Source organism: Paenibacillus sp. FSL H8-0048, from assembly GCF_038002825.1.
Taxonomy (GTDB): Bacteria; Bacillota; Bacilli; order Paenibacillales; family Paenibacillaceae; genus Paenibacillus_AQ.
Genome location: NZ_JBBODF010000001.1, coordinates 2,766,503 through 2,997,188, shown reverse-complemented (window position 1 = coordinate 2,997,188; position 230,686 = coordinate 2,766,503). Strand labels below are relative to the sequence as shown.

The following is a 230,686-nucleotide window of genomic DNA, read 5'->3' as shown; positions in this document are numbered from 1 at the left end:
TTCTTCGCGCAGCAGCGGGGACAGGGCAGGCACGCCTTCGTAGAAGCCTTCTACAGATACGCGGCCCTTGTCATCGTGAAGGGTGCTCAGCAGCGAGACCAGCGCATGCAGCGCGTTAGGAACGCCGCCGCCGTAAGAGCCGGAGTGCAAATCAGTCAGGGCGGTGTTCACTGTGACCTCCATGGAGCAGAGACCACGGAGTCCAGTGCAGATGGCAGGGCGTCCGCGCTCCAGCAGGGAGGTATCAGAGACGAGGACGGCATCTGCTGCGAGCTTGTCCTGGTTAGCTTCCAGGAATGGCGGCAGGTTGACGCTGCCAATCTCCTCTTCCCCTTCGATGCAGAGCTTGATGTTGACCGGCAGAGTGCCTTCTTGCTTGAGGATAGCCTCGATGGCTTTGATATGCATGAATACCTGGCCCTTGTCGTCTGTAGCGCCGCGTGCATAGAGCTTGCCGTCACGGATCTCCGGTTCAAACGGAGGCGTAGTCCACAGGTTCAGCGGATCAACCGGCTGTACATCATAATGGCCGTAGACCAGAATGGTCGGCTTGCCGGGGGCATGAAGGTAATCGGCATAGATCACTGGATGACCGGCTGTAGGATGCAGCTCGATATTCTCAAGGCCTGCACGCTTCAGGGTCTCTACCAGCCAGCCGGCAGCGGCATTGATATCTTCTTTGTGGCTGGACAGGGCTGAAATGCTGGGGATCGCCAGCCATTGCTTGAGTTCGCCAAGCTGGGCTTCACGCTCAGCCTGAAAGTAAGTTTCGTATGACATTGTAGGTATGTACCTCCTTGGAATTCGCTGCTTAATACCACAGCTACCCGTATTATGCGGCAACATGCATAACGGAGGGTCTCTGCGGCTCAGGTTCGGCAGTGTAATGCATTCATTATACTGGAGATATCCCGAGGGATCAAAAAAGGATTGTCCCACCCCACCAACAGAGGGTGACCAGACCTGCGTAGCTTGGGGAACAGTTCCTTGCAGGCTGTTGATTACTGGCAGTAACCGTGATAGACTTACTTAGTTTAAGCCAAGGAACCGCCGGGAGCGGCGGAAGCGACAGGAGCGAAATTGTAGTGTCAACGAACATATCTGCAAGTGTTGAACCGATATATATTTATACGTATGCCCATTCGCCGGATGAGACCTCATTATGCGGGATGGAGCTACGCTGCCTGTTCGGCAGGGAGATCCCTCCGGCTATATTCGCAAGCGGGGTAGAGGCGGATGTCAGCCGCAGTCCTTTTATCAAAGAGCGGATAGATGTGATGTACGAAGGGGACACGCTCCCGGAGATCTACAAGCAGACAGAGCAGGTAGAACTGGGGGGGCGGAGCTTCAAGGTTATTTTTGTGAAGACTAATGATCTGGCTCCTGAGAAAAAAATAGAATACGGTGAGCGCAGAGTGATTGAGCGGGAAATCGGCCTGCGGATTGAGGGAGAGGCGGATGTGAACCATCCGGAGCTGGTGTACGGGATTGTGACGCTCGGCGGACGCTGGTACTTCGGCCCTTATCATAAGAACAATGCAACCTGGTTTCGGCAGATGCACAAGCCCCGAAGCTACTCCATAGCGCTCAGCACACGGGTAGCCCGGGCAGCGGTCAATATGGCGGTTCCGCGCATACCCGGTGTGAAGCTGATCGATCCCTGCTGCGGAATTGGCACAGTAATGGTGGAAGCTCTGTCGATGGGAATCGATGTCGTCGGCCGTGATATTAACCCGCTCATAGCGGCAGGTGCACGGACGAACATCGCTCATTTCGGCTTCGAGAGTGTTGTTACGCTCGGGGATATCGCAGATATTGAGGAGCATTACGATGCAGCGATCGTGGATATGCCTTATAATCTGTATTCACGGATTACCCCCGAAGAGCAGTTTGCGATTCTTAGTCATACGCGGCGGATTGCGGACAGAGTGGTCATTGTGGCGATTGAGGCGGTGGATGAGATGATTGCGGCGGCCGGTTTTACAATTGTAGACCGTTGTGTGGCACGAAAGGGTTCGTTCTCCCGTCATCTGATGCTGTGTGAGTAGAGCGTCTGGAAGAAATAGCGTAACTAAATCCGAGTGAAGGCGGTGTGCTTATGGAACCGAAATGGTTAACCTGGGCCAAAGAAATTCAAGGGATTGCCCAGACCGGACTGACGTATGCCAAGGATGTATTTGATATTGAGCGTTATCAGGCACTGCGCGAGCTGAGCGTGGATATTCTGGCGAACTATACGTATGAGAGCAAGGAGCGCATCCGGCTCTCCTTCGCGGGCGAAGGCGGGTATAGCACACCTAAGGTGGATATCCGGGGAGTTATTTTCAAGGATGATAAAATTCTGCTCGTACACGAGAAGCTCGACGGAAAATGGGCGCTGCCCGGAGGGTGGGCCGATATCGGCCTGTCACCAAGTGAGGTGGCTGTCAAAGAAATTGCCGAGGAATCCGGCTACCAGGCAGAAGCGGTCCGTCTGCTTGCTGTAATGGATAAAAAGTTCCATCAGCATCCGCCGGAGCCATACCATACCTATAAAATGTTCATTCTGTGCAGAATAACCGGCGGGGAGGCGGCGGGTGGTGTGGAGACGAGCGGTGTTGGATTTTTTGCCGAGGATGCATTGCCCGAATTGTCTGAAGAACGCAACACGGCAGAGCAGCTGCGCACTATGTTCCAATATTTACATCATCCCGAAAAAGAAGTAATATTGGACTAAAGCACTGCATAGAATAGATAACCAAGAGTGTATATAAGTTTTAGTAATACAGTTTTTGGTTAATATTATTTATGTAAGCCTTTACAATGATTATCCGCTGAGCCTTTATATCTAAAAAATTTATCGAAAACATCTCTTTTTGGGCCTGGCGGTCTACATTTTTTCCTCTGCTTTGACGATAAGAATTTTAGGAGGGGATCGCATGGAACAAGAAGAGCTAAGACTTCCGCTTGCGCAGGAGGGAATGACCCGGCCTACAGAGGGCAATATCGCCACGGGCCTGGTATGGGGTGTCCTGATCAGTATTCCCTTATGGATCTCGTTGATCGGCTGGATAATGGGCATCTGGAAATTCTAAGACCCGCCCGCAGCAATAGCTAAGTCCCACAACTACTAACTGCACATATACAATGAAGGCTGCCTCTTCGAAGTGAAGAAGCAGCCTTTTTAGATTGATTTACGATTCGTTGTTAATATGCACCAGCTGGAAGCTCTCGCAGACCACCCTCATCTCCGGGTCAAAGGGCTTACCCTCACGCTCCAGCTCTCTGGTGAAGAACACTTCATGCTCGTAGCGCCAGGATTCTAGGCTGCGGTCATCTTCTCCTTCGGAGTAGGCAAATTCAGCGGTTACCTCAGCGAACGGAACGACCTCCACCTTCGTTGTTTCTATGATCGCCCGCGGCTGACCTGTGCTGTCCAGCAGGACGGATAATCCGCCTGTAAAAGGCATGCTCAGCCCCTGAGCCTTAATCAGCTCATAATTCTGCGCGGTTCCTGTCTTGATTCCTCTCAGCACCAGATCCAGCAGCTCGTCTGCCAGCCGGGGATTGTCGCCGAACGCCCAGGCGCTGTCGAATTTGTCCGCCGCTTCCGGATGCTCCGCCAGATAACTCTCCCAATATTTCGCAATTTCCGGGGTTAATGTCATTACGGTCACCTCTATCTTAGATTTAGTATTTAGTCTGTCACAAAACAAATTCACATCTCCGCTTCGCTTAACCAGCCGCTATACAGGTCATCGAGCTTCTGCTGCGCAGCATCTCTCATTCCTTGCAGCTCTGCCAGCTTCTCTGCATTGCTCGACATTCGCGGATCAAGCATCTCCGTATCGATAAGAGCAAGCTGTGCTTCTGCTGCGGCAATGTCCTGCTCCCACGAAGCCGCCGGACGCGGCTTGCGGTTCGGACTGGCAGGGCCGGAGGGAGAACCCCCGGTATTCCTGCGGCGAGAGGAAGCGGATTCCGTATCCGAACCTGCTGAGGCAGGGGATTGGTCTGCCCGCCCGTTTACAGAACGGGGCTTACCGGTGCTGCCCCCGGAAGGTTCCGGCTGCGTGACCTCCTGCCGCTGGACGGCTTCGGCCTGCTTTTCTTTATAGTACTCGTAGTTGCCCGGGAAGGAGGAGAAGCGTCCGCCGTCAATATGCCAGAGCTTGCCGAAGCAGCGGTTGATGAAATAACGGTCATGGGATACCGCCAGCACGGTGCCGGGGAACTCCTCCAGCGCTTCCTCGAGCGCCTCGCGGGAATCGATATCCAGATGGTTGGTCGGCTCATCCAGAATCAGCAGGTTCGGCCTCTTGTGCATCAGGACCGCGAAGCGCAGCCGGGTCCATTCTCCTCCAGAGAGGTTGTTGATGCTTTTGAAGACATCGCTGCCGTAGAAAAGGAAGCGGGCCAGCTGGCCGCGGGCTTCGCCTTCTTCAAGTCCGGCTTCCTCGCGGAAATACCGCAGCACGGAGTGGCCGCCCTCCTCCGGCACAGCTTCCTGGGCCAGATAACCGACGACAGCTCTGGAAGCAAGCGTACAGCTCCCGTTGTCTGGTGTCTCCTGGCCGAGGATGATCTTCAGCAGGGTGCTTTTGCCTGCTCCGTTGCCGCCGATCAGTGCGGTGGTCTCGCCGTATCTCAGAATATCGCTGGCGGCCGAGAAGAGCCTGCGCTCCCCGTAAGACTTGCTGATCCGGTCCAGGATGACGACCTGGTTGCCGGTCCGGTCCTCCTGCTGGAGCTGCAGATCCATGGACCTCCGCTCCAGAATCGGGCGTTTGACCTTGACCATCCGGTCCAGCGCCTTCTGCATGGACGCCGCACGGCGGTGGAAGGAAGGGTTCGGCGGATTGGAGCGGTTGCCCCATTCAATCAGCCTTTTGATACTCTCCTGCATCTGCTTGATCTTCTTCTGCTGCTCCTGGTAGTCAGCGAATTGCTGAAGGAGCCGGGCTTCCTTCTCCACCTGATAGCCGCTGTAGTTCGTATGGAAGGTGAAAGCCTCCCCGTCTTCAAGCTCGATGACCTTCTTCACCACGGCATCCAGGAAATAACGGTCATGGGAGATCGCCAGCACCGTGCCGTCATAGCTCTGGAGGAATTGCTCCAGCCACTCGATAGCCTCCATGTCCAGATGGTTGGTCGGCTCATCGAGCAGCAGGATGTCGGGACGGCGCAGCAGCAGCTCGGCCAGCCCTACCTTGGTCTTCTCTCCGCCCGAGAGGGAAGAGAAGCGGCGGTCATACTGCTCCGTTCCAATCCCCAGCCCTGAGGCTACACGTTGGATCGAGGCTTCGAGCTCATAGCCGCCTGCGGCCTCGAACTTCTCCTGTAGGGTGCCGTATTCCTTAAGCAGCCGGTTCCAGGCCTGCTCGTTGTCACCCGCACCGGAGGAAGACATCTCCTGCTCCAGCTCCCGCAGGCGGCGCTGCCAGCCGAGCTGCTCCGCGAAGCTGCGCTGGAGGACGGCATAGACCGTGTCGCTCTCGTTCACCTCCTGAATCTGGGCAAGCAGGCCGATGACGCTGCCCCGGCGGATGGAGAGCTGTCCTTGGTCCGGGCGTTCTTCCCCGCTGAGCAAGTGGAAGAGGGTGGTTTTGCCGCAGCCGTTGCGGCCGATCAGGCCGATTTTTTCGCCTTGGCGGATATCGAAGGTGACATCGCTCAGAACGAGCTGGGCACCGTGGTATTTTTGGATATTTTGACATGAGATAATCATCGTTAGGCTCCTTTGATTAGAATGCTCTTTGCTCTGCCGCTTCAATTTATCCGAAATATCCGTTTAAAAGCACATAAAAAGGCCGCAGGGAAATTTCCCCACGGCCTGAGAATTCTTCGGGTTAAGACATCCGTTGAAGTGTAGGCGAGAAAGGCATTTCACAATGTTGTAGTGTTATTAAATTCTTGTAAATGGACAGACTTCTCCCGTTGTCCGATTTCACATGAACGATGCCCGCCATAATATTAATCAGCCGGCTGCTAACACTGTTGGTCCGATTGTGATCCATTCTCCTACACCTCCTTTTTGATAAATTTAAAGCTAGTGTAACCAAAAATCCCGAAATAAGCAAGGGAGAAATGTTCTCTCCAGACATAAAAGCATGGTTCTGCAAGTAGTATGAAGTGTGGCGAAGGGGCGTTGCCCTTATAACGGCTGCGGAAAAGAGGAGCGCTATGACGATTTTTAACGGATTGCTGGGCAATGCGACCCAGGTTGAGCTGGGAGAGGTGCAGCGGGAATACGGACGGATTCTGGCTCCGAATGAAAAGATTGAGCGCGCCTATAAGCTGGTCCGGGACATGTTTATTTTTACAGACAAGCGGCTGATTCTTGTAGACAAGCAGGGGATGACCGGCAAAAAAACCGAATACCACTCTGTTCCTTACAAAAGCATCACCCATTACTCCGTGGAGACGGCGGGGCATTTCGACCTGGATGCGGAGCTGTGCCTATATATCTCGGGCGCGGGGCTGCCGCTGAAGAAAACCTTCAACAAATCGGTGGATATCTATGAAGTGCAGGCTGTGCTGTCGCAATATATCCTGAAGTGAGGGGGGCGCACAGACAGGGCGTATTAAGGCTGTAGCCTGCTGCAGCTCCATATAACAGACGGACAGAATGGATGCCGGGCCTGCTTCTATTCTTAAATTTGTGCATGGCTCACAAAATAAGCGGCAGCAAATGTACGGTCCTAAGGAAGCCGTTGACAGGGGCTCCGGGCCTGCTGTTAAATGACACTAACTTAAGCGGCAGGGAAGGAGGCAGAACATGGGGAGAGGACCGGTGACCGGAACGAAAACAATGGTGGTCAGCCCGCACTATCTGGCCTCGGCAGCGGGCGCGGAAGTTTTGGCCAAAGGCGGCAACGCCTATGATGCGGCCGTTGCAGTCAGCGCGGCGCTGGCTGTGGTCTATCCGCATATGACCGGGCTCGGCGGAGACGCCTTCTGGCTTGGGTACAGCGCCAGTGAAGGGCGCGTACGGGCTTATAACGGCAGCGGACGCTCTGGCTACGCCGTCCGCCGGGACTGCTATGCCGGGGAGGAGGCCATTCCCCGGCGGGGTGTGCGCAGCGCCATTACGGTGCCCGGAATGGCGGATAGCTGGGAGGCCGTCCAACGGGAGTATGGACGGCTGACCCTGGCCGAGGTGCTGGAGCCGGCTATCGGCTACAGCGCCGGGGGCTTTCCGTTGTCGCCGGACCAGCATGGCGGCAGCGTACTGGCCGGAGCCGCGCTGTCGCCTGAAGCGGCGGCGGTGTATCTTCCCGGCGGCCGGATTCCGGCGGCGGGAGAGCGGTTTGTGCAGCGGCAGCTGGCCGGGGCGCTGCGGGTACTTGCGGCGGGAGGCCGGGATGCTTTTTATAAAGGGAGCATTGCGAAAGAGATCTGTGATCACATGCAGGCTTCCGGCGGGTACCTGACCCGCGAGGATTTCGCGGACCATAAGGGAAGCTGGGAAGAGCCGCTCCAGACGCACTATCATGGGCATACCGTCTATCAGGTTCCGCCGAACTCGCAGGGCTTCACCGCGCTCATGGCGCTTAATATCCTGGAGCATTATAACTTCGCAGAGATCAGGCATGGCTCCTATGAGTATTATCATCTGCTGGTGGAGGCGCTGAAGCTGAGCTTCCGTGACCGTGACCAGGTGCTCACTGACCCGTCCTTTAGCAGCATTCCGCTGGACCGTCTGCTGAGTAAGTCCTATGCGGCACAACTCGCGGCGGCAATTTGTCCCCATAAGGCGATTGCTCTAAGCAGCGAACCGGTTGGAAGGGATACAGCTTACGCAGCGGTGGTGGATGAAGAGGGGAATGCAGTCTCGTTCATCCAGAGTCTGTATTTCGAATTCGGGTCGGGGGTTGTGGCTGGGAATACGGGGATTCTGCTTCAGAACCGCGGGTCCTTCTTCTCGCTCGATCCCGCCCATGTCAATACGCTGGAGCCGCACAAGCGCACCTTCCACACGCTGATGCCGGCGATGGCCTGCCGGGACGGGAAACCGGCTTATCTCTATGGCACGCAGGGCGGTGAAGGACAGCCGCAGACGCAGACCCTGCTGCTCACACGCATGCTTCATTACGGGATGGACCCGCAGACTGCGGTGAGTGAACCGCGCTTTGTCTGGGGCAGAACCTGGGGGGAGCCGACTCAGGAGCTGCGGATCGAGAACCGGGTAGCGGAAGCCGTACGGGCAGAGCTGGCGGAGGCGGGGCATCTGGTCCGTGAGGCAGAGAGCTATGACGGGGTGATGGGGCACGCCCATGCTATCTCGATTGATGGCAACGGCTACCGCAGTGGGGGGACTGACCCTCGCTCTGATGGAGCTGCTATCGGGTGGTAGAGGGAATGAATTCGTGGCAGGGAGATTGGGAGATTGGGAGATTGGGGGGACAGGAAGACTAATAGAGCATCAGATTTCAGCTTGTGAGAATTACTTTAACTAATCGCTTACTGAAGGTTTGCCGCGCCCTGATCAGGGTGTAAAGGGGATGCTTAAGGAAGGCTTAATTGCAATCTGTACAACTAAATCCTCGAATGTGCCGCCGAATCTCCGTTTAGATGTATTTCGTGCAATTAAAATACCTTTCTACTTGGATTTTCACCCATTCGGGCAGATTTAGTTGTACAGAGTGCAGTTAGAAGAGGAAACTCCTTCTTTTCACTGTGTTTAGGTGTACGGAATACAACTATCGCCGAATGCTCGGCTTAAACGCAGCTTCATCCCTTAATTACTCTACTAGAAGAGGAGAAGGTAGAGTAATTAAGGAGATAAGGATAGAATAATCCGGCTGGTCCGGGAGGGAGAGGGTGGGGCAGTATGGTTCTTGATAATCGGCACGGTGCATTCCGGGTCCCGGAGCTGGAGATTCCAGGCAGCGGGCACGGGACATTGCACGGCCTGGCCTTCACAGTAAAAGATGTCTTCGCAGTGGCCGGGCACCGCTCTTCCGCCGGTAACCCGGACTGGCTGCGCAGCCATGAACCGGCGGACTCCCATGCGACTGTTGTTCGCAGGCTGCTGGAAGCCGGAGCTATGCTGCGGGGAGCTGCCCATACAGATGAGCTGATGTACAGCCTTGGCGGAGAGAACTATCATTACGGTACGCCGGTGAATCCGCATGGGGAGAACCGGATTCCCGGCGGCTCGTCCAGCGGGTCGGCGGTAGCGGTGGCCTCGGGAAGTGTGGATTTTGCCCTTGGGACGGATACAGGCGGCTCAATCCGGGTTCCATCCGCTTATTGCGGTGTGTTCGGTTATCGTCCATCGCATGGAGCGGTATCCTTGGAGGGGGTGATTCCGCTGGCCCCGGCTTTTGACACGGTGGGCTGGATCGCGGGAAGCGCGGAGCTGCTGCTGAAGACGGGGCGCGTTCTACTCGGGTCTGCGAACAGCTGCGTGGTTGCCCAGGGCGGAGAGAGTAGGAAGAAGGAGGGTGTACTACTCGGGTCTGTGGACAGAGGCGAAGATGCCTGTAGTGGGGAGAACAGGAAGAAGGCGGGCGATCTGCTCGGGTCTGCGAACAGCGGCGTAGTTGCCCAGGGCATGGAGAATAGTATGGAGCAGAGCGGTGGTGAGAAGGTAGACGAGTCTGCCGGTGATCTTCGAATGTCCCGGATGTTCATCCCGCCGGAAGGCTGGGCGCTTGTGGAGCAGGACTGTGCAGACTACCTGAGGCGTGGGCTGGACAAGCTGCAAGCAGGCGCTTCGCTACAGGCTGCTGAAGCCGTGGTTGCCCCTGAAGGCTTGAAGACTTGGATGGACGCCTTCCGCGAGCTGCAGGGTGCCGAGATCTGGGCAACCCATGGAGAGTGGATCGGGCGGGAGCAGCCGGTCTTCGGGCCGGATATTGCCGCCCGGTTCGCTTGGGCGGCGGGGCTGGCCGGGGCGGATCACAGCCCCGCCGCTATGCTGCGCAGCCGGATCACTCAGCGGCTGCGGGCGCTTCTCGGGAAGGACGGCTGTCTCGTCCTTCCGACCGTGCCGGGTCCGGCCCCGCTGCGCGGCGCAGGACCCGGGCAACTGGAGCGTAGCCGCAGCAGCGCGATGATGCTCAGCTGCCTGGCCGGACTGGCCGGGCTGCCGCAGGTTACGCTGCCGGTGCCCGGCCCCGGCGGACTCCCGCTGGGACTGTCCGTCATCGGCGGGCACGGACAAGATCTCCGGCTCCTGTCCTGGATACAGGAGGTATGGAAGTAGGAAATCATAGTCCGGGTTCTCTGAACGAAGAGAACCCGGACTATTTATTGACCGAATGTATGCGGAAAACAGCATACAATGTGCCGGTACTGGGGGAGCGGGCCAAATGTAATCGAAAAACCGTTCACATTCAGCGCTGTGGGCGCGTGAACTAAATGTAATCGGAAAACCGATCACATTCGGAGTTGCGTAGGTGCGTGAACTAAATGTAATCGAAAAACCGATCACATCGGGCGGCGCGAGGGCTGACGGAGCGATTGTAATCGGAAAACCGATCACATTCGGAGTTGCGTAGGCGCGTGAACCAAATGTAATCGGAAAACCGATTACATCGGGCGGCGCGAGGGCTGACGGAGCGATTGTAATCGAAAAACCGATCACATTCGGAGTTGCGTAGGCGCGTGAACCAAATGTAATCGGAAAACCGATCACATCTCCACAGCCCCCTAAAGAAGTTGGAGTCCTCCCCCACAAAAATGTAGACTAGAAACAGGAGGAGGATGAACGGTATGGGACACTTAACAGGAACAAGAGAGAAAGCCGCGCAAGAGGTGTTGTCTGGCATTAAGGCAGCGGTGGTTGCCCGAAAGTATGGGGTGACCCCATCGACGGTGAATCAGTGGGTGAGAGATTACCGCGAAGCCCATGGGGAACAAGAGCATCCGTATCCCCAGGAGCAGGTGGAGGAATTGAAGCGCCTCCTGGACGTGGAGCAGAAATACGAGAAGGCGGTCAGGATCCTCGGCGAAAAGGAGCTAGAGATCGAAATTCTGCGTGAACTGCTAAAAAAGCCAACCCCTGCTTATCCGAAAAAATCGAGGTAGCCGACATGTTCATTAAGCAGGGGAATACCGCAGCGTTGGTACTCCGTCTCGTGGGGCTCGCAGAGTCTACGTATTACGACCGTAAGAAACGCAAGAAGCAGGAGGCACAGGCCGTACCTCAGGGACGCGGAAGACCCGTACCCGGCTACTCCCTGATCGAGTCTGGAGAGAAGATTAGCGACGAGGAAATCCAGGAATGGCTGCTGGAATTAATCGCTGGAGAAGAGCATGTGTACGGATACAAACTGCTGGCCAAGTGCTTGTGGAACCAGCGCGGGCTGAGGCTCAATCACAAGAAAAGCTACCGGCTGTGCCAGGCGCTGGATATCCTGCAGCCGCAGCGCCACAAACGCTTTAAGCATCCCCGGAAGCTGCCGGAGAACCGGGTCATTACCGGAGCAGGCCAGCTCTGGCAGATGGACATTAAGTATGGGTACGTGGCGGGCCGGGACCGGCATTTCTTTGTCCTGAGTATTATCGATGTGTTTACCCGTGTCATCGTCGGCTACCACCGCGGAGCGTCATGTGAGGCCAAGCACGCCTGCCAGACGCTGGGACGCGCCATGGAACAACACTGCGCCCCTGGCAGCGCACGCCCGGTGATCCGCACCGACAACGGCCCACAGTTCGTCAGCCACCTGTTTGGCGACATGTGTGAGAGCTGGGAAATGACCCATGAACGCATTCCGCCTCGAACGCCAGATTTAAATGCTTTTATTGAATCGTTCCACAGCAATATCGACCGGGATTTGTTCCGAAAAGAGGCCTTCGACACCTTCGAAGAGGCCTATGAAGCCGTGGACCGGTACATGGACTTTTACAACAATCGCAGAATGCATACGAGCCTTCGGAACATGCCGCCAGCTACCTTTGCGGAGTGGGTCCTGACTCTAGAAGACCGCTCCCGCTTCTTCTGGCCGAGAGAAAAAGCGAAATAAAGAGCATAGCTACGACAAGTACCGATTTGATACGGAGGACTCCGGGATAAGGGGGTCGCACCGACATTCGGAGTTGCGTAGGTGCGTGAACTAAATGTAATCGAAAAACCGATCACATCGGGCGGCGCGAGGGCTGACGGAGCGATTGTAATCGGAAAACCGATCACATTCGGAGTTGCGTAGGCGCGTGAATCAAATGTAATCGGAAAACCGATTACATCGGGCGGCGCGAGGGCTGACGGAGCGAATGTAATCGGAAAACCGATCACATTCGGAGTTGCGTAGGCGCGTGAACCAAATGTAATCGGAAAACCGATCACATTCGGAGTTGCGTAGGCGCGTGAACCAAATGTAATCGGAAAACCGATCACATTCGGAGTTGCGTAGGCGCGTGAATCAAATGTAATCGGAAAACCGATTACATTGGGCGGCGCGAGGGCTGACGGAGCGAATGTAATCGGAAAACCGATTACATTCGGTGGCACGAGGGCTACCGGGTTGGTTACATTGGGCCGGTGCGGGGGTGAGTGGTCGGATGTATGCGGAAAACAGCATACATCCGGCAGCTGCGAAGATACGTGCACCGTAGGCAGCTCCATAGGAGCAAATGAGTGTTACTACCACTCAAAATGTGATGTTACCTAACACATATAAGCCTAATTCTAACTTTTCTCTTTCCAACAGCGGTCATTTTATCTATAATGTTACATAAAGTAACATATGAATCGAATGAACCTATTATGAAGGTAGAGAAGGAGGAGGGGCTATGCATCTTACAGTGGAAGAAGCGTTGTCCATTTATCCTTTATCCGAAGCGAAGCTGATTGCCGGGTCCAAGGGGAAGCACAGGATTGTGAAATCGATCAATGTCATGGATGCTCCCGATATCTCGGACTGGATCAAGGAAGGGGAAATGCTGCTGACCACAGCCTATCTGATCAAGGACAGCCCGGAGGAGGCCTCGGCATTGCTGCAGATGCTGAACCGGCGCGGGTCAGCAGGGCTGGGCATTAAGCTGGGCCGGTTCTGGGAGGCTGTGCCGCCGCCCTTGATTGCGGAAGCGGAGCAGCTGAATTTCCCGCTGATTGAACTGCCGTTCCAGTTCACCTTCTCCGACCAGATGAACGGCTTATTCCGCGCGGAGCTGTCGCGCAGCGTGGGCACCCTGCAGAGCATGATGGAGAAGCAGCGGCTCCTGATGCGTCTTGCCTTGCGTTCCGGCCGCAGCCGTCCGCTGCTGGACACCGTCTCGGAGATTATCGGGTATCGCTTGGCTGTAATCAGCAACCGGGGCACGGTAGTGTTCAACAACTCGGGGTATACGGAGAGTGAGCAACTGGAAGGTTGGCCCTGGCCGCCACGCAATCAGCGCTTCCGTCTCGGCGAAGGCACCGGCTACCGGCTTCCGCTGCTGCAGGCCGGGAAATGCCTGGGTTACCTTCATTATTGCGATATTGATCCCTTGCTGCTGCCCGTGGAGGAAAGTCTGTTCGTCCAGGGGGCAGAGCTGATTTCTTATCATATGCATACTGGGCTGGAAGATTATTTCGAGCAGGCTGGGCACCGGGAATTCAGCGGGCTGCTGCGGCGGTTCCTGAATGACGGGCTGAAATATGCTGAGCTGGCGCAGGCGGCGCTCCGGCTGGAGATTACGCTGCTTGAGGCCCCGTTCCAACTGCTGCTTACCGATGTGGCTGCTGCGGGAGAAGCCCGGCAGATAGAGCTGCTGCGGCTGAAGGAGGAGTATTCGGAGCATCCGGTGCTGCATGGCCAGCAGGCGGTCCACTTTCTGGTGGAGGAGGGACTGGTGTCGCTGTATCCGGCCGGGCCGCATCAGCCCGAGGAGTTCCGGGCACTGATTCAGGAATGCTTCGACAGCCTGAAGTTCGATAGAGGGTATTATCCGCAGGCTGCTGTAAGCAGCGTGAAGCTGAAGCCGGAGGGGCTGAAGGAAGCTTTTGCCGAGATTAAGGAATGTATGGGGATGGCCCGGCAATGGGGCGCACACGGAAATGTGGTGCATTACCGCCAGCTGGAGCTTGATCTGCTGCTGAGCAAGATTCCGGCGGAGACCATGGAGCGTTACTACAACGGCAGTCTGCGGGGACTGCTTAGCCGGGAACCGGAATATGTTAAGGAGATGCTCCACACGCTGGAGGTCTACCTGGAGAATGATGGCCATGTGAACGAGACGGCCAAGAAGCTGTTCATTCACCGCAATACGGCCACTTACCGGATTGAGAAGCTCAGTGAGCTGCTGGATGTCGATTTCAAAAAAATCAATGATCTCATGAAGCTGAAGCTGGTCTTCCTGTTCCGCAGAATGCTGGAGCGCGAATAACAGCCGTCCATGAGCAGATTGCCAAAAAAAGGAGTGGAGAGCAATGAAGGTGGCCGGAATCTTTTTGGCGGCAGGCCGCAGTAATGGAGCAGGGGCCTCGGAAGGTTCTCTGAACAGGGCGGGCGCGGGTTCAACAGGTGCGGCGATGCTCAGTGAGCTGGAGACCTGCGGGCTTGCGCCGGTGGTTGTGGTGGTTCGCGCGGATGATCCTTTGGGCTGGCTGCCGCCTGCTGGGAAGGCGGAGAATATGCGGCGGATTGAAACTTGCCTGACGGCCCATTTGGGCCTGTCCTTCTCACTGCGCTGCGGCTTGAATGCTGTTGCTTCGCTTCAGCCGGATGCCGTGGTCATTGCGGCGGCGGACCAGCCGTTTGTGGCAGCGGATCAGATCTGCCGGTTCATCCAAGCTTATGGGCAGCACCCGGAGCTTGATTATGTCACGAGTGCACAAGAAGGATTGCTGATGCCGCCTACCTTGTTCTCAAGCACGCTGTTCCGCGAACTCCAGGAGCTGGACGATGAAGAGGGCATAGCTGGCATTATGCGGACCCAGGAATATAAGGGGCTAATCCTGCCGCAAGAGCCTGTTCAGACGTTTGCAGAGCCCGGGCTGCCGGAGAGCTTTGGAGAGTACCGCAGAGAATGGAGTGTGCGGAGCGGCAATAGACAGTGAATTCGCTATTTTTCAAAGTAATGTAAGGTAATATCACATAATTTAAGTTAAATTTGAGATGACTTCGTGCATGAAGCACAAAACTGCCCCCTCTTCTTATCCAACCATACAAAGCTATGTTATATAAATTTACGTAAGTGCTGCGCCTCAGTATAGTAGAGATACATTAATGGCTGTAGCCATTAGGAGAGATATCCTGGAGGAGGAGAATTATGAAACAAAGGGGTCAGGCATTCAAATTTAGTGTTATTACGATGTTCCTGCTGGCGGTGGTTCTGACGGGGTGCGCGAAGAATAATACAGCGTCTAATACAGATGCAGCAGCAACAGCGGCGCCTTCGGCGGCAAGTACACCGGCAGGCAGCGAGGCAGCGGCAACCACGGAGCCGGCAGCGAAGAAGCCGACGGTTGCTTTTGTCTATATCGGACCTCCGGGTGACGGCGGGTATACGTATCAGCATGATCAGGGCCGTCTGTATATGGAGAAGGAGCTTGGGATCAAGGCCGATTTCGTTGAAAATGTACCGGAAAGCGCCGATGCCGAGCGGATCATCACAGAGCTTGCGCAGAACCATGACATCGTGTTCACCACAAGCTTCGGCTATATGGATTTCACCTTGAACGTGGCGGGCAAATTCCCTAACGTGAAATTCCTGCATGCCTCCGGTTACAAGACAGCCGAGAACATGGGAACCTACTTCGGCAAAAACTATCAGGCCAGTTATCTGTCCGGGATCGCAGCAGGCAAAATGACAAAGAAAAATCATCTCGGCTATGTGGGAGCCTTCCCGATCAGCGAGGTGATCTATAATCTGAACGCCTTCACGCTGGGCGCGCAGAGTGTCAACCCGGCGGTGAAGGTGGATGTGGTGTGGACGAATACCTGGTATGACCCTGCGACGGAACGTCAGGCGGCAATCAGCCTGCTCGACAAAGGGGCGGATGTCCTGCTGGCGTATCAGGATTCACCGGCTACCCTTCAGGCTGCGGCGGAACGGGGAGCTTTTGCCGGGGGAAATGACTCGGATATGAGCAAGTATGCACCGGACAACTACTTAACCAACCCTGTATGGAACTGGGGTCCTTATTATGTAAAGGCTGTACAGTCTGTGATGGACGGAACCTGGAAAAGTGAGCAGTATTCCGGCGATATGGCCGACGGCATGGTGGAGCTGGCGCCATTCGGCAACAAGGTTCCTGAGGATGTGAAGAAGCTGGTGGAGGACGCCAAGGCCAAGATCATCAGCGGCGAGCTGGAGGTATTCACTGGACCGATCTCGGACAACAAGGGCAATGTAACTGTTAAGGACGGCCAGAAGCTGACCCTTGAAGAGGTGCTTGGCATGAACTGGCTGGTCAAGGGTGTCGAGGGCACGATTCCGCAATAACAGCAGCTGAAACACATCTTCATACAGCACAGCCTTACGGGTGGGGCGGGTTCCGGATACCGGAGTCTTCCCCACCTGTACTATAACTACCCGGAAAGGAGCGTAGTATTATGCAGGACCCTTCGGTTGAAATGCGCGGGATAGTGAAGACATTCGGTGCTGTAACGGCTAGTGATCAAGTTGATTTTTCGGCAAATGCGGGAGAGATTCACGCGCTGCTCGGGGAGAACGGGGCAGGGAAAAGCACAGTCATGAGCATGCTGTCAGGAGTGTACCGGGCGGACGCAGGAGAGATTCTTATTCATGGCAAACCGGCCAGAATCCGTTCCCCGAAGGATGCGGCATTGCTCGGTGTAGGAATGGTCTTTCAAAACTTCAGACTGGTGCAGAGCCTTACAGCGGCGGAGAATATCGTGCTTGGCGAAAAGTCGTCTTTCTGGCGCGGCAGCAGCTGGATCAAACGTAAGCATGAAGAGATAGAGGCGCTTGGAGAACGATTTGGCTTGAAATTTCCCGTCGACCGGCCGATCTGGCAGCTGTCTGTCGGCGAGCAGCAACGTGTTGAGATTGTAAAAACGCTATACCGCGGGGCAGACATCATCATCCTGGATGAGCCGACTTCGGTGCTGACACCGGGAGAGGCGGAGCAGCTGTTCGAGACGCTTCAGGTGATGAAGCAGGCGGGCAAGACGGTGATCATGACCACGCATAAAATGAAGGAGGTTATGGCCTCCTCGGACCGGATCTCCGTGATGCGTAAGGGAAAAATGATTGCGTCCCTGATGACAGGCGAGACGGATGAGCTGGAGCTGGCCCGGCTTATGGTGGGCCGGGAGGTTACGATCAGCCGGCAGGAGCGCGAGGCGACGGCCGGAGAACCGCTGCTGATCGTCCGCGATCTGGAGGTCGCAGCAGATCATGGCCGCAAGGCGCTGGATGCCCTGTCGCTTACGGTTCATGAAGGCGAAATTGTGGGCGTAGCCGGCGTTGCGGGCAACGGGCAGAAGGAGCTGGCGGAGGTATTGACGGGGCTTAGAGCATGGAGGTCGGGCGAGATCCGGTTTGACGGCAGTCCTGTGAGAACAGCTTCGGTAAGAGGAGCGATCGATTCGGGCATCTCGCATGTGCCGGAGAACCGGATGAAGAGCGGTCTGGCCGGACGGCTGGGGTCGGTTGACAACCTGCTGTTCAAGTCTTACCGCAGCGGGGAGCATTCCCGGTTCGGCTTCCTGAAGGCAGCCCGGAACCGCTCCTGGTCGCAGGAGCTGGTGCGCCGTTTCAATGTGAAGACGCCTGAGCTGGATACTCCTGTGCAGCAATTATCCGGCGGGAACCAGCAGAAGCTGCTGTTCGCCCGCGAGGTCAGCCACCGTCCGAAGCTGATGGTGGCTGTGCATCCGACGCAAGGGCTGGATGTCGGCGCGGCGGCAGGGGTGCATGAGCTGCTGATGGAGCTGCGCAGCTCCGGCAGCGGGGTGCTGCTGATCTCTGAGGATCTGGATGAGCTGCTGCAGTTATCCGACCGTATTCTGGTGATCTACGGCGGTTCCATTATAGGCGAGAGCGATCATGAGCAGGCGGACCGGGAACAAATCGGCCTGATGATGGCGGGTATCCGGAGCAGGGAGGGAAGTGCCGTATGAGTCCGAAGCCTGGAAATGAATCTGCAACGCTTCCGCCGCTGGCGGGACGCAGCGGGAGATGGTACTCCCTCAGGCTGGAATATGACTCAAGCCGTACCCGTTCACCGTGGTGGACGCCTATTCTGTCGGTTGTTCTGGCGCTCCTGCTCTGTGCGGTGTTCATCGCCGCTAATGGAATGAGCCCGCTGGTCGTCTACGAGAAAATGTTCCGGGGAGCCTTCGGCACCTCCTACGGCTTCACAGAAACCATGGTCAAGGCGATTCCGCTGCTGCTCTGCGGGCTAGGCATTGCTGTGGCTTACCGGATCTCCGTGTGGAATATCGGAGCGGAGGGCCAACTGACGGTAGGCGCAATGGCGGCTACTGCGGTAACGATCTATTTCCCGGACTTGTCTTCCTTTTGGTCCATTGCGCTGATGCTGGTTTTCGGTACAGCGGCCGGAGCCTTGTGGGGTCTGATGACGGCGGTGCCGCGTACCCATTTCGGTGTCAATGAGCTGATTACCTCGCTGATGCTGAACTACGTGGCCTTGCTGGCTCTGGATTATGTAGTGTTCGGCCCCTGGAAGGACCCGAAGGGGTTCAACTTCCCGGGCTCACCGATGTTCACGGCCGCCCAGTCCTTGCCGGTGCTTGGAAGCACCCGGCTGCACATCGGGCTGATCTTCGGACTCGTGGCCGTGCTGATCTATTATCTGATGATCCGGTTCACCCGCTGGGGCTATGAGCTGCGTCTGATCGGTGCCAATCCCACAGCGGCCCGTTATGCGGGCATTCATATCAAAAAGCATATTATCATCGTCATGCTGATCAGCGGCGGTCTTGCCGGAATTGCCGGCATGGCCGAGGTGTCCGGGGTTACGCATAAGCTGATGCAGGGGATCTCACCGGGCTATGGCTACACAGCGATCATTGTAGCCTGGCTGGCCAAGCTGAACCCGCTGGGCCTGATTGTGACGTCAATTCTGTTCGGCGGCCTGATTGTGGGCGGCTATAGTGTTCAGACCATCGGACTGCCTTCGTCCATATCGGAAATGCTGCAGGGCGCGATCCTGTTCTTCCTGATTGCCGGCGACATGATTCACCGGTTCCGCATCCGCCGGAGCGCATAACAGCATTCTCGTACAGGAGGGAGTTCACTCATGGATTTCACTACACAGTTATTAATCGCAGCCATCTCCGCAGGAACACCGCTGCTGCTGGCTACGCTGGGAGGCATTCTGACCGAACGGGCCGGCATTATCCAGCTCGGCGCGGAGGGGCTGATGCTGATGGGGGCAGTGACGACTTGTATCGTCTACATCCGCAGCGGGAATCTGATCCTTGCGCTGCTCTCGGCGGTGGCCATTACCGCCCTTCTGGGCATGGTCCATTCATTCTTATGTGTCACGCTGAGGGCGAATCAGACGATGTCGGGTCTGGCGATGACGCTGTTCGGCAGCGGTCTTAGCGCTTATGTGGGCAAGTCGATCAGCGGCATTCCGCTCCCCGGCAGTCTGCCCAAGCTGGATCTGGAGATCCTGAAGCCGGTGCCGGTGCTCGGGGAGCTTTTTGGAAGGCTGGATATGCTGACCTGGTTCAGTCTCCTGCTTGTCCTCGTGCTGCATCTGCTGATTCACCATACCTCATGGGGGCTGCATCTGCGGGCAGTCGGCGACAATCCGGCTACTGCGGACGTCATGGGGATTCGTGTGCAGCTGATCCGTTACTGTTATGTTACTGCCGGAGCGGCGCTGATCGGTCTGGCGGGTGCGGATATGGTGCTGGCGTATGCGCCGACCTGGAATGAAGGACTGACCGCCGGACGGGGCTGGATCGCCGTGGGTCTGGTGATTTTCGCCAGATGGAATCCGCTGCGCGCGCTCTTTTGCGCCTATTTCTTCGGAGCGCTCGATTCGCTGGGCTTCCGTATTCAGCTGCTGGGAAGTGCGGTGCCGTCCTATTTTCTGAAAATGATTCCTTACGTCGTAACCATTCTCGTATTGATGTACTTAGGATACCGCAATCGCAACAAGCCCTCCGGTACGCCGGAATCGCTGGGAACCCCTTATATCCGGGAACAGCGGTTCTAGTCCGGGAGGGCGCAGGCGGCAATATACAAATTAGAGGGATGGAGGCTGGCCTATGACTATACCGGCGGACCAGTTGACTCTGGAGCAGATTAACTCGATGGCAAAATCAGACTTCGTGGAACAGCTCGGCGGCATCTTCGAGCATTCCCCTTGGGTAGCTGAGGGGGTGTACAGCAGGCGTCCGTTCGATTCGGTGCAGGAGCTGCATGCTGCCATGATGGAGGTAGCACGGCAGGCGGAGCCGGACCAGGTGCTGGCACTGCTGAGAGCTCACCCGGATCTGGCGACAAAACTTGCAGTCAGTCCGCTCTCGGCGGCTGAGCAGCAGGGGGCCGGACTGGACCGGCTGACACCGGAGGAATTCGCGCAGCTTACCGGACTGAACGCTGACTATACAGCGAAATTCCGCTTTCCGTTCATCTTCGCTGTACGGGGCAAAACGAAAGAAGACATCCTTAGCGCCATCGGTGAGCGTGTGGACCGTCCGCTTAAGGAGGAGCAGGAGCAGGCGCTGCTGGAGATTGGTGCAATCACTCGTTTTCGGCTGGAGGATCTGCTGAGGGCGGAATAGAGTCAGGTCACTGCATATTATAGGAGGAAGGTGACGCAATTGTCTGGAATGCACGGACGGCTGAGCACCCATGTGCTGGATCTGTCACAGGGCAAGCCCGCTGCGGGCCTGTCGCTTCAGCTCTGGCGGCTGGAGACCGGAGGGCCTGTGCTGCTGCGTGAGGCGGTGACGAATGAGGACGGCAGGCTGGACGCTCCGCTGCTGGCGGGAGAAGAAATGCAGGCCGGAAGCTATGAGCTGTTATTTATGGCCGGTGATTATTTCCGGGGCGCTCAGACTGGTGCCGGAGAACCGGAGCCGGAGGAGGGCGCGGGCGCTGTAATCCCGTTCCTGGACCAGATTCCGATCCGCTTCAATATGCCGGACCCCTCTGCCCATTACCATGTACCGCTGCTGGTTGCACCTGGAGGATACAGCACTTATCGCGGGAGTTAACACGTCAGTCAAGTGTACCGCTGCACCTAATCTTAAGCCAATAGACCGGAGGTGGGCTTATCATGAAGGAAGAAGGTTACGAGCTTATCATCAGGAACGGACAGGTGGTCCTGCCCGGAGAAGTCCGCAGGCTTGAGATCGGGGTGAAGGATGGCAAAATTGCTGCACTGGGCGAAGCCTTACAGGCCTTGTCCGGGACCAGAATTCTGGATGCGGAAGGACAATACGTACTGCCCGGCATGATCGACATGCATGTTCATTTTAATGAGCCTGCGCTCGGTCACTGGGAGGGCTTCCGCAGCGGGTCGGCTGCTCTTGCGGCCGGCGGCTGCACCTGTTATGCGGATATGCCGCTGAACGGGAATCCGCCGACAGTGAATGTGGAGGCGCTCCGGCTGAAGGCGGAGGCCGCAGCCGGGAACTCGGCGGTGGATTATGTGCTGTGGGGCGGATTGGTGCCAGGGAATCTGGAGGAGCTGGAGGGACTGGCGGCTGCGGGCGTTAGCGGGTTCAAGGCCTTCATCTCGAATCCCGGCGGTGAAGGCGAAGGCCGGTTCCGTGAGGTGGACGATGACACCCTGTATCAGGGGATGCTTCGGATCGCCGCAACCGGCGGGATTCTCGCCCTGCATGCGGAGAGCGAAGCGATAACCTCGGCGCTGGGGGCGGCGGCAATACGCGCCGGGCGCAGCAGCGCGCGGGATTTTGCGGCTTCGCGCCCTCCGCAAGCGGAGCTGGAGGCTGTAGCAAGGGCGCTGCTGTACAGTGAGCGGACCGGCTGTAAGCTGCACTTCGTCCATATCAGCACAGCGGCAGCCCTGGAGCTGATTCATGAGGCCAAGCTGCGCGGCCTGGATGTGACCGCAGAGACCTGTCCTCATTATCTGATTCTGGATGAAGACAGCATGGAGACCCTTGGGCCGCTGGCCAAGTGCGCTCCGCCCCTGCGCAGCAGCGGGGAGCGGGACCGGCTGTGGACGGCACTGGCTGCGGGGCAGGTAGATCTGGTTGCTTCCGATCATTCCCCCTGTCCGCCCGACTTGAAGCTGGCGCCCGGGCTGTCATTCATCGAGGCCTGGGGCGGGATCTCGGGAGCCCAGAGCAGTCTGGAATTGATGTTCCATGAAGGTGTTCATGTGCGCGGCTTGCCGGTTACGCAGATCTCGGCGCTGCTCTCCGGGCTTCCTGCCCGGCGGTTCGGGCTGGAGGGGCGCAAGGGCTCCATCGCACCGGGGCTGGATGCCGATCTGGTGCTGCTTGATCCAGATGCAGCCTATACCCTGCGTGCAGAGGATCTGTTGTACCGTCATCGGCATAGTCCCTATGTCGGAATGACCTTATCCTGCAAGGTAACGGCGACGATCTGCCGGGGCAATATAGTCTATACTGCCGCGGAAGGCATTATTGCTGGCAGCGGAGGAGAATGGCTGCGTGTCAGGCACAGCCAGCCAGAGCTATGAAGCCGCCGGTCCCGCATGTCCCCGCGGGGGAGATGCTGAAGCTGCTGGATGAACTCGCAGTATACAGCGCTCCGGGTCCCGGAGTTACCCGGCTGCTGTATACGCCGGAGTGGCAAGGGGTTCAGCATTTTTTGCAGGAGAGAATGGCTGGACTCGGGCTTGAAGTCCGGATGGATCAGGTGGGGAATGTCTATGGCACACTGGCCGGTTCTCAGATAAGTGACAAGGTCATCCTGACCGGCTCGCATATCGACACGGTGGTGAACGGCGGACGGTATGACGGGGCTTATGGAGTAGCGGCTGCTGTAACTGCGCTGCACTATCTTCTGGAGACCTTCGGTCCGCCGCTGCGGACGCTTACGGTGGTATCCTTCTGTGAGGAGGAGGGCAGCCGCTTTCCGCTGACGTTCTGGGGCTCAGGTAATGTAACCGGGCTATATCACGGGAAGGAATGTACAGACTGCGCAGATGCGGAAGGAATCACGCTGGCGGATGCGATGGCGGCCTGCGGTCTTGGGGGGAGTGAAGGGGTGGCTGCCGAAGCTGCGGCAGGTCTGGAGCAGAGTGGCGGAAGCGGGAGTGAGGGAGGTGGGAGTGAGGAACCGGTAGCTGGAGCTACGGTAAGTCTGGGGGAAAGCTTCTGGCGCAATAATAGTCCTGTGCGCAGTGATATTGCCGCATATGTCGAGCTGCATATTGAACAGGGGATTATTCTGGAGCGGATGTCCCGGAGAATCGGGGTCGTGCAGGCCATCGCCGGACAGCGGCGGTATCTTGTCAAGGTCGGCGGGACGGCCAATCATGCAGGGACTACACCGATGGGGCTCAGGCAGGATGCCCTCGCCGGGAGTGCGGAGATGCTGCTGGCGCTGGAACGGTCCGCCCTGGCGGAGGGCGATCCGCTGGTAGCCACAACGGGGCGGCTCGAGGTCTATCCGGGGACATCCAATGTGATTCCCGGCGAAGTGCAGTTCACGCTGGATATCCGGCATAGCGAAGCCGGGGTGCTGGAGCGCTTCTGCGCAGCCGTCCTGGAAGAGTTCGCAGAGCTTGGACGCAGGCGCGGCCTGACGCTTGAAGTACAGACGTTGCTGGAGACAGCCCCTGCTCCTATGGATCAGGAGCTTCGAGCGGCTCTTGAAGAGATCTGTCTCCGGCAGGAGAAGCCCTACCTGAGCATGGTCAGCGGTGCAGGACATGATGCCCAGCTGTTCGCCCCGCGCTGCCCGGCCGCGATGATCTTCGTGCCGAGCCAAGGCGGAATCAGCCATTCTCCCGAAGAATATACCTCCCCGGAGGATCTCATTGCTGGACTGGAAGTGCTGACAGCCATATTATATAGATTAGCTTATGAATAAGAGACGACCAAGCTTCGGGTTGTAATCTCAATTGCGTATAAAATAGCGAGAACTGATCACTTAGAAGTCTGGAGGGGAGAGAACCATGAAGCGGTACGAAGATTTGTCGCCATCCTTGCGGTGCATTATGACCCCCGGTCCCGTGGAGGTTGATCCGCGTGTACTGCGGGCGATGTCTTATCCGGTGCTGGGACAATTCGATCCTGAATTCACAGAGATCATGAATGAGACGATGGAGATGCTGCGTGAGCTGTTCGCCACCAAGAATCAGTGGGCATATCCTGTAGACGGGACTTCGCGCTCCGGTATTGAGGCGGTGATGGTCAGCCTGATTGCGCCGGGGGACCGGGTGCTGGTTCCGGTCTTTGGCCGTTTCGGCCATTTGCTCCATGAGATTGCTGAACGCTGCGGCGCTGAGGTGCTCACGATAGAACAGACCTGGGGCCAAGTTTTTCCCCCGGAAGAGGTGATTGATGCTATACGGAGCTTCAAGCCGGATGTGGTGGCAATGGTTCACGGGGAGACCTCTACAGGCCGTGTGCAGCCGCTGGCCGAGATCGGGCGGGCCTGCCGGGAGCAGGATGCGCTGCTGATTGTAGACGCGGTGGCGACGATTGGCGGGGTGCCGGTAGAGACGGATGCCTGGATGCTGGATGCCGTGGTCGGAGGAACGCAGAAATGCCTGTCCATCCCTTCAGGTATGGCCCCGGTGACGTATAATGACCGGGCGGAGGCCAAGCTGCTGAAGCGCAAGCAGGTGGAGCGTGGACTTAGAACTGACGCTGCTGCTGTCAGTGAGCTGCCCGTGGTGCGGAGCAATTACTTGGACCTTAGTATGCTGCAGGATTACTGGAGTCCCCGGCGGCTCAATCACCATACGGAGATGACCTCCATGCTATACGCTCTGCGTGAAGGCCTGCGTCTGGTCCTGGAGGAAGGGCTGGAAGCGCGGCATGCAAGGCACAGATTCAATGAGCAAGCCCTTACTGCCGGATTGTCAGCTATGGGGCTGGAACTGTACGGGGAGGCGGAGAGCAAGCTGACCGTAGTCACCTGTGTGCTCATTCCGGCGGGCATAGACGGGGAATCCGTCCGTGACATGCTGCTGCAGCGTTTCGGCATCGAGATTGCCAGCTCCTTCGGGCCGTTACAAGGCCAGATCTGGCGGATCGGGACCATGGGCTTCAGCTGCCGGGAGAATAATGTGCTGCGTCTGCTTGGCGCGCTGGAGGCTGTGCTTATCCGCCACGGATACGCGGTACCTGCCGGACAGGGCGTTCAGGCGGCACTTGACGTATATGAGTCAAAGTAAGATAATCATACAATGTGATTTGTTTAAGTGACGGCTTGCACCCCCTTTAGGGGTGTCAGGGCCGTTTTTTCTAAATAGATAACCGGAAGGGAGTGCACATGATGACTTATACACGACAACCATTGGCTGACTGCGTGCCTGAGCTGGTTGCTACTGCCCGGGGAGATCAGAAGGCTACACTGGTCATTACAGGCGGCAAGCTGGTCAATGTCTGCTCTGGGGAGATTCTGGACGGCATGTCTGTCGCTGTACAAGGCGGGCGCATTGCTTACGTCGGCAAGGACGTCTCCCATACGATTGGGGAGAGAACGCAGGTTATTGATGCGGCGGGCAGATACATTGCTCCCGGCCTGATTGACGGACACTGCCACATCGAGAGCACTCAATTGACGGTGACTGAATTCGCCCGTGCTGTACTGCCGCTGGGGACGACCGGAGGCTTCTTCGATGCCCATGAGATTGCCAACGTATTCGGGCTTAAGGGAATTAAGCTGATGCTGGACGAGATGCGGGGAACGCCGCTGGCTGCCTATATGCAGGTGGCTTCCTGTGTCCCTTCTGCGGGCGCAGAATTTGAGACAACCGGCGCGTCGATCGGACCGGAGGAAGTAGCGGAAGCCTACACCTGGGGCGAGGATGTGATCGCACTCGGCGAAGTCATGAACTTCCCGGGTGTCGTCTACGGCGATGAGAAGATGATTGGAGAGATTCAGGCCACGCTGCGTGCTGGACGTTATGTTGACGGGCATTTCACCTGGCCGTCGAGTGACTGGAGACTTCCGGTCTATGCCGCAGCAGGGGTGACCGGGGATCATGAGTGTGTGACAGCGGAGGATGTGATCGAACGCGTACGTCTGGGGATGTATGCCAAAATGCGCCGCGGCTCAGCCTGGCATGATGTCGCCAAAACCATCACGGCGCATACCGAGCACGGGCTGGACCCGCGCCGGATGATGCTGGTGACGGATGACCGCAGCTCCGAATCGCTGCGCGATGAGGGGCATATGGATTTTGTCGTACGCCATGCGATCTCCCAGGGGGTGAAGCCGGTCACGGCTTTTCAGATGGCAACGATCAACACAGCCGAGCGCTTCGGCGTAGCCCGCGATATCGGCTCCATCACGCCGGGCTCCTGCGCGGATATCATTCTGCTGGACGGAAATCTGGCCGATGTCCATGTGGTCATGACGATTGCAGCCGGTGTTGTTGTGGCTGAGAACGGCCGCATGACGGCTGAGCTGACCCCGTACACCTACCCGGATGAAGTGCTGGCCTCTGTGCATCTGCAGCAGCCCCCGGTTCCCGCAGACTTCGTGATTCATGCGCCCATTGAGGAAGGTGTTCTGGCTACGCGGGTCATCCAGGTTATTGAGAACCATGTGGAGACCGGCGAGCTGATCATGAGCCTGCCAGTAGCTGGATCGGAGCTGGTGGTGCAGGACGGCCTGTGCAAAATCGCTGTTCTGGAGCGGCACAAGGGAACGGGCAACAAATCTGTTGGGGTTGTGCAGGGCATCGGCTTCCGTGAGCCTGCGGCAATAGCGATGACTGTAGCTCATGACAGCCATAATGTGCTGGTCATCGGTAATGATGATGGACTGATGGCGCAGGCGGCTGCCGCTGTGGCGGAGGCGCAGGGCGGTGTTGCAGTGATTACCGCTGCCGGGACCACCTTATTCCCGCTGGCGATTGCCGGACTGATGTCCGCAGAGCGCTTTGAGATTGCCGCCGCGCAATCCGCTGCCATCAGCAAAGCGCTATATGATGCGGGCTGTACGCTGAACTATGCTTTTATGACCCTGTCTCTGCTGGCCCTCGCGGTTATACCCGCACTGCGGATATCCGATAAAGGCCTGGTGCGGATCTCGCCCGAAGAGGGAATTCAGCTGGTACCGTTGTTCGTCAGCTAAGGCGGCGCGACACCATACCGGTGAAGGTACACTTTTATTCTAATATTGGGCTACTGGCCATTCAGTCTATTGCAGACTGGGTGGCTTTTTTGTTGTAGAGGAAACTATAGTTTCCTCCTGTTAGTGGACAAGGTGAGTGTAAGGTACAGGGACATATGGACCGAATGTGTATGAAAAACAGCATACATTGTGCTCGCATGGAGGCGCATGCTCGAATGTATGCGAAAAACAGTATACATTCTGCTGGTGCAAAGGTGCATGGCCCAAATGTATGCCAAAAACAGCATACATTGTCTACCACGCAGGCGCATGGACCAAATGTATGTGAAAAACAGTATACATTGTGCTGGCGCGAAGGTAATCCTTTCATCCATAGGATGGCTTTTTGTTCATGATTGGGTATCATGTTGAAAAAAAGAAATAAATTAACCGATTTTTCACAGGATGAAACAGAAAATTTTAAATTTTTAATGAAAAAGCATTAACAATAGGTGCGGAAAAGACGATAATACTTTTAAATTAGTTTAAAATTATTGTCGAATCATGAAAATTCAGCATATACAGATCGTCCAAACCTGAGGAACGGGGTGCATGAGAATGATGAGATTGGAAACGCGCGACATCTTGAATATTACCAGGAAGCAAATTACCGGTATTTTTAAAATGGAGCCGGTTGAACTGAAATTTGTTAATGATTATCAGGGTGAGCAGTATCTCCTGACCAATGATAAGCTGCATCTCAGCAACCAGCATTATTGGGCTAAGGTCATGGATTGTGTGTTCGAGAACCATGTCAGACCTGTTCTGATGTGCGAGGTGCTCTACTTCCTGCGCAATGAGTTTCTGGAAAGTGACATCAAGCTGATGTTCTCCTATGATTTTGCGGAGGGCTCGGAGGGAACAGCTTCGGCTTCGGCTGAGATCAGCTTCAAGGATTCACCTGATCTGCAGCCTGATGAAATTGCCGAATTGATTGATTTTGCGCTGACTTTGCAGGATAAGCAGTGGTTCGAGGAACTGACTGCCAAATATAAACAGCTCACGCTTCAATAATTAGGAATAATGTCTACGCCAAAAGACGCCCGGTTCACAGGTTGAAGATACCTGTAGACCGGGCGTTTCTGTGTTAGAGCGGCTGCTCTGACGCCGCCGCAGCTGCTACGGAAGGGTGCCAGCCCTGGGCCGAGCAGTCAACCAGTCCCGCGAGGAAGCTGATCCACTCTCCGGTGTCGTTCAGGCAAGGAGCCACCTCCAGCATCTTAGCGTTTCCGCCGCCCATGACGAAGAGATCCCGTCCTTCTACGGCCAGCTCATGCAGCGTTTCAAGGCAGTCCGTGACTAGTCCGGGTGAGAAAATCAGCGGCCGCCGGATTCCGCGTCCGTGAAGCTCCTTCAGCGTATCCGCAGTCGACGGTCCCACCCAGGTCTCCGGCCCGAAACGGGACTGGAAGGAGAACTGCCAGCGTTCCGGAGTCCAGCCCATCGCTTCTGCAAGCAGACGGGCCGTTTCCTGGCACTGCTGCGGATAGGGATCTCCGGTCTCGGCATAACGGCGGGGAATGCCGTGGAAGGACAGGATATAATAGTCAGGTTCTTCACTCATGGCGCGGATCTGCCGCTGTAATAAGGATTGCATCGCTGCGATATAGCCGGGCGCGTCATGGTAGGCTTCTACGAACCGCAGCGCCGGTACGAAGCGTTTGGATACCTGTCCGTAGCGGCTATGCCGTCCCAGAGCGGCGAAGCTGGCAGCTTCATAGACGGAAGCGGTCGTCGTCGAGGAATACTGCGGGAATAATGGCAGGACTATGATGCGGGTCACTCCCGAAGCTTCCAGCTTGCGGAAGGCTTCAGCCATGCCGGGTGTGCTGTAAGCAAGCCCCAGCTCGACCTGATAGCTGCTGCCCAGCAGTGCCTGGAGCGCTGCCTGCTGTGCTCTGGAATGGACGAGCAGCGGTGAGCCCTCTTCCATCCAGATCTCCTGATAGAGCTTCGCGGACCGGCGCGGACGGGTGCGCAGAATAATACCGCGCAGCAGCGGCTGCCAGAAGAGCGGATGATAATCAATGATTCTGCGGTCAGACAGAAACCGCTTCAGATAGGGACGGACCGCCTTGGCGCTCGGGGCGTCAGGGGTTCCGATCTGAGCAAGAATAACGCCTATACACGACGGATTCATGAGCAGCTGTTACTCCTTTCCATGAACATGACATCGTATAAAAATATCATATTTAAGCGCAGCCGCACAATATAATATATCGCATGGTTATCATATGAAGGAGGATATGGCAGATTATGAGAGGTAGATGGAATAAGTATTTTATGTTATTGCAAAAAAGTGATGTTTCTTATAGGGTATGTGATTTTCTACACAGAGAAAAGAGTTTCAATTTTGTTACCATCAAGCCAGAAATATTCACCAGCAGCTTGAAGTCCACTTATGTGAATTAATTCACTCTATTATGTGAATTGTTTCACCTTTTGAAAGATTGTATATATAGATGAATCTTTTCTTACACGGGCTGGGCCGAGCAGGAATGAAGGAAGGAGTGGGTGACGTTCAGGAAGAGTTGGCTGCTCTTCGTAATCAGAAGGAATGAATGGACCAACACAGTTTGAAAACGCTACATACTACTGGGGATAATAAAGGAGAATACGCATTTGAAAAAATTAATTTCTTTGACTGTAAGCGCAGCCTTGCTGCTTGCGCCATTAGCCTACACGATTAATCTACCTGCCTTGAACCTGAAGGTGGATGCGGTTTCAGCAGCCTCGGAAGAAGCGCCGGCAGCGACTGCTAAACCAGCTCCGAAGGCAACAGCCAAACCGGCGGCAACTCCGAAGGCAACAGCCAAACCGGCACCAACTCCGAAGGCGACGGCCAAACCGGCGGCAACCCCGAAGGCGACAGCCAAACCGGCAGCCACTCCGAAGGCGACAGCCAAACCGGCAGCTACTCCAAAAGCGACAGCTGCACCCGCAGCAACAGCTAAAGCAACTGCTGCACCCGCAGCATCCGCCAAAGCCTCTGAGAAGCCAGCGGCAACTGTAAAGCCTGTAGCAACAGCAGCGCCAGTTACTGTGCACAAGGCTGTATATCAGGACGGAGTATATGTTGCCTATGGAGATGCGTATTCCAAAGGTACAGAGGGTGCGAAGGTAACGATTAAAGACGGCAAAATCGCCGATATCGAGCTGCTCAGAACCAGCCCGAAGATCATTGACCGCAATGCCCGTGAGAATTACAGCGGCGTGTGGGCAGCCTACGGTCTGATGAAAGACAGACTGATGGGCAAAACCAGAGACGGCGCAGCTAAGGTTGACGCTGTATCCGGCGCAACCCGCACGAGCAACGGCTGGAAGCTGTCCGTAGACAGAGCTTTTGAGCGATCGCTTGCGCATCAAGCGGCTGACGCTGCTTATTTCAATGGAGTCCACATGGGTGTAGACCCTGAGGCCAAATATGCAGTGTTCGCTACCTATGAAGCAAACAAGCTGACTGCGGTTAAATTGTATCCGCTTAGCGCTACCGGAGACTTCGTGGATGAGAAGACGTATACGGCTGAACAGACAGCAGCGATTGCAGCGATTACTCCTGCACTGCTTGCCAAAGGTGCTGGCGCACAGCCGGTAGCCGGTTTTGAGGCAGAGACCAAAGCCGCAGTGAATGCCTTCTGGGATGCCGAACAGAATGCTACCATCAACAACAAGGCTGCTTATGTTGACGGATTCTACTCTTCCTACGGTACAGCAAGAAGTGTAGGCGTGGAGAGAGCAGATGTTGTGATCCGTAACGGTAAGCTGGTAGATGTGAAGCTGTTCAGACTTGGCAGCAACCTGATCGACAGAGGCGCAACCGCTTATGCGGAGGTTGTGAAGGCGAATGCTCCGATGACCGCCAAACTGCTGGCTAATGGATCTTATATCGCTAACTATAATGAGAAGGTAGATGGAATCTCCGGTGCTACGGAGAGCAGCCATGGCTGGAATCAGGCCGTAGAGCGCGCTTTTGAGAAAGCCTTGAAGACTCCGGGTGAAGGTCAAACCTTCGACGGTAAATTTGCCGGTGTGGATAATCAGTCCAAGGTTATGCTGCTGGTTGATATCGACGCGGATCAGGTAACGGGCATCAAGCTAAGCCTGTTCGGCGCAGACGGCAAGCTGATTGCAGATGACAAACGTACGGAAGAACAGAAATCACTGGTTGACAAGCTGACCGCCGGACTGCTCGCAGGCGGTGTGCAGGCTCCAGATATCGCCGGACAGGAAGCCCTGTCGGCTGCAGCGAAGGCAGCGCTGACGGATGCTTTGACCAATGCGTCCAAAGTACAAGGTACTTATAAAGACGGCACCTTCACCGCTTATGGTGATGCTTATGACAAAGGCACGAACAAAGCAGATGTTACACTGCGTAACGGCAAGATCGTAAATGTGGCCCTTTCCCGTGTAGGCATGAACATGGTGGATCTGGGTAAAGCCGCTTATGCTGAAGTGCAAAAAGCCATTCCGGTGCTGACCGCCAGCTTCCTGGCCGCAGGCACAAGAGAAGGTGCTCAAGATGTAGATGCGGTATCAGGCGCTACCAGTAGCAGCAATGCGCTGAAGGCTGCCGTTGACAGAGCTTATGGTAAAGCAGAAGTTACGGAAACGGATAAGGCTGCGTATTTCGATGGGATTTTCATCGGTGCAAGTGTGGATAAAACTGTAAATGTCATGGTTACTACTAAGTATAATGTGCCTGTAACTATGGCTGTGTACTACCTGGATGATAAGGGAAAAGTAAGATATAACCTGACGGATGACGAGCTGCTTGTGAAATACGAGATCGAGAATACCTCGAACGGCAAAGGCCTGCATAAGTACGGATACCGTGCAGCAGCCTTCGGTGCGAATGATGCCCAGAAAGCCATCTCCGCCAAGGCTGTAGAAGCGATCAAAGAAGCGCTCGAATCTGCCGGGAAATAACAGAATCCATTCACTAAGGGTTGTCCTGGGTCATGCAAATGGCCGCCGGGGCAGCCCTTTTTTGAATTTTAAAAGCCGGAAAAGCCGTTTCCACTTGGTGTGGACATAAATAGAAATGCCAATCGTATAGTAATTTAAAGGGATTTGGGAAGGGAGTGTCAAACCTCTAATATACACACTATTATACCCAGCAGGCCCAGGCCTGTAAGTCATAGGAGGCTTCACAATGACATTAATCAAACAGCTAGCCCCGCAGGATGAATTCACCGGCTTCTATCTGCTTAGAGAACTGGTGCTGAAACAGACAAACGGGACTCCTCCCAAGGATTACTTCGATATTGTACTAGGTGATGCCAGCGGTCAGATTTCGGCGAAATACTGGGACGTCAGCGTGACGGATAAGGAGACATTTTTTCCGATGGCGCTGGTGAAGGTGCGGGGATTGGCCCATACCTACCGCGAGAAGCTTCAGGTCAAAATCACTAAACTCAGACTGGTTAATGAATCCGACGGGGTATCGCTGACCGACTTCATCCGCTCGGCCCCGGTGCGTCCTGTGGACCTGGTCCATACGATCAAGAATGAGATGGCTAGTATTGCTGATCCGGAGATTGCAGCGATTGTGAACTTCTGTGTCGGTAAGGTGGAGGAGAAGCTGATGCATTATCCGGCTGCCAAGACCCACCATCATGCGTATTTTGCAGGGCTTGCTTATCACATGGTCCGCATGCTGGAGATTGGGGACTTCCTGTGCAAGCAGCGTCCGTTCCTGAATCCTGATCTGATGAGAGCAGGGATCATTCTTCATGATATCGCCAAGCCGGAAGAGATGATCTCGCAGTATGGCATTGTGTCGGACTACAGTGTGAAGGGCAAGCTGATCGGGCATATTTCCATGGCCTCCAGCTGGATTACAGAAGCGGCAATCCGCACCGGCATTGATCTGGAATCCGAGAAAATCCTGGCGCTTCAGCATCTGGTCTTATCTCATCATAATCTGGGAGAGTGGGGAAGCCCGGTCCAGCCGCAGACGGCTGAAGCCGTTGCCCTGCATCATATCGATGCGATGGATGCCAAGCTGCAAATGGTGGAGGACGCCCTTGATACGACGCCGGAGACGGAGGAATGGACGCCGTTCATAAGAGGTCTGGAGAATAAGGCTGTGTACCGGCTGAAGTTATAACGATTTAGAATTTTATATCGTTTGAAAATAGAGCAATCCCCCCATCCCGTATTTGCGGTTTGGGGGGATTGCTTTATTTAGGACCTTCAGCCTCCGCTGCGGCGGCGGACTCCGGCTGTGCCTTCCCGGCGCTGTCCGTCTCCAGGCCGTAATGGCTGCATAGGGCTGGAAGGCCGCCCGGCAGCGACTCTCCGATAGCAGCAAATCTCCATTTGTCTTTATAACGGTAGAACTCGCCGATAACAACGGACATGCCTGGCATAACATTCCGGCTGAAGGGGAACACCGCCAGCCTGACTCCCGTCCGGGAATCAATCAGTGATACGGAAGCGTTCCAGATCGGGCCCGGATGCCTGTTACCGCTGAACTCCGGAACGGTGAAGGCCAGCGCAATCCGTGTAATGGCTGCAGGCAGACTGCTTAACTGGAGGTACAGATGCCCCATGTGCGCAGCAGGCTTCGAGGAGAAGACGGAGCCGCTGGGGTCTTCCATATTCCCATAAAAAATAAGCTCCCGCTCCTGCTCGCAGCGTCCGCTCTCCCGGAGCAGAAAGGCAGCAGTCTCCGGCTGGCTCACTTCCGTGTGCAAAGCCGATGCATCCCACTCCACAGCCGCAAGGAGTCTGGAAGCGCTGAGCTTGCCGCCGATATCGACGCGCTGCCCCCGAACCAGTGTAGGGACAGCCGCAGCACCGGCGGCTGGCGGTGCTGCGGCCGGAAGCTGGTCAAGTGAAGCTGCTGGCGCTTCACCTTGTGCCTGCCCGGCTACCGTTCCGCTAACCTGCAAGCCCGGGCTTGCAGCAACCGCGGTCTTAGCGGCTGCCTTCTTCCCGGCCGCCGGCTTTTTCGCGGCCTTCTTGGGCGCTGCTTTGAACGGCGTATACCCGCCGTCATACATCGTCCCGGCCTTATAGCCCTGGCTGCCGGCTAACAGCAGCGGATCGAACTGCTGCCACTGCTCCATCAATTTCAGGAGAATCAGTGCAGAAGCTCTGGCATCCTCCAGAGCATCATGGTGCTTCAGCCGGATGCCGAAATGTGCCGAGATGACATTCAGCTTATGGGAGGGGAGGTCCTGGAGCATTTTTTTGCCGAGCAGGTAGGTACATAAATATTGAAAGCCGGGATAGCAGAGAGAGTAGTCGTCCAGGCAGTAGCGCAGCACACTCATATCGAAGGCGGCATTATGCGCGATCACAATCTCCCCTTGCAGCAGCGGCTCTACCGTAGGCCACAGCTCCTCGAAGGTAGGCTGGCCTCTGACCATCGAAGGTGTAATGCCATGAATGGCAATATTCATCCCGTCGAACGGTTGCTGCGGGTCTATCAGCCAGTTATGTTCTGCTGTAACGATACCATCGCGGACCTGAACAAGCCCCAGGGCACAGGCGCTGGAGCGGCCGGAATTGGCAGTCTCAAAATCTATCGCAGTGAAATTCATCAGGTAAAGCCCCTATCTATCATCTAATACCTCCATATTATAGGAGCAAAGGCGGAAATACAATCTGTTCAGGTTGTGCAAGGCTGCCACAATGGGGTATACCTTATCTATGAACTTCTGGAATAGACTGCTATGAAGAGGAGATGAAGGATTTGCAGCTGTCAAAAGGTCAAAAGGCCGAACTCACCAAAGGAAGAGATGTAAGCGACATAACGGTCCAGCTCGGCTGGAATACACGCCATAGCGGAATAGGCGTCGATGCGGCAGCCTTTCTGTTGTCGGATCAGAACCGGTGTGAACGGGATGAGGACTTTATTTTCTATGGCAATCCGGTCTCCAGGGATGGGGCCATAGCTCATGCTGCGGAGGGGGAGAACGGGGCGAGCCTGTCCATTTCGTTAGCGAAAATACCTCTGCATTATGCCCGCATTGCGCTGACCCTGACGATCTATGAGGGGGAGCAGCGCAACCAGCGGATGAAGGAGCTGTCCGGCTTGCAGCTGACACTGACTGACCGCAGAAACGGGGAAGAACTGCACCGCTTCGAGTACGGAGCAGACCTGTCGGAGGAGACTGCCGTCGTAGCCGGGGAGCTGTACCGCCATCAGGGAGAGTGGAAGTTCAGCGCCATCGGCAGCGGGTATAACGGGGGCCTTGCAGCCCTGTGCCGAAGCTACGGGCTTGAGGTGGAACAGGAATCCGGGAACGAAGCCGCAGCGGCGGCTGAGGTGGTAGAGCGGGAAACTGAGGTAGTGGAGCAAACATCTGAGGGAATGGGGCAGGCAGCTGAGGTAGTGGAGCGGACAGCTCGGTTAGTGGAGCGGATGCCTGAGGGGATAGAGCGGACAGCCGAGATGGTGGAGTGGACACCTGAGGGGATAGAGCGGACAGCCGAGATGGTGGAGTGGACACCTGAGGGGATAGAGCGGACAGCCGAGATGGTGGAGCGGACGCCTGAGGGGATAGAGCGGACAGCCGAGATGGTGGAGTGGACACCTGAGGGGGTGAAGCAGACCCCGGAGGTAATCCTGCAGCCGGAGGCGGAGCCTCCGGTGAATGTGTTGTCTTCGATTAATCTGCGCAAAAAGATCGTGGAGCTCACCCTGGTCAAAAAACAGCTTACCGGTGTCATCGCAAGAGTGGGCATCGTGCTGGACATCACCGGCTCCATGCGCAGTCTTTATGCCAGAGGCGTGGTGCAGGAGGTGGTGGAACGCATTCTCGCCGTTGCCAGCAAGTTCGACGATAACGGCTCACTGGATGTGTGGGTCTATGATACGGAATTCAGTAGACTTCCGCCGGTTACTGAGCAGGAGCTTGGCAGTTATGTCTTCACCCATATTACGAATAATGACGCGATTCATAAGTTCGGGCGCAATAATGAACCGCCGGTGATGCAGGATGTTATCCAGAAATACACGAAGGAGGAGCCGGACACGACGCCTGTGTTCATTATCTTCATCAATGACGGCGGCGTAGTGAGACTGACCCGCAAAGTTATCATGGCGGCCTCTTCTCTTCCAATATTCTGGCAATTTGTCGGCATCGGCGACTCTGACTTCGAGGTGCTGAAGCAGCTTGACACGATGAGCGGCAGACTGGTGGATAACGCCAGCTTCATGCATCTGGACCGCATTGAAGACGTATCCGACGAGGAGCTATATGATCAGCTGTTGAATGAATTGCCGCAATGGCTGAAGGCCGCGAAAGCGAAAGGGATTCTATAACGGCAAACATAGGGTAACACAGAGCCGCCGCTCAGTAATGGTATTCGCATTGAACCGTGTCTGCCTCCCTACTGTGGGCGGATTGCACAGCAAGGTCAGGAATGTTGTAAGTATTGCAGCTTTGATTCCTGAATATTTGGGCGTTCAAGGGGAATGTTGCAATAAATACAAGAACTGTCCCTTTAAGCCGCCCAGAGGAGGAAGAATGCTGACTTTTATACAGCAATTTAGAATTTTAGTCCAAATGCTGAGCAGATTGTTGTCTTTTGTGCAGGATTTTAGAAATTTACCGGGCCAAAGCGGTATCCCAAGCGAAGCCCCAAACCAAGCCCCAAACCAAGCCCCAAACCAAGCCCCAAACCAAGCCCCAAACCAAGCCTATTCAGCGGAGCCCTAGAGCGCTCCGCTGAATAGGTTCTCCTTAAGAAGAGGACGGCTTAGCCGGTTGTGCTAGCCTTAGCAGTTGGTTCCGCCACAATACCTGCGGGCAGCCGTATAAAAGGCCAGCTTAACCGGTTATGCTGGCCGTTGAGGTCGGTTCTGCCTGTGGACCGGCGGAGACTGGCAGCTCCAGACGGTAGCCCTTGACCAGAGTATCCCCGTTCTTCAGATCCGTCTCATAAGCCCGCTTGAAGCCGAGTCCCTCATATAGCCTGATCGCAGAGGCCATCATATCCGAAGTATGAAGATTCAGACTGGCTGCCCCCAGTGCAAGGGCTCTTCCTGCCGCTTCGCGGATCAGAAGTCTGGCCACCCCGTGCCCCCGGACCTCCGGAGCTACGGCCAGCAGACGAATGATCGGCGTATGGATGCCCAGCTCGGCCCTTCCGTAAGCAGCCTCAGAGGAGGTGAACAGCAGTACGCTTCCCACGATCTGTCCATCCAGCTCCGCTACAATCCGGGAGACCGGTCCATCGCCATGAACCGAGCCGAGAATGGAGTCCCGGTACTCCTCCCAGAACGGTTCGGGCAGCACGGCTGCATATTCGCTGTAAGCTTCCAGCAAGACCCCGGCAATGGCTTCACGGTCGGCAGCTGCGGCTTCACGGATTACAAGTCCTGTTGAGTGATTCATCTGGTGCCTCCTGTCCGGTAATGGAATGTGCCGTTATTATAATACATAAATCCGATAAGTATAAGAGGGTATTAATGATTCAAATAAAAACATAGAAAAGTTCTATCTGACTTGTGATAAATATAAATTGAACTTGAAAACATAAATTTGGGGAAAAGTGGCGGAAGGGGAATTTCCAAAATAAACGATGCCCGTCAGTTGACAAAAAAATAGCCTCTGCATAAGATTAATTAAAATTCATTGTTAATCGATAGGAATAATATAATTATTGATGCAGAGGGGGACTATGCTTGAATATCGAGAACATTGAGGCGTTTGTCTACATTAACCACTACGGAAGCTTCAACAAAGCGGCAGATGTGCTCTATATCTCGCAGCCGACAGTAACAGCGCGCATCCAGTCGCTGGAACGGGAGCTGGACTGCAAGGTATTCGACCGGCTGGGCAAGCAGATTAACCTGACGGATAAAGGCCGCCAGTTCCTCCCCTATGCGCAGCAAATTCTGCAGGTCTATCAGAACGGCAGGCATCAGCTTCAGTCCAAAGGTCAAATCCCCGGCGAGCTGAGAATCGGCAGCACGGTATCCGTCTCCAATTATCTGATGCCTCATCTCCTGCTCCATTTGAGGCAGCGGTATCCGCACATCCGTATGAAGCTGACTACCGCTCCCACCGAAATATTGATTGAGAAGCTGAAGGCGAAGGAGATCGATCTCGCTTTTATCCGCAAGGTAGTGAATCCGGCCATCCAGTCCTTTCCTTTCTGTGAAGACCCGATCTCGCTGTATGTGTATGCCGCTCATCCGCTGGCCCGCAAGGGCCGTGCTTCGATCCGGGAGATCTCTGAGCAGACCCTAGTATTCTTCGAATGCGGCTCGCTGGACTGGATGCGCCTGCACCGGGTATTTGAGAGCATGGAGCGTCCGCCGGGCATTGTCTATCAGGTGGATAACCTGGAGACCGCCAAGAAGCTGGTGCTGCGGCAAGCAGGCATCTGCTTCCTTCCGGCCTTGAGCGTGCAGGAGGAGGTAGAGGCGGGAACACTGGTCCGGGTGGATATCACTGAGACCGCAGGTATCTCCCTGCGGACCCACCTGATCTCGCTGAACGGAGAGAACGCAGAATTCCTGGATACCCTGCTGGAGCTGGGGACGGAGACACTGAGTAAGCTGAATTGACTTCTTGAATAACCATATTAAGAAACTCTATTAGCGCATGGCAGCATGCAGTGATAAAGTTAATTGCATATAATCACAACTAAACAGATAGGGATTATTTAATTTGAAAAGGGGTTTGAGAGATGAACAAGACGATATCATTCGCATCCACACTGGTACTAACGCTGCTGATCGCCGGCTGCGGCAATAATAACAGCGTAAATAGCGGCAAGGTGGCGGAAGCAGCCCCTCAGAATAGTGCGGAGTCCACGGCTGCTGCCGCCGAGCCGGCTAAGGTGACCAAGATCGTGATCGGCACCGGCACTGCTTTTCCCAATGTCTGCTTCATTGATGAGAACGGCAAGCTGACCGGCTTCGATGTAGAGCTGCTGAAGGAGATTGACAAACGCCTGCCGGAGTATGAGTTCGAATTCCAAACGATGGACTTCAGCAATCTGCTGCTGAGTCTGGAGACGAAAAAAATTGACCTGGTGGCCCATGTCATGGAGAAGAACCCGGAGCGGGAGCAGAAGTACGCTTTTAACAAGGAAGCTTATGCCCACTGGAGAAACCGCATTGTTGTAGCGAAAGGTAATGATTCGATCCAGACACTGGACGATCTGAAAGGCAAGAAGGTGCTGACCGGCGCCACCAGTGCTCAAGCGCAAATTCTGGAGAACTACAACAAGGAGCACGGTGCGGATTCGATCTCAATTGTCTATCAGAACGGTGCCGCCAATGATACGGTCAGCCAGATTGATTCAGGCCGGGTGGATGCTACCCTTGCTGCCGATTTCGTATTGCCGATCATCGACCCGCAGGGCAAGCTGCAGGCGGTAGGTCCGGAGCTGTCCTCTGCTGATATTCTGTATGTGCTGCGCAAGGATGATGCCCCTTCGCAGAAGCTGTCGGAGGCCATTGACGGAGTGGTCAAGGAGCTGAAGACAGACGGCACGCTAGGCAAAATAAGCACAGAGTGGCTGGGCGCAGACGTTACCACCTCATCGGTTCAATAGTGCGCAGGCGCTTACAGCGGAAAGGAGGTGCAGGATGGGTGCACCGTTTGATTTAGGTTTTGTCTTCTCGTTCCTGCCCAAGCTGCTGACTACGCTGAGCACCACGCTGCTGATCGTAGCCTGCTCGCTGCTGGCAGGGATGATTGTCGGATTTATCATTGCGCTTCCCCGCCTGTATAAGGTGCCGGTTCTGAAAACCTGCGCTGAGGTGTACATTTCTTTTTTCCGGGGGACGCCGATTCTGATTCAGTTATTCCTGTTCTATTACGGTCTGCCTGAGGTGCTGAAGCTGGTGAACCTGGATATGACGCGGACTCCGGTGCTGGTGTTCGTAATTTTGACCTACGGTCTGCATACCGGGGCCTTCATGTCGGAGATGATCCGTGCTTCAGTTACAGCGGTCGATAAGGGGCAGGTGGAAGCGGCTTACGCTACGGGGATGACCACTTACCAGGCTTTTACCCGTATTGTGCTGCCGCAGGCGCTGGGAATTGCGATTCCTGTCTTCTCGAACCTGGTTATAGCGCTGCTGAAGGATACTTCGCTGGCGTTCACGCTAGGCGTGATGGAGATGACGGGCAAGGCTCAGACCCTGGGCAGCGCGACCCAGCATTTCATCGAGACGTATATTGCGCTTGCGCTTATCTATCTTGTGATCAGTTTGTGTATTGAGAGGCTGCTGCTGGTTGCGGAGAAACGTCTGCTCAGGCATGAAGCCCAGGATAGCCCGGCCAAGAAGCGGTTCACTCTGCAGCGAAAAGCGTCCTACCGCACGATTGTCGCGGATATGGGAGCGGGTAAAGGAGGCGGTGCGTAATGAAGCTGGACCCGGCTTTTATCTGGACGGCGTTTCTGCAAATTCTGGGAGCCATTCCTACGACGCTGTATATCACGGTTGTGTCGGTGTTGGCAGGCTTCGTGATCGGTACGGTCGTGGCCCTGATCCGGATTTATAGAGTTCCCGGGCTGTATCCGCTGGCCGTAGGGTATGTCACGTTCATCCGCGGCACCCCGATGCTGACGCATCTGCTGCTGATCTATTTCGGGCTGCCTATGATTATTGACGGGCTTGCTGCACAGTTCGGCTGGAGCTTCCGCTCGGTATCAATCCCGATGATCGGCTTCGCCTACATTTCTTTCTCCATTACGGCGGGGGCCTATATGTCCGAAGTGGTGCGCTCCGGTCTGCTGGCGGTGGACCGCGGTCAGCTGGAAGCGGCCCATTCCATAGGGATGAGCACTCCCCAGGCGCTGCGGCGGATTGTGTTCCCCCAGGCGCTGGCGGCGAGTCTGCCCAACCTGTCGAATTCCGTGATCGGGATGCTGCACGGGTCTACGCTGGCTTTTACCGTATCGGTGGTGGACATCAATGCCCAGGCGCAGATTGTCGCTTCGACCAACTGGAAGTTCTTCGAGGCTTACCTGGCGGCGGCGCTGATCTTCTGGGGACTGACGTTCCTCATTGAGCGGGCAACCGCCGTCATTGAAAGACGGATCAATCTGTATAACCGGGGGGGAGTCGCATGATTAAGCTATCGCAGCTATCGAAGTCGTTCGGGCGCCATCAGGTGCTGAACCATATTGATCTGGAGGTGTCGAGGGGCGAGGTGGTGGTCATTCTCGGTCCCAGCGGCTCCGGCAAAACCACCCTGCTGCGCTGCGTGAATGTTCTGGAGAAGCCCAGCAGCGGCGAAATCTCCATCGGGGACTTCAAGCTGGACTTCCGGCATGCCCGCAAGAAGGATATCCACCAGCTCCGGCAAAAGACCGCCATGGTCTTCCAGCAGTACAATCTGTTCCGGCATAAAACCGCGCTGGAAAATGTGATGGAAGGCCTGCTGATCGTCAAGAAGCTTCCGAAGGAGGCAGCGAGAGAGAAGAGCATCGCCCTCTTGGAGAAGGTGGGGCTCGGCGCCAAGCTGGATGCCTATCCGAGCCAGCTCTCCGGCGGCCAGCAGCAGCGGGTCGGGATTGCCCGGGCGCTCGCCCTGGAGCCGGAGGTCATCCTCTTCGATGAACCGACCTCGGCACTGGACCCGGAGCTGGTTGGCGAGGTGCTTGCGGTGATCCGCAAGATCGCCAAGGAAGGCATCACGATGATTGTGGTGACGCATGAAATGGGATTCGCCCGCGATGTGGCGAATCATGTGGTGTTCATGGACGGCGGAGTGATCGTCGAGGAGGGCACGCCCACGGAGGTATTCAACCATCCGCGAGAAGAACGAACGAAGCAGTTCCTGAAGCGGATTACGCCGGAGCTGAACTATTCCATCTAGGAGGCATATCTATGGCAATTACAATCAGCGTACTCGACCAAAGCCCGATCTATCCCGGGGAGACACCGGAAGAGGCTTTCCGGCACACAATCAGCCTGGCGCAGCTATCTGAACGCCTCGGCTTCCGCCGCTTCTGGGTATCGGAGCACCATGATTCCGAGCAGGTGGCCGGGTCTTCTCCTGAGGTGCTCATCTCACACCTGCTGGCTAAGACGGATCGTATCCGCATCGGCTCCGGCGGAATTATGCTTCAGCACTACAGCCCCTACAAGGTGGCTGAGAATTTCAACGTGCTGGCTTCGCTGGCACCGGGACGGGTGGACTTAGGCGTCGGCCGCGCTCCCGGCGGCTTGCCGCGCAGCACACAGGCGCTCCAGCAGGGGAGCGGGGAAGCTGCTTCGTTAACGGACAAGATTGTGGAGCTGGAAAAGTATGTGCATAACCGGCTAGAGGCGGAGCATCCGCTGCACGGGCTGAAGGCAGGCCCGCTCCCCGGAACTCCGCCGGAGCTGTATGTGCTCGGCGCCAGTGTCGCCAGCGCCGAGATCGCGGCCGGACTCGGCCTGCCGTATGTGTTCTCCCTGTTCATCGGCGGTGATCAGGCCGTTGCCTTAGAGGCGGTGCGGGCTTACCGCAACAGCTTCAATCGAAGCGGCGGGCAGGAGCCGCAGGTAATTATTGCGCTGGCTGTCATCGTGGCCGATACCGAAGAGGAGGCCAAGGAGTTGGCTGGAGCGAATAAGCTGATCCGCCTCCGTTTTGCCAGCGGTAAGGTTTTGACGCTGGCCAGCCGGGAGCAGGCGGAAGAGTTCACCCGCCAGAGTGAGGAAGCGTACACGCTGGAGGAGCGGGAGCCTGAGATTACCAAAGGGACGAAGGAGAACGTACGTGAGCAGCTTCTGGCGCTAGCTAGAGCTTCCGGCGTGGAGGAATTCATCGTCACGACCAATGTGCAGCCCTTCGGTAAGCGGCAGCGTTCCTTCGAGCTGCTGAGTGAGGCGCTGGCCGAAGTGCCAGCGGAGGCATAGCGCAGTGAGGACATCTGATTAACAAGCAAGGAGGCCTGCTAATGACAAATTCAGCCACGAAATCTGCGGCACAGGAAGTACATTCGTTATCGTTCAAGGAGCGGCTGGTTGAAATCAGGCGTCATCTGCACCGGCACCCGGAGCTGTCAGGTGAAGAGGTGGAAACTAGCGTGTATATCACCTCACTGCTGAAGCAGGCGGGTGTGAAGATAGTAGATTACGGTCTGAAGACCGGGGTTATTGCCGAAGTCGGCGGCTGGAAGGGCGGGCCAGTGATTGCATTGCGGGCAGACATTGATGCCCTGCCGATCCAGGAAGAGACCGGGCTGCCGTATGCCTCCCTGTATCCAGGCAGAATGCATGCCTGCGGGCATGACTTCCATACGGCGGCGCTGCTTGGAGCCGCATATCAGCTCAAGGCGCAGGAGAGCAGCCTGAAGGGAACGGTGCGCTTCTTGTTCCAGCCCGCCGAGGAGAAGGCGAAGGGTGCGCAGCAGATCATCGCCGCTGGAGGGCTGGATCAGGTCCGCGCAGTAATCGGCATGCATAATAAGCCGGATCTGCCAGTAGGGACCCTTGGGATCAAGGCTGGTCCGCTGATGGCGGCCGCAGACGGCTTCGCGGTCCGTATCCGGGGCTTCGGCACTCATGCAGCTGTGCCGGAGGCCGGGATCGATCCTATTGTCGCCGCCTCTCATATTGTAACGGCGCTGCAGTCCATCGTCAGCCGGAATGTGGGCAGTCTGGATAGCGCAGTCATCAGTGTCACACAGATCCACAGCGGGAATTCGTGGAACATCATCCCGGACACGGCGGTGCTGGAAGGAACGATCCGTTCCTTCGATGAAGCAGTGCGCGGCAGGGTGCTGAAGCGGTTCGAGGAGATAGTGACAGGTGTGGCCGCCGCGCTCGGTGCCGAAGCCAGCGTGCGCTGGATCGGCGGGCCGCCGCCGGTCATCAACGATGCGCTGCTGGCCCGGCTGGGCGAAGAAACGGCAGCGAATCTGGGCTATACCGCCGTGCAGCCGGTGCCGTCACCGGCCGGGGAGGACTTTGCCTTCTATCAGCAGGCGGTTCCCGGATTGTTCGTCTTCACCGGCACGGCTGGCAGCCAGGAGTGGCATCATCCCGCTTTTGGGCTGGATGAAGCGGCGCTGCCGGTTGGCGCAGGATTCTTCAGCGATCTGGCGGTCCGTGTGCTTGAGCATCTGGCGGCGGAGAGGGGTGCAGATCATAGCGGAGCATTCTGATTATGACGTCATTATTGTCGGTGCAGGCTCCATGGGCATGAGCGCAGGCTATCATCTCGCCCGGCGCGGGGTGAAGATACTGTTGATCGATGCGTTCGATCCGCCGCATATGGAAGGAAGCCATCACGGCGATACCCGCCTGATAAGGCACGCCTATAGCGGCGATCCGGCTTATATTGACCTGGCGCTCCGTGCCCAGGTGCTATGGGAAGAGGCGGAGGCGGAGAGCGGCCTTGTGCTGCTGGCTCCGTCCGGCGTGCTCAATCTGGCAGACAGCAGGCTGTATTCCTTCGCCGGACGCCATACGGAGGCGCGGAAGCGCAAGGTCCGGGTGGAGCAATTGGATGCGGCGGAGATCCGCCGCCGCTGGCCGGCCCTGACCGTTCCGGAAGGCTTCGCGGCCATGTATGAGCCGGATGCCGGTTATCTCTACAGTGAGCGGTGCATTACTGCTTACCGGCAGCTTGCGCTGGCTCACGGTGCGGAGCTGCTGACGAATACGCCTGTGCTGAAGGTAACAGCCCGCGAAGGAAGTGTCACAGTACAGACGAAGCAGGGAAATTACCACGGAGCCGCTGCTATACTCAGCGCCGGGGCCTGGTTCAGTTCATTGTCGCCCTTTGTTAACTTGCCCATTAAGGCTGTACGCAAGGTAGTAGGCTGGTTCGGGAGTACGCCGGCCTTCGATGCCGGGAAGTTCCCCGGCTTCACACTCGGCGCAGAGGAAGGCGGGTTCTACGGCTTTCCCAGTATCAGCGGGGCCGGGCTGAAGATCGGCCGCCATGACACCGGCGAAGTGTGGAGGCCCGGTGAACCGCTGGCCCCCTTCGGCAGCCTGGAGAGTGATGAAGGCGACCTGCGCCGGGTGCTTGAAGCTTATATGCCGGGCGCTGCCGGGAAGCTGCTGAAGGGTTCTGTCTGCAAGTATGAGCATACGCCGGATGAGGATTTCATCATCGACCGCCATCCTGCTCACAGCCATGTGCTGCTGGCCGGAGGCTTCTCGGGACATGGCTTCAAATTCTCCAGCGCGGTCGGCGAGATTCTTGCGGATCTGGCTGTGCAGGGACATACCCGGCAGAATATAGCTCCGTTTGCGTTGTCGCGCTTCAATAATATTACAAAGTGCAACTGAGCATATTCCATCAGCGGGTAACAACGATAATTCAAACCGATACTGGAGGGAATCGCAATGAGCAGTGTGAGTGTGGAGCTAGCCGGCTACTTGAATACGCATGGGCAATTGGTCCAGGCGGTGGAAGGCTTATCCGAAGAACAATTAAGGTGGAAGGCGGAGCCGTCAAGCTGGAGCGTGACCGAGGTGCTGGCCCATCTGGCGGATCACAGCATCGTGGTCTCCTTCCGTATCCGTGACATTCTGGCAGATACACAGGTTCAGCTCCCGGCATTCCAGCAGGACGCATGGGTCAGCGGACAGCATAGTAATCAGGGGTATGCCGCAGACAGCCTAGAGCTGTTCCGCAGTCTGCTGCATTATAACAGTCTGCTGCTCGGAAGACTTAGCCCCGGAGAATGGGAGAAGAGCGGGATTAACTTCAAGGGCGAGACGGTGCAGATTACCGATATTGTCCGCGGCTTCACCGCCCATGTAGAGCGGCATCTGGCCCAGATTGAACGGGTGAAGCGGGGAGCTCAGGCTGGTCAAGCTGCACCAGCTGCATCAGCCGCTCAAGCTTCAGAGCAAACGGCGCTCTAACCATATTCTATGAGGAGGAATGAACATGACGAAATCAAGACAGTTGAAGCTGGGAGCACTATTGCACGGAGTGGGAGGAAGCACCTCCATGTGGCGCCATCCTGATGCGAAGCCCGATGCCAGTGTGAACTTTGAGCTATATAAGGATTGGGTACGTAAGGCAGAGGAGGGCAAGCTGGACCTGATCTTCATTGCCGATGGTCTGTTCATCAACGAGAAGTCCATTCCTCATTTCCTGAACCGCTTCGAGCCGTTGACTATTCTTAGTGCATTGGCGGCGGTCAGCAGCCGGATTGGTCTGGTCGGGACCTTATCTACCTCTTACAGTGAACCGTTCACGGTAGCCCGGCAATTCGGCTCACTTGATATGATCAGCGGTGGCCGGGCCGGGTGGAATGTGGTGACCTCACCGCTCGAAGGCTCTGCACTGAATTACAGCAAGAAGGAGCATCCCGATCATGGCAAGCGGTACCGGATTGCTGCCGAATATCTGGAGGTGGCACGCGGGCTGTGGGATTCCTGGGAGGATGATGCTTTTGTGCGGAACAAGGAGACAGGCGTCTTCTTCGATAAGGATAAGCTGCACACGCTGGATCATCAGGGTGAGTTCTTCTCGGTGAAGGGACCGCTCAATATCGCCCGCTCGAAGCAGGGACAGCCGGTAATTTTCCAGGCAGGTTCTTCGGAGGTCGGCAAGGATTATGCGTCAAGCGTGGCAGACGCGATCTTCACGGGCCATGATACCCTGGAGTCTGCACAGGCATTCTATAAGGATGTGAAAAGCCGGGTGGCATCCTTCGGACGCAACCCCGAGGAAGTGCTGATCTTCCCGGGCATAGCACCAATTCTCGGTGCTACCCCGGAGGAGGCGGAGCGCAAATACCAAGAGGTTGCCGGACTGGTAACGATTGAGAATGCGCTGAACTATCTGGGAAGGTTCTTCGAGCACCATGACTTCTCGCAGTATCCGCTCGATGAGCCGTTCCCGGATCTGGGTGACCTGGGCCGGAACAGCTTCCAGAGCGGAACGGACAAGATCAAGAAGGACGCCAGAGAGCAGGGGTTAACTCTGCGGCAGGTTGCCTTGCAGTCGGCTACACCGCGCAGCAGCTTCATCGGTACGCCGGAGCAGGTGGCCGATCAGCTTCAGGCCTGGTTCGAGGGTGGGGCAGCCGACGGCTTCATGCTGGCTGCTGCTGTACCGCACGGTCTGGAGGAATTCGTGGATCAGGTGGTTCCGATTCTGCGGGAGCGCGGACTGTTCCGTACCGAATACGAGAGCGATACGCTGCGGGGCAATCTCGGCTTGCCGGTTCCGCAGAACCGTTATGCCAAGGCGTCTGAACCGGCGGGGCAGCTCTGAATCAGAATCCCCCCTTCCGTAAAGAATAGGGGCAGCAACAATTGTGCCTAGTTATAATTCGGATGAAGAGGGAGTTTGTTGAAATGAAGGCAGACGCTGTTTTTGAGGGCGGTGGTGTCAAAGGGATTGCATTTGTCGGCGCGGTTGAGATGATGGAGTGCAAAGGGTACAGCTGGAACAAGTTAGCAGGAACATCGGCAGGAGCGATTGTAGCGGCACTACTGGCAGCAGGCTATAACAGTGCGGAGATTAAGGAACTGATGCATTCGCTTGATTATGTGCAGCTGTTGGGCAAGACACGTATGAACAGTGTACCGCTGTTGAACAAAGCCCTTCCGTTAATCCTGAATTCAGGTATTTATAGCAACCATGTTCTGGAGACGGTGATGAGTGATTGGTTGAAGCGCCGGGGCATAGAGACCTTCGGCGATCTGCCGGAAGGGAAGTTGTCTATTATAGCATCAAACATCAGCAACGGTAAAATGGTCATTTTTCCCAGGGATCTTCCGCATTACGGGCTGTCATCAATCACCTTCCCGATTGCTGCGGCAGTACGGATGAGCACTACCCTACCGTTCTTCTTCAAACCTTATTTATGGCATACACCGCTTATCTCGAAGCCTTATTACATGCTGGATGGAGGAATGCTAAGCAACTATCCCATCTGGCTGTTTGATGTAGAGGGGGTTCCACGGTGGCCAACCTTTGGTTTCCGCCTGTCGGAGAAACGTACGTATGCCCAGACCCTGGATATCAACGGCCCCGTCTCTTTATTAAGAGGCATGTTCAAAACTATGCTCCAAGCTCACGATCAACGGCATGTAGATGAGCATGCGGAAGAACGGACTGTCTTTATTCCAACCCGAGAGGTGACGACGACCAAATTTGATTTGACGGATGCAGATAAGCAGTTTTTGCTGACCTCGGGCCACACAGCAGCAGAGAAGTTTCTGGGTACATGGGATTTTGAAGCCTATAAACATAAATTTCGGGAAAAGAACGCCGCCTCACCGCTTCCGGCCTACTACACCGATCAACCGCACGAAGATTCAGTACCTTACCATTAATGTAATAGAAAAGGGAACAAGTTCTTGGCATTCTATCCTGCCAAGAACTTGTTCCCGTATATGGTGAAGTTACTTGAACTCTCCCGTAACCGGCATCGCAGGATCGTAAGGGATGATAATGGAGCCCTTAAGAACTCGTTCATCCCAAGGCCGTGATGGACATGTTGTATTGAGCGGAGTAAGTTCATAGACAAAATTGCCTACCGGAAACTGTTGGTAAAGACATAGCTTGACTTGAGAATTACCGGATGGCAATGCTCCTGAAGGCATGCTCTCGTGGGCAAGCCCCATAGATTCAGAGCTTGGCGAATGACATACATACATCGTAATATAAGCCAAGTCCACGGTGATCTGTTGATAATAGTACCTGCCGCTCCAATCCTGTAACAGAGTGCAGCCGGTTAAGGTGTTTCGTTTCCCTTGGATGACTCTTTGAACATACACCCATAGATTTCCCATGTTAGTATTTGTCCATAGATATACCCAGGTGTTAGTACATAAGGTTTCGGGAGTCGGGGGAATCGGAATGAACGGTGGGGTGGGATTAGACTGCGGCGGCAAGCCAATAGTGTCTGAATTGCAGGCCTGTGAGGGTAATAATTGATTTTCCAACAGAATCGCTCCTTGGCATTGAAATGGTTGTAAAATATATCTATGCGGATGCCCAGAATGAGTTACAAATAATGTAAATAAAACATCTGACTCCTAGTTTGGAGTGGCTAAGAGCAGGCGTTGCATTGAAAGATGTGCCGGTAAAATTCAAATGCACAACAAAAAAGGATGCCATCCCTATGACCAGGGAGGCATCCTTTTTGCAATTACGGACGATACCGTCAGCTTACTTCCGGTTCCGCAGACGTTCCAGCTCGGCTTCCACGGCACTGTTGATTGAAGATTCATGAGCCGCTGCGGCCAGCCCCGCTTGCTCGGCGATTGCTTCCTGCATGGCGATTTTGTCTTCCATCCGTTCGAATCCGCGTGAGGCTGTGCCGTTGTTCAGCACCTGGCCGGGATAGCCTGCCGGAGAAGCGGCGCTGTAAGCCTGGGCTGCTTGCTTGGCCTCTGCTGCCTTGCGGGCACGTTCGGCCAGCTCGGCTCTTTTGGCTTTGAGGCGCGTATGTTCTTCCTTAACACTGGCAAGCTGTACTTCAAGAGAGGCCAGCGCGGCCTGAGTCTCTTTCAGCCCGGCGGTGCATTCCTGCTCGCTCTCTGTGTAGCGGAGCTTGGCCATTACCGCCAAGCGGGCAGCCGGTTCATTACCCTCGCTCATGAACTGGACGGCTTCCGTTTCACTGCGCTCTGCAAGCACCTTGTATTCGTAGATCCGGCGCTCCAGCACACTGGCTGCTGCCTTGAGTTCACGCTGTTTGCCTTCGGCACCAGTGATTTTGTCCTCCAGGTCACGCAGGTATTGGCCGGTCAGCAGGATCGGATCTTCCAGCTTGTTCAGTCCTTCGTGAATAGCGGCCTTAGTTAATGTAGTGATTCTTTGGAATATGCTCATTGTAATGATCTCCTTTATATGTGGGATTAGTAGTTGTTAAAGCTGTCATCGAATCCGCCGTAGGATTCCTGGGGAACAATAAGGCTGCCGATGATATAGAGAAAGACTACAGTGCCGAAGCTGAATATCGTAGCGACAGCAACAATCAATCTTACAAGGGTGGCATCAACATTGAAATAGCGTGCCAATCCTCCGCATAAGCCGGTGAGTTTCTTGTCTGTTAAGGAACGGGTTAATTTTTTTGTCATAGTGAATCTTCCTCTCATATTAGATGACCGCCGGTAGCCGGCGTGTTCATTTCCGTTGTCTATGTATGTATTGTACGTAATTATTCTTCCTGGCAAAACGGCCTGCAGACTGTTCTTGATTCCCGACTTTAGTCGGGGATGGGGACCGCAATAGGACGGGGAGAGGCCGGGCAAAACCGTTAGATGCGTGCAGCCGTGCGGATTTTACACAATGGGGTGCTGAGGTTCATCCGGGGTTAACACTGGAGGATTAGACTGAACTCTAGCGTAGCCTAACTAACATACGGGAGGACTAGCATGGGAATTCACAAGTATTTTCGCTCACTGAATGAGCTGGAGCGCATTATCCGCTGTCCGGGCAAATTCAAATTCGAGGAGCATAGCGTTGCGGCCCATTCCTGGAAGGTCGTGCAATACGCAAAGACGCTGGCGGATATTGAAGAGAAGCACGGCGCGGTGATCGACTGGAAGAAGCTGTACGAGATCACGAGCAGCCACGATTACGGAGAGATTTTTATCGGGGATATCAAAACGCCGGTGAAGCACTCCTCGCTCCAGCTCAGATCACTGATCCAGCAGGTGGAGGAGGGCATGATCGACAACTTCATTAAGGAGCATATTCCGGACGAATTCAAAAGCATCTTCTACCAGCAGCTGCGTGAAGGCAAGGATGAGTCGCTGGAGGGACTGATTCTGGAGGTTGCGGATAAGATGGATCAGGTGTATGAGGCCTTCGCCGAGCTGCAAAGAGGGAACACGGAGAAGGAATTTGTGGTGATGTACCGCAATGCGCTAATCAAGATTAAGCATATTGACCTCAAGTGCGTAGATTACTTCCTGGCAGAGATTCTGCCGGACATGGTGAACGAGGAGACGCTGTCTCCGATTGATATCAGGCAGATTACGGAAGAGGCGCTGGCTCTGTAGAGGAGCTGTGGCTCTTTTTTTGATACCAGACGGCCGACCCGTTAAAAGCAATATGCAGCGGAATCGTCAGCAAGAGCGACTCCGTAACCTGCGCGAACAGCCCGAAGAAGATCCCTCCGCTCAGCGCGAACAGCATAAAACGGATACTCTCGCGGTTCAACCGGTAATACTGCAAATGCGATACGGCGAACAGGAACGCAGTAAGGAGAATAGCACCGCTGACATCAATGATTCCCGTGGCATGGAGCTGTCCAAGACCCGGATGCTGCGCGAGAATGGGAAGAACCAATCCCCGGAAGGCAATCTCTTCAAAAATCGGGAAGCACAGCACGAAGTTGACCTTATTATATGTGCCCACTGGATTATAGCCGGAGGATCGGGAGATGATCAGATTCACTGCCAGAATGACAAGGAACAGCGGAAGCACTCTCATCACTTGATGCGGCATGCCAAACGTATAACTGTCACTCCAGAGAACGCTTCCAGCAATCATCGCAGCTCCCCAATAATAGATTGTGTACCTCACCTGTGACTTGGAGATCAACCCAAGAACCTTCTCAATAATCTGGTAGGAAAAAGACAGCAGAACAGCAATAGCGCATAACTTCAGTAATAGCATGAATGTTAATCCTCCTAAGATGGTGAAAGTGTTATAATAAAGGAAAAATAAGGATGGTGTATTCCTGTTGCAGTATTTCAATCTTATACCCGTTTCCGTTACGCTAGTCTGGTTCAGCATTCTGCTACTGATCGTATGGACCGTAGATTTCGTACAAGGCGGGTCCGTGGAACCGCTTCAAGCGGTTAGCCTCCGGGAGCGGACCAAGTCTATTCTTGCGGATATTCTGATCTTTGCCGCTTTGAACGGTTTGCTTATGTATGTTCTTCATCCAATGAATCAGCTGCTGCTGATTTCGCTGGCTGCTGCGGGACTGTTTGTAACATACTACTTGTCTTCAAAAGCGCACCGGAGGCGCTTACCCTTCCGGCCCTGGATCTTGCTGATCCACGTTTTGCTCGGCGCCAGCTTCTACCTGCTGTTCGGTATGCTGTTAATGAGCAAACTGGTCGTCACCTATAACCTTAACATGACCAATCAGTTTGATATACTCTTTTTTGTCTATGGCCAGGACCGGCCGGTGGTGTACGGAGTGCTGCTGATTATGGCTGTGCTGTATTTCGTAATCGGGAAGCTGCTGCTGCGGCCTCTGTATATCTGGTACAGAGCGGTTTATTACGGAGGATCAAAATAGCCCCCGGACCATACGAATGGCCGGAGGCTGCTTAGCTACACCTGAAAACGATATCCCGCTCCCCACACCGTCTGAATATACTTCGGGTTGCCGGGGTCCTGCTCGATCTTATCGCGGAGCCTGTTGATATGGACGGCTACGGTAGCGTTATCGCCCATGGCATCGAAGCCCCAGATCCGTTCATACAGGGAATCCCGGCTGAAGACGATATCCGCATTGACAATCAGGAAGTGCAGCAGGTCGAACTCCTTCTTCTTTAGCTCCAGCTCCCGGCCGTGCAGATAGGCTCTATGCGACAAGGTATGAATGACGAACGGACCACTCTCGATCCGGCTCTCTGTGCTGCTACCGCTCATGCCCTTAAGACGGGCATACTGAGCCAGATTGGATTTGACCCGGGCCACCAGTTCACCTGGTGAAAAAGGCTTGACGATATAATCATCGGCCCCAAGTCCCAGTCCCCGGATCTTGTCGATGTCCTCCTGCTTGGCCGTGACCATGAGGATAGGAATGTCGAGCTGGCTCCGCAGCTTGCGGCACACCGAGAATCCGTCTTCCCCCGGCAGCATCAGATCAAGGAGAATTAGCTGGAATTGTCCCGCAAGCGCCAGCTCAAGCCCGGTGATGCCGTCCTCGGCAACCTCGACCGTGAAATCATTAATTTCCAGATAATCCCGCTCTATCGCTGCAATTGCACTATCATCTTCAATGATTAATACTTTGGTCATAGCAAGGCCCCTTTATCCAGCACTGGCAGTGTGATAATGATGCACAAGCCCCCTGCGGGAGAAGGCTGTGCCTGAATACTTCCGCCCATCCGGCTGACGGCTTTGGCTGTGATTGCCAGCCCCAAGCCGCTGCCCTTAGTGGGGTTATTGCGCGAAGGATCGCTGCGGTAGAACACATCAAACAGCTTATCCAGCGCCTTTTCCGGCACCCCGGGTCCGTTATCCTCCAGATAGATGAACACATCGCTTCCTTGTACTTCGGTACGGATAGATACCTGGACACGCTCCTTGAGCTTGTATTTCCAGCTATTCTCCAGAATGTTGAAGACGATGCTGCTGAGCTGCGCCGGATCGGCGTAAATATACACATCCGCAGCCAGTGCAGCAATGACTACGTCCAGCCCCTTCTCCCTGTATTCTTCGGCAGTGGCCTTGATTAAGGAGAGGAGCTCCTGATTGACCTCCAGCACCTCTGGTTCATAGGGATAGTCTCCCAGATCCATTTTGGAGAAAAGAAAGATTTTACCGACCATCCGGTCAATATCCTCTGCTTTGGTCTTAATCATGGTGATATATTTCTTCTGGGATTCAGGGGTTGTGGCTACCCCATCCAGCAGTCCTTCCGAATACGCACGGACAGAGGTCAGTGGGGAACGGAGGTCATGCGATATCCCGGCCAGCAGCTCCTTGCGGCTCTCCTCCTGCCTCTGGATCAGGCGCTGGGATTCCTTGAGGCGGATAGCCATGTCATTGAAATCCTCACAGACAGGAGCGAATTCGTCCTTGTTCCCGTAGTGGATTCTAACATCCAGATTGCCGTCCCGGATCTGATGAACCCCGTCTGCCAGCGTATCCAGAGGGTGCTTGATCCGCTTGAATACAAACCGGGTAAGAAATTGATTCGTTATAAACACCGCAGCGATAATCCCCAGCGTGATCAGAATCAGGAAGGTAACCATCGCCGGAGTGACTTGTCCGTCTGTATAGTCCGAGGCCGTGCCGATGATGCTGACAGTATAGGCTTTGCCCTTAACCCGGATCTGTTCAGCAAAGACCTCCTTGTTCGAGGTAGAGGCGAACCCTTGTCCATTCATGGCGCTGACGATCTGCAGCAGCTGCTCTGTCTCCGGGGTCTCCTTGAAATTGAAGCTGATCAGCCTTGCCGCAGAATCGTAAACGGCCAGACTCATGTCCTCCGGCTTCAATATCTCTTCGATCTGGCGGCGGAGTTCCTCCTGCTTCTGCTTCTCACCGTTCTTCAGCAGCTCGGCAGACAACTGAACCAGATCATCGTATCCGGTATAGAACGGGCCCTGCTTATCATGCTTCGATACCTTGAACAGGAGGGACACGCTAACAAAAGCAATGAACAAGGAAATACATACGGGGATTACAATCATCAGGATATTAGAGATGAATAAGCGCCGCTTAATGGTCATACCCGGTTCCTTCCCGCAGACATTTTATCGTAATGTTTCTTTCATCATAACATCCTTGCTGCAGCACGGCTAATCGGTACGCAGAGCTTGAATCGGCCGGAGTCTCGCCGCTTTGCTGGCGGGCAGGATGCCGAAGAACACACCGATGAAGAGCGAGAAGAGGAATGAGATGTTCACCATGTTCCAGGCATAGCCAACCTGAAGGGCGGTCAACTGGCCGACCAGCCAGGTTAGGCCTAATCCTGCACCGATTCCGAGGATTCCGCCCATCGTGCTGAGCACCATCGACTCAATGATGAATTGCAGCAGAATATCCATTTTTTTGGCGCCGATGGCTTTGCGTATGCCGATCTCCCGGGTACGTTCGTTCACCGAAATAATCATAATGTTCATAATGCCGATTCCGCCAACGAAGAGCGAGATTCCGGCGATTCCAGCGAGGGCAAGGGACAGGGTGCCGGAGGTTTTCTTCAGCGTATCCAGCATCTGTTTGGAATCGAATACACTGTAGGCATCCTTGGCACGGAGGAACTTGCGGTCCAGAATCTGTCCAATAGCTGTCTTCACAGACGCTACATCCTTGTCACTCAAGGCAGTGACGGTAAAAGTCTGAATTCCCTTACTCTGAAGCAGCCGCTCGGAGGTGGATAAGGGGATGAGAATCTTCTTATCATTTGATCCGCTGAGTGAGCTTCCCTTCGCCTGGAGCAAGCCTACAAGCTGGAAGGAGGTCCCGTTCAGCTGGATCTCACGGCCCACCGGGTTGTCGGCGCCGAACAGCTTCTTCGCCGTCTCGGTTCCGATCAGGGCAGCCTTCTGCCGGTATTCATTGTCGATATCAAGCAGGAAGCGGCCGGACTGCACATGAAAGTTCTGTACCTTCTCATAGCTTGCGGTGATGCCTTCAAGCGAGACATTGGTATGGACGTTACGATATTTGGCGGTTACATTGCTGCTGATCGTTGGCGATACCTGATCCACTCCGGGAACCTTGCTGAATGCGGCAACCTCCTCAGCCGTGAGGGAAGTAACTGCCCCCCGTCCGGTAATCATGACCGTCAGCTGATTCGTGCCAAGGTCACTGAACTGGCTGGTGATCTGACCCGTAACTCCCTGCCCCACCGAGACCAGCAGGATAACCGAGGATACACCGATGACAATGCCCAGCATGGTGAGGAAGGAACGGATCTTATTGCCGACGATACTCATTACCGCCATTCGGATACTCTGGGCAAGAATCATTGGTCATTTCTCCGATCTTCAACCAGGTGGCCGTCCTGAATCCGGATGACCCGCTTCGCTTGTTCCGCAATGCCCAGGTCATGTGTGATGACAATAATGGTATGTCCCTGTTCATTCAGTCTTTTGATCATGTGCATGACCTCTTCTCCAGTCTTGGAATCGAGTGCGCCGGTAGGCTCATCTGCCAGTAGAATGGGAGGATTGCCGGCAAGTGCTCTGGCGATGGCAACCCGCTGCTGCTGGCCCCCGGACAGCTCGCTCGGACGGTGGTGCATCCGCTCATGGAGGCCGACCTTCTCCAGGGCGGCAGCGGCCAGCGTTCTTCGCTCCCGTTGTGACAAGCCCCGGTAGACCAGGGGCAGTTCGACATTCTGAACAGCGGATAACTTAGGGAGCAGGTTGAAGTTCTGGAAGATGAAGCCTATTTTCTCATTGCGGATCCGGGCCAGCCGGTTATCGGATAATCTGCGGACATCCTGTCCATCCAGAGAATAGTTCCCTTCATTCGGGATATCCAGGCAGCCGATCATGTTCATCAAGGTGGATTTTCCAGAGCCGGACGGGCCGATAATGGCAACGAATTCGCCATGGTGGATCTCAAAAGAGATATCCTTCAGCACGGTCATCTGTTCCTTAGCCATCATGTATCCGTGGACCATATGCTCAATCCGGATCAGGGGCTCTGTATTCATTGTGGCCCTCCTCCGTCACCGCCGCCACCGCTGTTATCGAAGCCGCCTTCGTCACCGCCGCCCATATCGAACATCCCCGGAGCTGCGGGGGCAGGCGTACTTACAGCAATAATGGTCGGGACAATGACCTGTTCCCCTTCACGCAGACCACTGACGATTTCGATCCGGCTCTCATCATGCACCCCTACGGTGACAGGCTTGAGCTGAACGGGCGGAGGTGTGGCAGGGCTTCCTGTGGCGGAGCTGCCCTTGGGCGAGGGGGTCTGCTCCGGCACGGAGTCCTGCACTTGAACATAATACTTTTTATCCTTTTGGGTCACAGACTCGACGGGAAGCAGCAGAACCTGGTTCTTCTCTTCAATAGTAACGACTCCTTGTGCTGACATACCGGCTCTGGCTCCGGCGGAGTCCGTGAGCAGAAGGGTCACTTCAAAGACGGAGACGCCATTCGTCACCGTTCCTTCATCCGCAATCCGTGTGACCTTGGCAGGATAGGCCTTGGCGGGCAGGGCATCCATTTTAATGGCTGCGGACATACCCGGCTTAATCTTGGGGATGTCCAGCTCGTCAATTTTAATCGTAGCGCTTAAGTGCTTGTAGTCCGTTATGGAGAAGACCTCGGCACCTTTCGTTACCATCCCGCCTGAGGAGGCGCTGATCTTGGTCACCGTTCCATCCATCGGCGCTGTCAGGGAAGCGGGCGGGATATGATCCTTCTGGAGGGCTGCAAGCTCGGTCAATGTGGCTGTAATGGTATCCTTGGTTCTCTCAATGGCCAGCTTCGCCGCATCAATATCGGTTAAAGCAGCACCGTCCATGATTAGCTTCTTGTACTGTTCTTGTTTCTCCAGCAGGTCATTCTGCGATTGCTTGAGCGTATTCTGCTGGATTCTTACGTTACTGGCAACATTGGCTCCCTCATAAGTCAGCAGGACCTGACCCTTCTTGACTTGTTCATTCTCCTTAACGAGAACCTTGGCTACATTTCCTGTGTCCCTGGCATATACGATCGTAGTATTCGTGGCCTTTACGGTGCCGGAGCCTTTGACGGTTACAGATATGTCGCCCTTGGTTACTACAGTAGTCTGAGCAGCAGGAGGGCTGTCCTGCGTGCTCTTATCCGGCCATAAGCTATAGACAACAATTCCAGCGGTGACAATGACTGCGGCTGACAGTCCTAAGGTTTTTTTGACATTCATAGCGATCCTCCGGGATCTGGATTTGCCGCGTTTTTCGGGGCAGTGGTGGTCTCAGGGGCTTTGGCTGCAGGGGTGTAAGTCAGGCTGTAGCTCTGGCTGCCCAAGAGAATCCGCTCTCCCTGGAACTCGTCATAGAGAGTGACGAGGAATTTGCCGCTGCGGAGCGTTTTATAGGCATTGCTTGTAAGAGTCATGGAATAGGTCAGGAATTTCCCTGTCACCAGATCCGTCCCGGGCACCAGCGTTCTCTCCTGCGTCTGGCCGAGAGGATCGGTAAGCTGCACGACCAGCTTATGTGTATTAGCGCCCATATCATACTGGTTGTCCTTGGCAAGCGTATACGTCAGATTGACACTCAGCGTATCCTGGCCCTCGGACACAGCACCTGTGGCCTGAGTAACCGTAAACGTATAAGGGAACAATGGCACTCCATTACCCAGAGTGACTAGTGCAGCCGGAGTCTGAACATGAAGTGTGAGTGCTTTAGGATTAATATAGGCGGTTGGCGTTCCTTCCGGCGCTGTCAGCTTGTTCTCGCTAACCCCTTCTCCCACGAAAAGCGTTAGCTCCGAGGCATCGATGCTTGCAGGCAGCTTGCTCCATATACTCACCAGACTCTTGCCCTTGGGCCCGGCCGCCTGTGCAGATTGACTGACTTCTGCTTCATAATAGGTATTGTCCTGTGTCTTATAATAAGCCACAAGTCTGGACAGCTCTGCCCTCCGGGCTTCAAGACTGCTCACCTCAAGCTCAGTATACAGAATGTTCTGGCTTGCTCCGGGATAGAGGAGGGTCCGGCGCTCCTTAACCTCCGCCCGCTTGCCGGCAGTATCGATCTTGAAGGTGGCGTTATCACCTACGGCAGACATACCCGGAACCACTTGCTGTGTTCTCAGAGAGAGGAACGGCTCTGTGGTATCGCCTGTCGCGCTATTTAGTCCGATACGGAGCTGGTCCAGAGACTGCTCATAGGGAAGCTTGCCGATCACATAATATACAGCGCTTGCTCCGGCGGCCAGCTGTTGGCTGGAGGCTGCTGCAACGACTTGAACCGGACCGTCCAAGGCGGTCTGCCCTGCATAGATGGTCCCTGTAAAAGCAGGGAGGGTTACTGCCGCATCCCTGACATTACGGATACGAATGGTGCCGACAAGCAAATCTTCAGTTGACCACGGCATGCGCTGCACTGACTCCAATACGACACCGAAGGTTCCGAAGCTGTTATCCAGAATGTACTCCGAAGCAACGGAGTTGGTCATCTCTAAGGAATAAGGGATCTTGTACATAGCTGTAGGGAAGATTGTCTTGCCTTCTGCGGCCGGCTCCACCATCTGGAGCTTTAGTGTACTCTGGCTTACATTCAGCGGCACTTCGGCTGAGAATTGCAGGGTCTTCTCCTCAAGCGGCTTCAAGGTGAGGCTGGCCAGCGCTTTGCTGTTGACCGGGAAGGAGTAGCCTTCCTTGGCGGTTACAGATAATTCATAGGCTGGCAGAGTAACCGCTTTGTTGCCGGCATTCCTAATGCGCAGCTTAAGTGTCCACAGTGCCTTCTCGCCTGTTGAGGATACGGATGCCTGCTTCAACTGGGTCTCAATAGTATTGCTGCTCACCCCGAACTTCTTCAGTGCGTAAGCATTCACCTCAAGACTTGGATAGCTTGCTTCCGGGAGACGGAAGGAGACTACCGGCAGATCCGCTTTCAGCCCAGCATTCTCCCCGGTGATGAGCAGCGACATGCGCGTGGTCGGTATGTAAGCAGGGAGCTCCGCCAGATACAAGATCTTCTTATTCTCACCGGGCTGCACCTTGTAATCGCGGCTGGCATTGTCAAGCGTCAGCTCAAATGCAGAGCCGCTGGAGGATTCAAGGAATACCCGGTGGCCGGGTGCAGCGAGTACTTTGGTTCCCTGATTCGTCAGGCTCAGAGCAACCTTGGCATAGATTTTATTATTGAAGCTGAAGATTTGCAGGCTCTCGGGCTTCAGGCTAACCGGAAGGTTGCTAACCGTGATCTGCTTGCTAAGACCCTGCTGCACATATGGGGTATAAGCGGCCGGGACTGTGAAGCTGCCCAGCTTCTTCTGGTAATCAGAGCCGCTGAAGTCGAAGCCGAACAGTGAGATGGAGAGGCCTTGAAGTGAAGCTGTCTTGCTGACGTTTACATAGTAGGTGACGGTCAGCTGTTCATTGGGGGCAACCTCAGCTTTGCTTTTATCCTCAGGAATGGGGCTGCTCTTCAGTGAGGCTCCCGCCGGGGTTGTAATCTTGGAAAAGACGTTGAACAGCTTATAGGTGCTGTTGCTTGTATTACTGTACACCAGGGTATAGGTCAGACTGTTGCCGCCATCAGCCTTGGCCAATTGCACATCGGTCAGTCTCACGCTGACTCCGGTTCCCACAGTAACCGGCGGTAATTGCGCTAAGGTGCTGGTCTGTTGCTGATTTTGCTGCGGCTTGCTTGCGGTCTTACTGCCGGATGCAGCAGAAGTAGCAGAAGCGAAAGTTACTCCCAGGTGCGTACTTGCAATAATCATCCCTAATACCAGAGCGGCACAGGCACGGTAATTCTTCATTTCATTCCCTCCCGGCATTCATCATCCGACTGGCGGCTTAAGGCAGCCGCTAGAAGATGTTTCCTATCTTAAGGGAAAGGGTTAACACAGATATAAATAAAAGGAGGAAGAAGCCGGGGAAAAGATAAATAGGAGTTAAACTTTTTATAAACTGAAAGACTTCCAGGCCACAGAGCCATTCTTCCGCCGGGAGACAGGCATACAGTCTTGCCTTACCCTGGTTCCGGCTGTAGAATAGAAGCATTTACTCAAACCGCAGGGGGACTAACACGTGTCTGAAGAGGATATCCGCATCACCAAGAGCAGGGAAGCGATTGTCAAGGCGATGGAGACCTTGCTTGAACACAAGCCTTTTCGTAGAATCACCGTAAATGATCTATGCCGGACAGCCGTCGTAGGCCGCACCACGTTCTATGCCCATTTCGAGGATAAATATAAGCTCATTTCTTATATTTTGCAGCAGGAGCAGCAGGGACTGGAAGCGATCCTCCTGAATGACTCGCCCCCGGAGGAGCTGATTCTGGAGGTCCTGCTGGATATTCGCGGCAACAAGAAGCTGTATCATAATCTCTTCGTGGCTGAAGCCTCAGATGAATTAGAGAAGCTGCTTCAGGATACGTTCACCAGCTTTTTTACCAATATACTCACTGTCTGCCAGGCAGAAGGCGTGCAACTCGCCAGTAGCTCACTGCCGCCTCTGGTCGCATATTATTCTTCCGGCGTAGTTGGCATGATCATGTGGTGGATGGAGACCAATTTCTCGATGCCGCCCGAGGAAGTCGCCTCGTGCCTCTTCAATTTGTTTGGTTTCCTATGGAAATAGTCCGCTACACTATCCGTTACTGGACACTTTGCCCTGCATTGTTCGTTAACGAATATTTTGCTTACGATTGTGTATTATCAGGGACCCGCGGGATAGATAGAATATAAATCAAAAGAACCCAGGAGGGAACCCGATGATCACTTACAGAAGACCAAAACCTGAGGAGTTGCCCGTTGTAGCCCGACTTAACGCACTGTCCTTTGCAGATTATCCGTTATGCCGTGAGATCCGCAGCGAATTCAGAACCGGGGAGAAATTTGTTGAGTTCCTGACCGAGGTTTTCAAGGTATACATTGGCGCCTATTATAAGAGGAGTATCGTATTCGTAGGAGAAGAGAATCAGCAGATTAAAAGCTGCGCGATCATCGAACGCCCCTACAGTAAGGGAATAGGAATATGGGACTATTTCCGTGCCGGTGCTCTACGGTTATTCAGAACTATTAGCATCCCCAAGATGCTTCGATTCCTGAAGACGCTCAATGAAGGCCACGAACCCAGCAAGGCGCTCAAAAAACAGTCCTGGTTCCTGGAATCCCTGGCTGTAGACCACTCCTCCAGAGGCCAGCAGCTCGGCAGCAGAATGCTCCGGGACTGCGTGATCCCCTATATTCAAGAGCAGACCAAAGGGAAACCGCCTGAATCCTTTGTTACCTTCACGAACAGTGAGATCAACAGAAGATTCTATACCAAAAACGGATTCACCGAATTTGACTATACCTCTATTGAACGAAACGGAATCACCATCGGCAACTGGAGCTTTAAGATGTCGGTGTCTCCAGCAATATGAATGGCTAGTAAGGCAGCAGGGGCATGGACATTGCCTCTGCTGTTTTTTTGATAGGAAATGAGTATAGTAGATACATAGAATCCGGTATGCCGGACAGGGGGGACAGGATGGAACGGAAATTTGAAAAATTCAGCTGGGTGGGCAGCGAGGAGATGTATCTGGATCATCCGGCAACATCTACATTGAACGGGATGGTTATCGGCCGGTATGGCGGGAACACTGCGGCAGGTGCCGATAAGAATGAAGATGGCGTCTATGTATTGAGCGAGCCGGGAGGAGGCTGGGAGTTTGCGGTGCTCCTGGATGCGCACAATACGGCGGAAAGTGCCGAATTGCTAGTCCGCACAATCAATGGTGAGGCAGGAGAAATTATCAGGCTGCTGGCGCTGCCGGTTCAGCAGGCTTTCCGGGAGCTGGAGGCTTTTTTGCTGTCTATTTTTCAGTCGGAGGCCTTCCTCCGCGATTGCAAGCAGGTAACAGGGGAGACGGCGTGTCTGATTTGTGTGCGGATGGAGAATTATTTCTGGTGGTTCTCGGTGGGAGATAATTCGCTATATCTGCTGCATCCAGAGCTGGCGGCCCGCGGGCAGTATGCGCTGAGCCAGCGCAATTACTACGAGTGGATTGGCTTCGTCAACACCTTCGCCCAGCCCGTCCCATGTTACTCCTCCGGCATTCGCGAGCTGCGGCAGGGCCGCAACGTGATCGTGATGACCACAGACGGCCTGCTGGAAGTGGGGGCAAGACTGCTGGAGGACCCGCGCAGGCTGTATGAAGCTTTTATGGGTAGAGAGGATTTGGAGGAATGTGTGGCGGATGTATTGACGGGGGTGCATGAACAGCTTGGGCGGGACAGCGCAACGGTGGTGGCTTGGAGCTATGAGAATGACAAGGCGGGTGCGATGCCGAGTGATTGAGGGTTGTCATTAAGTTTGCGGCAAAATAGCGGCAATGATATAATATTATGGAGGGGTGATGTAATGTTTATACCAAAGTACTCTATAACGGATCTCGTTGCCAGAAGACTGATGGATATTCAGCAAGCGACTGTGGTTGTGGATTTGCTTCCATTACCTGTGTCTATACTGGATCTGCTTAAAAAAGAATCGATGGAAAAAACAGTGATACTATCAACGAAGATAGAGGGAAATACGCTTGATGAGGCGACGAAAAGAAAGGTTCTATACCAGACAAGTAATGATAATGAAGAGCAAGAGGTATATAACTTAATGAAAGCTTTGCAATACCTGGATGAGGCCGAGAAGAGGAAGCTCCCGGTAACAGAAGAATTCGTAAAGAAGCTTCATGCTATAATCAAAATTTCACATGGCAGAAGAGCCCGTATCAGTGAATACCGTGAAGAACAGAATCAAGTTGGCAGCCGTAATGCGTCCGGTTTCTTCTTGCCGCCTGAATGGCAGGATGTTCCTGTCTTAATGGAAGATTTAATTGCCTGGATCAATTCACCGGAGACGTATTCGGTTCCTGTTCCAATCAAAGCAGGTATTTTCATGTGGCAGTTTCTCACTATTCACCCTTACTTGGATGGAAACGGACGAACAGCCAGAATGCTCACAACCTATCTTCTCCGCCGGGGCGGATACGGGCTGAAGGGACTATTTGTGCTTGAAAATTTCTATGACCGTAACCTCTCTGAATACTACCGCCAGCTTCAGCTTGGCCTTCATCACAATTATTATTTTGGACGTCATGATGCCGAACTGACACCTTGGCTGGAGTTTTTCGTGGATGGGCTGGCAGAGGTATTTCAAGACGCGGCTAATATTGTTACAGAGAAGTCTGCGCAATTGACAAGGATCGAACCGGAGTTGATTCGGAGACTTGACCCACAGCAAAGGATAGTCTTCGCTCAATTAACCTTTAAGCAGGATACTCTGACAACCAGCGAGCTCAGAGAGCTTCTGCGCTTATCGGACCGCTCTATCCGGGAAAAAGTAAGTCATTGGAGAGAAGCAGGATTTCTTGAACCGCGTGATCAGGATGCGCAACGAGTTCGCTCGGTTAAATTAACTCTGGAATATGAGAGGCTGGCACAGGATATTCGGCATGAGCCGGATAAGTTTGCCCATTTTCTTAAGTGATGTCTACTATATAATGTAGTAAAGACCAACTTAGAAACAAAGCAGGTGATGAAGATGAATTTTAAAATAGAAGAAATCAAGGATTTCTGTGGGGAGACTTTTTATAAGCGTGGACTATCTTATTATAATTCCGGGCGGGTAAGCAAGCTGAGCTTCGATGCAGTAAATGACCGCTATAGAGCAAAGGTAAAAGGAAGCAACACTTACCGCGTAGAGATACAAAATTATTATAAATTTGGCGGAGGACTTGAAGCCTATTGTACTTGTCCCGCCTATGAGAACTATGACTGCTGTAAGCATGTGGCGGCAACTCTCGTTGCAGTCTACAAGTTGAGGCTTGAGGCTGGCGAAGAAGGTAAGCTTGTACAGCAGGCCGCGCATTCTCCGGTTTTACCACTGGTTCTATCTCCAGCCCCCTCTACCAAACGTGCAAGCAAGCCGAACTATGAACAGACGGATCTCCTAATCTCCTCAGTGGCCCAATTAGCTCGGACAAGAGATCATGAGCAAGAGCCTGTGTTATTTGGTGATGCGGAGCAGCTGCAGTTTGAGTTTTTCTTGAATTTGCCTGATTACCAGCACAAGGGTCTTACGCTTGAAATGCGGGTAGGCTATAAACACCGGTATGTCGTGACGAAGCTGGGCCAATTCCTGGAGTATCTGGAGCAGCGTAAGCCGCTGTATTTCACCAGTAAGTTCACATTTGATGCGGAGCAGCAGCAGATGAGCGTGGCCGACCGGGAATTCCTTGAAGTAATGCTCCTGCTCAGAAATTCCGAGAAATTGGTGAAGTCCAGCCTGAACCCCTACTATAGTCATACGGAGACTGACGGTAGAACGCTGACGGTCGCTCCGCTAGCCTGGGACAAGCTTAAGCCGCTGTTGTCAAAAGTGAATGTGACTCTTAGAGGTGTACGGTTACCGGAGGTTCGTGCTGTCCTCGCGGACCAGCCTCCGCCGCTTGCATTCTCCATCGGTCAAAAGAAGAAAAAGGAATACATTCTGTCCGCTTCTGAGTTGGATACCTTCACCTTGCTCCCGGACTATTCCATGCTGATTAAAAATGGGCTGATCTATGAGATGGACCGGGACACATTTCGTATGATTGCACTGCTCCAGCAGCAGTTCAAGGAATCAGGGGAGATTGCTGTTGCTCCCGGACAGATCGGTCCAGTGGTGCAGCAGGTGCTGCCAGCCTTAAGGAAGCTTGGGAAGGTCCGTGTCGAGCAGTCCGTAGACGAGCGAATTGTGGAGCCTGAGCTACAGGCTAAGCTCTATCTGGATTATGCGGACGGAACGATCATGATCCGGCTGGAATTCCATTATGACGACATCGTGATTCTTCCGCTGGATGAGAAGCAGGGGGAAGCGGCGCACAAGTCCAAGATACTGATCCGTAATTTTCAGCGGGAGAATACAATTATTGCTGCTTTGGATTATTCTCCGCTTAGGCGGGAGGGGCAATATTGGGCTTCTGGAAGTGAGCCGGCTATCTATGAGACACTGTTTCAGGTCGTGCCTGCTCTGGAGGATGATGCAGAACTGTTCATCTCCACGGCTGTCCAGGGGCTGCTTCTGGAGCGTACAGCCTATCCGAAGGTCACAGCGGATCTGAATGAAGGCTTGGATTGGCTGGAGATTTCGTTTGAGCTGGAGGGCTTGGATGAACAGGAGACAGTTCGTGTAATGCAGGCGATTGTGGAGAAAAAGAAATATATCCGCCTGCGCAGCGGGGCTTTTCTGCAGCTTGAAGGGGATCGCTTCAGCGAATTCGGCACGATTGCCGAGCAGCTTAATCTTAGCAAGAAGGAAGTGAACGGCTCCCGCCTTCACCTGCCCTCCGTTCAGGCTCTTCAACTCCCCGAGCGGGGGCACGGGTTCAAGCATACGAAGTGGGGCAAGTCCCTCCGGGAATTCCTGGAGCAGCTTCGGGAGCCGGACCGTATGGAGTTTGAACTGCCGAATCAGCTGCGGCCTATTCTCCGGGATTACCAGACCAAAGGTTTTCAGTGGATGAAGACCTTATCGAAGTTCAGGTTCGGCGGGATTCTTGCAGATGATATGGGGCTGGGTAAAACCATTCAGAGTATCGCTTATATCTGCTCCGAGCTGGCTGAAAGGATGCCTCAGATGGAGGCTAAAGCTCCCGTGCTGATTCTGTGCCCGGCATCCTTGACCTATAACTGGGAGAATGAATTTGCCCGGTTCGCGCCAGAGGTGAATGTACTTGTGGTGGCTGGACAGAAGGAGGAACGCAGCGGGCTGCTGGAGAGTAAGGTCATGGAAGAAGCAGATGTGATTATTACTTCGTACCCGCTGCTCCGCAGAGATATTGAGCTGTATTCCGGCACGCTCTTCCATGCGCTCATACTGGATGAAGCCCAGGCGATCAAGAATTCAGCCTCCCAGACGGCCCAAGCGGTAAAGTCGCTTAAGACTGCACGGAAATTCGCTCTGACGGGCACACCGATTGAGAATTCGGTGGAGGAGCTGGAAGCGATTTTCAGCACAGTCTTCCCGGCGCTGTTCACGGGGAGATTATCCTTCAAGGAGCTGCCTGCGGCACGAATTGCCAGTATCGTGTCCCCTTTTATTCTGCGCCGGCTGAAAAAAGAGGTGCTGGAGGAGCTGCCTGACCGCATAGATACCGTACTGCGCACGGAGCTGCGGGATGAGCAGAAGCAAGTCTATCTTGCTTATCTATCCAAGCTGCGGGATGATACCGAGCGGGACTTGATAGCCGAAGGCTTCCACAAAAGCCGGATGAAGATTCTGGCGGGCATTACCCGCTTACGGCAGATCTGCTGTCATCCTTCGTTGTTCATCGAGAACTATACGGGTGGCTCCGGCAAGCTGGAGCAATTCCTGGAGACGGTGCAGGAATGCCGTGATTCCGGCCGCAGAATGCTGGTGTTCTCGCAATTCTCCAGCATGTTAGCGCTGATCCGGCAGCGCCTGGAAGAAGCGGGAGTTCAGCCTTTGTATCTGGACGGCTCGACTCCGGGTAAGGAGCGGGTGGAGCTGTGCAGGCTTTTCAATGAAGGGGAAGGTGAAGTGTTCCTGATCTCGCTTAAGGCGGGCGGAACGGGGCTAAATCTGACTGGAGCGGACACCGTGATTCTGTACGATCTGTGGTGGAATCCGGCCGTGGAGGAGCAAGCCATCGGCCGGGCCCACCGGATGGGGCAACGGAATGTGGTACAGGTGATCCGGCTGATCACCGAAGGCTCCATCGAGGAGAAGATGCTGGAGCTGCAGCAACGCAAAAAAGATCTCATCGAAGAGATCATCGAAGCTGGCGAGAACAAGACCACCCGGCTGTCAGAAGAGGATATCCGCGAGCTGCTCCGCGTGTAGGAAGCCCGTACCTATTTTCCCCGTACATGCACTTCTAGGCACCTACCCACATACAATAAAAGGACCATGAACCCGTTGTTCTGCTAACTGATCGGTTTCATTGTACATGTGCGGGAGGTGTCGCCAAGTTGCCAGGAATCATAAGCACGATTGCGCTGCTGATCAAAGAACTGACGCTGCTGGTATCCTACGTAAGGAACAACGCTTTTCCCCAGCCTCTATCGGAGCAGGATGAGAGCAAATACTTAGGCATGATGGCCGAGGGAGACGCCAAGGCACGGAACCTGCTGATCGAGCATAACCTGCGGCTGGTTGCCCATATAGTGAAGAAATTCGACAACACCGGCGAAGACATGGAGGACCTGATCTCCATCGGCACCATTGGGCTGATCAAGGCCATCGAGAGCTACCGCCCGAACAAGGGCACGAAGCTGGCTACTTTTGCCGCCCGTTGTATCGAGAATGAGATCCTGATGCACCTCCGGTCGCTCAAAAAAACACGTAAAGACGTATCCCTCCACGATCCGATCGGAACGGATAAGGAAGGCAATGAGATCACCCTGATCGATATCCTAGGCTCTGAGGCCGATGATGTCATTAAAGAGGTCGATCTGAAGATTGAGAAGAGCAAGATCTATCGTAATCTGGATATATTAGACGATCGGGAGAAGGAGGTTGTGGTCGGCCGCTTCGGCCTGGACACGGGCGGGGAAGAGCGGACGCAGCGAGAGATTGCGAAGGAGCTGGGGATCTCGCGGAGCTATGTATCGCGGATAGAGAAGAGGGCGCTGATGAAGCTGTATCATGAGTTTTATAAGGTGAAGCGATAGGTTACAAGAAGAAGTTGTTTGCGTCTAAGCATCTAGTGAAAAGTATGACTCCAAATGGGGGATACTTTTCACTAGATGCTTTTCTTTTCAGAATAATTGCCCCTAAGCACTATGCAAGCAGTCAGCTTTGCTCCTGTTGCGGTTATAAGAACGCAGAGGTGAAGAATCTCGCCTTGCGAGAGTGGACTTGTCCAGAATGTAACGTGCATCATGATCGGGATGTAAACGCTGCTCAAAACCTACTAAAACTAGCCATGTGATATTGCAAGGATTGGGCTAGGGACTAGCCTATGAGCTTGGGTAAACTTGGAGCAGTAGCTTCATTGACCAAGAAGCCGCCACCTCTTAGGTGGATGGTAGTTCACAAGCACCTATTCATTCGGAGATTAGTAGTTTATGATTACTGAACTGAAATTTTGCTATAAAAGCTACTCTGTCGTAGGCAAGCTAAATCGTAGAACGTGCCATTCCTTAAACATGCCAAAAGCCCTTCTTGCCCATTTCGATCGCTTATGCTAACTGTAAGCATTCACGATTCAACTCATCTCCACTATCTCATTAACAAAGGATGCTCACTATGGAAAAGAAAATGATACAGCTCATGGGAACGGTTATTACGATGGCCGTTCATCATCAGAATGCAGCGGCGCTCTTGGCGGATGCGGAGCAGCAGCTGATTGACTACGAGCAGCGCTTCAGTGCGAATAATCCGAGCTCGGCGCTCATGCAGATTAATAACCAAGCCGGGAAGAGTCCCGTAATTGTAGATACGGATCTGTTCGAGCTGATTGCAATCGGGAAGAGGGAGAGTCTCGTAGCAGACAGTCTGCTGAACATCGCGATTGGTCCCTTAGTCAAGGCGTGGAAGATCGGGTTTGCAGGGGCGCAGCATCCTCCGGAAGCGGTCATTGCGGAGTGTCGGCAGCTTATCGATCCCCATCATATTCAATTGGATGAGGAACGGAAGACTGTTTTCCTGGAAAAGGAAAGGATGGAGGTTGATCTGGGTGCGCTGGCCAAAGGGTACTTTGCAGATCGAATTGTGGAGGTGTTCAAGCGTCAGGGGGCGAGCGCAGGGTTCATCGATCTAGGTGGGAATGTGCTGACTTTTGGTGAGAACCCGGCGTCTGAAGACGGGTTATGGCGGGTCGGGATTCAGAATCCACAGCTACCGCGAGGAAATTATGCGTTGGTCTTGAAATTGAAGAACCAATCCATTGTGACTTCTGGCGTGTATGAGCGGAAGTTGGAGGTTGCGGGCCGGAAGTACCATCATATTTTTGACGGACAAACGGGGTACCCGGTACGGAGCGATGTAGCAAGCTTGACAATTGTATCGGAGCAGTCATTGGAGGGAGAGATTGGGTCTACCCGTCTATTTGGCAAGCGTGCGGCCGAGATCATTCGTACGCTGAATTCGACCGCTGAGATTGAGGGTATCGTGATCACGGAACATAACGAGCTGGCTGTTACGGATGCTCTGCGTGCATACATGGAACATCTGTAGTAAAGAGTGCGATCAAATCTTGTTCCACCGAAGATAGAGGTTTGTTTTTGGAATAGGCAATAAAATAATCGAGCGACAACAAATCCAGTGATAAGGGCAACAAGCGGTAGCCCTGAGGGACTTCCGACATGCAGATACTATAGGGGACGAATGCGATACCAACGCCTTTCTTGGCTAACTCCAGCGTGGTAAAAATATTCGTGCTTTCTAGTATAATAGTTGGCTTGATCTTAAACTTCTGAAATAGGTGATCAAGCTGCCGGCGAATCGAAGAACCTTTTTTAGTCAGCACAAGGGGACTTTGCAGTAGCAGCTTCAGATTGGCATGGCTCTCCTCTAACGTCTTCGGATTAATGTCATACAACGGGGAGTCCTCTGTCACCACCGCATAGTAACCGTGAGGCCCCCATGAGACAACATTCAGATTGGGCGAGAGGGTCTCTGGATTTTGTCCGATAAAAAAATCCAGTTCATGGTTCAACACGCGGATTTCATTGACCTCGGAGTAATCCTCTTGAATCTCGATCTTAATAGACGGGTAATTTTTCATGAAATCGGGCAAAAACAAAGGCAATAAATACGAACCTAAGCTGGACAAGATACCGAGCTTGATCGTCTGGGTGTCTCTTATGGAATAGTGAGCGATTCGTTTGTGGAATTGTTCCTGTGCCATTTCGAGGGACATCAGATACTGATAGTACAGCTTGCCTGCCTCAGTTAGTTGCAAGGGAGAGGTCTGTCGATTCAAAATTTCTGTGCCGATTTCATGCTCGATTCGCTTGATAAGCTGCGTGAGGTAAGGTTGCGAAACATACAGGTCCTTGGCGGCCTTAGTATAGCTTCCGTGCTTGAGAATCGCGTCAAGATAATGAAGGATATTGGAAGAATCAATCGTAGTCATAAGGATCACCTGCTCTCATTAAAGATGGTATAAGAGAACTGTTATAGAACGATAAGAAAATGGATATTTCACAAATGTATTTTTTCATACTAAAATTTATTTGTAAAGGTAAGTGACCAAGTCAAAAGGAATTCGTAGAAATTCGTTTTATATTGTGCAATTATTCACAAAGTAAGAGAGGAAGAAAATTATGAAACTAATCGGTATTGTCGGAACGAACTCGAATACTTCGACGAATCGCAAGCTGTTGCAATTTATGCGTAAGCATTTTTCCAGCCAGGCGGAGATTGAGATCTGCGAGATTAAGCACCTCCCTGCTTTTGATGAACCGGAAGATCGTCAGGCGCCCACTGAAGTACAAGCCTTATGCGAGCAGATTGCGGCAGCGGATGGCGTTATTATCTCGACCCCGGAATACGATCATACCATCCCAGCGGCGCTCAAGAGCGCCATGGAATGGATCTCGTATACCACCCGTCCTTTGATTAATAAACCAATTCTGATCGTGGGTGCTTCCCACGGTTTGCTTGGTACATCTCGCGCCCAGATGCATCTACGTCAGATTCTGGATGCTCCAGAGCTTAAGGCTCGCGTTCTGCCGAGCTCGGAATTTTTGTTGGGACATTCACTTGCCGCTTTTGACGAGTCAGGTGATCTGGTCTACGCAAATAAGGTTCAGGAGCTGGAGGAGATCTTCGAAGAGTTCCAATTGTTCGTGAAGATTAACCAACAGTTGGTTAAAGAGAACCACTTCAAGACAGAGCAAAGCAAAGCATTTAGCTGGGAATCGGCAATCTGGGGAGGCGAACGGGCATGAAATTTGTCGGAATTGTAGGAACCAACGCGTCGAAGTCTTATAATCGGAAGCTACTGGAATTTATGAAGTCTCATTTTAGCGAAAAAGTGGACATTGAAATTCTGGAACTGAAGGGTGTCCCGATGTTTAATGAGTCGGACGATCAATCGCAGAGTCCGATTATTCAGAACTTTAATACGAAGATTACGGAAGCGGATGGCGTCATTATCGCTACACCGGAGCATAATCACTCGGTCCCCTCCGCGCTGAAAAGTATTCTGGAATGGTTGTCTTGGAATCTTCACCCGTTCGATGGCAAACCGGTCATGGTTGTCGGCGCGGCGTATGATGTGCAGGGGTCCTCCCGTGCACAACTACATCTGCGTCAGATTCTAGATGCACCCGGTGTCAATGCTAGCGTGATGCCTGGCTCGGAGTTCCTGTTGGGCCGTGCGAATGAAGCCTTTGATGAAGCGGGGAAGATCAAGTCGGAGCGGACGGTTGATTTCTTGGAGAGCTGCTTCCATCGCTTTATGCGTTTTGCCAAAATCGCTAATCTGCTGAATGTCCCTGAAGACGTTAGCTTTGAACCGGGAACCTATGAGGTAAAGGCGGTCGGACACAACGGTGATCTGCCGATGATCGTTGAGATGAGTTCGACTCGTATAGAGAAGATCGACATCGATACAGCGGGCGAATCACAGGGGATTGCGGATGTGGTATTTACCCGGATTCCGAGTCAGATCATCGAAGGACAGACGCTGAACGTGGATATTTTGTCCGGCGCATCTGTCACTAGCAATGGGGTCATCGACGGAGTAGCGAAGGCGGTCAAGATGGCAGGCGCCAACCCGGATGTATTAAAAAAACGGCCAAAAGCCCAGAGTGCGATCAATCACGGCGACGAAGAGTATACAGCGGACGTTGTGGTCGTTGGTGCGGGTGGTGCGGGACTCGCAGCAGCAGCCAGCGTGCTTCAGCAGGGAAAGAAGGTTATCATCGTGGAGAAGTTCCCAGCCATAGGTGGTAATACGGTACGAACAGGTGGTCCAATGAACGCTGCCGATCCAGAGTGGCAACGTAAATTTGCGGCGATTCCGGGTGAAGGTCATACGATTGAAGAGCTGGCAGCAACCCCGGAAGAACAGGTAGATGCCGAATATCTGGCGGACTTCCGTATCTTCAAACATCAGGTGGCTGATTATCTCCGCGATACGAAAGAGGGCAAAGAATTCTTGTTCGACTCCGCGATCTTCCACCGGATGCAGACCTATTTCGGCGGCAAACGCAGCGACCTTCAGGGGTATTCCATTTACGGGCAATATGATCTGGTTAAGGTATTAACCGATCAGGCGCTAGCCTCCGTTAAATGGTTGGAGGAACTGGGTGTCGAATTTGACTATAACGAAGTGACCATGCCGGTAGGAGCGTTGTGGCGCCGTGGACATAAACCAGTGAAGCATGAAGGCTATGCCTTCGTAGCGGCTTTAGAGCAATTTGTCCGTGCACAGGGTGGTCAGATCCTCACCGATACTCCGGTGAAGCGACTGATTATCGAAGCAGACGGCCGAGTTAGCGGCGTAATTGGTACCGGAGTAGCCGGGCAAACGGTAACGGTTCATGCGCCGGCCGTGGTGCTGGCTTCCGGTGGCTTTGGGGCCAATACGCAGATGCTGAAGCAGTACAATACGTACTGGAGCGAGATCGATGACGACATCAAGACCTCGAATTCTCCGGCGATTACCGGCGATGGTATTCTGCTGGGACAAAGTGCGGGCGCTGATCTGGTCGGCATGGGCTTCTCGCAGATGATGCCAGTGTCCGATCCGCAGACGGGCGCCTTGTTTAGCGGGTTGCAAGTGCCGCCTCAGAACTTTGTCATGGTCAATCAGCAGGGCAAACGTTTCGTCAACGAATATGGTAGCCGCGATCAGTTGTCGATAGCAGCAATCAATAACGGAGGCCTGTTCTATCTGATTGCGGATGACAAGATCAAGGAGACGGCCTATAACACAAATCAAGCGAAGATCGATAAGCAGGTGGAGCGAGGCACGCTATTCAGAGCGGACACACTGGAGGAACTGGCCCAGCAAATTCATATCGATCCGACTACGCTAGTGGATACGATCGCGATGTACAACTCTTACGTTGATCAGGGACATGATCCGGAATTTGGTAAAAATGCGTTCGATCTTAAGGTTGCAGTGGCTCCGTTCTATGCGACACCTCGTAAGCCAGCTGTTCACCATACGATGGGCGGACTCAAGATTGATACACAGACGCATGTTCTTCGCGAATCTGGCCAGATCATCCCGGGGTTGTACGCAGCCGGTGAGGTGGCAGGCGGTATCCATGCCGGTAACCGTCTGGGTGGTAACTCGCTCACCGACATTTTCACATTCGGTCGAATTGCCGGACGGACAGCTGTTAAGGAGCAGGCTGTTTTGTCGAAGTTATGAAATAAGTCTTTAGATCACATCTCTCTTTAAGCAGTGGAGCTGACTCATAAGTAGACTTACTACGAAGATAACAGCTCATCTTGATTCTAAATGTTGTTAAAAAGGCAGCGATTCTCTTGTTATTGGAGGATCGCTGCCTTGCGTTTTTGGTCCGCTGCGGCTTGCTTCAACACATTGTGGGCGAGCGAAAGCCCCTGACCTCAAGTGTCACTTTGTACAGCCCTCGAAGCAGAAAACGCCGGAATCCCCGGTTATTTTTCAGTTGCCCAAACACACTTTTTGGCTCAATCATTCGGCGGACGGCTAAGGTATACCCTTCCTCGCTTCGAAGCAGTTCCCGTGCCTGATGTTGGTATCTTAGTCGTTCCAGACTAACGACCACCTCTCGGTTTCCTTTTTATATTCGATAAACAGAATGTCTCTTTTTTTCGATAAAATTAAAGAATAAAATCAAAGGCTGGTGGTCTTCCTCAGCCCGATACGACTTTATTGGCAGATGAAATTCAGGCTAAATGCAGTTGATTTACTTGTTAAATAGATGTAAAATCAAAAAGTAGCAATATATGGGAATAAAATGCTTTTTATTCTAGCGGTTTCCAAGCATTGAAGAGCGGGAGGGCTGTATTTCGCAAAACCGTTGGTCAACACTACGGGACGATTTTTTATGAAAATGGGGGATATTATGAGTAATGTAAAAAAAGAAAAAGTTATATTACAAGTTAAGTATCCAATCATTACATCTTATACGTCCGATGCACACATGCTGGCAATACTCAGTAATTATTCATATACGGAAGGGTGGATATTTAATAATTTCGTTAATTTATGGGGAGAAGAGCCTTCATATGATAATCATTTTTCAATGTTAAGATTTCACTCTTGGTCAATTAGAAGAGTGTGTCCTTATTTTAAAATAAATTATTTTGACAAGGCTTTTTTTGATTCAGATATAGTTGAATTTATTATTTCAAAAATTGATTCAGGTCATTATGTTACTATAAAATATGATCAATATTATATTCCAAATTCAATAAACTATAATGAGTACCATTCTGAACATGAAATGTTGATTTATGGTTATGATCGGTTAAAGGAGATGTTTTTGGTTGCAGATTTCTTCAAAGATGGCAAATATTCATTTGAAACTACACCATTTAACTGTGTTGAAAGTGCAATAGTAAGTGTATTAGATTTAGAAATATTCTCATGTAATGAATTAGAATTCTACGACGCAAATTATAAATTTAATAATTATTTTTTGTATAATTCACTAAATAACTTTCTATATTCTCTAAATACAGCGGCAGAAGGCGAAAATGTCATTATTGCGGATTATGAATTAGAACCAATACAACAAGGTCGGTATATATTTGGTATCAAAACTTACGGCCTATTGAAGCAAACATTATCGAAAGTATTGCATAATGAAATGGAATTCAATGACATTAGGCCATTGCATGTAATCTCTGATCATAAGCTAATGATGTGTGAACGTTTAAAGTATTTAGCAAATGCAGGTGTAATAGAAGCTAATGATTATATTATAGATGAATATTTGACCATAAAGAATATAAGCTTAACTAATCGAAATCTTTATTTGAAATTTTTGATTACAAAGGAAAACAGTCTAATAAATAAAATTATTAATAATTTAGATAAAATGGAGTCATTGGAGAGTAAAGCAGTAACTTATCTTGTCAATAAATTATCCGTTAACACGAGGGTTGGCATCAGTAGGTACTGAGACCAATTTAATTTGTCTTGTCGAGGAGTTTTGCAAAGAGACATCCCTCCACGATCCGATCGGAACGGATAAGTAAGGCAATGAAATCACCCTGATCGATGAGGGCTAAAAGTTCCGTATATGTTTTTTTATGACTTATTGAGTCAAAAGATTAGCTTATCTTACAAAAATATTGTTTTTTTGTAATTAAACGACTATAATTATATATAGTTGGTTTAAAGCCCATGCTTTTCAACTTACATATACTCTATATAATAGGTCGTTATGTTAAATTATTTCTTTTTTATTTTCTAATAGGAATCCTACAAGAATCTGTAATAATCTAATTGTTGTTTCGGCACATTAGAGGACACAGAGAACATAGTAACTTTATGGATGTAATCTAACAAGATACGTCGTTGGCGAAGCCTGCTCATATTATTGAATATCATAGTTACGATAGTCCTCCTTGTATAACTTGGAGGACTATTCTATTTTAAGTCTGGGCAATATTTCGACTGTTTGTTTTTGAAAGCGTTATCTAAATATTCATCCTCATCACAACATGAGATGAATTTTAATTGTATTTGCATATATTAGAGGAGGATTTATAACAATGATAGACTGTCTATTGATAGGACACAATGAATTTTCGTTCTCCGAATATGAGAAAATGGTAGGGGCGATGGGAAAAGCTCTCCCGGCCTACCGGGATTTGAACTACAATTTTTGGGAATATAAAAACCAATATTATACCGCATCAGATGTATTCAATAAATTTGTATACGGAAATCCTCATTTAAATAATGAAATGGGCAGTTTTTCAATAGGGAATTATTTTAATGCAGCTGTTGCTTACCTGGGGACATTTCTGGACCGGCGAGGCCACAGCTTTGATTATGTAGTAGCTTATCAGGATGAAAAAGAGCAGCTTGCTCAAAAGCTGCTTGCAGGGAATATAAGGGTCATTGCAATCCTCACTACCCTATATGTATCTGTTCAACCGGTGCTTGAAATTATATCCTTTATAAAAAAGTATAATGCGGATGTTAAAATCGTGCTGGGTGGTCCGTTTATTGCTTCTCAAATGAAAACTACAATGGATGGGGATTCCCTGCAGTACTTCTTAAAATCTGTCGATGCAGATTTTTATGTGAACAGTTCGCAAGGAGAAGCTGCATTGGAGAAGATAATAAACAATATGAAAAATGGCCTCGGTTATGATGATATCGATAATCTGTTTTATCGGAACGGGAGCCGTTATATTCGAACACAAATTAATCCTGAGGACAACAAACTGGATGAGAACATGGTGAAATGGCAGTTATTTGGCGACAGAATCGGAACGTTTGCGTCTCTCAGAACCTCCATATCCTGTCCTTTTTCATGTAATTTTTGCGCTTTTCCAAAGCAGGCGGGGAAATATCAGACTGTCGGAATTGAATGTGTGGAACGTGAATTAGATGCTTTGCAGGCCTTAGGGAAAGTGAAGAGCATTAATTTCATTGACGACACACTTAATGTGCCTCCGGCAAGATTTAAAGAAATGCTGAAAATGATGATTAAAAATAAATATGATTTCAAGTGGAATTCACATTACCGCTGCCAGTTCGCTGACCGGGAAACGGTAGCTTTAATGAAGGAGAGCGGTTGCGAAGGAGTATTTCTGGGCATTGAATCCGGAAGCCAGCAGATCCTGAAAAATATGAATAAATCAGCAACCATAGAGAAGTACAAAGAGGGGATTCAACTATTAAAAGAGTACGGAATTATTACCTATGCATCGTTTATTATCGGGTATCCAGGAGAAACCCGAGAAACGGTGCAGGAAACATTCGACTTCATTGACCGGTACAAACCGGATTTTTTCCGGACGCAACTTTGGTATTGTGACCCTACTACACCAATCTGGGCCAAAAGAGAACAGTACGGTATAGAAGGGTCTCAATTTAAATGGTCACATGATACAATGGACGCCCAAACTGCATGTAACATCATAGAAGAGTACTTTATGACACATCAGAGCTCTGTCTGGGTACCACAATATAATTTTGAATTCTCAGCAATATTTAATTTGCTGCACAGAGGGATGGACATTGATCAAGTGAAAACGTTTATGGTGCTGTTCAACAAAGGCATAAAGGAAAAATTGGAGCATCCTGAATATCCGGAAGTCAGTGAGGATCTGGCTGCAGAAATGGAATTTATGATGTATAAGAATGAGGGCTACGTGCCCAGAGACAATGCAATGAATGTATTGGAACAAGAAGTGGAATTTGATTTTTAGGAGGAATTAGAGAAATGAGTCAGCTTGAAGATAAGGTTCGTTTATCCGGCAGTAAATTTCAAAGACAGAAATCCTATTGGACCTCCGCACTTGCCGATATGCCTTTGGATGAATCCATTCTTTTGACAGATTATGAATATGTTGCTGAATATTCTACGGATACCATAAGTATGGATGTTCCATATGATTTGAAAGAAAAGTTGATTAAACTCAGCAAAAATTCGGATCTCGCCTTGTTTATTCTTTTGTTAAGCAATGTTTGTATCCTTGCCTCAAAATATACGGACAATGAAAAATCAGCGATAGCAATTCCCGTATACAATCATAATGATCATTTGAATATCCAGAACGAGCTATTGTTGTTGTGTGAATCTGTGGAGGGACACCTGACATTTAAAGAATTCCTAATGAATGTAAGGAAAAATGTATTAAGTGTATATGATAATCAGGAATATCCTCTTGGCAAAGTCTTGGAGAGCTTGGGACTGAGCCAGGAGGAGTGCAGTAATTCGTTTGATTTGTTGTGTGTGATGAGCAATATACATACGTCTAATAGCAATGCATCTCCCAAACAAGTGGTGTTCACCTTTGAAAAAACGGAAACTGCTCTTTATATTCATATTAAGTATAATCCGTTGCTGTACACAAGAAATACGATCGAGCTCTTACAGGAGCGCTACCTCCTGGTGCTGACACAGGTTTTTGCCAACCCTAATCTGACTTTAGAAGAAGTTTCTATTCTTACTGCCGAGGAAGAACAGCTTCTGCTTAGCTTTCATGGCGAGGCATTGGTTTACCCGGCAGATGAAACTATCTGCTCTCTGTTTGAACAACAAGTTCAGAAAACACCTCATCAATATGCGGTTGCTGCTAACGGGGAATATCTAACCTACATGATGTTGAATGAACGGGCTAACCGCTTGGCTGCCACCCTTATTGCGAAGGGCGTATCCTCCAATAATGTTGTAGGTATTCTCAGCAATTCCCGTCTTGAAATGGTCGTGGGAATGCTGGGGATATTAAAGGCAGGGGGCGCTTATCTTCCCATTGACCCCAAATATCCTGAAGAGCGTATTCTATATATGCTGGAGGAGAGCAAAGCCAATGTGCTCGTAACCCTGACTTGCTTTGAAGATAGAGCAAATTCCTATGAGGGAATAAGGCTGCTGCTGGATAAAGAGGAAACCTATTCTCCATCTGTCAGCAATCCGGATTTAAAGATCGGCCCGGATGATTTGGCTTACATTATGTTCACATCCGGTACATCCGGCAATCCCAAAGGAGTTATGGTTCAACATATCAATGTTATTCACATTACTTCATGGTTCCACCATGCTTATGATTTGACCAGAAACAAGAATATTATCCAATTTACCAGCTACAATTTCGATCCCAGTGTGGAGCAAATTTTCGGAGCTTTGCTGCACGGTGCTACTGTTCACTGTGCAGATGAAGAGATGAAGCTGAACAGGAAGAAATTAACCGATTACATTGGCAGACATCATATCAATCTGGTCAATTTTACACCTGCAACACTGCGTTTGCTGTTAATGGGAGAAGAGAAGATACCTTCACTGGAAGTCCTGATTTGCGGTGGTGAGGTTTTGGATAATGATTTGAAAAATGATATTTTAAAGCAAGGATATAGCCTCTACAATCACTATGGACCTACCGAAACTACTGTCGATGCTCTCGTAAGCCAATGTTCCCTGAACGAGAGTGTAGTTTTGGGCAATCCAATAGCCAATACCAAAATCTATATTGTGAACCACAACAATCAGCCTCAGCCCATTGGTGTGAAGGGTGAATTATGCATAGCAGGTGCAGGCATTACCCGAGGATACCTGAACAATCCGGAGCTTACGGATGAGAAATTTGTAGCGAGTCCTTTTAATGGATATGAAAAGATGTACAAGACGGGGGATATGGCAAGGTGGCTCCCTGACGGTACAATTAGTTTTCTGGGCCGCAAAGATGATCAGGTTAAATTAAGGGGAAATCGTATTGAATTAGCGGAGATTGAAAAACAAATTGTAAAGCATGGAAATGTAAATCAATGTGTGGTTATCGTTAAGGAGAAAGAAGCTTGCGACCAATACATCTGTGCCTACCTTGTACTCAAAGATAAAACTATAGATTCGCTATCCGAAGTAAAACAAAAATTGAACGAGGTCCTTCCCTCCTATATGCTGCCGACTTATTATATGACTATTGACCAAATTCCTCTGAAAACAAGCGGAAAAGTGGATAAGCGCGCTTTACCGGAGGTCATAGAACTGCAATCTGCCTCCGAAGGCCCCCAAAATGAAACAGAAGAAAAGCTGTCTGAGATATGGAAGAATTTGCTGGGCGTGGACTATGTGGGAAGAAGCGATAATTTCTTTGATTTAGGGGGCCATTCCCTAAAAGCAACCCAATTAATCGCACGAATATATAAAGAATTTGAGTTTGAGCTATCCTTGACGGAAATATTTACAACTTCAACCATAAAAGAATTAGCTCAGCATATTCAAAGTAAAGGAAAAAGTGATTTTTTTGAAATAAGACAGCAAGCCGAAAGAGAGCAGTATCCGGCATCTCCTGCCCAGAAACGGTTATATTTTATACATCAAATTGAGGGCGCAGAGACAGCGTACAATCGGCCATGTACCTTCATTATTGAAGGCAATGTGGATGTGCTCAAAATGGAACAAGCTTTTGGAGAGCTGATTCACCGGCACGAAGCATTCCGGACTACCTATGCAATAGCAAACGGTGAAGTTATGCAAGTGATTCAAAAGCATGTTCCGTTTGAAATGGAATATGAGCAGTCAGCAGCAGGCAATTGCCAGCAAGCGATCGCTTCTTTTATCAGACCGTTTGACCTCGGGAAGGCGCCATTATGCCGGCTGAAATTGGTGAGGATGGAGAATAACAAGCATTTATTCTTATTTGATACCCATCATATTACCTCTGACGGTACATCAATGGATATTATTGTGAGAGAATTTATGGAGTTATATAAAGGTAACCCCCTACCTGAAATTAAAATTCAATATAAGGACTATGCTGTATGGAAGAATGAAAACCGTCATGATTCTGAACGGATGGACCGGCAAAAACAATACTGGATGGAGCAATTTTCAGGTGAAATCCCGGTGCTGCAGCTGCCAATTGATTATCCGCGCCCTTTTGTGCAAAGCTTTGAAGGAGACATGCTGCACTTTGAGCTTAACGATCCAGTAATGATACCATTGCGCAAAATAGCCTCCGAATCGGGCGTTACTTTAAATATGCTGCTGCTTGCTATTTATAATATACTTTTATCCAAATACTCAGGACAGCAGGATATTATTGTCGGGATGCCTTCAGCCGGGCGTCAGCATCCTGACCTTGAACATATCGTGGGAATGTTTGTGAATACGGTAGCTGTACGTAATTATCTCGATATGGAGCAAAGCTTTACAGATTTTCTGGCGGTTGTTAAAGAGAATGCCCTAAATGCATTTGAAAATGAAGATTACCAATTTGAAGAGCTGCTCAATGCCATTCAACTGGAACGGGATCTTAGCAGGAACCCTTTATTTGACACAATGTTTGTCATTCAAAATGCAAGCGGCAAGGACAGTATTCTAAATAATACTGCGAATGAGCCCTTCATCATTGATAATTTGACATTTACGCCATATACTCCGGGATATGGTCCGGCTCATTTTGATATTTTCCTTGAGGGCTTTGAAGCTGGAGACACATTGAGATTCAATTTACATTACTGTTCACGCTTGTTTAAGAAGCAGACCATGGAAGCGATGATCGGACATTTTATTAATATTATTCAAAGGATTATCGAGGGGACAAATGTAAAGCTAAAAGATATCCGGCTGATATCCCCGGAGGAAGAAAAGTATATTCTCCGTCACTATAATCCGGCTTCCAAACCTTATCCTACGCATAAAACGATACATGAGCTGTTCGAGGAGCAGGCCGCAAAAACTCCTAATCAGACTGCTATAATCTGTTATGGAGAGAGACTGACTTATGATGAATTGAACAAGCAAAGCAATAAGCTGGCAAGAGCGCTTAGGAATAGAGGAATTGGTGCGGACAGTGTAGTTGGCGTCAAGCTGGAACGCTCATTTGCATTGATTATTGGAATCCTCGGAGTATTGAAAGCGGGTGCGGCCTATCTGCCTCTGGATGTGAATTGTCCTGCAGAACGTTTATCCTATATTATCAATGACGCCAATATCAGCTGGATTCTGACTGCAGCTTCAGAAGGAGCAGGTGTACCTGCGGAAATGATGCTCAGCCTGGAACAATTGGAACCGGAGCTGGTTCATGAAGACGCGGGAAACCTGGGAATATGTAATACCTCGAACGATCTGCTGTATGTTATTTATACATCCGGATCAACAGGGAAGCCCAAGGGAATTATGTTTGAGCACAAAAATATGGTGAATCTGATTTGCTTTGAATATGAGAGCGTTAATTTCGCTGCTTCAGTTCTGCTGTTTAACGCAACAACATTTGATATGTCCCCTAATGAAATATTCTCGACCTTGTTGGCTGGAGGGACACTTCATGTTATACATGAAGAAATGAAGAGGGATGTCGAGGGCTTATTCAGATATGTAACCGATGTGAATGTTGAAGTGGCAATCTTTCCAACCGCTTATTTGAAATTCATCACTAGTGAGGAACAACTGGCCCGGCAGATACCGTCCAATATAAGGCATATCCTTACAGCCGGTGAGCAGCTGGTTATCAATGATCAGCTGAGAATGTATCTTAAGGAAAATGGAACCCATCTTCACAATCAATACGGTCCTACCGAAACCCATGTGGTGACTGAGCTTATTATGAAGCCCGGTGATGTCATTGCAGATGTCCCTTCCATAGGCAAACCTGTAACCAATAACGATATTTATGTCTTGGACGCTTATGGTAATCTTCAACCTATTGGGATCGCGGGTGAACTGTGTGTCGCAGGAGACAATGTTGCACGTGGGTATATGAATAAGCCTGAACTGAGCGCGGTAAAGTTTACTTCAGATCCTTATATAGCAGGCAGAAGAATGTACAGAACCGGTGATCAGGTGAAGTGGCTCCCTGATGGCAATCTTGCGTTTGTCGGCCGGAAGGACTTCCAGATTAAGATCAGGGGATTCCGTGTCGAACCGGATGAGATAGAGAGTGTCCTGCTAAAGCATCCGGATATTAAAGAAGCGGTTGTAATTGCTAAAACTGATTCAAAGGGCTCCAATTATCTCTTGGCATATCTAACGTCAAAAGCCGTGACTGCAGTTTCCGAATTACGGAGATTTCTGGAGGAAGCAGTACCTGATTACATGATCCCTTCAAAATTCGTGTTTATTGATCAATTTCCGCTTACGACAAGCGGAAAAATAGACCGAATACAGTTAAAGAGCAGGGAAGAGGCGGCACCTGTCAAGGCGAATTTGCCTCCACAATCCGGCATAGAGATTAAATTGGCATCAATTTGGAAGCAGATCCTGGAAGTAGATCAAGTCAGTACAGAGGATCATTTCTTTGAAGAGGGTGGTCATTCATTAAAAGCTATACAGATGGTGTTGCAGGTAGAGCGGGAATTTAATGTCCAATTGAAGGTAAGCCATATCTTCAGATTTCCTGTATTTAAAGCTCTGGCTGCCTGTATTGGGAGTCTTCCCGGAAATCGTGCAGCGGAAATTCCGGCACTAGAGGCAAGAGGAACTTACGATACCTCTTTTGCCCAGAGAAGAATGTACATTTTGAACAAGATGGAGAGCAATAGTACCGCCTATAATCTAACCTCTGTATTTTATGTGGAAGGAATTATTTCCAAGGAGAAGATTGGGCAAGCCGTCAGCCAATTAATTATGAGACATGAACCGCTGCGGACCTGTTTTGAAATACTCAATGGTGAGGTAGTGCAAAGAATTGTTCCTGCGGTAAATGCTGAGATGGAATTTATGAGTTGTGCCGATTGCGATATCAGTTCTGTTCTGAATACATGGGTCAGACCATTTGATCTGGGGCAGGCGCCACTTTTCAGAAGTGCGGTGGTTTCAACAAATGAATCTTCCCACTACTTGTTATTTGATATGCATCATATTGCTGCAGATGGATTATCGATGGTTATCCTGCTGAAGGAATTTATGGAGATTTACAATGACAAGTCTCTTGAGCCCTTAAGCCTGCAATATAAGGATATTGCAGCTTGGCAGATCGCGAATTTACAGTTGCCGCCAATGCTGGAGGCACAGAATTTCTGGATGAACAGTCTAAAAGGAAATTTGCCGGCATTGAATCTGCCAACGGATTATTTACGTCCTGTGAAGAAAAGCTATGAGGGGGATTTCATAGAAATAACGGTTGAAAAGGATTTGTACCGCAGATTGCAGCATGTAAATCAGGCATCCGGTTCTACACTCTTCATGTTGCTGCTCGCTGCTTACAATGTGCTGCTGTATAAATACACTGCTCAAAATGATATTTTGATTGGCAGCCCGGTTGCAGGCAGAACCCGTAAAGAAGAGGAGCATTCAGTGGGAATGTTTGTGAACACTGTGGTTATGCGTAATCCTTTGCAGGGAGAACAAACCTTTAATTCCTTTTTGAGTGAGGTCAGGGACAACAGCTTGCGGGTTATTGAGAATCAGAGCTATCCGTTTGATAAGCTTATTGATGAACTGGGAATTCCCAGAGATATGGGCCGGAATCCTGTATTTGACACAATGTTTTCGATGAATAACATCAGTTTCTCGAAGTTGGTCATCGGAGGGCTTGAAGCGCAGCCTGTTGAATTGACAAACAAGACATCCAAATTTGATATTTCAGTCAGTGCCACTGAACTAGAGGAGGAAATGGTCCTTTCATTTGAATACTGTACTAAGCTGTTTACAGAACAAACGATACAAAGAATGGCAAATCATTATATCAACATCCTGGATTCTATTACCCGTGATTCCTCCAAAACGATCAATAGCATAAATATACTATCGATTCCTGAACAGAAAGAACTATTGGAGAAGTTCAACGAAACGGCGCTGCCTTTTAGAGAAGAGTATACTTTGCAGGCATTATTCGAAGAGAGGGTGGGGATTTGTCCTGACCGTACTGCTCTGGTATATGAGGATAACGAGATAACCTATAGGGACTTGAATCATAAAGCCAATAAGGTGGCTTCGGTGCTGCGAAGCAAAGGAGTGGGTCCCGATATTACGGTGGGAGTTATGATGAAGTCTTCACCGGAACTGTTTATTGCCATCCTGGGCATACTCAAAGCCGGAGGGGCTTTCCTTCCAATGGATTGTAATTATCCTAAAGAGCGGCTAATGTACATTCTGGAGAACAGCAATAGCAGATTGGTGCTGTCGGACGAAGGTGCCCAAGCATCGGAGAACCTCCAACAGCTTGAAGTGATGAAGATTGACGAAATTCTTAGTGGAAAGGCCGAGTCTTCTAATCCGGAACATATTAATACGGCCAATGACCTTGCTTATATTATTTATACTTCCGGTACTACGGGTAACCCCAAGGGAGTAGCGATAGAGCATCGTTCTGTAAATAATTGCTTAACAGAAATAGCTCGCGCTACGAAATTTGGTGAAGGTAAGAGTATTCTGGCCTTGACGAGCGCATCCTTTGACGTGTTTGTTATGCAGTCCCTGCTGCCTCTGATTACAGGCATGAAGATCGTGGTGCCTACTGAGAGCGATAAAGCAGATACCTTGCGGATTCGCCAAATTATTGAAAAACAAGGGATTGATATGCTAAGTGCCACCCCTTCCAGAATGATTATGCTTGCAGGTGAAGGTGGGGATTTATCATGGATGAGCAGCTTGAAAGTATGCATGCTGGCAGGAGAAGCTTTCCCTGAGAGTCTGATGCAGACACTAGGGCGTATACCAAATTTGCAAGTCTATAATATGTACGGCCCTACTGAAACTACGATTATCAGTTCAATTAAACACCTATTACCTGATGCTCCTATAAATTTGGGGAAACCGATATCCAATACGACCATGTATATTCTTGATTCAGAACAACGGCTGCAGCCTATTGGGGTGGCAGGAGAGCTTTATATCGGAGGGGCCGGGCTTGCGAGAGGCTACTGGAATCAGCCGGAGCTTACCGCTGAGAAATTTATTCAGAACCCTTACCGGGAGGGAGAAAGAATCTACAGAACAGGCGATCTTGCCAAATGGACGCCAGAAGGAGAAGTCGAGTACCTGGGCAGGATAGACAACCAAGTGAAATTGCGGGGGTACCGGATCGAGCTGGAAGAGATCCAGAAGAATCTCGGCGAAGTGCCTGGAATCATGAATTGTATTGTAAGAATAATCGGGGAGGCTCCGGAATCCGCGTATCTAGCAGGTTATTATGAGGCTGCACATGAAATACCGGTTCCTGTAATCACCGCGCATCTTGCTGCAATTTTGCCCCATTATATGATACCGAGAGTTTACGTTTATTTAGAGCAGATGCCCTTGAACACCAATGCAAAAATTGACATCACGGCGTTGCCGGAGCCTCTTCTCTCTCACAGACAGCTCAACCCAGCAGCGCCTGTGAGCTATTCTCAGACAGAACAACAATTAATCGATATTTGGAAATCTGTATTGGGTTTAGATTATATAGATATTAATGACAACTTCTTTGAATTGGGTGGGAATTCCATTCAGGTTGTCAGAGTACATGCTATGGTGGAGAAGCTGTATCCTGACAAAGTTGAAATTGCGGACTTTTTTACCTATTCTTCTATAAGCGAGATGGCCGAGGCTATCGAGAGTTCTGATACAGCTTTGGGCCGTATTGAACTTCATATGGTTAATCTTCATGCAGATTTTAGAAGGACCGGCGGTAATGTGGACGCGCGTACGGGTTCAATTAAAATGGCAATGGCGGGTTTAGATGCTATTCTTACTGAACTGTCCAACAGGTATGGAACGAGTAAAGACCATATTCTACAGGGGCTGTTCATGTATCTGCTGCAAGAGTACTCTGCTGACCGGAGTATATCCATTCATTATGCATTGAATGACAACGGGGATGTTCTACCCCTGACGATTAATCCTTCAAGCATTGAATCAGTAGCCGATCTGTTTGGAACCATCTCCGAACAAGCAGTCCTTTTACCCAAACCTGCGGGCTTTAACCTTAATGAAGCCATGAGGCTTACACATGTCAAACAAGATGAGGCAGTAAGCTTGCTGTATTTAGGACATCGCCATTTTGGCGGCCAGTTGTCAGAGACATTTGACATTATACTCAAGACCGATGCCGGTCCGGAAATCAGTCATGTCATTTTTGAATATAATGCTGGCCGGCTGCAGACTGACTTTATGAAGGAAATGGGCAATCGCTTAATGAAAATGATTCAATCGGCACAGTGAGTCACCGTATGAAGGGAATTCTTCGTGGAAGAGTTTCCTTCTTTATTTATATCCAACTATAGAAAAGGAGCATTAATATGACGAGTGTTGCATTTATTTTTCCAGGACAAGGATCTCAGTATGTTGGGATGGGGGCTGAGCTGTGCGAGCATTCCCGGGTAGCTGCTGCCGTCTTTGAAGAAGCGAATGATGTTCTTGGATATGACATTTCAAAATTATGCTTTGACGGAAATATAGCCGAACTGACGAAGACCGAACATACACAACCGGCTATATTAACAGCCAGTGTAGCTGCAAACCGGGTATACGCCAGCGAGTTAGGACTGCAGCCTGGATTTTGTGCAGGTCACAGTTTAGGGGAATACTCAGCATTAGTCTGTTCTGGGGCTATTGCCTTTGCAGATGCTTTGAAAATGGTACGTAGACGAGGAATGTTGATGCAAGAAGCTGTTCCTCTGGATACAGGATCTATGGCAGCTATTACAGGAGTCAGTGAAGAGAGAATTAAGGAAGTTTGTGAGGACGTATCGACTCCGGAAAGCTATGCGGTAATTTCTAATTATAATACTCAAGAGCAGCTGGTTATTTCGGGTTATAAAGATGCAGTTCAGCGTGCTGGTGAAGCGTTAGCGAAGGATGGTGCGACGGTGATTCCGCTTAGAGTGAGTGCACCCTTCCATAGTCCGTTGATGAAGCAGGTTGCAGAGCTTTATAGAGAAGAGTTATTGCAATATCAGTTCCATGATTTAAACATCCCGGTAATATCCAATGTAACGGCTCTCCCATATCCGGGAAAAGACAGCATTATCGATTATTTGATCAAGCAGATTGAGAGTCCTGTCGCATGGAAGCCGTCTATACAATATTTGCTGCAACAAGGTGTAGATGCATTTATAGAGGTCGGGCCTAAGGATGTACTGGCAAAAATGGTGCGGGCGATCTCTTCCACTGCTTCCGTATATGCCTTTGATTTCAAAGAAGAGATGGAGCGATTTAATCAGACCCGTAAGATCGATGAAGACAACAAACTGAAATTGATGACAAGATGCCTTGCCATTGCAGTATGTACAAAAAACACCAACTGGAATGATGAAGAATATCGTAAAGGGGTTATTGAACCCTATCGGGGAATCCAAAAACTCGTTGAGGATTTAGAGAAGGAACATAAAGCACCAACACATAGTCAGATGGAACAAGCTTTAGACATGCTGAAATTAGTCTTCACCACTAAAGGTACTGCGCAGGCTGAACAGAAAAACAGATTTGAGCAGATTTTTAACGAGACTGGGCTTGAAGGGTTATTTCCAAATTTTAAACTTTTTGCATAACCAATCAATAATCAGAAGTATGGAGGGCATAATGATCAATAAATTATTTGACCTAACCGCATCTAAAGCATCTGATGATGAGATTGTCATTCAGGAAGTGGAGTTGCCGGACAGAGATATTGCAATAATAGGGATTTCCTGTGAAATTGCTGAAGCTGAGAACTGGAAGTGTTTTTGGGATGCTCTGATTCATGGAAAAGATCTGGTGGGTGATTTTCCTTCTGTCCGGGATGAAGATATACAATCGTTGTATTTACAACAAGGAATGGATGAAGCCCGCCCAAAATACTGCAAAGGTGCTTTTATCCCTGAGATTGATAAATTTGATCATGAATTTTTTCGTATATCCCCTAGAGAAGCTGAGTTAATGGATCCCAAGCAAAGAATATTTTTGGAGACAGCCTGGAAGTCTCTGGAGGATGCGGGGTATGGGGGGGATAAACTCAAAGGCAGCAGAACCGGTGTCTTTGTTGGTTCCAGTTCTGCAGATGAATATAAAAGATTGATAGAAGTGGGTGCCCCATCCCAATACAATGCCTCAACAGTCGGTAATATAAGATCAATTATCGCAAGCCGTATCGCTTATCTGCTTGATTTCAGAGGGCCCAGTATGATTGTGGATACAGCCTGTTCCTCCTCACTAGTTGCTGTGCATATTGCATGTCAAAGCTTAAGAAATGATGAATGTGAATACGCTTTGGCAGGTAGTGTTAATATCGCCCTGCTTCCGGTCAAAGCAGAACAGAATGAGGGTTTGGAGATCATATCCAAAGACGGGCTGACCCGTACATTTGACAATAGCTCTGACGGGACAGGACTTGGTGAAGGAGTCGCTGCTATTCTTTTAAAACCGGCAGTGAAAGCCATTGAAGACGGAGACTATATATACGCTGTAATTAAGGGGAGCGCAATTAATCAGGACGGTAATTCCAATGGGATAACCGCTCCTAGTACTGCTGCTCAAGAAGATGTGATTTTACGGGCCTTGAAGGATGCGCGCGTTCATCCGGAGACTCTTTCTTTTATAGAAGCCCATGGTACTGGGACCCCATTGGGAGATCCTGTTGAAGTTGATGGAATTATTAAAGCGTTCAGTAAATATACCGCCAGAAAACAATTTTGTGCTATTGGATCGGTTAAGAGCAACGTTGGGCATCTGGACAGTGCCGCCGGCATCACGGGCTTGATTAAAGCTGCCCTATCTGTTAATCACAAGATATTACCGCCATCCATTCATTTTGAGCGTCCTAACCGGAACATTAGATTTCAGGAATCACCCGTATTTGTGAATACAGACTTGCTGCGGTTTGAAGAGGATGCACTGATACGCTGTGGTGTCAGTTCATTTGGACTTAGCGGGACCAATAGCCATATCATCCTTGAATCGTATAAGAACAGAGTATCTTCTCATGTCAATTCCGGGAATGAAATATTTACGCTGTCAGCCAAAAATGTAAACTCTTTAAAGCAACTGGTCCGATCCTTTGCTAATTATATAAATGTTAATCAATGTGCATCCATTGAGGATATCTGCTATACCGTGAATACAGGCAGAGGGCATTATACTAACCGCTTAGCTCTTATTGTAACCGGCATTAATGATTTATCCGCCCAACTAGAGCTTCTTAGTGGATTGGATGATCTGTGGTTATGTAATGATATGGGCATGTTCTATCAGACAAGCGCTGATTCGCAAGCGGAAAAGGGGAAAAATAGCTGGATTACATATACGGAAAACAGGCTGAAGGAGTATCTTAGTCCTAACTTGAGCCAATATGAGAAAGAGAACATATTGAAGTTACTGTGTAAGGATTATATTGCGGGTGCGGATATAGCCTGGGAGAAATTATACAGACAACATAGATACAAGATTGCCGGATTGCCAGTTTATCCTTTTGCGAGAGAACGTTCCTGGTTTAAGCTGGAGCAACCGATTCATGTCACACGAAATCAACGTTCAATAGGAACGGATTCTACAAGCTTTGCAGCTAATGTTGCTGCTAATGTCCGGCTGCTGGGCAGAGATTCGGGTCTGTACTCAGACATGGAACGGCTCGTAGCTTCGGCTTGGGCGAATGTTCTCGGTTATCAGGAGATAGACATTAACAGGGATTTGTACACCGCAGGCGGAGACTCTATCCATGCTGCTAGAATTGCTAATTTTCTGGAAGAACCGATAGGCCGAAAGATTGAGGTATCCGACGTGCTCAGGTACCCAACCGTAGCCGAGTTCTCAATGATTAGCGGACAGCCGGAAATAAGCGCAGTTGCAAAGAGCGATATCCTTCCTGCCGAGAAAAAAGATGTTTACCCGCTCTCTGCGGCCCAAAAGCGTCTGTTGCTGCTGTATAAGCTCGATGAGGAAAGCCTGGCATATAATTTGCCAGTGTCTTTAGTTATCGAGGGAAGCCTCGATAGTGAACGGTTAAACCGGGCTATAGTCAAGGTCATTGATAATCATGAAGTATTCAGAACCACTTTTGAAATGCAGGAAGGGAAATGGGTTCAAAGAATTCACGAGAATTTTGATTTTAGGCTGCAATATGTCGCAGATCCCGTTCAAGATATTGAAAAGATAATCAGTGATTTTATTATGCCGTTTAATTTAGAAAAAGGACCGCTTTTTCGCGCAATGGTGATAAAAAGAGAAGATAGCAAGCATATCTTTGTAATGGATTGCCATCATATTGTTTCGGATGGAACAACGATGGGGATATTGGCTCAAGAAATTATTGACGGTTACATTGGTGCGCCGGTGAACAAACCGGAATTGCAGTATAAAGATTATGCAGAATGGCATAACCGCAGACTTGAAAGTGAAGATATATCCAGACAAAGGAAATATTGGCTGGATATATTTGGCGACGGTAATCTCCCTCAATTGTTGCTGCCCCTGGATAAGAATCGCCCCGAAATTCAGACCTACAAGGGAAGCAGGCTGAATTGCAGGATTAATCAGGAGTTAGCAGAAGGACTGAAGGATTTATCCTTACAGACCGGTTCAACCTTATATATGGTAATGCTGGCGGCATACAATGTTTTGTTGTACAAGTATACGAATCAGCAAGATATTATTATCGGCTCACCTGTTACAGGAAGATCCCATGTCAAGCTAGAGAACATGATGGGTGTATTTATTAACTCATTGCCAATGCGAAATTATCCGTCAGGGGATAAGAAATTTATAGATTTTCTATTGGAAGTAAAAGAAAACGTAATGAAAGCTTATAGTAATCAGGAATGTCAATTTGAAGATCTGGTAGACCGGCTTGCTCTGAAAAGAGATCTGAGCCGCAGTCCCCTATTTGACACGATGTTTATTATGCAAAACATGAAAAAACAGCCTATAGGGATTACGGATTTAAAAATATCAGAATTTGAAATGGAGCATAAGTTCTCAAAGTATGATTTGACGCTCGAAGCAATGGAAGAGGCTGGTGTCATCTCCATGAGTTTAGAGTACGCGACGGACTTGTTCAGCAGAGATTTCATAGAGAAGATGGCGGGGCATTACATTCATATTATCCGGGAAATCGTCGCTGCTTCCTCTATTCAGATTGCAGATATTGATATGCTTGGGGCGAAGGAAAAAGAGCTGCTGCTTAGTCATTCGGCAGGGCATACGGGTAAGTATAAGCCTGGTTTAACCTTAAATTCAGGATTCGAACAACAGGTTCAGCTCCATGCTGATCAGATTGCTCTGGTAAGCGAGGAAGGCAGCCTAACCTATCAAGAGCTCAATCATTATGCTAATCGGATTGCAGGCCTGCTGTTGTCAGAGCAAGTTGGTCCAAACGAGCCTGTTCTGGTCCTGATGAATAAAAGCATACACGCAATTGCAAGCATATTGGGTATTCTTAAGGCTGGCGGTGCATATGTTCCGTTGGACCCGGCGTATCCCTTACAAAGACTGGCTTATATGACTAAACACAGCGGTTCAAAGTTCATTATAACGGAACATGAACATCTGGAAGAGGCGCTTACGCTCAGTATGAATGACAAACTTGCAATCCTTAATGTAACAGGCAGCGAACCAGCTTCACCAACGGATAGGATGTACAGCAGGGCCGACCTCGCGGACCACAGCCCTGATAATCATCCGCAAAGTAATCACTATGCTGATCTTATGTATATTATGTATACTTCCGGTTCTACCGGACAGCCCAAAGGTGTGATGGTTACACATTCCAATGTGGATAATTTTATTACATGGGCTACCGTTCATAACCGGATAACCCGGACAGATAAAATGATGCTGGTCAGCTCCATCAGTTTTGATATTTCTGTATTTGAAATATTTGGTGCTTTACTTAATGGAGCAGAGCTTCATTTAATGTCTCCAAAGCTCCTCAGGGATAGCCGCGCTTTCATAGATTATCTTGAAGATAAAGGTATTACGATATGGCACTCTGTCCCTTCGTTAATGAATCAAATGCTGGCTGCATTTAAAAGCGGCCCGTCCATTAACGCAAAGCTGGAGAAGGTACGCAAAGTAATGCTGGGTGGTGAAGTGTGGAGCACAGAAATGGCTAAGGAGATAGCAGTCTGCTTTAAAAAAGCGGAAATATTGAATATGTACGGACCTACCGAAGCCACCATATGGATATCAAGTTATACGATTCCACGGGATAAGCTGGATACAATGAATAAAATTCCGATCGGCAGGCCGGTCAACAATAACCAAATCCTTATATTGGATCAGGATATGAACCTCTGTGCTGCAGGCATTCCGGGGGAAATCTATATGTGCGGAGCTAATATTACTAACGGTTACTACAAGGCTGAGGATCAGAGCAGGCAAGCCTTTCTGACCGGGAAAGCGGATAGCCTAATGTATAAATCATGCGATGTTGGCAAATACCTGCCGGATGGAAATATAGAATATCTGGGGCGAAAGGATGGTATGGTCAAAATTCGCGGCTACCGTGTGGAAACAGGTGAAATAGAAAATGCTCTAATGAAGCATCCTGCGGTCGATGCAGTGTCGGCAATCGCAGATGAACGCAATAATAGCACTGAATTATTATGCTTTTATGTGGCGAGGGTGCAATTGACTGTAAATGAAATCAAAGCATTTTTGGAAGAGAGTCTGCCCGATTACATGATACCTGCACGCTTTATTGCCATTGAAAGTATGCCTCTGCTGCCCAATGGGAAAATCGAGAAAAAACGTCTGCTTGAACTGGACCTAAGCCAAAGGCCCGCAATGAGCAGTGAGTATACAAGTCCAACCAGTAGTACAGAGAAGTATTTGGTGAATCTCTGGAGTGAACTGCTTGATATGAATGAGATTGGCATACATGATAACTTTTTTGATTTGGGCGGCAATTCACTGATTTTGACAACAATGCAATCGATCCTTCACGAGCGGTATCCGGATCACATTAAGATTGTTGATCTTTTTAAATACCCATCCGTATTCAAGTTAGCAAAACATTTAGAGAGAATTGCAGGGCAACAGGAGGAAAAAACGGATATCGCCGATGTGAATATGGATGATGAAATCATGAAGTGGCTTGAACTGGGTGCAGCAGAGGATATATCTACGGATGATATTGTTCAAGGAATATTGAATATGGAGGTAAAACGTGGAAGAGATTATTAAGCTGATTATTGAAAATACGGCTCAAAACAATATCAGTAAACCATCTGCCGTTCAACTGATTAAATTGCTGAAGCAGAGAAACCAGAATGAGAATACTGAAGTTGCCATTATAGGCGTTTCTGGCAGGTTTGCCGAGAGCAGTAACCTTGAAGAATTTTGGAATCTGATAGCAGAAGGCAAAGATGGGATCAGGGAATTGCCAGCAAGGCGAAAAGCAGATCTGGATGACTTCTTGAAATATATTCAAGATACAGATCATCCAGACTACGCAAAAAAAGGGTATATAGACGACATTGATAAGTTTGATTACTCCTTTTTTAAGATATCTCCCCGGGAAGCAAGTGTTATGGACCCGAACCAGCGATTATTTCTACAAGCGGCCTATCATGCGATCGAGGATGGAGGTTATGGGGGAAATAAACTCTCTGGAACCCGGACAGGAATATATTTGGGTAACAGCTCTGATTCAGGCGACGATTACAAAGCTTTTCTTCAGCTATGCAAGAGTGAGGATATGAATCTTTCTTTTGTTGGAAATATTAAATCTATGATTGCGGCAAGGCTGGCCTATTTATTGGACTTAAAGGGGCCGAGTATGCTTGTAGACACTGCTTGTTCATCAGCCCTCCTTGCAGTACATCTGGCTTGCCAGGCGATTCGAAACAATGATTGCGATATGGCTCTGGCTGGGGGAATCAAGTTGAGTCTTTTGCCTCTAACAACGGAAAAAAGCGGTCCGGTTGATATCAATATCGAATCTCCCGATGGCAGAGCGAGAACATTCGACTTTTCCTCGGAAGGAACCGGGCTTGGAGAAGGAGTAGGGGTTATTCTTCTTAAGCCGCTTAACAAGGCCATACAAGATAAAGATAATATATATGCAGTCATTAAAGGATCGGCGATTAATCAGGACGGGAACTCCATTGGGATTACAGCTCCTAATCCACTGGCTCAAAAGGATCTGCTGATAGAAGCCTGGGAGCAGGCGAAGATAGATCCGGAGACCATCACTTATATTGAAGCCCATGGCACGGGAACCCGGCTTGGCGACCCGCTGGAGATAGACGGTATAGATATGGCCTTCAGGGAATACACCGGTAAAAAACAATTTTGTGCGGTAAGTTCGGTGAAATCCAATATCGGGCATTTGGATCATGCGGCGGGAATTGCCGGGCTGATTAAAGCGGTATTGGCATTGAAGTATAAGAAGCTGCCACCCAGCCTGCATTTTACAAGACCCAATTCCAAAATAGATTTTAGTGATTCTCCGGTATTTGTAAATGATATTTTGCGGGAATGGGAATGTGAGGGCTCACCAAGAAGATGCGGTGTAAGTTCTTTTGGCCTGAGTGGCACAAACAGTCACGTGATTCTGGAAGAAGCCCCCGCTTCAGTCACGGAAGGGTCTGAACCCGTACAGGATAAGTTGAGAATTTTAACCTTATCAGCGAAAACAAGAGAGAGTTTGCATGATTTGATGGAAGAGTATTGCAGATTTACGTCTAAGGCCGGCGATATCCACCTGGATAATTTATGCTACACCGCCAATACCGGACGAGGCCACTACACTTATCGTGCAGCTATACTGTTCACAACTTTAGATGATCTGCGCTCCCGGTTACATTTGTTGTTGAATCAGAGTATGAACGGCAGCGGAAGTGATGGGGTATATTACGGTGGGCATCATCTTATCTCCAGTCATAAGCACAGGACCGAAGCGGAAGAATTGTCGGAGGAAGAGTTCAATCGGATTACAGGCATATGCCGCAACCTTACACTTGAAGTGGCCGGTGTGACTGGCACTGCTGTGGAGGATAAGTTAAAGGAGTTATGCGGTTTATATATTGCAGGTGCGGATGTCAATTGGAGCGATATGTATGAACCCTGTCAATACCACAGGATCAGCCTCCCTGTTTATCCATTTATGCCAAGCCGTTGCTGGATTAATCTGGGTCCGGTCACTGACGGCCGGGAGCTGCATCCGCTGGCTGGTAAAAAACTCATAAGATCAGTGAATGAAGATGTGTACATATTTGAGCTCAGTCCAGAAAAAAACTGGATACTGAGTGAGCACAGAGTTATGGGAAGATGTGTTTTACCCGGAACCGCTTATCTCGACATGATGGTCAATATTTGTTATGAGAGTTATCCCGAACATTCATTTAAGCTTGGCAATGTTTCATTTTTGACTCCAATGATCGTAGAGGAAGGGAAAACGAAAACCGTTCACATTTGTGTGACAACTTCGGAAATCCCGGAATTTGTCATTGCCAGCAAGTCAGCAACAGATGGTGACGGAGATTGGACCAAGCATGCGGTGGGCAGCATCATATTTACGGAGCCTCCAAAGAAGCAAGCTAATGACCATATGGAAAGTTTGTGGAATCGTTTTAAAGACCAGCCCGGCTTGATTTTTAATCAATCCCAGGAAGAAGAAGCGATCACGACGGGGCCCAGATGGAAGACTATAGTGGAAATGTTCCAAGGTGCTAATGAGGCGCTGGCCTATTTGGAGCTCCCTGAAATTTATAATGAGGATCTGCAAGTATTTAACCTCCATCCATCTCTAATGGATTGTGCGGTGAATTTAGCTATAAACAGTATCGGAGAAGGACTTTATCTTCCCTTTGGTTACAAAAGAATAAAAGTATTCAAGAATATCCCCGGGCGTTTTTACAGTTATGTTCATCAAGTGGGCAACTACACTGGCACAGAAGCCCGAACGTATAATGTTACGCTATTTGATGCTGAGTTCGATCCGATCGCAGAAATTGAAGGCTATACCATAAAGAAAGCCAATACTCACTTGCAGCAGCTGGAGAAAAAGCAAACAGAACTGCAATATTATGAAATGATCTGGTCCCCGCTTGAGAATGAGAATGAGACCGTGAACAGACAGCATGAACCGGTAAAGGGAGTAACGATTCTCTTTAAAGGGAGTGAGGGAGCAAGCGGCAGAATAAGCGATGAATTCAAAAAACAAGGAATGGATTTTATTGAAGTTCAGGCAGGTGAGAGCTATGTTGAATGCAATAATCATTTTACCATCCGCAGCACCCAAGAAGATTACACAAGATTGCTGGAGGCATGCCAGCACAGAGGTTCTATTGAACGTATAATCCACCTGCATTCACTGGATGACAGCATCTGGGACGATAATCAGAAGAGTATGGATGAAGCGTTGAAAAAGGGTGTAATTAGTTTGTTCTATCTTACTAAGGCCCTCATTGCCCAGAAAATTAAGAATATAAGTATGTACGTTGTTTCCGATTACGCCTATCGCGTTACAGGTAAAGAGCAGAAATATAATCCGCATAGCGCGGCTTTATTCGGGCTGTGCCAAGTTATTGGACAGGAATACGATAACATATATTGCAAAGGAATTGATATTGAAGAAGGTACCGATATATGGGATATATGGCTGGAGTTGAACCGTAGCGACAATAAGCGGGTATCTTATCGTGCCGGTCAGCGTTATGTGCCTCTGATGGAAATCAAAGATTTCATAGCTGCAGATGAATCTCGCATCCCGATAAGCAATCAAGGCGTGTATATCATCACTGGAGGCACAGGAGGATTAGGAATGGAAATGATAAAATTCCTGGCTTCCAAAGATAATGTCAATATATGCGTCCTCAGCAGAACGCCATTGCCGGAAAGACAGAAATGGGACTTGCTGATTGGCAGTGGTGACCACCATGATAAGCTATCCCAAAAGTTGGAATCTCTTAAGGCAATTGAAGAAAGCGGAACGCAGATTGATGCTTACACAGTAGATGTATCGGATTTTGACAGTCTGAGAAAAGTATATGAGCAGATTATACTGAAGCACGGTAAAGTTAACGGAGTTATTCACTGCGCAGGCATAGCCGGTGACGGATTTATATTCAGGAAAAATGAAGACACATTTAAAGAGGTTATGGCCGCGAAAATACAAGGCACTTACAATCTGGACCGGGTTACCTCCAAAGAGAACATGGATTTTTTTGTAATGTTCTCTTCGGTTACATCAATTTTGGGAGGCCCAGGCCAGAGTGACTATACGGCAGCGAATGCATTTATGGATACCTATTCATGGTACAGAAACAGCAAGGGCCAACATACAGTTTCGATTAACTGGCCTGCCTGGAGCGAGACGGGTATAGCATTTGATTATGGTCTTTCGGATGATAGGACTATTTTCAGATCAATTTCCAATCATATGGGGATCCAAGCGTTTGAACATATCTTACAATCCCGGGCAGCACAAGTACTGCCTGGTGTATTAAACGAAGCATTCTTAACTCAGGCAGATTGGGATCATAGCTTTTTGAATGTATCCGACACTATTAAATCACGGCTGAAACCGTTCAAAAGAGTGAGCAGAGCATCTGACAAATTGCCGTCCCAACCCCAGGGGATGAAGCCCAAGCTGCTGCTGACCGGAAGAGCAGAAGACGATTTTAATCATACAGAACAGACATTGGGAGAAATCTGGATGCAAATGCTCGGACTGAATGAAATAAATATATATGATAACTTTTATGACTTGGGAGGAGACTCTATACTGGCGACGGGGCTATTGAAAGAAATAGTGAAGTCGTTCGGTGAAGTCGTTGATATCGCTGATATATTTACTTTCCCTACTATTATAAGTTTGGCTGAATTTATTGATCGCAAGCAACTTAGTCACTCTGACTCTAGCAGGGAGGAAGAGTGGGAGATCGGCGCGGATATTGATGATATTCTGGACCGGCTTGTAAAGGGAGAGATTGATGTAAACCAGGCAAGCAAAAGAATGGAACGGGAGGGTCAGCATTAATGCAGAAGGTCAAAAACTATGTATTGCAGCAAGTTGCGGATGAAAAGCTGCCTCAGCACATTGCCAAGGAACTGCTCATGGAAATAGCAAAAAGCACTCCTCAGACCAAGCAAGATATTGCCATTATCGGAATATCCGGAAAATTTCCGGGAGCTGCTGATATTGACGAGTATTGGGATAATCTTCTGCAGGGTAAAGCATGTATCGGCGAACTTCCAAATGAAAGACAGAACGACGCCAATCAGCTGCTGATGAATTCTTATCATGCCCAACTGCTCAATGGGATCCTGGCTACTAATGAAGCGGATTTACAAGATATTTATATCTTGGGCGGGTACTTAAATGAAATTGATAAGTTTGATGCGGATTTCTTTCGGATTCCTCCTAAAGAGGCCGAATTCATGGACCCCCTGCAGCGTGTCTTTCTCGAAACTGCAATGCTGGCTATCGAGGACTCGGGTTATGGAGGAAATAAGCTGTACGGGGGAAAGGTTGGAGTATATGTAGGAAAGGACCATACAAATACCTCACATTACAAATATGTAACTGAACATCATCAGATGCATCTTACAGGTTCCTGGGCGGGTATTCTCGCCAGCAGGATTTCGTACATTTACAATTTTCAAGGTCCAAGCATGGTTATAGATACGGCATGTTCTTCCGGCTTGGTTGCTGTACATCAGGCATGCCAGGCTATAAATGATAAGAAGTGTGAGCTGGCGATTGCCGGGGGCATCCATATCTCAATATTCCCCGGGTTTAAGGCTCAAGCCAGCCAGATGGATATGGTTGAGTCGAATGACGGTATTGTAAGAACGTTTGACAATGCAGCCAACGGCACCGTATGGGGGGAAGGCTCCTCGGCAGTTCTGTTGAAGCCTTTAAGCAAAGCGATTGATGATGGGGATCATATTTATGCTGTGATCAAAGGAGGGGCCGTTAATAACGATGGTGCATCGAACGGAATCACGGCTCCTAATGCGGAAGCACAGGAAAAACTGATTATTGATGCCTGGCAAGAGGCCAAGGTAGAACCGGATACTATCGGATACATTGAAACACATGGCACGGGTACAGTCTTAGGCGATCCCATAGAAATTAAGGGGATAACTAATGCTTTTCGCAGATACACCGAAAAGAAACAGTTTTGCGGAATAGGCTCAGTCAAAACCAATATCGGTCATCTTGTGGGCGCTTCCGGAATGGCTTCCTTGATTAAAGTTGTGATGTCTCTGAAAAACGGGATGATTCCCCCCAGTCTGAACTTTCAATATCCCAATCAATTCATCCAATTTTGTGAAAGTCCTGTTTTTGTCAATGATTCCGCGAGCAGCTGGGACAGTAACGGCAAGCCGCGGCGGGCCGGGGTTAGTTCGTTCGGATTCAGCGGAACAAATTGCCATCTGGTATTGGAAGAGGCACCTCCGCCTGTCCGGCACGATCAGGATATAACCTCAGCACCCGGATTGCTGAAGCTCTCAGCCAAAACTAAGGCGGGGCTTGAGCATACATTGAAGAAGTATATCCAGTTTGTGAGCAGAAATGAATCGTTGCCCATACAGGATATTTGCTATACCGCCAACACGGGTAGAGGAGACTATCCTTTTCGGATAGCATTGATTGTACAGGATGTGCCTGATCTGAGGACTAAATTAAACCTTCTGGTTTCACAGGGAATCATGAACATGGATAATTCCTGGTTCTTCTTCGGCGAGCATACACTTGTCCCGCCAAGCAAAAAAGTATTAAGTCCGAATGAGCTTACAGAAAAAGAAAAAAAGCGGTACACCTTGAGTGCCATGGAAAGAGTCCAGGAAATCCATTCCAACACTCATGCTGCCGATACGGCTCTTACTGAGCTATGCAGATTGTATATCAAGGGAGCAGAGGTGGAGTGGGAGGCATTATATGCAGGCAGCAGAAGAAACAGAGTATCCCTGCCGCCATATCCATTGGAACGTTTGAGATATTGGGCATCGCCCAATGTCGTTGAGTTTCATGGATATGCCTTGGAGCATAAAAAAGAACATCCTCTGGTGCATAGAAGAGTCACCGAGCTTCCGGATAGAGATGTGTATGAGACCCGATTCTCTGTAGGAGAGCATTGGGTATTAAGCGATCATAAAGTTATGAATATGCATGTTGTTCCAGGCACCACCTATCTGGAAATGTTCAAGAGAATATTTGACAAATACTACAAGGATGCTGTTTTGGAGCTAAGTGAAGTAACCTTTATTCGACCGTTGGCAGTCCATTCGGGGGAAGAGAAGACAGTGTTAATTATTGTTGAAAAAGGCACTGGACAACTTAATTTCACCATTGTAAGTAAGATGGATAATGAAGAAAACGACTCAAGCTGGATCACTCACGTACAGGGGAGTGCTTCTGCAAGCCATACTTCTCAGGGGAAGACCTACAGTATTGAGGAAATAATCCGCAACTGCGGCCAAGGGCAATACCAATCGGCGTTCACTAATGTGAATGGGCCGTTTGAGTTTGGACCAAGATGGTTTAACTCGGGTACGGTTTATCTGGGAACCGAAGAAATCATTGCCGAGATGAACCTTCCAATTGAGTTCAAAGAGGATTTGAATCAATACTATATCCATCCGGCTATGATGGATTGTGCAGTTAATGTTATCAGCCAAAGTGTTGGGGAAGGAATATTTCTGCCGTTAATGTATAAAAGAATCACCGTTTTTGGCCCTATGCCGCCTAGATTTTTCAGCTATGTCCAAAAACGGAACGCCGACAATAAAGAAACGATCTCTTTTGATATTGAACTGCTTGACGAGTATGGAAATTGCTTCATGGAAATTGCTGATTATACAATAAAAAGAGTGTCGGAAAAAGAGTTTAAAAGAGCTGCTTTTACGAACAAGACCAGCGGCGGCTTTGCAATGCAATGGTATTCGTCACCGCTTGGGGAAATAAGCGCAAGTGATGTATACGGGAAATTTCTGGTTTTTAAAGACCCATCCGGTTGGGCAGATAAACTGGTTATGGGATTACGGAAATCAGGAATTGATGTGATAGAGGTAGAATCGGGTGAAGGATATCAGCAATTAAATCACCAGAAGTATACCATCTGTGAAGACAACGATTATTCCGAGCTGTTTCATGAATTAAAACCATACAAAATTCAAAAAATAATTCATGCAATGTCCATTTCTAAGCAGGCAGATATCTCTTCACTGGATGAGCTCAAGTACAGCCAGAGAATGGGAGTGTACAGCGTTTTTAATATTGCACGCTCGTTGTCTGTTCACGGATACAACTATAACACCGATTTGATTACCCTCTCAGATTATGTGAATCTGGTGGATGGGAAGGAAGAAGTCATCAAACCCCACAACGCCCCCTTGTTTGGGCTTAGCAAGGTTGTTGGCCAGGAAAATGAGCATATAACCTGCAAAAATATTGATATAGATTGGCAATCATCCATTGATCTGATCATAGCGGAGATTATGCACGGTACTGCAGCGTGCACCGCTTATCGCCACAACCAACGATACTTGCAGGAAATGCGCAGGGTAAGTCTGAATCCTATTGGCAGGGAGGCCCAGTATCATACCGAGGGCGTATATGTAATTTCCGGAGGAGCAGGGGGGATCGGGTTCGAGATTGGTAAACATATTACTGCCCAGCATCAGGCAGAGATTGCTTTGATCGGTAGGACAGAACTGCCTAAGCGTAATCTCTGGAAGGAAATTCTGTATAAGAATGAAGATTTGCATTGCTGCGCAATTATAAAAAGGCTAACTCAGCTTGAGCAGGCAGGTGCAAAGTATATCTACTATAAGGCAGATATCTCCAACGGCCCTGAGCTTGAAGAGGTCTTGAACAAAATCCGTTCAAACCAGGGGCCATTAAAGGGGATCATTCATACCGCAGGTGTAGCAGGAAAAGGTCTTATCTATGCCAAGGACACAGCGATCTTTGATGAAGTCATTTCGCCAAAGGTGTACGGGACATGGCTTCTTGGTCATTTGACAAGAAATGATGAGCTTGACTTCTTCACGCTTTTTTCATCTGTATCCTCGCTGCTTGGGGGAGTAGGGCAGAGTGATTATACTGCAGCTAATTCCTATTTGGATTCATATGCCATGTACCGGAATCATACAGGATTGCCTGGAACTTCTATCAGCTGGCCTTTGTGGAAGGGAGTGGGGATGGCTGCTGAACATAGCGTTTCGGATGAGAATCAGATTTTTTTGGCAATGAGTGCTGAAGAAGCAATGGCTGTCTTTGAAGACGTTCAGAGTGCCGATGTAACTAATATTCTACCGGGAAGTATTAATTTTGAATATATGTCTTCCCTTCCTGAAGAGTCGCTATCCTCCTTTAGCCTTAGTGAAGATTTACGGCGCGAAGCAGAACAAAGAATCACCCAGGACCGTAAGAATATTGCTGCATCAAAAGAAGGTCGATTGGATGTCAATGTAATCGGTTTGGAGAATCCGGAGAAACAAATGATAGAGAGCCGTTTGGCCATTATCTGGGGGAACGTTCTTGGCCTAGAAGAGATTCAGGTATACCAAACCTTCTATAATATGGGCGGGGATTCGATTCTGGCAATGCAGTTATTGCGGGAGATTGATAAGGTATATCCGCAAATTCTTAGCATCTCGGACATTTTCACTTATTCTACAATCGTTGAGATGTCAGATTATATCCGTGAGAAAACGGGCATTGAGCTTGAAATTCAAACGGATGAAGAGCAGCTTCTCCACTTGCTTGAAACTATAGAGTCCGGGAATACCTCTATTGCCGAAGGGATTGCCTTATTGAGTGCGAAAAGAGGGAATCAGGATGAATGAGCTTGACCAGATAAATGCCCATATACTGTTAAATCTTAAACAAGGAGAAATGACTAAGGAAGCTGCGCTGCACAGTTTGAAAATTCTAAATCAGAAAGAGAATACAAAAGCTGTAAAGGCAATACTAGAGGGAATGATGACGGGCACAGCTGATGGCTTGAAGGGTGAAGCTGCCCTCCAAGCTCTGCTGGATACGAAATTTTTCGATTTGATGTACAAATTGGAGCATACGGCGCAGGCAGGGAATCCCGCTAATCTGTATCGAATTCAACCGGTTGAGACTAAGGACAAATATCGGTTGTCCTCTGCCCAAAAGAGAATCTTCCTGTTGAGCTCCATTGCAGAAACCGGAATCAGCTACAATATGTCAGAAGCGATCGAACTTGATGCAAGAGTGGATGTCAAGCAGCTGGAAACAGCGTTTATTGAACTGATCAGGCGCCACGAATCATTGAGAACGTCATTTTGCTTTGTAGAAGGCGAGCCCTTTGAATTCATACATGAGAATTTTGATTTTCGATTATATAAACAAAGCTGTGACAGATCTGATTTAATGCAAGTAATGAATGATTTTGTTAAACCCTTTGATTTGGAAAAGGGGAATTTAATCAGAGCTGCACTGTTTAATACTTATGATGGATATACCTTGCTTATTGACATGCACCATATTATCTCAGATGGAATCTCCCTGGGTAATATTCTCATTGATGAACTGTTCAAACTGTACAATAACCAGACCCTTGCTCCTTTGAAGTTTCAATACAAAGATTTTGCGGAATGGCAGAATAATATGCTTGCTTCCGGCTTGCTTAACAAGCATGAGGAGTACTGGATGGAACAGTTTAAGGGAGCGCTTCCCGTATTGGAACTCCCTCTGGACTATCCCAGGCCGTTAAGGCAGCAATTTGAAGGCAGGCATATCACCTTTACAGTAAACCATGAGCTAACCCAAAAGCTAAAAAGCTTGGCAAGTTCGACCCAAACCACAATATATATGGTTTTGCTCGCCGCATATAATATTCTCCTAATGAAGTATTCCGGCCAGGAGGATATTGTAGTAGGTACACCCGCTGCCGGCAGGCATCATGACGGAGTTGAAAAGCTCGTTGGATTTTTTATTAATATGCTGCCACTTAGGAATTATCCGGCGGGGGATAAAACAATCGAGCTGTTCTTGGAAGAAGTCAAGCTTAGTCAACTGAAAGCTATTGAATATCAGGACTATCAATATGAAGAAATTATCAATAAGCTTAATGTTCCTAGAAACTTTAGCAGAAATCCTTTGTTTGATACCGTGTTTACCTTTCAAAGCCATATTAGAAAAACAAAGACCGCGGCTATTAATCATTGCAATCCCACTTCAAAATTTGATTTGTCGATGGAAGCCTTTGAATTGGGCGATGAGATTCACTTCACCTTTGAGTATTGTACAGCTTTATTTAAAAATGAAACGATGAACCGTATGATTGACCACTATCTTACTATTTTGAATGAGATCACTAAAGATAAAAACAAAAAAATAATGGAAATAAATATGTTAACCATTGAAGAGCAGCGAAGATATATCCATGAATTTAATAATACACAAGCACCATTTTTCAGAGACAAATGCATACATGAACTTTTTGAAGAGCAGGCTGCGAGAACGCCTGACCGGGTGGCTCTGGTGATGGACCGGGAACAGATGAATTATAGAGAATTGAACGAATTAGCCAACCGGACGGCAAGATTGTTAAGGGGTAAAGGAGTGGGCAGGGAAGATATAGTTGCTGTCATGATGGATCATTCCTTTAATATGATTGGATATTTGTTAGGTATTCTAAAATCCGGCGGAGCTTTTTTGCCCATTGATCCTAGCTATCCCGAAGAAAGGGTCCGTCTTATTTTGGAGGACAGCAGGGCGAAGTATATCCTTGTTGCGGCGGGTGCCGGAGATCTATACAAAGACATGGCAGTCATTATGGATATTGAATTAATGAATGCAGAGGAATCTTGCAATCCTGAACCGGTCAATCAATCAGGTGATATGGCATACCTCTTATATACATCGGGGTCTACAGGCAAACCTAAAGGGGTAGCTGTAGAACATGTATCGCTTATGAACTTTTTTAGCGGAATCGCCAATAGAATTGAATTTATACCGGAAAAAACGATTCTCGCCCTGACTACTATTTCTTTTGATATCTTTCTGGTTGAGACACTGCTTCCGTTGACTCTGGGTCTTAAAGTAGTCCTTGCAGGTGTGAAAAAACAGCTGGACCCGGCATCACTCGCTGAAATCATTAATACCGAAAAGGTGGATATGCTGCAGGCCACGCCCTCAAGAATGCAGATGATAATAGACAATCATCAAGCCCGCGCCAGTCTGTCGCGGTTAAGTGAGATTATGATAGGCGGAGATGTGTTTCAGGATAAGCTCTTGGAAGAGATCGTCCAGCTATCCGGTGCTAAGGTTTACAATATGTATGGTCCTACAGAAGCAACGGTTTGGGCAACCGTCAAGGAACTGCATGCAGGAGAACGGATTAATCTGGGCAGTCCATTGTCTAATGTGAAAGTGTACATTCTGGACCGTAATGATCTTGTGCAGCCTATAGGGGTGGCAGGGGAAATATGTATTGGCGGAGAAGGAGTGGCCAGGGGATATTTTAACAATCCTGAATTGACCAGGGAGCGGTTTGTTCCAAATCCGTTTAGCTCCAAGGAAAGAATATACCGTACCGGAGACCTTGGAAAATGGTTGCCTGACGGTGAAATTGAATTTTTGGGCAGAATTAACAATCAAATAAAAATACGGGGGTACAGAATCGAACCTGGTGATATTGAAGCGGCATTATTTAAGCATTCCTCCATTCATGAAGCCCTGGTCATGGCAGTTGAAACAGATAACAGCTTTAAAGCGCTCTGTGCTTATTATACAGCAGACTGCAGGCTGGGCATTCAAGAATTAAGGGAATATTTGCTGCGAAAAATACCGGAATATATGGTTCCCGCCTATATGATTCAATTAGATTCCTTTCCGATCTCGGTTAACGGGAAGATAGACCGCCGGCGGCTGCCTGTGCCAGAGGAGAGCAGCAGAAAATCTGCGGGTTATGCTCCTCCTGCAAGCCCTGCACAAAATGAGCTGGCAGAGCTATGGTCCGAGCTCCTTCACAGGGAAAAAGACACAATCGGAATGGATGACAACTTTTTTAATGTCGGTGGAGATTCGCTTCTGCTTGTAAAGATGCAAAATAGAATAGAGGCCAAGCATCCCGGACAGATTTCTGTCGGGGCTATTTTCGCATCTCCGACCATCCGAGGCTTGTCCAAACTATTGGATAAGAGAAATAGTATGAATAAAAAAGTGAGCTTGGATTCGCTCCCGATTCCTGAGCATTATTTTGTTCAGTACTATACAGACCGGCCAGTAGGCAGTATTCAGCATCGCTTGCCGGACCACCTTGTGAAAAAACTTCAGGCGATCGGAGCGATCGGCAATCTTCATATCAACACCATCCTTGCGGCACTCTATCTGTATCTCTTTATGGAGCTAAGCGGGCAAGAGCAAGTAACGATTCAAGCCGCTCTGTCTGAAAAGGGGGCTATTGCTCCTGTTAGCTTATGCGGCAGCGAGATAGATAGCATTATGGACCTGGTAAAAGAAACAGATAAGCAATTAAAGGAGACAATGAGCGAGAAGTACCGAATCAACGAGATTAACGAAATCATCAAAGCGCAGCCGGACATCATCCCGCTCATCCTGGAGAAGGACAGATTGGAGATGAATGAAGGCATGATGGACTTTTACGATATTATTGTCAGCCTGGAAGCGCCAGATGAATATATTCAATTCAAAGTTATGTACAACGCCAGACGCTTAAAACCCGCTGAGATGGAGCAGCTATTTATGGATTATGTTGAACTGATAAGTGTATTTTGTGAAGAAGTCTGAACGAGGTCTATTAAATAGATACGGGGTGTAAAAATGGCAATCAAGAAAAAGCTGCTGGGCTTTAGCTTGAATAATCCGCAATCCAGTACCAGTGAAGAGATGCGGAACAAACCTCATATTTCCATGAAGGATATCGCAATCATAGGCGTCTCTACCAGAATAGCCTCCGCTCAAAATACTGAGCAGTATTGGGGGATATTGGAAAGTGGAGAGGACTGCATAAGAGAAATACCTGCAAGAAGACGTAAGGATTTGGATGCATTCGTAGCTGCTGTGGAGCAAGAGCAGGAGGTGAATTATGCAAAATATGCCTATCTGGATGAGATAGACTCCTTTGACCACGAGCTGTTCAATATTTCTCCCAAAGAGGCCAGTCTTATGGACCCTAACCAGAGGATATTCCTCGAGACTTCCTGGGAAGCTCTTGAAGATGCTGGTTATGGAGGCCACAAACTGCGCGGTCAGCGTGTAGGGGTGTTCCTCGGCTTCAGCAGCTTCTCCTCGAATGAATATTTTAATCATGTATCCAGACTGGAGCCGGAATCCTTTGCTGCTTCGATGACCGGCAACCTGGCACCCGTCATAGCCGGGAGAGTATCCTATTTGTTTGACTTCAAGGGACCAAGCCTGATGATAGATACTACGTGTTCTTCATCACTCGCGGCCGTTCACTATGCTTGCCGGTCCATTAGAACCGGAGATTGTGAAACGGCGCTTGCCGGTGGTATTAAAATAAATCTTTTACCCTTTAAGTACAGTAACAGAATGGGAATCGAATCTTCGGTGGACCACACCCGGACCTTTGACGAAGCATCGGATGGAACCGGCTTTGGAGAGGGATCAGCGGTTATTTTGCTCAAACCGTTGCATAAGGCCATAGAGGATCACGATCAGATTTATGCAGTTATTAAAGGGAGCGCCATTAACCAGGATGGCCATTCAATTGGTATTACTGCACCTAACCCGGATGCCCAAGCAGATGTGATTGTAAGAGCCTGGCAGGATGCCGAGGTACAGCCTGAAACGATCTCTTATATTGAAGCCCATGGCACAGGAACCAAGTTGGGAGACCCGGTTGAAATTGAAGGGATCAATAAAGCGTTCAGCCAATTTACTTCAAAAAAACAATTTTGTGCGATCGGCGCGGTAAAAAGCAATATCGGCCACTTGGACAATGCCGCCGGAATTGCCGGTCTGATCAAGGCAGTCCTGGCATTAAAACATAAAAAAATTCCGCCCAGTATCAACTTCAGCTTTCCGAACCGGAAAATTGATTTTGAAAATTCCCCTGTCTATATCAATGATAAGCTAATGCCTTGGGAGAGCAGTGCCGGAGAGTTAAGGAGATGTGGAATAAGTTCTTTCGGATTAAGCGGAACTAATTGTCATGTGATATTGGAAGAGGCTCCATGTCCTGAAAGTAGTGAGAATCAAGCGTCTCCTGTGGATTATGTTTTCACTTTATCAGCCAATTCAGTAGCTGCTCTGGAGCGCCTGGTCAGAAAATATCAGCATACTGGCTTTGCAAAGCATAACCTGATTGATATATGCTATACAGCCACTACAGGCAGAGAACACTTTGCATGCCGTATTGCCTTTGTGGCAAGGGATGTCAGGGAGCTGCAGCAAAAGCTGAAGGCAATTGATTTTAATTCACGAAACAAAGACGGCATATTCTATAGTCCTCACAAAACGGATAGCTTGAATCCGCTTCCAGATAACCAATGCTTCTATAATGATTTGAATAGACGGCAGCTGGAGGAGATATGCGAGCGTTATGCCGGAGGGGAGCAGATTAATTGGAACCGTTTCTATTCCGGTGCAGGAGCTGGCCGGATAAGTCTTCCTACTTATCCGTTTGAAAGGAAAAGGTGCTGGGCCCGCTTACCAGCCCCCGCGCTTAAGCAGAATGTTTCCCATAGTGATCATCTGTATTATTCCCATGCATGGAAACGGCAAGAACGGGCCAGTCTTCAGACGGAGCAGGAAGAGCAGAACGGGACAATTCTTGTGGTTACAGATGGAGCCGGAATTGGAGATTATGTATTAAACAGGCTGAGGGAGGAGGGCAGGCCGTTTATAGAGTGGAGAGGCGGAGGCCACCAGAGTTATGATCAGCCTGAAAACTCCCTCCGGCTATCTGAAGTATCTCAGATTTACCATTTCGCTTCATGTATGAGAACGCAGGCTTGTTCTGATTTTGGACCGGTTAGAGACAATCTGAAGCAAGGGATATCCAGCTTTCTTGGATTAATCCATGCATTGCAAGACTCAAGACCAGCCCAAAGTATAGAGGTCACTGTTATATCGGCTTATGCTAACGAGGTTACAGGAGATGAAAAGCTGCTAATTCCTGAAAATGCGGCCTTGTTCGGATTAGCGAAAGTCGTGAACCAGGAAAGTAAAGCAATACAATGCAGATGTATTGACATAGACGATGAAACAGATGCCGAACTAATCTACAAGGAAATAGAATCCGGTTACCAGCTTCATTCTGCGGCTTTCCGTAACAACCAGAGATATACGGAAGAGATTTCTCCTCAAAGCCTGTCAACGGTTCCCGTGCAACAATGGATGCTTAAAGAGGACGGAGCCTATATCATTATTGGCGGCACAGGCGGTATTGGACTGGAAATAGCACATTTCTTCTCCAGACAACAGATCCAAGTTAACCTGGTATTGGTTAACCGGTCCCCGTTTCCCGAAGCCGATAAATGGGCGGCGTTGCTAGAGACGTCTACAGACGAAGCATTGTGCCACAAAATCAGAACCTTACTTGCAATTAAAGAAAACGGAAGCCAAGTAGTCTGCATGAGAGCGGATGTATGCCAGGAATCTGAAATGAAGCAACTGCTGGCGCAAGTAAGAAGCAGGTTTGGCAGAATTAACGGCGTGGTGCACAGCGCAGCCGCCGGAGGGGATGGTCAGAACATTTCCAGAGAGAGCAGGCTGGATTTGGAGAAAGTGATTGCTCCAAAAATCTATGGCACATGGATTCTTGATAAGCTGACACAAGATGATGACATGGATTTTTTCATACTTTTTTCATCGGTAGCTTCAATTCTTGGCGGAAAGGGCTTAGGCTATTATAGCGCTGCGAACGCCTACCAGGATACGTTTGGTGCTTGGAGAAACCGAAGAGGGCGCAAGACTACCGTTATAAATTGGACGGCGTGGAAAGAAACAGGAATGGTATCGAAAAATAATCTAACCGAGAGCAGTATTCTGTTAAGAATCAGTAATGCAGAAGCGTTGGAGGCATTCTTACAGGTGCTGAATCGGGACATTAAAAGGATTGTCATATGCAAATTAAGTTACACTCAGGAGCTTCTGCTCAGTGAAAAATATTTACCGGTTACGTTATCCGCTGAGATCAGAGCCCGAGTCATTCATACATTGTCTGCCTCAACAAGCCGAGAACCCCAAACCGATCTTTTGCCCGCTGCCGCTCGTCCTGCAGGAAGAGAGAATGGTGAAACATATACTCCATTGGAGAACAAATTGGCAGTGATTTGGTCCGGGTTGTTAGGGATTGACGAAGTGAACATTGACAAGGACTTCTATGATTTAGGCGGGAATTCCTTAGTGGCTGTAAAATGTGAGCTCGAAATGGAGAAAGAGCATCTGTCTTTAAGCTACGAGGATGTAGAGAAGTATAGAACGATTCGAAAACTGGCCTTGCGCGCGGAGAAGAGAACCGGAGAGTGTCTTGTAAAAGAAACGGTGAAGCCCGGTTCGACTGAGAATAAAATAACAGACATTCTATTGGATATCCACCCTTTCAATGACGTCTATTATAAAAGCTGTTTTTATAATTCCCTGTTTCCTGTTATTCAATATTATAAAGGAAGTATCATTCCCTTCCTGCTCAATGACATGATTGTATACCAGATTCAGCGCAGGGAAGACGGAGTATGGCCAGAAGCCCGATATCTTCCAAGGCAGTCTGACAGTCTTCTGTTGCAGCATGCTGGGATTGAATTTCATGCAAAATCTAAAAGTGAGGAGATCATCCCGGATACAATGAAGGCAATCCAAAAGGGGAATCCGGTTATCCTTTGGATTGATTGTTATTATGCTTCTATAAGAAAGGATTTGTACGAGACAACACATCTGCCCCATACTTGGCTAATTTACGGATATAACGAAGAAGAACGAGTATTTCATATCATCGAACATCCTCTAAGGGACAATTTGGCCTATGACAAAAAAAAGGTTTCCTTTGAGGAGGTAACCCGAGCCTATAACGGTTATATTGCAAATTTCATGAATTTCTTTGATGAGTATTCTTACTATGAATATTATTTAAGCGAAACTGGAGAAAGGGGGGGCCTTTCAGAACCGGATTATCAAATCAATGAATTAAAGAGGTGTTACCTTACTGGCAGAGAAGCCATCGCCAAGGGAATCATGGAGCTGGAGGAGTATCTTTGTGATGAAAATTCCAGAAAATTGATGGCAAATGATCAGGTTCTTGAAGGTCTTAATACCTTAGTTAATGTGAAGCAAGTGGAGCTGTACCGGCTAAAACTTTTATTTGGCTCCAGCCATGATGAAGTAAAGATTGTAGAGGATATACTGAACCTCTGGAAGGCGATAAGAGCGAAAGTTGCAAAGAATCTTTTCTCAGGCAGTTCCATTAGCTTATGTACAGGTTTTTTTACAGAGAATATTGCAAATATCATTGAGCTTGAAAGGGTCTGTCTGGATAAATTAACTTCTGTATAACGTGGGGGAATTACATGATGAAGATCGGTGTAGTTGGTTTAGGAGTTATGGGCACTGGCGTAGCGCAAACTTTGGCACAAGCAGGTCTGCCGGTAGTAGCAATTGATATTGATGAAGAGCGGCTGAAGAGCTGCAGCAAAGAGATCGAGAACAACCTGCGTTTTCGTGGTTTGTTCGGCAGCGGGCAGCAGTTTGAGAATGCAGATACTGTTATGGGGCGCATTGCATTCAGTACCGACAGAAGGATGCTGGCTGACACGCAATTTGTGATAGAGAATGCTACAGAGGATTGGGAGATTAAAAAGGAGCTTTATGGCAGCTTGGATAAAATCTGCCCAGACGAGTGCATATTTATGGTTAATACCTCTTGTATTTCTATTACCCAAATCGCAGGTTTGACCCAGCGGGCCGATCGGGTAATCGGAACCCATTTTATGAATCCGGTTCCAGCAAAGAAGACGGTCGAAGTCATACGCGGCTTCCACACATCGGAGAATTGTGTGCTTTCGGTAGAGAGGCTGATGGACAGAATGGGCAAGGACATAATTGTAGTGAAAGATTATCCGGGGTTTGTATCTAACCGTATTTCCCATCTGTTTATGAATGAAGCTGCTTTTGTAGTTCAGGATCAAGTAGCCGAACCTTCAGAGATAGACGATATTTTCAAGAAATGTTATGGACATGCCATGGGACCGCTGGAAACTGCAGATTTGATTGGTCTCGACACCGTGGTCCATTCTCTTAAGATACTATACGAAAGCTACCAGGATTCAAAATTCCGTTGTTGCCCATTATTGCAAAAGATGGTGCACGCAGGATTGCTAGGCCGCAAGAGCGGCCGCGGGTTCTACAATTACGTATAGTACCGCTAATCTAATAAGAAAAAGGGAGATATTTAAATGGAAGAAAACAAAGTGAAGATCAGATTGTTTTTGTCCCGGTTTTTTCGTAAATATGAGCTTGGGGATGATGAGGATATTTTTGCTCTAGGCTTTGTCAATTCGTTATTCGCCATGCAGCTTGTGATGTTTCTGGAGAAGGAATTCTCTATCCGGATAGACAATGCGGATATGGATTTGGATAATTTCCGCACAATCAATGGAATGCTCAAGCTGATTGAGATGAAAACATTATAAAACTCTTGGGAGGCAATTACGATGAAGCTTGAATTAACAGTGGAGCAGCAGAAATGGCAAGAGGAGTTCCAAAGATTTGTTGATAAGGAGGTGCTTCCATACGCTGAAATCAACGACAAGGAGGAACGGATTCACCCTAATGCGCTTAAGAGTCTTAAAGAGAAAGGGTATCTGGGTTCCATGTTGCCGAACCATTACGGAGGTATGGGGCTGGATAATATCACAATCGGATTACTAAATGAAGAGATTGGACGGGCCTGTTCGTCCGTTAGGAGCCTGCTGACCGTTCAGGGAATGATAGCTTTAGCGATCCTGCGCTGGGGGACAGATGCACAAAGAGCGGAGTGGTTGTCTAAGTTCGCGTCTGGTGAAGCGATAGGAGCCGTTGGTCTAACGGAACCAAATGCCGGCAGCGACGCCAAGAGCATCGAAACGACAGCTATCCGGGAAGGCGATGACTATGTAATAAACGGGCATAAACGCTGGATCACAATGGGACAAATTGCTGATGTCTTTTTGATCTTCGCCAAATGTGAAGGCAAGCCGACCGCCTTTATTGTCGAGCGGTTTCGGGAAGGCTTTAACACAAAACCCATGTCCGGCCTGCTGGGAGCCCGGGCTTCAATGATTGCTGAATTATCCTTTGAGAACTGCCGAATACCTTCCCGAAATCTGTTGGGGCAAATCGGTGCCGGACTTTCACATGTTGCTCTTTCAAGTCTGGATTATGGACGATATACAATAGCTTGGGGTTGTGTCGGACTAGCGCAGGCATGTCTGGAGGCATCTATTGATTATGCGAGCAAAAGAGTTCAATTCGGCCGGCCTATCCGTGAGAATCAGCTTATTCAGAAGATGATTACAGAGATTGCCGTGCAACTTAAGGCTTCAAGGCTGCTGTGCTGCAAAGCCGGATATCTGAAGGATACCGGAGACCCGGACAGCATTATGGAGACATGGTCGGCTAAATACTACGCTTCGACCATGGTTACGATGGCTGCTGATTATGCGGTACAGATTCATGGAGGCAATGGCTGCCACGAGGGCTACCCTGTAGAACGGTATTTTCGCGACGCAAAAATTAACGAGATTATCGAAGGAACCACACAAATGCATGAATTACTTATTGCTACTCAGGAGATTGTCGATGTTAGACGGCTCTTGCGGCGGAAGTCGAGAGAAGGTGCGTGAGTCTGATGGGAGCCCAAAAGATCAAGTGTCTAGTCTGGGATTTGGACAATACATTGTGGCACGGCATTCTGTCAGAAGACCGGGAGGTTTTGCTCCGTGAGGGAGTAGCCGAAATAGTTGAAACTTTGGATGAACGGGGAATATTACAATCCATTGCCAGCCGGAATAACCATGATATGGCGATGGCTAAGCTAAAGCAATTCGGCCTGGATGAATTTTTTCTCTTTCCTCAAATCGGCTGGGACAGTAAGTCTGTTGCTGTGGAGAATATCCGGTCCTTAATTAATATCAGTAGGGAATCCATGGCTTTTATTGATGATCAGCCGTTTGAGCGCGAGGAAGTGAATTTTCAGCATCCGGAAGTGTTATGCATAGACGCGATAGAGCTGGACTCCTTGCTTGGGATGGCCGAGTTTAATCCGATGTATATGACTGAGGATTCCAAAAATCGCAGGCAGCTCTACAGGAATGATATTATACGGAACCGTATTGAGGAGAAATTTACTGGCTCCAATGAAGAATTTCTGTCTTCACTCGGGTTGAAGCTCACGGTAGCGGCGGTTCGGGAGGATGATTTAAAGCGTGCGGAAGAGCTGACGGTGAGGACCCATCAACTAAATGCCACTGGTTACACCTATTCCTATGAAGAATTGGACCAATTCCGGCTATCCCCCCAGCATCTGCTGTTGATGTCGGACCTGGAAGATAAATATGGGGCATACGGAAAAATTGGGCTTACACTCCTCGAAATGGACGGGAAGGTATGGACGCTTAAACTTCTGCTAATGTCTTGCCGGGTTATGTCAAGAGGAATTGGAAGTGTGCTATTGAATTATGTCGCAGCTCTGGCTAAGGATGCAGGCGTAACCCTGCGTGCTGAGTTTGTCCCTACAGAGTACAACCGGATGATGAAGTTTACCTATCTTTTTGCCGGCTTTAAGGAGCTGGAGCGGTATGGAAATCTGATTATTCTTGAACATGATAAGGCACAGTTTCAGAATCCTCCAGCCTACATGGAGCTGATTGTCGAAAGTCCGTTCTAATCCCATCCAGGAAGATCAATAATACGGCGATTTTTTGGAACAATGACTCATATTTACATTTTATCCCCTGTGAAGTGATTTTTTTCATAAGTGAAGATGGTGATGAATGGTAGTATATAGAATATATTATCATTAATAATATAATTTACTTTATTTTTACTATATGCACCTATTCTCTTTTGTTAAGAGGATTCTACAAAACTTCTATGGGGGATAACCAATTGAAATGGTATGCGGTTTATGTCCAGACAGGGAGAGAGGAACAGGTTAGAACACAATTATACAAGCAGTTGGACTATTTGCATTGTTGTATACCCAAACGGAAAATTCATGAGAAGAAGGAGGGGGTCTTTAGAGAAGTAACAAGAATCATGTTCCCTGGTTATGTATTCGTTTACATTAACATGGATGCCGACAAGTACACCGGTATTAATTCAATATATGGCGTTTTTAAAATTTTGGATTATTGCAATGAAAAAGATAAGAAAATACATTGCAGAGAAGAGGGCAGTGAGGGAGATTATTTTAAATGTGTCCCCATAGAAGAAATTGAGCCCATCTTGGAGCTAATTAATGGGGAAGATATCATTGAACTGTCCAAGGCTGTTTTTGTCGATAACAAGTTATACATATTATCCGGACCTTTGAAAGGAAAGGAAAATAGAATCACCAAGCTGGACAAACGGCATAGAAGAGCCAAGATTAATTTTGAGTTTATGGGCGCCAGTAAAATAATTGATTTAGGTATAGAATTTGAATCTAGCCCTACAAGAACAGGCGGTTAGTAGGAGGACTAACATGGACAATACGAGAGGAAGAATCAAGACAATTATTAATGAAGTGCTTGAAAATCCTAAAGAAGCCAATATAGTTAACGTCCTAAGCGCAAATGGCCTTAATTCAATTACGTTTATCAAAGCGATTGTTTCTATTGAGGAAGAATTCAATTTTGAATTTCCTGACGAATTTCTTTCATTGGAAAAGATTCCAACGGTGGATGCTTTAGTACAATTCATAGAGTCCTATAGTGACTGTAATACTGCTAGTGGCCATTAAGGATAAAGGTCATTATAGAGTGCCGTTTCTCACACAAAAAAACATATAATAATTAATCTTTGTTTCGGCAAGTTAATTATTATGTTTTTGAATTTTTCTTAACATGTGTATAGTAATATACGCAGGTATGGCGAAGCTATGTGCACTTATATTTTAATTTATAAAAGAATAATTGTTTTTGATAATGCGGCTCTTCCCGAGGCGTATTTTTTTATTTGAAAAGAAGAAAGGAGACCAGAGAAATGCATTCCAGAGATAATCATGCTGCATTACTCGATTTAACCGACGCCCAAAAGCAGATCTGGTATACGGAAGAAATGTACCCGGGAACTTCCATTTATAATCTTGGGGGCACGGTCATTTTCAAAGGAATGATTCATCCTGGTTATCTTCAGAAAAGCATTCTGCATTTTTTACAAAGCCATGAGGGTGTGCGTTATCAATTTTGTAAGGAGGGGAATCTGCCCAAACAATATGAGGCAAGCAATGTTCTGTCCCCTCCCTCATTTGTGAATTTTAGTGAGGAAAAAAATCCTGAGCTGGCTTTCAAGGAGTGGACCGAAAAACAGGCTGCAAAACCGTTTAGCTTGCTAGACAGCCCTTTGTTTGAGTTTTATGTCCTGCAGCTTAATGAACAGCAATGGGGATATTTCGTAAAACTGCATCATTTGATAGCTGACGGATGGTCCATGGAGATTATGACAGCATCTATTTGCAGCGAATATAATCGTTTATCTAACGGAATGCCGGCATCTGAGGTTAGCACCTTGACCGCCAGCTACGCTGAATATTTGCGGGAAGAGCAGAAATATCTCGCCTCTGGACGCTATCTGAAAGACATGGAATATTGGCAGGGGGTAATGGAAAATTTACCTGAGCCAATGATCAGGCAACCGGCATCAGGTGCTTTTAACGGGAAGCGTCACATCACTGTACTCAAAGGAGATTTGGTAACACAATTACGGCAATTCATGAACACCCATGAGTTTACGCTTAATGATGTAATTCAAGCCGCCTGTGTTCTCTTAATAACCAAATATTATCAATGCTCTGAATTGCTCGTAAATATGCCAGTAATGAATAGAGTAGGCAGACGCCACAAGCAAAGTTTTTCTATGTGCACTAAAATAATGCCGTTTAGAATCAAAGTCTGCAATCAGCAGGCTGTTTTTGAATTTATACAGCATTGCCGGAGTATTTACCAGAAAGGGCTGATCCACCGGAAATTTCCTCAAGATGAACTGGTAAAGCTGTCAAACAAAGAAAGGGACGGGCTCCCGATCTTTCAATGTGCGATTAACTGTTACAGTACCTCACTTGTAAACCAGATAGCAGGTATCAATATTAAAAACCATGAATTTCACAGCGGGGAGCAACTTCTTCCCTTACAGTTCATTGCGAAAGAATGGAACGACAGGGATACAATTACTCTTGAAATTGATTACTGGACCAGTATTTTCAATGAATCAATTATTGAGAACATGGCGTTAAGTCTCCGGGCACTTCTTAGGGAAATGATCACGAATGCCGGAAGGAGTATTGGAGAAATAGGGGTTCTTGACGAGTCTCAGAGACAAAAAATTTTGTATGCGTATAATGATACCGCAGTCCACAGCCCGCCGGACACCGTTATCTCTTTATTTGAGAGACAGGCAGAACGGACTCCCAGCAGAATTGCGGTAATCGATCAAGAAGAACGGCTTAGTTACGCGGACCTGAATTTAAGTGCAGACAAGCTGCTGGAGCATCTGCTCCATAGTACCCAAAGCGCACATCCGATAGTGGCGCTGTTACTCCCCCGAAGCGCAGAGTGTGTTGCTGCTATGCTTGCTGTTTTAAAAGCTAAGGGAACATATATACCCATTGAACCGGATACTCCTTCCGAAAGGATTAGATTTATTCTGGAGGATGCAGGAGCGCAATATTGCATTGTCTCGGACCCTGCGGTCCTTCCCCCGGGTGATTTCCGATATGAAACGACAGTAGGCAGTCTTGAACTCTGGAGATGCGGCAGTGGGACCGGAATTGCACACATCAATAATTCACCTCCCCTGGCTTATATTCTCTATACTTCAGGCACGAGCGGGCAGCCAAAAGGGGTAGCGGTATCCGAGAGTGCGCTGGCACACTATGTCAGGTTTGCACAGGAGACCTATGTACAAGAAGGTGAACCGGTCTTCCCTTTATATTCGTCATTGGCCTTTGATCTGACAATTACCTCCATCTTTACCCCACTGATATGCGGAGGCACCATAAAGGTTTTTCGTGGCGGTGATTCCGGGGCAGCCCTCCTGGAAGCCTGGCGGGATGGAGGTTTCTCAATTATTAAGCTGACTCCTTCTCATCTATCGGTGATTGAAGACTTGCCTCTGAATGATAGGATTGAGCGATCACTGAAGATAATGGTTGTGGGGGGAGAAGACCTAAGAGCAGGTCTGGCCTGCAGGATAGTAAATAAATTCAAACACCCGCTCTCAATTTATAATGAATATGGGCCAACAGAAGCGACGGTAGGCTGTATGATTCACAAGTTTAATCCAGAACTAGACGTCGGTCTCTCTGTTCCCATCGGAAGGCCAATTTCCAATATGCAGGTGTATGTGCTGGATTCAGCTCAGAATTTACTGCCCTTTGGAGCAGAAGGGGAAATTTGTGTTGCTGGTGCAGGACTGGCCGAAGGATATATGAACCGCCAAGAGTTAACTGCAGAGAAATTCATTGCCCATCCATTTCATGAGGGAAGCAGATTGTACAGAACTGGTGATATGGGACGGCTTCTGCCCGAAATGATTATGGAATACGGCGGCCGAATAGATGAGCAGGTGAAAATCAGGGGATACCGTATTGAATTGGGCGAAATTGAAGGTTTGCTGAACAACTTGGACGGTATAGAAGCATCCGTAGCGACTGTTGTTCAACAAGGTGAAACCCAACACATTTACGCATACGTGGTTAAAGATGATGCTGTTACGGATGAATTTTTGTTCTCAGCGATGGCAGCCCATTTGCCGCAGTATATGATTCCCAGCGGGTTTGTTACTGTGGAGGCTCTTCCGATAAATGCAAACGGTAAAATCGACAAAAGTAAGCTTCCCCCGCCATCTTTCAAAATCAGGGGAATGGAAAAGCCGGCCGATTACGGCGGGGCGCAGGAAGACATTTTAGAAGAAATCCGGCGCTTATTTCATAACAGTGAAATCGGAATTTCAGATCATTTCTTCAAATTAGGGGGGGACTCTATCAAGGCGCTGCAGTTATCTTCCAGACTATATGAGAAAGAGATTTATCTGAAGGTGACGGATATTCTGACTTTCCCACATCTGTATGATATGGCGGGCAAGGCTGTGGCTCTACAGGCTGCTCCGCTAGAGCCGCCGCTGAAGGGATACATTCATCAAACCCCTTCCGTAGCATGGTTTTTTCGTCAGCCGCTCCTTGATAAGAATTATTATTTCCACACACTGGCGATTGAGTTAAAGAACAGGCCCGCAGCAGCGCTTAACCGGGTGTTCCGGCGTTTAATCATTCACCATGATGAATTGCGCATGAATTATGATCCGGTGCATAAGCAATTATTCTACAACGAGCTTCATCTGCAACGGGACAAATGGATTGACATGGTGGATATGAGTTTTGAGCCTGGGAGCCGCCAGATTGAGAAAATAACAGAATATGTTGACGAATGTATGTCAAGAGTGAGCATCACCGAAGATTTGCTGTTTCAAGCCATCGCTTTTCAATTGAGTCCTGATACAACAAGAATCGTAATATTTGCTCACCATCTCGTCATCGACGGTGTATCATGGCGGATATTGCTGGATGATCTCCAGAGCTTACTAAGCCATGAGTCCAAACGGCTGGTTGACGCGAGAAGCATGCCGCCCCGGACGGATTCTTATAGCAGATGGTCAGAGCTCCTTCAAAATTACCAGTGTACCCAAGAGGAAAATGATTACTGGATGGACATTGTGGACCAGTTGAATGCTTCTCACCCTTGGCTGCCGAATCATAAGCAACCGGTTTCTCAGGATGCCTACAGAAGTCTAACTCTGATAATGGATGAGGAGACTACCGAACGCTTAATTCATGCAGTACCGGCGGCCTTGAGCATAGAGCCCCAGGCTATTTTTATGGCAGTACTGGGTGAGGAAATGGGCCAGCGTACAAATTACGCTGATCTGTGGTTGATGCTCGAGAACCATGGCAGGCATGAAATTACCGGAGATATGAACGTTGCACGCACTGTTGGCTGGTTCACCGGATTGTATCCGTTGATGCTGCGAACCTGTATGGAAGGTGAGACGGCAATCATTGATACGCAAAAGAGACTTGATGCTGTTCCCCGCCATGGTACAGGATATGGAACAGGAAAGTTCTCACCGCAACGTAACCCGGCAATATTGTTCAATTATCTGGGAGAGATTTCTGCAAACTATAACGATTTTTTAATCATCGAAGGTTCTTTCGGGAAAAAAACCGGCAGGAATAATACCCCTTCAGTTAACTTAGAGATCAATATTATGGTGATGGAACGAAAACTGCAAATCGAATTGATCACATTTGGCATTCCTGATGCGGAACAACTGGCGACTAATTATAAGGAGCGTCTACTGGCATTGGCCTCACAATATTCTTCTGTTGAAGTGGCGCCAGGGAACGGGCGGTTTGAAACAGCAGGGTTACCCGGCGAGGATTTGGATTACTTGTTTAAATAGGACGCAGAATGGAAAGGTGAAGGGTGTGGAAGTTCAATTGCTGTGTTTACCCTATGCTGGAGGATCTTGTTATGCCTACAACAGATGGGCCAAGTATTTGGATAAAAAGGTGAAACAGCTGCCCATGGAAATTGCCGGCAGAGGGCGGAGAATTAGAGAGCCGTATTATTCTACTGTAGAAGAAGCTGTGAAGGATATCGAGGCGCTGATCCACCCGGTTATCCGAAATCAGCCGTATATTCTGTTCGGGCACAGTATGGGCAGCATACTTGCCTACGAGCTATGCCGTCTTCTGCACCGAATGCGGGCTCCCTTGCCGGTTAAGCTTATTGTTTCCGGCAGCGACGCGCCAATGATTCGCGAGCCGGACAAGAAATATCATCTAATGGAGCAGCAGCAGTTGATTGAGGAAATGCTGGAATTGGGTGGATTGTCAAAGGAAATAGCCTCAAGCACTGAATTGATGGATCTGTTCCTGCCAATCCTGCGTGCCGATTTTGCTATGCTGGAGCGTTACGTTTGTTCAGAACCCTTTGAACCGTTACCTATAGATTTAACAGTAATGTATGGTCAGGAGGATGAAATGATTAAAAAGGATGTCCGGAAGTGGGGAGAACTGGTAACCGGAAAGTTCGAAAGCCATGTTTTTCCAGGTGGACATTTTTATTTGTTCGATCATGAGTGTTCCTTTATGCCAGTGCTGAATCACATATGTGAAATAGGAGGAAGTCATGCAAAAATACGGGAAATGGATGGCCAATCTATATGATAACGTTGACCAATGGGGCGGATTCTCACTCAAATATACGCCTGCGCTCTATTCATTTTTTGAACAGAAGGGTCTGAAGGGAGCTGTGTTGGATTTATGTGCAGGAACCGGTACATCCGCACTGGCCTTTTTGAAAAAAGGGCATCAAGTGGTTCTGGTAGATCGGTCTCCTGATATGTTGAATGTTGCCAGACAAAAACTATACTATTACATTCTGAAAAAAAGAGCAGTTTTGATAGAGGCAGATGCCGCCGCATTTTCGGTTCCGGAAGACATCTCTTTTGAGTTTGCTTACTCTCTGTACGATGCAATGAATCACTTGGAGAGCCTTGAGTCTCTGAAAAGCTGCTTTGGCAATGTATACCTTTCGTTGAAAGAGGGAGGTTTTTTTGTTTTTGATATGAACACTTCCCAAGGGTTGCTGAAGTCCAATAAATTGAATGTCTACGACAACGGCGGTGTTTTTATTCTGGAAAAAGGTATCTATCACCCGGGCATGGATTCAGCTTATATCACAATTGACGGATTTCAGAGGCAGGCTGACGGAAACTATGTTCGCTTTGAAGAATTGATATATAACAAGGTATACGCAATGAATGAGATAAAAAAGGTACTCGAAAATACAGGTTTCACCCGTATATATTGTGCAACTGCAAGTGATCTGAACGTTCCGGTCGCTGACCCTGAACAGGAAGATCGAGTATATTTTGTATGCCAAAAATGAGAGTCGGGAGGACCTATGAAACTTCCAGAAGCCAAGATAGATAAAGCGAATGTAGAAGAGCTGTCAAGACTCAGTTCAATGCAAGAAGGAATACTATTCCATCACATAGCCGATTCGGAAGCTGTATTGTATCACGAGCATTTGAGCTTCGGTATCCGCGGATACGTAGAACTGCCGCTCCTGCGCAAAGCATTTGAGCTTGTGATGCAGGCTAACGATATTCTGCGTTCAGTGTTCCGTTGGGAGCACCTCGATTTTCCGGTAAGAATTGTGCTGAAGAATTTTTCACCTCCCTATGAATGGTTTGATTGTACCAATATTCCTGCCGAAGCGAGAGAGTCAGAGCTAAACAGCATCAAAGCACGAAATAATAAGGCAGTGCTTGACCTGACTTCCTCTCCGTATCGCATAGAGATTATCCAATGGGCAGACCATACAGTTAATGTTCTGTTTTCATATCATCATATATTGCTGGATGGCTGGAGCTGCTCCATCATTCTTAGAGAATGGCTGGACCTATATAACCAACTATGTGCGCAATCAGCACCTTACCTAAGGTGTAAATCATCATATAGACAATATGTAGACTGGCTTCAAACTTATAGACTGGAGAGTGAGCATGACCAATACTGGAAAGAAGAGGTTGGGCCTTGGGCTGAAACTGCTCTGTTTCCCGGTTCCCCCAGGACATGTGTTGAGGAAATTCCCGGGAGGCGGTTATTCTCATACTCTACTCCCGAAGCATTTTCAAGCGAAATGGACTGTTTCTTGCAAAGCAGAGGGATCACCTTGGCCTCATTCGTCTATTGTGCTTGGGGATTATTGCTGCACCGTTACACTGACAGCCATCGGGTGATGTTTGGAACGGTTATATCCGGCCGTCCGGCCCATTTGCCTGATATTGAATCGATTGCAGGCCTTTTCATGAATACAGTCCCGTTTGTCTTGGAACTGGGAGAAGCAACGGAGACGGTTGATGAATTGTGCAGACGGGTCATGCTGAAGCTCAGACAAAGATCCGGGCATGAATGGACGCCGCTGGTGAAGATCAAATCATTTGCAGGCCGTGAGGAATTGCCTGATTTATTCGAATCAATTATCGTCGTGGAGAATTACCCTATAGATGAGGGCTTTCAGAATACAGGAACGGAGAGCTTGTTTCATTCCTTTGAGCTTGTAGAAAGCAACCACTACGATCTTACGTTGAAGATCATCCCTTTTACTGGTTTACAATGGCAATTTGAATATAATCCACAGCGCTTCCGGTCCGATGAGATCCAGCAAATAAGCAGTCATTTATTTGCTGTTATGCAATGGATGATTGCGCATTCGGAGCAGTATGTAAATAGTATGGAATTTTTGATGGAACAGGAAATAAAGAGTTTGTATTCCGGGCCCGTTCATCCCGTTCCTTTCTATCCGGGTACATTAATGTCCGAGTTTCTAATCAGCGTCAGCCGGCATATTGAACGTGAAGCAATGTGCAGTGCTGACGCATCCTTAACCTACGGACAGTTCTATGAACGGATTTCCAATCTGGCGGAAGCACTTGTCGTCGAGTATAACGTTCAAAAGGGCGATGTCATTGCAGTCATGATGGACCGGTCGGATGGTATGCTCGTCAGCATTTATGCCATAATGATGGCGGGTGCGGTATATGTTCCCATTTCACCGGAGGACCCGTATGAGCGGGTGGAGTATATTATTAATGATAGCCAGGCCACTACATTATTGTTCGATGAATCCTGCCGGGAACAAATGCGGGACAAACTGAACCAGCAGCTTAGAATGCTGTCTATAAGCAAGGTAACAGGTAAGGCGAGTTCTCCGTTCATCCCCCGGTGTGAACCGGGCGATCCAGCTTACATCATATATACCTCCGGATCTACAGGCCGGCCTAAAGGGGTTGTCGTTGAACACCGGCAGGTTCTTCATACATTGCAGGATATGCAGGAGTGCTACCCCGTCGGGATGGATGATACCCTCTTGTTCAAGACCACGTTTACTTTTGATGTATCTCTGGCAGAAATTTTTGGATGGTTTTGGCAAGGGGGCAGATTGGCCATTGCCCCGGCTGAGGCGGTTAGAGAGCCTGGGGGATTTCTTGAGCTGCTTGATAATTATCGGGTTACTCATGTCCATCTGGTTCCTTCCTATCTGGGGGTATTACTGGAGTTTCTGGAACAGCGGGAGGCTGTTATTCCGACACATTGGAGATACATATTTGCCGCCGGTGAAGCATTACCGTTAATGCTATGCCGGGGCGTATTCGAGCATCTGCCGAAAGTGCGGCTAATAAATTTGTATGGCCCAACAGAAGCTGCAATATATGCGACCATATATGAAGTGAAAGCCGATGTTCTCCGGTCGAATGTTCCTATTGGGCGGCCGTTTCCCCATTGCCGGGCAATGGTAATGGACTCGCACCAGCGTCTAGTGCCCGCCGGAGTTATGGGTGAGCTATGGCTGTGCGGACAAGGTATTGCCAGAGGTTACATCGGCCAGCCGGAACTAACCAAGACGCGTTTCGTGCCTAATCCGCTGAATCAGGAAGAAAGATGCTACCGGACCGGTGATTTGGTACGAATGCAAGCCGATGGTCAGCTGTTATTTGCCGGACGTGCAGATCATCAGGTGAAAGTCCGCGGGTTCCGCGTTGAACTTGGGGGAATTGAGAGTTGTGCGCTTGGTCTAGGCGGGATTCAATCTGTCGCGGCCGCAGTGACAGAAGACGTCGCAGGGCACAAGAGCCTTGTATTATATTATGTGGCCAGTGAGCCTCTGGATGATGTAATTCAGGCGCATCTTGCCCGGTTTTTGCCCCGGTATTCCATGCCCAGTTATTACGTTATGCTGGATGAGATGCCGGTATATGCAAATGGGAAAATTAACCGTACAGCGTTATCCGGATTTGCACAGAGAACGGTTGAAGATACAGGATCGGAGCGGTTGATCCCCGATGATGAACAGGAGAAGATCCTTCTTAAGGTCTGGAGTGAGGTTCTTCATCCTCCAGGCAGGATTTCTAAACATCATGATTTTTTCAGTCTTGGCGGTGATTCGATTAAAGCCATGCAGATTGTTTCAAGAGTAGGTAAGAACGGCTACACACTGAAGGTTCTGGATGTACTTCATTATCCGGTACTGAAGGAATGCGCACAGCAGATGAGGTTGACCCGGATACCGGAACAGCTCATGGAATATGATGGCGGGCTGGTGAGGTTGACTCCGATTCAAAGGACTTATTTCGAAGAAATGGGAGGCAGTGAATTCTTTTTTTGCCAAGGGTTAGTGCTGCAGAGTGCTGAAGCTGTTGAACCGAAAGTGCTGGAGGAAGCCTTGAACCGGTTGGCAGCTGTACATAGCGCTATGCGCATGGAATTTAAGCTTGAAGGAGATCAAATTGTCCAGCGTATCGGCAGCCGTCAGGACCACTGCCCATTAAAGGTTACAGATATAAGCGGGTTACCTGTATCAATAGATACCCTGTTGCAAGAGCTGGCACAAGACATTCATGTATGGGACGGACCTCTGGCACGGGCGGGATTGTATAGGACGGAGACCTGTGATTTCATTGGTTTGGTGTTCCATCACTTAATTATAGACGGCGTCTCCTGGCGGATTATTATGGAGGATCTCGATGCTATGATTAATGCCGTCAAGGCGGATATTCACAATGAATTGCAGGCGGCTTCGGTGTCATTCTATTCCTGGGCTTCCCGAGCTGAAGGCTATTTTGACCGGGAAACTCCGGAGAATGAATGGTTATACTGGAAAAATGTGAGTGAAGATTTCACGGCCGAAATTCTTGAACTTCCAAGTGGGGGAATATGGAGTGAGAGGGGCGAGCTCTCTGTTGAATTCAGTATGGGAGAGACCCGCAAGCTGCTACATGATGTAATGGAGAATAGACGGATGAAGATGGATGAGTTTCTGTTGGCTGCTCTCTCCAGGGCCCATTTTCTCTGGAGCGGCAGGCAGACCTTGTGGGTGGATATCGAAGGCCACGGCCGGCATGAAGTAATATCAGGGATAGATGTATCCCGTACTGTCGGATGGTTCACCACTATTTTCCCTTTTATGCTGGAATGGGGCAGGGGTTCGGGGGATAACCTTGAAGGGCTCACCCAGCGGCTGAGAAACGTGCCCAATCACGGTATAGGTTATTCATGGATCAAGGAAAAGTTTTCTCCTGTCCTGCCGGGGATTCTGTTCAACTATATGGGGGAACTGGATTCGCTGAATGCTTCCGGATTGCAGTTGGTGCCCGGGTCGTTTCAGTCGCTTGTACATGAGGAAATGCCCGTTCGGCATGCACTAGTTATGAACAGCTCAATTGAACAAGGCAGACTTGTCATTCGTTTGAACTATAGTCTAAACGCCGGGGATGTGCAGGTCTTTTCAGAACATTTAAAAGAATCATGTCTGCATCTTTGCGGTGCCGGCAATAGTGCGTATCCCTATCCGCTCTCACCGGCACAAATGGGATTGTTGCTCTACAAGCAGCTTGATGAGCAGTCTTCTGTTTACATGGAACAGTTGTGCATCCATGTGGCAGGTACTCTGGATGCCCATACATTAGAGAGCGCTTACAAAAAGGTGATTGCCCGTCACAGTATCCTGCGAAATATTTTTAACTATGACGAAGAAGATGAGCCGGTTCAAACTACCCGCGACAGTATGTTTTATGAATTTCACCTAGTTGATTGGTCGCATATGGATAGCCGTCCGGCAGAACTTGCCTTAACTGCCTTCAAAGAAACAGATCGCAGACGCGGTTTTAATCTGCGCATGGAACCTGCGATCCGCACCAATATTTTCAAGGCAGGTCTTGAAGAATACTATATCCTTCTAAGCTATCATCACATCGTGATGGATGGATGGAGTTTGGCTGTGGTACTGGAAGAGTGGATGCAGGAATATTATCGGTCCGGGAGCATGAAGGAGCTGGCTGTACCTGCAGGCTATCAGCGTTTCGTAGAATGGATCAGGCAACAGGATCATGTACTGGCTAAAAACCATTGGAAGGACTATCTCGCCGGATATTCGGGTGATGGTGTGCTCTTGTCTTCCAGTAAACGAAATTCGGACAAATCGGGAATATCAGAAGTAGAACGGTATACGATGGATGCTGTGTTAAGTGCAGGAGTACACCGGCTTGCCGAAGGAGCAAGAACCTCCCTTAGTGTGGCCATTCAAGCACTTTGGGGAATTTTTCTTCATAAATTTACAAACCGAAAGGATATTGTATTCGGGTGTGTCACTACTTTACGGCCATCCAGCGGAGCCTTCGAAAAGGCAGTGGGCCATTACTCCAGTGCGCTTCCGGTACGCTTGATAAGTGAGGAGGGAGAAACCTATTATCAGGTTGCTCATAGACTCCAAGCCGATCTATGGGATAATCAGGCCTTTGGGTTTTTACCATTATATGAAATGCAAGTGGCTGATGTATCCGGAGAATGGTTTGATCATACGCTCTCATTCGATAACTACCCGATTAGCCAAGAGATGCTGGCGAAGGATCAGGATTTGCGGGTAGAACATATTGAAGTTACGAGCCGTCCGCACTATCCGTTTAACCTTATGTTTGAATTAAAGGATGGCAGCATCGCAATGAATGTCGTCTATCATAGCGGGCATTTCAGCAAGGAAGAGATTGACGGGATAATGACACGATTTTTTATCGTGATCGGAAAAGTTGCAGCGCTGCCGGAGCGTCCGCTCTCAAAGCTGAACTTGTTAAATGAAGCGGAAACCCAATTAATGCTGGAAAGCGGAATGATCCATTCCCCGAACAGAAATGGCGATTATCTTTTGCACAGGCTTTTCGAAGAAAGTGCCGCCAGGTTTCCGGATAACGTTGCGCTGACATACGCTGGTAGCCATATGACCTATGGCCAGCTGAACGAATATGCAAGGCAGGTTGTGAAGGAATTGCTTCGTCAAGGGATGAGGCAGCAAACAATCGTTGCCATTTGTCTGGAACGCTCATTTGAGATGGTGGCCGCAATTATGGCGGTGTTAAAGGCCGGTGGCGCGTATATGCCTTTGGACACCGAAATGCCGCATGCCCGGATGAAATTGATGCTGGAAGACAGCGGAGCAGAAATTGTGCTGATACACAGTTCAATGTCGCAGCGCTTTGGATCGGAGATCTGCCAGGTTCATATGGACAGGCTTGGCAGCGATTCCTCCTGCTCAGAGTCTGATTGCCGGGCGGTAGATGTAGTGAAGGAAGAAGACCTTGCTTATCTCATCTATACTTCGGGAAGTACGGGTACCCCTAAGGGAGTAATGATTGAGCACCGGTCCATTGTTAATACCATTAGCTGGCGAACCAGAACCTACGGTTTTGGACCGGAGGATGTCATTTTACAGTTGCCTTCAGTGTCGTTTGACAGTTCGGTTGAGGATATTTTCAGTGCATTAAGTACAGGGGCACGATTAGTTCTGCTGCCTCAGGAATCAAGGATGGATTTGGCCTACATCAGACAGACCCTGCTAGAGGAGCAGGTAACCCATCTGTTGATTACTCCGGCTTTTTACAGAGCCATGCTGTATGAGATTCCCGATGCACTGTCGTCTCTGAGAAGTGTCACTTTGGCAGGAGAAGCCTTTGGAGAAGAACTAGTGAAACGTCATTATGAATGTCTGAGTCATGTGCAGCTATACAATGAATACGGGCCAACTGAAAATAGCGTCTGTTCTACTGTTTACCGGTTTGACCAGGATCGGCAGGAGGTTCTGATGGGCAAACCCATTGACAATGTGGAATGTCTTGTTGTGGATAGGGATATAAATCCGCTTCCTGCAGGCATTACCGGGGAGTTATGCGTTGCCGGATCAGGTATTGCGAGGGGATATCTTCATCAGCCGGAACTGACGGAAGAATGCTTCATTAGTCATCCGGTTTTTCCTGAGAAGACATTGTACCGGACCGGAGATTTGGTGCAGTGGACCAGCGGCGGTGAGCTCCGGTTCATTGGCCGAAGGGACCATGAAATTAAATTAAGGGGAATCCGGTTTAATCCTCTGGAGCTTGAATTGAAGATACTGGAATATCCGGGAATCGCAGAAGCGATTGTTATGAAGCGGCAGAAGGCAGCGGACAGCGCTATTCTGGTTGCATTTATTGGTGCTGAACAGCAAATCGATAAGGAGAAGCTGGAGCAATGGCTGGCCGGATATTTCCCTGCCGCCCTGCTTCCTTCGTCTTATTCAGTCATGAACCGTCTGCCGGTTAATCAAAACGGTAAGATCGACAGGAGCGCACTTGAAGCCCGCGTGCTACCCGGCGCCGTATCATCAGGTGCTGCCCTGGACCCGATGGAAGAAGAAATTGTAGGAATATGGAAAGAAGTTCTTCAAGTGCGGGAGATCAATCCGGAGAATAATTTTTTTGAAAGTGGAGGTAACTCTATACTGCTTACCCGCGTGCACTTGAGAATAGAGGCACGTTATCCGGGCGTACTCCGGATTGTAGATTTATTTGAGCATCCAAGTGTCCGGCATATGGCGGCGTTGCTCAAAAAGCGGATTAACCGGCCGGTATTGACTTGGGTGAACCCGATGCCTGAACAATGGCGGGAACGATCTGCGATTCCTTCCAGAGCAGAGGAGTATGGGAAAGTCATTATGGACATTGGAGTCGATGCAGTCAACGGTCTTAATAAATATGCTGCTGAAGGGAGCCACAGTCTTCAAAGCGTATTGACCGTTCTCTTCTTGACGGCATTGCATCGTTCCACTGGCCTGGATCCGCTTTCCTTTGCTTATATTTCTCAGGACCGGCGGATTCACGGAATGACCTACCGGCCGCTTGAAGCCAAAGGAATGCTGGATGCAATACGCCAGTCGGAGCACATGTATGCACGGATGAGGAACGAAGAGGGAACTGAATGGACGCAATCAATCTTTCAATCCTCTCCTGAGGCAGGGCAGTTTATCCCGGCGCTCGTCTTCGGCGATACGCTTCCCGAGTGGAGCCGGGAGAGGTTGTACTTTGATTTGATCTGCTGCTGTACATGGGAAGGCGAGCATGGCCTGCAAATGATATGGCTGTACAATCGTGAGCGGATAAATTCTCTGGTTGTCAATCAGGTGGCGGCTCAATGCAGCTACGCCGTTCAACGGTTCGCATTGAAAAACACCGGTGAAAAGGCCGGCGGATAGGAGGAACAAATTGCGGAACTTGGCTTATGTATTCCCTGGGCAAGGCGCACAACATGTAGGAATGGGCAGAGCTTTATATGATTCTTGCCGCGAGACTAGAGATTTGTTTCATGACGCTAGCAGGCAACTGGGTTTTGACTTAAAAGAATATTGTTTTGATGGCACATTAAGAGATATGAGCCTGCTTGAACATGCGCTTCCTGCCATCTATGTCATCAGCATCGCCTGCTTCAGAGCTTTTCATAGAGATATAGGTATCCGGCCGCAATTCGTCGCCGGTCATAGTCTTGGTGAATATTCTGCGTTGGCATGCAGCGGTGTGATCACCTTCCAGAACGGATTGGAGCTGGTGATGGAGCGCAGCCGGCTGGCAATGCAGCTTGCCAGGCAGGAAGACGGATATATGACAGTGATTGATGGACTGGCCGAAACAGAGGTAGAGCAAATATGTCAGAAAGTGAAGGCAAAGACCGGGGGCACCGTTGGGATCGCTTGTTTCAATACGGATAATCAGGTTGCAGTATCAGGGTATGCTCCGCTCCTGGAGCAAGTGGAGTCGATGGTTATGGAGCAAGGCGCAAGCGTGACTCCGCTCTTTACGGGCGCCCCGTTTCATTGTGCCATGATGGAGCCTGTAGCAATGGAGATCCGTCAAAGGATAAGATCCATTGAATTTTGCCGTCCCAAATTTCCAATTATCATGAATACTACTGCACTGCCTGCAATAGATGGCAATACGATAGCCCATTTAATGGAGAAGCAACTGGTGATGCCGGTGCAATGGAGCAAAACGATGCAGTTCTTAAATCAGCGGGTGGACCAAGCTGTGGAAATGGGAACAGGCCGGTTGTTAACGGAGTTATTCGGCAAGAGCGGTCTTCCGGTTCAATGCCAGTCTTATGCTTCACCTTCCGAGCGGGAAAACCTTTTGAAAGCATACAAGGTTCTGCCTGGAAAGGCGGGAGTGGCTGGCAAAGGATACACCTTTAATGTGGTTGCCGGCTGTCTTTCCATTGTTGCCACTACCCGCAATGATAATATGGACCCCCTTGCTTATGAGCAGGGGGTATCTGAACCTTACAAAGTGCTGGCTACGTTGCTGGAAGCGGCGGAGAAAGCCGATTGTTATCCCGATAGAGAAGCATCGTTGACAGCGCTCAGGTGTCTTGATCAGATTTTGGAGACGAAGCGTGTTGAGCCGGAGACAAAGCAGAGAAAAATCATGAGCATGCTCCATGCGACTGGGTTAGAGTACCTATTTCCGGAATATGCAGAAAGGATGCTGTTATGATTAATGATTTTCGTATTGATCAATTATTCGAAGATGAAGAAAGCGGAGCATTACACACCGCAGGCACAGATGAACTCAACGGTGAGATGGATATTGCTGTAGTGGGAATGTCCGTCCGAATGCCTGGTGCTTCTTCACTGCAGCAATTTTGGGAGCTTATCCAGTCTGGTGCGGACTGTGTGGGGCCTATTCCGCTGAATCGGAAAAAAGATGTAGAGGATATTCTGGAGCATTCCGGGAAGCCAATTGACGGACTTGTGTACGAAGAAGGCGGTTATCTGGAGAGAATAGATGATTTTGACTATTCTTTTTTTAACCTGTCACCCAACGAGGCTAATTTAATGGATCCCAATCAAAGATTGTTTCTTCAAACCGCATGGGCATGTATCGAAGATGCCGGTTATGGAGGCCATGCCCTGAAAGGGAGTAACACCGGTGTATTTGTGGGCTTCGGGAATGAGAGTGAATACAAGCGGATTATTGAGGAGGGGTATCCTGACTTGGCTTCAATGGCGGTTGCAGGCAATATCCAGCCATTCATTGGTTCCCGCATTTCCTATCTGCTTGACTGGAAGGGGCCTTCCATGCTTATTAACACAACCTGCTCTTCTTCTCTTGTTGCAGTACATATGGCCTGCCAAAGCATATGCAGGGGGGAGAGTGCTCAGGCAGTAGCTGGAGGGGTCAAGATCAATATTCTTCCGGTCCGTAATACCTGGATTGGCGTAGAAGCAACAGATGGCAGAACCCGCTCCTTCGACGAAAACGCTGAGGGTACCGGTATGGGAGAGGGAGTTGCAGCAGTAATGCTGAAACCGCTTCACCGCGCAGTAAGGGACAAGGATTCCATTTATGCAGTGATCAAAGGAAGTGCCATCAACCAGACTGGCAGCTCAATCGGTTTGACTGCGCCAAATTCGGAATCGCAAAAGGATGTTATTGTGAGGGCGTGGGAGGCTGCAGGCATTGATCCATTGTCGATCCGCTACTGGGAGGCACATGGTACCGGAACCAGGCTCGGTGATCCAATTGAGATTGAAGCGATTTCTAAGGCTTATGAATCCCGATATATCATGAACAGACAGTTTTGCGCTTTGGGTTCCATCAAAGCAAACCTGGGCCATCTTGATAACGCGGCCGGAATAGCGGGTCTTGTCAAAGCAGTCTTAACTGTGAAGTATGGGAAACTGCCGCCTCTGACCCATTTCCAATATCCTAACCGCCAGATTCAGTTCTCGGATACGCCGCTTTACGTGAACACCGAACTCGCTGACTGGAAGCCGGACATCTATCCCAGAAGATGTGCTGTAAGCTCATTTGGGATTACCGGAACCAACTGCCATGTAATATTGGAGGAGGCTCCCGAAGGCAAAGCAGACGAGCTGGCTTCCCAAGGACAAGCTGCAGTTTTCACACTATCAGCCCGTATCCCTTCTGCGTTATCGGAAGCCGTCAGAAGCTGGAGGGAAGCAATACGGTCAAATGCCGATTGGAGAGCTATCTGCTATATTTCTAACTGTGGAAGAGGACATTACAGCAACCGCGTTGCCTTTATTGTCAGAAGTCATAAAGAGCTGGAAGACAAACTGGAGCTGTTGGAGGAGAGGCTGGAGGCAGATGTATCCCGCGGCATTTATATTACACTAACAGATGAGAACGAACGCAGCCCTTATAAATCCTCTGTAAACGAAAGCAACGGTCTAGAGTATCCGTTACAGGACTATTATCATCAAAACGAGCTTGCCTGTCTTGAACAGTTATGCCAGTCGTATGTTGAGGGGCTAACTATTGCCTGGGATCACTTGCATAAGGGGAAGGAACGGCAAAAGCTTCATTTGCCAGCGTATCCGTTCCAGAAGCATCGATGCTGGCTTCCTGATCCGGGTACTAGTGAACAGTCTATCCGTCTGCTTGCTCCCATATGGAAAGAGGCAGGGATTCCGCTCGCGCGTCCTTTAAATGTTCCATCTATGGACGGTGGAGCAGTCCTTGTCTTCAAGGATCGTATGGGGAAATCTCAAGCGGTTATCGATCACTTCCGATCCTTGAAGTATCTGGTAGTTGAGATAGAAGATACAGGGGAGGGCTTTGAACAGACTGGTGAGTTGAAATTCAAGACTGGAACTGATGAAGACGCGTACCAGTTGTTGTGCAAGTGCTTGGAGCATTTAAATATTATCCGGATTATTTATATGAGTGCATTGGCTTGTACCGATGAACGCTCAGATAGTGCCCACACGCAGCGTTTAGCCAGGTCAACCGGAAATTTCTTTTATTTCACCAAACATTTTATGAAGCGAAGATTCAATAACCCGATTGATGTGGCCCTCATTTCAAATTATTGCTATGAGATCACCGGTGACGAACCGGACCTGCTGCCCGAGAATGCGGCATTGTACGGTCTAGGAAAAACCATTCGCCTGGAAAGCCCGCTTCACTGCCGTTGTATAGACATAGATGATGATATCACGACGGAGCAGATTTTACATGAGCTTGCCTGTCCTTTTGATTCGTATACGGTGGCTTACCGGAAGGGTTGTAAATACGTTGAAAGCTGGAAAGAGGTTGAGCCTGCTTCTGGTCCACAGCAGCAGTTGGAGCTGGATTCCCAAGGGATTTATGTAGTTGCAGGAGGAAGCGGAGGAATCGCGCTAGAATTGATCTCTGATTGGGCGGAAGAAATGCCCGCTTCTTATGCTCTTATCAGCTCCACAGGATTTCCTGAACGGACGGCTTGGCCGGCATTTGGAAAGGAACAAGCCGATTCGGTGCTTGCCCGCAGAGTGGAAGCTTGCAGGCAAATTGAAAGCAAGGGCTCCCATTTGTTTTTTTATACTACCGACATATCGGATTCCAATGCGCTTGATGTAACTCTCAACCAGATCAGAACAGAGCACGGGCCCATCAAGGGTGTGGTACATAGTGCTGGCCGCGGAGGCGGAGGCTATATTTTTAATAAGTCAGCAGAAGAGTTCTGGAGGGTAATGGCTCCCAAAGTAAGCGGAACAAGGAATTTGCATACTTTAACAAGTCAAGATCCCTTAAGCTTCTTTGTCCTGTTTTCCTCGGTTACCACTATATCGGGGGGATTGGGTCAGGGGGATTACACCGCGGCGAACCATTATCAGGATGTATTTGCTGATTACCGGCACAGAACGCATCCGGATCAAATTACTTTATGCATCAACTGGTCGGCCTGGGAGAATACCGGGATGGCCGGCCAGCATAAACATGACAGAAGCAGAGATATCTTCACAGCTCTTCCGGTAGCCAGAGCCGTGAAGGCCTTTCGGCAAGCGTTCCGTCAGCCTTACAGACGCGTGGCTATCGGGACGATTAGAGAGAATGGACACATATACGGTCTTACACCGGACAGCTTAGGCATCGGCTTGTCTACAGAGCTGCGGAGTCAATTGGACCAAGAGAAGAAAAGGCCGCTACAGGCTGCTGCTAAAACACAGATTATGGGTACACAAGAAAAGCATTTACAACAGATTGAAGAACAGATTGGCCAAGTCTGGGCTGATGTGCTTGGTTACTCCCGATTCCATATTGATGATAATTTCTTTGAAATCGGCGGCAATTCCATTTACATCACAAGAGTTTACGAAAAGCTGCTTCCCCATTATCCGGGAGTTCTGTCTATGGCAGATCTTTTCGCTTATCCCACGCTAGCCAAGCTTGCCGATTACATTTATGCACAGGCTGAGATTACTAAGGAAGCCATTCCTTATTCCGATGATATAAAAGGAGAACAAAGCATTGCTATTATTGGCCTGTCAGGGGTATTTCCATATGCAGAGAATGCGGATGAGTTCTGGGAGAATATTGATCAGCAAATGGATTGCATCCGTATGTTCCCGGAAGGAAGAATCTCTGATAGTACGCCGTTTCAATGGCTGACGGCAAACACCGGTACGGAGAAGTCCTATGTGGAGGGAGGCTACCTCAATCGGGTGGATGCCTTCGATCACAGGTACTTCCGGATATCGCACAAAGAAGCTAGTCTGATGGACCCGAATCAGCGGATATTCCTCCAGCAAGCATGGAAGGCGATAGAAGATGCCGGTTACGGGGGGGACAGCATACGGGGAAGCAAAACAGGCGTCTTCGTAGGGTATATCGGTCTCCCTGTCTACGGACAGATTGTTTCGTTGCTGGAACCGGAATCTGCCCCACTGGCTTTGGCGGGGAATGTAACATCCATTATTGCCAGCCGTATCGCCTATTTGTTGGATTTAAAGGGGCCCAGTATGGTCATTGATACAGCCTGCTCCTCTTCACTGGTTGCCATCCATAGGGCATGCTTAAGTCTCCGCAATGGAGAATGTGAACAGGCTATAGCGGGCAGCGTCAAAATAATACCGCTTCCGGTAGCAGATATCAGCGGGGTTGGGATTGAATCGTCAGACTATAAGACCCGGACGTTCGATGATGCTTCGGACGGAACAGTATGGGGTGAGGGCAGTGCAGCCTTTGTCCTGAAACCGTTATCAACGGCGGTGAGGGATGGAGACCGTATCTATGCAGTAATTAAGGGAGGGGCTGTCAATCAGGACGGAAGCTCATCGGGAATCACAGCTCCAAACCCTCTGGCGCAAGAGCAGTTGTTAGTTGATGCTTGGAAGGATGCCCGGATACCTCCGGAGTCCATCAGTTACATTGAAGCCCATGGAACAGGCACGAGACTTGGTGACCCGATTGAGATTAGCGCCATCACCAAAGCATTTGAAAGATTTACCGACAAAAAACAGTTCTGTGCCATAGGTTCGGTAAAGACCAATATCGGCCATCTCGATCACTGCTCCGGGGCGGCAGGTTTATTAAAGGCGGTTATGGCTTTGCAGCATAGAACCATTCCCGCTACGCTGAACTTTCAGAAACCGAATCAAAATATCGACTTCGGTAATTCGCCTGTGTTTGTGGCAGACAAGAGTATACCTTGGATCGCCGATGCACCATTACGCTGCGGTGTCAGCTCGTTCGGGCTTTCTGGTACGAACTGTCACCTTGTACTGGAGGAAGCTCCGGTTCAGAATTCTACAGTGCTCAAACCGGCCGGCCAACTGGAACTCTGTACAATTTCGGCGGCGAGTGCGGAGGCGTTTACGGCACTTGTGAAGGATTGTGTGTACGAGCTGCGTTATGGTTCTTCCGTCGATCTGAGGCAGATTTCGTATACTTTGAATTCCGGAAGAGGACATTATAGCCACCGGGCCGCTATGGTCGTCTCCAGCATTGGAGAATTGATCCGTATCCTTGAACAGTTCTTGATAAGAGGGGCATTCCATAGGCCGGAAGAGGGAATCTTTTATCGGGGTGAACTTAGCCGCGAGCAATTGAAGCAAGTTCCAGAGTGTCCACACCCGGGGGATGACAGAGAACTGCTGATGCGTTTCGGGGAATACTATGTTGATGGGGGAAGGATCGAATGGAGTCAGTGGTACGAAGCAGACCCGCCGGCCAAAATAAAGTGGCCTGTCTATCCATTCGCAAATACGAGATGCTGGTTTGAAGTAAACAGAATGATGTCTCTGCCATGGCTGACTTTGAAAGAAGAGAATTCTTCAGCTAACCTGCAGCCCGCAGAACTGCCTGATAAAGAAGCTGGTAATACCAGAGCACGCCTGGCCAAAATCTGGAATGATATTTTGGGGATTGAGAAGATAAATACTTCAGGTCATTTTTTTGATCTTGGCGGTGATTCTCTTTCAATCATGGTGCTTTCCTCGAAAATCAACAAGGAGTTTGGATGTCATTTACCAGCCTCACTGCTGTTTGAAGAGCCGGAATTCATGAAACAGGCGTTATTGATAGAAGAGCAAAGCTGTATTCAGGAGAAGGACAACCGGAGAATCGGTTCTTCGAAGAGGAGTGCTTATCCGCTTACTCCTTCTCAATTGAATGTATATATTCACCAGGTCATTTCTGAAAATAAAACCCTGTACAACGAAACTCATTCCTATCGGGTTATAGGAAGGCTGGACAGTTCGAGGCTGGAGAGCGCATTTCAAAGCCTGATCCGTAGACATGGTTCCCTCCGTACCTCCTTTGATATTAGGGAAGGGGAAATTGTACAGCTGGTGCACGAAGATGTTGTATTTAAGCTGGACTCCAAAACTATAGGCAAGTCTCAGATCCACGCCGCCGTAAATGAGTTCATCCAGCCCTTTGATTTGAAGCAAGCACCTCTTCTGAGAGCCTGCCTTTTGGAAGTGGAGGGGGAAGAAGAACAAATACTGTTATTTGATGTGCATCACATTAATGTGGACGGCAAATCAATGGAGATTATGGCGGCAGAAATTAGACAACTCTACGGCGGTGCCAGTCTTCCTCCGCTGCAAGTCCAGTTTTCGGATTATACGGTATGGTTCAATGAGGAATATTTGCACAGTGAGGAATTCAGGAAGCAGCGCGCATATTGGCTGAAAGAATATCAATCCAGATCTGCCCCAATGGTCTTCCCGTTTAAGCGATGGGAAAATGAAGAGGGGAGTGCGGTAGCCTCGGTATACGCCAGCAAAAAATTTGAAGTTAGCTCTACACTGATTCGGACAGCAGCATCTGACACGAATGCCACATCGTTTATTCTTGCAGTGGCTATTTTGAATATTGTGCTTGCTAAGATTTGCCAGACGGATGATATTACAATAGGATATCCCGTACTAGGCAGACCAGTGGAAGATGTACAGTCTTTGATCGGTATGTTTACCAATATGATCGGCATCCGTAATTATTTGTCTCCGGAATTGAATTTCAATGAATTTGTTGACAGGGTCCGGCAAAAAGTAGGGAGCTCGTTAGATCATCAAGAGTATCCGCTTCAACTGGTAATGGATGAATTGGCTGAGACTCCATCTTCCCGGAGGGACCCGCTATTCAACACGGTGATTGTCTATGAAGTCTATGAAGAGGAGAAAGGCAGATTCCAGCACGATGAAATTCAGCTTGCACTTATGGATAATGATCACCGGAGCATGCGTTTTGACCTTCTCCTGCATGTAGTTCAAGTCATTGATGGCTGGAGATGCAGTTTCCTGTACAATCCTGCGAAGTTTGAAGATGGAGATGCTGAGTTGCTGGGCGCTGAGTATATTAGTGTATTGAAGAAGGTTTCGGCAGCTTGCGGAACTACAATCGGTCAATTGACAGGGCTTAGCCGGATGGATCATATTTCAGGCTGTGAAAAAGTGGAGAATGAGATCAGTGTAGAGTTTGAATGGTGATGATTAAGGCGCCTATTTTAAGGAGGAAATATGGTAATGAAAATTGCACTGCTTTTTCCAGGACAAGGGGCGCAATATATAGGGATGGGGAAAAAATGGTTTGACAGTTATGCAGTTGCCGCCAAAACATTCAAGGAATGTGACAGTGTCTTGGGGCTCCCCCTTTCCCGCTTGTGTTTTGAAGGCGATGAAAAGGAATTGATGCAGACAGAAAATGCCCAGCCGGCAATTCTGGCCGCAAGCATTGCCGCGTACCGTATATACCGGGAAGAAGGAGGTCCTCAGCCTCATTATTTGGCAGGTCACAGTCTCGGAGAGTTTACTTCACTTGTGGTTAGCGGGGCAATATCATTCGCAGATGCTGTTCAGCTGGTCCGTGTCAGAGGGCAGCTTATGAGCGAGGCCAGCATTGGCATCGCTGGTGCAATGTCTGCAGTATCTGGGACGGATAAGGAGCTGGTTGAGCATGTTTGCAGAGCATGCTCGGATGAAACGGCTCAGGTGGCAGTCTCCAATTATAATTCGAAATCCCAGTGGGTGATCTCAGGGCATGAGTCTGCGGTGTCGCGGGCGGAGGAACAACTGCAGGCTTCAGGAGCCAGGACGCTCCGGTTAACGGTCAGTGCCCCTTTCCATAGTCCACTTATGGAGGAGGCTTCGTTAAAATTTAAAGCTGCGCTGGATAAGGTGGACTTCAACCCGTTGACTATTCCCGTCGTTTCCAATGTACATGCCCGGCCTTATTTGAACAAAGAAAGCATACCTGCTTTTCTGTCGAGACAAATCATTGAACCCGTTCGTTGGAGCGAAACCATGCAATTTCTCGCTTCAAAGGGAATGGAGACGGCCGTGGAGCTGGGCCCAAGAAAAGTTTTGAAAAACCTTTTTAAAGATTTCCCCTCTATCCGGACATTTTCCTTTGACAGTGAAGAAGATTTGCAGGAATGGAAGGCTTTGAATGTATCGAAGTATCAAAGCGCAGAGGATACTACACGAAAGCTGATTAGCCGGTGCCTGGCAATCGCCGTATGCACCCGCAATCGTAATTGGGATCATGAAGCGTATGAAAAAGGAGTGCTGGAGCCATACCGCCGGATTAAGGAAATGGAAGCGCAATTAACCAAAGAAGGTAAACCGGCCGGTGCCGATAAGGTTCAGGAGGCCATAGACATGCTGCGAAGTGTGTTTGAAACCAAACTGACGCCTGCAGATGAACAGAAGGAACGGTTTGAGCAATTGCTTCAAGAAACACAAATCAGCAGGGTTTATCCGCAGTTTCATGTTTTGGCTAATCCTGAGTTGTGCAACATATCAACGCATGATTAACCCATTACGAGTCATTACGAATATGAAAGGACAAGACATGGGTGAATGGAAATTGTTCTACCGCCGGCTGCTGCCATACTTGAAGGAATATCGGCGGCTGGCGGCCATCAGCATTTTTTGCGCGCTACTGTTTGTCTGGATCGACATTTCACTAGCTCTATATATGAGGAATTTAATAGACTATGCGATGGAGAGCCAGTATCGGAGCTTGATCATTTATATTATTATTACGGTTGTTACTGTAATTGTTGGTTTTCTGACTAATATTCTTAGTATTAACAGTTCAGGCAAATTTGCTGCCTACATTACGCAAGTAATTCGAAACGAAATCGTTGGGAAAATTCCTGATTTGCCGGTAACTTATTTGGAGAAACAAAAAACGGGTGAAATGATATCCCGGATCATGCAAGCAGGAGAAACACTTCACTACTTTTTAAAGGACCGGCTTCCGACATATGTTCATCAATTCACTAGAGCAATCGTATGCTGCTTCATACTGGCGTTCATCAGTTGGAGATTGCTGCTGGTCAGCTTGATAATCTTCCCGTTTGCATTCTTAGTCAGTAAACGATTGAGCAATTCCATAGGTAAGCATATTGTTTCGGCTCAGCACAATGCCGCCGTCAGTGATTCGGTGCTGGCAGAGAGTATTCATGGAAGCGAGATTGTAAAAGCGTATAGCATTTTTGGTTTTTTGGAAGGCAAATACAAGCGGTACCTGGAAGCTTCGATAGCCGGAAATATTCGGGCATTAAGAATTGAGAGCGCTATTATTCCAGTCAGCATTGCGCTTGGGTTGGTTCCTTTGATGTTCTGTGCGGTATATGGCGGGTATTTGGCATATAATGACCAGATTTCGGTAGGGGAGCTGATGGCATTCATTCAAATGCAGAATTATTTAAATGAATCACTCAATATGTTGCCAGGCTTAATGGGCGAGATCCGTAAAATAAGAGACACCTCTAATTATTTGTTTGAGCTTCTGGAGGAGAGCGTTGAACCGGAGTTTGGGACGGATACTACAGTAACATTGACCCCGGCCATTCATTTTGACGAAGTTTCCTTTTCCTATGGAGGAATACCGGTTCTTCAGGATGTAAGCTTCTATGTGCAGCCTGGAGAACTGGTTGCGGTTGTAGGACCTAGCGGCAGCGGGAAGAGCACACTGCTCAAATTGTTGTGCGGTTTCTATACACCTCAGGCCGGCCGGATCATGATTTCGGAAATGGAGCTCGGGGAGTTGGGAGGCAGAGCACTGCGCAAAGGTGTAGCGCTTGTTTCTCAGGACTCCTTTTTATTCCCTGGAACCATTGGTGAGAATATTTGTTGTTTCCAGGAATCCGATCCCCAAAGGCTGACTCAGTCTTCGGAAGTGGCGGGCCTGGACATCCCATTCGATAGCTTGGCTGGTGAGGGGGGCCAATTGTTATCCGGCGGGCAGCGCCAGCGGGTTGCTATAGCCAGGGCGCTCTATAAAGATGCTCCGATCCTGCTTTTGGATGAAGCCACATCTGCGCTTGATGCAGCTTCAGAAGCCAGTTTTATTGAGAAGCAGGGAGCCTGGAACAGAAACAACCGTTGTACTATTGGAGTGACCCACAGATTAGCTTCAGCCAAAGATGCGAACCTCATTCTTGTGATGGAAAAGGGGCGGATCGTTCAAAGAGGGACACACGCAGAATTAATGAATTCTGGCGGTCTTTACTATCAATTGTACATCCACCAGTCTCAAAAGGGAGGGGAGTATGAGGCCGACCTATTCTCCAATGAGGAGGTTGCCCATTGAGTATGCAGAAATCCAATTTATGGCTTAAGTTGTTTGCCCTAATTCATAAAGATAAATTTTTATACGCGGTATCCATCATATTTAAAAGCGCCGGCGAAGCGGGATTATACATTGCTGTTGGCTTAGTCATCCGGAATGTAGTAAACGCCGCAGTGAATAACAGCAGAGATTCGCTAGTACAGGCGCTGTGGATAGCGTTTCTGCAGACGTTTTTGTGCGCACTGGTTATGTTCAGTGCACATTTTCTGTATAACCGGGTTGTTCATCAATCAATTGGACATATAAAAATGTCATTGTTTCAAAAAGTTCTTCATTTTCCCGAAGATACCTTAAAGAATAAGCATAGTGGAGAGGTACTTTCCCGAGTTATCAACGATGTTGGGGTGATCCACAGAGTATTTACCAGCAGTCTATATTCTTTGATCTATGCCCTTGTGTTCGGCTTGGGATCTTTAACCGTCATGCTGATTCTGAACTGGCGATATGCCCTGGTCTTTTCCTTTTTTGGAGTCATATTATCGTGGTTGAACAGCCGGATGTCGCAAGGGGTTCATGCAACGGCAAGCCGATTGCAGCAGCATATGGGGAATATGACGGAGAAAATGACCGATACAATCAATGGAGCCAGCACCATAAAAATGTACCAGATGAAAAAATGGATGGTCCGGGAATACTCGGAGAATAACCGGATGGCTACTAGTGCAGCTCTGGATAATAATTTCAGATATGCGTTGTTGGACAGCACAAATTATATATTTAGCTGGATTGTCCAAGTCTCTCTTATAGTTATCGGCTGCTTACTTCTATTGGATGGGAAATCACAGCTTGGAGAACTGCTGGCTATTGGACAACTGCTTTACGGAGTCAACTTTATGCTGAATAATATCGGCAGATTTATGATGGATTTTAAGGCATCTGAACCGGCAGTAGACCGGGTGCTGGAATTAATGGAAGAGCGCACGGAGAAGAGTGGCACTGAAGTAGCGGATGGAACCGGCAGTCTTCACCAGACGGTGAATGAAAAAAGAGGCATAAAACTGGATGATGTAGTCTTCACACACAGAAACGGTAACAAAGTGCTGGATCAAGCGAGTCTGTCTGTTGAGCAAGGAGAGCTTGCCGCATTGATTGGACCCAGTGGAGAGGGCAAGAGTACTGTAATAAAATTGCTGATGGGTTTCTATGAACCATTGAAGGGTGATATTTCTGTCGCAGGACAACGGCTAGCGCAGTCCGATTTAGAGCTCTGGAGAAGCAATATCGCATATGTACCGCAGAACAGCTTTTTGTTTGAAGGGAGTATTGCAGAGAATATCCGATTCGGCAAACCAGAGGCCAGTGATGAAGAAATCGCCGCTGCCGCTGAAAGCGCGTGTGCTCATGAGTTCATTATGGAGCTGCCGGAAGGATACAGCACGATAATCAGTGAAAACAGCACTAACTTATCCGGAGGGCAAAGGCAGCGGATTGCTCTCGCCAGAGCCTTCATTAAAAAGGCGCCTGTACTGCTATTGGATGAAGCTACCTCGGCGCTGGATTTCGAGACGGAGAAACGAATTATCCAATCGCTGAACAAGTTGATGGGCAAGCAAACTGTACTGATGATTTCACATCGTCCTACAGCATATACCGGATTCTCACATGTTTTCACATTAAGGCAAGGCAAACTGGAGAGATTATAGGATGAAGGCGGCTAATAAAGAAGCTCTGAAGGAAAGTATTGCAGTACTAATGAAAAAGAATAAAATTCCTGGTGTGGCACTCGCTCTTTGGCACAATGGCAAAAGGGTGCATTTAGAGGGATATGGCTTCACAGATCATCAAAGGCGTATGGCAACCGGAGTGAATTCTGTGTTTCAGTTGGGTTCCATCTCGAAAACCTTGACGGCCTGGGGAGTTATGAAATTGGTTGAAGAAAAAATTCTGGATTTGGAGGCTCCGGTCGATACTTATTTGCATAAATGGAAGCTGCCCTCATCCAGCTTTGATCACAGTAAAATCACCCTTCAGTCACTCTTGAGCCATACGGGCGGGATGAATATCTCCGGTTACCTCGGTTATCCGGAGGTTCAGGTGAATACTGATTTGCTGCGTACACGGACTTTTGAACGGGAGAATGGACTTAAAGTTATTTATGAGCCTCAACAGGGCTTTAAATATTCTGGTGGCGGATATAGCTTAGTGCAGCATGTTATTGAGGAAGTAACAGGAATGAAGTTTGATAATTATATGAAGAAGAACGTTTTTGAACCCTTAGGAATGCAGGAGAGCACATTTCTCATTACCGAACGGGTAGAGCCCAGAATATCGCAAGCATTCGGCGCATATGGATTCGTTATGCCGAAAAGGTATTATGCAGAGCATGCTGCTGCCGGTATGTACAGCTCGATTAACGATCTCTCCAGGTTTTTAGGCGCTCATATGAAGGACACGGATACCTCGGGCTTTTTATCTCCGGAGTCTCAAACCAAACTGCGGACAAGAATTTTCCGCAAAGTTAATTATGGCTTGGGGTATCATATAGTAACCTTTCCGCAAAATAGGAAAATGCTTTTTCATCACGGAACCAATATCGGATTCAACAGCTCTTTTGCGGTCTTTCCAGAGCAGGGAGCTGGAATAGCCCTGTTGACAAACAGTGTAAATGGAAGCCATATAATCAACCGGTTACTGCATGAATGGGTTCTGGACATTGTGGGAGAGAATATTAACAGTTATCCCCAAGGTATAAAAATGAAGGAACAGAGCAAGATAAGAAATGCCATACAAATATTGTGCTACGATCGAAAAGGACTTCATTTGACTCGATAGCAGCCCAATATGCTATAAAAATTGTAAATATAAAATTTTAAATTAAAGAAACTAAATGTAACAAATCCTAAAACTTGACATCGAGTGGGGGAATTTGGTATAGTTAGATGTAAATATTTTCATCTTGAGAGGAGTAATTTGTTTGGCAAAAACAACAAGGGGTAAGGGACTTTTGAAGGTGCCTTCCAGAGGTCGCGGTGTATGCCCGGTATGTCTTTCAACAAGAATTAAAGTTCTATATACTGTGAGTAATTCAGAAGGTAAGCAACTTAAAGTATGTAAAAATTGTAAAGGTGCGACCGCTGAAAGAATTGCTAAAGCAGTTGACACTAAAACATTGGCATTCCGAAGACACCATGAAAAAGAGTTTTTTAAGATCAAGGAAAGCCTTGTGTCTAGTGGAAAATAAGACTTTTATTTGAACTGCAAGTGCATCATCATTGTCTGGTCCTCTGTGGATCAATAAATTCTGAAGAGGATCAGATACAACAATCTAACTAATTTACATTTACATATGATTTTATGATGAGTCATCCGGCATTCGGTTGGCTTTTTTTTGATGCTAAATAACTATGGAGGTCCACAATATGAAGCTGCTCCCTCTTGTTCATTCGAGAATAGATTCCTTGCCCCACCATTCATATATAATGTCAATTTTAGAAGTTGGTAACCCCATAGAATGGATTATATTGGATAGGTACTTTCAATTGAAAATTGACGAATACAAAAATGAGGTTGTCGTACTTGACTATTGCGAAGATGATTTTTTATCTTTTTCACAATTGAAAGAGAGCAGTTATTTACTTAAAAGAAATGAGATGAGTGAAAACATTATAGATTTTGTAATAAAAAATATTGAAAAGGGATTTTATATTTTTCTACATGTTGATGAGTTCTATCTTCCATTTACTTCATCTTATATGAAGCGGAAGTTCGGACATGGAGTTATGATACATGGTTATAATGAGGAGGATTGTACTTTTAATATAGCAGGCTATGACCATAATAATAAACTATCGTTTAACTTGATAAGTTATTCTCAATTGAGTGAATCTTATGATAAATTATCAGATTATTTCGAGCATAATGATGATGAATATCTCAAAAAAATATTCATGTTAAAACCTAATTCAGTTGAACATTCTTTAAATAAGGATTTATTGATTTGTCTGATTAATGAATATACAACTTCGATAAACACACAAAAGAATTTTGTTAAGGATTATTATTCGAATTGTGATACTTATTTTGGCATATCAATATACCGTGTACTAATAAAGTATTATCAATTAGCGATTCAAAACGACAATATACAGTTATTGACGAAAAACTTATATGTCTTGCTTGAACACAAAAGAATTATGAAAACTCGTGTGGAATCTATCCTGGGAAATATAGGAGAAGAACAGACAAGAATAATTAATTGTTTGAAAATTATAATAAATGATTTGCAAATTGCAGTTAACTTAAATATGAGATTGCAATTAACTAATGATAAAAAAAATATAACTAAAATTATTGAAATTCTTGAGCGGGTATATTTAATGGAATTAGATTATTTAGACAGGTTCTTGCAGCTTATCGAAGTTGAATCGAGTCCTGGGAATCAAAAGGATCTACCATAATTAAAGAGGTGAAAAATGTGTCTCAGGCTAGTAAATTACTTCCGTATAACTCTCTATGGTTAGACTGTGTCAAAAATAATCTGATGTCAATTCTTATCAGCTACAATGATTCTTTAAGCACATTACCCTTCACATTTAAGTCTCAATATTGGAAAAAACTTACTTTACAAAAATTCGATTCTCAGGAAACTTACAAGAGCTTATTAGAACAAGGATTATTTTTACCTAAGGTTGTATATACCAATGAGATTTTATACTCCTTTTTTGATATTACAGAGATTGATATTACGTCATCTGATATAGACAGTCTTAATGAACTAATTCGGGATACATTATCTCAGCAGAAGTTTATTTTCTTAAGTATTGATCGTTTCTTTTATCCCGATGGGAGGGAGTCCAATAAAATCCACTTTATCCATCCGATTTTTATTCATAATATTTCTGATATGTATGAATTAGATAATAATTACGAAGCAATTGAGGATTGTTTATCACCTGGTCAAATGCATTACTATAATATTAACTTTGAAGTTATTTATAGATCGACTAAGTACTTAATTGATTCAGGACAAAATGTACGCTTTATGACTGTATCTTTGAATGAACAAAAGGTTAATGATTATAAAACAGATTATTCTAAATCTATCTTATTGGATATTAGGAATAATATAGCGAGGGATGAGATTGTATATAATGGCGAGGTTGATCTGTACTACCAATTAGGTATAAGTGCATTGGAAGATTATTTTAATGAATTTGAAGAGATAACCTCCACATGGAATGATGAAAGCATATTTGCGCTTAGAACAACATCTTTCATACAAAATCATAAAAAAAATGAGTCGATTTTCAATCATTTATATGCTTCTGAAGGTTATAGTAATAAGAGTATATTAGAACTTGCAGAACTTTGCAGGAATTTGAGTAACGAATGGGAAGTATTCAAAAACTCTACTCTCAAATGCAGGCTGAAGAAAAACAGCAATAATATATCTATACTTAAAGAAAATCTTCAAAGGATCATCCTCTTAGAACGTGAAAGCATTAAAAATATGCGTTTTGTAATTGTATAAGAATTAAGCGAATAGGGTTCACCACAGTTTTTTAGATCAAATTAAAGGCCACCCCGAAAGGGATGGCCTTTAATTTACACTTTTAACTCCCCTTACTTCCCACTCTCCAGCAATCTCGCCACCATGGTAGCGAACTCTGCCCGGGTAATGTCTTTTGCAGGCTTAAAGGTACTGTCTTCGTAGCCTGTAATAATTTTATTGGATGCCAGTGCATCAATAGAGTTATAATACCAGGCCTCTTTGCTAACATCTTTGAACGATGTGCTTCCGGTACCTGTCAACTTAAATGCTCTGGTAATTAGTGTTGCTAATTCACTGCGGCTAATCTTCGCGTTCGGGCGGAAGGTGCCATCGCTGTATCCGTTCATCAGGCCGGCACTGGCTGCTGCACCGATATACTTATTGGCCCAATGTGCCCCAGATACATCTGTGAAGCTGCTTGCTTGTCCGTCAAGTCCCATGTGCGTTGTAATGACCTTAATGGCTTCGGCACGGGTCAGACCTGTATTCGGACGGAAGGTGCCATCGGCATAACCCGTTAATAATCCTTTGGAGATCAGCAGGTCAATGCTTGCCTTTGCCCAATGATTCAGTGTATCGGTGAAGCTGACCACTTCCGGCGCAGGTGTTGGTGCTGTTGTTTCTGCTGGTGCCGGTGTTGCTGTAGGAGCCGGTGTAGCAGTAGGTGTTGGTGTAGGCGTTGCCGTTACCGGTGGAGTAACGGTACCTCCTCCAGGACTTGGGTTGCTTGGTTCATTATCTGTTGGATCAGGAGTAGTAGGGGTTGGGACGTATGGCAGTGCTGGAGCAAAAGCGGTAAGCAGTCTGGCTTGACTTTGCTGCTCAAGCGCATAGCCCATACCCAGAACTTTGGCATCGTCCCACGCTCTGCCCACAAGCTGCATGGAGATCGAATATCCGCTGTCGTTCGTTCCTACAGGAACCACTACCGTAGGGAGGCCGACATTAGACGTTAATACGCCTGTGCCCCGGTCCGAACTTAATTGAGAGGCTGATGCGTCATTGTTGTAGACGTCACTGATGAAGCCTGCATACACAATGGCATCCACGCCATTCTGGTCCATCCAGCCTTTGATCACTTCTTTATAGTCTGTTCTATACTTGATGTAATCCTGTACAGCCTGTTCTGTCATCCGCGTAGGTACAGTATATCCTCTCTGATTATAGATAAGCACCTTATCTGAAGCTAGTACACTTGCTCCGTCTGCGTAAGGGAAGGCTTTATGAAGCTCAATGTAACGTGCCCAGCCTTCGGTAGAGCCGTTAATGCCCTGAGGACGGGTAGGGGCTGCTGGCATTGTTGACATCTCCACCATTGTTGCGCCTGCGGCCTGAAGCTCTGAGAACTTATTCATTACCGCTTGTCCGGTATCGTCATCTGCGTAGCTGGAGACGAAGGATGATGGGATATATCCGATTTTCTTTCCTTTCAATGCCCCGGCATCCAGCGATTCCTTCCAGTTCTCCGGACGTTTATGATCTGCATCAGCAGTTACGGTGAAAATATCCTGCGGGTCCGTACCCGTTGTAGCGTTCAGCATAATGGCCAGGTCTGTTACGGTTTTGGCGATAGGCCCCGCATAATCCTGTCCCCAAGTGAGTGGCAGCACACCTGTCGTACTCGCCATGCCGTCTGTTCCGCGGAAGCTCTTTAAGCTGGCGCCTGTCGTAGGTGCATAGAGAGATACCCCTGTCTGCGATCCCATAGCTGCCGCTGCGAAATCAGCTGCAACCGATACTGCTGATCCGCCGCTGGAGCCAAAAGAGGTTTTGGATGGATAGAGCGCATTCCATGTCTGCATCCAGCCGCTTTCACTGAAGCTTCCGCTGTTCGCGAACTCCGAAGTATTCACTTTACCAATAATGACCGCGCCGGCTTCCCGCAGCTTATTCACCTGGAAGGCATCCGATTCCGGCCGCCAGCCTTCAAGTGCTTTACTGCCGCCTGTAGTCGGCATGTCTTTGGTGTCATAGATATCTTTTATCGCAATAGGAATTCCCAGCAGATCGCCCTTAGCGCCTTGTGCACGGGCATCGTCAGCCGCTTTGGCTTGGGCCAGCGCAGTTTCGGACACATGAAGGAAGGCATGGAAGCCGAGTTGGCCCATATCGTACGCCTTGATTCGATCCAGATACGCTTGCGTTATTTGAACAGAAGTCGTTGTACCGCTAATCATATCCTGCTGCATCTGTGCAATGGATTTATTCACAACATCGTAGGGGGAGGAAGTGATGAAGCTTTGTGCTGCAGGAGCCTCTGGAATGAACAGGTGATCTCCAGTATTAAGTCCCTCTATACCTGAGATATCCCAGTTGCTGATGGAGCGGATCTGTGCAGGGGTTAAGCCGTACACATCCAGCTGCTGATTAAATCCATTAAGCGTGGCAATCAGGTTGTTCAGTCCAGCTTCTCCAGCTTCTCCAACTTGCACAAAATTCACCAGGGATTTCGACTGGCCTGGTTCAAGACTCAAGGTATTAATGAAGCCATAGAAATTCGCCTCATTACCGGACTTGGCGAGAGCTGTAGTGAATGGATTCTGCTGCTGATTCCCGAGAGCCGTTAATCCATTATTAAATGGATGTGGAGACCCGACTGCAATTCCCAGAGGTTTATTGTTTCTGGCACTGCTGTCGACCACAATCCATGAATCGTCTGTCGTCACATCTAGATCATTGGAGTAGGTTGCCTTGACGACTGAAGCATTAGCCGCTGTACCATAGCCTAAGGAGCCGCCGAAGGAGACATCTACTTTTACAGCTATATCATTTTTATTGGTGAAAGTATCAAAGAATCTGGTTCTATTATTGATAGTGTCCACATACACATCACGGGTAACGGTGACATTTCCGAGGTTTACAGATTGAGAGGAAGTGAATCGGTTAACACCATCGTACTTGAGGTCAAAGCCGCGCATCATTTGTCCATTCATCAGGGAAGCTGTAGGCGAGGATACTTTAACAAAAATATTACCGAAGCCTTGTAGCTGTGTAGCGCCAACAGTACGCAAGCTTCCAGTGTCCAAGCTGGGAGCGAAAGCATCGTGAATCTCCCATACGGTGCCACTAGATGAAGTAACCCTCGTTAAAGCATCAGCGGTTTGAAACGGAATGACTCCCGAAGCAATAACAGATAATGCAATGGAAGTAGCTATAACTTGCCTCTTGGTTCTGCGCAGACGTTTTAACTTACTCATGTAGGCAATCTCCCTTTCCTCTATGTATATTATTAATTGTGTTAAGAAATATAACATCGTATATTAATTCAGTCAATAAATAATATGAAATTGAACTATTTTTAGAGATTTTAACAAGAGGAAGTTGCTATATATATTTTAATTGATAATAAATTAGTGATTTGATGTCAAGTTAATTAACATTTTGAGTTATATATATATTCTGCTGATAGATTATGGAATGTGATACAATATTTCAAATGGGATTTTTGCACGCAAAGGAGATTTATAATGAAACGCCATCGCTGGAGCATTGCTGTTTATTTCATGCTGTTCTTGTTTGTCTTATTCGTATTATTCAATGACTATTCACCCATCCTGATTGTAGTAGGCGCTGTGGTGGCTACTCTCATTGTTTTTACAATCCAATTCTATTATCCGGCAGTTTTGGACAAGCGTGTGGACCGTGTGGAGTCCTTTTTACGCAGCCAGAAAAACAATCCTGCATTGTATATTCAGTATGTTCTTGCGAACCGGCTTGAGGATGAAGCGGCAACGGTCATGGAGAAGCTGATGAGCAAGCATAAACAGGTGGCGGTACAGGCAACGTACAAGGCGGCTTACGGATGGTACCGCAAAGACATGGCTGCTGTTCAGGAAGCCGTCCCGCATATCCGTCATGCCGATTACCGGGCGTACTATGAAGCGGCTCTGTTGCTGGAGGGCGGGGAAAGCGCTAAGGCGCGGGAACATTTGAGTTCAATCCGGAAGCCGTGGATGAGATCAGTAGTGCTTGCAGAAATTGAACGGAAAGCCGGCAACAATGAGCTTGCGGTCAAGTATGCCAGGGAAGCAGTTGAGGCTTCGAGAGGCGTCCAGCGTTATGCGTTATATAAGGAGTACGAAAGAACGTTACCGCAAGCGGTTGAAGCCTAGTAGCTTATCAGATTTAAAATAGTGGAGCAGACGCAATTCACTTTTAAATTGCATCTTTTTCCAAGCGGGCGTTGTTCTTCAGGGGTGTTTGGCTTAGCGTAACGGACTGAGGGGCTCTTATCCGGGAAGAAAGTCGTCACTTGGGCGATTAACGGACCGCAAGGACCTTATCCGTGGAATTCAGCTCCAAAACGTCTCGCAGAAAGACGATAAGGTCGCCTGAGTCCGTTACGCTGCAAAAGATGGGGTTCTCCTGGGAATAAGGTCTCTTCGGTCCGTTAGATTTTTTGGGATGATAGGGTTTTATTACACAAGCCCCTGAGTTTCACAAGCTTATTCAACCTTTTAAATCTGATGCTTCACTAGTCTAAAAAAACGGGTATCATCCTCATTTAAGGATGATACCCGCTTCTGTCAGGAGGCCAGAGCGGCCACCTATCTTTACTGCCCCAAACAAAGCCTGATCAAATCGTCCACATGTGCCGTAGCCAGGCATTCCACGGTGTCGGCGGCGCCGTAATAGATTTTCACTTCGCCATCGTCCTCCAGGATCATGCCGCCGGGGAAGATGACGTCATTGCGGAAGCCGCCGTCTGTTTCGTAGGGGGCTTCAGGAGCGAGCAGCGGCGATGCGCTCATCCCGAGAATTTTCTTGGGATTATTCAGGTCAAGCAGCATAATACCTGCGGTATACCGCTTCTTCCAGGACGGCTCCCAGCCGTTCTTCCCTCTGGCGGGATCGAGATCCACGGCATGGAAGGTGGTGAGCCAGCCCTTATCCGTCTTCACCGGTGGCGCTGCCGGACCGATCTTGTCATTGGCGAACGGTACCTGCTCCACCGCCAGCAACAGCTCCGACCGTCCCCAGTAGATCAGATCCGGTGATTCCGCGATCCAGGTGTCGAACCGGTCCAAGCCACCGCGGCTGTATACGGTGAACGGCCGCTCCAGCCGCACATAGTTGCCGTTGATCTTCTCCGGGAACAGCACCATATTCCGCAGGTCCGGCGTGGACAAGCTTAAGATTTCAAAGGATTCGAAGTCATCCGTGACTGCGATTCCTCCCCGGATGCCATGCCGCGTATCTACAGCGAAGCACATGTAGCAACGGCCATCGATCACCGTCAGCCGCGGATCATATCCGCGCACGAACTCTTCGTCCTTCAGCTTGAACACCGGCTTCGGCCCGGCCGTCCAGTGGATGCCGTCTTCACTGAATGCGATACCGAGATCCGTTGTATGAGACGGCTCAAGAGTCTGCTTGTCGAGTGAGCCGTAGTCATTACGGAATACCATCACATAACGGCCGCCGAACTTCACCACTCCCGCGTTAAATACAAGGGCGGTGGGGTAAGGGACCCGCGCCGCATCCAGCACAGGGTTAGCCGGATGACGGCGGATGAGGGGACTGGATGCCAAAGCTCCTATGATGGGTGTATTGTTATCATTCATTGTTGAATATCCTCCTTGAGTGTGGAACTGCTTTTCCTTTAACTTGAATTTTAAGTTCAATCTATTTTGACAATGCTTCCGTAAGATGCGAACGGATAGTCGATCGTAATCCGTCCGGCCTGGCAATCGCCAACACCGCTGTACAGATCGGCCTTGCCATCCTCACGCATCACAATCCCCGCAGAGAAGACGCAGTCCGTCAAATACGGGGCCTTGGCAGGTCCGGGCGGGTAGCAGGAGCGGCTTCCGATCAGATGCAGGTCATGGGATTCCCGGGTCACGGGATCGAAGATGAAGGACATGTTCATATAGACCTTGATGTCCTGCCCGTTCTCCTCCTGATGCGAATAACAAATATGGCCGATGATCCCGATGTTGCCGCTGCTCAGCAGGTACGCCTGATTGACGCCGCCCCATTCGCCTGCTCCGAAGATACCATGAATATACGGGGCATTCTCAATGACTTCAGCGGTCAAATCCTCCAGCTTGTCAATCACCGTGAAGCCGATCATCGATTCGCTGCCATATTGGCCCTTCACCTCATGGCCACGCGGACGCGAGAAGACGCCGATTCTGCCGTTCGCCAGAGCAACAAGGCGGATATCCTTCATTTTGTTGGGACCTGTAGTGAAGTAGTACAAGTCGTGAAGGTCCGTCCCCCGGTAAAAATAACCGAAATACGTGCTGTATTTGCCGCTTTGATATTGCACATGCGTTCCGCCCAGTACAAGCTCATCACCTATTTCAGTGATATACGGGTCCTCCAGCGTATAGATCATGCTGTTCTCCACCAGTGTCCACTCATCCTGGCCTGTTTCCTCGAACAGACGGACCCAGGATCGGGCCCATTCCTCCCGGCGTTCTACCCGGCCGAACAAGTAACGCTTACCCTCCCTTTCAAAAGGTATTGAAATATTATAAACATCAAATCCGTCCACGTTTTTAAAGGAAAGGGTTGCGCTTTCATAAAAAGTTTTTGTTGCTTCAAATTCTTTTTTTTGCTGATGCAGGTTCAAAATTTTTCCACTCCTTTATTCTAGCAGCACTTTTTAGTGAAGAGAAGATTTATATTCCTGAAACTGCTTTTGGTATTCCGCAACAACCTGGTCCAGACCCGCCTTCTTCATTTTATCCAGCGCTTCGGGGAAGGCCTTGTCATAGTCCAGCACCCCCATATAAATTGGCGTGATGCTGGCTGAAGCTTCGGAGAGAATATTGGTGTATTCGGTTCTTACATTCGTCGGGTCAAAAATAAAATTGGCTGCAATACTATTGACTGCACTCTGATTAGGCTCGAATAAGACCTTGTTATTCTCAGGAATACTGCTCTCCGGGTCAAAGCGCATAAAGTTCACATTGCCGTTCTGCGAATCAGAGCCTCTGTACCGCGGATTATTATTGTTGTTCGGGTCTTTGATCGGCTTTAAGCCTTTGTCGCCATCTTTGGTGTAGTGCTCACCCTCGATGCCATATTGAACCAGGTCATAGTTATCCTGGCTGGCCAGCATCCAATCCATAAATTTAACGGCGGCCTCGGGATGCTTAATGTTCGCCGGCACGGCATTTCCGTTCTTGAAGGAGAGGGGACGCAGATACTCTTTTTCCGGGTTAAACCACACCACTCCGATATCGTCTACCGTAGCATCCGGGTTGTACTTCTGGAGTCCGTTCAAGCTTCCGCCGGTTCCCAGGCGCACGAACCACTCCCCGCTGTCGAGCTGGGCATCTACCTGCTCCTGCTTCATGACCAGGATGTCAGGATTCGTAATTCCCTTGGTGTACAGCTCGTGCATGAAGGCGGCATCCTTTTTGAATTCGTCGGTTTCAATCCAGGATTTGACTTCTCCGTTCTGGTTGACATAGAAGAACTTATCCTTAACGGTGAACGGGAAGGTGTCATAGGTCCGGTGCAGGATGGAGGTATGCAGATTGATCGGGTCAAAATCGGCCCGGGTGCCTAAGTAAGGCTTGTTCTTTCCCTTCCAGTTCTTCATCACCGCTTCCCAGGCGCTGATCAGCTCAGCCGGAGTTGTGGGCTCCTGCAAATTGTTCTCGCGGAGAATGTCGCGGCGGATATTGAACTGGCCCTCGCTGGCCATTTCAACCCAGTAGGAGGGGACGATATAATATTTCCCGCCGATGGTTGCGCCGCTAAAGATATCCTCCGGAATATTCTTTTTCAGGTTAGCTCCGTACTTCTCAATCTCTTCCGAGATATCTGCCAGTGCACCCCGGGTATAGTAATTGGAAAAAGGAGTGCGGTCCTGCATGACATGAAACAGATCGAACTCTTCACCGGTGGACAGCATCAGGTTCAGCTTCTGGTCCCAAGCATCCCAGGGGATGAAGATTTTCTCTACGGCAACGCCGACACCGTCTGCAGCCAGCTTCTCATTGACCTTCTGGAACACCTTTTGGTAATCCTTAGGCTCGGTCCCGGGAACCACGTATTTGATCTTGACGACCTCAGAGCTATTAGCCTTCTCTGCATTCGGGGATGAAGCATTGCTTTCTCCATTTGCGCCAGGGCTGGCATTATCGGCCTTGCCGCACCCAACCAGGGTGGACAGGGCAAGCACCACAGCTAACAGGGTTGCATAGGATTTTCTCATGAATAATACGGACCTCCTCTTATGTTGTCTTATATATGTTAACCCCTAAGGGATGACATCAGCCTTTCACCGAACCGATCACGAGCCCTTTCACGAAGTACTTCTGTAAGTAAGGATACAGGAAAATGATCGGCCCGATGGTTACGATAGCTGTTGCCATCTTGACCGACTCCGAAGGAAGTGTAACGTCGCTTGTTCCCGCCAGCATGGCCATATCGTTCAGCATACTGATCTCCGATTGCATCTGCAGCAGCATGAATTGCAGCGGGTACAGGTCTTTCGTATCAATCAGCATGATCGCATTCCACCAGTTATTCCAATAATCCAATCCATAGAAGAGGGCGATTGTCGCCAGTACCGGTTTACATAACGGAAGATAAATTTTGAAGGCAATGACAATATCGCTGGCCCCGTCTATGGTGGCTGATTCCCGCAGCGAGTCAGGAATGCCGTTCATGAAATTGCGCACCAGGAAGAGGTTGAACGGGCTGAACAGGAGCGACGGAATAATCAGAGCAAGAATATTATCGGTTAATCCGAGTGCGCGGTTCATTAGATACCAGGGCACAATGCCGGCTGAGAAAATCATGGTGATAAAAAAGTACAGGGCCAGCAGATTGCGGTACCTCACATTTTTGTTCGCCAGGGTATAGCCTGCCATAGAAGTAATCAGCAGGGCCAGCGTGGTACCGGCGAGAGTGACAAAGATCGAAATGCCGTAGCTCTGAATGACCTGGGAGCCGCTAGTGAAGATCAGCTTATAGGCATACAGGGAGAATTTCTCCGGAAACAGGCTGTAGCCGTTCTTAAGAATGGCATCCTCATCCGTGATGGAGATCATCAGCACGAGCAGCATCGGAAGCAGGCACAGTGCCGAATAGACCGCAGTAAGCGTGTACATGACCGTTCTGCTGATTGAGAATTTTTTCATGAATACTCCTCCTCCTTCCCGGATTTAATATAATGCGCCATCCTTGAAGTACTTGCGGGTAATGGCGTTGGTACCAAAGACAAGGATAAATCCGATGACGGACTGGAACAGTCCCACGGCCATCGCTTCGGAAGGGTCGCCGATCTGGCGCAATGAACGGAATACATACGTATCAATAATATCTGTAGTCGAATACAGGGTGCCGTTGTCCCCGATGAGCGCATAGATCATCCCGAAATCGCCGTACATAATTTTGCCGACCGAGAGCATGGTCAGGATAATAACCGTTGGCATCATTAGCGGAAGCGTGATCCGGAAGCACATTTGCAGGCGGCCCGCCCCGTCAATCTCGGCGGCTTCATACAACGTCTCGTCGATGCCGGTAATGGTTGCCAGGTAGATGATCGCGCTCATGCCGGCGCCCTTCCACACATGCATGATGGTCAGAATCGCCGGCCAGGACTGGGCTTCGGTATACCAGTTGACGGAGGACATGCCGAACTGGTTCAGGATTCTGTTAATCACGCCCATATCCATGGAGAACAGCGCGTACAGCACATAGCTGATGACGATCCATGAGATGAAGTTCGGAAATAACATCAGCGACTGGCTGATCTGCACAAACAGCTTCTTGCGCAGCTCATTCAGCACCAGTGAAATGGCCAGCGCCATCAGCGTACCGAAAACAATAAACAGTAAATTGAGGTAAATGGTATTAAAGGTAACTGTAAGCGCCTTATTGGAACGAAAGAAAAACTCAAAGTTTTTGAAGCCGACCCATTCGCTATGGAAGATTCCCTTTGTATAATTGAAGCGTTGGAAAGCAATGACCATATAAGGATAGGTCAGATAGCCGAAAATAAACGTGTATGCCATGGCCGGCAAAACTAACAAATAGGATGTGCCATTTCTGCGGATGTCTGACAGTATGCTGAGCCCTGAACGCCGTTTCTTCTTCAATTCCTGTTCCCCCCTATTTGTTTGTAATAGATGACTGTTGCCTTGATTTCAGCTTAGTCATAGCCGCAACGAGTGTCTATTTTAAAACCCGGCAAACGCTTTCAAATAAGGGTTCAAGGCTTTCAAAAAAACGGAATGGCTTTCATTTTCGCCTGATCCGGTACCTTTTCAGTCAAGAATGTACTATATTTAGAAATGATAACGTGCAGCTTGGGGAGGAATACAACATGCGGGCAACCATCAACCGGCTTGTTCGATACAAGGCATTTCAAAAACTCACGATCTCCTATTTCCTTCTCGTGCTTCTAACCGTAAGTCTGCTGTCCAGTGTACTCTTCTCCCTGTTCTCCAGAAGCGCCATTAAGGAGATCGAACGCAATTCCCGGGCAATGTTATCTCAGATCACGTACGCTTCGGATGTAGTCTATAATCAGGTCATGACGATTGGAAATACACTGCTGACTCAACCGGAGATCCTTTCGTTTCTGGATGAGACGGCAGAGAACAAGGTAAGCAATTATCATATTTTTCAGCAGATTGAGCAAATTGCCAATTTGAATCCTTATATCCACAGTATCGGAATCCACCGGCCTTCTACAGGCACGACAGTCGATACCGCCGGGCTTCCGTTCGACGTATCGCTCACTGCCCTTAGCGCGAAGCAGTACATGGAATTCAATCCGCGCAGCCTGAAGGTTGCCAGCCGCAACAACGGCAGACCCTTACAGTTCCTGACCTTCTTGCTGTATCCGAACTTCGCATACCAGACCGCAGGCAATCCGCTAATCTATATCAATGTGGAGGAGCAGTCGATACTGACGACCATCCGTAAGATAGGCAAAGCAGACGCGGCCAATAATGTCTTCGTGATCAATAATGAAGGTAAAGTGCTGTCCAATACCGATTCCAATCTGTTCCTGGATGATCTATCCGGGGAGGAGTATGTACGGACGGTATTAATTGAGAACCAACCGGAGAACAGCTTCACCACGACGATCGCAAACCAAAAGAATCTGGTCACTTATGTGAAATCAGAGGAACTGAACTGGTATTTTGTAAGCGTTTCACCGTATTCGGAGCTTATTTCTAATATTGATCAGCTCCGGAGAATTACGCTGCTGGTGACCGCCGGAATTGTACTTGCAGGTCTGTTGAGCTCTATCCTGTTGACCTCGAATATGAATAAGCCTTTATCGGCGCTGCTGGAAAAAGTGATGCCAAGCCCGGTCAAGCCCGCATCCGGCTTGGCACTGATAGATGAGTACAAGATGGTGAATGAAGTGTTCCAATCCTATCATGAACGTGAGAAATCGATGCAGTTCGTTATCAGCCATTCTTCCCGGACGGTCCGTGAGCATTATCTACATGCCTTGCTGCGGGGTCATTCCCTGGAGGACTCTGCCTCCAGCGAAATCATTAAGGAGATTGGAGAGGAGGTTGCCGGACCGTTCTTCGGCGTGCTGGTGTTCAAGATCAATGAGCTTGAGCCGGCAGGGGAGAGGGTAGAGGGGAAACAGCAGTCCTTGCTGCGCTTCGCGCTGGGGAATATCGCCAAAGAGCTGCTGGAGCATATCGGCCCCTGTGATGTGCTCATTATGGGCGGAAATGAAGCTGTTGCCATCCTTCAATACACGAAAAATCAGCTCCCGGAGGAGCTAAAGCCTGCCTTGCGTAATATTCAAAGCTTCCTGAATCGTTATTTCAAGGTGACGGTATCTATAGGGATAGGCGATATCTCCTTTGGCAAGGGGAATATTCCGTCCTCGTACACCTCAGCCCAGCAGTATGTGAAATACCGTTTAATCTATGGGAAGGAAGCGATTCTGGATGCAGCAGCGACACGGCACCATGTGTTGAAGGTCTTAAGCTATCCCGCCGCCTGCGAGAAGAAGCTGATAGATGCCGTCCAGCAGGGCAAGCCGGAGCCTATTGTTAGCGCGATAGAAGAATTTATCGATACCCTATCCGGCGGTTCGGTTCATCAGATCATTACCTTCAGCACGCAGCTCATGTTATCTTTGCTCAAAGCTTTTGACTATTTACAGCATGTGCCGGATTCGAATTTCAATGATTACCTGCAGGCGGTAACCGAGATTGAAGGTGCTGAGGATCTGACGGAAATCCGTGACATATTCAACCGCTATTGCTCCACCATCTGCAAGTTAATTGAAGACAAACATCATTGGATGAATGCCAAGAAACATAATAGTCTCATTGAAAAAGTGCAGAATTATGTCCATGAACATTATGCCGAGCCTAATATCTCCCTTGATCTGGTGTCCAAAATCGCCGGACTGTCCCCCAGCTATCTGGGCAAGCTGTTCAAAGGAGCGGCCGGGCAATCCTTCAGTGAATATCTGAACAACACCCGGCTGGACAAAGCGAAGGAGCTGCTTGCTTCAACTCCTGACACGGCGGCCAAGATCAGCGAAGCGGTCGGGATCTACAATATCACTTACTTCTCCACCCTGTTCAAGAAAAAGTACGGGCTGACCCCTTCGGCCTTCCGTGAGCAGGAGGCGATGAAGGGCACGATGGATGATGAAGGATGATCATTTCCCGCTTAAGGCTGCTCCGCATATCTCCACCAGGCAAAGGTTCCGGCGATTCCGATAATCCCGGTATACGCAATGATGATGATACTGCTCAGCTGCAGCGAACCGGTGCTTTGGAATACCGACGGGATGGTCCATGGGAAATAAGGCGCGAATCCAAAGGAACTGAGCACATTGGACAGAATGACGATAATCAGGATGAGCCCCAGAGGTGCCAGGTAGCCCTTGGTCACATTAGCCAACAGAATGCTTGGCGCGGTCACAAGGATGTACAACAGCGAAGTGACCAGGAACTTAAGGAATAAGCTCCAAATGAACGCGGCGGACCCGCCTGCAACACCGAGGATGGCTCCTACGGCAAGACCAATAGCGAACATATAGATGGACAGTAGCAGGCACCATGCTAAAATGACCAGGAACTTGGCCAATACAATTTTTGCTCTGGAAATGGGCTTGGCCAGTAAATCCTTAATGGTCCGGTCCGAAAACTCCCGTCCGAAGACCCAGGCCGCCACAAAGGTGTACCCGATCAGTCCCAGCGGGGCAAGTGTCTCCAGCAATCCGGTTAAATACACTTCCCAGGTGACACCGCCGGCGTCACTGGATAATACATTTCCGACGCCCATCATGATGGGCCCGAAGCCTAAAACCAGGAACATAATCCAGAATACATTCGAGCGGATAATCTTGCGAAGCTCACAATGTAGCACCGATAGAATATTCATTATACAATCCCCCTGTTAACCCCGATGGTGCGGAGAAAATAGCCTTCCAGGTCCTCTGTAACTACCCGGAGCGACGTTGGCGGTTGATTGCTTTGCACGAGCAGTTCAGCCAGCCGTTCAGGATGATCTGCGGCATGTTCATTGGTTAGTTTAATAGAACCGTCCGCTGTATCCACGAAGTTATAGCCATGCTCCTCCAGCACCTTCTTTAAGGCAGGCTTGTTCCGGCCGTTCACGACCAGACTTTTCTCCAAGGACTGCTCCAGCTTGTCCATTGCGACTTCTTGCACCAGCTTGCCGCCGTGAATAATGCCAATCCGTGTGGATACCTTCGAGAGCTCCTCTAACAGATGGCTGGATATAAATACCGTGATGCCGAAATTGTGCGCCAGATTGTATAACATATTCCGTATCTCCGCAACACCTGCAGGATCAAGGCCGTTGATAGGCTCGTCCAGAATTAGAATTTCCGGGTTATGAATCATTGCTTTAGCCAGTCCCAGGCGCTGCTTGTTTCCGAGTGAGAGATGTTTGGCTTTTTTCTTTTTGTGCGGCGTAAGCCCCAGCTTATAGATGACCTGATGCACAGCATCCGGGTCCGGCAAGCCTTGCATACGCCGTGCGATATCAAGATTCTCCGTCACAGTCAGATCCGGATAAAAGGTAGCCTCCTCCAAATATCCGACGTTGCTCCATAATTTGGAGTTTCCGGCGTCGACCTTCTCCCCTAACATATAGAGCTTGCCGGAAGTAGGCTTAATCATCGCCAGGAGCATCTTGATCGTCGTTGTCTTCCCGGCGCCGTTCAGTCCCAGGAATCCGTAGATCTCTCCCCGGCTGACCTCCAGCGAAAGATTGTTTAATATGGTATAGTCCCCAAAGCTTTTGTGCACTCCGTCAATTTGTATGGCGGGCGTGCTGCCGATTCTTTTCTTAGATAAAATACTCATTTGTCAAACCTCCTGCTTGGTTCCAGTGATTGTTGTATCCTGCTACAACTTATTGTCACATCCAAACATGAAGCTTTATTAAAAGAAAAATAAACAGATCTGAAGAAAGTATAAAAAACTATAAAGGCAGACTGAATCTGATCCCGAGTCCGCCATATTCGGAGGAGAAGGCCGCAATCTCGCCCCCGTGATGTTCAATAATTGATTTACAGCTTGCCAGTCCCAGCCCAAGTCCGCCCTTACGGATCTGCCGCGACGGGTCCACCGTGAAGAATTTGAGGAACAGCGAAGACATATCCTTTTCCGGCACACCAATGCCATTATCCTCAATCTGAAAATAGGCATGATGCTCCCGCAGATATCCGGTCATATACACCTTAAGCTCTGGCTTGCCGCCATATCTAACAGCATTACTGAAGAGGTTGCCGAACACCCGGCGAATCATCGGTTCATTAACCGTCAGCCATATACTGTCCGTGAAGGAATGGCGGCAAGCCAGTTCAATATCAAGACCCGCCAGCTCATACTCATATTCAAAAGCAATGTCGGCAAAGAGCTCTGTCGCCTTTACAGGCTTAGCGGTCATGGATTCAAGCTCCGATTTTTCTTTGGTGAAGCTGGAGAAATCATTGAGGAGTTCCACCATGTAGGCTGACTTCCGCTGAATCAATTCATAATATTCCTGCTTCTCAGCTTCGGGTAAGTCCTCATGTGTAGCCAGCAGCTCAGTGAAGCCGTTAATCGAGGTCAGGGGTGTCTTCAAATCGTGGGCGATGGCGGCAATCATATCGGTCTGCTCTCTATGGGCGAGCTGAAGCCTGTGCTCCATATTGTTGAAGTGCTTATATAACTCTCCGATCTCGTCCTTGCGCTTCAAAGCCAGTGGAGGCAGGGGATGGACCACATTGACCTCCTCCAGCCGGGCATTCAGCCGCCGGATAGGCTTCTCAATATAATAATGAATATAGACGATCAGAATGGAAAATATGCAGCCGGCGATGACGAAGATGGGCAGCAGTAATACTACATAGGGTGAGTCCAGCAAAGTGGTACGTATGGGGGAATATACTGCAAAGACAAACTTTAAATACAAACCAATCGAGAACATTAGAATCAGCAGCATCAGCAGGAATAACAGGGGAAGCTTTATTTTCAGTTTCATGCTATTGCTCTCTTTCTGTGTATTTATAGCCTATGCCCCAGATGGTTTTGATAAAGTCATACTCAGGACCCAGCTTCTTGCGGATATTCTTGATATGAACCGTTACAGTGTTGATCTCGCCGTATTCGTCTCCCCAGACGTTCTCATAGATCTGCTCCCGGCTCAGTACCTGGTTGGGGTGACGCATCAGGATAGACAGAATTTGAAATTCCTTCGCGGATAAATCGAGCTTCCCGCCGTACAGGAAGGCTTCATACGTTTTGTCATTCAAAATGAGCGGAGCATCGGCCTTGTCTTTGGCGGAACTAAGCTCGCCCCACTCTTTGTGCAGCCTGTCCACCTTGCGGAAATGAGCCTTGATCCTGGAGGCCAGCTCCTGAATACTGAACGGCTTGGTCATGTAATCATCTGCGCCGATTTCCAGACCGACAATTTTATCAATGTCCTGATCGCGCGCACTTAATAACATAATCGGAACATTATAAGACGACCGGATCGTCCGGCAGACATCCAGTCCGTTCATATCAGGCATGACGATATCAAGAACAACGAAATCAATAGGGTGATCCTCCACCGCAGATAAAGCTTCTCTCCCCGAACTGGCCGTAATGACAGCGAATTGCTCATACCTTAGCGTCTTGCTGATGAGCTTCATGATTTCTTCATCATCGTCTACCACTAATATTGTTTTGGACACTAGACTACCTCCCGGGGCAATAACCATTCTGTGGTTAATCATAATGGCTTGATGTTGTTGTTGCAAACTTGCAGATCCCGGTCGGGCGCTGGATAAATACCGCGTTGTCAGGCCAGCGTGAGGTATACCTGTATACTTCGCCGGCATATGTTGAGACAACGGCTGAATAGCGTAATTGCTTACAGGGATAAGGCGGTGATGAAAAGCTTGGTCAGCCCGCGCAGCCAGACCTATAAGCAGAGGAGGCCTTAAGCATGTTATACTTAAATACTGCAAATTTACAGAGCATACAGCTTCCCTGGAACAGAAGTGTCGATACCATACGGAGTGCTGTCCAAGTGATGGCAGCGCATGAATTTTCCCAGCCTATTAAACCCTATCTGCTCTTTGATAAAGATCCAAGCAGCCGGATTATTGCCATGCCCGCTTATGTGGGCGGAGAGATCGGGATGGCCGGCATCAAGTGGATCGCCAGCTTTCCCGGTAACCATGCCAGGCAGCTTCCCCGTGCCCACTCGGTGACGATCCTGAATGATTCAGGCAGCGGGAAGCCTGTAGCTATAATCAACAGTCCGCTCATCTCCGGGATTCGCACGGCTTCAGTCAGCGGGCTGATGATTCAGGAATTCGAGAAGGTACACCCTTTTGCCGATCAAATCATTGCCGGTATCGCCGGGTTCGGGCCGATCGGCCAGCTCCATCTGTCGATGCTGAATCAGCTGCTCGGGGACCAGCTGGAGGAGGTTCGGATCTTTGATCCGAATCAAGATGCGCTGCAAGCTATCCCGGAAGAGCTTGGAACAAGGGTACGGCCTGTGGATTCATGGGAGGAAGCCTACGAAGGGGCTGATCTGTTCGTTACCTGTACCATATCCAGCTCCGGTTACATTGACCGCAAGCCCAAAGATCAGAGTCTGCTGCTGAATGTGTCACTGCGCGATTTCACCCCGGCGATCTTAAGCCACACCTCTGCCATTATTGTCGATGACTGGGATGAAGTGTGCCGTGCGAATACGGATATTGAACATATGCATCATCAAAGAGGGCTGCGGAAGGAAGACACGGCATCTATCGTTGAGGTGGTCTGCGGCAACGCGCTGGCCAAATACCCGAAGGAGGAAGCGGTCATGTTCAATCCGATGGGAATGGCTGCCTTTGATATTGCCATTGGATCACTGTATTATCGTGAAGCGCTGAATCGCGGGTATGGTAAGGAGCTGGAGGAGTAGCGGCAAGATCAGCAAGCTCAGCACAACAAATAACCAGACCGGACAAGAGATAAGAGATACTCTTGTCCGGTCTGGTTATTTACTGCCAAGTAGTTAGTTTACCGATGCTTGCGGTGCTTCTTCTCTTCCGGTTCTGGTGCAAGGCCGGGAGCGGCTACTTCCGGGTCATTCCCCAGCACGGCGCCTACGATCTCATCCAGCTTGTCTGTTTCCGATTGACCGTCCGCCGGACTGGATTCGCCCTCCGGGATCGGGTGGACACCTGCGGTGCGTCCGTCGAGCGGAGCTTTGTGATCATCCTTCATCTGTAAATCTCCCTTCTATGTGCAGGTTCTGTCTTAGGATGTGTCTGCGATAACCGTTCTATGTAACGATAACCGCAGCGGAGACTGGTGAACCACCCGGCTGGTTAGGATTGGCGGACCACTTCCATACTCTTTTCCAGGGCAGTCTTATAATAGTGGCATTTATGGTCTATGACTTCCATCGTTTTTCTTAATTCCTCCATCTGCGCTTCTACGGAAGCCTTCCGCTCCAGGAACATGTCGTATCGGCGCTGCAGGGTGGAATCTCCTTCGGAGCACCATTCAATGAAATGCTTAATCTCTTTGATGGGCATCCCGGAGGCCTTCAGGCATTCAATGATCTTCAGGGCCTCCATGTCGGAGGGCTTGAATACACGTTTGCCGCTGGGCGTTCTCTCTATAGAAGGGAGCAGGCCCTCTTTGTCATAGTAACGCAGGGTATGCGGGGTCATGTTGAAATGCGCTGCGGCTTCGCTTATGGAATAGGTCTTCATCATCGTTCTCCTGTCCTGGATATTTCGGGCTTGACTTAGAGTTAACTTTAAGGAATATTATAAGCTTTGTAAAGCTTAAGGAATGATGTCTACTATTCTATTGAAAAGAGGTCTCACTATGATACAAGTTAATGCACATGCTGCATTCAGCCAGGAAGGCCCGTTCAAGCTGACTACGATCGAACGCCGGGAGCTGCTGCCGCAGGATGTTCTGATCGAGATTAAATACGCCGGTATTTGCCATTCCGATATTCATACCGTCCGCGGGGAGTGGGGACCGGTGAAATATCCGCTGGTTCCGGGGCATGAGATTGCAGGTATTGTCAGCCAGATCGGTTCTGGAGTGACGAAATATGCTGTTGGCGACCGTGTCGGGGTAGGCTGTATGGTCGATTCCTGCGGAGTGTGCAGCAGCTGCCGGCAAGGCGAGGAGCAATATTGTCTGGAGGGGAACACAGGAACCTATGGAGCGACTGACCGCCACGGGCACTATACACAAGGCGGATATTCCACACATATCGTTGTCACTGAAGACTTCGTGGTGCGGATTCCCGACAGCCTTCCGCTTGACGCTGCTGCACCGCTGTTGTGTGCCGGAATCACTACTTACTCACCACTGCGCCACTGGGGAGCTGCTCCCGGCAAAAAGGTAGCTGTAGTCGGTCTCGGCGGGCTGGGGCATATGGCAGTGAAAATTGCTCATGCCATGGGGGCTGAGGTTACGGTGTTATCCCAATCCCTGAAGAAGAAGGAAGACGGCCTGCAATTGGGCGCAGATCATTATTATGCCACCACTGATCCGGAGACATTCAAGCAACTGGCCGGTTCCTTCGATCTGATCATTAATACGGTCAGTGCGCAGGTAAATATCAATGCCTTCCTGTCACTCCTGGCGCTGGACGGGACGTTGGTGAATGTCGGTGCACCCGCTGATCCTTTGGCTGTTAACGCCTTCTCGCTGATCGGTCACCGCCGTTCCTTTGCCGGTTCGATGATCGGGGGAATCCGCGAGACACAGGAGATGCTTGATTTCTGCGCTGAACATCAGATCGCTTCCGAGATCGAAGTGATTTCGGCTGACCAGATCGATGAAGCCTGGGAGCGTGTACTGGCCTCGGATGTGCGTTACCGGTTTGTGATTGATATCAGCACGATGGGGAAGGCATAAGGATTTAGAAGCGCAAGCTCCTTCACCTATATTGTCAAAAGAAACAGCCTGCGGGAATGGAACTACTCCATTCCCGCAGGCTGTTGGTATTTCTGCTGAGCTTCTCCTACGAGAAGCTATACAGCCGTACCCCGTGCGGAGGCACGGTGGTCTTCAGCACGCCGCCGCTAAGTTCAGCAGGCGTCTGGCTCCACAGCTCCGTACCTGCGGCCATGCCGCTTAGGCCGATCTCTTCGAGACTCAGGTCAACCGGCAGCGGGCCGCTGCCAATGTTGAAGACGGCTGCGTACCGGGTGCCGTCGTCATGAGCTGCGGTCCAGACGATCAGCTCATCGCGGTACAGGGCTTCCCTGGCGCCATGGCTCTCGCGCTGCATGCGCAGCACCTCACGGTTGGTGAGCAGCGACAGGGTCCAATCGTCGTTATCCCGCAGCTCGCCGCCGAAGATCAGCGGCGAACGGAAAATACTCCACAGCGACATCATCGTCAGCTGCTCGTCACGGGTGAAGCGGGTCCAGCGGTCATCCCCGCCGCCGTCGACGGAGCGGACGCCGATGTGTCCGAGCGGCAGCATGTCGCAATCCGGCCATGAGCCGGCCTGCGGGACGCCCTGCCAACTGCGGCAGCGGCTGAACATGTCCAGCAGCAGCTCCCAGCGGTCCCAGAAGTCATCCGTGATGCGCCACATGTTGGCATGTCCGGTGAAATGCTCTTTATATTCTACCGGAGCGGGGCCGGGGGAGAGGCTCAGGACCATCGGACGTCCGCAATTTTCGATTGCCGCAGAAATCAGGGCAATCTCCGGCTGATGGGTATCGTAGAGTCTCGAGGCGGCGATGTCATCCACCTTGACCAGATCGACCCCCCACTGGGCGTACAGTTCAAAGAGTGAATTGTAGTAGGCCTGAGCGCCTTCCTTAGATGCATCGACACCGTACATATCTGTATTCCACGGGCAGATGGAGTTCGTGTGCGCGATCTCGCGGGCAGTTGCCTCCGTACCTAGAATAGCGGTGCCTGCATGGGCGGCCTGGCGCGGAATGCCGCGCATAATATGAATACCGAATTTCAGTCCCAGGCTGTGGACATAGTCGGCCAGCGGCTTGAAGCCCTGGCCGCCTGCTGCCGAAGGGAAGCGGTTCTCGGCAGGCATCAGCCGGGAGTATTCATCCATGATCAGAGGGACGAAGGGGCGGTACAGAGAGGACACGGCACCAGGCTCATACCACTGAATGTCAACGGTGATATAGCTCCAGCCGAAGTCTTTGAGGTGCTCGGCCATATATTCCGCATTGCCGCGGATTTCCGCTTCTGTTACGGCTGCGCCGTAGCAATCCCAGCTGTTCCAGCCCAGCGGGGGGACAGGTGCTGCAAGCTTATGATTCATTGTATAATCTCCTTATCAGATGGATTATTGCTCTTCTTAAGTCCATCATAATCAAGGATAAATTCAATATCTATAGTAATCTTATAAGCCGGATAGCACTATATTGCGCTCAGTCAAAAAAGAGCTGGCGGTAGGTCAGGCTCTCGCCCCCGCTGCGGAAATCGCCTGGTGTCAGTCCGGTCAGGCTGCGGAACGCTTTGATAAAGTAGCTTCCGCTGGAGTAGCCGATCTGCTGGGCAATGCCTTCAATGCTTAAGCTGCTCCCCCGGAGCAGCTCCATTGCCTTCTCCGTGCGGACCCGGGTCAGATAAGCACCGGGCGTATGGCCGGTGCTGGCCGAGAAGCGGCGGATGAGATGATACTTGGACAGGGAGACGTGCTCCGACAGCTGGTCGATGCTGATCATCTGCGAATAATGCTGCTCGATGAATTCGGCGGCGCGCTTGATATTCTCTGACCAGTTGTCCCTGTCGCGCAGCGTAGCTGCCTGCATTCGGGTCAATTCGGTCATGAATTGGTAGACGTTGGACGAGGCGATCAGCGGATCGGAGATTCTGCCCGCTCCGGCATCCACAACAATCATCCGCGCCAGCCGGACAGGGGCACAATCTGCGGGCAGCCGGGGTACCTCACCCGCTTCGCGCAGGAATCTGCGCCAGTGGGGCAAGATCAGGCTGGGGCGCATCAGGAGGAACAGAAACTCCCAGGGCTCGTCCGCATCCGGCGGATAGTAATAACGGTGCGGTCCCGGGATTTCCGCCAGCAGAGCCTGTCCGGCCCGGACCCGGTAAGTCCGGTTCTCTGACTCGAACATGCCCTCACCAGAGAGGGTGTACTGGAACAGCAGCAGCGGGCCGTCGCTGCGCTCCATTCCGTCCCAGCGGTAAGCGGGATCAGAGACGGAATCATAACCGGCAGCGAATAATACACATAGCTGCAGCTCTTTGTCTTCGGCGAAGCGGAAGCCGTAAGTTCCTTTGGGGATGTCCATGGATATCCTCCTTTTTTCAAAATATAGAATGTATATGTTACCACTTGACAAGTACTTAGTATCTTACCACACCAACCTATGCAGCTATATGAAAAGCACTGCTAAACAATCTTCATTGCCAAGATAAAGCACCTTTGCTACTGTTACGAATAGAAACGAGAGAAGGAAGGTTATGGAATGTCCCAGATGCAAACGTACCAACCGGCAGCTAATCATGTCAGAATTATCGGGCGGACCCACTGGATGGGGGAGGTGCTGTGGCTGGCGCTCTCCGGCGGCGGGGTGGAATTCTCTTTCTGCGGCCGGGCGGCCCGGATCACTCTGCAAGGCGATGATACCGCAACAACCGGCAACAATCTGGCCCGGATCGGAATCAGCGTTAACGGCCGGCGGGTGATAGACGATCAGGTGGATCAGCCGCGCAAAACGTATACAGTGTTCGAAAGCGACACCGAGCAAGAGGTTACCGTAAGAATTACGAAGCTGTCTGAAGCGGCCATGTCAACGGTTGGCATTGTAGAGATCGCGGTGCAGGCTGAGGAAGGGATTAAGCCGACCCCATCCCCGCAGCATACGATCGAATTCATCGGCGATTCCATTACCTGCGGGTATGGTGTGGATGATGAAGAGGCGCTACATACTTTTTCTACGGCTACAGAAGATGTAACGAAGGCCTACGCCTACCTGAGCGCAGAGCAGCTTGGTGCGGATTACAGTATGGTATGTTACAGCGGATACGGCATTATTACCGGCTACACGGAGAACGACCAGAAGCTGACCACGCATCTTCTGCCCGATTACTACGAGAAGGTGGGTAAGTCGGAAGGGAGGTTCGGCGGCAGTCTGCTGCCCCAGGAGATTCCTTGGGAGTTCAGCAGATTCACACCGGAGCTGATCGTCATTAATCTGGGGACCAACGACGATTCGTACACCAAGGAGGACCCCGCCAAGCAGGCGGATTATGCAGAGAACTATGCCGCTTTTCTCCAAAAGGTCAGAGAGAAAAATCCCGATTCCACCATTCTATGTACATTGGGTATCATGGGGGACAGGCTGTATCCTACACTGGAGCAGGCGGTGAGCCGCTATACCCGGGAAACTGGCGACAGCAGGATTTCAGTGATGAAGTTCGAGGTACAGCGCGAAGAGGACGGCTACGCCGTTGACTTTCACCCTTCCCGGCTGACCCACCGCAAAGCAGCTGACAGACTGACATCCGAAATCCGAAAGCTGATGAATTGGTGAGCGGGCTGGTGAAGAATGGCGCTGGTAGTCCAGTGGTGATTGCACTATGTGCAATAGAAATTCAAAAAAACCCTCAATAAATGGTCTCTATTGTATTTAGTACAGTAGAATGTTGGAGAGAAGCCTAATATGGGCAAAATCTCTGAATTCTGCTGTACATAATACAGTAGAATAGCTAAAAAGTTAGTTTTACAGCTCGATCTAATGTACAAAATGCAATAGGTACATACTACCCGTCACCGGTGAATCCCCTTCTCCCGCACAAACTTCTCCAGCACCCCGAACTCCTCCGTCACCTTGGTGAACGGCAGCGCGGCAAGGACCTGCTCCCGGTACGGGTTGCGGGCTGCGGCCGACAGGCGGGAATCCAGAATGCTGAGCACGCCGAGGTCTGTCTCGCTGCGGATCAGACGCCCGGTGCCTTGCCGCAGGCGGAGCAGCATGTCCGGCACGTAGACCTCCATAAGCGGATTCCCCGCCTGCGCAGCCTTGTATTCGTAGACAGGATCGGCCGGAACCGGGAACGGCAGCCGGAAGACGATCAGATGCGACAGATCTGCCCCCTCAATATTCACGCCTTCCCAGAACACACCGGTACTCAGCAGCACGCCCTTGCTCGCCCGGAACTCAGTGATCACCCCGTCCTGGGACGAGCCTTCCCGCTGCATATGCAGCGCCCACTTCACTTTCTCCTCGCTCAGCTTCTTGTGAATGTACTTCATATCCTCTTTGGCCGAAAAAAGCACCAGGGTCCGCCCATCCGTTAGATTGCATAGCCGCAGCAGCTCCTTATATGCCGCTTCCAGATAAGCTTCCCGGTTGTTGTGGTTATAGTAAGGAACGTCCTTGGCGATATACATCATCGTGTGGTTGTCGTAATCGAACGGTGAAGCTTGACGCTCCATATACTCCCCCCTGTAGCCCAGCGAACGGGACAGATAAGCGTATTGCTCCTCCAGCGTACCGCCCGACTGGCTGAGGGTCGCAGAGGTCAGAATGACAGAGGTCTTGCCGTTAAATATACTGTATTTCAGGAATTGGCTAATCCCCTTAGGGCAGATACTGACGGAAGCTTCTCCCCGGGGCTGGCTGGCCCAGAGCAGATAGTTGTCCTCCGTCCCGGCAAGCACCTGGAAGAGGTCAATCATTGCGTTAACCGCTTCGAAGGTATTATCGATCTCCCGCTCATGCCGGGAAGTCAAGACCGAGAGGCTGAGGCGGAACTCCTGCAGAAGCTGCACAGCCTGCTCTAGCGGGACTCCCGTAATCGCCGATACTTTAATCCGGTCAGTATCCTGCTTGGCCGTGTGCAGCAGGTCTGCTTCTATCTGTCTGAACAGCTCTTTGGCGCAGCGCCGGACGAACTGGAAGGACTTCATCAGGCTGCGGTCTGCGGATTGCTTATACAGCAGCTGCATGGCATCCTCCAGCACCCGTGAGATCCCCCGGAAGGTGAACTCATGCGTCTGGGCATCCCGGACCTTGGCCTCCAGATTATGCGCCTCATCTATAATAATCAGTGCAGGCCGCTCGGTGATCAGGCCTTTGGTGCCTTCTTTTTTCTTGATCAGGTCACGGATCAGCAGATCCTGGTTCACGATGATGATATCCATCTCACCCGGGCCGGCGTTGATCTTAGCCCGCATGTCATAGAAGGCGCAGGTATGCTTGTAGTGGCAGTGCTCGAACTTGCAATCCGTCACACACACGTTAGACCATAAGGCATCATTGACCCCGCCCTTCAGATCTGCCCGTTCGTTAATTTCTGCATTAAGGATACCCTCTGCCAGTACAGTGAGCGGGGAGCCGGGCTCCCCGGACGGGAACAGGTCCGCTGCCCGGTACCGGCAGGCATATTGCCCCATGCCCTTGCCGACCACAGAGCGGACCATGGAGAAGCCGAGCCGGCTGCCGATGAACCGCAGATCCTTATGGATCTGTTCGGAGAGCTGGATGGACGAGGTGGCGATAATGACCGGCTGCCGGGAGAGCTGATTAATGAGCAGGCCGGGAATCAGGTAGGCGAAGGATTTGCCGATGCCGACCCCGGCTTCAATCATTGCATTCCGGCCATGGACATAAGCGTCAGCAATATCCAGCGACATATCCTGCTGGCCGAGCCGTTCAGTGAGACCGAGCCGTTTGAACCGGTCATACATGCGGAAGATGGCATTGACCAGGGCAGGCTCGGCGTCATTGGCCGGCTCCTTCTTCTGTAATTTGTAGAGATCATTTAACCAGTTGATGACGACCGCCCCTTTTCTGTGTCAATGTTAGTCTTGTCCTGCATGGATTACGGCAGAGGTTGTTATTATCTTAGATGGCGGGCGAACAGTCAAGGGTTATGGCTGAATCTGTATTCTAGATTCTGGAATTTCGTCCCTTGCAGGCAGGAGCGGGGCTGCATTCGATCAGAAGGTCCATATCTATTATAATCAAGACATAATCTGCGTACTGATCATGAAGGGAGAGATAGGATATGAGCGAACGTCTGCCTTGTCAGACCCCGGGCTGCACGGGAACAATTCTTCCTGCAACCGCACTGAAGACCGGGGGCATCTGTATGCCCTGCTATCAGCAGAAGAGAGCGATAGGAAGACAGGCTTATATTGAACAGAACCGTAAAGAGGTGAACAGATATGCCGGTATCCATGATCCGGTTGAGATTCTCACCATTATGCACAGCCCGCGGAAGCCTGATCCGCTGATCAAGGAAGTTCCTTACCCCCGGACTGCACAGGAGCTGTATCATGATTTGACAGAGGAACAGAGAGAACGGATGGAGAGCTACGCCGTTCATTTATTGGAAGAAGAGGATATAGACCAGGCGGAGATGGTCCTGGTGTCACTCCTCTGCTTCACAGATACACGGCTTGGGCCAGGTCTGGAAATGCTCCTCCGCACAGGGAATTATGCACCCGCGATCCTTTTCAAGAATGCTGACGCGAAGGTAAGGGACCGGCTCATTGCCCAGGTGGAGTCCGATCCGGTTAACCGTAATCTGCTGCTGCTGGCGCTGGCCTGGATTGGCGATGAAGTGGTGGTCAGGCAGTTCGCGTCATGGCGGCAGTCCCCGCCGGAGTGGGCAGCAGCGTTATATCAGGCGCCAGAGACGTATGCCCTTGAAGCTGGCTGGGAGCTGGATGCTGTAGGCGGAAAAAGGCAACTATACCATCCTGAATGTTACCCCTTCCTGGTAAGCAGGGAAGACACTCCGGAAGCGCCTGGTGCTCCGGCGGCGGTTCAAATGCTTCAGACAGGAACGCAAGCCTGTCCTTGGTGCGGAGGTGCGCTAACCGTTTTATTCGATTACGATTTGCAGCATCCGCAGGTTAGGTTCATGGAACTTCCCGGCAAGCGGTTAAGAATTGCGGCCTGTATGCACTGCAACTGTTACGGCACTGTATATATGAAGATTGATCTGGAGGGCGGATATTCATGGAGTGAATATAATGTTGTTCCCGGATATCTGCCTGACAATACTGGAGGAGCATTGGCGTGTAGCGGATGGCATGTAATGCAGCTGTCGGAACAGCCGGCCGGTACTTATGAGAGTGCACACTGGGTGCTGGAGGCACCGGCCTCACAGATCGGAGGGCATCCGGCCTGGATTCAGGATGCGGACTATCCGGCCTGTCCCTGCTGCGCACAGACGATGACTTTTGCAGCGCAGGCGGATATGGGCCAGGTGGCGGAGGACGAGGGGATTTATTATGCTTTTCTGTGCCGGGAGTGCCTGATTACAGCGGTGAATTACCAGCAGACCTGAGTTTCGTGATTAGAAATTTTGGGTATATAAGCTATATTTTCGAAATATAAACGCAAGGCGAGCCACAAGCTGGAAAGTGAGGGTTCTCATGGATTTTCCGGTCAACATCCTGCTCGTAGACGATCATCCCGAGAATCTGCTTGCCCTTGAGGCCGTTCTCCGCGGAGAGCCTTACCGGTTGTTTCGGGCTTATTCCGGGATTGAAGCGCTGCGCTGTCTGCTGGAGGAGGAATTCGCCGTCATTGTGATGGATGTGCAAATGCCGGGGATGGACGGGCTGGAGACGGCGCGCCTTATCCGTACCCGGGAGAAGAATCATGTGGTGCCGATTATTTTCATGTCCGCTAACAGTACGACGATGGAGGATATCTTCGCCGGTTACTCTGTCGGCGCGATGGATTACATGACGAAGCCCTTCGTCCCGCAGCTGTTCAAGTCCAAGATTGAAGGCTACGTCAGCATGTATGAAGCGAATAAGACGCTGCAGCTCCAGAGCGAAATGCTGAAGCAGCAGGCCCGGCAGCTGGAGAGGACAAATCAGGAGCTGAGGGAAGCGAAGGAAGCCGCAGAGATTGCCTCCAAGGTGAAATCGGAATTCCTGGCGATGATGAGCCATGAAATCCGCACGCCGCTGAACGGGATCATTGGGATGTCTGATCTGCTGCTGGCCTCGGATCTGCCGGAGGAATATTGTGAGATGGCGGGGATTATCCATACGAGCAGCAATGCCCTTCTGTCGGTGATCAATCCGATTCTCGATTATTCCAAGCTGGAAGCCGGGAAGCTGGTGGTGGAAGAGGCGCCGTTCTCTCTGCAGGACTGCCTGAGCGAGACTATTGCTCTGTTCACTGCTAAGATCCGTGAGCGGAAGCTTGACATGGTGGTGGAGATTAATCCTGCTGTGCCGCCTGATCTGGTGGGAGATGTGAACCGCCTCCGCCAGGTGCTGAATAATCTCGTAGGCAATGCCGTGAAGTTCACCCATGCAGGCAGTGTATACATAACGGTTAACAAGCTGGAGGGACCGGCAGAGAAGCTTACACTTGAATTCACAATCAAAGACACAGGAATCGGGATTCCCCCGAATAAAATCGGCGAGCTGTTCCAGCCCTTCTCCCAGCTCGACGCCTCTACCACACGCAGGTTCGAAGGCACGGGGCTTGGCTTATCGATCAGCAAAGCTCTGGTAGAGCTGCTGGGCGGAAGCATCCGGGTCGAGCCATCGGAGGAACCCGGGGCTACGTTTGTTTTTACAATTGCCGTTCGTGAGCAGCTTGGATTGGAGAGCAAAAATACGTGCTGAATAAGGGGCAGGGTTGATACTATGAGCGATGACAACCAAAACAAAGAAAACCAGGGCGATGGAATAGACGCCGGCGAACTGCTGAGCGCCTTGATGGCGATGAAGAAGGGCAATTTCTCCCACCGGATGCCTTATGACCGGACGGGGCTCGCCGGTAAGGTAGCGGATACGTTCAACGAGATTATGGATATTCAAGAGAGTCTGGTGAACGAGGTTCAGACGGTGGCCAGAGTGGTCGGCAAGGAAGGGAACCTGTCCAGACGGTTCGTGCAGAAGAATCTGGGCGGGTCCTGGGAGACGGTGACCGATTCCTTGAACGGCCTGGTGATTGACCTGATTCAGCCGACCAGCGAGATGGTCCGGGTAATTAACGCCGTGGCCAAGGGCGATCTGTCCCAGCAGGTGGAGCTGGCGATTGAAGGACGGCCGCTCACGGGCGAGTTCCAGCGGACGGCAAGCAATATCAATAGGATGGTGAACCAGCTGAGCACGTTCGCCTCCGAGGTTACACGCGTGGCGCGTGAGGTGGGTACCGAAGGGATTTTGGGCGGACAGGCTGATGTGAAGGGGGTCTCCGGTACTTGGAAGGATCTGACCGACAGCGTCAATTATATGGCGACGAATCTTACGGATCAGGTACGCAATATCGCGGCGGTGACCACAGCCGTGGCGAACGGCGATCTGTCGAAGCAGATTACGGTCAATGCGAGCGGCGAGATTATGGAGCTGAAGAATACAATCAACACGATGGTGGATCAGCTCTCTATGTTCGCCTCTGAGGTGACCCGGGTGGCGCGTGAGGTCGGGACCGAAGGCAAGCTTGGCGGACAGGCCGATGTGAAGGATGTCTCCGGCACCTGGCGGGATTTGACCGAGAGCGTCAACTATATGGCGTCCAACCTGACGAATCAGGTGCGGAATATCGCGGTGGTGACCACGGCGGTTGCCAACGGCGATCTGTCGAAGAAGATTACGGCCGATGTGCAGGGTGAAATTCTGGAGCTGAAGAACACGATCAATACGATGGTGGATCAGCTATCGACCTTTGCTTCCGAGGTGACCCGGATGGCGCGTGAGGTCGGTACGGAAGGGATTCTCGGCGGGCAGGCTGACGTCAAGGGCGTGTCCGGCACCTGGCGGGATTTGACCGAGAGCGTCAACTATATGGCGTCCAACTTAACGAATCAGGTGCGCAATATAGCAGAAGTGACCACGGCGGTAGCCAAGGGCGACTTGTCAAAGACGATTACTGTCGATGCGAAGGGCGAGATTCTGGAGCTGAAAAGCACCATTAACATCATGGTGGACCAGCTCAGTAACTTCGCCTCCGAGGTCACGCGCGTGGCGCGCGAGGTATCTACGGAAGGGATTCTCGGCGGGCAGGCCGATGTGAAGGGGGTCTCCGGGACCTGGAAGGATCTGACCGACAGCGTGAATTTCATGGCGGGTACGCTGACGGATCAGGTGCGAAATATCGCTGAAGTGACTACTGCCGTGGCGAAGGGGGATCTGTCCAAGCAGATTACGGTGAATGCGACCGGCGAGATCCTGGAGCTGAAGAACACCATTAACACCATGGTGGAGCAGCTGTCGATCTTCGCTTCCGAGGTGACGCGCGTGGCGCGCGAGGTCGGCACTGAAGGGATGCTGGGCGGACAGGCGCAGGTGAAGGGCGTAGCCGGAACCTGGCGCGATTTGACCGAAAGTGTGAATTACATGGCGTCCAACCTGACGAATCAGGTGCGCAACATTGCGGTGGTAACGACAGCGGTGGCGAACGGCGATCTGTCCAAAAAAATCACTGCGGATGTGCAAGGAGAAATTCTGGAGCTGAAGAACACGATCAATACGATGGTGGACCAGCTCTCCATGTTCTCCTCCGAGGTGACGCGTGTAGCGCGCGAGGTGGGGACAGACGGCAAGCTCGGCGGTCAGGCGCAGGTGAAGGGTGTAGGCGGCACCTGGAAGGACTTGACCGAAGGCGTAAATAACATGGCCCGCAATCTGACGGACCAGGTGCGCAATATTGCAGATGTGACCACAGCGGTAGCCAAGGGCGATCTGTCCAAGAAGATCACCGTAGACGTCAAGGGCGAGATTCTGGAGCTGAAAAATACGATTAACACGATGGTGGATCAGCTCTCCATCTTCGCCTCCGAGGTGACGCGTGTAGCGCGTGAGGTGGGCACGGATGGTAAGCTGGGCGCACAGGCCGAGGTGAAGGATGTGTCCGGCACCTGGAAGGATCTGACCGATACCGTCAACTTCATGGCGAGCAACCTGACGATTCAGATGCGCAACATTGCCGGTGTAACCACGGCGGTAGCGAACGGGGATCTGTCCAAGAAGATTACGGTCGATGTCAAAGGCGAATTGCTTGAGCTGAAGAACACGATCAATACGATGGTGGATCAGCTGAATTCGTTCGCCTCCGAGGTAACGCGTGTAGCGAGTGAGGTCGGCACGGACGGCAAGCTGGGCGGACAAGCCCAGGTACGCGGTGTCGGGGGGATCTGGAAGGATCTGACCGACAACGTGAATATCATGGCGACCAATCTGACCGATCAGGTGCGCGGCATTGCCAAGGTCGTGACGGCGGTGGCGAACGGTAACCTGAAGCAGAAGCTGACGGTTGAGGCCAAGGGCGAGATTGCCGAGCTGACGGATACGATCAATAACATGATCGAGACGCTGGCTACCTTCGCGGATCAGGTAACTACCGTGGCACGCGAGGTTGGAGCCGAAGGGAAGCTGGGCGGACAGGCCAGCGTGCCGGGAGCTGCGGGTACCTGGCGTGATCTGACCGACAACGTCAATTACATGGCGAGTACGCTGACCACACAGGTGCGGGCCATCACCAATGTGGCTACAGCAGTGACTAACGGCGATCTGTCACGGGCAATTGATGTATCCGCCTCCGGGGAGGTTGCTACGCTCAAGGATAACATCAACGAGATGATCCGTAATCTGAAGGAGACGACCCGGATCAACACCGAGCAGGACTGGCTGAAGACCAATCTGGCCAAGTTCTCGCGGATGCTTCAGGGGCAGCGCGATCTGTATGCAGTCAGCCGGATGATTCTATCCGAGCTGGCTCCGCTGGTATCGATGCAGCATGGCGTCTTCTACATTAATGAGCCCTCCGGCGGGGAAGCTGTTCTGAAGCTGTTCGCCAGCTATGCTTATCAGAACCGCAAGCATCTGGCGAATGAATTCCGTGCGGGGCAAGGGCTGGTCGGCCAGTGCCTGATTGAGAAGCAACGGATTCTGCTGACCAATGTTCCGGGCGATTATGTGATGATCTCGTCCGCACTGGGCGAAGCGACGCCGCTCAATATCATTCTGCTGCCGATCATCTTCGAGGATCAGGTGCTGGCGATTCTGGAGCTGGCGAGCTTCCGGCCTTACAGCGATATCGACATCGCCTTCCTGGATCAGCTTACGGAATCTATCGGCAGTGTGATCAACACGATGCAGGCTAACCAGCGTACGGAGGAGCTGCTGATTCAGTCCCAGTCGCTCACCGAAGAGCTGCAGAAGCAGCAATTGGAGCTGCGGAGCACGAATGACGAGCTGGAGGATAAGGCGAAGCTGCTGGTGCTGCAGAAGGCAGAGGTAGAGAGCAAGAACCATGAGGTAGAGGTGGCCAAGCGTTACCTGGAGGAGAAGGCGGAGCAGCTTGCCCTTACCTCCAAGTATAAATCCGAATTCCTGGCCAACATGTCCCATGAGCTGCGCACGCCGCTGAATTCCTTGCTGCTCCTGGCAGAACAGCTGGCCGAGAATCCGGATGAGAATCTGCATGAGCTGCAGGTGAAGTTCGCGAAGACGATTCAGGACTCGGGGCTTGAGCTGCTGAACCTGATTAATGATATCCTCGATCTGTCCAAAATCGAATCCGGCACGATCACGCCGGATTTCAGCGAAGTCCCGCTTACGGAGCTGACGGACGGGTTGGACCGTACCTTCCGCCATATGGTGGATGCCAAGAAGCTCGACTACCGGATCAAGATTGATCCCGGTGTACCGGCCAGCATCGCTACGGATTCCAAGCGTCTGCTGCAAATCCTGAAGAACCTGCTGTCGAACGCCTTCAAGTTCACCGAGCAAGGACAGATTATGCTGCAAGTCCGCAAAGCAGCGGAGGGGTGGCATCCGGATAATGAATCGCTTGAACGGGCGACAACCGTAATCTGCTTCTCGGTAAGTGATACGGGGATCGGCATTCCGGCGGAGAAGCAGCAGATTATTTTCGAAGCGTTCCAGCAGGCGGACGGCAGTACGAACAGGGAATACGGCGGAACGGGTCTCGGGCTTGCCATCTCCCGCGAGATTGCCGAGATGCTCGGCGGAGAGATTAGCTTGTATAGCGAAGTAGGCAAGGGGAGTGTATTCAACCTGTACCTGCCGACGGAAGCGGAATTCACAGAACCGGAGCCGCCGAAGGCTCATGTTCCTGAGGTCATTGATATCACTCCGGCCAAACGCAGAAGCAGCCTTGTCAAGCCGGAAGAGGAGCCCTTCGCGGATGACCGCGATAGGATTGAACCGGGGGACCGGGTGTTCCTGATCGTTGAGGATGACCAGAAGTTCAACGAGATCATTCTGGGGATGCTCCATAAAAAAGGAATCAAAGCGGTTATCGCCACCAGCGGCTGGGATGTCCTGGAGCTGGTTCAGAAATACCAGCCGTCGGCCATCACGCTGGATCTGCATCTTGGCGGAGATACGGACGGCTGGCTGGTGCTTCAGCAGCTCAAGCATGATATCGGGGTACGGCATATTCCGGTCTGCGTAATGACCGTGGATGAAGACGAGGTGCAGCTGCTGCAGAAGGGGGCTTACGATTACTTCCGCAAGCCCGTGACGAATGAGGAGCTGGAGAGTGCGCTGGACCGGCTGAATCAGTTCGCGGATCACACCACGGCCAATCTGCTGGTCGCCGTCCAGGATGAACAGGAGCGCAAGCATATAGGCGAGCTGCTGGACAACCCGGATCTTACGCTCACGGCCGTAGAGACCGGACGCAAAGCCTTGAACCAGTTGAACAGCAAGACGTTCGATGCGATCGTGCTGGACAGCAGCCTGGCGGATATGAATCTGATCCGCTTCCTCCGGGAGATGTACAAGAACGCCAGGAACAAAAGAATTCCCGTCCTGGTGCAGATGAACCGGAAGCTGACGCCGGAGGAAGAGACCGAATGGGATGAGCTGGCGAAGATGGCGGTGCTCAAAGAGGTGAAATCGGATGCCCAGCTGATTGATGAATCCACTCTCGCCTTGCACCGCAAAGCAGAGAATCTGCCGCCGCTCTCCAGAGACAAGCTCGTGAAGCTGTATCAATCGGATGAGATGATCGAGTATAAAAAGGTACTTGTAGTGGATGATGATATCCGCAACATCTTTGCGCTAACCTCTATTCTGGAGCGCCATCAGATGAAGGTGATCCCTGCAGAGAACGGCCAGGATGCGATCACGCTGCTGGAGCAGACGCCGGATATCGGCATTGTCCTGATGGACATTATGATGCCGGGAATGGACGGCTACGAGACAACCCGGGCGATCCGGGAGAAGCCGGAATGGAGGGACCTCCCGATACTTGCGCTTACAGCCAAGGCGATGAAGGGGGACCGGGAGCTGTGCCTGGAAGCAGGCTGCTCCGATTATATTACCAAGCCGGTGAACAGCGGACAGCTGTTATCGATGATGCGTGCTTGGCTGGACAAATAGAGCAGGACGAATAGGACGGACTATGCAGACAGAAACAGGAGCCAACCCCTTAGCCGCGATCAGGCGGTTAGGGCGGGCTCCTGTTTTTTTGCAAATGCGCTGTGAATGTAGCTTAATTAATCCGCAGAGGGTTCGAGCCGCCGGCAGGAAGCTCTCTCGATAAAAAGGGTGTCGACTTTGACCTTGGTGCTGACTGCGGGCTGCCGGTGAAGAGAAGCGGTGAACAGATCTACTGCCCACGCGGCCATCCGTTCTTTCTCCACATGAACCGTGGTCAGCTCAGGGGTTACAATCTGTGATTCATTGATGTTATCGAAGCCGATGACGGATACATCCTCCGGGACGGAGAAGCCCAGTTCGCCGAGTGCCTTGATCGCGCTGATGGCGATATAGTCACATTCACAGAAGAAAGCGGTGGGAAAAGGCTGGCCGCTGTCCTTCAGTTGCTGCAGCTTGTCCCGCAGCGGCCCCTGGGAGGAAAATAAGGTCGGCGGCACCGCCAGCATACTGCTCCGGGGAATCTCCGCCTGCGTCTCCGCCATGGCATCCATGAACCCGCGCTGCCGTTCCCCGAAGTTATGAATCCGCTCCTCGGATGCAATATAGCCGATCCTCCGGTGTCCGTGGCCGGCCAGATAGGTGCCCGCCTGATAAGCCCCCATATAATTATTGATCTCGACAAAATGCACAGGCAGCGCATCGAAGCAGGTGTCCAGCACAATCAGGCCGGGCAGCTTGTCCGCGATATCGGCTATTCTGGCCGCATCCAGGCTGGTCCCGAGCAGAATCACGCCGCTGGTGGGCTCCTCCATCACCGATTGAATGCCCTGCTCATAGTGCTTCTCTTCAATCGCGGAGAACATCAGACTGTAGCCCCCCATCCGGCAGCGTTCCTCGATATGATGAATCAGCTCCCGGAAGAAGGGCTGCTGATAATACTCTTCATGAACGAGTCCGGCATTGGTGAACACCAGGAACCGCAGGGTGGTGGGGTTCGCTTCAGCGGCGGCCGCTCTTCCCCTGCCGGTATATCCATAGGTCTCCGCCAGGCGCAGGATTCGCCCGCGTGTCTCCGGACCGACCCCCGGCTTCCCGTTCAGCGCCAGCGAGACAGCCCCTTTGGAGACCCCGGCCAGCCGGGCAAGCTCTTCCATATTCAATGACAAGACCTCCATTTCACATCTTAGCTTAAGTATGTTTAGTGTAAGGGAAGGTACTAATTTTAGCAATGAAGCTGGTTTTGAGTCTTATTGTTTAGCAATGTTTAGTTTAAGATAATGTTATTGACGATAATTATAAGGTGATGTAGGATTGCCTTATAATAGATTTAGAGTTAAATGATCTAATTTTGTTTAGTTATTGTTTAGTTCAATGTTGCTAATTGTATAGCTGAGGATTCATACAGAAGGGAGCAGGACTTATGGCTAATCCGAAGGAAGCAGGGCAGGCTGAAGCATTCCAGGGAAGGATTTCCGTATCGGTGCCGGACCAGACTTCACAGTGGGGTGTATGTGAAATTGAACTGCAAGGAGGCCCAGCAGGGGGGAATCCGTTTGCGGAGGTAGCGCTGCAGGCGGAATTCTCGATGGGAGACCGTTCGGTTCTGGTTCTGGGCTTCTATGATGGAGACGGGGTGTACCGCATCCGCTTCATGCCGGAGCATCAGGGGAAGTGGACGTTCCGGACCAGCAGTAATGCGCCTGCTCTGCATGGAGTTGAGGGAGAACTGGAATGCACGGCTGCGGCAGGGGGGAATCACGGCCCGGTCCGGGTGAAGAATACCTTTCATTTTGCCTATGAGGACGGAACGCGCTATCTGCCTATTGGTACTACCTGCTATGCGTGGACGCATCAGGGCGAGGAGATGGAGCGCCAGACACTGGATACGCTGAAAGCGTCTTCTTTTAACAAAATAAGAATGTGCGTGTTCCCGAAATCTTACTCCTATAACGAGAATGAACCGGAGTATTATCCTTATGAAGGCTCGGTCCAGGCAGGGTGGGATTACAGCCGGTTCAACCCGGCGTTCTTCCGGCATCTGGAGGAGCGGATTGCAGACCTTGGGGAGCTGGGCGTTGAGGCCGACCTGATTCTGTTCCACCCGTATGACCGCTGGGGCTTCGCAGATATGGGCAAAGAGGCGGATGACCGCTATCTCCGGTACCTTGTAGCCAGACTCTCGGCTTACCGCCATATCTGGTGGTCGCTGGCCAATGAATATGATTTCATGAGCAATAAGCTGCTGGCCGACTGGGAGAGGTACGCGCATATTGTAACGTCGTATGATCCTTACGGGCACCTGATCTCTAACCACAACGGGATTGCCTTCTATGATTTTAACCAGCCCTGGGTTACGCATTGCAGTATTCAGCGTGTGGATGTGTACAAGACTTCCGAGAATACAGACGAATGGAGACAGCGCTGGAATAAGCCTGTCGTGATCGATGAATGTGTCTACGAGGGCAATATCGAGCATGGCTGGGGAAATATTACCGGGGAAGAGATGGTCCGGCGCTTCTGGGAAGGAGCGGTCCGTGGTGGATATGTCGGGCATGGGGAAACCTACCTGCACCCGGAGGATAAGCTCTGGTGGGCCAAGGGCGGCCGGCTGTATGGCACGAGTCCTGAGCGGATTGCTTTTCTGCGGCGTGTGCTGGAGGAAGGGCCTTCAGAGGGGCTGAACCCCTTGCCTTCAGATTGGGATCTGCCCAGAGCCGGGGTGGAGGACGAATATTATCTGTATTATTTCGGGTTCAACCGGCCGGGCTTCCGCCAGTTCACGATGAACCCGGAGATCCGCTACAAGGTGGAGCTGCTGGATACCTGGAACATGACGGTGGAGGTGCTTGCGGGCAGCTATCAGGGAACCTTCAGGGTCGATCTGCCGGGACGGACATATATGGCGGTGAGAATGACGCGCCTGCACGATGAGCATGACTTGGAGGCTAAATAGGATGTGGAAGATTGGTATAGTGGGGGCCGGGTATTGGTCAGACAAGCATTTGCAGGCATGGCAGCGTATCCCCGGCGTTCAGATTCAAGGCCTGTGCGACCTGGATTCGGACAAGCTGCACAGTAAGGCCGAGGCATACGGGATTCCCCGGGACATGCTGTACTCTACGCTGGAGGAGATGCTATCTTCTACTGACATCGATATCGTAGATATTATTACCGCACCGGATACCCATCCTGAGCTGGTCAGACTAGCTGCATGGGCCGGGAAGCATATCCTGTGCCAAAAGCCGTTTGCCCGTTCTATGGAGGAAGCACGCGGGATGGTGGAAACGGCCCGTGCTGCGGGCGTCCGGCTGATGGTCACAGAGAACTGGCGCTGGCTGCAGCCGATTCAGGCGATCCGCAAGCTGCTGGATGAGGGCGAGGCAGGACAGCTCCAGACGATCCGCTATATTCATACGGATTATTATTCACCGCGTTTTGCCCTGGAGAATGAGCTTCCGCAGCCGTTCTTCCGGGAGATGCCGAGGCTGCTGTTCTATGAGATGGGGGTTCACTGGTATGATACGTGGCGCTTCCTGTTCGGGGAGCCGAAGCGGCTGTATGCGGAGACCCGGAAGGTCAGCCCGTATATTGCCGGGGAGGACGCCGGGCTGATTACCCTCGGCTATGAGGATTATATGGGCCTGATGGATATGAGCTGGGCCACCCGGCAGAATCTGCCGGGCAGGCTCACGCTGCCTGTGCTGCCGGATCATAAGGAACAGCTGATTATTGAAGGCGATCAGGCAACGATTAAGCTGTACAGCAGCGGCACCCTCAGCCTGATCGATAACAGCGGAGCCGAGACGGTCGTGTCGGAGAAGAACGGCCTTGATTTTGAAGAGAGTCATTACAGCCTGCAGTCGCATTTCATTGAATGCCTGAACACGGGTGAGGAATTCCAGACGAGCGGCGAAGATAATCTGAAGACGCTGGAGCTTGTATTCGGGACCTACCGGAGTGCGGAGGAGCATGAGGTCGTTCATTTGGCATAGCTCTAAGGGGCGGTATACGAAGAACCGGAGGGCTGTTGTCCGGTTCTTCGCCATGCTTACCGGCAAGATTGGCTGATCGCCCGGGAATAGCGTACACTGGGTGGAAAGAGTCATTACTGAACTTAAGCTGCGGGGTGAGAAGGATGGACAAGCTGCTGGAGCAGATCACGGGCGAGCTGCTGGGTCAGGTTAAAATAGAGAGCGTGAATCCGCTGGAGCCGGTGAAGGTCAGTCGTGTACCGAAGCTCTGGAGGGTACTCGGAACCGGAAATTATGCGGCTGTCTTCTGCCGTCAGGAGGCGGAAGCATACGCAGTGAAGATCTACGCGCCGGGCAGGCCGGGCATGGAGGAAGAAGCAGAGGTGTACCGCTGCCTTGGGCAGCATCCGGCCTTCTCGGAATGCTATTATGCCGGAGCCGATTTCCTGGTCCTCAAAAGGCTGGGCGGAGTTACCTTCTACGATGCCATGAAACGCGGCATACTCATTACCGGACAGGCTATTGAAGACATTGACAACGCGCTTCAGTATGCGAGGTCCAGGGGGCTGCGCCCGCATGATATCCACGCCAAGAATGTGATGCTCCGGGACGGCCGGGGACTGATTGTAGATGTATCGGACTTCCTGAAGGATGACGATTGCAGCATGTGGGAGGATTACAAGCGGCTGTATTACCGGTTGTACCAGCCGGTGGCTTCCCGCCGGGTATTTCCGGTTCCCCGTCTGATTTTGGAGACGGTCCGCAGGGGCTACCGGTTCTGGAGGCGGCGGAAGCGGGGGCGGAGCGGATTCACTCTTTTCCGGAAGTGACAAAGGCTTCTATAGTAGTGCTTACAGGATGTGGACCTCAGTTGTGCATCCCGCACGGCCTCAGCCCTTCGGAATCCGGCGGTAGCTGGAGGGAGAGAAGCCGGAGATTCGCTTGAACAGCCGGGAGAAGTAATAAGGGTCGTTGATCCCTACGGCAGAGCCGACCTCCTTGATGCTGAGTTCGGTAAGATCGAGCAACTGGCCAGCGCGCTGGATTTTGAGCCGCAGGAAATACTCGATCGGGGAGACCCCGGTCCCGGCGTTGAAAATATAGATTAGGTGCTGCTTCGATAGGCCGGCATGCTTAGCCAGTTCAGGCAGGGTGAGGGTGCTGCCCAGCCGTCCGTTCATATACTGGATCGCCTGTTCCAGATACGTCTCCCGCTTCTTCTCCTGAGCTGATTTCCCGGTACTCAGGCCTATCCCGGAGAGCAGCTGCCTAACTGTCTGGGCGATATGCACATGGGTAGCCAGAGCGTAGGTCCGCTCAGCCAGCAGCTCGTAGGCAGGGACAAACCAGTCGATGAGCCGGGCTTTGCCGCTTGGGGCTAGGGCGAGGGGGGCACCGGACAATCCGAACAGCTTCACCAGCCGGTCGGCATGGCTTCCTTTGAAATGGAACCAGTAAATGCTCCATGGCTTCTCCTGCATAGCCCCGTACCGGTGCGGGGTGCCTGGAGGAATAATGACCATATCCCCCGGCTGCATGTGCATCTGCTCCCCGTGGTTCAGCTCCAGCCAGCCCTCCCCCGCTTCACACAAGATCAAGATATGCGACGGGCTGCCTTCCAGGCGTTCCCTGAAATGATAACGTGCATTTGGAAAGTAACCAATGTCTGTAATGAACAAGGACGCGGTCAGCTCCTCCTGCTCCAATTCCTTCATCCAATATTCCGGCAGCACATACAGCTTCTCCTCGATAAACCCTTCCGGCTTGCGGATATGGTCATCATTCATGCCGCTTCCCCTCCTGACAGATCGTATATAAACCAAACGTTAGACATTCTGGTCCAACAAGTAACTTTCCAATCTCTTCCCGCAGGTACCAGCGTATTCATCCGAAGGATTAGAACGGGATAGCCGCTTCCAAAAGAAATGTAAGTGAGTTTTTTGGGAGCTGTAGAGGCTGAATATAGGGAATGCGAAATGCTTGGGTGCTGGGATGCTGAGAATGTTGCAATGCTGAGATGATGAAAATGTTGCACATTTTGCAATTTTGACTCTCGGATAAGGGGGGCAGAGCGGATTGTTGCACAAAATGCAGGAATTTCCCCGTTTGGCCGCCGGAAGGAGGACAGATGTTGCTTTTTGTGCAACATTTCCGGTTTATGGCTGAATTCAGGGGCGGAATGTTGCATTATGGGCAGGATTTATCCCAACCCCAAAGGTCGGGAAAGCGTATATCATAGCAGTGACGCCTGCACGACAAGTTTGCACAGAATAAGAATATAATCCATCACTTCCCGCATTTCGTCAATTGGAACCTTCGCGGCCAGAGGCTAGAGTAGAACTATCAAGTCAAGGGAGGCAGTGAAGGCATGAAGCATGCAGGTAGCGGTAAGATGCCGGAGGCAGCGGGGGGCAACACAGATTACGCTGACAACGGGGACAACACGGACAACACGGACAATGCGGATAGAGCGGACCGGGTGCAGGTACGGGAGACAAGTGTGGTCATACCGACCTATGAGGCGGGCGCCGCCGATCCGAATCCTATGTTTCTGGAGAAAAGAGTCTATCAGGGAAGCTCCGGGCGTGTATACCCGCATCCCGTAATTGAGCGCATCTCGGATGTGAAGCAGGATAGGGCATACAAGCTGATTATTCTGGAGAATGAATATCTGCACATAGAGATCATGCCGGAGCTTGGAGGGCGGATCTACCGGGCGATCGACAAGACGAATAACTATGATTTTGTCTACTATAACCGCGTAATCAAGCCTGCGCTGGTCGGTCTTGCGGGTCCCTGGATCTCCGGGGGCATTGAGTTCAACTGGCCGCAGCATCACCGCCCGAATACGTTCGGGCCCGTTGAATACAAGCTTGAGGCTGCTGCGGATGGAAGCGCTGCCGTGTGGGTGAGCGAGATTGACCGGATGTACGGGACGAAGGTTACGGCTGCATTCAGACTTTATCCCGGGAGAGCCTATCTGGAGGTCAATGCCCAGTGCTATAACCGGACGCCGCAGGCGCAGACCTTCCTCTGGTGGGCCAATCCGGCGGTTGCGGTTAATGATCAGACGCAGTCTGTTTTCCCGCCTGATGTTACAGCCGTCTTCGATCATGGAAAAAGGGATGTATCACGCTTCCCTATTGCGACCGGCACCTACTACAAACAGGATTATTCGGAAGGCGTGGACATCTCCCGCTACAAGAATATTCCGGTTCCGACCTCCTATATGGCCTATAAGTCGGATTATAATTTCGTCGGCGGATATGATCACGGTGTCCAGGCGGGGCTGCTGCATGTGGCTAATCATCATATCTCACCGGGGAAGAAGCAATGGACCTGGGGGAACGGGGAGTTCGGGCAGGCCTGGGACCGCCAGCTGACCGATGAAGACGGACCTTATATTGAACTCATGACGGGCGTGTACACCGATAATCAGCCTGATTTCACCTGGCTGCAGCCGTATGAGGAGAAGAGCTTCACCCAGTACTTCATGCCGTATAAAGGCATCGGTCTGGTGAAAAATGCCTCGGTAGACGCTGCGGTCAATCTGGAGGTTGATGCGGCATTGGCTCAGGCTGTGGTGATGGTATACGTGACCACACAGCTTGCACAGGCTGTTATATGCTTAAGCGGAGCCGCAGGCGAGTATCTGCGGGAGACCGCAGATCTGTCCCCGGCAGAGGCTATAGAGCATACGGTCATACTGCACCATGGAGAGCAGGAGCATGACCTCAGACTGACGGTCCATAGTGCCGAGGGCAGACTGCTGGTTGCCTATCAGCCGAAGCGGCCGGAGATCGAACGCATCCCTGAGGCGGCGAAGCCGCTGCCCGCGCCGGAAGAGCTGCGTTCAGCAGAGGAGCTGTATCTGGCAGGCCTGCACCTGGAGCATTACCGGCATGCCACCTTTGAGCCGGAGGCCTATTATCTGGAGGGGCTTAAGCGGGACAGCGGGGATGTCCGGCTGAATGTAGCGTATGGAACGCTGCTGCTCCGCCGCGGGCAATATGCGCAGAGTGAGCCCTTGTTCCGCCGCGCCATTGAACGTCTGACCTCGCGTAATCCTAACCCGTATGACAGCGAAGCCTACTATCAGCTGGGGGTTGCCCTGCGCGGCCAGAACCGCCTGGATGAGGCTTTTGCCGCTTATTACAAAGCGGTATGGTCGGCAGCCTGGCAGGATGCGGGGTACTTCTCGCTCGCCCAGATTGCCTGCCAGCAGGGCCGGTATGCCGAGGCGCTGGAGCTGGCGGAGCGTTCGCTGATCCGCAACGCACGTAATTATAAGATGAGGAATCTGAGGTCTGCTCTGCTACGCAGGCTTGGCCAGCCGGAACAGGCGAGGGGATTCGCCAGTGAGACTGTGCAGCTTGATCCTGCTGATTTTGGCGCATATAACGAACTGTCTCTGGCCCTTGCAGCACTGGAGGACCCTGCTGCGGCAGAAGAGACGCTGACAGAATTAGAACGGCTTATGCGTGGTGACGCACACAACTACCTTAATCTTATGGCGGATTATATGGACTGCGGACTGTACCCTGAAGCTCTTGATGTAGGGAAGAGGGCGGCCCAGCGGAGTAGCTTCGCTCCCGGATCTAAACCCGAACCCAAACTAGAATTGGAATCCCTCCCTCCAATGCTGCATTATGCCCTTGGCGGATTATATGAGCGTACGGGACAAGGTGAGCTGGCACGGGAGGCCCGCCGCAAGGGGCAAGCGGCTTGTCCGCTGCATTGCTTTCCGAACACGCTGTCCGAGCTTGACTGGCTGTTAAGCGCCGTCCGGGCGAATCCCCTGGATGATAAAGCCCACTACTATCTCGGCAATCTCTATTATGACAAGAAGCGGCCGGAGGAAGCAGCGGCGAGCTGGGAGCGTTCGCGTGAACTGAGAGGGGATTTCGCCATCGTTCACCGCAATCTGGCCCTGGCCTATTACAACAAGCAGAACAAGCCTGAGGCGGCGCTCTCCTCACTGGAACAGGCCTTCGCATGTGCACCGCAGGATGCACGGATTCTGTATGAGCTGGATCAGCTGCGCAAGAAGCTCGCGTGGTCTGCCGGGGAACGGCTGGATGATCTTGAGGCACAGCGCAGCCTTGTGGAGCAGCGGGATGATCTGTATCTCGAATATGTTACACTGCTTAACCAGCTTGAACGCTATGACGAAGCGGTTACGGCATTAAGCTCGCGCACCTTCCATCCCTGGGAGGGCGGAGAGGGGAAGGTGACCGGGCAATACCAGTTCGCCCACAGCGGGCTTGGCAGACAGGCACTGGAGAACGGGCAGTATGAAGCGGCGCTTGAGCATTTCCGGCTGGCGCTGGCCTATCCGCATAATCTGGGCGAAGGGAGGCTGGAAGGGGCGCAGGAGAATAATATCCATTATGCTCTTGGCCGGGTATACGAAGGGCTTCAGCAGGAAGACGAGGCTGTCCGCTGCTACAGGGCGGCTTCACAAGGTCTGGCCGAGCCGGCAAGTGCGGTGTTCTACAATGACCAGCCGCCGGAGATGATTTTCTACCAGGGGCTGGCCTGGCAGAGGCTTCAGGAGCCGAAGGAGGCTAAGCGACGCTTCAATCTTTTGATCGATTATGCCGAGCGTCATCTCTTCGACAATATTAAGCTGGACTACTTTGCCGTATCGCTGCCGGATTTCCTGGTGTTTGAGGATGACCTTAACCGGCGCAATGTCATTCATTGCCGCTATATGCGGGGCCTCGGACTTCTCGGACTGGGCCGGTATGCAGCAGCGGCTGCGGAGCTTGATTCGGCTCTGGCCCTGGACCCTAATCATCAGGGAGCCGGAGTTCACAGACGGATGGCCGATCATGTCCTGAACCGGGGACCACTATAAGTAGAAGGAGGACAACAGAGTATGCATACAACAGGACGGCACAGGATTAGCATGGACGAAGGCTGGTACTTTCAGGCGGATACGGCGCGTATAGGGGTGCGGGAGGCATGGCAGATTACAGGCTTGCCTGCTCCAAGGGAGGTTGCGGTTCCGCATACCTGGAATGTGGAGGAAGGTCTGGAGGAACACCGGGGCGCCGGGTGGTATGAGTATAGCATCAGCATTCCTGAAGCGTGGAGCGGCAGCCGGTTCCGCCTGCATTTTGAAGCCGTCTACCGTGATGCGGTGGTCTGGGTTAACGGACGCGAGGCCGGTTCGCATGTCAACTCCGGATATACTGCTTTTGAGCTGGAGGTGACCGCGCATATACTGCAGGGCAAGGAGAACCGGATTACGGTAAAAGCGGATAATTCTCCGTCCGCTCAGGCGCTTCCGCATAACTTAAGCTTCGACTGGGCCGATGATGGAGGAATCATCCGGCCCGTACAGCTTATAGTGACCGGGCAAACGGCAGTCAAGCAGATCCGCGTCTTCCCGGAAGTCCGCTTTGGAACCGCAGACCAGCAGGTGTCCGGCCGTTTACTGGCAGATGTCCAGCTATGCGGCCCCTCTGCGTCAGCGACGATAGAGACCGCTATCTTCAAGGAGGGAGTACAAATCTGGGAGGATCACCGCCCCCTGCCTCCGCAATCCGCGGATTGGCAGCTTGCCGGGATGGAGTGGTTACCGGTGGAGCTGTGGCATTTCGATCATCCGCATCTCTACCAGCTTCAGCTCACCATCCGGGAGGGCGGACAGCTTCATGACGAGGTAACCGTGAACTTCGGGTTCCGTGAGATTGTGGTCAGAGGGCAGGAGCTATGGCTGAACCGTGAGCCTGTCCGTCTGATGGGTGTCGAATGGATGCCGGGTTCGAATCCGGCGGCCGGAATGGCCGAGAAGCAGCAGGATCTCAGCACGATGCTGGAGCGGCTGAAGGAGGCAAATGCGGTGATTACCCGTTTTCACTGGCAACAGGGCAATGAGCTGCTGGACTGGTGTGACCGCAACGGCATTCTTGTCCAGGAGGAAATCCCGCATTGGCAGCAGCCTGCGGAGCCGGATCAGCATACGTTCACGGTAGCCTTATCCCAGGCGAAGGAGATGATCCAGGGCCATTCCCATCATCCGTGTATCTTTGCCTGGGGGATGGGGAATGAGCTGAACGGGCAGTCGGAGACCACCCTCCGGTACATGGAGCAGCTGAAGCAAGCAATCCATACGCTGGATTCACAGCGCCTGATTAACTATGTGAGCAACACGGTCCACCTGAAGCCGCGTAGTGATGCTACGGGAGCCGGGGACCTGCTGATGTGGAATGACTATATCGGAACCTGGCACGGCGAGCTGGATGAGGATGAGGTTATCCGGCAGATGCTGGCGGATTACCCGGATAAGCCGGTGGTAGTAGCTGAATATGGCCTTTGCGAGCCGGTCTACGAAGGCGGAGACCCTAGAAGAACAGAGATCCTTATGCATAAAACAGAGCTCTACCGCAAGTATCCCCAGTTTGCAGCCCTGATCTTTTTCAGTCTGAATGATTACCGCACACAAATGGGAGAAGACGGGCAGGGGAGATGGAAGCAGCGGGTTCACGGTTCGGTGGATGTGCATAACCGGGTGAAGCCTTCATTTGCAGCCTTGCGTGAGATGGCTTCACCGCTCCTGCTCACGAATGCCCCTGTGCAGAACGAACGGGAGCTTGAAGTCACCCTGACATGCCGGAAGGACATTCCCAGCTACGCTGTGCAGGGCTATTATGTAAAAGTATCTGCAGAGGGCGGAGAGGAAGCGGCACAGGTTATCCCAGACATGCAGCCGGGAGAGATTTGTACCCTGAGCCTCAAGCTGCCCGCTGCTTCTGGATCGGAGCTGACACTAACGGTCTATCGTCCGAACGGCTTCAGCGTGCTGGCGCTGGAATTGGGTCAGTACGTGACCCGCTAATTCAACCTAATTTTAAGGAGTGAAAAAAATGGATGCAGTGCTGAGCAGGCTACCGCGCAAGCTCACCCTCACTATGTGGGATTTCTCCTGGTATACAATGACCTTGCCGGGCGAGCCTTATCATGATCTGGCGGCAAGATGTAAGGAAGCGGCAGACAGAGGATACAATACCATCCGGATCTGCGCTATGCCGTTCCTGTTATTCACTGCGGAGGGCAAACGTCCCGGACCGCTGCACTTCGGCAGTCTGGGTGAAGTGGGCCAGCGTACCCGCTGGTATAACTGCCGCGGCGGTGCCGTCCTGGACGGACATGCGCATCTGCTGGAGCTGTTCAGACAGGCCAAGGCGCACGGACTCTATATTATGCTGTCTTCCTGGGAATATCAGCAGAGCCCCAGCTTCCTGGCTTATCCCGCACTGCGTGATGAACTGGCTGCAATTGCCCCTGCAGAGCGGTTCATGACCCTGGCCCGGTCGATGGGCCAGCTCATCAGGTATATCAAGGCGGAAGGCTTCGCCGGTCAGATTGTCTATGCCGAGCTGCACAATGAAGTCGAATTCGGCCAGCTTACCGCCGTCGGTACTGCCCGGGGAATCGGTGCAGCCGATACGCCGAGGCTGGTGGAGGCCATGCAGCCTTATATTGAGGAAGCGGTAGGGTATCTCCGGGAACAGCATCCCGATGTTCTAATCACGGCCAGCTATACTCTGAACGAAGCTTATCCGAAGTCATATGTAGCCCGTAATCTGCAGGTGGCCCACTATCATCTCTATATCAAAGGCGTGCTGAATGAGCTTATGGACGCTGCGGGGTTGAATGATGAGGGGGGAGCCTTTCCAAATGCCTTTGTCCGGTCTATGCTGAGGGAGGATGCCCCGCCCTTCGGGGAATGGACCCTGCCCGCAGGGCAGGAGTGGCGGATGGAGGGTAATCCGGTCGGGATGAAGCTGATCTATTTGCATGATTGGGCCGACCCTGATTTATGGGATCTCTATCTCTATGACCGCTACGGAGCCCACAAGCTGGCGATGCTGCAAAAAGCGGACCTGCGCTTGGAAGAAGCGCAGGAATGGGCGGTACATTCAGGCCTGCCGGTGGTAATCGGCGAAGGCTATGTCGGCTATACCCCGCTGCTTGCAGGCTTCGAGGAGGGGCCTGTCGGGAAGTTCATTGCCGAGTATGCGCTGTGTAAGGGGATGGCACTGGGCTTCTGGGGCATGACGCTGTGCTCCAACTGTGCGCCGCATCATCCGTTCTGGCAGGATGTGGCCTGGCAGCAGCGGTGGAACCGGTACATTCTTGAAGCGGAGTAGCGGAGTCAGTGCGGCAGACCGCCAGACCACCAGCTTGTCATGCTGCATCCTCCAGGACAAACAGCCGTTGGAGGCAGAATAGGCTCCGTGGTATATTGGGTGTACTTAGTGATGAGCAGGAGGGATGCAGCATGGGAGAGTCATCCGGCGGGGAAGCCGCTGATGCTCCGTACGCTATAGGTCTGAAGCGGATCTATGAGTCTGCTGAACCCGGAGACGGCTACCGTATTCTGGTGGACCGGCTGTGGGCGCGCGGTGTGACGAAGGAGCAGGCGGCCATTGACGAGTGGATGAAGGCCATCGCGCCAAGCCCGGCGCTGCGTAAGTGGTTCGGGCATCTGCCGGAGCGGTTCGCGGCATTCAAGGAACGGTATACCAGGGAGCTGGAGGAGAATCCGGAATGTGCGGGGCTTGCGGAAGCGATCCGGGAGCGGGCGCTTGAACAGAGGGTCACGCTGGTCTATGCCGCCAAGGACCCGGTCCATAACCATGCGAAGGTACTCTATGAATGGCTGATCTGCGGTTAAAAAAGCACACGGGCCTCCTCCGAATGAACACCCGTTCGGCAGACGGCCCGTGTGCTTTTAGCTGAACAATCTATGCGTTACTTAGCTGCAGCGCCGGTCCGAAAAACTCATAATGAATCTGAGCCTCGGTCATTCCGAGCTTCCGCAGTTCCCCAATCATAGCTTCCATAAAAGGAACAGGCCCGCACACGTAAGCATCTCCGGTAATGTCTACATAGCTCTTCAGAATTTCGCCGGTAATCACGCCATCCGGTCCGCCGGAGTAGAACGTTCGGGTCTTGACGTTGCTCAGCGCCGCCGCATGCTTCTCAATATCCTTACCGAAGGCAGCAAGTGATTCGTTCCGTGCAGAGTGGAGGAAGACAACCGGCCGGTCCGGTGTTACATTAGCCACAGTCTCAAGCATGCTCATCATAGGGGTGATGCCTACACCGCCTGATATAAAGGCTACTGGGGTAGTTACAGAAGTATCCAGCAGGAACTCTCCGGCAGGAGCGCTCACCTCAACGGTATCACCCTCATTCACTCCGTTATGAAGATAGACAGATACCACGCCATTCGGGTCATTCGTTTCCTCGCGTTTCACCGAAATGCGGAATTCATCCGGCTTCGGCGCTTGGGACAGGCTGTATTGGCGGATCATGGTGTACTGCTCTCCAGGGATCAGCACACGGACAGAGATGTACTGGCCCGGCTTATAGTCTGGTACATTCGAGCCGTCGGCCGGCTTCAGATAGAACGATGTAATGCTGCCGCTCTCCTGAACCTTACGCACCACGGTAAAAGGCTTAAAGAAGTTCCAGCCGTTGTCCTGCTCCCGCGCTTCCTTGTACATGCTGTCTTCCACGCCGATGAATGCAGCAGCAATCACTCCGTACGCCGCTTCCCAGGCACTCAGGATCTCATCCGTAGCGGCATCGCCAAGCACTTCCTTGATGGCCTTCAGCAGGAATTCTCCGACGATCGGGTAATGCTCCGGCTTGATACCGAGACTGACATGCTTGTGGGCGATCTGGACCACCGCCGGCAGTATATTCTCAAGGTTGTCTATGTGGACTGCCGCTGCGTAGACCGCATTGGCCAGTGCCGCCTGCTGGCGGCCTTGCGCCTGGTTGGCGTGGTTAAACACATTCAGCAGCTCCGGGTGGGCTTCGAACAGATTCCGGTAGAATACCGAGGTAATGGTGGTTCCGTGCTCCGCCAACACGGGCGCTGTGGATTTGACAATGTCACGAGTCTCTTGTGTTAAAATATCAATCATCCCCTCTCCATATAGTACAAAATTAATATATACGGTTTTGAAGATAAAAGATATATTTAAAATACCACTTTAACAAATTAGACAAAGAATATGATAAACTTTGTAATAAATATCACTTACATTAATCTAAGTTAAAGATAGAACGGAGCATGACTATGAGGCTGACGTTATATACCGATTATTCCCTGCGAATCCTCATGTATCTGGGAGCCAAGCAGCGCGAGGAGTTAACTACAATACAGGATATCTCCAGCGCCTATGGTATCTCCAAGAATCATCTGATGAAGGTTTCCCATGAACTCGGCAAGGCGGGTTATCTCGAAACGGTGAGAGGGCGCGGGGGAGGGATCAGGCTTGCGCTTGCGCCCGGGATGATCAATATCGGGGAGGTCGTGCGCCGGATGGAGGATGATTTCTATCTCGTGGAGTGCTTCAATCCATCAGGCGGCAGCTGCCCGATCTCTCCAGTGTGCAGACTTAAAGGCGTGCTGGGCAAGGCCCTGCACGCCTATCTTAAGGTGCTGGACGAGTATACGCTCGAGGATCTGCTGATGAATCGAGATGATCTGCGTGCCATTTTGCAGGAGCGCAGCAGTAATGCTACTCCCCGAACAGCAGACGCTCTTCATCCCGGCTGTGAATAGCATTCACTGCCAGCAGCGCGTGGAACTGGTGCAGCACTTCTGAGGTGAGGCCGTCTTCGGCGAGCATGCTTTTGACATCCTGCACGATGATCCGCAGTAACTCATGATCCCGCTTCAGCCGGGTAACGGCTTCTTCCAGGGCGGGGTTCTTCGCTGTCATCTCCTGATAGAAGCCATCCTCTTCCGCATCGGCATGGCTGAGAATCCGCGTCTCCCAGTACTCAATCAAGTGGTCAGCCGCCTGGCGGGCCACCTCCGCTTCCTTAAGCGCCAGCAATTCTTCCACTTCTTCTGTCTTGGCTACAGCGCCGGAGAGCCCGCCCTGATGTATGGCATGATGGGCATGCAGCTGGCGTAGTGAGGGTCCTGACATTCTTCTTCATCCTCCCGTATTATAACTATCTCAGAAGTATCTACTGGCCAGTATAGCATACAGTGCTGCCATGGAATTCCCGCTAGGAACTTCCCCGGAGAGAAAGAGGGAAGTCCCTAATGGGACTCCCGGCAAGGCAGTGCAGCGCAGAAGTCAGAGCTTTTCTCCTCCGGGCGGAAGGCTTGTTTGCTGTGTGCTGAGATCAAGGGATTTCCCGAGGTTCAATAGGTGTTTCCCTAATGGGAAGCGCGGCCGGGTAGATCCATAATGAGATTAATTGAATAGATTCGTACAAAGGAGTGTTCTGGACAGATGAAGAAGAAATTCGGCCTTAACTTTTTTAAGCCGGTGGAGAGCTATTCCGGGAACTGGTCCATTCTTGAAGAGAAAAATAGAGATTGGGAGAACATGTACCGCCAGCGCTGGTCTCACGATAAAGTAGTCCGCACCACCCATGGCGTGAACTGTACAGGCTCCTGCAGCTGGAAGGTGTTCGTGAAGAACGGGATTATCACCTGGGAGAACCAGCAGATCGATTACCCGTCCTGCGGACCGGATATGCCGGAGTTCGAGCCGCGCGGCTGTCCGCGCGGAGCTACCTTCTCCTGGTATGAATACAGCCCGCTGCGTGTGAAATATCCGTATGTCCGCGGGAAGCTGTGGCGGCTGTGGCAGAGCGCGCTCCAGGAGCATGACAATTATGTCGATGCCTGGGCCAGCATTGTGGAAGATCCTGAGAAGGCCAGCCAGTATAAGAAAGCGCGCGGCAAGGGCGGCCATGTCCGGGTAGCCTGGGATGATGCTTTGCGGCTGATCGCAGCGCAGCTGATCTATACGATCCGCAAATACGGACCGGACCGGATTGCCGGATTCACACCGATTCCGGCCATGTCGATGGTCAGCTACGCCTCAGGGGCGCGGTTTATCTCGCTGCTGGGCGGTCAAATGCTGAGCTTCTATGACTGGTATGCCGATCTGCCTCCGGCTTCGCCGCAGATCTGGGGCGAGCAGACGGATGTCCCGGAATCCTCGGACTGGTACAATGCCGGATACCTGATGATGTGGGGCTCGAACGTGCCGCTGACCCGGACGCCGGATGCCCACTTCATGACTGAAGTGCGCTACAAAGGCACGAAGGTCGTATCGGTTGCCCCGGATCTCGCCGAGAACGTGAAGTTCGCCGACAATTGGCTGGCTCCGAACCCCGGCTCGGACGCGGCGCTTGCCCAGGCGATGACGCATGTTATCCTGCAGGAGTTCTACCAGGAACGCCAGGAGCCCATGTTCCTGAATTATGCCAAGCAATATACGGATATGCCGTTCCTGATTCTGCTTGATCCGCATGAGGACAGCCTGAAGGGCGGACGCTTCCTGCGGGCCAGCGATCTGGGCGATGCTTCTCCGCACTCGGACTGGAAGCCGGTGATCTTCGATGAAGCAACTGGCGAGATGATCGTGCCGAACGGGACGATGGGCCAGCGCTGGGAGGAAGGCAAGAAGTGGAACCTGATTCTGGAGCGGGAGGACGGCAGCAAGGTGGAGCCGGCCCTGACGATCGAAGGTCACGGGGAAGAATGGACGGAGATCGTATTCCCGTACTTCGACAATGCCGGTAACGGCACCTTCAGCCGGATTATTCCGGCCCGGAAGGTGAAGCTTGCGGACGGCACGGAACGTTATATCGCCACCGTATACGACCTGATGATGAGCCAATACGGCATTAAGCGCAGAGACAGTCTGCTGAACGCTAAGGGGTATGAGGATGAATCCTCTCATTATACTCCGGCCTGGCAAGAGAAGATTACTACAGTAAAAGCAAGCGTCGTTGTGCAGATTGCCCGTGAGTTCGCCCAGAACTCCATTGATACAGGCGGACGCTCCATGATTATCATGGGCGCAGGCATCAACCACTGGTTCAACAGCGATACCATTTACCGTTCGATCCTGAACCTGGTGGTACTGACTGCATCCCAGGGCGTCAACGGGGGCGGCTGGGCACATTATGTCGGCCAGGAGAAATGCCGTCCGATTGAAGGCTGGTCCACGGTTGCCTTTGCCAAGGACTGGCAGGGTCCGGCGCGGCAGCAGAATGCAACCTCGTTCTTCTATTTCGCCACCGACCAGTGGCGTTATGAGGAGAGCGGCACCGATTCGCTGAAATCGCCGACCGGCGGGGATGTCGCTTACCAGCACCCGGCAGATTACAACGTACTTGCCGCGCGTCTGGGCTGGCTGCCGTCCTTCCCGCAATTCAACAAGAACAGCCTGCTGTTCGCCGAGGAAGCGGCGCAGCAAGGCAAGAAGACGAATGCCGAGATTATCAGCCACGCCGTTGAAGAGATTACTTCACGGAAGACGCGGTTTGCTGTGGAAGATCCCGGCGCACCGGAGAACTTCCCGCGTTCCCTGTTCATCTGGCGCTCGAACCTGATCTCCAGCTCCGCCAAGGGCCAGGAATACTTCATGAAGCATTTGCTCGGCGCATCGGACGGTCTGCTGGCCGAGCCGAATGAGGAGCAGAAGCCGGAGGAAATCGTCTGGCGGGAGGATGTAGAAGGCAAGCTGGATCTGATGGTCGCCCTGGATTTCCGGATGACCACTACACCGCTATATGCCGATGTTGTTCTGCCGGCCGCAACCTGGTATGAGAAGACCGATCTGTCGTCCACCGACATGCATCCGTTCGTCCATCCGTTCAATCCGGCCGTGAATCCGCTGTGGGAATCCCGGTCCGACTGGGATATCTACCGCCAGCTCTCGGAGGTATTCTCAGAAATGGCGAAATCGCAGCTGCCCGGCGTTTATAAGGATGTAGTGATGTCCCCGCTGGGCCATGACTCCATCAGCGAAATCTCACAGCCGATGGGTCTGGTCAAGGATTGGACCAAGGGCGAAGTGCCGGCTATTCCGGGTAAAACCATGCCGAACTTCACCATTGTTGAGCGGGATTACACGCAGATTCATCATAAATACAGCTCGCTCGGACCCAATCTGGCTACCGGCAAAGCAGGCGCACACGGCGTCAGCTTCTCGGTTGCTGAGGAATACGAAGAGCTGAAGAAGATCAGCGGTGTGCATTACGATGAAACGATCCGGCACGGACTGCCGAAGCTGCAGACGGCCCGTCAGGCCGCGGATGCTATTCTCCATCTGTCTTCCGCCACCAACGGCCGCGTCTCCCAGAAGGCCTATGAGTCCGCGGAGAAGGATCACGGGGTCGAGCTGCGGGATATTTCCGCAGACCGGGCCGCCGAGAAAATTACGTTCCAGAGCATTACTGCACAGCCGCGCGAGGTGATTCCGACACCGGTATTCAGCGGCTCGAATAAGCAAGGCCGCCGCTATTCACCGTTCACGACGAACATCGAACGTCTTGTTCCGTTCCGTACCCTGACCGGAAGACAGCATTTCTATATTGACCATGAGATCTTCCAGCAGTTCGGCGAAGCATTGCCGGTCTACAAGCCGACCCTGCCTCCAATGGTCTTCGGACCCCGTGACAAGGAAGTGAAGGGCGGGATGGATGCACTGGTTCTGAGATACCTGACACCGCACGGCAAGTGGAATATCCACTCGACCTACCAGGATAACCAGCACATGCTGACTCTGTTCCGGGGCGGTCCGACGGTGTGGATCAATAACGAGGACGCCGCGGCTCATGACATTGCGGACAACGACTGGCTTGAGGTCTACAACCGGAATGGTGTGGTCACTGCACGCGCCGTAGTCAGCCACCGGATGCCGAGAGGCACCATGTTCATGTACCACGCCCAGGATAAGCACATTCAAGTACCGGGCTCCGAGATTACGGATACGCGCGGCGGAAGCCACAATGCGCCAACCCGGATTCATCTGAAGCCTACCCAGATGGTCGGCGGATATGCACAGCTCAGCTACGGCTTCAACTACTACGGTCCGATCGGCAACCAGCGAGATGTCTACGTAGCCGTTCGCAAAATGAAGGAGGTCAACTGGCTTGAAAATTAAAGCGCAAGTTGCAATGGTAATGAATCTGGATAAATGCATCGGCTGCCACACCTGCAGCGTGACCTGTAAGACCACCTGGACGAACCGCAAGGGTGCGGAATATATGTGGTTCAACAACGTGGAGACGAAGCCGGGCATCGGCTATCCGAAGCGCTGGGAAGACCAGGAGCTGTACAAGGGCGGCTGGCAGCTGCGCAAGGGCCGGCTTGAGCTGAAATCCGGCAACAAGCTGTCGAAGATCGCGCTCGGCAAAATCTTCTACAACCCTGATATGCCGGAAATGAAGGACTACTATGAGCCGTGGACGTACAACTATGAGAACCTGACAAACGCCGGGGAGCAGAAGCATTCCCCGGTTGCCCGGGCCCACTCTGCTGTCACTGGCGAGAAGATGGATCTGGAATGGGGACCGAACTGGGAGGATGATCTGGCGGGTGCGCATGTGACCGGTCCCTTAGACCCGAACATTCAGAAGATCGAGGAAGAGATCAAGTTCAACTTCGAGAAATCCTTCATGATCTATCTGCCCCGTCTGTGCGAGCACTGTCTGAACCCGAGCTGCGTGGCTTCCTGCCCGTCCGGTGCGATGTACAAACGCGATGAGGACGGAATCGTTCTCGTGGATCAGGAAGCCTGCCGCGGCTGGAGATATTGCATGACCGGCTGTCCGTACAAGAAGGTGTACTTCAACTGGCAGACCAACAAGGCGGAGAAATGCACCTTCTGCTTCCCGCGTGTGGAGGCAGGCCTGCCAACGGTCTGTTCCGAGACCTGTACGGGCCGTATCCGCTACCTTGGCGTTCTGCTGTATGACGCCGACAAGGTGCTGGATGCCGCGTCCACCCCGGACGAGAAGGATCTGTACCAGGCCCAGTGCGATCTGTTCCTGAATCCGCATGATCCAGAGGTTAGAGCCCAGGCGAGACGGGATGGTATCTCTGAGGACTGGCTGGAGGCTGCGCAGAACTCACCGGTCTACAAGCTGGCGATTGAGCATAAGCTGGCCTTCCCGCTGCACCCGGAATACCGGACGCTGCCGATGGTATGGTATGTACCGCCTCTTAGCCCGATCATGAATTACTTTGAGGGCAAGGATTCCTTGAAGAACCCGGATATGATCTTCCCGGCCATCGAAGAAATGCGTACGCCTATTCAATATTTGGCGAATATGCTGACAGCTGGCGACACAGAGACGGTGAAGGAAGCCCTGCAGCGGATGGCGATGATGCGCTCTTACATGCGCGCCCAGTCTACCGGCCAGGAATTCGATCTTAGCCGACTGGACCGTGTCGGCATGACGGCGCAGCAGACGGAGGAGATGTACCGGCTGCTCGCGATTGCCAAATATGAAGACCGCTTCGTGATCCCGACCTCCCACAAGGAGCAGCACATGAACCCTTACCGTGCGCAGGGCGCCGCCGGCTACGGCAGCGACATGGGCGGACCCGGCTTTGGCTCCGGCTGTGACGGCTGCGGACCGGCCAGCCCTTCCGGCGACACCATGAAGACCGGCAAGGAGATGTATGAAGAGAATTTCTACGGGGGGATCTGGCGTGATTGATCTGAGCAAACTGCATCATTACAAGCAATCCTTCGGTTATTTCGCCCTGCAGCTCATGTACCCGGAGAAGCTGGATTTCCATCCGGCTTTTCTGGAAGAGGCATTTGACCCCGGCCACCCGGCATATTCCAATGTGCAGACCTACTGGAAGCTCATGCAGAGCTTCAGCCTGGAAGAGATTCAGGAGAACTATGCGGCTACGTTTGATTTTCAGAAGGACTGTGCGCTCTATATGACCTATTTCAAATTCGAGGATGCCAAGGAACGCGGGCAAATGCTCGCTAAGCTGAAGCTGCTGTACGAAATGTTCGGCCTCGAAATGCCGGAGAGTGAGCTGCCGGATTACTTGCCGCTGATGTGTGAGTTCATCTATGCGGCAGAGTGGCTGGATGTCCCTGGTGCGCCGGAGAACTTCCGGATGCTGATGGCGATTCTGGAGGATGGCTCGTATCATCTGGTGAAGGCGCTGGAGCAGCGGGAGAGTCCTTATTATCACCTGGTTAAAGGGTTGCGGGAAACCTTCAAAGCATGTGCGGAACAGGAGGCCCTAAGTCAATGAATATGATGGGTCAGTTTTTATGGGTTATTTTCCCTTATATGTGTATGGTCGTATTTATCGGCGGACATATTGCCCGCTACCGCAAGGATCAATTCAACTGGACAGCCAAATCCAGTGAATTCATTGAGAAAAAACAGCTGAAATTCGGCAGCATTCTGTTTCACCTCGGCATCATGCCGGTCATTCTGGGCCATATCGGCGGTCTAGCCGTTCCCAAGTCCTGGCTGGAAGCTGTCGGTGTCAGCGATCATATGTACCATATCGGTGCTGTATACATCGGGGGAATCTTCGGTGCGGCCACCCTGGCAGGGATGCTGATTCTGACCTCACGGCGCTTCACACTGAAGAATGTCCGCCGGCTCAGCAGCGCCTCTGATCTGATCGTCAACTCGCTCCTGCTGTTCATTGTGTTCATGGGGATGTACTCCACGATTGTCACGAATGCGGTACAGCCTGAGTTCGACTACCGGGATACCATCTCGGTGTGGTTCCGCGGCTTGTTCATGTTCCGCCCGGACCCTTCGCTGATGAGCGGAGTGCCGTTCTCCTTCAAGCTGCACATCCTGTCAGGGTTCGCGATCTTTGCCTTCTGGCCGTTCACCCGGCTGGTTCACGTATGGAGTGTTCCGTTGAATTATGTAGGCAGAAGTTATATCCTATACAGAAGAAATAAATCAAATTAACGGAAGAGAGCAGCGTGGACTTCTTTCCCTGTTCGATCCGAGGAGAGAAAGCGATGATGAATAAGGTGGATTACCAGACCCGGCTGGACCAGATCCGCGCGGCGCTGGGATATGACTTCATGTCGCTGGCGTTCGCCGAACCGGCGGAGTATGACTATGCGATCCGCTGGAAATACGCCTCAGGCAATATCAGTGACCGCTACAAACGGATTGTGCTGCAATCCGGCAGAGGGATTGCCGGCATCGTGTTCAAGACCGGCAAGCCGTTCCTGATCCCTTCGGTGAAGCTCATGGTGAAGCCCGACAGCCTGTTCAATTACCCCATCACCAAGATGGAGAATCTGAACAGCATCGGGGCGGTGCCGATGTGGAATGATGCCCGCGTGGCAGGTGTGCTTCTGGGCGGCTTCAGAGGGGACCGGCAGGTGACCGCTGAGATGCTGCGTGACCTGGAAGCGACGGCGCGGGGCGGCATTGGAGACTTGAACGGGAAGGAATTGTTGCTCAGTTGATGAACCCTGCTACGGATTTGCGCGGTGAGCTTATGACGAAGCTGTTCGAGAACAGCTCGGAGGCGATGTTCTTTTTTGACCGGCAAGGGAAAGCCCTGGCGATGAATCCGGCTGCCGAGACGATTGTCGACACGGATATTCTGAAGCAGCTGTATCAGGGGAATCCTGAAGCGCTCTGCGGGACCTGCCGGGGATATACCAGCGAGACGGAGCTGCGGACCTGCCTGAATTGTTATTTTCACACCCCGGACTCGGAGGAGTTCACCTCTTATCAGGTCTATCTGGAGACCAGGGACAAGGGGATTGTGCCTTATGCCGCGACCTTTCACACGATAGATGAAGAGAATGGAATCCGGATCTTTATGCTCAGGGATTTAACGAGACAGTTCAAGACGCAAGAGAAGTTCTACCAGAACAAGATGATGAAGCATATTATTGAAGCCCAGGAGAATGAACGCAAGCGGATCTCCCGTGAACTGCATGACAGCGTTGCGCAAGAGCTGATGAGTGCCGTGATTGATCTGCGTGTGCTGAAATATATGACAACCGATGACGGGCTGCTGAAAAAAGTGAAGCAAACCGAAGTGTCGATGACCCGTCTGCTGAGTGATATCCGCAACCTGTCGGTGGAGCTTAGGCCGGCTGCCCTGGATGATTTCGGTCTGGAGGCGGCTTTCCGCTCTCACTTCAAGCGGGTGGAGCAAACGTATGGCCTCGTGATTGAGTATGAATCCCGGCTGCCCGAGAAGCGGTACGGGAGTGAGATTGAGACGGTTATGTACCGGGTATGCCAGGAAGCGGTGCTGAATGCCTTGAAGTATGCCCAGGTAGACAGTGTCAAGGTCTCGCTCACCGAGAACGGCGGCATGCTGCAGCTTCTGGTTCAGGATGACGGTATCGGCTTCCAGCTGGGGGATGAGCCTACCGGAACCGGACTTGGCCTGTTCGGAATGCAGGAGCGGGCGGAGCTGGTGGGCGGAACCTTCAGTGTGGATTCAGAGACCGGCAAGGGGACCCGGATTATGCTGCAGGTTCCTGTATGATGGGCCCGAGGAAAGGAATGAGCTTCTGATGAAGATCGTCATTGCGGACGACCATGCAATCGTGCGCAGCGGATTCTCTATGATTCTTAATTTTCAGGATGATATTGAAGTGATCGGAGCAGCGGCGGACGGCAGAGAAGCCTACACCATGGTCGCCAAGCTCCGGCCGGATATCCTGATCATGGATTTAAGCATGCCTCCCGGAGAAAGCGGACTGACCGCGACCGGCAAGATTAAGGAGGATTATCCCGATACCCGAATTCTCATTCTGACGATGCATGACGATGATGAGTATCTCTTCCATGTCTTGAAGAACGGGGCCTCCGGGTATGTGCTCAAGAGTGCGCCGGATGAGGAGCTGTTGCTGGCGATCCGCACGATTTATGAAGGCGGTACTTATATTCATCCCAAGATGGCTACGTCGCTTGTCCGTGAGTTCATTAAGCAGGACAAGACCGGCGGGACCGAGGATCTGTTCGAGCTGCTGTCCAAGCGGGAGCTGGAGATTCTTCCGCTGATTGCCAAGGGCTACGGGAATAAGGAGATTGCCGAGAAGCTCTTTATTTCCGTTAAGACCGTGGAGGCCCACAAGGCCAAAATTATGGAGAAGCTTAACCTTAAAAGCCGGCCCGAGCTGGTCGAATACGCTTTGAGGAAAAAAATGCTGGATTTCTGACCGGCCACTGGAGGGTTAGCTGTATGCCGGAACGTACAAACCTTAAGTTTACGCTGCCCGCGATGCGCATCCTTGAGAATGAACACCGCTATTTATCTTTTCTGATGGAGGAATGGCATGCCATTGTCCTCTGGTTTGAGCAGGAGCAGATTACGCTGGAAGAGGCCAAGGCACAGCTTCAGAAGCTGCGTAAGGCAGTGCAGGAGTTCGACGTCCCGCTGAAGCGGCACACGGAGAAGGAAGAGACGTATTTCTTCCCGCTGCTGGGCCGGTATATCGGCTTCGACCAGGGACCGCTGGCAGGCATTCAGGAGGAGCACCGCGAGATTGACGGGTACATCGGGCATTTCCTGCATCACTCTGAGGGTGACATCAGCCAGATGACGCTCGCTGGAATCCGCTCAGCCGTGCGCGATGCGGGAGAAGCCTTCGAGGTGCTGACGGTCCATTTTGTCAAAGAAGAGACGGTCATCTTCCCGATGGGCGAGAACCAACTGAGTCCGAAGGACAAGGAACGTTTAAGTGAACAGTTAAATACGCTGATTACTTGACAAAAACAGGCCGCTCCATTCTAACTGGGGCGGCTTTTTGATACTTTTGTAATAGAAGAATTTATACTTTTTCAACAGAAGCTTCGGTCAGTGCTTACCCATCTGTGATTTCAACCTTAGGATGTGTTGTTCTGTGAGACCTGAAGCTTTAAGAATCACTGAGGTCTCTACTCCAAGCGCAAGAAGTTCAAGTACTATGGCCTCTGCTCTTTTTTGTTCACCCTTAGCAATTCCCTCCGCAATTCCCTCCGCAATTCCTTCCGCACGTCCTTCCGCACGTCCTTCTGCACGTCCTTCTGCACGTCCTTCCGCTTTAGCACCGTTCATCCGTGAAGCCTCATCACGCAAATACTTCATCCGGGCATCATACTCCATACGTGTAGCGGCGTCTTGGCTTAGAAATTCAAGTGTATCCATTGCTTTTTTTAACATGGGTTCATTCATGGTCAGCACCTCCCAGTTTGGTTGTTCAACACCCTTCAGGAATAATAACCAGTTGATTAAACCGCCTGTTAACGGTATGGTCTGCTCCTCGAGCTTTGTTAATTCCATCACATGAATCTCCAGGTCATTGTTCAGCGAAATCCCGGTATGATCTTCCCGAAGGCGAAACACATTATGATGGCGGTCATTCGGTAGGCAGGAGTAGTTCAATATATTAATCGTAACACACTTCTTCAATTGGCTGTAATCGTCGCCCTTTTGAATTTGGTGATAGTACATCTCACTCCAGTAAAAAAGTGTCCGCTTCTCCATATTGTAAGGATTGAACAATTGCATTTCGATGTTGATTCGCTTGCCCTCTGCCGTTTTCGCCTTGATGTCCAGTATGGACTGCTTTTCAGCCGGAGCATCTTTATCTGTGTAAGGATTCATTAATATGATCTCAGTTAACGGTGGTTCACCGGACTCCATAAAGGTACTGTTAAGAAAGGCTAAAAGCACATCTTTGTTGTTTTCGCTGCCGAATATTTTCTTGAAGATAAAGTCGTTCCTTGCATCGAGCAATTCCACTATTATCACTCCAATCTATTAGGCTTATTATATCATGGCAGAATTACGCGTTGAAGACAAAATCAGCCTTTTTGTTTAGTTTTAGGGTCCCCGCAAAGTAACTGAGTCATCACCTACGCTAAAGCCCCACTTTGTGGGGTTATTTTAGGGTTTACCCTGTCAGGGAAAGGGGACTCCCCTATATCTGAGCCGGGGAACGGCGGATACAATGAGTACAGGAAATATCGATAACAGGAAATCATCACAAGAAAAAACGGCGAAAAGGTGAAACGAATGATTAAAAAAATGCAATTGCCGCTGCAAACCTTAAACTTGATTACCGGATTCATGGTGTGGGTGATTATCTCCTCCTTGATGCCCTTTATCTCGGAGGATATCAGCATTCCTCCCGGGCGGCTGGCGATGGTCACGGCGATTCCGGTCGTGCTTGGCTCGATTCTGAGAATTCCGCTGGGCTACTATGCGAATATTCTGGGGGCGCGGATTATTTTTATGTCCAGCTTCGTGCTGCTGCTGTTCCCGGTCTACTTCATCAGTGTGGCTTCAACCGTAACCCATCTGATTATCGGCGGCCTGTTCCTGGGTGTCGGCGGCGCGGTCTTCTCTGTAGGGGTAACCTCTTTGCCGAAGTACTATCCGAAGGAGAAGCACGGTCTGGTTAACGGTATCTATGGAATCGGGAATCTGGGCACAGCGGTTACAACCTTCTCGGCGCCTATCCTGGCAGCACAGTTCGGTTGGGCCAACGCAGTCAAAATGTATCTGATTCTGCTGCTCGTCTTCATCGTTCTTAACTTCTTCTTCGGGGACCGTCAGGAGCCTAAGCTCCGCACTCCGATTATTGAACAAATCAAGGGCGTGTCCAGGAACGAGAAGCTGTGGCTGTTCTCACTGTTCTATTTCATTACCTTTGGCTCATTTGTAGCCTTTACCATTTATCTGCCGAATTTTCTGGTATCCAGTTTTGGTCTGGAAAAAGTCGACGCCGGGATGCGAACCGCCGGCTTCATCGCAGTAGCGACCTTCTTCCGTCCGATCGGCGGCTGGCTTGCTGACAAGTTCCAGCCTTTGTTCTTTCTTATCTTCACCTTCAGTGTATACACGGTGGCTGCCATTATTCTGGCCTTCATGCCTGACATGGGCCTGTATACAGCAGGCTGCCTGGCGATTGCGGTAAGTGCCGGAATCGGCAACGGTGTTATTTTCAAGCTGGTGCCGTTGTACTTCAATAAGCAGGCGGGGATTGCCAACGGGATCGTATCAATGATGGGCGGTCTGGGCGGATTCTTCCCTCCGATTATGCTATCTGTGATTCATGCGGCAACCGGACAATATTCCATCGGCTTCATGCTGCTGTCCCAGGTGGCGCTGGCCAGTCTGGTGCTCGTGGTATGGCTGTACTTTCAGGACCGCCTTGCCCTCACCTCTGAGGTGTTCAATTCGACCGGCCAGGGGATTCTGGTTACGGATGTGTCCGGCCACATCAAGACAGTCAATCCGGCGTTCACGAAGCTTACCGGCTATACCGAAGAAGAGGTGCTTGGCAAACAGCCAAGCCTGCTGAAATCCGGCCGCCAGCCGAAGGACTTTTACCGTGTGATGTGGGGTGAGGTCAAGGCAAAGGGCATGTGGCAGGGAGAGATCTGGAACAAGCGCAAGAATGGAGAAGAGTACCTGCAGTGGCTGAATATCAGCGCTGTGAAGGATGAGACTGGTGAAGATGTCCGGTATGTAGGCACCTTCAGCGATATTACGCAGAAATAAACGGATGTACGGATATTCAGTCCGGCACCCGGTAAGGAGCAGATGAAGGTGGAGAAGACCAGAACTCCGGTTACTGTAGCGGAAGCTGTGCAGCGGGTAACCGGGAGAGTATGCCGCACAGGTACGGAGACTGTTCCGCTTCATGCAAGCTATGGACGTATTCTGGCCGGGCCGCTTACTGCAACCCATGATGTACCGCATTTCACCCGTTCCCCGTATGACGGCTATGCCATCGCTTCCCGGGATTCGGCCGGTGCTTCCGGCAGCAACCGGGTCAGCTTCACCGTGGTGGATCACATCGGCGCAGGGGAAGTGTCGCAGGCTGTAATCGGCACTGGCGAAGCGGTACGGCTGATGACAGGAGCGGCGCTGCCTGCCGGGGCAGATGCGGTAGTTATGTTTGAACAAGCCGTCTCAGAGGGACAGACGTTTACGATCCGCAAGGTGTTTGCACCACAGGAGAATCTGTCCCTGCAAGGGGAGGATATGCTAGCGGGTGAGACAGTCATTCCGGCCGGCAGCTTCATTCATCCCGGGGTTGTGGCGCTGCTGGCTACCTTCGGCTACGGGGAGGTTAAGACAGGGAAGCGGCCGGTGGTGGGGATTCTGTCTACAGGCACCGAGCTGCTGGCAGTGGCAGACCCGCTCGTACTTGGCAAAATCCGTAACAGCAACGGGCCGATGATTGCCGCCCAGCTCGCCCGGATGGGTATCCCGTACCGGATCTATGATACGGCAGCGGACCGGCTGGAGGAATGCCTGCAGACCGTCCGTCAGGCACTCGCTGAGACCGACTGTCTGATCACAACGGGCGGAGTGTCCGTGGGCGATTATGACTATTTGCCGGAGATCTACAAGCGCCTTGGAGCCGATATATTGTTCAACAAGGTAGCGATGCGTCCCGGCAGTGTGACTACAGTGGCTGTGGCCGGAGACCAATTCTTGTTCGGACTGTCAGGCAATCCGTCGGCTTGCTTCACCGGCTTCGAGCTGTTCGTAAGACCTGCCCTGCTTAAGATGATGGGGACGGACCATCTGTATCTGCCGCGTACCACAGCCGTGCTGGCGGAGGATTTCGCCAAGGCGAACCCGTTCACCCGGTTCGTCCGGGCGGTATATGACGGCACTACGGTACGGCCTGCCGGCTTCAATAAATCGAATGCTGTTTCGTCCATCGCACGCGGCAATTCCCTGATAGTACTGCCTGGCGGAACAAGAGGCTTCGCCGCAGGGGATAAGGTGGATGTCCTGCTGCTCGGGGTGGAAGAGGGCATGAATGATTGGGTATTGTAAGGCCAAGAGTACGGGAAGGGAGATAGACGCACATGAATCATCATCCACTGCAAGATCAGCTGCGGCGGCCTATCCATGATTTGCGGATTTCGGTCACGGACCGGTGTAATTTCCGCTGCTCCTACTGCATGCCGAAGGAGATATTTGGTGACGACTACGCTTTTCTTCCATCCGGTGAGCTGCTTACCTTCGAAGAGATCGGCCGGCTGGCGAAGCTGTTCGTATCGCTTGGCGTAAGCAAAATCCGCCTGACCGGAGGCGAACCGCTGATGCGCCGCCATCTGCCGGAGCTGGTTACCAAGATCTCCGCCATTCCCGGTGTAGAGGATATGGGACTTACGACGAACGGAGTCCTGCTGGGCGGACAGGCAGCGCCGCTGTATGCTGCGGGCCTGCGCAGGCTGAATGTCAGCCTGGATGCGCTGGAGCCGGAGCTGTTCGGCAGAATGAACGGGCGCGGCTTCAGGCCGGGAATGATTCTGGACGCTATAGATCAAGCGGCGGGCGCCGGGTTCGAGGTCAAGGTGAATATGGTTGTTCAGCGGGGCGTGAACGAATCCGAGATTCTTCCGATGGCCGCCTACTTCAAGAAGCGGAAGATCATGCTGCGCTTCATCGAGTTCATGGATGTCGGCAATGATAACGGCTGGAGCTATGATAAGGTCGTCACCAAGCAAGAAATCCTGCAGCAGCTGCAAAGCGTCTATACGCTGGAAGCTCTTGAGCAGAATTACAGCGGAGAGGTCGCGCAGCGCTACGGCTATCTTGGGAGTACGGCCCAGGTCGGCTTCATCACTTCTGTGTCGGAATCGTTCTGTTCCGCCTGTTCGCGTGCCCGGCTGTCTTCTGACGGGAAGCTGTATACCTGCCTGTTTGCCTCCAAGGGCTTTGACCTTAGGGCCATGCTGCGCGGAGGGGCTGGCGATGAGGAGCTGCTGGCAGCAATTAAGCAGGTATGGGAGCAGCGAAGCGACCGTTATTCCGATGAGCGGACGGAAGAGAGCCGTAGAAGCAAGGCCAAGATTGGCATGTCCTATATTGGCGGATAAATTATCTAGATGACAGGAGACGAAGGGGAATCATGAACGGAGCAGAGCTGTTGATTGAGATGCTGATCGCCAAAAAGGTGGAGACCCTGTTCGGCTACCCCGGCGGTGCCGTATTGCCACTATATGATGCGCTGTACGGCAATAACCGGATTCAGCATGTGCTGGTCCGGCACGAGCAGGCTGCGGTTCATGCCGCAGACGGATACGCCAGAGCCACAGGGCGTCCGGGAGTAGCGCTGGTTACCAGCGGTCCCGGGGCCACCAATGCGGTAACCGGAATTGCAACAGCGTTCATGGATTCGGTGCCGCTGATCGTGCTTACCGGCCAGGTGGCCACCGATCTTATAGGATTGGACAGCTTCCAGGAAGTAGATATCTACGGAATGACGATGCCAGTGACCAAGCATAATTATATCGTCAGAGAGATTGCCGAGCTGTCCAGAATTGTGAATGAAGCATTCCATATAGCAACGAGCGGCAGGCCCGGTCCGGTTCTGATTGATCTGCCGAAGAATGTGATAAATGCGGAGTACACGATAGAGAACGGGGCGGCCGCAGATGGCGCTCTCCCTAGAATCAGGGGCTATCAGCCGGATCACCCCATTGACCCGGCGGTTCTGGAGCTTGCCGCCGAACGCCTGAGCGGAGCGAAGCGTCCGCTGATTCTGGCCGGCGGCGGCTGTATCCAGGGAGAGACGCCAGCGCTCTTAAGAGCATTCGCGGAGCGGCATCACCTTCCTGTGGCCAGTACGCTGATGGGGCTTGGCGCTTTTCCTTCGGGACATTACCTGCACCTGGGCATGGTTGGAATGCATGGATCGGTGGCGGCTAACCGCGCCCTGCAGAGCGCTGACGTAGTGCTGTGTCTCGGTGTGCGCTTCAGTGACCGGGTGACCGGCAAGCGGAAGGCCTTCTCCCCGGGATCCTACAAAATCCAGGTTGATCTGGACCCCTCCGAACTGAACAAGAACATCCCCGTTGACCTGGCAGTGACCGGTTCTTGCGGAGAACTGCTTAAAGGCATAGAGGAACAGGTACATCCAGTAGAGGATCCGGCCTGGGAGGAGCAGATCGCGCTCTGGCGCAAACGCAAGGCGAAGGTAAGCCGTGAGCCGAATCCGAAGCTAAGCCCGCAAGAGGTGATCCGCTGCCTGCAAAAGGCTACAGCAGGCGATGCCATCATCGCCACGGATGTCGGCCAACACCAGATATGGACAGCCACGCATTATGAATTCACAGAAGCCCGCTCCTTCTTAACCTCCGGCGGGCTGGGAACGATGGGGTACGGCCTGCCTGCTGCGATTGGGGCGGCCGTTGCTTTTCCTGAGCGCGATGTGGTGTGCATTACAGGGGACGGAAGCTTCCAGATGAATATGCAGGAGATTATGACCGCCGTGGATCACGGCCTGAATGTCAAGGTGGCAATCTTCAAGAACGGGTATTTGGGGATGGTACGGCAATGGCAGCAGCTGTTTCTGGGACGGCGTTATTCCTCGGTGCGGATCAGCTCGCCGGATTTCGTGGCCTTAGCCAAGTCCTTCGGCGCCCACGGGTTCCGGGCACGCACGCTGGCTGAAGCGGAGCAGATCATTGAACAGGCACTGCATACAGAAGGGCTGGTCGTGATGGAATTTGATATCACCGAGGAGGATAATGTCTATCCTATTGTGCCGCCGGGCTCAAGCAATCAGGATATGATCGTAGAATAGGCTGGCAGACCTGAAGGAAGCTCCTCTCGCGCGGATTGGCGAAGGAGCTTTCTGGTTTTTGTCCAAATAAGCATGGTGATTCCCCTAGAAATACAGCACCAGCACAGACACATATAACATGACGGAGAAGCCGATCTCAATGATTCCCGTACGTTTGGCGGTAATTCCTGTCCTCGGCAGAATGGCTGCCCGCAGCAGCAGAACCAGCAGCGGGACCAGCAGCGAAGGAAACAGGAACAGTCCGGCTGCCGCGAACAGCAGATGATAGGCCACGGACCCGTAATAGAAGCGGAGATTGTTCCGCTCACGGATGACGGTTTTGACATAGAAGGCAGTTCCGGTGAAGTATAGCACCGCCAGCACGAACAGCTCATTCACGGCTCTCCAGCTCTCCCCCTGCCCCACATAGAAGACCGGATAAATCACCAGGCAGAACGCCACAATAGCCGAGATGTCATTAAGCAAGGCGCGTTCATTCCGGGTCCTGGCATAATAGAGGTTGACGGCGAATAACGGCAGAAGCAGCAGCGCGAACCCCAGCAGCACCGGCTGGACAATCACCAGATAGAGGGCGAACGGAAGCAGCAGAAGCCCGTATAACCTGAGCGGCTGGGCATAACGTGCGAACTTCCGGGTCTTCACCCCCTGCAAGAGCGGGAAGCTGAACAGATAGATCAGCAGCCAGCAGACAAACAGCGGAATATGTATGAACTGCCCCTTGGAAGCGGCAACGCCCAGCAGAAAAGGGAGAACAAGCATCGCCCAGGCGCCGTGCTGGTTGGGGATGTATTTTTTCATGCAGCAATAGACCTCCTTCGCGGATATATCATGACATGTAAGCTGCCGGACTCTTTAACTATACTTGTATCCGGCCGGGGAGGCTGGTGATTTGAAGCACAGTGGCGCTGTCAGGCAATTGGCGGGGAATGGGCAGCGGCCGGAATAGTGTATAATCGAAATAGATCTTCAAGCAGAGGAGCAGACAACGTGATTATGGAATCTCAGCATGCGGCGGTACAGCTCCCAGTTCCTGTACTGCAAATCATCGGATACAAGAACAGCGGCAAAACAACCCTCGTCTGCCGGTTAATCGAGGCCTTGTCTGCACAAGGAATACGGGTTGGCTCTGCCAAGCATGATGCCCATTCCTTCCAGCTGGATGATCCGGGAACGGATAGCAGCAAGCATCTCCTGCACGGTGCAGTAGAGACGGTATTGACCTCGCCGGAGGCGACAAGGGTCATGCGCAGATCTGCGGCATCACTACGTGAAATTGCGGAGTCGATGCGCGGCAGAGTAGACGTGGTGATTGCTGAGGGGTTCAAATCTGCAGAGTATCCCAAGATCGCCTTGATTCGCCGCACTGAGGACCAGATAACGCTGCAAAAGGAAGCAACGGACATACGACTGTGGTTAAGCTGGGAAGAGGCTGGGGAACTACAGAGTGCAGCGTCTGGTTCTGGCATCAGCAAGGATAGTCCGCCGGTATTGCCTTTACGGGATCAGGCGCTTGCGGATCAGGCGGTTATCGCACTGGCGCTGTCACTGCTTCAGTCCTAAAATCTGCCACAGGAGGTGTCTTTGGTGCTGACAGGAATTATACTGGCGGGCGGACAGAACTCCCGGATGCAGGGCCGCAATAAAGCCCTCCTGAGTTATCAGGGGGAACCGTTCATTGTCCGGCAGGTGAGGGAGATGCTGAAACTGTGCTCCAGCGTGATTGTGGTCACGAACGATCCTACGCCGTATCTGGAACGTCTTCCATCGGATATTCTATATATACCGGATGTTTATGCCGGGCATGGGCCGCTGAGCGGGTTTCATGCCGCTTTTGCCAATGCTGAGACGGACTATGCCTGGGTGGTAAGCTGTGACAGCCCCGATATCTCTGCTCCGGCCGCCGCATGGATGCTTACCCGGCTTGAAGCAGGCGGTTATGATGCGGTTCTGCCCGTGATTGACGGCAAGCATCAGATGCTGCATGGCGTATACCGGCCGCACCGGCTCTTGCCGGACATTACAGCAAGACTTGCGAGCCGTGAGTACCGGCTGGGCGGTTTGTTAGAATCACTGCACTGGTTAGGGGTGGATCGGGATGAGCTGGCCGGCGCGGGGCTAGAGGCAGATTTCGCGGCAGATATAGATACACCTGAGCAATATGAGCAGCTGTTGCATCTATCGAAGGGAAGTGAGGAAATGGGCGATTCGTTATTTGAAATTACAGAGTCCGTGATTATACCCGCTGAGGTATCCGATAAAGTTCTGCGCAGGGAAGCCGGGGCGATTACCCTATTCATTGGTACGGTGCGTGAGTTCACACAGGGGAAGAAAACCTTGTATCTTGAATATGAAGCATATCCGTCCATGGCTGTAACGCAGCTGAAGCGCATCGGGCAGGAAGTGCTGGAGCGCTGGCCGGATACTAAGGTTGCGGTCACCCACCGGATCGGCAGGCTTGAGATCACCGATATTGCCGTGGTCATCGCAGTCTCCTCGCCCCACCGTAAGGCTGCCTATGAGGCGAATGAATACGTGATTGAGCGGATCAAGCAGATTGTCCCCATCTGGAAAAAAGAAACCGGCGAGGACGGCAAAGCGTGGATTGGCGACCAGCTGAATCAGAATGCCTACCCTGAGGGCCGGCCGCTGCTGCCGGATATTCCGGCGGAAGATGAGAGGTAGCGATAAGGAGGAACGTTCAATGAATGCAGAACAGGTGATGCAGGAGCTTGAAGCGCTTGGCAAGGAACGGACCAAGAAGATGTATACCTCAAACGGTGCACGGGAACCGCTCTTTGGCGTGGCTACCGGTGCCATGAAGCCGATTTTCAAACAAACCGGGATCAATCAGGCGCTGGCTGAGGAGCTGTATGCTACAGGTAATTATGATGCAATGTATTTTGCCGGGATCATTGCTGATCCAAACGGGATGACAGAGGCGGATTACAACCGCTGGATGGACGGGGCTTATTTCTATATGCTGTCTGATTTCGTTGTGGCTGTAACCTTGGCTGAAGCGGATATTGCCCAGCAGGTGGCCGACGAATGGATCAGGAGCGGAGAAGACCTCCGAATGTCGGCAGGCTGGAGCTGTTACTGCTGGCTGCTGGGAAGCCGCCCGGATCAGGAGTTCCCGGAGAGTAAGCTGGCAGATATGCTGGAGCAGGCCGAGCAGAGCATTCATCAGTCCCCGGAGCGCACCCGGTATTCGATGAACAATTTTATGTATACAGTGGCCGTATCCTATTCGCCGCTTCATGAGCTGGCTCGTGAGACGGCGGAGCGGGTGGGTCCGGTTGAGGTGGACAAGGACAAGCCGAAGAGTAAGCTCATCAGCGCATACGATAATATTATGAAGGCTGTCGACAAAGGACGGATCGGGTTCAAGCGCAAGCATGTACGCTGCTGATCTCGCGGATTTCACCGGCATCCGGTAATGTTTCGCTGCTTCTGGTTAATAAATGCTATGCATTTGGATAACCTATTCCCTATCCTGGAAGAAAAGAGGCGGTAAAGATGTCAACTACACACCATAGTCACGAGGAAGCCGTTGAGACGGTCCGCAAGCTGATCAAGGGTATCGATATGGCCATGCTCACCACCATCTCGGAGGAAGGGCTGGTCTCCCGGCCCATGAAGACCCAGGAGGTCGAATTCGATGGAGACTTGTGTTTCCTGACCAAGAAGGATACCAGCAAGTTCGGGGAGATTCTGTATGATCCGCGAGTGAATGTCGTGTATGCTGATAAATCCTATGTATCGATCCGCGGCACAGCCGAAATTGTAAACGATGTGAACAAGAAGAAAGAGCTCTGGAGTGCAGGGTACGATACATTTCTGAAGACAAGCTATGATGACCCGAATGTCATTCTGATCAAGGTCCATGCCGAAGCCGCCGAATACTGGAAGAGCGGCAATCTCGCCGAGAAGGCAGTATACATGTTCAAGCGGATGACCGGGCAGGACACGGACGGGCTGAATCTGAATCAGACGGTCGAGCTGGAATAGAGCAGACAGACGGTTTTAGGAAGCTACAGGTTCATAGGTTCTGCAACGGAGAGATCAACAGAATTCATCTGGGGGTCTCTTTTTTTGTTGTGGCACCGGTAAAAGATAATTGTCACATTACATACGGCTCATGTGTTATATCTATATGCTTTGCAGAAAGGAGATTATCGTGGACCCAATCGAAGAGAAGATTAGAAGGATTCAGGACGGGGAAGGAGGCTTGTACTCTGATGTGATCAGGCTGTACCAGCAACGGATTTACCTCTATTGTTACCGCTTGCTGAATAACAAGGAAGAGGCAGAAGACGCAGTGCAGGATATCCTGATCAAGGCCTACCAGAATATCGGGCAGTACAAGCCTCAGGCAGATTTCACCTCATGGCTCTACAAGATTGCTTATCATCATTGCCTGAATCAGCTGCGCCGGCAGAAATCCCGGCAGCAGCTGCGGAAGCTGCTCGGGCAGGAGGTTACGGAGAAGAGCGCCGAGCAAATGGCCCATGACCGCCTGTTCAGCGAGCCGGTCTCGGCTGCTCTGGGGAAGCTGGATGTGGAGGACCGGAATTTATTGATCCTGCGGATTTATGAAGATAAATCATTTGCGGAGATCAGTGAAATTCTGGGTGTGAGTACGGCTACCGTACGCAAAAGATATGAACGGACTAGAGAAAAACTTAAAAAAGCGATTGAGAGAAAGGAGAAACAATTATGGGCAAGCGTGAATTAACTCCGGAGGAGCAGTTTCTGAAGGATGGAGACCGTTCAGCACTTTGGAACACCGTTGATGTTCATGATTCAGTAATGAAGGCGCTCGGGCTTGAGGGGGCATTGACTGCTGAAGAAGACGAGACCCTGCTTCAGACCCTTCCGCCAAGCGGAGAGGCACCTAAAGTAATGCGCAGAATGGAAACAAGAACCGGGCGGAGACAGAAGCGGATGCCGGTGAAGGGCTGGGCGGCGGCGGTCCTGGCACTGGTCTTGCTGGGCGGCGGCTATACCCAATTCTCCGGCAAACTCCAGCAAGGAGCTGAAGCCCAGAGTTCGGGTGAAGTCCGGCAAGGGGCCGGAGCCCCGTATAAGGTGCTGCCTTATCAGCCGATTCCGGCGACGGCTTCGGGCGGAACGCTGATTGAGAAGGCGAAAGAACCGTTGAAGCCTTATATACCAGAAGCAGAGCCGGGTGCAGACGATGAAGCCAACCGGAAGGAGAGTATATTCTACAACGAGAAATATTCAAAGGGGGCAGCACTCATGAAGGAGCTGCTGCTTCCTGGAGAGTATGCCACCTATCTAATTACACGTGAAGGCGAGGAGGGAGAGGGAAGTATGAATATGTATCGTCCGCCCCTCACGTTCAAGGACTATACCGCCTATAAGACCAGTGTAGAGGAGCACAACGCTCCGATCCTGGAGCAGCCGGCGTATATGCCGGAAGGTTATGCCCTGGACGAGGCCATCATCAACCCTTCTTTCTTAAAAGTGCCGGATGTGCAGGAGCTTAAAGACGAAAACAAGAGAGACCTGGGAGACAACTTCCAGTTGGCCTGGAGAGTCGAGAAGGCGGAGAACGTTGACTACCCGTATTCCTCTCTGGTATACAAGAAAGGGGAGGCTCAGGTGAGAATCAGCGTCTCGCGTGTGGATGACAACCAAAACCCGGCAGACCCGCTCTCGTGGAGTGAACATACTAAGATGGAGAATATCGAGATTAAAGGCAAACAGGCCATTTTCTCGGATGACTCGGACAACAAGGAACTTGACTTAGGGTTTAAGTACAGACTGGTTTGGTCTGACCCGGGCACAAAGGTTAACTATCGTGTGTCCGTCGGCCAGGAGAATACGGAGCTAACGAAGGATGAGCTTATCGGCATCGCCGCCAGCATGATGAAATAAGTAACGCAGAGTTGACACTCAGGGCTGCCCAGCTATCTTAGGATAGCGGAGCAGCCTTTGAACGTTTTTTGCCGATCTGCAGGATGGCATATTCGTAAGATTTTATAAGAATTCGTGCATCGCCCTCCTATGAACTTCCAACCCGTCTTGTTAATATAGCAATGTAGCAAGAGAATACAGATGTATACAGGAGGGTTAAAGATGTTGAAATGGAAGCGTTCTCTTTCGGTCCTGGCGATGACAGCGATATTAGGTACACTGGCTGCCTGCGGCGGCGGAGGGAATAAAGTAAACAATGCAGGAGGGGCTACAGAAGCACCCGCCAGCACCAATGCTGCTGCGACGGCTGCTGCAACGGATGCGCCAAGCACCAATGAGCCGGTCAAGCTGCGGATTATGTGGTGGGGCTCCCAGCCGCGTCACGAAGCCACTTTGGCGGCCCTGGAATTGTACACGAAGAATAATCCGAACGTAACCTTCGAGCCGGAGTATTCCGGTATGGACGGTTATCTGGACAAATTATCCACGCAGGCTGCGGCCAACAATGCACCCGATGTGGTTCAGCTTGACCCGGGCTGGATGCCGGACTGGATGGCCCGCCAGCAATTGGCCGACCTTGCTCCTGAGGTGGATGTAAGCAAATTCGATACGAAGCTGCTGGCAGGCGGCCAATTGGACGGTAAACAGTATGCAGTTCCACTCGGCTCGGTAGCCTTCGGTATGGTATATGATAAAGCGGCTATGGATAAGCTGGGCATTGCGAACCCGGCCAACGGCTGGACCTGGGATGAGTTCTTCGCCTTAGCGAAGGAATCCAAGTCCAAGCTGCCGAAGGGACAATATTTCACCCTCGACTATGCAGGTAACTATTTCATGTACTCGGCGTATCAGTATGCCAGAGGCAAAGGGCAGGTCATCACGGATGACGGTCACTTCAACGTGGATGAAGCCACCTATCTGGAATGGACCCGCAAGTTCGAAGAGCTCCGCAAGGAAGGGCTTGTTCCTCCAGCGGATGTGAATGCCTCCGATAAAGAAAATGATCCGCAAATGGACCTGCTCGCAGCAGGAAAAGTGTTGTTCCGTTACAGCTTCTCCAACAATCTGGGAACCTGGGACAGTATTAAGCCAGGAGCCTACGCACTTGTAACCATGCCGCGTGCCGAAGAGGCAGGAGGCTGGCTGAAGCCGTCGATGTACATGGCGGTCTCCAAGAACTCCAAGCATGCTGAAGAAGCCAAGAAATTCATCAACTGGTTCGTGAATGATGCTGAGGCTGCCCAAATCACCAAGACCTTCCGTGGCCTCCCGGCTAACAAGGATAACGCTGCTCTGCTGGAAGCCAATATGAGCGATCTGGATAAGGTAGGCTTAGGCTTGCTCCGTGCTACGGAGCCGGATGGCCAGACCTGGTCGGCCGGAGCCGGCGGCTGGACGAACTTCGTGGATAAAGACTGGGTACTGGTCCGTGACCAGCTCAGCTTCGGTAAATCCACACCGGAAGAGGCGTTCAAGCAGCTGAAGGAAGCCTCGCTATCTTACGAGAAATAAGGTATGAACTGAAAGCCCGGGACAGCAATGTTCCGGGCTTTCTCTTTTCCACTTGGAACGCGCTTATACTCGTGTTTTCGAATTAATCGTTATATTTTGAAAGAATTCGAGCATTGCCCTCCTTTAGCCGAAGTGTGGCCCAATACTATACTTAAGCTATACAAATTGACCACAAGAGGTGACCACAGATGAACCGCTCCACAACCACTTTAGCCCAAGCCTCGCCAGCGCCGAAAAAAAGCTCCTATTTCAAAAGCCGGTGGAACGCTCCGCTTGCAGGCTATTTGTTTATTTCGCCCTGGCTGATCGGATTCCTGGTACTGACGGCGTATCCGTTGTTCTTATCACTGTACTATTCGTTTACTGACTACACTCTGATGCAGCCAATGAAATGGATCGGGTCCCGCAATTACGAACGGATTTTCACCGCAGACCCCAAATTTATTCAATCTGCCAAAGTCACGGTCATGTATGTACTGGCTTCCGTGCCCCTTAAGCTGATTGCGGCCCTGCTCGTAGCCATGGTGCTCAGCAAGGCAGTCAGAGGGATCAGTGCTTACCGTACAGCGATCTATTTCCCTTCTCTGATCGGAGGCAGTATCGGGGTATCGCTGCTCTGGCGTAACATCTTCGGGGTAGACGGGATTTTCAACAAGCTGATCGCTGTCTTCGGCATCGAAGGGAAAAGCTGGATCACCAACCCGGACACTGCGCTTAGCACACTGATTCTGCTGACGGTCTGGCAATTCGGCTCTACCATGGTAATCTTCCTGGCAGGGCTGAAGCAGATTCCCAATGACTTGTATGAAGCTTCCTCGGTAGACGGGGCGAACAAGTTCATTCAATTCTTCCGCATTACATTGCCTATGCTGTCGCCGATTCTCTACTTCAACCTGATTATGGCCGTGATTAACGCCTTCCAGATGTTCACCTCGGCTTTCGTGATTACGAATGGCGGTCCGATGAATGCTACATACGTGTACGCTATGTATTTGTATGAACGGGCCTTCAGCCGGTACGAGCTGGGCTACGCTTCTGCACTGGCCTGGATTATGCTGGTGGCCATCGTCGCTGCAACACTGCTGATCTCCTACACCTCGAAATATTGGGTATTCTATGAGACTGACACTGGAGGGAAAAAACGCAAATGACAACTTTGAATTGGAAGCCTGCACTCCGGCATGTGTTCATGATTCTCTTCAGCTTCCTCATGGTCTATCCGATTGTCTGGTGGATCGGAGCCTCGCTGAAGGACAGCACCGAGCTGAGTTCACCGGGAATCTTCCCGTCCGTCCCGCAATGGGAGAACTTCACCAAAGGCTGGAAATCGGTTCCCGGACATACGTTCACTGATTTCTATCTTAACACCTTCGGCCTTGAGATTATGGTGCTGATCGCAACCCTGTTATCCTGCACGCTGGTTGCTTTCGGATTTGCCAGACTGGATTTTCCTCTTAAGAAATTCTGGTTCTCGATTCTGATGCTGACACTGATGATGCCGGGCCAGGTGCTGATTATTCCCCAGTACGCCTTGTTCCATCAGCTGGGCTGGGTCAACACGTATTTGCCGTTTGTCGTTCCCCATCTGCTGGCGGGAGGGGCCGGCGGGAGCTTCTTCGTCTTCCTGCTGATCCAGTTTATCCGCGGCGTGCCCAAGGAGCTGGATGAATCGGCCAAAATCGACGGCTGCTCCTGGTTCGGGATTTTCTGGAGAGTGGTCATGCCACTGGCCTTCCCGGCGGTCGTTACGGTGACCATCTTCTGCTTCCTGTGGAACTGGGATGACTTCCTGGGACATCTCCTGTACATCAACACGGTAGACAAGTACACGGTGGGTCTGGCGCTGCGCATGATCAATGACTCCCAGTCTGCAGCCGAGTGGGGCCAGCTTCTGGCTATGTCGCTGGTCTCTATAGTTCCGGCAACGCTTGTATTCACCTTCCTGCAAAAGTATTTCGTAGACGGGATTGCGACAACAGGCATAAAGGGATAAGATGCAAGTGGAAACGACTTTGCCGTCCTTTTAAGGACGGTACCGTTTTAAATTCTTATATTTAAAAAAAACATCCGTCCGATAACGGTAAAGCGCCAGAGCCTTATTCGACGCTTTACCGTTTATTTCGTGTGAACCGGAGGGCGAAGGAAGGGGACCGCTTGACCAATCCTTTTAAAAAGTACAGGATCGACCGTCTGTTTTTTCACAGCTTTGCCATTATAATTATTCTGGTGATAGCGGTTACGGCTTGGACCAGCTACAGCAATTCCTCCAAAGCCCTTGTGCAGACTACCTCCCACTATCAGCAGCGGCTGCTGGATGAATTGAACAATGAGATTACCACCCGGCTGGATATGATTGAGCAGATCTCACTGTCCACCTCCCGGGACAACGAGCTGACGACCTTTCTTTTGAACAGGCAGGATGAATTCGAGCGGTACCGCAAGCGTATAAGCGTTGAGAGTGCACTCGGCAATCTGACCTATGCCATTCCGTTAATCCAGGGGATTGACCTCTACATGGATCAGCCGATGCCGAGCAGCGGACAGAGCTATATTCAATTTCGCAATATCCTCGATCTGGATAAGCAGTCCTGGTCCAAGAATCTGGTGAAAAGCGATTTCGCCTGGTCGGGGGAATATTCCATCCCCAGTGTGCAGGGAGACATTCCGGTACTAAGCTTCGCCCGTAAAATCATGAACGAGAACGACTATCTCGGTGTGCTGGTCGTTCATATCAAGGCCAAGGAGATCCGTGCGCTGCTGACCGGCAATACCTCCGGGTCGAACCGGATCATGGCGGACAGCGCCGGCAAGCAGATTCTGAGCATCGGAGAGACGCTGAAGCAGAGCGAGTGGTCTCAATGGATCGACCTCAAGAGCAACAAATCCGGCTATGTCCATATTCCCGGCGATAAGGATTCCGGCAATACGCTGCTGGTCTACTCCAGAATGGATAATTCCATCTGGACGCTGATTGAGTTCACCTCCTGGAAGCAGATTACGGCAAGCAGTCTGGAACTGGCGGAATGGATCGGACTAATCGGGATTGGAGCGATTCTGCTGGTCCTGCTCCTGACGCATTATCTGAGCAGGCAATTCTCCAAGCCGATTAAGCAGCTTGTAAGCGCTATGAAATTGTATTCAGTCGGTGGGCACAAGGAGGAGCTGCCCAGCGACTATGAGAATGAATTCGGTTATTTATTCTCCGGCTACCGCAAGCAGACCGAGCGGATTGAGGAGCTGTATCTATCGCTGGAGCGGCGGTATGAGCAGCAGCGCAAAGCGGAGATAGAGGCCTTGCAGGCCAATATCAATCCCCATTTTCTCTACAATATGCTGGACCAGCTCAATTGGATGGCCATTGAGGCCGGACAGGATGAGCTGAGCCGGATTCTGGAGCTGATGGGCCAGATGTTCAGGATCGGCTTATCCAACGGGGCAAGCTTCATCATGGTATCGGAGGAATTGCAGCACATCCAGTGTTATCTCGAAATCCAGCAGCTCCGCTGGGGCGACGGCCTGGAGTACGCCATCGATGTGGAACCGGGGCTTCAGGAGGCCTATCTTCCCAAGCTGACCCTGCAGCCGTTCGTGGAGAATTCAATTGTACACGGCTTCAATAAGCAGCGCAGCGGACATGTCTCAATATCCTTTACTAAGGTAGAAGAGACGCTGCAGATCAGAATTGATGATAACGGGGCAGGCCTGAAGCAGCCGGAAGTGCGCCCGCCAGGGCGGCATACCGGCGGCTATGGCATACGGAATGTGCGGGAGAGGATTGCCGGATATTTCGGAAATGACTATGGGGTTACGCTGAAGGAACGTGAAGAGGGAGGGACCCGGGTAGAGATTGTTCTGCCGCTGCTCACAGAGGCTCCGGCACAGATACTGACTGCTTCTCTCGCTGCGAAGGAAGGCTGATACGGCAGCTGCGGGCCAGAGAAGCTTAAGGAGGCAGACATGATGTGGAAGATCGCTATTATTGACGATGAGCGGCAGGTACTTCAGGGGATGAAGCGGGCGATTCCATGGGAGGAGTTGGGCGCAGAATGGGCCGGTGAGGCGCTTAACGGGGAAGACGGTCTGGCGATGATCCGTGCAACCTGCCCGGACATTGTAATCACGGATATCTATATGCCGGTGATGAGCGGCCTGGAGATGCTGGAGCAATTAAGGAACGAGGGCTTCAAGGGCAAAATTATTATTCTAAGCGGATATTCAGACTTCGAGCATGCCAGACAAGCCCTCCGGCTTCAGGTCAGTGACTACGTCTCCAAGCCGATCAGTCTGCCTACGCTTAGAACCATCCTTCACAAGGTGATTGAAGAACTGCTTGGAGAGCAGGAGAAGGTAATCAGACAAGGTGAGCTGGAGCTGAAAATGATGCTGTACGAGCCTTTTGTCGAGAAGGAATGGGTCCGGTCGGCAGCCGTCGGTACCCTGGAGCCTTCGTACCGGAACAATTCCCATCTTCCGCCTTCGTATCATTACTGGCTTGACGGCAGGCATGCAAGCATCGGGATTGAGCTGATCCGCGATGACCGGGCCAGCTCCTTCTCGGTTTCGGACTGGAACCTGTTCCGCTTCGCGGTCAGTAACATTGCCTGTGAGGTCACGCGCAAGCATTACGCCAATATGGAGTACACTGAGCTGAACAGCTACCGGGCTTTGCTGATTATTCATCCGGAGGGAGAATGCACACAGCAGCTGGAAGAGCTGGCCACCCGGCTGGTCGATAGCATCCACTCCTATCTCCGGTTGATGGTCCGCATCGGTATAGGTGGTCTGAAGGATACGTGGACGAAAATCCCCGAATCGACAGAGGAGGCGTTCCGTGCCATGGATCACGGGGCGCTGCGGATCAGCCCGGCGTATGAGGTATACTGCTACCGGGAGAGCCACAGCAGCGGGCAGGACCGGGGTGTCCTTTTCCCGGTGAAATTCTCCTACAAGCTGGCCGCTGCGATGAAGGCTTCACAAGAGGCTGAGGCACAGCAGCTTGTATACGGATATATTACCGAGCTGCAAGCGCAGCAAGGGGTGTCCGCCAGCTACGTGCAGATGCTCGGCAGCGAGCTATGGGGCATTATCACCTACTCCCTGTATGAGTCGGGCTTCGTGCTCGATGATCTGTTCACCAATGACCAGATTGCACAGGAGATCGGCAACCTGGCCGTACCCGACCAGCTGGCAAGCTGGTTATCCGCCAAAATTACAGCGATCTGTGCCAGCCGTCAATGGAAGGGCAGCAGTAAGCACCGGCAGGTCGTTGATTTCATGACGAACTACATTCATGAGCATTACGCCGAGGAGCTTACGCTGGCTGATCTGTCGGATAAGGTGTTCATCTCCCGGAATCATTTGTCGATCATCTTCAAGAACATCACCGGGGAGACCTTCAACAACTACCTGACCCGGGTGAGAATTGAGAAGGCCAGGGAACTATTAATGGAGCGCAATATGCTGGTCTATGAAGTGGCGGAGCGGGTAGGCTACAAGAACATTCCTTATTTCAGCACGCTATTCAAGAAGATCACCGGCATGAATCCTACCGAGCTGATCAAATGATGACACATATAATCCACCAGAGACAAGTATGATGGTAGAAGCCGCGATGACGGAGCAGGGACTTGCGGCTAAAGCTGCATCAACATCAATGTGCCATCAGGGAGGACAGCGTTATGCCCGTTAACTTCAGTATTATCGGCGGAGGGGGATTCCGCGCACAATATTATCTGCGAATTGCCCGTTCATTGCCGGACATGTTCCGGATTAGCGGTCTTGTGGTCAGGGACCGGGCTCAGGGACAGGCGATAGAAGCGGGGTGGGGCGTTCAGACGTACCGTTCCCTTGACGAGCTGCTGCGAAGTGAGGACCCGGATTTCGCAGTGGTCTCTGTCGGCGGCGGGGCGGCAATGAACTATTTGTACCGGCTTGCAGAGATTGGCCTTCCAGCGTTGACAGAGACACCGCCTGCCTCCACTCTGGAGGAGCTGGAGCAGCTGCATAAGGAGCTGACCGTGCACGGAGCCTGGATACAAGTCGCAGAGCAGTACCCGTACCATCCGGTTCAGGAGGCTAGGCTATCGCTGATCCGCTCTGGCAGGCTGGGCAGAATCACCGAGACAACGGTCTCCGTATCGCATCTGTATCATGGGGCAAGCCTGCTCCGCAGGATGCTTGGCATCGGGTTCGAGGAGGCGGTCATTCGGGGGATGCGGTTCGCCTCCAGTTGGGTAGGCGGACCTACCCGCAGCGGTCCTCCGGCTGAAGACAAGCTGATCCCGCTGCAACGGGATTTGGCCTGGCTGGATTTCGGAGACCGCTTAGGCATTTATGATTTCACCAAGGACCAGCACAGGTCCTGGACCCGCTCGAATCACCTTAGTGTGCGCGGAGAACGCGGGGAGATCTTCGACAACCGGGTGCTGCTCCAGCAGGAGAACCTGGTGCCTCTGCAAATGGAGCTGAAGCGCATTAACAGAGGGGAGCAGGAGAATGCTGAAGGCTATTACCTTCAGGGGATTATTTGCGGAGAGCAATGGCTGTACACTAATCCGTTCATCCCTGCCCGGCTGTACGATGACGAGCTCGCCATTGCGTCCTGTCTGGACAAGATGGCCCTCTATGCCGCTGGCGGCCCTAGCTTCTACGGACTGGAGGAAGCCTCGCAGGACGTATACCTCGGCAAGATGATTGAGAAGGCCATCGAGTCCGGCGAAGCCATAAGAACTGAGCGGATGTGCTGGGCGGAGGGGAAGTAGAGCTGCGGCGGGGAGCGTAGCTGCCGGCGGGAGTGTACCTGCCGGCGGGAGTGTACCTGCTGGCAGGAGTGTAGCTGCTGGCAGGAGTGTAGCTGCTGGCAGCAGCATGTTTGCCCAAACCGTGGGTCCGTGAATCCTCCATCGCTCCCGACATTTTTGCAGTGAGAGGTACACATGGAAGCGAAGTTGATCCACCGGTGAAGGATGTTATTGACGCTTGCAGTGTGGCGATACTATAATTTGTAAAACGGATGAAGCACATCCCGCGCCCTGGTTTATCGGGTGCGGGATTTTTTGTGCGTGGATATGAGTGGATATGCGTGGAAATGTTTGGATACGTCAGTAACTTAGGTTCTGACACCCCCGGGAGCGAGTAAGCAAGTGGGCTGATCAGCGCTGTTTGCGGGGAGAGAGAGTTGATTTTGCAAAGGAGGAAGAGAGAAATGGGATTTGTTGAAGAGCATCAGAGATGGCTGGAGTATCATAAGAAACGCAGGGCAGGGGAACGTCTGGACCGGCTGGACCGGGGGCACCGGCATGGGGAGCAAATGTTTGTAGAGCGGGTATGGTGGCCGATTTTCGGTAACCTGGATGAACTGCATCCCGAGTACGAGGTAGCAGACTGGCGGGGCAGGCCGTATTTTGTGGATTTTGTGTGGAAGCCGGGACAGGTTAAGTTCGCTATCGAGATCAAGGGATATGGGCCGCATGTTCAGAATACGGACCGCACCCGTTACCGTCAGGAGCTGAACCGGGAGATGTATCTGCAAATTGCCGGATACCGCGTCATCGCCATCCCCTACGATGATCTGGAATCCGCACCGGAGCAGACCATCTCCCTGCTGAAAGCTTTGCTAACCCCATGTTTGTTGAAAACCCGTTCTGAGGGGAGTGGCCAATTGTCGAGGATAGAGCGTGACATGCTGCACATGGCGAGCCGAAAGAATGGGATGATCCGGCCGGTGGATGTGGTGAAGGGGCTTGGGATTGATCCACGAACGGTGAAGAAAAACTTGAATAGTTTGTGTGACAAAGGCAAACTTACACCTGTTTTGATGCAAGGAAGTAATAGAATCTGTCGGTATGAGCTTGTTCCATCTATTATGGATAATGAGTTATGGTAGATAGTAACGTCTGATTGCGCCGAAAGTGGGCGTGGGGAGGAAATGAGAGGGATAAATCCCTCTGATTGCGCCGAAAGCAGATGTGGGGAGGAAATGAGAGGGATAAATCCCTCTGATTACGCCGAAAGTGGGCGTGGGGAGGAAATGAGAGGGATAAATCCCTCTGATTACGCCGAAAGTGGGCGTGGGGAGGAAATGAGAGGGATAAATCCCTCTGATTACGCCGAAAGTGGGTGTGGGGAGGAAATGAGAGGGATAAATCCCTCTGATTGCGCCGAAAGTGGGCGCGGGGAGGAAATGAGAGGGATAAATCCCTCTGATTGCGCCGAAAGTGGGCGCGGGGAGGAAATGAGAGGGATAAATCCCTCTGATTGCGCCGAAAGTGGGCGCGGGGAGGAAATGAGAGGGATAAATCCCTCTGATTGCGCCGAAAGTGGGCGCGGGGAGGAAATGAGAGGGATAAATCCCTCTGCTCCCCCGCAAGCGGCCACAAAAAGGCGCACGCCCAACCCCTCAAGCCCCTCCCCGCGGCAGCTTGATCGTGAACGCCGAGCCCTGGCCCGGCTCGCTGCGCACCTCGATGGTGCCTTTGCTCAGGCTGATGATGCGCGCGGCCAGCGGCAGGCCGAGGCCGTTGCCTCCAGCGGAGCGGGCGGGGTCGCCCTGGTAGAACTTCTCGAAGATGTGCTTGCGCACCTTCGGGGTCATGCCGATGCCGGTGTCCGCGATGACCACCGAGATCCAGGCTCCGTCCGGGCGGAGCGCGACCGAGATCGTTCCGCCCTCCGGCGTGAACTTGATCGCATTGCCCAGCACATTAAGCCACACCTGCATCATCAGCTCTTCGTTGCCGTAATACCGCTGTTCATCCAGCTCAATCTCCAGATTCAGCTGCTTGGCAGACCAGAGGGATT

Annotated in this window: 154 protein-coding genes and 4 pseudogenes (2 of these 158 cut by a window edge); 118 read left to right on the top strand and 40 right to left on the bottom strand. The window is 50.8% G+C overall.

Annotated features, from left to right (window positions below):
- Window positions 1–780, bottom strand: the 5' portion of a protein-coding gene (locus tag NSU18_RS12590) for a dipeptidase (RefSeq protein ID WP_341149174.1). It extends 576 nt beyond the left edge of the window; 780 of the gene's 1,356 nt are visible here — the first part of the coding sequence; the start codon lies at window positions 778–780; its stop codon lies beyond the left edge, outside the window.
- A gap of 305 nt (window positions 781–1,085) precedes the next feature.
- On the opposite strand from NSU18_RS12590, the gene NSU18_RS12585 reads away from it, so the two are divergent.
- The 3 genes from NSU18_RS12585 (at window position 1,086) to NSU18_RS12575 (ending at window position 3,074) form a co-directional block, all read left to right on the top strand.
- The gene (locus NSU18_RS12585) at window positions 1,086–2,048 is read left to right on the top strand and encodes a TRM11 family SAM-dependent methyltransferase (protein ID WP_445321799.1); all 963 of its coding nucleotides are present in this window, start codon (window positions 1,086–1,088) and stop codon (window positions 2,046–2,048) included.
- A 50-nt stretch (window positions 2,049–2,098) separates the two neighbouring features.
- A complete protein-coding gene (locus NSU18_RS12580) occupies window positions 2,099–2,716 on the top strand; it encodes an NUDIX hydrolase (protein ID WP_341149173.1) in 618 nt (205 codons plus the stop codon).
- A 202-nt stretch (window positions 2,717–2,918) separates the two neighbouring features.
- On the top strand, window positions 2,919–3,074 hold the full coding sequence (locus NSU18_RS12575) for a hypothetical protein (RefSeq protein ID WP_341023390.1): 156 nt from the start codon (window positions 2,919–2,921) through the stop codon (window positions 3,072–3,074).
- Window positions 3,075–3,173: 99 nt separating this feature from the next.
- Here NSU18_RS12575 and NSU18_RS12570 read toward each other — a convergent pair whose 3' ends face one another.
- Together NSU18_RS12570 and abc-f are read right to left on the bottom strand one after the other, a co-directional pair.
- Entirely contained in the window at window positions 3,174–3,647 is a 474-nt protein-coding gene (locus NSU18_RS12570; protein ID WP_341019404.1) for an ASCH domain-containing protein, read from the bottom strand.
- A gap of 50 nt (window positions 3,648–3,697) precedes the next feature.
- Entirely contained in the window at window positions 3,698–5,707 is a 2,010-nt protein-coding gene (abc-f, locus tag NSU18_RS12565; RefSeq protein ID WP_341149172.1) for a ribosomal protection-like ABC-F family protein, read from the bottom strand.
- 455 nt (window positions 5,708–6,162) lie between these two features.
- Here abc-f and NSU18_RS12560 point away from each other — a divergent pair, with 455 nt between their 5' ends.
- From NSU18_RS12560 to NSU18_RS12475, 18 genes are all read left to right on the top strand, one after another.
- Window positions 6,163–6,540, top strand: a complete 378-nt coding sequence (locus tag NSU18_RS12560; protein ID WP_341149171.1) for a PH domain-containing protein — start codon at window positions 6,163–6,165, stop codon at window positions 6,538–6,540.
- A gap of 217 nt (window positions 6,541–6,757) precedes the next feature.
- A complete protein-coding gene (ggt, locus tag NSU18_RS12555; protein ID WP_341149170.1) occupies window positions 6,758–8,335 on the top strand; it encodes a gamma-glutamyltransferase in 1,578 nt (525 codons plus the stop codon).
- A gap of 477 nt (window positions 8,336–8,812) precedes the next feature.
- Window positions 8,813–10,192: an amidase family protein gene (locus tag NSU18_RS12550; protein WP_341149169.1), complete on the top strand. Its 1,380-nt coding sequence runs from the start codon at window positions 8,813–8,815 to the stop codon at window positions 10,190–10,192.
- A gap of 509 nt (window positions 10,193–10,701) precedes the next feature.
- Window positions 10,702–11,016 carry a helix-turn-helix domain-containing protein gene (locus NSU18_RS12545; protein ID WP_341147862.1) on the top strand — a complete coding sequence of 105 codons (315 nt, stop codon included), beginning with the start codon at window positions 10,702–10,704 and terminating at the stop codon, window positions 11,014–11,016.
- 5 nt (window positions 11,017–11,021) lie between these two features.
- Complete coding sequence (locus tag NSU18_RS12540) at window positions 11,022–11,954, top strand: IS3 family transposase (protein ID WP_341149168.1); 933 nt, start codon at window positions 11,022–11,024, stop codon at window positions 11,952–11,954.
- 766 nt (window positions 11,955–12,720) lie between these two features.
- Window positions 12,721–14,295: a PucR family transcriptional regulator gene (locus tag NSU18_RS12535; RefSeq protein ID WP_341149167.1), complete on the top strand. Its 1,575-nt coding sequence runs from the start codon at window positions 12,721–12,723 to the stop codon at window positions 14,293–14,295.
- A gap of 43 nt (window positions 14,296–14,338) precedes the next feature.
- Entirely contained in the window at window positions 14,339–14,968 is a 630-nt protein-coding gene (locus NSU18_RS12530) for an NTP transferase domain-containing protein (RefSeq protein ID WP_341019412.1), read from the top strand.
- A gap of 212 nt (window positions 14,969–15,180) precedes the next feature.
- Window positions 15,181–16,356, top strand: coding sequence for a BMP family ABC transporter substrate-binding protein (locus tag NSU18_RS12525; protein ID WP_341019413.1), 1,176 nt, complete (start codon window positions 15,181–15,183; stop codon window positions 16,354–16,356).
- Between the two features lie 110 nt (window positions 16,357–16,466).
- Window positions 16,467–17,999 (top strand): ABC transporter ATP-binding protein, encoded by a 1,533-nt coding sequence (locus tag NSU18_RS12520; protein ID WP_341019415.1) that lies wholly within the window; start codon window positions 16,467–16,469, stop codon window positions 17,997–17,999.
- The gene (locus NSU18_RS12515; RefSeq protein WP_341019417.1) at window positions 17,996–19,111 is read left to right on the top strand and encodes an ABC transporter permease; all 1,116 of its coding nucleotides are present in this window, start codon (window positions 17,996–17,998) and stop codon (window positions 19,109–19,111) included. The genes NSU18_RS12520 and NSU18_RS12515 overlap by 4 nt, the downstream gene beginning before the upstream one ends.
- Window positions 19,112–19,141: 30 nt before the next feature.
- Window positions 19,142–20,071, top strand: a complete 930-nt coding sequence (locus NSU18_RS12510; RefSeq protein ID WP_076076879.1) for an ABC transporter permease — start codon at window positions 19,142–19,144, stop codon at window positions 20,069–20,071.
- Window positions 20,072–20,123: 52 nt separating this feature from the next.
- The gene (uraD, locus tag NSU18_RS12505; protein WP_341019418.1) at window positions 20,124–20,642 is read left to right on the top strand and encodes a 2-oxo-4-hydroxy-4-carboxy-5-ureidoimidazoline decarboxylase; all 519 of its coding nucleotides are present in this window, start codon (window positions 20,124–20,126) and stop codon (window positions 20,640–20,642) included.
- 48 nt (window positions 20,643–20,690) lie between these two features.
- Window positions 20,691–21,077: a hydroxyisourate hydrolase gene (uraH, locus tag NSU18_RS12500; protein ID WP_341023132.1), complete on the top strand. Its 387-nt coding sequence runs from the start codon at window positions 20,691–20,693 to the stop codon at window positions 21,075–21,077.
- Between the two features lie 62 nt (window positions 21,078–21,139).
- Entirely contained in the window at window positions 21,140–22,537 is a 1,398-nt protein-coding gene (gene allB / locus NSU18_RS12495; protein ID WP_341019419.1) for an allantoinase AllB, read from the top strand.
- Window positions 22,501–23,895, top strand: a complete 1,395-nt coding sequence (locus tag NSU18_RS12490) for a Zn-dependent hydrolase (protein ID WP_341149166.1) — start codon at window positions 22,501–22,503, stop codon at window positions 23,893–23,895. The genes allB and NSU18_RS12490 overlap by 37 nt, the downstream gene beginning before the upstream one ends.
- 85 nt (window positions 23,896–23,980) lie before the next feature.
- On the top strand, window positions 23,981–25,207 hold the full coding sequence (locus NSU18_RS12485) for a pyridoxal-phosphate-dependent aminotransferase family protein (protein WP_341149165.1): 1,227 nt from the start codon (window positions 23,981–23,983) through the stop codon (window positions 25,205–25,207).
- Window positions 25,208–25,308: 101 nt separating this feature from the next.
- The gene (locus tag NSU18_RS12480) at window positions 25,309–27,117 is read left to right on the top strand and encodes an adenine deaminase (protein WP_341019422.1); all 1,809 of its coding nucleotides are present in this window, start codon (window positions 25,309–25,311) and stop codon (window positions 27,115–27,117) included.
- Between the two features lie 663 nt (window positions 27,118–27,780).
- A complete protein-coding gene (locus NSU18_RS12475; protein ID WP_341019423.1) occupies window positions 27,781–28,170 on the top strand; it encodes an IDEAL domain-containing protein in 390 nt (129 codons plus the stop codon).
- Window positions 28,171–28,243: 73 nt separating this feature from the next.
- On the opposite strand, the gene hemH is transcribed toward NSU18_RS12475, so the two are convergent.
- Window positions 28,244–29,296 (bottom strand): ferrochelatase, encoded by a 1,053-nt coding sequence (gene hemH, locus NSU18_RS12470; protein WP_341149164.1) that lies wholly within the window; start codon window positions 29,294–29,296, stop codon window positions 28,244–28,246.
- Between the two features lie 482 nt (window positions 29,297–29,778).
- Between hemH and NSU18_RS12465 the strand changes: the two genes are divergently transcribed.
- Both NSU18_RS12465 and NSU18_RS12460 read left to right on the top strand, forming a co-directional pair.
- Window positions 29,779–32,082, top strand: coding sequence for an FMN-binding protein (locus NSU18_RS12465; protein WP_341149163.1), 2,304 nt, complete (start codon window positions 29,779–29,781; stop codon window positions 32,080–32,082).
- 226 nt (window positions 32,083–32,308) lie between these two features.
- Window positions 32,309–33,265, top strand: a complete 957-nt coding sequence (locus tag NSU18_RS12460) for a 3'-5' exoribonuclease YhaM family protein (RefSeq protein ID WP_341019428.1) — start codon at window positions 32,309–32,311, stop codon at window positions 33,263–33,265.
- Window positions 33,266–33,338: 73 nt separating this feature from the next.
- Here the strand turns inward: NSU18_RS12460 and NSU18_RS12455 are convergent, their stop codons facing one another.
- Entirely contained in the window at window positions 33,339–34,706 is a 1,368-nt protein-coding gene (locus NSU18_RS12455; protein WP_341149162.1) for a TerD family protein, read from the bottom strand.
- Between the two features lie 143 nt (window positions 34,707–34,849).
- Here NSU18_RS12455 and NSU18_RS12450 point away from each other — a divergent pair.
- Both NSU18_RS12450 and NSU18_RS12445 read left to right on the top strand, forming a co-directional pair.
- Window positions 34,850–35,371: pseudogene (locus NSU18_RS12450) on the top strand (TerD family protein); the annotation flags it as partial.
- Window positions 35,372–35,767: 396 nt separating this feature from the next.
- Window positions 35,768–36,433 carry a vWA domain-containing protein gene (locus tag NSU18_RS12445; RefSeq protein WP_341023135.1) on the top strand — a complete coding sequence of 222 codons (666 nt, stop codon included), beginning with the start codon at window positions 35,768–35,770 and terminating at the stop codon, window positions 36,431–36,433.
- 508 nt (window positions 36,434–36,941) lie between these two features.
- Here NSU18_RS12445 and NSU18_RS12440 read toward each other — a convergent pair.
- Window positions 36,942–37,508: a GNAT family N-acetyltransferase gene (locus NSU18_RS12440; protein ID WP_341149161.1), complete on the bottom strand. Its 567-nt coding sequence runs from the start codon at window positions 37,506–37,508 to the stop codon at window positions 36,942–36,944.
- A 290-nt stretch (window positions 37,509–37,798) separates the two neighbouring features.
- Between NSU18_RS12440 and NSU18_RS12435 the strand changes: the two genes are divergently transcribed.
- The 11 genes from NSU18_RS12435 (at window position 37,799) to NSU18_RS12385 (ending at window position 48,382) form a co-directional block, all read left to right on the top strand.
- The gene (locus NSU18_RS12435) at window positions 37,799–38,686 is read left to right on the top strand and encodes a LysR family transcriptional regulator (RefSeq protein ID WP_341149160.1); all 888 of its coding nucleotides are present in this window, start codon (window positions 37,799–37,801) and stop codon (window positions 38,684–38,686) included.
- 122 nt (window positions 38,687–38,808) lie between these two features.
- Window positions 38,809–39,681 (top strand): transporter substrate-binding domain-containing protein, encoded by an 873-nt coding sequence (locus NSU18_RS12430; RefSeq protein WP_341149159.1) that lies wholly within the window; start codon window positions 38,809–38,811, stop codon window positions 39,679–39,681.
- A gap of 34 nt (window positions 39,682–39,715) precedes the next feature.
- Window positions 39,716–40,498 carry an amino acid ABC transporter permease gene (locus NSU18_RS12425; RefSeq protein ID WP_341149158.1) on the top strand — a complete coding sequence of 261 codons (783 nt, stop codon included), beginning with the start codon at window positions 39,716–39,718 and terminating at the stop codon, window positions 40,496–40,498.
- On the top strand, window positions 40,498–41,208 hold the full coding sequence (locus NSU18_RS12420; RefSeq protein WP_341019436.1) for an amino acid ABC transporter permease: 711 nt from the start codon (window positions 40,498–40,500) through the stop codon (window positions 41,206–41,208). Before NSU18_RS12425 ends, NSU18_RS12420 begins: the two co-directional genes overlap by 1 nt.
- A complete protein-coding gene (locus NSU18_RS12415) occupies window positions 41,205–41,957 on the top strand; it encodes an amino acid ABC transporter ATP-binding protein (protein WP_341149157.1) in 753 nt (250 codons plus the stop codon). The genes NSU18_RS12420 and NSU18_RS12415 overlap by 4 nt, the downstream gene beginning before the upstream one ends.
- An 11-nt stretch (window positions 41,958–41,968) precedes the next feature.
- On the top strand, window positions 41,969–42,985 hold the full coding sequence (locus NSU18_RS12410) for an LLM class flavin-dependent oxidoreductase (RefSeq protein ID WP_341149156.1): 1,017 nt from the start codon (window positions 41,969–41,971) through the stop codon (window positions 42,983–42,985).
- Window positions 42,986–43,026: 41 nt separating this feature from the next.
- The gene (locus tag NSU18_RS12405) at window positions 43,027–44,235 is read left to right on the top strand and encodes an amidohydrolase (RefSeq protein WP_341149155.1); all 1,209 of its coding nucleotides are present in this window, start codon (window positions 43,027–43,029) and stop codon (window positions 44,233–44,235) included.
- Window positions 44,192–45,370, top strand: a complete 1,179-nt coding sequence (gene solA / locus NSU18_RS12400) for an N-methyl-L-tryptophan oxidase (RefSeq protein ID WP_445321857.1) — start codon at window positions 44,192–44,194, stop codon at window positions 45,368–45,370. The genes NSU18_RS12405 and solA overlap by 44 nt, the downstream gene beginning before the upstream one ends.
- 57 nt (window positions 45,371–45,427) lie before the next feature.
- Window positions 45,428–45,952, top strand: coding sequence for a DinB family protein (locus NSU18_RS12395; RefSeq protein WP_341019441.1), 525 nt, complete (start codon window positions 45,428–45,430; stop codon window positions 45,950–45,952).
- A gap of 25 nt (window positions 45,953–45,977) precedes the next feature.
- Window positions 45,978–47,315, top strand: coding sequence for an LLM class flavin-dependent oxidoreductase (locus tag NSU18_RS12390; protein WP_341149154.1), 1,338 nt, complete (start codon window positions 45,978–45,980; stop codon window positions 47,313–47,315).
- 83 nt (window positions 47,316–47,398) lie between these two features.
- Window positions 47,399–48,382, top strand: a complete 984-nt coding sequence (locus tag NSU18_RS12385; RefSeq protein ID WP_341023137.1) for a patatin-like phospholipase family protein — start codon at window positions 47,399–47,401, stop codon at window positions 48,380–48,382.
- Between the two features lie 69 nt (window positions 48,383–48,451).
- Here NSU18_RS12385 and NSU18_RS12380 read toward each other — a convergent pair whose 3' ends face one another.
- The 3 genes from NSU18_RS12380 to NSU18_RS12370 all read right to left on the bottom strand — a co-directional run bounded on the left by NSU18_RS12380 (window position 48,452) and on the right by NSU18_RS12370 (window position 50,134).
- Entirely contained in the window at window positions 48,452–48,994 is a 543-nt protein-coding gene (locus NSU18_RS12380; RefSeq protein ID WP_341019444.1) for a hypothetical protein, read from the bottom strand.
- A 226-nt stretch (window positions 48,995–49,220) separates the two neighbouring features.
- Window positions 49,221–49,886 carry a PspA/IM30 family protein gene (locus NSU18_RS12375; RefSeq protein ID WP_341019446.1) on the bottom strand — a complete coding sequence of 222 codons (666 nt, stop codon included), beginning with the start codon at window positions 49,884–49,886 and terminating at the stop codon, window positions 49,221–49,223.
- Between the two features lie 26 nt (window positions 49,887–49,912).
- Complete coding sequence (locus tag NSU18_RS12370) at window positions 49,913–50,134, bottom strand: PspC domain-containing protein (protein WP_341019447.1); 222 nt, start codon at window positions 50,132–50,134, stop codon at window positions 49,913–49,915.
- A 297-nt stretch (window positions 50,135–50,431) separates the two neighbouring features.
- Here NSU18_RS12370 and NSU18_RS12365 point away from each other — a divergent pair, with 297 nt between their 5' ends.
- Complete coding sequence (locus NSU18_RS12365) at window positions 50,432–51,061, top strand: YfbR-like 5'-deoxynucleotidase (protein ID WP_036691104.1); 630 nt, start codon at window positions 50,432–50,434, stop codon at window positions 51,059–51,061.
- Here the strand turns inward: NSU18_RS12365 and NSU18_RS12360 are convergent.
- On the bottom strand, window positions 51,036–51,680 hold the full coding sequence (locus NSU18_RS12360) for a CPBP family intramembrane glutamic endopeptidase (RefSeq protein ID WP_341019448.1): 645 nt from the start codon (window positions 51,678–51,680) through the stop codon (window positions 51,036–51,038). The genes NSU18_RS12365 and NSU18_RS12360 overlap by 26 nt on opposite strands.
- Window positions 51,681–51,747: 67 nt before the next feature.
- Between NSU18_RS12360 and NSU18_RS12355 the strand changes: the two genes are divergently transcribed.
- Window positions 51,748–52,314, top strand: coding sequence for a hypothetical protein (locus NSU18_RS12355; protein WP_341149153.1), 567 nt, complete (start codon window positions 51,748–51,750; stop codon window positions 52,312–52,314).
- 35 nt (window positions 52,315–52,349) lie between these two features.
- Here NSU18_RS12355 and NSU18_RS12350 read toward each other — a convergent pair whose 3' ends face one another.
- The 6 genes from NSU18_RS12350 to NSU18_RS12325 form a co-directional block, all read right to left on the bottom strand.
- Window positions 52,350–53,042: a response regulator transcription factor gene (locus NSU18_RS12350; RefSeq protein WP_341019454.1), complete on the bottom strand. Its 693-nt coding sequence runs from the start codon at window positions 53,040–53,042 to the stop codon at window positions 52,350–52,352.
- Window positions 53,039–54,481: a sensor histidine kinase gene (locus NSU18_RS12345; protein WP_341019456.1), complete on the bottom strand. Its 1,443-nt coding sequence runs from the start codon at window positions 54,479–54,481 to the stop codon at window positions 53,039–53,041. Before NSU18_RS12345 ends, NSU18_RS12350 begins: the two co-directional genes overlap by 4 nt.
- A gap of 69 nt (window positions 54,482–54,550) precedes the next feature.
- The gene (locus tag NSU18_RS12340; RefSeq protein ID WP_341149152.1) at window positions 54,551–55,723 is read right to left on the bottom strand and encodes an ABC transporter permease; all 1,173 of its coding nucleotides are present in this window, start codon (window positions 55,721–55,723) and stop codon (window positions 54,551–54,553) included.
- Entirely contained in the window at window positions 55,720–56,415 is a 696-nt protein-coding gene (locus NSU18_RS12335) for an ABC transporter ATP-binding protein (protein ID WP_341149151.1), read from the bottom strand. The genes NSU18_RS12340 and NSU18_RS12335 overlap by 4 nt, the downstream gene beginning before the upstream one ends.
- Window positions 56,412–57,614 (bottom strand): efflux RND transporter periplasmic adaptor subunit, encoded by a 1,203-nt coding sequence (locus NSU18_RS12330; protein ID WP_341149150.1) that lies wholly within the window; start codon window positions 57,612–57,614, stop codon window positions 56,412–56,414. The genes NSU18_RS12335 and NSU18_RS12330 overlap by 4 nt, the downstream gene beginning before the upstream one ends.
- Window positions 57,611–60,187, bottom strand: coding sequence for a hypothetical protein (locus NSU18_RS12325; RefSeq protein WP_341149149.1), 2,577 nt, complete (start codon window positions 60,185–60,187; stop codon window positions 57,611–57,613). The genes NSU18_RS12330 and NSU18_RS12325 overlap by 4 nt, the downstream gene beginning before the upstream one ends.
- Before the next feature lie 271 nt (window positions 60,188–60,458).
- Here NSU18_RS12325 and NSU18_RS12320 point away from each other — a divergent pair, with 271 nt between their 5' ends.
- The 8 genes and pseudogenes from NSU18_RS12320 (at window position 60,459) to NSU18_RS12285 (ending at window position 69,593) form a co-directional block, all read left to right on the top strand.
- Window positions 60,459–61,010 carry a TetR/AcrR family transcriptional regulator C-terminal domain-containing protein gene (locus tag NSU18_RS12320; protein ID WP_341019465.1) on the top strand — a complete coding sequence of 184 codons (552 nt, stop codon included), beginning with the start codon at window positions 60,459–60,461 and terminating at the stop codon, window positions 61,008–61,010.
- A gap of 133 nt (window positions 61,011–61,143) precedes the next feature.
- Window positions 61,144–61,797: a GNAT family N-acetyltransferase gene (locus tag NSU18_RS12315; RefSeq protein WP_341149148.1), complete on the top strand. Its 654-nt coding sequence runs from the start codon at window positions 61,144–61,146 to the stop codon at window positions 61,795–61,797.
- A 107-nt stretch (window positions 61,798–61,904) separates the two neighbouring features.
- On the top strand, window positions 61,905–62,714 hold the full coding sequence (locus tag NSU18_RS12310) for a protein phosphatase 2C domain-containing protein (protein ID WP_341019469.1): 810 nt from the start codon (window positions 61,905–61,907) through the stop codon (window positions 62,712–62,714).
- 63 nt (window positions 62,715–62,777) lie between these two features.
- Window positions 62,778–63,899 (top strand): Fic family protein, encoded by a 1,122-nt coding sequence (locus NSU18_RS12305; protein WP_341019471.1) that lies wholly within the window; start codon window positions 62,778–62,780, stop codon window positions 63,897–63,899.
- Window positions 63,900–63,953: 54 nt separating this feature from the next.
- Entirely contained in the window at window positions 63,954–67,256 is a 3,303-nt protein-coding gene (locus NSU18_RS12300; protein WP_341149147.1) for a DEAD/DEAH box helicase, read from the top strand.
- Between the two features lie 128 nt (window positions 67,257–67,384).
- On the top strand, window positions 67,385–68,086 hold the full coding sequence (gene sigK / locus NSU18_RS12295; RefSeq protein WP_036691086.1) for an RNA polymerase sporulation sigma factor SigK: 702 nt from the start codon (window positions 67,385–67,387) through the stop codon (window positions 68,084–68,086).
- 104 nt (window positions 68,087–68,190) lie between these two features.
- Window positions 68,191–68,346, top strand: a pseudogene (locus tag NSU18_RS32385) (zinc ribbon domain-containing protein); the annotation flags it as partial.
- Between the two features lie 317 nt (window positions 68,347–68,663).
- Complete coding sequence (locus NSU18_RS12285) at window positions 68,664–69,593, top strand: FAD:protein FMN transferase (protein WP_341149146.1); 930 nt, start codon at window positions 68,664–68,666, stop codon at window positions 69,591–69,593.
- On the opposite strand, the gene NSU18_RS12280 is transcribed toward NSU18_RS12285, so the two are convergent.
- Window positions 69,556–70,494, bottom strand: coding sequence for a LysR family transcriptional regulator (locus NSU18_RS12280; protein WP_341149145.1), 939 nt, complete (start codon window positions 70,492–70,494; stop codon window positions 69,556–69,558). The genes NSU18_RS12285 and NSU18_RS12280 overlap by 38 nt on opposite strands.
- A gap of 190 nt (window positions 70,495–70,684) precedes the next feature.
- Here NSU18_RS12280 and NSU18_RS12275 point away from each other — a divergent pair, with 190 nt between their 5' ends.
- Both NSU18_RS12275 and NSU18_RS12270 read left to right on the top strand, forming a co-directional pair.
- Window positions 70,685–71,311, top strand: a complete 627-nt coding sequence (locus NSU18_RS12275; RefSeq protein ID WP_341149144.1) for an NADPH-dependent FMN reductase — start codon at window positions 70,685–70,687, stop codon at window positions 71,309–71,311.
- A complete protein-coding gene (locus NSU18_RS12270; RefSeq protein WP_341149143.1) occupies window positions 71,308–73,749 on the top strand; it encodes a flavocytochrome c in 2,442 nt (813 codons plus the stop codon). Before NSU18_RS12275 ends, NSU18_RS12270 begins: the two co-directional genes overlap by 4 nt.
- Window positions 73,750–73,868: 119 nt before the next feature.
- On the opposite strand, the pseudogene NSU18_RS12265 reads toward NSU18_RS12270, so the two are convergent.
- Window positions 73,869–74,146: pseudogene (locus NSU18_RS12265) on the bottom strand (transposase); the annotation flags it as partial.
- 285 nt (window positions 74,147–74,431) lie between these two features.
- Here NSU18_RS12265 and NSU18_RS12260 point away from each other — a divergent pair.
- From NSU18_RS12260 to NSU18_RS12125, 28 genes are all read left to right on the top strand, one after another.
- Window positions 74,432–75,493 (top strand): hypothetical protein, encoded by a 1,062-nt coding sequence (locus NSU18_RS12260; RefSeq protein WP_341149141.1) that lies wholly within the window; start codon window positions 74,432–74,434, stop codon window positions 75,491–75,493.
- A 595-nt stretch (window positions 75,494–76,088) separates the two neighbouring features.
- Entirely contained in the window at window positions 76,089–77,759 is a 1,671-nt protein-coding gene (locus tag NSU18_RS12255; RefSeq protein WP_341149140.1) for a PhpK family radical SAM P-methyltransferase, read from the top strand.
- A gap of 14 nt (window positions 77,760–77,773) precedes the next feature.
- Window positions 77,774–87,136 (top strand): non-ribosomal peptide synthetase, encoded by a 9,363-nt coding sequence (locus NSU18_RS12250; protein ID WP_341149139.1) that lies wholly within the window; start codon window positions 77,774–77,776, stop codon window positions 87,134–87,136.
- Window positions 87,137–87,213: 77 nt separating this feature from the next.
- Complete coding sequence (gene fabD / locus NSU18_RS12245; protein ID WP_341149138.1) at window positions 87,214–88,464, top strand: ACP S-malonyltransferase; 1,251 nt, start codon at window positions 87,214–87,216, stop codon at window positions 88,462–88,464.
- 31 nt (window positions 88,465–88,495) lie between these two features.
- The gene (locus NSU18_RS12240) at window positions 88,496–94,069 is read left to right on the top strand and encodes an amino acid adenylation domain-containing protein (protein WP_341149137.1); all 5,574 of its coding nucleotides are present in this window, start codon (window positions 88,496–88,498) and stop codon (window positions 94,067–94,069) included.
- Window positions 94,053–98,870 (top strand): type I polyketide synthase, encoded by a 4,818-nt coding sequence (locus NSU18_RS12235; protein ID WP_341149136.1) that lies wholly within the window; start codon window positions 94,053–94,055, stop codon window positions 98,868–98,870. Before NSU18_RS12240 ends, NSU18_RS12235 begins: the two co-directional genes overlap by 17 nt.
- On the top strand, window positions 98,870–103,690 hold the full coding sequence (locus NSU18_RS12230; RefSeq protein ID WP_341149135.1) for a type I polyketide synthase: 4,821 nt from the start codon (window positions 98,870–98,872) through the stop codon (window positions 103,688–103,690). The genes NSU18_RS12235 and NSU18_RS12230 overlap by 1 nt, the downstream gene beginning before the upstream one ends.
- Window positions 103,683–107,627 (top strand): non-ribosomal peptide synthetase, encoded by a 3,945-nt coding sequence (locus tag NSU18_RS12225; RefSeq protein WP_341149134.1) that lies wholly within the window; start codon window positions 103,683–103,685, stop codon window positions 107,625–107,627. Before NSU18_RS12230 ends, NSU18_RS12225 begins: the two co-directional genes overlap by 8 nt.
- A 33-nt stretch (window positions 107,628–107,660) precedes the next feature.
- Entirely contained in the window at window positions 107,661–112,355 is a 4,695-nt protein-coding gene (locus NSU18_RS12220; protein WP_341149133.1) for an SDR family NAD(P)-dependent oxidoreductase, read from the top strand.
- A gap of 14 nt (window positions 112,356–112,369) precedes the next feature.
- A complete protein-coding gene (locus tag NSU18_RS12215; RefSeq protein ID WP_341149132.1) occupies window positions 112,370–113,218 on the top strand; it encodes a 3-hydroxyacyl-CoA dehydrogenase family protein in 849 nt (282 codons plus the stop codon).
- A 36-nt stretch (window positions 113,219–113,254) separates the two neighbouring features.
- Window positions 113,255–113,491: an acyl carrier protein gene (locus tag NSU18_RS12210; RefSeq protein ID WP_341149131.1), complete on the top strand. Its 237-nt coding sequence runs from the start codon at window positions 113,255–113,257 to the stop codon at window positions 113,489–113,491.
- Between the two features lie 21 nt (window positions 113,492–113,512).
- Entirely contained in the window at window positions 113,513–114,682 is a 1,170-nt protein-coding gene (locus tag NSU18_RS12205) for an acyl-CoA dehydrogenase family protein (RefSeq protein ID WP_341149130.1), read from the top strand.
- A gap of 5 nt (window positions 114,683–114,687) precedes the next feature.
- Entirely contained in the window at window positions 114,688–115,725 is a 1,038-nt protein-coding gene (locus NSU18_RS12200; protein ID WP_341151033.1) for an HAD-IIIC family phosphatase, read from the top strand.
- Window positions 115,726–115,946: 221 nt separating this feature from the next.
- Complete coding sequence (gene loaP / locus NSU18_RS12195; RefSeq protein WP_341149129.1) at window positions 115,947–116,510, top strand: antiterminator LoaP; 564 nt, start codon at window positions 115,947–115,949, stop codon at window positions 116,508–116,510.
- Between the two features lie 13 nt (window positions 116,511–116,523).
- A complete protein-coding gene (locus NSU18_RS12190; RefSeq protein WP_340755897.1) occupies window positions 116,524–116,781 on the top strand; it encodes an acyl carrier protein in 258 nt (85 codons plus the stop codon).
- A gap of 242 nt (window positions 116,782–117,023) precedes the next feature.
- Window positions 117,024–121,496, top strand: coding sequence for an amino acid adenylation domain-containing protein (locus tag NSU18_RS12185; RefSeq protein ID WP_341149128.1), 4,473 nt, complete (start codon window positions 117,024–117,026; stop codon window positions 121,494–121,496).
- A 25-nt stretch (window positions 121,497–121,521) separates the two neighbouring features.
- The gene (locus NSU18_RS12180) at window positions 121,522–122,265 is read left to right on the top strand and encodes a thioesterase II family protein (RefSeq protein WP_341149127.1); all 744 of its coding nucleotides are present in this window, start codon (window positions 121,522–121,524) and stop codon (window positions 122,263–122,265) included.
- Entirely contained in the window at window positions 122,228–122,989 is a 762-nt protein-coding gene (locus NSU18_RS12175; RefSeq protein ID WP_341149126.1) for a class I SAM-dependent DNA methyltransferase, read from the top strand. Before NSU18_RS12180 ends, NSU18_RS12175 begins: the two co-directional genes overlap by 38 nt.
- A 15-nt stretch (window positions 122,990–123,004) precedes the next feature.
- Window positions 123,005–131,161, top strand: coding sequence for an amino acid adenylation domain-containing protein (locus NSU18_RS12170; protein WP_341149125.1), 8,157 nt, complete (start codon window positions 123,005–123,007; stop codon window positions 131,159–131,161).
- A gap of 10 nt (window positions 131,162–131,171) precedes the next feature.
- Window positions 131,172–132,452, top strand: a complete 1,281-nt coding sequence (locus NSU18_RS12165) for an ACP S-malonyltransferase (RefSeq protein WP_341149124.1) — start codon at window positions 131,172–131,174, stop codon at window positions 132,450–132,452.
- The gene (locus NSU18_RS12160; protein WP_341149123.1) at window positions 132,449–139,678 is read left to right on the top strand and encodes a beta-ketoacyl synthase N-terminal-like domain-containing protein; all 7,230 of its coding nucleotides are present in this window, start codon (window positions 132,449–132,451) and stop codon (window positions 139,676–139,678) included. Before NSU18_RS12165 ends, NSU18_RS12160 begins: the two co-directional genes overlap by 4 nt.
- Window positions 139,679–139,714: 36 nt before the next feature.
- Window positions 139,715–141,004, top strand: a complete 1,290-nt coding sequence (gene fabD, locus NSU18_RS12155) for an ACP S-malonyltransferase (RefSeq protein WP_341149122.1) — start codon at window positions 139,715–139,717, stop codon at window positions 141,002–141,004.
- A 22-nt stretch (window positions 141,005–141,026) separates the two neighbouring features.
- Entirely contained in the window at window positions 141,027–142,790 is a 1,764-nt protein-coding gene (locus NSU18_RS12150; protein WP_341149121.1) for an ABC transporter ATP-binding protein, read from the top strand.
- Window positions 142,791–142,792: 2 nt separating this feature from the next.
- Entirely contained in the window at window positions 142,793–144,472 is a 1,680-nt protein-coding gene (locus tag NSU18_RS12145) for an ABC transporter ATP-binding protein (protein WP_341151032.1), read from the top strand.
- 1 nt (window position 144,473) lies between these two features.
- Window positions 144,474–145,601: a serine hydrolase domain-containing protein gene (locus NSU18_RS12140; RefSeq protein ID WP_341149120.1), complete on the top strand. Its 1,128-nt coding sequence runs from the start codon at window positions 144,474–144,476 to the stop codon at window positions 145,599–145,601.
- 142 nt (window positions 145,602–145,743) lie between these two features.
- Entirely contained in the window at window positions 145,744–146,010 is a 267-nt protein-coding gene (locus tag NSU18_RS12135) for a hypothetical protein (protein ID WP_341019481.1), read from the top strand.
- Between the two features lie 178 nt (window positions 146,011–146,188).
- Window positions 146,189–147,226, top strand: a complete 1,038-nt coding sequence (locus NSU18_RS12130; RefSeq protein WP_341019482.1) for a hypothetical protein — start codon at window positions 146,189–146,191, stop codon at window positions 147,224–147,226.
- Between the two features lie 8 nt (window positions 147,227–147,234).
- Window positions 147,235–148,299 carry a hypothetical protein gene (locus tag NSU18_RS12125; protein WP_341019483.1) on the top strand — a complete coding sequence of 355 codons (1,065 nt, stop codon included), beginning with the start codon at window positions 147,235–147,237 and terminating at the stop codon, window positions 148,297–148,299.
- A 92-nt stretch (window positions 148,300–148,391) separates the two neighbouring features.
- Here NSU18_RS12125 and NSU18_RS12120 read toward each other — a convergent pair whose 3' ends face one another.
- Complete coding sequence (locus NSU18_RS12120) at window positions 148,392–151,517, bottom strand: amidase family protein (RefSeq protein ID WP_341149119.1); 3,126 nt, start codon at window positions 151,515–151,517, stop codon at window positions 148,392–148,394.
- A gap of 270 nt (window positions 151,518–151,787) precedes the next feature.
- Between NSU18_RS12120 and NSU18_RS12115 the strand changes: the two genes are divergently transcribed.
- On the top strand, window positions 151,788–152,432 hold the full coding sequence (locus NSU18_RS12115; protein WP_341149118.1) for a hypothetical protein: 645 nt from the start codon (window positions 151,788–151,790) through the stop codon (window positions 152,430–152,432).
- Between the two features lie 441 nt (window positions 152,433–152,873).
- Here NSU18_RS12115 and NSU18_RS12110 read toward each other — a convergent pair whose 3' ends face one another.
- Genes NSU18_RS12110 through NSU18_RS12090 form a run of 5 tightly spaced genes read right to left on the bottom strand, consistent with a single transcriptional unit; the run spans window position 152,874 to window position 158,387 of the window.
- Window positions 152,874–153,884, bottom strand: a complete 1,011-nt coding sequence (locus NSU18_RS12110; protein ID WP_341149117.1) for a glycoside hydrolase family 130 protein — start codon at window positions 153,882–153,884, stop codon at window positions 152,874–152,876.
- A 56-nt stretch (window positions 153,885–153,940) separates the two neighbouring features.
- Complete coding sequence (locus NSU18_RS12105) at window positions 153,941–154,900, bottom strand: MTP-1 family protein (RefSeq protein ID WP_341149116.1); 960 nt, start codon at window positions 154,898–154,900, stop codon at window positions 153,941–153,943.
- A 33-nt stretch (window positions 154,901–154,933) separates the two neighbouring features.
- Window positions 154,934–156,496, bottom strand: a complete 1,563-nt coding sequence (locus NSU18_RS12100) for an extracellular solute-binding protein (RefSeq protein ID WP_341019494.1) — start codon at window positions 156,494–156,496, stop codon at window positions 154,934–154,936.
- A gap of 58 nt (window positions 156,497–156,554) precedes the next feature.
- Window positions 156,555–157,427 (bottom strand): carbohydrate ABC transporter permease, encoded by an 873-nt coding sequence (locus NSU18_RS12095; RefSeq protein WP_341019496.1) that lies wholly within the window; start codon window positions 157,425–157,427, stop codon window positions 156,555–156,557.
- A 24-nt stretch (window positions 157,428–157,451) separates the two neighbouring features.
- Window positions 157,452–158,387: an ABC transporter permease gene (locus NSU18_RS12090; RefSeq protein WP_341019498.1), complete on the bottom strand. Its 936-nt coding sequence runs from the start codon at window positions 158,385–158,387 to the stop codon at window positions 157,452–157,454.
- Between the two features lie 227 nt (window positions 158,388–158,614).
- Here NSU18_RS12090 and NSU18_RS12085 point away from each other — a divergent pair, with 227 nt between their 5' ends.
- The gene (locus NSU18_RS12085) at window positions 158,615–160,939 is read left to right on the top strand and encodes a helix-turn-helix domain-containing protein (protein WP_341019499.1); all 2,325 of its coding nucleotides are present in this window, start codon (window positions 158,615–158,617) and stop codon (window positions 160,937–160,939) included.
- Between the two features lie 11 nt (window positions 160,940–160,950).
- On the opposite strand, the gene NSU18_RS12080 is transcribed toward NSU18_RS12085, so the two are convergent.
- The 4 genes from NSU18_RS12080 to NSU18_RS12065 form a co-directional block, all read right to left on the bottom strand.
- Window positions 160,951–161,667, bottom strand: a complete 717-nt coding sequence (locus tag NSU18_RS12080) for an ABC transporter permease (RefSeq protein ID WP_341149115.1) — start codon at window positions 161,665–161,667, stop codon at window positions 160,951–160,953.
- Window positions 161,667–162,617, bottom strand: coding sequence for an ABC transporter ATP-binding protein (locus tag NSU18_RS12075; protein WP_341149114.1), 951 nt, complete (start codon window positions 162,615–162,617; stop codon window positions 161,667–161,669). Before NSU18_RS12075 ends, NSU18_RS12080 begins: the two co-directional genes overlap by 1 nt.
- Window positions 162,618–162,735: 118 nt before the next feature.
- Complete coding sequence (locus NSU18_RS12070) at window positions 162,736–163,779, bottom strand: HAMP domain-containing sensor histidine kinase (protein ID WP_341149113.1); 1,044 nt, start codon at window positions 163,777–163,779, stop codon at window positions 162,736–162,738.
- 1 nt (window position 163,780) lies between these two features.
- Window positions 163,781–164,476: a response regulator transcription factor gene (locus NSU18_RS12065; RefSeq protein WP_341149112.1), complete on the bottom strand. Its 696-nt coding sequence runs from the start codon at window positions 164,474–164,476 to the stop codon at window positions 163,781–163,783.
- Window positions 164,477–164,730: 254 nt separating this feature from the next.
- On the opposite strand from NSU18_RS12065, the gene NSU18_RS12060 reads away from it, so the two are divergent.
- Window positions 164,731–165,705 carry a 2,3-diaminopropionate biosynthesis protein SbnB gene (locus tag NSU18_RS12060; RefSeq protein WP_341019509.1) on the top strand — a complete coding sequence of 325 codons (975 nt, stop codon included), beginning with the start codon at window positions 164,731–164,733 and terminating at the stop codon, window positions 165,703–165,705.
- A gap of 98 nt (window positions 165,706–165,803) precedes the next feature.
- On the opposite strand, the gene NSU18_RS12055 is transcribed toward NSU18_RS12060, so the two are convergent.
- Both NSU18_RS12055 and NSU18_RS12050 read right to left on the bottom strand, forming a co-directional pair.
- Window positions 165,804–166,010 carry a hypothetical protein gene (locus NSU18_RS12055; protein WP_341149111.1) on the bottom strand — a complete coding sequence of 69 codons (207 nt, stop codon included), beginning with the start codon at window positions 166,008–166,010 and terminating at the stop codon, window positions 165,804–165,806.
- 104 nt (window positions 166,011–166,114) lie between these two features.
- Window positions 166,115–166,504, bottom strand: coding sequence for a MerR family transcriptional regulator (locus NSU18_RS12050; protein WP_341019511.1), 390 nt, complete (start codon window positions 166,502–166,504; stop codon window positions 166,115–166,117).
- A 118-nt stretch (window positions 166,505–166,622) separates the two neighbouring features.
- Between NSU18_RS12050 and NSU18_RS12045 the strand changes: the two genes are divergently transcribed.
- Window positions 166,623–167,672, top strand: coding sequence for an NAD(P)-dependent alcohol dehydrogenase (locus tag NSU18_RS12045; protein WP_341019512.1), 1,050 nt, complete (start codon window positions 166,623–166,625; stop codon window positions 167,670–167,672).
- A gap of 106 nt (window positions 167,673–167,778) precedes the next feature.
- Here NSU18_RS12045 and NSU18_RS12040 read toward each other — a convergent pair whose 3' ends face one another.
- Together NSU18_RS12040 and NSU18_RS12035 are read right to left on the bottom strand one after the other, a co-directional pair.
- Window positions 167,779–169,059: a glycoside hydrolase family 27 protein gene (locus NSU18_RS12040; RefSeq protein ID WP_341149110.1), complete on the bottom strand. Its 1,281-nt coding sequence runs from the start codon at window positions 169,057–169,059 to the stop codon at window positions 167,779–167,781.
- A 109-nt stretch (window positions 169,060–169,168) separates the two neighbouring features.
- Window positions 169,169–170,050, bottom strand: coding sequence for an AraC family transcriptional regulator (locus NSU18_RS12035; protein WP_341149109.1), 882 nt, complete (start codon window positions 170,048–170,050; stop codon window positions 169,169–169,171).
- Window positions 170,051–170,227: 177 nt separating this feature from the next.
- On the opposite strand from NSU18_RS12035, the gene NSU18_RS12030 reads away from it, so the two are divergent.
- On the top strand, window positions 170,228–171,295 hold the full coding sequence (locus NSU18_RS12030; RefSeq protein ID WP_341149108.1) for an SGNH/GDSL hydrolase family protein: 1,068 nt from the start codon (window positions 170,228–170,230) through the stop codon (window positions 171,293–171,295).
- A 236-nt stretch (window positions 171,296–171,531) separates the two neighbouring features.
- Here NSU18_RS12030 and NSU18_RS12025 read toward each other — a convergent pair whose 3' ends face one another.
- On the bottom strand, window positions 171,532–173,454 hold the full coding sequence (locus NSU18_RS12025; protein ID WP_341149107.1) for an ATP-dependent DNA helicase: 1,923 nt from the start codon (window positions 173,452–173,454) through the stop codon (window positions 171,532–171,534).
- Between the two features lie 320 nt (window positions 173,455–173,774).
- Between NSU18_RS12025 and NSU18_RS12020 the strand changes: the two genes are divergently transcribed.
- From NSU18_RS12020 to NSU18_RS12010, 3 genes are all read left to right on the top strand, one after another.
- A complete protein-coding gene (locus NSU18_RS12020) occupies window positions 173,775–175,064 on the top strand; it encodes a DUF1963 domain-containing protein (RefSeq protein ID WP_341019517.1) in 1,290 nt (429 codons plus the stop codon).
- Between the two features lie 88 nt (window positions 175,065–175,152).
- Entirely contained in the window at window positions 175,153–176,367 is a 1,215-nt protein-coding gene (locus tag NSU18_RS12015) for an ATP-binding protein (RefSeq protein WP_341149106.1), read from the top strand.
- Between the two features lie 21 nt (window positions 176,368–176,388).
- The gene (locus NSU18_RS12010; protein WP_341149105.1) at window positions 176,389–182,097 is read left to right on the top strand and encodes a HAMP domain-containing protein; all 5,709 of its coding nucleotides are present in this window, start codon (window positions 176,389–176,391) and stop codon (window positions 182,095–182,097) included.
- Window positions 182,098–182,213: 116 nt separating this feature from the next.
- Here NSU18_RS12010 and NSU18_RS12005 read toward each other — a convergent pair whose 3' ends face one another.
- Window positions 182,214–183,251, bottom strand: coding sequence for a LacI family DNA-binding transcriptional regulator (locus NSU18_RS12005; protein WP_445321856.1), 1,038 nt, complete (start codon window positions 183,249–183,251; stop codon window positions 182,214–182,216).
- A gap of 266 nt (window positions 183,252–183,517) precedes the next feature.
- Between NSU18_RS12005 and NSU18_RS12000 the strand changes: the two genes are divergently transcribed.
- The 3 genes from NSU18_RS12000 (at window position 183,518) to NSU18_RS11990 (ending at window position 186,898) form a co-directional block, all read left to right on the top strand.
- Window positions 183,518–185,050 (top strand): DUF5605 domain-containing protein, encoded by a 1,533-nt coding sequence (locus NSU18_RS12000; RefSeq protein ID WP_341149103.1) that lies wholly within the window; start codon window positions 183,518–183,520, stop codon window positions 185,048–185,050.
- Window position 185,051: 1 nt separating this feature from the next.
- Window positions 185,052–186,089 carry a Gfo/Idh/MocA family protein gene (locus NSU18_RS11995; RefSeq protein WP_341019525.1) on the top strand — a complete coding sequence of 346 codons (1,038 nt, stop codon included), beginning with the start codon at window positions 185,052–185,054 and terminating at the stop codon, window positions 186,087–186,089.
- A gap of 143 nt (window positions 186,090–186,232) precedes the next feature.
- Complete coding sequence (locus tag NSU18_RS11990) at window positions 186,233–186,898, top strand: serine/threonine protein kinase (protein WP_341019527.1); 666 nt, start codon at window positions 186,233–186,235, stop codon at window positions 186,896–186,898.
- A gap of 60 nt (window positions 186,899–186,958) precedes the next feature.
- Here the strand turns inward: NSU18_RS11990 and NSU18_RS11985 are convergent, their stop codons facing one another.
- Window positions 186,959–187,855, bottom strand: coding sequence for an AraC family transcriptional regulator (locus tag NSU18_RS11985; protein WP_341149102.1), 897 nt, complete (start codon window positions 187,853–187,855; stop codon window positions 186,959–186,961).
- Between the two features lie 581 nt (window positions 187,856–188,436).
- On the opposite strand from NSU18_RS11985, the gene NSU18_RS11980 reads away from it, so the two are divergent.
- The 4 genes from NSU18_RS11980 (at window position 188,437) to NSU18_RS11965 (ending at window position 195,756) form a co-directional block, all read left to right on the top strand.
- Window positions 188,437–191,928 carry a DUF5107 domain-containing protein gene (locus NSU18_RS11980; protein WP_341149101.1) on the top strand — a complete coding sequence of 1,164 codons (3,492 nt, stop codon included), beginning with the start codon at window positions 188,437–188,439 and terminating at the stop codon, window positions 191,926–191,928.
- Window positions 191,929–191,949: 21 nt separating this feature from the next.
- A complete protein-coding gene (locus tag NSU18_RS11975; protein WP_341019532.1) occupies window positions 191,950–193,914 on the top strand; it encodes a glycoside hydrolase family 2 protein in 1,965 nt (654 codons plus the stop codon).
- A 28-nt stretch (window positions 193,915–193,942) separates the two neighbouring features.
- Entirely contained in the window at window positions 193,943–195,229 is a 1,287-nt protein-coding gene (locus NSU18_RS11970) for a cellulase-like family protein (protein WP_341149100.1), read from the top strand.
- Window positions 195,230–195,360: 131 nt separating this feature from the next.
- The gene (locus tag NSU18_RS11965; RefSeq protein WP_341019534.1) at window positions 195,361–195,756 is read left to right on the top strand and encodes a DUF488 domain-containing protein; all 396 of its coding nucleotides are present in this window, start codon (window positions 195,361–195,363) and stop codon (window positions 195,754–195,756) included.
- Window positions 195,757–195,826: 70 nt separating this feature from the next.
- Here the strand turns inward: NSU18_RS11965 and hmpA are convergent, their stop codons facing one another.
- Window positions 195,827–197,008, bottom strand: a complete 1,182-nt coding sequence (gene hmpA / locus NSU18_RS11960; RefSeq protein WP_341023139.1) for an NO-inducible flavohemoprotein — start codon at window positions 197,006–197,008, stop codon at window positions 195,827–195,829.
- Window positions 197,009–197,172: 164 nt separating this feature from the next.
- Between hmpA and NSU18_RS11955 the strand changes: the two genes are divergently transcribed.
- Entirely contained in the window at window positions 197,173–197,661 is a 489-nt protein-coding gene (locus tag NSU18_RS11955; RefSeq protein WP_341149099.1) for an RrF2 family transcriptional regulator, read from the top strand.
- Here the strand turns inward: NSU18_RS11955 and NSU18_RS11950 are convergent.
- Window positions 197,618–198,034: a hemerythrin domain-containing protein gene (locus NSU18_RS11950; RefSeq protein ID WP_341149098.1), complete on the bottom strand. Its 417-nt coding sequence runs from the start codon at window positions 198,032–198,034 to the stop codon at window positions 197,618–197,620. The genes NSU18_RS11955 and NSU18_RS11950 overlap by 44 nt on opposite strands.
- A 312-nt stretch (window positions 198,035–198,346) precedes the next feature.
- Between NSU18_RS11950 and NSU18_RS11945 the strand changes: the two genes are divergently transcribed.
- From NSU18_RS11945 to NSU18_RS11910, 8 genes are read left to right on the top strand one after another with little or no spacing between them, the layout of a single operon-like run.
- Window positions 198,347–202,021 (top strand): nitrate reductase subunit alpha, encoded by a 3,675-nt coding sequence (locus tag NSU18_RS11945; protein WP_341019540.1) that lies wholly within the window; start codon window positions 198,347–198,349, stop codon window positions 202,019–202,021.
- Window positions 202,011–203,582: a nitrate reductase subunit beta gene (narH, locus tag NSU18_RS11940; protein WP_341019542.1), complete on the top strand. Its 1,572-nt coding sequence runs from the start codon at window positions 202,011–202,013 to the stop codon at window positions 203,580–203,582. The genes NSU18_RS11945 and narH overlap by 11 nt, the downstream gene beginning before the upstream one ends.
- Window positions 203,575–204,141 carry a nitrate reductase molybdenum cofactor assembly chaperone gene (gene narJ / locus NSU18_RS11935; protein ID WP_341019544.1) on the top strand — a complete coding sequence of 189 codons (567 nt, stop codon included), beginning with the start codon at window positions 203,575–203,577 and terminating at the stop codon, window positions 204,139–204,141. Before narH ends, narJ begins: the two co-directional genes overlap by 8 nt.
- On the top strand, window positions 204,138–204,824 hold the full coding sequence (narI, locus tag NSU18_RS11930) for a respiratory nitrate reductase subunit gamma (RefSeq protein ID WP_209875083.1): 687 nt from the start codon (window positions 204,138–204,140) through the stop codon (window positions 204,822–204,824). Before narJ ends, narI begins: the two co-directional genes overlap by 4 nt.
- Before the next feature lie 53 nt (window positions 204,825–204,877).
- Complete coding sequence (locus tag NSU18_RS11925; RefSeq protein ID WP_341019547.1) at window positions 204,878–205,336, top strand: GAF domain-containing protein; 459 nt, start codon at window positions 204,878–204,880, stop codon at window positions 205,334–205,336.
- On the top strand, window positions 205,336–206,379 hold the full coding sequence (locus NSU18_RS11920) for a sensor histidine kinase (RefSeq protein WP_341019548.1): 1,044 nt from the start codon (window positions 205,336–205,338) through the stop codon (window positions 206,377–206,379). Before NSU18_RS11925 ends, NSU18_RS11920 begins: the two co-directional genes overlap by 1 nt.
- Before the next feature lie 28 nt (window positions 206,380–206,407).
- Window positions 206,408–207,055 carry a response regulator transcription factor gene (locus tag NSU18_RS11915; protein WP_036691001.1) on the top strand — a complete coding sequence of 216 codons (648 nt, stop codon included), beginning with the start codon at window positions 206,408–206,410 and terminating at the stop codon, window positions 207,053–207,055.
- Window positions 207,056–207,078: 23 nt separating this feature from the next.
- Window positions 207,079–207,606 (top strand): hemerythrin domain-containing protein, encoded by a 528-nt coding sequence (locus NSU18_RS11910; RefSeq protein ID WP_341019549.1) that lies wholly within the window; start codon window positions 207,079–207,081, stop codon window positions 207,604–207,606.
- 87 nt (window positions 207,607–207,693) lie between these two features.
- Here the strand turns inward: NSU18_RS11910 and NSU18_RS11905 are convergent, their stop codons facing one another.
- Window positions 207,694–208,623, bottom strand: a complete 930-nt coding sequence (locus tag NSU18_RS11905; protein ID WP_341151031.1) for an Rpn family recombination-promoting nuclease/putative transposase — start codon at window positions 208,621–208,623, stop codon at window positions 207,694–207,696.
- A gap of 270 nt (window positions 208,624–208,893) precedes the next feature.
- On the opposite strand from NSU18_RS11905, the gene NSU18_RS11900 reads away from it, so the two are divergent.
- Genes NSU18_RS11900 through ilvB form a run of 4 tightly spaced genes read left to right on the top strand, consistent with a single transcriptional unit; the run spans window position 208,894 to window position 214,435 of the window.
- A complete protein-coding gene (locus NSU18_RS11900; RefSeq protein WP_341149097.1) occupies window positions 208,894–210,384 on the top strand; it encodes a nitrate/nitrite transporter in 1,491 nt (496 codons plus the stop codon).
- 42 nt (window positions 210,385–210,426) lie between these two features.
- Window positions 210,427–211,677 carry a molybdopterin molybdotransferase MoeA gene (locus NSU18_RS11895; RefSeq protein ID WP_341019552.1) on the top strand — a complete coding sequence of 417 codons (1,251 nt, stop codon included), beginning with the start codon at window positions 210,427–210,429 and terminating at the stop codon, window positions 211,675–211,677.
- Window positions 211,678–211,709: 32 nt separating this feature from the next.
- Window positions 211,710–212,726 carry a GTP 3',8-cyclase MoaA gene (moaA, locus tag NSU18_RS11890; RefSeq protein WP_341019554.1) on the top strand — a complete coding sequence of 339 codons (1,017 nt, stop codon included), beginning with the start codon at window positions 211,710–211,712 and terminating at the stop codon, window positions 212,724–212,726.
- 32 nt (window positions 212,727–212,758) lie between these two features.
- Window positions 212,759–214,435, top strand: coding sequence for a biosynthetic-type acetolactate synthase large subunit (ilvB, locus tag NSU18_RS11885; protein WP_341149096.1), 1,677 nt, complete (start codon window positions 212,759–212,761; stop codon window positions 214,433–214,435).
- A gap of 84 nt (window positions 214,436–214,519) precedes the next feature.
- Here the strand turns inward: ilvB and NSU18_RS11880 are convergent, their stop codons facing one another.
- Window positions 214,520–215,233, bottom strand: coding sequence for a YwiC-like family protein (locus NSU18_RS11880; RefSeq protein WP_341019557.1), 714 nt, complete (start codon window positions 215,231–215,233; stop codon window positions 214,520–214,522).
- A gap of 195 nt (window positions 215,234–215,428) precedes the next feature.
- Here NSU18_RS11880 and mobB point away from each other — a divergent pair, with 195 nt between their 5' ends.
- From mobB to NSU18_RS11810, 14 genes and pseudogenes are all read left to right on the top strand, one after another.
- Window positions 215,429–215,995: a molybdopterin-guanine dinucleotide biosynthesis protein B gene (gene mobB, locus NSU18_RS11875; protein WP_341023147.1), complete on the top strand. Its 567-nt coding sequence runs from the start codon at window positions 215,429–215,431 to the stop codon at window positions 215,993–215,995.
- A 15-nt stretch (window positions 215,996–216,010) separates the two neighbouring features.
- Window positions 216,011–216,460 (top strand): annotated as a pseudogene (gene mobA / locus NSU18_RS11870) (molybdenum cofactor guanylyltransferase); the annotation flags it as partial.
- A 171-nt stretch (window positions 216,461–216,631) separates the two neighbouring features.
- Window positions 216,632–217,117 (top strand): molybdenum cofactor biosynthesis protein MoaE, encoded by a 486-nt coding sequence (locus tag NSU18_RS11865; protein WP_341023149.1) that lies wholly within the window; start codon window positions 216,632–216,634, stop codon window positions 217,115–217,117.
- Between the two features lie 19 nt (window positions 217,118–217,136).
- Window positions 217,137–217,844 (top strand): DNA alkylation repair protein, encoded by a 708-nt coding sequence (locus NSU18_RS11860; RefSeq protein WP_341149095.1) that lies wholly within the window; start codon window positions 217,137–217,139, stop codon window positions 217,842–217,844.
- Between the two features lie 107 nt (window positions 217,845–217,951).
- A complete protein-coding gene (locus NSU18_RS11855) occupies window positions 217,952–218,443 on the top strand; it encodes a pyridoxamine 5'-phosphate oxidase family protein (RefSeq protein WP_341149094.1) in 492 nt (163 codons plus the stop codon).
- A gap of 169 nt (window positions 218,444–218,612) precedes the next feature.
- Window positions 218,613–219,170 (top strand): RNA polymerase sigma factor, encoded by a 558-nt coding sequence (locus NSU18_RS11850; protein ID WP_341149093.1) that lies wholly within the window; start codon window positions 218,613–218,615, stop codon window positions 219,168–219,170.
- Window positions 219,152–220,336 carry a DUF4367 domain-containing protein gene (locus tag NSU18_RS11845; protein WP_341149092.1) on the top strand — a complete coding sequence of 395 codons (1,185 nt, stop codon included), beginning with the start codon at window positions 219,152–219,154 and terminating at the stop codon, window positions 220,334–220,336. The genes NSU18_RS11850 and NSU18_RS11845 overlap by 19 nt, the downstream gene beginning before the upstream one ends.
- 201 nt (window positions 220,337–220,537) lie before the next feature.
- Entirely contained in the window at window positions 220,538–221,887 is a 1,350-nt protein-coding gene (locus NSU18_RS11840) for an ABC transporter substrate-binding protein (protein WP_340755803.1), read from the top strand.
- A 188-nt stretch (window positions 221,888–222,075) separates the two neighbouring features.
- A complete protein-coding gene (locus NSU18_RS11835; RefSeq protein ID WP_340755801.1) occupies window positions 222,076–223,038 on the top strand; it encodes a carbohydrate ABC transporter permease in 963 nt (320 codons plus the stop codon).
- Window positions 223,035–223,880, top strand: coding sequence for a carbohydrate ABC transporter permease (locus tag NSU18_RS11830; RefSeq protein ID WP_036690968.1), 846 nt, complete (start codon window positions 223,035–223,037; stop codon window positions 223,878–223,880). Before NSU18_RS11835 ends, NSU18_RS11830 begins: the two co-directional genes overlap by 4 nt.
- A gap of 161 nt (window positions 223,881–224,041) precedes the next feature.
- Entirely contained in the window at window positions 224,042–225,805 is a 1,764-nt protein-coding gene (locus tag NSU18_RS11825) for a sensor histidine kinase (protein WP_341149091.1), read from the top strand.
- Between the two features lie 42 nt (window positions 225,806–225,847).
- Window positions 225,848–227,452 (top strand): response regulator transcription factor, encoded by a 1,605-nt coding sequence (locus NSU18_RS11820; RefSeq protein WP_341151030.1) that lies wholly within the window; start codon window positions 225,848–225,850, stop codon window positions 227,450–227,452.
- A gap of 113 nt (window positions 227,453–227,565) precedes the next feature.
- Window positions 227,566–228,648 carry a Gfo/Idh/MocA family protein gene (locus NSU18_RS11815; RefSeq protein WP_341019569.1) on the top strand — a complete coding sequence of 361 codons (1,083 nt, stop codon included), beginning with the start codon at window positions 227,566–227,568 and terminating at the stop codon, window positions 228,646–228,648.
- A 443-nt stretch (window positions 228,649–229,091) separates the two neighbouring features.
- Complete coding sequence (locus NSU18_RS11810; RefSeq protein WP_341149090.1) at window positions 229,092–229,772, top strand: RAP domain-containing protein; 681 nt, start codon at window positions 229,092–229,094, stop codon at window positions 229,770–229,772.
- A gap of 513 nt (window positions 229,773–230,285) precedes the next feature.
- On the opposite strand, the gene NSU18_RS11805 is transcribed toward NSU18_RS11810, so the two are convergent.
- Window positions 230,286–230,686 carry the end of a HAMP domain-containing sensor histidine kinase gene (locus NSU18_RS11805; RefSeq protein ID WP_341149089.1) on the bottom strand. Its footprint extends 643 nt past the window's final position, so only the last 401 of its 1,044 coding nucleotides appear in the window; the start codon falls outside the window, past its right edge; the stop codon is at window positions 230,286–230,288.

What these genes read in the sequence shown, in the direction of transcription:
- NSU18_RS12340 (WP_341149152.1), bottom strand. Translation starts at nt 55,723, where the DNA reads ATGATTCTTGCCCAGAGTATCCGAATGGCGGTAATGAGTATCGTCGGC.
- NSU18_RS12010 (WP_341149105.1), top strand. Translation starts at nt 176,389, where the DNA reads ATGAGCGATGACAACCAAAACAAAGAAAACCAGGGCGATGGAATAGAC.
- NSU18_RS12510 (WP_076076879.1), top strand. Translation starts at nt 19,142, where the DNA reads ATGGATTTCACTACACAGTTATTAATCGCAGCCATCTCCGCAGGAACA.
- NSU18_RS12050 (WP_341019511.1), bottom strand. Translation starts at nt 166,504, where the DNA reads ATGAAGACCTATTCCATAAGCGAAGCCGCAGCGCATTTCAACATGACC.
- NSU18_RS12415 (WP_341149157.1), top strand. Translation starts at nt 41,205, where the DNA reads ATGATTAAGCTATCGCAGCTATCGAAGTCGTTCGGGCGCCATCAGGTG.
- NSU18_RS12100 (WP_341019494.1), bottom strand. Translation starts at nt 156,496, where the DNA reads ATGAGAAAATCCTATGCAACCCTGTTAGCTGTGGTGCTTGCCCTGTCC.
- NSU18_RS12485 (WP_341149165.1), top strand. Translation starts at nt 23,981, where the DNA reads ATGAAGCGGTACGAAGATTTGTCGCCATCCTTGCGGTGCATTATGACC.
- NSU18_RS12120 (WP_341149119.1), bottom strand. Translation starts at nt 151,517, where the DNA reads ATGAGTAAGTTAAAACGTCTGCGCAGAACCAAGAGGCAAGTTATAGCT.
- NSU18_RS12490 (WP_341149166.1), top strand. Translation starts at nt 22,501, where the DNA reads ATGGCTGCGTGTCAGGCACAGCCAGCCAGAGCTATGAAGCCGCCGGTC.
- NSU18_RS12335 (WP_341149151.1), bottom strand. Translation starts at nt 56,415, where the DNA reads ATGAATACAGAGCCCCTGATCCGGATTGAGCATATGGTCCACGGATAC.
- NSU18_RS12330 (WP_341149150.1), bottom strand. Translation starts at nt 57,614, where the DNA reads ATGAATGTCAAAAAAACCTTAGGACTGTCAGCCGCAGTCATTGTCACC.
- NSU18_RS12210 (WP_341149131.1), top strand. Translation starts at nt 113,255, where the DNA reads ATGGAAGAAAACAAAGTGAAGATCAGATTGTTTTTGTCCCGGTTTTTT.
- NSU18_RS12170 (WP_341149125.1), top strand. Translation starts at nt 123,005, where the DNA reads ATGAAACTTCCAGAAGCCAAGATAGATAAAGCGAATGTAGAAGAGCTG.
- NSU18_RS12540 (WP_341149168.1), top strand. Translation starts at nt 11,022, where the DNA reads ATGTTCATTAAGCAGGGGAATACCGCAGCGTTGGTACTCCGTCTCGTG.
- NSU18_RS11910 (WP_341019549.1), top strand. Translation starts at nt 207,079, where the DNA reads ATGCCGGAACGTACAAACCTTAAGTTTACGCTGCCCGCGATGCGCATC.
- NSU18_RS12055 (WP_341149111.1), bottom strand. Translation starts at nt 166,010, where the DNA reads ATGAAGGATGATCACAAAGCTCCGCTCGACGGACGCACCGCAGGTGTC.
- ggt (WP_341149170.1), top strand. Translation starts at nt 6,758, where the DNA reads ATGGGGAGAGGACCGGTGACCGGAACGAAAACAATGGTGGTCAGCCCG.
- NSU18_RS12115 (WP_341149118.1), top strand. Translation starts at nt 151,788, where the DNA reads ATGAAACGCCATCGCTGGAGCATTGCTGTTTATTTCATGCTGTTCTTG.
- NSU18_RS12550 (WP_341149169.1), top strand. Translation starts at nt 8,813, where the DNA reads ATGGTTCTTGATAATCGGCACGGTGCATTCCGGGTCCCGGAGCTGGAG.
- NSU18_RS12095 (WP_341019496.1), bottom strand. Translation starts at nt 157,427, where the DNA reads ATGAAAAAATTCTCAATCAGCAGAACGGTCATGTACACGCTTACTGCG.
- NSU18_RS12130 (WP_341019482.1), top strand. Translation starts at nt 146,189, where the DNA reads ATGAAGCTGCTCCCTCTTGTTCATTCGAGAATAGATTCCTTGCCCCAC.
- hemH (WP_341149164.1), bottom strand. Translation starts at nt 29,296, where the DNA reads ATGAATCCGTCGTGTATAGGCGTTATTCTTGCTCAGATCGGAACCCCT.
- fabD (WP_341149122.1), top strand. Translation starts at nt 139,715, where the DNA reads ATGAAAATTGCACTGCTTTTTCCAGGACAAGGGGCGCAATATATAGGG.
- NSU18_RS11895 (WP_341019552.1), top strand. Translation starts at nt 210,427, where the DNA reads ATGAAGGTGGAGAAGACCAGAACTCCGGTTACTGTAGCGGAAGCTGTG.
- NSU18_RS11970 (WP_341149100.1), top strand. Translation starts at nt 193,943, where the DNA reads ATGGATGCAGTGCTGAGCAGGCTACCGCGCAAGCTCACCCTCACTATG.
- NSU18_RS12315 (WP_341149148.1), top strand. Translation starts at nt 61,144, where the DNA reads ATGATCACTTACAGAAGACCAAAACCTGAGGAGTTGCCCGTTGTAGCC.
- NSU18_RS12255 (WP_341149140.1), top strand. Translation starts at nt 76,089, where the DNA reads ATGATAGACTGTCTATTGATAGGACACAATGAATTTTCGTTCTCCGAA.
- NSU18_RS12530 (WP_341019412.1), top strand. Translation starts at nt 14,339, where the DNA reads ATGAAGGTGGCCGGAATCTTTTTGGCGGCAGGCCGCAGTAATGGAGCA.
- NSU18_RS12425 (WP_341149158.1), top strand. Translation starts at nt 39,716, where the DNA reads ATGGGTGCACCGTTTGATTTAGGTTTTGTCTTCTCGTTCCTGCCCAAG.
- NSU18_RS11920 (WP_341019548.1), top strand. Translation starts at nt 205,336, where the DNA reads ATGAACCCTGCTACGGATTTGCGCGGTGAGCTTATGACGAAGCTGTTC.
- NSU18_RS12285 (WP_341149146.1), top strand. Translation starts at nt 68,664, where the DNA reads ATGGAAAAGAAAATGATACAGCTCATGGGAACGGTTATTACGATGGCC.
- NSU18_RS11855 (WP_341149094.1), top strand. Translation starts at nt 217,952, where the DNA reads ATGTCAACTACACACCATAGTCACGAGGAAGCCGTTGAGACGGTCCGC.
- NSU18_RS12080 (WP_341149115.1), bottom strand. Translation starts at nt 161,667, where the DNA reads ATGAATATTCTATCGGTGCTACATTGTGAGCTTCGCAAGATTATCCGC.
- moaA (WP_341019554.1), top strand. Translation starts at nt 211,710, where the DNA reads ATGAATCATCATCCACTGCAAGATCAGCTGCGGCGGCCTATCCATGAT.
- NSU18_RS12455 (WP_341149162.1), bottom strand. Translation starts at nt 34,706, where the DNA reads ATGAATTTCACTGCGATAGATTTTGAGACTGCCAATTCCGGCCGCTCC.
- ilvB (WP_341149096.1), top strand. Translation starts at nt 212,759, where the DNA reads ATGAACGGAGCAGAGCTGTTGATTGAGATGCTGATCGCCAAAAAGGTG.
- NSU18_RS12230 (WP_341149135.1), top strand. Translation starts at nt 98,870, where the DNA reads ATGCAGAAGGTCAAAAACTATGTATTGCAGCAAGTTGCGGATGAAAAG.
- NSU18_RS12570 (WP_341019404.1), bottom strand. Translation starts at nt 3,647, where the DNA reads ATGACATTAACCCCGGAAATTGCGAAATATTGGGAGAGTTATCTGGCG.
- NSU18_RS12370 (WP_341019447.1), bottom strand. Translation starts at nt 50,134, where the DNA reads ATGACAAAAAAATTAACCCGTTCCTTAACAGACAAGAAACTCACCGGC.
- NSU18_RS12030 (WP_341149108.1), top strand. Translation starts at nt 170,228, where the DNA reads ATGTCCCAGATGCAAACGTACCAACCGGCAGCTAATCATGTCAGAATT.
- NSU18_RS12200 (WP_341151033.1), top strand. Translation starts at nt 114,688, where the DNA reads ATGGGAGCCCAAAAGATCAAGTGTCTAGTCTGGGATTTGGACAATACA.
- NSU18_RS12260 (WP_341149141.1), top strand. Translation starts at nt 74,432, where the DNA reads ATGAGTAATGTAAAAAAAGAAAAAGTTATATTACAAGTTAAGTATCCA.
- NSU18_RS12390 (WP_341149154.1), top strand. Translation starts at nt 45,978, where the DNA reads ATGACGAAATCAAGACAGTTGAAGCTGGGAGCACTATTGCACGGAGTG.
- NSU18_RS12145 (WP_341151032.1), top strand. Translation starts at nt 142,793, where the DNA reads ATGCAGAAATCCAATTTATGGCTTAAGTTGTTTGCCCTAATTCATAAA.
- NSU18_RS12405 (WP_341149155.1), top strand. Translation starts at nt 43,027, where the DNA reads ATGACAAATTCAGCCACGAAATCTGCGGCACAGGAAGTACATTCGTTA.
- NSU18_RS12000 (WP_341149103.1), top strand. Translation starts at nt 183,518, where the DNA reads ATGGCTAATCCGAAGGAAGCAGGGCAGGCTGAAGCATTCCAGGGAAGG.
- NSU18_RS11995 (WP_341019525.1), top strand. Translation starts at nt 185,052, where the DNA reads ATGTGGAAGATTGGTATAGTGGGGGCCGGGTATTGGTCAGACAAGCAT.
- NSU18_RS12070 (WP_341149113.1), bottom strand. Translation starts at nt 163,779, where the DNA reads ATGAAACTGAAAATAAAGCTTCCCCTGTTATTCCTGCTGATGCTGCTG.
- NSU18_RS11840 (WP_340755803.1), top strand. Translation starts at nt 220,538, where the DNA reads ATGTTGAAATGGAAGCGTTCTCTTTCGGTCCTGGCGATGACAGCGATA.
- NSU18_RS12220 (WP_341149133.1), top strand. Translation starts at nt 107,661, where the DNA reads ATGGCAATCAAGAAAAAGCTGCTGGGCTTTAGCTTGAATAATCCGCAA.
- narI (WP_209875083.1), top strand. Translation starts at nt 204,138, where the DNA reads ATGAATATGATGGGTCAGTTTTTATGGGTTATTTTCCCTTATATGTGT.
- NSU18_RS12430 (WP_341149159.1), top strand. Translation starts at nt 38,809, where the DNA reads ATGAACAAGACGATATCATTCGCATCCACACTGGTACTAACGCTGCTG.
- NSU18_RS12085 (WP_341019499.1), top strand. Translation starts at nt 158,615, where the DNA reads ATGCGGGCAACCATCAACCGGCTTGTTCGATACAAGGCATTTCAAAAA.
- NSU18_RS11945 (WP_341019540.1), top strand. Translation starts at nt 198,347, where the DNA reads ATGAAGAAGAAATTCGGCCTTAACTTTTTTAAGCCGGTGGAGAGCTAT.
- NSU18_RS12140 (WP_341149120.1), top strand. Translation starts at nt 144,474, where the DNA reads ATGAAGGCGGCTAATAAAGAAGCTCTGAAGGAAAGTATTGCAGTACTA.
- NSU18_RS11820 (WP_341151030.1), top strand. Translation starts at nt 225,848, where the DNA reads ATGTGGAAGATCGCTATTATTGACGATGAGCGGCAGGTACTTCAGGGG.
- NSU18_RS11865 (WP_341023149.1), top strand. Translation starts at nt 216,632, where the DNA reads ATGGGCGATTCGTTATTTGAAATTACAGAGTCCGTGATTATACCCGCT.
- NSU18_RS12015 (WP_341149106.1), top strand. Translation starts at nt 175,153, where the DNA reads ATGGATTTTCCGGTCAACATCCTGCTCGTAGACGATCATCCCGAGAAT.
- NSU18_RS12480 (WP_341019422.1), top strand. Translation starts at nt 25,309, where the DNA reads ATGACTTATACACGACAACCATTGGCTGACTGCGTGCCTGAGCTGGTT.
- NSU18_RS11975 (WP_341019532.1), top strand. Translation starts at nt 191,950, where the DNA reads ATGCATACAACAGGACGGCACAGGATTAGCATGGACGAAGGCTGGTAC.
- NSU18_RS12205 (WP_341149130.1), top strand. Translation starts at nt 113,513, where the DNA reads ATGAAGCTTGAATTAACAGTGGAGCAGCAGAAATGGCAAGAGGAGTTC.
- NSU18_RS11990 (WP_341019527.1), top strand. Translation starts at nt 186,233, where the DNA reads ATGGACAAGCTGCTGGAGCAGATCACGGGCGAGCTGCTGGGTCAGGTT.
- NSU18_RS12545 (WP_341147862.1), top strand. Translation starts at nt 10,702, where the DNA reads ATGGGACACTTAACAGGAACAAGAGAGAAAGCCGCGCAAGAGGTGTTG.
- NSU18_RS11900 (WP_341149097.1), top strand. Translation starts at nt 208,894, where the DNA reads ATGATTAAAAAAATGCAATTGCCGCTGCAAACCTTAAACTTGATTACC.
- NSU18_RS12520 (WP_341019415.1), top strand. Translation starts at nt 16,467, where the DNA reads ATGCAGGACCCTTCGGTTGAAATGCGCGGGATAGTGAAGACATTCGGT.
- NSU18_RS12270 (WP_341149143.1), top strand. Translation starts at nt 71,308, where the DNA reads ATGAAATTTGTCGGAATTGTAGGAACCAACGCGTCGAAGTCTTATAAT.
- NSU18_RS11835 (WP_340755801.1), top strand. Translation starts at nt 222,076, where the DNA reads ATGAACCGCTCCACAACCACTTTAGCCCAAGCCTCGCCAGCGCCGAAA.
- NSU18_RS11915 (WP_036691001.1), top strand. Translation starts at nt 206,408, where the DNA reads ATGAAGATCGTCATTGCGGACGACCATGCAATCGTGCGCAGCGGATTC.
- NSU18_RS12075 (WP_341149114.1), bottom strand. Translation starts at nt 162,617, where the DNA reads ATGAGTATTTTATCTAAGAAAAGAATCGGCAGCACGCCCGCCATACAA.
- NSU18_RS12305 (WP_341019471.1), top strand. Translation starts at nt 62,778, where the DNA reads ATGTTTATACCAAAGTACTCTATAACGGATCTCGTTGCCAGAAGACTG.
- uraD (WP_341019418.1), top strand. Translation starts at nt 20,124, where the DNA reads ATGACTATACCGGCGGACCAGTTGACTCTGGAGCAGATTAACTCGATG.
- NSU18_RS12160 (WP_341149123.1), top strand. Translation starts at nt 132,449, where the DNA reads ATGATTAATGATTTTCGTATTGATCAATTATTCGAAGATGAAGAAAGC.
- NSU18_RS11980 (WP_341149101.1), top strand. Translation starts at nt 188,437, where the DNA reads ATGAAGCATGCAGGTAGCGGTAAGATGCCGGAGGCAGCGGGGGGCAAC.
- NSU18_RS12150 (WP_341149121.1), top strand. Translation starts at nt 141,027, where the DNA reads ATGAAAGGACAAGACATGGGTGAATGGAAATTGTTCTACCGCCGGCTG.
- NSU18_RS12020 (WP_341019517.1), top strand. Translation starts at nt 173,775, where the DNA reads ATGAGCGAACGTCTGCCTTGTCAGACCCCGGGCTGCACGGGAACAATT.
- abc-f (WP_341149172.1), bottom strand. Translation starts at nt 5,707, where the DNA reads ATGATTATCTCATGTCAAAATATCCAAAAATACCACGGTGCCCAGCTC.
- NSU18_RS12185 (WP_341149128.1), top strand. Translation starts at nt 117,024, where the DNA reads ATGCATTCCAGAGATAATCATGCTGCATTACTCGATTTAACCGACGCC.
- NSU18_RS12410 (WP_341149156.1), top strand. Translation starts at nt 41,969, where the DNA reads ATGGCAATTACAATCAGCGTACTCGACCAAAGCCCGATCTATCCCGGG.
- NSU18_RS12440 (WP_341149161.1), bottom strand. Translation starts at nt 37,508, where the DNA reads ATGAATCACTCAACAGGACTTGTAATCCGTGAAGCCGCAGCTGCCGAC.
- NSU18_RS11985 (WP_341149102.1), bottom strand. Translation starts at nt 187,855, where the DNA reads ATGAATGATGACCATATCCGCAAGCCGGAAGGGTTTATCGAGGAGAAG.
- mobB (WP_341023147.1), top strand. Translation starts at nt 215,429, where the DNA reads ATGGAATCTCAGCATGCGGCGGTACAGCTCCCAGTTCCTGTACTGCAA.
- NSU18_RS11925 (WP_341019547.1), top strand. Translation starts at nt 204,878, where the DNA reads ATGATGAATAAGGTGGATTACCAGACCCGGCTGGACCAGATCCGCGCG.
- NSU18_RS12460 (WP_341019428.1), top strand. Translation starts at nt 32,309, where the DNA reads ATGACATTAATCAAACAGCTAGCCCCGCAGGATGAATTCACCGGCTTC.
- uraH (WP_341023132.1), top strand. Translation starts at nt 20,691, where the DNA reads ATGCACGGACGGCTGAGCACCCATGTGCTGGATCTGTCACAGGGCAAG.
- NSU18_RS12240 (WP_341149137.1), top strand. Translation starts at nt 88,496, where the DNA reads ATGATCAATAAATTATTTGACCTAACCGCATCTAAAGCATCTGATGAT.
- NSU18_RS12580 (WP_341149173.1), top strand. Translation starts at nt 2,099, where the DNA reads ATGGAACCGAAATGGTTAACCTGGGCCAAAGAAATTCAAGGGATTGCC.
- NSU18_RS12060 (WP_341019509.1), top strand. Translation starts at nt 164,731, where the DNA reads ATGTTATACTTAAATACTGCAAATTTACAGAGCATACAGCTTCCCTGG.
- NSU18_RS12040 (WP_341149110.1), bottom strand. Translation starts at nt 169,059, where the DNA reads ATGAATCATAAGCTTGCAGCACCTGTCCCCCCGCTGGGCTGGAACAGC.
- NSU18_RS12395 (WP_341019441.1), top strand. Translation starts at nt 45,428, where the DNA reads ATGAGCAGTGTGAGTGTGGAGCTAGCCGGCTACTTGAATACGCATGGG.
- NSU18_RS11965 (WP_341019534.1), top strand. Translation starts at nt 195,361, where the DNA reads ATGGGAGAGTCATCCGGCGGGGAAGCCGCTGATGCTCCGTACGCTATA.
- NSU18_RS12025 (WP_341149107.1), bottom strand. Translation starts at nt 173,454, where the DNA reads ATGTATGACCGGTTCAAACGGCTCGGTCTCACTGAACGGCTCGGCCAG.
- NSU18_RS12250 (WP_341149139.1), top strand. Translation starts at nt 77,774, where the DNA reads ATGAGTCAGCTTGAAGATAAGGTTCGTTTATCCGGCAGTAAATTTCAA.
- NSU18_RS11955 (WP_341149099.1), top strand. Translation starts at nt 197,173, where the DNA reads ATGAGGCTGACGTTATATACCGATTATTCCCTGCGAATCCTCATGTAT.
- NSU18_RS11860 (WP_341149095.1), top strand. Translation starts at nt 217,137, where the DNA reads ATGAATGCAGAACAGGTGATGCAGGAGCTTGAAGCGCTTGGCAAGGAA.
- NSU18_RS11950 (WP_341149098.1), bottom strand. Translation starts at nt 198,034, where the DNA reads ATGTCAGGACCCTCACTACGCCAGCTGCATGCCCATCATGCCATACAT.
- NSU18_RS11845 (WP_341149092.1), top strand. Translation starts at nt 219,152, where the DNA reads ATGGGCAAGCGTGAATTAACTCCGGAGGAGCAGTTTCTGAAGGATGGA.
- NSU18_RS12350 (WP_341019454.1), bottom strand. Translation starts at nt 53,042, where the DNA reads ATGACCAAAGTATTAATCATTGAAGATGATAGTGCAATTGCAGCGATA.
- NSU18_RS12190 (WP_340755897.1), top strand. Translation starts at nt 116,524, where the DNA reads ATGGACAATACGAGAGGAAGAATCAAGACAATTATTAATGAAGTGCTT.
- NSU18_RS12300 (WP_341149147.1), top strand. Translation starts at nt 63,954, where the DNA reads ATGAATTTTAAAATAGAAGAAATCAAGGATTTCTGTGGGGAGACTTTT.
- NSU18_RS12345 (WP_341019456.1), bottom strand. Translation starts at nt 54,481, where the DNA reads ATGACCATTAAGCGGCGCTTATTCATCTCTAATATCCTGATGATTGTA.
- NSU18_RS12560 (WP_341149171.1), top strand. Translation starts at nt 6,163, where the DNA reads ATGACGATTTTTAACGGATTGCTGGGCAATGCGACCCAGGTTGAGCTG.
- NSU18_RS12110 (WP_341149117.1), bottom strand. Translation starts at nt 153,884, where the DNA reads ATGAATGATAACAATACACCCATCATAGGAGCTTTGGCATCCAGTCCC.
- NSU18_RS12475 (WP_341019423.1), top strand. Translation starts at nt 27,781, where the DNA reads ATGGAGCCGGTTGAACTGAAATTTGTTAATGATTATCAGGGTGAGCAG.
- NSU18_RS12535 (WP_341149167.1), top strand. Translation starts at nt 12,721, where the DNA reads ATGCATCTTACAGTGGAAGAAGCGTTGTCCATTTATCCTTTATCCGAA.
- NSU18_RS11880 (WP_341019557.1), bottom strand. Translation starts at nt 215,233, where the DNA reads ATGAAAAAATACATCCCCAACCAGCACGGCGCCTGGGCGATGCTTGTT.
- NSU18_RS12325 (WP_341149149.1), bottom strand. Translation starts at nt 60,187, where the DNA reads ATGAAGAATTACCGTGCCTGTGCCGCTCTGGTATTAGGGATGATTATT.
- NSU18_RS12280 (WP_341149145.1), bottom strand. Translation starts at nt 70,494, where the DNA reads ATGACTACGATTGATTCTTCCAATATCCTTCATTATCTTGACGCGATT.
- NSU18_RS12360 (WP_341019448.1), bottom strand. Translation starts at nt 51,680, where the DNA reads ATGCTATTACTGAAGTTATGCGCTATTGCTGTTCTGCTGTCTTTTTCC.
- NSU18_RS11830 (WP_036690968.1), top strand. Translation starts at nt 223,035, where the DNA reads ATGACAACTTTGAATTGGAAGCCTGCACTCCGGCATGTGTTCATGATT.
- NSU18_RS12275 (WP_341149144.1), top strand. Translation starts at nt 70,685, where the DNA reads ATGAAACTAATCGGTATTGTCGGAACGAACTCGAATACTTCGACGAAT.
- NSU18_RS12515 (WP_341019417.1), top strand. Translation starts at nt 17,996, where the DNA reads ATGAGTCCGAAGCCTGGAAATGAATCTGCAACGCTTCCGCCGCTGGCG.
- NSU18_RS12420 (WP_341019436.1), top strand. Translation starts at nt 40,498, where the DNA reads ATGAAGCTGGACCCGGCTTTTATCTGGACGGCGTTTCTGCAAATTCTG.
- NSU18_RS12525 (WP_341019413.1), top strand. Translation starts at nt 15,181, where the DNA reads ATGAAACAAAGGGGTCAGGCATTCAAATTTAGTGTTATTACGATGTTC.
- NSU18_RS12035 (WP_341149109.1), bottom strand. Translation starts at nt 170,050, where the DNA reads ATGGACATCCCCAAAGGAACTTACGGCTTCCGCTTCGCCGAAGACAAA.
- NSU18_RS12045 (WP_341019512.1), top strand. Translation starts at nt 166,623, where the DNA reads ATGATACAAGTTAATGCACATGCTGCATTCAGCCAGGAAGGCCCGTTC.
- NSU18_RS12175 (WP_341149126.1), top strand. Translation starts at nt 122,228, where the DNA reads ATGCAAAAATACGGGAAATGGATGGCCAATCTATATGATAACGTTGAC.
- NSU18_RS11810 (WP_341149090.1), top strand. Translation starts at nt 229,092, where the DNA reads ATGGGATTTGTTGAAGAGCATCAGAGATGGCTGGAGTATCATAAGAAA.
- NSU18_RS12310 (WP_341019469.1), top strand. Translation starts at nt 61,905, where the DNA reads ATGGAACGGAAATTTGAAAAATTCAGCTGGGTGGGCAGCGAGGAGATG.
- NSU18_RS12385 (WP_341023137.1), top strand. Translation starts at nt 47,399, where the DNA reads ATGAAGGCAGACGCTGTTTTTGAGGGCGGTGGTGTCAAAGGGATTGCA.
- NSU18_RS12365 (WP_036691104.1), top strand. Translation starts at nt 50,432, where the DNA reads ATGGGAATTCACAAGTATTTTCGCTCACTGAATGAGCTGGAGCGCATT.
- allB (WP_341019419.1), top strand. Translation starts at nt 21,140, where the DNA reads ATGAAGGAAGAAGGTTACGAGCTTATCATCAGGAACGGACAGGTGGTC.
- NSU18_RS12575 (WP_341023390.1), top strand. Translation starts at nt 2,919, where the DNA reads ATGGAACAAGAAGAGCTAAGACTTCCGCTTGCGCAGGAGGGAATGACC.
- NSU18_RS12375 (WP_341019446.1), bottom strand. Translation starts at nt 49,886, where the DNA reads ATGAGCATATTCCAAAGAATCACTACATTAACTAAGGCCGCTATTCAC.
- fabD (WP_341149138.1), top strand. Translation starts at nt 87,214, where the DNA reads ATGACGAGTGTTGCATTTATTTTTCCAGGACAAGGATCTCAGTATGTT.
- NSU18_RS12215 (WP_341149132.1), top strand. Translation starts at nt 112,370, where the DNA reads ATGATGAAGATCGGTGTAGTTGGTTTAGGAGTTATGGGCACTGGCGTA.
- NSU18_RS11815 (WP_341019569.1), top strand. Translation starts at nt 227,566, where the DNA reads ATGCCCGTTAACTTCAGTATTATCGGCGGAGGGGGATTCCGCGCACAA.
- NSU18_RS12005 (WP_445321856.1), bottom strand. Translation starts at nt 183,251, where the DNA reads ATGGAAGAGCTTGCCCGGCTGGCCGGGGTCTCCAAAGGGGCTGTCTCG.
- NSU18_RS12225 (WP_341149134.1), top strand. Translation starts at nt 103,683, where the DNA reads ATGAATGAGCTTGACCAGATAAATGCCCATATACTGTTAAATCTTAAA.